The sequence below is a fragment of the Mucilaginibacter sp. P4_D1 genome (assembly GCF_056401935.1).
Genome location: NZ_JBFUIJ010000004.1, coordinates 115343 through 293728, shown reverse-complemented (window position 1 = coordinate 293728; position 178386 = coordinate 115343). Strand labels below are relative to the sequence as shown.

Here is a 178386-nt window from a genome sequence, read left to right as displayed (position 1 = left end):
CTTTAGATGATTTGACCCGCAGTGATGCCGCCCGCGATTTTGGCGGCAAAGCCAATGTGCCTACCAAAGCCATTACCATGGGTATTGGTACCATTTTTAAAGCAAGAGAGATCATCCTGATGGCCTGGAGCGCCAAAAAAGCACCTATTGTTAAAAAAGCTGTTGAAGGTGAAATATCAGGCGAAGTACCGGCCACCTACCTGCAATTATCAGATCATGTTGAATTTGTGCTGGATGAAGCAGCCGCATCAGAATTAACCCGCTTTGATACCCCATGGCTGGTAAAAGATTGTTCATGGGATGATAACACACTGAAAAAGAAAGCCGTGATCTGGCTGGCTGACACCATTGGCAAACCGGTATTAAAACTTACCGAAGAAGATTACAACAACCACGGTATGGCGCAACTTGCGGTAGAGCAGGGCCCGGTATACAACATCAATATTGATATTTTTAACCAGATACAGCATACCATTACCGGCTGGCCGGGTGGCAAACCTAATGCTGATGACTCACAACGGCCAGAAAGAGCTTTGCCTGCAAAAAAACGCTCGGTTATCTTCTCCCCGCACCCGGATGATGATGTGATCTCGATGGGTGGTACCTTCATCCGCCTGGTTGACCAGGGACATGATGTGCATGTGGCCTACCAAACATCGGGCAATACCGCCGTCTGGGACGATGATGTGCTGCGCTACATGGAATTTGCTATCGATTTTACCAACAGCATTGGCGAGGACGGCGGCCATCTGACGAAATTATACGAAGAAATGCGCGCTTTCTTCCCGCAAAAACAACCCAACCAGATTGATACCCGCGAAATCAGAAATGTAAAAGGTTTCATCCGTAAAACAGAGGCGATCTCGGGAGCCCGTTATGCAGGTTTGCCCGATGACCATATCCACTTTATGGCCTTGCCCTTTTACGAAACAGGCAAAACCAAAAAGAACACCGTTGGCGAAGAAGATATTCAGCTGACCATCGACCTGTTACAAAAAATAAAGCCACACCAGATTTTCGCTGCCGGCGATTTTGCCGACCCTAACGGAACCCACCTGGTTTGCTTCAACATTATCCTTGCAGCACTCGACCGGTTGAAAGCCACAGAAGAATGGGTTAAAGATTGCTGGCTGTGGATGTACCGCGGCGCATGGCACGAGTTTGAAACTTATGAAATTGAAATGGCTGTGCCACTTTCACCACAGGAAGTTATCCGCAAGCGCAACGCTATCTTTAAACACCAATCACAAAAAGACAGGCCGGTTTTCCCTGGTGATGATGCAAGGGAATTCTGGGTTAGGGCTGAGGATCGGACGAGAGATACTGCTAAAAAATACGATAGACTTGGCTTGGCAGAATATGAAGCCATGGAAGGATTTAAGCGTTATAAGTTTTAAGAGGTTGTACGTTTTACGTGGTACGTTATACGTCAGATCACAACAAGGTAATTCTATCGCCTACTTATTCTGGTTCTATTTATGCAGAAATTTAAGGACTTAATTCTATGGAAAGAAGCTCATCAACTTACCGTTAAAGTTTATGAGGTATCCAAAAAATTCCCAAAGGAAGAGCTATTTGGTGTTACGTCCCAATTAAGGCGGGCGGCAACATCAATCTCTTGCAATATAGCAGAAGGTTGCGGTAGATATACCTCGAAAGACTTTGCAAGTCTCCTTCAATTTCGCTCGGCTCAACTAATGAAACTGATTATCTAACAATATTGGCGAAAGATCTAAACTATCTTTCCGAAGGAGATTTCGTCATATTACAGGAGAAAATCAATAAGGTAAGAGCAATGAATATTAACTTACTCGAAAAAGTAAGGAACAAAAACGTATAACTTAAAACGTCCAACGTATAACCTAATGACCCAACAGGAAAAAAACCCAAGACTCCTCTCCCTTGATGTAATGCGTGGGGCCACAATTGCCGCCATGATATTGGTTAACGACCCCGGCGATTGGGGGCATATTTATCCGCCGCTGGAACATTCCAAATGGAATGGATGTACGCCTACAGACCTGGTATTTCCATTTTTTTTGTTTATGGTTGGCGTATCGGTTACCTATGCTATGGAAAGCAGGAAAGCAACTGTTTCTCATGCTAAATTAATTCTTAAAGCACTACAACGCACCGCTATCTTAATTGCCATCCCCTGGATAACGCAATTGATATTTCATTGGGATCGAGGCTTTTCGCATTTAAGGTTTCCCGGCGTATTGCCACGTATAGCTTTGGTCTATTTTATTTGTACCATCATCTATCTAAAAACATCACAAAAAACACGCGACTGGATTTTTGCCAGCGCGTTGATTGGTTATTTTATCATCATGACATTTATCCCCGTGCCGGGTGTAGGCTATGCCAACCTGGAACCGGCCACTAACATGGGGGCCTGGATAGACAGGTTGGTTTTTACCACCAATCACCTCTGGAGTGAATCGCACACCTGGGACCCCGAAGGCTTATTGGGTACCTTACCTGCTGTGGCAACCGGGTTGTTCGGTATCAGGATTGGCAGTTGGTTGAAGCGAAAAGATGTAGACGATAATGTTAAGGTAAGCTGGATGTTTACCTATGGCGTTATAGCCTTTGTTGCGGGGCTGGTTTGGGATTTGTTTTTCCCCATTAATAAAGCCCTGTGGACAAGCTCTTTTGTGCTTTATACCGGCGGACTGGCCACCATTGCGCTTGCACTAAGCTACTGGCTTATTGATGTGCAGGGGCGCAAACGGTTTACTTATCCTTTCGTGGTTTTTGGAGCCAATGCCATTACGGCGTATGTGCTTTCGGGTTTTATTCCGCATTATATGAACATGATAAAAATTGGCGGATTATCTATTTATCAAACCTTTTTTGCGCCCCATTTCTCGCCCCTGAATGCCTCATTGGCAAGTGCCATATTTACAGTTATTATATTATGGCTGGTGATGTGGATATTGTATCTTCGAAAAATAATTATCAAAATATAGTAAATGAAATTTAAACCAACCCTTATCGCCTTAATGGGCATTTTGCTCTTCTGCATCACCAACTCAAAGGCACAAACCACCACTCCATCCTTCAGTGCATCGCAATTAAAAGCGGCCGAAAATTTTTTGATAGCCACCGGGATAAACAGCCAATTTGGAGGAATTGTTGATAACATGATAAATACATCAAGCGCCCAGGTTCCCGAAGCGCAACGAGGCGAATTTGTAAACGTAATGAAACGTTTTATGGTCAAATACTATTCGTGGGATGTATTAAAAACTGAATTTGCAAAAATATACGCCACAGAGTATACCGAAGATGAACTCAATCAGTTAACGGCCTTTTACAATTCGCCGCTTGGTAAAAAGTTAAGCGCGAAAACGCCAATTTTAATGCAAAAGGGCATGGCTTTAGGGCAAAAAACCGTAGCCGACCACAGGCCCGAGCTGGAGCAAATGATGCAAGACGCATTTGCGAAAAAAGAAGCACCAGCGACAAAGCAATAATTAAGGACCACAATTTTGTAACTAATAGTTTCGTTTAGCATCTTAGCATAAAATATTCCCTATAATAATATGAATTTAAATAAACAGCTTTCTGTAGCCGCTTTAGCTTTCCTTATAGCTTCAGGAAGTGCTTTTGCACAAGTTAAAAAAAAGCCGGCGCCATCGCCTAAAAGCAAACCGGTAGCATCGCAATTGCTTGCAAAAGCAGATGTATTGCCCATAGATAATAAGGTAATTATTGGCAAACTGCCTAATGGCCTAACTTATTACATCAGGCAAAATGTTGAACCTAAAAACAAAGCCGAACTTTACCTGGTAAACAAGGTAGGGTCTGTTTTAGAAACCGACGATCAGCAAGGCCTTGCCCACTTTACCGAGCACATGGCCTTTAACGGCACCCGCGATTTCCCTAAAAACCAAATGGTTGATTACCTGCAAAAATCAGGTGTGAAATTTGGCGCCGATTTAAATGCTTACACCTCATTTAACGAAACCGTTTACCAGCTGCCCATTCCCACCGATACGGCAGCTATTTTTAATAATGGCTTTAAAATATTGGCCAACTGGGCAGGCTACGTAAGCTTCGATCCTGCTGAAATTGATAAAGAACGCGGTGTTGTTTTAGAAGAGCAGCGGCTGCGCGGCAAAAACGCGCAGGAGCGTTTGCAACAGCAGATATTGCCTGTGTTGCTTAATAGCTCCCGCTACGCATTGCGTTTGCCTATAGGTAAGGAAGATATCCTTAAAAACTTTAAACCCGAGACAATAAAAAGCTTTTACCATGACTGGTACCGCCCCGATTTGCAGGCGGTAATTGCGGTGGGCGATTTTGACCCTAAACATGTTGAAGAGCTGATAAAGCAAAACTTCTCGGGCCTGCAAAACCCAACTGCCGAAAAACCACGCACAAAGTACACCGTACCTGCTACACCGGGTACTGCTGTTAAAATAGCTACAGATAAGGAATTCCCTTACACGCTGGCCGAAATCATTGTAAAACATCCTGGTACAACGGTTAAAAACACCGTTGACTATATGCAGAGTGTCAGGATCAGGTTGTTTAACCAGATGCTGAATGCCCGTTTAGGCGAATTGCTGCAAAAACCAAATCCACCGTTTTTATTTGGCCGCTCAAGCTATGGCGGCTTTTTGGGTGAACAGGATGCCTTTACTTCCATTGCCGTTGCCAAAACGCCTGCCGAGTTAGAAGGCGCCATTAAAGCCGTTGTTGCCGAAACAGAACGGGCCCGCAAGTTTGGCTTTACCCTTACCGAACTGGAGCGCGCCAAACAGGATGCGTTGGTGCAAATGGGTAATGCCTATAAAGAGCGTGATAAAACACGATCGGCAAATTTTGTACGTGAGTATCAGCAACACTTTTTAGAAGGCGAAGCAATCCCCGGTATTGAGTACGAATACAATTATTATGTAAACAATATTAACAAGATCACGGTAGATCAGATGAATGCTTTGGCCGGTAAATTTATTGGCGACCAAAACAGGGCCGTGATTGTTGAAGCCCCCGAAAAAGACAAGGCTACCTTACCAACCGAAGCCACATTACTGCAATGGATAAGTGCGGCAGGACAAGGTGTTACCGCCTATGTTGACAATGTATCATCAGAGCCTTTGTTGAATAAATTACCCGAGGGTACCAAAGTTGTGAATACCGTTGTCGATTCGTTAATTGGTACTACTACTATAACCCTTGGTAATGGGCTTAAAGTGGTATTAAAACCAACCGATTATAAAAACGACCAGATCCTGATTAATGGCTATGCCTTTGGTGGCTCGTCGTTAGCAAGCGATGATGATTTTACATCGGCTAATTTGGCTTCGTCTATCATTAGCAGCAGCGGTATCGCCCAGTTTAACCAGGGTATGCTCGATAAAAAAATGGCCGGGAAAAATGTGAGCATTACCCCTTACATCAGCGAGTTTGCCCAGGGTATTTCGGGTAACTCTTCGCCTGCAGATTTTGAAACGGCGTTGCAGTTAATTTACCTGTACTTTACCCAGCCACGTAAGGATAATGATATCTGGCAATCAACAATTACCCAAACAAAATCTGTACTGGCCAACAGGGGCCTCGATCCGCCGAGCGTGTTCCAGGATACGGTATCGGCCACGTTAAGCAACCACAATTTCAGGGGAATGGTTACCACGCCCGAAAGGCTGAGCAAAGCATCGTTGGATAAGGCCTACAGCTTTTATAAAGCCAGGTTTGCCGATGCAAGCAATTTTACCTTCACCCTGGTGGGTAATTTTGATGTGGAAACGGTAAAACCATACCTGGAGCATTACTTAGGAGGTTTGCCATCAACCAATAGTAAAGAAACCTACAAGAATTTGAACATTCAACCTCCGGCAGGCGAGGTCACCAAAATAGTTAACAAGGGTGAAGCCGAAAAAAGCAGTGTGCAACTGGTATTCAGCGGAGATTATGAGTATAACGATGCCAATAACATCCAAATGGATGCATTGGAGGAAGTATTGAATATTAAATTGATTGAACGCCTGCGCGAGCAGGAAAGCGGTGTTTACGCTCCTGGCGTAAGGGCGGGTTACCACAAAACGCCAAGCGGCAGGTATAGCATCACCGTTTATTTTGGATGTGCGCCAGCGAATGTCGACAAAATGATTGCCTCTACCCTGGATGAGATAGCCAAGCTTAAACAAAATGGCGCCCTACCAACCGATATCCAAAAATTTGTAGCCGAAGAAGCCCGCAGCACACGCGAGCAAATGAAAGAAAATGTTTTTTGGGCCGGATACCTGGCGTCATCGTCACAAAACGGCGAAAACCCGGATCAAATTTTGCAACACGTAGGTAACCTGGAACAGGTAACTGTACAAAGTACCAAAGATGCAGCCAATAAATACTTAAGCGGCAAAAACTTTATCAAATTGATTTTACTGCCCGAGAAGAAATAATTATTTCTTGCTGATAGTAAAAGCGCCCTGTTGGTTTACCCGGCAGGGCGCTTTTTGTTGGTCCCATCAATATGGTCTTTCGCTTAATGCATATTGATATAGGCAGAAGCCGCCTCATGTGCTTTGTGCACCACAACAGCCACACATTTTTTAGTAGCGTCGTCTACCTCGAAGGATATGCCCTTATCGGCATCAGTATAAACCTGTACATTGTGGCCGTTGGCTTTATACCTGGTAACAGGTTTTAGCGAATAATTTTTTTTAACAGCATCTAAAGTAGCACCAACACCCAAATGACCGGCAGTTTTAAACCACGGCGATGTTACCAGTATTTTTTGGACACGGCTGATAGATTCATCTTTGCCGCCCATGTTACGGTGCGAATAAATACTGGTGCGGTAGCCTTTGGTATCGTGTTTGGCAAACCATACCATTAATGAGCTGCCCATGGCAGCATCCGAGCTATCGGGCTTGCCTAATTGCATTAAGGCCAGCTCCAGGTCCTGGTCAATCAGGATATGGCCTACTCCTTTCCCCGGCAAAATAAGTCGGTCGGTGGCAACGGTACCCATAGTTGAGGTATCTGACGTTATCAGCTTATCGGCTGCAGAATCGTCGACGATAGATTTATCGGTTAGTGTAGTATCAGCCGCCCCGGTTTTGGCAGTATCGGCAGTTGATTGTTTTTGGGCTGGCTGGTTACAGGATAACAGGCCTGTTGCCAGTAATATGATCAGGCTATTTTTTATCATACTATAGCTAACAGGATTTATCACTAATTTGTTGGCGCGTATTTGTTGCATTGGCTAACTAAACGCAAATTCAATTGTTAAGCAAAGGATGATTACAAAGGGCCGGCAGGTTATACAGCACTGGTACAAGCAAAAAAACTGGCAGCAATTCGCCTTTCAGCAGGAAATGGAGGCGGCCTACCTGGGCGGCTACTCCGGCTTGCTTAACGCCCCTACTGGGAGCGGCAAAACCTTTGCTTTGTTTTTGCCCTTCCTGGTCGATTTTATTAACAAATACCCCGATACTTACACCACGCAAAAAAACAATGGCTTGCTGATGCTATGGATAACCCCATTGCGTGCGCTCACCAACGATATCCGCAAAGCCATGCAGGAAGCCTGCGACGAAATGGGCCTGCCCTGGCATATAGCTACCCGCACAGGCGATACATCGGCAGCAGAAAAAGCCGCGCTGAAACGGAAATTACCCGAGGTGCTGCTTACCACCCCCGAAAGCCTGCACCTGATGCTGGCCCAAAAAGACTACCCCAAATTGTTCAATAACCTGCAGGTTGTAGTTATTGACGAGTGGCACGAACTCCTGGGCACCAAACGCGGCGTACAGGTGGAGCTGGGGCTGTCTAAGTTGAAAGCCTTAAGTCCGAAGTCTGAAGTCTTTAGTCAGGTCCCCGAAAAAGACTCAGGACTTATGACTCAGAACTTAAGACTCAAAATCTGGGGCATCAGCGCAACCATAGGTAACCTGGAGCAGGCGGCCGAGGTTTTGCTGGGCAATAACTTCCCGGCAGATCAGATCAGGATGGTACGGGCCAACCTGGAGAAGAAACTGGATATCCAGTCCATCATCCCCGATAATGTGGAGAATTACTCATGGGCAGGCCATATTGGTTTAAAGCTGCTGCCGCAAGTGATGGAGATTGTGGCCAAAAGTAAAACCACGCTGATATTCACCAATACTCGGTCGCAATCCGAGATCTGGTACCATGCTATTTTAGATAATTACCCGGAATATGCCGGCATTATGGCCATGCACCACGGTTCGTTGGATAACGAGTTGCGCAACTGGGTAGAGCAGGCCCTGCATGCCGAGGCCCTGAAACTGGTGGTATGCACATCCAGCCTCGATCTTGGCGTCGATTTTCGGCCGGTTGATTGCGTAATACAGGTGGGCAGCCCCAAAGGCGTGGCCCGTTTTATGCAGCGCGCCGGGCGAAGCGGTCACCACCCGGGCGCGGTATCACGGGCGTATTTTGTACCCACACACTCGTTGGAATTGCTGGAAGGGGCCGCGCTTAAAGCCGCCATTAAACGCGGCATATTTGAAAGCCGCGACCCTATGCTGCTTACCATGGATGTGCTGATCCAATACATGGTTACATTGGCCGTATCCGACGGTTTTAGGGCCGATGAGCTATTTAACGAGGTAAAGGGTACCTACGCCTTTGCCGACCTTAGCCGCAACGAATTTGGCCAGCTGCTGGAGTTTATAACCACCGGCGGCAAAACACTGGCGCAATACGATGAATTTTTAAAGGTAGAAATAGAGAACGGCCTGTACAAAGTAAACAGCCGCCGGGTGGCCATGCGGCACCGCCTGAGTATAGGCACCATCACCAGCGAGCTGAGCATCCGGGTAAAATGGTTAAGCGGCGGCAGCCTGGGCACCATCGAAGAATCCTTCGTATCCAAGCTTAAGCCAGGCAATACCTTCTGGTTTGCAGGCCGTAGCCTGGAGTTTATCCGGGTAAAGGAAATGACGGCCTTTGTCAAAAAATCAAACTCCACCAAGGGTTTAATACCCAGCTGGAATGGCGGGCGAATGCCCTTGTCGTCACAACTGGCTGCCGTGTTCAGGGATAAGCTGGACGAGGTGGCGCATGGCATCGAAAAAGATGTTGAAGTCATCGCCCTCAAGCCCTTGTTTAAATTGCAGCAGGAGTTATCGCACCTGCCCCAGAGCCACGAGTTTTTGATCGAGTCGTTTAAATCCCGCGAAGGGCACCACCTGTTATTTTATCCTTTTGAAGGGCGGCTGGTACACGAGGGGATGGCATCATTGCTGGCCTTCAGGATCAGTAAGATCAGGAATGCCAGCTTCAGCATCGCCATGAACGATTATGGCTTCGAACTGCTTACCGACGAGGACGTACCCATTGAGGACGTGCTGGAAGATGCCAGCTTTTTTTCGATAGATAACCTCATTGATGATATCCAGCATAGCCTGAATGCCAACGAAATGGCCCGCAGGCGGTTCAGGGACATAGCCCACATTGGCGGGCTGGTATTTACCGGCTATCCCGGTCAGCAGGTGAAGAATAAGCATTTGCAGGCATCAACCTCCTTATTGTTCGAGGTGTTTACCGAGTATGAGCCGGATAACCTGCTGGTGCGCCAGGCTTATAACGAGGCGCTGGCCTTCCAGCTGGAGGAGTTTAGGCTGCGGGCGGCATTGCAGCGGATAGCCACCCAAACCATCATCCTGAAAACCATTGAACGGCCTACGCCATTTGCCTTCCCGATAATGGTTGACAGCCTGGGCCGGGAAAAACTGACTACCGAAACCATGGAAGAACGTATTGCCAAAATGGCCCGCCGCTACGGTGCCGAAGGCGTTGGCGAAGTTGATGAAACCCGCAAAAACCGCAAGCCCGGCATCACCCGGAAGAAGGGATTTTAAGTGCCCTTAAAAACTGCACTTTACGAGTATCCACCTGTAGTTAATTAACATGCCATGTAAATAAAAACTGTTCAGCAGCGCTGGATATCATCGCATATTTTTTATATTTATAAGCAGTAAATCACCTCAAAAACCTATCGCCATGGCCTCAAAAATCAGCTTCAATACCGATAAAATACCACGTTTAAATACGTTTATTCCACAGGCCGTAATAGCAGGAGGTTTAATATACGTTTCGGGCATGGCGGGGCTTAATCCCGAGACCGGTAAACTTATCGACGATACTTTTGAAGGGCAGGCCCGGCAGGCTTTTACTAACATCCAAACCATACTGCAGGAAGCCGGCAGCAATATGGATAACATTGTAAAAACCACCATCTGGATGGTTAGCGGCCAGGACCCAACCTTTGCAGCTATCAATAAAGTTTATGCCGAATTCTTCCCCGAAAACCCGCCGGCACGCAGCGCCCCGCAGGTAATGCCTTTTCCGGGTGGTATCCTGGTTTCGGTGGAGTGCGTGGCGCTGGCGTAAGGTGAATTGCGGCACATCACGCTATAGTTTTCAGTGCAAATGTTTGGGTTATTTAATGAAAATAAAAAAAATAACCCAAAGGAGCACATGATATTTATACTTAAATTTTTTATAAGGAGGTTGAAAAATGCTTAATGTATTATTCGTAATAACAAACGAATATCTGCAATTATTTTTTATGATATTGACAATAATAGTTGTCGCCGTTTTGGCTTATACTTTATTGTTAATTATCCGGGCATTAAAAAAATATTTGAGGGAAGAACGGTAGGTGGCGTTTTCCTGTACCCTTGGGTTTCTGCAATGCTATTAAGTTAAAGATTTTATCCCCCGGAGGGGGAAAAGCTTTGTAGCAAAAAAGAAAAATGTAGCACCGTGCCAGAGGTACGGAACTTTAGGCATCGTTCTAAAAAAGCTTACAGATTTTAGAGTTATCCTGTGATCAATTTACGGGTGGCGTACCTCTGGCACGCAAAAACGTTAATTCGTGTGTGCTACAAAGCTTGTACTCCTCTGGAGCACCTTTGCGCGAGACCCAAAATTTAATAGTATTGGAGAGAAGGTAAATTGAGCGGCTAAACAACGACTGGCTGCCCTGCTGTGGACAAGCAAAGCTAAGGATTAAACGGGGCAATGCCTGCGGCCCGGGCTCTCCGCTCATACGCGCACATAGCCTTAGGCGCAGGCCGGTACCCGCTTCTATCCCTATTGCAGAATTTTGTTTAAAAAGAGCCCTGCCGGAAACGGTGAACAACTGAAATAATATTAACAACTACCTATATATAACGTTGGAAAATAAAGCTATTCTATTCGTCATCGTGCTATCCCTGCTTTTGCCGGGCTTTCATGTTTTGGCTGCAAAAAGCTTGGAGCGCATTTTAGGCATTACACAAACCCATACCTCCCGTAAGCCCAAACAAAAACCACAACCGCGACTTGAAGATGACCCCACGCCAACGCTAAAAAGCATTTTGCACGATGAGCTCAAAAGCTACCATGAAGTTACTAAGGTGGATACCCTGTTTTTATTGAAACGGGGCGATACCCTAAAGGTTAAATTAAGGCACTATTGTACTTACGATGGTAAAATAAACCTGCCGCCCAGGTACTTACGCATGTATGGCCTCAAAAAGTTTAAAGTGCATAACTTTATAACCGCATTGCAGGTAAAGCGGAACGGCAGGCTGATATTTAAAGGGTTTATCAAAAAGGATGATTTTTTAAGCTTACTGGATGATAGCTTAAAAAAGTATGGCGTATTGTTATCCCCAAACATCGAATTTGACCAGGACGGCCTTAATATACAGTACAGCATATCGATACCGTTAACTGATGTTGGCAGGGGTTTTACCTTGACAATTAACAAACTGGGTAATAAGACGGAGAAGGCAGATTGAGCTGATAATTCAGCCTTGGGCCGCCCTGTTGTGGGCTGAGTGGCGAACATTAGCTGAGGATCAAAAAATAATAAGATGGAAGATATCGCGGATATATATGTAGCTATTGAGTTCCCCAAAAGAAACGAAAGTATAGACACATTCACCCAAAACTATTTAAAAGGCTTTAAGGAGACTAACGGTTACTACGAATACCCGCCTTTTAGGGGTGAAACCGAATTTGAAACGGATGATTATAAATTAATGTTGTCATTTGTTTTACAAAAGGAAAAGAGCAGATTTTGTTTTTATTTTGAAAATGAGGCAAATAACGAAGCGCCCTTCGCCATGATGTTTTTTAACCAAGACGGATCGTTGTTTTTAGGCCTTGGGGTTCATGAACAGTTTGAGTCGAAATATGAACAGATGCTGAAAAACGACTTTCAATCATCCTTAATTATGTTTTGTTATAACGTTATGCCGCCAGATAATTTGGCCGAATTTAAATCGATCATAAAAGGAAAATGACAACCGTTGCTATCAGAGATTTGTGTGTCTCTAAACAATAAATTCCTGGCTTAACTAATCAGAACTGTGTAAAAATCCTTTTACGGATACGGCTGAGTGATTGTGGTTTCACCCCAACAAATGAGGCGATATGGTACTGGGAGATCCTTTGCTGCAGATCGGCATGATTTTTCAAAAAACGCTCGTAACGGAGTTCGGGTGTTTCTGCATATAATGAACTGATATCCTGCAGCATTTTTACAAAAACTGCTTCGATGGCTATCCTGCCAAAACGTTCCCCGCCACGAACATTCGCATAAAATAGTTGAAGGTCAACATGCGAGATCACAAATACAATACTGTCCTCTAAAGCCTGAATGTTTTTTGAAGAAGGGGCCTGGGGAAGAAAACTTTCATAATTACATACAAATTCATTTTCCTGGGAAAAATCATATGTTTTTTCCTCTCCGTCATGGTTAATATAAAACCGCATTAATCCCTTTGCCACAAATCCTACTTGTTTGCAAATCCGTCCTTCTTCTAAAAAATAGTCGCCCTTTTTATAAGTTTTCTCCTTAAACAAAGAGGTCACGGTATCTATCTCTTCCGGGCTCAGCGTAATCACCTTTTGTATGCTGTTCAGTAAGCTGTTTATCATCATTTGAACTGTATCAAAACCAAAAATACACAACTTGCGAACAAGTTGTGTAGCAATCCTGGTGCGGCAAAACCTATTAGCTTGCAGCCCTTAAATTTTGGTTTCTACATTAGTAATTTTGTTTCTGTCAAAATCTGCCGTATCGGCGGCAAACTCCGGGCTTTTCAAATAACGTTCGGTCATTTCATCCACATCGGCATCGTCTGGAAAAGACACGAGGGCGATAACCTGGTTGGCGATGCCAGGGGTATTGCCGATCCAAACACCTTTGACAGCGAAGCCAAACTTCGGAAGGTTTATCCTGTGCCTGGCCCAATTTGCTGTAAAGTACTGTGCGGCTGTTTCTTTATCAGCAAGCGTATAAATTCTTAATTGTTCCATGGTGTTTATTTTATTGGTTATATTGATTTAGTTTGAGGTTTTGCTGTTAATAACAGGATGCCAACAACCGAACAAATGATGGTTGCTACAATATGTGGCATCGCTTGCTGCAAACCGGTATAGCTTTTACTAAGCACAGTCAGCATATCCGAAACCGGGATGATTGTAGCCACAAATAGCATTACGCCAAGGGCACGGCGCTCCTTCATCAGGACCAGTGCGCACAACAGTATCCCGGAAAATATATCCCTTATACCTTTGATGTGATGAAAGGCGTAATCCCCATTGGCGTTAAAGCGGATGCCGAAAGCGGCTGTAGCTACTTCGGGAGAGAAAAAAAAGCGGGCTCCCAGGAATACCATTCCCAGGCCCAGTAAAAATGCAATTGCATAAGAGATTTTTGTTGTCATGATCGTTTGTTTTTAAATAATGACACAAAATTATGCCCGCCAAAGCCGGCATTCATGCACCTGGGTTAACAAATCCGATCCTGGTGCCGTCTTTTGAAATAGCCGAATCAGTAGTATATAAGCTATCTGCTTATGGCTGCACTTACGATAAGGAAAAATTGCCGTGATTAGAATTCAGCCTGTGGTGGTAGTTTGTAACTACTGCATTTTCGCTGAACATATTGCCCCCCGACATTTAATTTCATCCGGATGTTTTTGTATACGGGCGGTTCGCAATAGGGATAGCAGCGAATACCGGCCTCGCGCTTAATGCCTGAGGCCGTATAAGCGAATGAGCCCGGGCCGAAGGCATTGCCATAATTTCAAGTCAAAAAAAACACTGGCCCGGAAGAAAGTGCCGGGCAGCGGCTGCGATATTAAAGTATTACCTTCGCTATTTTAACATCATGGCCGCAGCTAAAGAATAACCATGAACTAATATTGTCCTATTCCTTTGATAATATATAAGCTTTAAGTAACTTGGCTATACCCAACACTTAAATCTGCACCCAATCACCAATTCAATTAAATATGAAAAAGCTGCTTCTATTGTTGCTTACCGCGCTGCCGCTGCCGGGCTACGCCCAAACAAAATCTATACTTGTATTATCTGATGTGCATGTTAATTTAAGCTTAGGCAATAACAACTCCTATCATTTAGATGCCGACAGTACGCTTTTTCTTTCGGCAATTAACAGTGTTGGCTCCCAAAAATTTCCCTTCATTATTTTGCCCGGCGATATGCTGTGGCACGAGAAAGGACCAGCAAAAAAACATGATACTACCATCATGAAACAAACATTTAAGTATGTGCTTGACCATTTGAAGAAATTAGATAAAAATGCGGTTATTTTACCTGCCCTGGGCAATAATGATTGCATCAACCATGATAGTTGTGACAGGGCAACCAATGCCTTGTTTTATAACGCAATGCTACGCCCGATAGACCATAACCATGCCATATACCGGGATTTTATGGCCGGTGGCTATTACAAATACAGCAAAGGTGATTGGACGTTCATTATGCTTAACACCGTGATTTTTTTAAGTTCGGCATCCGACCCGGATGGAAAGGCAAAAAAAGAATTATCATGGTTGGGCGCGGCGTTACAGGATGCTAAACGGAAGAATAAAAAAGTTTGGATGGTTTATCATGTTCCGCCCGGAATGGACAGGTACGGCAATACACCGTCATGGCACAATAACGTCGAAAACATGTATCTGGACACCATAAAGAAATATGCCCCGGTTATCAGGTTTCAATTGGCCGGACATACCCATATGGACGACTACCGGCTAATAACCAATAAAGGAAAGTTAATTTCTTACATCGATATTGCTCCGGGACTATGTTCAAGAAATGGGAACAATCCCGCTTACCAGGTTATACAATATAATAGCACGACCAAGGTTGTAAGCAAAGTGAATACTCACTACACAGATTCTTTACATCGTGACTGGCATGCCTTCGGTTTTAAAGATTTCAGTTTTAAATTCCTGATGTCGGCCTATGACGCTGGAAGCGCAGAAGGCAAGCGTTTTGTAGAGAACTATTTCACCAACAGGAAGCAAAAAACGCCAAAAGCCGGCGAGGCTGTAATAGCCTGGGACCTGCGCTTTTACCAGCAATCAACCATTAAAATAAAATAGTTTTTACAAAGCGGGGGTTGTTGGTGCATCATTTTTCCTGGACTTCGTTGGAGTTGTCTCCATAGGTGTTCGGAAGAAATAAAAAAAAGCGCAGGGAATGCGCGATTCCTTCTTTGGGGAAGGGGCAATGCTATCAAGTTAAGCGTTTTTTCGCGCAAAGATGCAGAGCCGCAAAGTGATTTACTTATTTTTTCTTGGCGTCTTTGCGCGAAACTGAAATTTTGATATTTACCTTGACTTAATAGCATTGGGGGGAAGGAAAAGGTAGGGGTTAAATCAGGCAGTAAGGATTTGGAAGCGTTTAATAAGCAAAAGAAGGCATGGCTTAATTGATATAAAAATGAAAAAGAGCTTCCTGGTAATATTACTGCTGAATATCGCGCTATCTAAAATCACTATTGCACAGTACTTTAAAGTTAAAGAATTTGAATATTCTTACGGCGAATCGCTTGTACAGGTTAAACATCACTCATTTAAAATCCAGCGTAATGGCCGGGCATATATTAACATGCATTACCCATTGGTAGTGGATAGCGGACAGTTAACCGAAAGGGATACAATTGCAATGATTGGTGAGTTATTAAGGTTTAAAGGCGATAGCAGGGTTTGCGTGTTCCCGGTAATGTGTTACGAGCCATCGTGGTCGCAGATTTTCATGGGCGAAACAAAACAGTATTCATTGCAGGTTGAGGCGTTATTTATAATTAACCAATTATATTTTAAACACCCTTTTAAATATTCCCCTTTCCCTGCGCTGGTAAATGCCGGTAATGAAACTGTATCCACAATAAAAGGCAAAGATGTTAAAGAGGCCTACAGGCAATACACAACATGGTTTAAACAAATTGAAAAAATTGGCTTGGCCAAAGCCAGGGAACAAGATTTAGTGCCGTTGCATGGTGCTGTGAAGTGGTATTAGGAGGATCCCGTTGTGCATGACAAGGGAAGTATAAAAGCAGCTAACAGCATTCAAATAATATTCCAACAGCGGATGACTGTGGACACTCCAACTCCTGGCACAATACCTGCGCTAAAAATCGGCTTTTGCAAACGTTACCCTAAAACGCTATCATTTTTTTTACGCCAACATAATAAAGGTCGAAGCCGCCTTTGCCACCCGGCCTGTTGGATGAGAAGATCATGAAATCGTTGGTAAAGCCGGGCATCGATTTTATAATTGGCCGGTATTCATCGCTGGTAGTGTTGATGGCCGGGCCAAAGTTTACCGGCGCCGACCATTTGCCGTTTACCAGTAACGAATAATACAAATCGAAGCCACCATATCCGCCGGGACGGTTCGAGGTAAAAACCATCACATTGTTAGCTATGTAAGGGCACTTGTCGTCGGCCGCCGATGATAGTATGGCATCCCTGGTGATTGTTTTTGTGGAGGCATCGTCAAGGTTGGTTATAATATCCTTGCTTTTGTCAAGGTCTGTTTGATAAATATCAAAATTGCCATCCCTGTTTGAGCAAAAATAAACCGACGAAAAATCCTGCGTAAACGAGGGGTAGGCATCATCCTTTAGCGAGTTGAGGAATTTAACGGGTTTGGGTGTGGTGTAGCTTTCCTGGTTAAGGTTTTCGGTGTATCTGATATCTAAATTGCCGCTTTGGTTGGTGGCATATAACAATATATAGCTGTTATAGCGCTTATTCATATTGGTGCTGCCCGTAAATTTCATGCCCTGGCTTATTAAATACGGCCCCAACTCATCAGCTGATGTATTGATGGTACCCATGGCATTATTCAAATTGGCGTTTTCGATAACAATATCCATCAAGCTGCTTGATGTGTTTTCGGCAACCGTTAATTTACCATCTATGCGCGATGAGTATACATCCAGCATTTTATAAATGATATCAAAATTGCCGCCGCTACTATTCCTTTTTGAGGAGAAACATAAAGGCGAGGTTGAACCAATTACAGACAGGGCGGAGTTATAATCATCAAATTCAGAATTAATATCGCCCATGTTTACAGGCGATTCGGGAAAAGTGCCGGATGTGAAGTTGAATTTATGGTCTTGTTGGCATGCCGTGAGCAGGAAGGCAAATAAAACTGGAACAAGGAATTTGTTTTTCATGGTTAGGTTTAGTTGTCGATATCAGAATAACAGCCGTAATATATCACTATATACGATAACGATGTTATGTTTATAACACCACTCTACAAATATTGCTATCGGAAAGAAAAGTGCCAAATAAGCGATATGGCATCCTAAACCAAATCCCCAAAAATCAGATGCCGGTATACCATGACCATCCTGAAGTAATATCGGGCCCCGGATCGGTGAATTTATCAGTCACCACAATGCGCTGCAAAAATTTAACGTTTTTGTAGCCCAGCTGCGTTTCTACCCTCAGGCGTAAGGGAGCGCCGTTACGTGTGGGTATGTCTTCGCCGTTCATGGTATGGGCCAGTATGGTTTGCGGATGAAATGCATCAAGCATATCAATACTTTCCGCATAATTATCGAAACCGTATAGGGCTACATAACGGGCGGTTTTTAAAATACCGGCATCTTTTAGTACAGCGCTTAGCGGTACGCCTGTCCATTCGGCAATGGCGCTCCAGCCTTCCTCGCAGGTGTGCCGGGTTATTTGCGTTCGCGCACCCAGTTTTTTGAGGTCATCCATTGAATACTTACGCGGTGTGGTCACGCAACCTTCTACAACAAGTGCAAAATCTTTAAAGTTATCAAGTTGCAGTTGCTGGTAGGCTTTGCTGTAGGCTTTTTTGCTCGACGGATCGGCGGGGTCGCCAATATCGGTTACCGGGAAACTGGTTATCTCGCTTTTTTGATACTCCATAGCCAGGGCCCGCTGCGAAAGCAGGCCGCGCTGGGCAATGTAGGTTAAATCGTCGCCCATCCGCAAAATATTGCCATAAGTGGGCGGCGCTTTTTTAAGGCAGCCCGAAAGCAAAAGCGCGCCAGCGGAGGTAAGTCCAGTTAAAATGGCCTGGCGGCGGTTCATCAGTAGTTTTCTTTTCATAGCTACCTGCCAAAAGTTATTGCCCAAATATTTCGTTTAAAGCCCGACCTGGCAACCATAACCACATGTACCAGCAAAAACAGCAACAGTAAAACCGCCGCAAAAAAGTGGATAGTGCGCGCCGATTGATGGCCGAAGAATATTTTCAGTAAAAAGGGATAAGATGCGGTAATAGCAGGCGACATGGCAAAGCCGGTTAAAATAACCAACGGAAACAGCAAAAAGATAACCGAAAGATAGGTGATCTTTTGCAATAGCCCATATTTGCCCGTGTAGTGCATGCGCCTGTGCAAATGTGCAGCAACATCGCGCCAAAGTAGCTTTAAACTAAATTCGCGGCGGTGCGGCACCAGGTTGCGCCAAAAATGCCCGCTGTAAAACCCTGCTATAAAATAGATGATGCCGGTTAACACCATGAACCAGGCGGCCAAAAAGTGCGTACTACGCCCCCAGCCGTTCTCATTAAAAATATCGTAAGTGCGGGCCGCGGTTACCTGCTGCCCGGTTACGTGTTTAAACGGTATGCTTTTATCCCAGCCGCCATGGTGGTAATTGCGGCTTATCGGGAGCTCAAACAATGCCGGGGTAAGGTCGTTACCTGCCTTGCCCCAGTAAAGCCTGGGGTGCGACATCAGGATAACAAAACCGCTAACCGTAAGCGCCAAAAAACTTAGGGTGATGATAAAGTGCGCACCTTTAACCAATGGTTTGTGTGATACAACTTCGGTTTTAGTGCTTTGCGATAAGTTCATTCCTGCGGCGGTAATAACTACGTTTATATAAACAGAATAAATATAAAGGTATTGGTTGAAAATATCAAAAAAAAGAGGGATTTGCCACAGGGTAAATGCATCTGATTGGGTTAACATAACTTAACACATTTCAAATAAAATATTTACAAGTAATTGATAATGAATATTTTATATTTTATCATGGTTAACACTAAATTGATTGCCTTCGCTGCCTCCTCCTGGCTTGTGCGTGCGCTGATAGGTAATGCTATGCTAAGTAATAAATATGCAACTCCCGGATATTTTAATTTCATCCGGGAGTTTTTGTATTTTTAAACGGGGCATAAGAGTAATACGAAAGCATTAAGGTTAACAACAAGCATTGTTGATTGTCCTAAATGCGTGGTGTGTACTTAGCACATGGGGCGCACAAGCCAGGAGGTTTGCGGCGGGGAGAAACCCTTTTTAACTTTTGGTAATTATGAGCAAAATAACAGGCATAGAAAAAGTTACAAATACCTACATCAATTGGAAACCCTCTGACGTGGCTTTTATTAAATATGTTGAATGGTCAGGTGAAAAATTGTCGCTGTTTGTTTATAGCCAATTGAGAAATCGTGGATTTGGATGGCCCGATTTGGCAAAAGACTTTTTTGAAATTTCAATGCATTTCTATAACGTCTCAAATTTCAAACTTGAATTTCTGGATAGTAACCTTGCACAAGTTTCGGGTTTTGATATTGTGGATATTTCGACAAATGGTCGGGAAAAGAAGAATTTTCAAATTGAAGATTATGAAAATGGAATAATTAGTTTTACCTGTGAATATATTGAAATAGAGATAGTGTCTCCGCCGGTTAAATTATATTTAAATAGCTGAGCTGTGATATTAATATTAGCTTCCTCAACTGGCGCACGCCCAGTTGTCCGTATTAAATGTCTCTTCGAATCACTATGCTTGTAGGTTTCAACTATTGCCTTTTTACTAAATAAATATACGGACTTCCGGATGTTTAATTTCATCCGGGAGTTTTGTATTTTAAACGGGTCATAAGAGTAATACTAAAGCATTAAGTTTACAACAAACATTGTTGATTGTCCTAAATACATGGCGTGTACTTAGCATGTGGGCGTACAAGCCAGTAGGCAGCGGGGCTTGTTAACTTCCTTTGCGAAGATTAAAAGATACTTGGCTTGAGGTAAATGGCTATTCTGTACAGTTAGTTATAAAACCTGCAAATTGGTAGAATAAAATGGACATATTTGAAGAACTTATCAAAGCATTAACGCCCATATTGAAGCCAATGGGGTTTAGTAAAAAAGGGAATAGCTTTTACTTAGAGGCGGGTAAGAATTATGGGGTTGTAAACTTTCAAAAAAGCAGGGAAAGCACGAAAGATGTAGTGAAATTTACAATCAATTTTGGCATCTATTCCGATGTTTTGGGCCAATTACAATATGGCTTTAATAGTACAGCAAAACCAGAAGTTGAACGGTGTCATTGGCAAGCAAGGGTTGGTATTTTTATGCCAGGTATCCCTGATTAYTGGTGGAATGTCAGTACATCAGGCAACCTGAGCGGCATTACTTCTAATGTAATGGGAACTGTTCAAAGTATTATGGTGCCTGAAATAAATAAACGCTTATCCGATGACGGCTTAATAAACAGTTGGATGAATGAGAGCTATGCCGGCACTACAGAAATAGGCAGGTTTAAATATCTAACCACACTCTTAAAGTCAAAAGGAGATTTTGATACTTTAAACCAAGTCGTTGAGACATTTATGCAGCAATCAAAGGGAAAGCCAAATACCAGCAGGGCGATAGAACATCTAAAAGAAATAGAATATAGTAAGTAACGATAAAGTCCCCAGCTGTCCTTAGTCACCCCCTGATAGGTAAACGCTATGCTAAGTAATGAATATGCAACACCCGGATGTTTAATTTTCGTCCGCGAGTTTTTGTATTTTTAGATTAAAGTAATGGGATGTAGATAACTTAAAACGACGATCTGTCCTAAAGGCACGGCGTATACTTTGCATATAGGCTGCTGGAGCGAGCTATTGATGTTGTTACGAGATAAGTAATTCAGTAGGAAAAGCTGGCTTTGATAATTAATATGGAACAAATAATTTATATTCAGCTACTTGAAGAGGGTACTAAGGTATATAGGCCAATAAAAGCGATTGAGATTACACAGAATCTTTATACAATATTAGAAAGCAATGAGTGCGATACAGAGGATGAGGTTTGGGAGTTCCTTTCCGGATCAAACGTCATCGTTGAAGAAAAAATACTAAGTGGAAAATCAGTGTTGGTCGCGATTAAAGCTGTAGACCCCGGCTGTCTGTAATCTACCGCTGTTCTATTTTTCGACTTCGAACGGCTATGCTCGTAGTTTGTAACTACCATATTTCACCCAACCGCAGCACGGATTCTGCTAAGTAATGAATATGCAGCTCCCGGATATTTAAATTTCATCCGGGAGTTTTGTATTTTTAAACGGGGCATAAGAGTAACACGAAAGCATTAAGGTTAACAACAAGCATTGTTGATTGTCCTAAATGCGTGGTGTGTACTTAGCATGTGGGTCACCCCGATTAACCATCGGCGCGGAGGTTACAAACCCCGACCGGATAAATATTAATCGACGATTTTTCAACTCAAGTACAATTTCTTATATTTGTTATATGACCATCGTAGTTAACCCCCATAATCCACAGGAAGAACAGGCCTTACTGGCATTTCTGGATAATATGAAGTACGACTATAGCCGGGAAGATGAAACTTTTATTTTGTCTGAAGCTCAGCAAAAGGACATATTGGCACGCGACAGGGAGTACGAATCCGGAGACACCGAAACTTATTCAATCGATGAGATCATAGCTCACTTCAACATCAAAGAAAAATAGTGTACCATCTGCAGGTTCTTCGCAAAGCGAGGGAAGACATGCAAAAATCTGCCGAATGGTATGAAGAACAACAAGCCGGGCTTGGCGACAGGTTTCTGCTCAAAGTGATTAGTACATTCAGATCGATTGAAAATAACCCTTTACATTACCAGGAAAGATTTTCAAAAAAATTCAGACTCGCCAAAGTACACGATTTTCCATTTGTAATTGTTTTCAAAATTAAAAGCAATTGGTTGTTGTGAATTCGGTATTTCATACCAGCCGAAATCCTAAACGGTTTGTTTAGAAAACATTAAATCTGCGTTGTTGTTGCTTTGTTTCTTAATAAGCTGTTATTTCCATTGGCCCTGATTTTCAATTCAGGATCAAGTAACAAAGGATTTGAAGCCCAGTTGTCCGTAGTCTACCCTGCTGTCCATAGTCTTCCGTTGTTCAAATGTCTCCGACTTTCGAACGGCTATGCCTGTAGTTTATAACTACAGTGTTTTCGCTGTATGCCAAGTAATAAATACGCAACACCCGGATGTACAATTGCATCCGGGTGTTTTTATATACCCACAGCTCGCGTTAAGGATTGCAGTGAAAAGCCCACAGCGTGTGTAGGCCGGGGCGGCCAAGGAAAAGCGAGGACTTGTAACGAAACCCTGACCGCCGCTTCTACCAGCGGGGGAACGCTCTGTTAAGTCAAAAGTAAAAATTCAAAAGTCAAAAAATTGTTGCGAGTGGTTTGTCGGTGTGTTTTGGCAGTGCTAAACATCAATAGTTTTGAGCCGGCTCCCCCACCCTGCGCCCATTACGGCGCGGTTAGTGTTTTCCTTGAAATTGGGTGTACGCTGAAATAGCCCAACGCGCCGCCGGTAACGTTGCTAAGTGGGTTGGCCGGTGCGGCGTTATTGCCATCGCCGGTGGCGCCGGCTGTAAGGCTAAAAAAGTATTTGTACACGGCCGGGTCTATGCTTTGCATCTCGATGGTTACCTGGTTGCCCGGGCGGATGTCGCGGGCCGGGTCGTCGTTATTGTTGTCGAAATTAAGGCGGGTGTTTACTTCCTGGCCGTTGGTAAATTCATCGTTATCCAGCAGTACCGATTCTTCTTTGCGGTTGTTTACATATTGCACAAAACGGTAGTAGTTTTTGGTAGCCACGGGGTCGTGGTATTTCACGGTTACAAATTTACGGATGCTACCATCCTTGTTGTTGCCAAAGTCGCTTTTTACCAGGTAAATGCTATCCAGTGGTACCAGTGCGGGCATGGCACAGGTTGATGCGAATGTTTTGCCCGCAACCAGCACATTCAGTTTATAAATATGGCCGTAGGCCCCTGTCAGGGTGCTGTTTTTATAAATACCGCCGCCCGATGCGGTAAGCGGGTACACGGTATTATCGTCGGTAATGGTTACCTGTGCGCCATCAATACCTACTATATCGTTATTATCGGTAAAGTTTTTGGTTTGGCTCAGGGTTACTTTGCACCCGCCGGTTTCGTTGGTGAGCATGCCTTCAACAACGTATTGGGGCGTGGTATCTTTCAGTGTCAGGTTAATAGCCTTTTCGCACGAGCATAGCGCTATGGCAAACAGGGCGGGTATCATATATTTTATAGTGGTGTGCATACAATTAAAATTTAAAGTTATAGGTAATGGAAGGCACAAAAGTGAACAGGGTTGTCCTCACGGCTTCGGTGCGGCTGGCATCGTCTTTATTATTGCGGAAATAAATGCGGTAGGCATTGTGGTTGCCCAGGGCATTGTACAGGCTAAAAGTTAAATCCGACTCAAATTTACTGCTCTTTTTTAGCTGGCGGGTTGCGCCAAGGTCAAGCCTGTTATAGGCCGGCATCCTGTCGGCATTCCGGCTGGTATAGTAGTAATAATTAGCCCCATCTACCTGGTACTTGCCATTGGGGAAGGTTACGGCATCGCCGGTGTAGTATATAAAATTGGCCGATAGGGTCCACTTTTCGGTGGCTTTGTACATGGCTACAATGGCCACGTCATGCGTGCGGTCTTGCCGGGCATTGTACCACTGGTTGTTGTTAATGCCATCAATCTGTCGTTCGGTTTTGGCCAGGGTATAGCTTATCCAGCCGGTTAAGCGGCCGGTTTTCTTTTTAAGCAGCAGCTCGGCGCCATAAGCGCGGCCTTTGCCATAAAGCAGTTGGGTTTCAATAGGCTGGTTGGTAAAAATATTGGCCCCGTTACGGTAATCAACCTGGTTTTGCAGCCTTTTATAGTAGGTTTCAAACGTGAACTCATATTTATGGTCGCTAAAATCGCGGTAATAGCCTACCGAAAACTGGTCGGCCAGTTCGGGTTTAATAATGTTGGTGCTGGCCACCCATTTATCCGTTGGCGAACCCGAGTTGGAGTTGGAAATAAGGTGCAAATTTTGCGCATTACGTGCATACGATGCCTTTACCGAACTATAGTCATTCAATGAATAGGCTGCCGCGATGCGTGGCTCGGGGTTAACATAGGTTTTAACCGCCTGCCCTGTGGAGTAGTGTTTTGTGCCTGTGATATTGCCATCGGCATCAAGGGTATAATAATCGCCCTGCCCCAGGATGGTAAAGGCCGACAGGCGTACACCATAAGTAAAGTTAAAACGATCAGATGCTTTCCAGGTATTGGTAGCATACAGCGAATTTTCGAACGCGTACCTGTTTTGCAGGCTTTGCGATATAATGCCTGAGTTGCCTGTCGATGATATTTCGCCGGGCTTAATGGTATGGTAAATGGCGTTAAAGCCAAAGCTGATGGTGTTTTTATCGCCGGCATAGTATTGCAGGTCTTCCTTCAGGTTAAGGTCTTTTATCTGCGAGAAAATCTGGAACTGGTTTACATCTTCTTTAATATTGATCTTATAATCATAGTCGCTGTAAATAACCGAAGTGTTTGAAAATAACTGGCTGTTAAAAATGTGGTTCCAGCGGAGGGTGCCAGTTGTATTGCCCCAGTTAATGCCTGCTATATCGCTGGCCTTTAGCACATCTTTGCCAAAATATCCGGATAGAAAAATCCTGTCCTTATCGCCCAGGATATAATTGGCCTTGGCGTTGATATCATAAAAATACAGCTGGCTTTTTTTGGCGATAGAATCTTTGGAGAAAGCCAGGAAAGCATCCGCATAAGTACGGCGGGCCGAGATAAGGAACGACGATTTGTTTTTTTGAATAGGGCCTTCCACATTAATCCGGGCGGCTATCAGCCCAACGCCGCCGCTTACGCCAAGCTTTTGGTTATTGCCCTCGTTCATTTTAATATCCAGCACGGATGATAGCCTGCCGCCGTATTGGGCCGGCATATCGCCTTTATAAATGCTGATGTTTTTAATGGCATCGGAGTTAAAGGTTGAAAAGAACCCCAGCAAATGCGAGGCATTGTAAACTGGCGCTTCATCCAGTAGTATCAGGTTTTGATCAGATGCGCCGCCGCGCACATAAAAGCCGCCACTGCCTTCGCCGGCCGATTTGATGCCCGGCAGCAGCTGTATGGTTTTAATGATATCGCGTTCGCCCAGCAAAACCGGGATGTTTTTAGTTTCCTGAACGCTTAAATGTTCAACCCCCATTTGCGGGCTGGCCAAATCGCGGGTGCCGGGTGCTTTGGCGCTGATGGTAACCTCCYGCAGGGCCTGTTCGTTATTATCCATGCTGATGTTGAGCTGCTGGTTGGCTGCCAGGTCTACCTGCACAAAAGCGCTTTTTTGACCAACAGCACTGATGGCCAGCTGATGGCTGCCGGCGGGCAGGGTAATAGAATAAAAGCCGTATTCGTTACTCGAGGTGCCCTGGCTGGCATCGGGCACCCTGATGGTAGCGCCAATAATGGTTTCGCCGCTTTGTTTTGATTTAACGGTACCGCTTAGGGTGAATTTGCCGCCTGCCACGGCGGCCGGCAACTTTTTTATTTTGGCCGCATCATATTTAATCATAACGTCCTTGTCCAACACCGAAAAGCTGAAGGGGGCCGATGCAAAAGCCTGCTTTAATACATCGCCCAAAGGCTGTTGTTTGGCATCGATGCTGATTTTTGCCGGGCTTTGGGCAACGGTTTGGTTATAGGTAAACCTAACACCACAGGCGGCGGTTATTTTATCTAAGGCCTGTTTAACAGGTTCATTATTTATGCTGATAGTCAAAGCTTTATCCAATGGGCCTTGCGCGTAAACCTGTTGGCTTGCTATCAATAAAACGATGGCGCAAAGTAACGTTCGGAACAGGATAGGTATTTGCAGTACAGCGCAAATCAACATGGATAACCATGTGGGTTTGGTTTTATTCATTTGTGTAGTTTTTTTAAATGTGGGTAAGCCGGTAAAAAGCTTACGTGGTTTGAGTTGATTTTCATGCCCGGTAATTAGCCGGGCCAAAAGGTTAATGTTTAGCTATAGTTTCCCGGATGTAATACTGGTTGCCCGCTTTTTGCCAGCGGGTGTTGTCCATTACGGTACAAAGCACATCAAGCTCGGTGCCGATAAGGCGTGTGGTGTTTAAGTGTCCGTAGTATAAACTATTGGCTATGCGCGGGTCGACGTTTATATGTACGCCATACTGCCTGCCAAGCTCATCGGCAACGGTTTGCATTGATGCACCTTCAAAATCATAATTACCATTGCGCTGGCCAAGGAATTTTGCGGCATCGGGATAGCTTTCTTTTAGCAGCAAGCCGTCAGTTTTGTTGAATACCGCCCGTTGCCTGGCCGTCATGATTTGCCGCTGGTTTTTGCCACTTGCCGATGTGAGCACGCCCACCTTCCCGCTTACTACGGTAACTTCGGCCGTTTTTGCATCGGCGTAAGCCCTTACGTTAAAGCTGGTACCCAACACCACGGTTTTGATGGCACCGGATTGAATAACAAAGGGATGCGCGGCATCGTGCTTTACATCAAAAAAGGCTTCACCATCTAACTTTACCAAACGCTGTGCGCCCCTGAAATTATCCGGGTAGCTAATGTGGGTCGACGGGCTTAGCCACACCAGGGTTCCATCGGGCAAACTGATTTGCCTGTGCTGGCCTGCTTGGCTCAATAAATCCACCTGTTTTACCGGGTCGACAATATCCAGGATAGCGTTTCTGTAAAAGGCGGCAAAGGCAACCAATAGCACTATAGCCGCTGCAGCAGCTATGTTGCGCCATAAAGTAACAACCTTACGTTTTGGTTGCGCAGGCGCTTCCATTTGCGATGCGATACGATTAAAAATGCTATCCTTAAGGTCATTGATGCCGGAGTGCCTGCTGCCCGCAAGCAACACTTCTTCATCATTAAACCCCTGGTACCATTGCTCAAACCAGGCCATTTCTTCGGGGGTAATGGTGCCGTTTTCAAGCTTATGGGCAAGCTCTTTAATATCGTAGGTGTTGTTTTCCATCGTAAAATATATCTACCTTTTGTACATATAGTCAACGGCGGGGCCGGATACCCTTAGTGGGAAATGAAATTTATTTTGAAGGGGAGGGGGTAAGTTAAGGGAATATGAGGGGTTTGATTTCGCGCAAAGATTGCTAAGGCGCTGCCTAAAAATAAAGAAACAGGCTGTCATGGTTTCGTATTTACCTATCGCGTATTGGAATTTACCYAAACGTCCGCTTGAACGCTGGCTAAGACTCACCCGGTCGAGGCTACGCCCGACCACCCCCTCTTCACCTACGGTGGAAAGAGGGCTTTTGTTTTAATTGCTTGACAATTAGTTATTTATGTAGTTATAATTTCCAAAACCCTCTTTCCGGCGAAGCCGAGCAAGGTCGCCCCGATGCATCGGGGGCGGGGTGAGTGGTAGCCGCTATGCGATATACGTCAGTGCCCCTTCAGCGTTTTGCGAAGTTTTATCCCTTGCACGGGACATTTAAGAAACAAGCTTTTTGGATGCTGTCTCCCAATCCAACAGTAGATCAGGGTTTGCGTCAGATTTGCTTTTCCTGTCCTTAACTAATTTTTGATGTTCAAATGGAATAGCCATATCGTCCTTCCAAATCATCTCATTGAGTTCGAGTTTTTCGGACGGTGACAATTGCTTTACAGCATCCATCAATTGTTTGAGTGATAATTCTATAGCTATCATAAATCAAAAATAATCATTAAAATATTAAAATCATTGCCAAGCTCTACAAAAAACGATCTGCATTCAGTAATATGAAAGCCAGTACGGGTGCCGATACGCCCAGCGTTTCCCTTAATTCGCGCAGGGCTTTGCTCATGTGTGCTTCTACCGTTTTTTGCGATATGTTCAGTTCGGCGGCAATTTCGGCGTAGGTTTTATTTTCGTCGCGGCTGAGCAGGAAAACAATGCGGCATTTTTCGGGGAGCTGGCTGATGGTTTTCTCTAACAGTTGCCGCAATTCTTTTTCATACAGCCAGTCGGCAGTGCTATCGGCAACAATTGGCGATGTCATGGTAAGTTCATCGTGCTGCAATTGCCTGCGGTATTGTTTGGCCAGGTGGTTAATCACTTTATATTTTACGGCAACAGCAAGGTAAGTAGCCACCGTATGTGTAAGCTGTAGTGTAGCCCGCCGCTGCCAGATACTTAAAAACACTTCCTGTACCACTTCTTCGGCCTCGTGCTCGTCGTCAAGGCGGTGCAGGGCAACGGCATAGGTTTTATCCCAGTAACGATTGTACAGTTCGGTAAATGCACCGCGGTCGTCCGTCCTGATCAAATCCAGGAGCTGCTGATCAGTATAGGGCTTAGTGAGGGTCAAAATGGGCATGTTTTACGCATAGGATGCCCCAATTTGTTATTGGGTGATGTATTGATAGGACGAAGTTAAACGGCTAAAGTTACACTAAACGCAAATAATGGTAATTTTATATGCGTTAGTAAAAAGAAATGTAGCGCCCGGCCTTTGCTTTTGGGGCAACCCTTTATTTTAAACTTTTTGAATATAAACAATGATAGACCAACAATTTGCAGCCCGTTTTGCCGCCGAATGGATAACCTGCTGGAACAAGCAGGATTTAGATACGCTGATGGCACACTACACCGATGATTTTAGCATTCAAACACCCTACGCCCTGAAAATATACCCCCATTGCGGCGGCATCATAGCGGGCAAAAGCAACGTGAGGCTGTACTGGGAAACCGCCCTGAGCAAACTGCCTAACCTGCATTTCGAGCTGTTGGAAGTACTTACCGGCGTAAACAGCATCAGCATTTATTACCACAATACAGATAGCGGCAAAAATGCCGTGGAAAATTTATTTTTTAATGGTGATGGTATGGTGGATAAGGTTATTGTGATGTATAATTGAATGCGTATTAACTGATAAAAAAAACTGTCACTGTGTGTCGTTCGGGCTCAACCAAACCCCACAGTTATGCCTAAATGCGCTCGGCTACCCTATTGTAATACCCGTTGACATCAATAAAAGCAAATTCCCTTAAGCACCAATTGTTAAAACCTGTTTTCGACCTGCCACTGTCATCTAAACATTCTTGTTATAGTGTGTAAAAAAGATGCACCCTTTTTTACTGATGTACTGAAAGCCAAACAGTCGTTACTCATCTATCCATATTTCAAATTAAAAAATATAACTAATTGATTAATAATGTGTTTTTCATGAAGATGGTTTGATTTTTGTTGCATTTAACGTAACAAAACATTCACTTTTTACGTCTACTAACTATTAAAACGCTTGATCATGAAAAACAATAAAATTAAACTTAATAATGCGCTAACCAGCAGGGTGATAGACCTGCATAACCAAGGTTACACTGACGATTTTTTACCCGTAAAAAATGAATTTTTTTGCCTCCAGAACAGTGAAAATTTTTCGCTTGCCGATTTAAACATCCAGGTAATTGACCAGTGTTTTGACCAGTTTAGCAACACGTATAAATACATCCATACCATTGAAACCGCTAACGGCAACAAAGGCCTGTTAATGGCCGATTTGATGTTTGCCGATATGGAAACGATTAGCTAATGGTTTAAACGTGCTATGCGATATTTGCTCCAGTTACACCTGTACATTTATTTTAACGAATACCAACCGGCTTAAGCTCCATTAATAAATGAGAGTGTAAGTTTTCCTGTGCTCATAACAGTGGCATAAATTACCACTCCCGCTTCAATATTATTCCGATCTCAAACTTTTTACCGGGTTGGCCAACGCAGCTTTGATAGCCTGGAAGCCTACGGTAAGCAGGGTGATAATAATAACCGACATAGCTGCAATAACAAAAACAACCGGGCCAATATCAATACGATAAACAAAACCCTGCAGCCACCGGCTCATGGCGTACCAGGATATGGGGAAGGCGATGATTACCGCGATGGCCACCAACTTCAAAAAATCCTGCGTAAGCATAATCATGATGCTGTTTACCGACGCCCCTATTACCTTGCGGATGCCTATTTCTTTTTGCCTTTTTTGCGCGGTAAAGGCCACAAGGCCAAACAACCCCAGGCAGGATATCAAAATAGCCAGGAACGAAAAATATTGCGCCAGTGCAGATACCCTTACTTCGGTTTCATATTGTTTCTGGTAAGCTTCATCCAGAAAGCTGTACACGAATGGGAAGCCCGGGTTAAAGGATTCATATAGTTGTTGAATTTTGGCAATGGTTTCTTTTTGATGATCGCCTTTGAGCCTGATCATCATCTTAAAATACGGGCTGCTGCCTTGGGCCAGCAGGATAAACGATGGCCTTACCACCTCATGCAACGATTCGAAATGATAATCTTTTACCACACCAATAACCTGGCAGGTATTACCCAAAACTTTAATGGTGCGGCCTACCGGGTTTTGGAGCTGCATGGACTTAACGGCGGTTTGGTTAAGTATTACTTTGCTGCCTTCGGTGCCGTAGTTTTTGTTAAATGAACGGCCGGCAGCCAATTGCATATCCATAGTTTCGATAAAGTTGAAACCACCAAAAAAGCCCTCAAAATACACGTCGCCGTTTGATTGTTTGCCATCCCAACTCAGGCCACCGGTGCCAAAATTGCGCCCAACCATGTTGTGCTGTGTAAAGCTGGCATTTAAAACACCGGGGATATTTTTCAGTTCGGCGGCAAAGCTCTCTTCGTTTCCTGCAAGCTTGCCTTCCGAGTCAATGCGGATCAGGTTATCTTTATTATAACCAGGTTTGGTATGCTGGATGTATTGAATTTGCCTGTAAACCACCAGTACAGCCACAATAAGTGCTACGGATAGGGTGAACTGAAATACTACCAGTCCCTTACGGGCCAGCAGCTCGGTAAATGATGAGCTAAGCTTGCCCTTTAAAATAGCCAGCGGATTAAATTTAGATAAATACAACGCCGGGTAACTGCCCGATACCAAACCGGTAAACAGGGTAATGCCCGCAAGCATCATGATAAGCTGCGAGTCAAATTCAAGCCGTATTTGTTTGCCGGTAAGCTGGTTAAACTGGGGCAGTAATGCCCAGGCTATACCTATAGCCAATATCATGGTAAATAGGGCCATCAGCAACGATTCGGACAAGAACTGGGCAATCAGCTGGCCGCGTTTTGCACCTACTACTTTTTTAATGCCCACCTCTTTCATCCGGCCCGACGCTTTGGCCGTACTCAGGTTCATGAAATTGATACAGGCAATAAGTAAAATAAACACAGCTATAATCGAAAATAGTTTCACGTACTCCTCGCGCCCCCCCACCCGCGCGCCATGGTTAAACGTGTTCATTAGGTAGTTATCAGAAAAGCGCATGGCTACGGCGCTGCGCGTGGTATCGCCGCTATTCTTTTTTACCAGGGCAAATATCTTTTTGTTGAATGCAGCCACGTTAACCCCTTTTTTCAGCATCACAAAATTATGCGGGCCGCCATTGTTCCAGGTTTTTACCCAACCCTGCACGTCGGCCAGGTAATCAAATGATAGCACAAAATCAAACTGCTGGGACGAGTGTACGGGCAATTTTTCAAATACACCTGTGACAGCAAACTCCCTGTCGTGCTGAAAACGGACGGACTTGCCTATGGCATTATCAACAGTGGTAAATAGCTTTTTGGCCAGCTCGTCGGATATTACAATATCGTTTTTGGCTGCAAGCACTTTGCCGCGCTCGCCCTGCAACATTTTAAAAGAAAAGATGTTGAAATAATCTTTACCCACGTACTGTCCGCTGGCCTTAATGTTTTTATCACCAACCGTTAAAGTGAATTTTTGCCACCAATCAGCAGGGGCCACGGCGGCGGCGTATTGCACATCCTCGGGTACCTGGGCTTTCAGTACATCGCTCACCAGGCCCGATGATTCGTCGGTAATTTGCTGGCTGCCGCCGCCGGTGCGGTGTTCCATAATTTGATAAACCTGGTTATCGTTATCAAAAAATTTATCGTAACTCAATTCATCATGTACCCACAAATAAATTAACAGCGTACAAGCCAGCCCGGCCGAAAGACCAAGCACATTTAAAAAAGTAAACTGTTTATCCTTTTTTAGATTGCGGAAAGCAATTTTGATGTAGTTTTTAAACATGATGCCAGGGCTTTAGGAGTTTACAAACAGACGTTATTGCCCTAATCAGTGTAAATATTATGCCTTAGTTTTAACTATATGATTATCAGTATTTTTTGATTTTATTTAAAGCTTTTCACTGTATCAAAAACGGACGATCTGCGTACGTTTTTGGCATTGCCGTGAAAGTTGCCACCAGGCACTTCAATTGCTGCATAATGGGATCATCATAAGCTTGATAGCCGCACTGTTTTTTCCGGCTTAAAATTTATTTTAAATTCTTTTAGGAAAATCGCTATTGACAAGTGTCCTTACATCAGATCGACTAAATTATGGGAAAATCAAGGTTTATTGAGCTGATGGCTAAAAGCATGGACGGATCGGCCAATAAGGAAGAGTTGGATGAACTCGAACAGTTTGTAAAACAACACCCAGGATATAAAAAAATTCAGCAGGTAACAGACGCCTTAACGGGTACACTTAATAACAACCACGAGGTTTTGCCCACTACCATAAACAGTAAGCTGGATGAGTTATGGGTTAAAATAAAAGACGCTGAAGAAACCGAAACCGAAATTGTTGCAGACCATGTACGGCCATTTAACTGGAAGTGGATTGGCGCGGCTGCGGCTGTTGCCGTACTTGCTTTGTTTGGCTTTTTGTTTTATAGACAGCAGGCCAAACAGCAACTTAACGCCGCGGTAACAAAAAAGGTAGATGTGCCTTTTGGCAAAATGATGCAGGTTACTTTATCAGATGGTACCAAGGTGAAGCTGAATGCAGGCAGTCATTTTTCGTACCCTTCGGTTTTCCAGGCCGGGCAAAGGGAGGTTAGTTTAGAAGGCGAGGGCTTTTTTGAAGTAACCAAAAATCCGAAGAAACCATTTTTGGTACATACCGCCGGCTTCACAGTAAAAGTTTTAGGTACTGTATTTAACGTAAAGGCTTACCGCGACGACAAAACCACCGAAACTACTTTATTAAAAGGTAAGGTGCAGGTTGAGCTGGCCGATGACCCCGAGAAAAAGATCATTTTATCGCCCCACGAAAAACTGACCGTTAATAACCCGGCACAAATTGTAACTAACCAGGCCGTTAAAGCAGCTGTAGCCAAGATAAAATATGAAGTAGCCACATTGCCGGTTGTAAGCAATGATGCGTATGCAGAAAATGCCTGGATAGACCACAAAATTATGTTTGCCAATAATGATTTTGAAGACGTGGCCCGGCAAATGGAACGCAAATACAATGTGAGGATAGTATTTGCAGATGAAGCCCTCAAAAAAGAGCAGATAAGCGGCGTGCTTGAGAATGAAAGCCTGGATACCGCCCTGAATTTCCTGAGGCAAATTGTGCCGTTGCAATCAAAAATTGATGGCGGCACGGTTTACTTATCCTACAAGAGTAAAAAATAAAACAACCAACTAATATTAACTTAACAGCAGCACATGAACAAAAACAATTACTTAACAGACTCCTAAAACCCATAAATAAACAAGGGAAGAGGTGCAACTCTTCCCCGCAAAAATCTGGGATTTATCATTGTGAGTAAGCGAGTTGGAACCGAGCTTACTCTATCCATTAATTTTCAAAACAAATGTAATGAAAAAAACAAGAAGGGCATTTGCCATTCCGGGTGCCCCCGTATGCCTTAAAGTTATTTTGCTAATGAAAGCAGTTTTCTTGCTAATCCTGGTTACCTGCATGCAGGTTTCGGCCAGTGTTTATTCACAACAGAAATTTACACTCAGCATTAAGCAAACTGAGGTAAGTACCATACTTGCCAAAATTCAAAAACAAAGCGATTACCGTTTCTTTTACAACTACGCCGCCATAAAAAAACTGGGTAAGGTTGATCTGGACGTTAAAAACGCTTCTATCGAACAAGTGTTGAGCTCGCTTATGGACAATAAGCTGCCCTACAAAATGGCCGATGACCATGTAGTGATCATATCAACAGCCGAAACAACCAATGCCCTTTTGCTTGTAAAAGGAAAAGTGGTTGATGCCAAAGGCGAACCGCTCATTGGCGTAAACATTAGGTTGCAGGGTACCAACCTTGGGGTAACAACTGATATTAACGGTAACTTCGTAATAAACGCCCCGGTTAACGGAGTATTGGAGTTTAGTTATATAKGCTTCGAGAAAAAGATAGTGACCGTAACCGGCGATCAGCCCCTATCTATCACGCTTGCTGCCTTGCCATCTGCTTTAACAGAAGTTGTTGTGGTAGGTTATGGTACCAGTAAAAAAATAGATGTAACGGGTTCTGTAGCCAGCGTTAAGGGCGCTGATATTCAAAACCTGCCGGTAGCATCTGCTGCACAGGCCCTGGATGGCCGTGCCAGCGGTGTAAGCATTGTACGCAACGATGGATCGCCTGGCGCCGCGCCGAGTATCAGGATTCGTGGTACTGGTACGTTAAACGATGCCAACCCGTTGGTAGTTGTTGATGGTGTGCCTACCAGCAACCCCGATGCATTAAGTGATATCAACCCTAATGACATTGCCTCGGTTGAGATATTGAAAGATGCATCCTCTGCGGCTATTTATGGTACGCGTGCTGCCAATGGTGTGGTAATGGTAACTACCAGGAAAGGCAATTACAATCAAAAATTGGCCACCAATGTTAACTTTTACAACGGCTTTTCAAATACAACCAAGTATCTGAGCTTGTTAACCGCCCCCGATCTTTACAAATTGAAAAGGGAACGCTACACCAATGATGGTGTTGCCATTGATGCACCCTGGAACGATAACTATTATGCCACCCAAAGAACGGATTGGCAGCGGGCCATCATGAAAACCGGCCATGTAACCAATGGCGATGTCAGCATCACCGGGGGTAACGAGGTATCTAACTATTATTTTTCAACTGCTGTTTATAATGAGGATGGTATCATCGATAAAACCAACTTCAAGCGCTTCAGCACCAGGATAAATTCAGAACATAAAGTAAGCTGCTGGTTAAAACTGGGCGAAAATATCCAGTTGAGCTATGCCAATAACAATGGTTTTGACAATAACAATTCGCAAACAGGACTTCTGTTTTCGGCACTGCGCTTTAACCCTGCCATACCATTGGTTAATACCGATGGATCATACGGTACATCAAAGGCTTTTGCCAACCAGTTGGGCGATATCAACAGCCCTTATGCAACCATCCAGGAAGCAGACAGGTTTAACAAAAAATACCGTGCCCTGGCCAACGCCTTTGCCGAGGTTACGTTTTTGAAAGAATTAAAACTACGGGTAAACTACGCGTATGATGGCACCCTGAACAGGGCATACAACTTTAGTATAGCTGACGTTAACCAGGCACGGCAAAACACCACATCATCGCTAACCCAAACCGAGGGCGAGTTATCATCCCAGTTATTGGAGTCGTTCCTTACTTATGATAAGGTATTTGGTAAAAGCCACGTAACGTTTACCGGTGGTTACTCCTACCAAAACTTTAAAACCTATGGTTTTAATGCATCTCGGTTAGGATATGATGATACGTCGGAAGATCAAAGGGTGCTTAGCCTTGGTAACAGCCAGTTCAATTCAAGCGTAGTTCCTGATCAATCGTCATTGCAATCGGGCTTTGGCAGGTTGTTTTATGACTACGATAGCAGGTTCCTGGCTACATTAACTTTCCGTGCGGATGGATCATCAAAGTTTGCACCAACCAAAAGATGGGGTTATTTCCCGGCATTTTCTTTGGGCTGGAGGTTATCAAACGAAGCTTTCATCAAAAATATATCATGGATAAGCAACCTGAAGCTAACCGGTGGTTATGGCGAGTTGGGTAACCAAAACATAGGCACATTTCAATACGCCAGCTTAATTAAGTTGGGCAGTACCTATGAAAACAATGGTTACACATTTGGCGGCACAGGTTATACAGGTGCGGCAGTTTACAGCCTGGCCAATCCGGATATTGCATGGGAGCGTACAGCCATGACCAATGTGAGCGTTGAAGCCGGTTTTTTAAATAACCAGTTATCAACAACCTTAACCTGGTTTAACAAAAACACCAAGGATATGCTTTTATCGCCACCTGTTGTAGGAGCGGCTGGTTCGGTATCTATCCCTAACCAAAACATCGGTACCATGAACAATCATGGTGTTGAGTTTGAAGTTAATTACCAGGGCGGTAATAAAGTAAAATACTCTTTTGGTGCCAATGCCTCGTTCATCAAAAACAAGGTAACCAAGCTAAACGGCGAAGGTACATTTGTGGGCGCCACAGTTTACGGCCGCTCAAGCCAGGAAATTTCAAGAACCTACCAGGGCCAGCCAATAGCCTCATTTTATGGTTGGAAAACCAATGGCTTGTATCAAACCCAGGCTGATATAGATAACGACCCTGCCTTGAAAAATGATCCCCGCAAGGCCAATATTAAACCCGGCGATGTGCGTTTTCTTGATTTAAACGGCGATGGGCTGATTGACGGTAACGACCGTACTAATCTTGGTAACCCAAATCCGAATGTTACGGCAGGTTTACAGGGCAGTATCTCCTATAAAGGTTTCGACCTTTCGGTAAACTTTACCGGGGTATTTGGTGTGAGCCTTTATAATGCCGACAGGATGCAGGGTATCGATCCTACTTATCCGTTTAACCTTTATGCCGAAGACTTAGGACGCTGGACCGGCGCCGGTACAAGCAATACCATCCCAAGAATGTCTCTGGATCGTGCAAACGATAACTACCGCACATCTGACCTGTTTGTGGAAAGCGGAAATTACGTGAGCCTTAAAAACGCCACTTTAGGTTATACCCTTCCTGTCACCTGGACAAAAAGGGCCACCTTAAAAGGCGTAAGGCTTTATGCATCAGGCCAAAACCTGTTCTTTATAACCAAATACAAAGGCTATACGCCAGAGTTGGGTTATACTAACGGTAACCTGCAAAGAGGGGTCGACGTAGCCCAGTATCCGTCGGTAAGAACAATCACATTCGGTTTAACAGTTAAATTATAAGATCATGAAATCGAAAAAAATATTATATATGCTTACGGCACTTGCCCTGTTTGGCAGTAGCTGTAAAAAAGCGCTCGATTTAAAGCAACAAGGTGTTTACAGCTCAACAAACTATTTCCGTAACGAAACTGATGCTGTTAACGCGATAACTGGTATCTATAGCATTTTACCTGAAGAAGATTACATTGGCCATGCCGAATGTACTTTTGACGTACCATCTGACGATTACTGGCGCTCTGGTGACCACGGCGAGGATGAAGGTATTGAAAATTTAACTTACGATGCTTCAAACGCCGCTATCAGGTACCCCTGGAAGTGGAGATATGAAGAAATTAACCGCGCTACAAATTGCATCATCAATATCCCAAAAATCACCGCCATTTCTGCCGATATTAAAAGCCGCAGCATGGGCGAGGCCTACTTTTTAAGGGCCTTTGGTTACTGGCGTTTAATGATTATTCACGGCGATGTGCCTATCATCACCGAGGATGATTATACTAAACTAAACTTTAACGTTCCTAAATCGCCGATTGAAGAAGTGCGCAAGCAAATAGAATCAGATTTGTTGAAAGCGGTTGATATGCTGCCCGAAAGCTATGGCGCTGCCGATCGTGGCCGCGTGAGCAAAGGAACGGCTCTGGGCCTTTTAACAAAGCTTTATATGTATTGGGAAAAACTTCCGGAGGCAATTGCAACCGGTCAAAAAGTAATCTCCAATTCGCATTATGCATTGGCTGCCAACTATACTGATAACTTTACCCGTGCAAATGAAAACAGCACCGAGTTGCTTTTCTCTATCCAGGCAGTACAAAACGTAGTACAAAACGACTTTACCGTTTACTACATTCCAAGACCATGGGGTGGTTATGGCTTTAGCCAGCCTTTACAGGGATTGGTAAATGAGTTTGAAGCTAATGATCCACGTAAAGCTGCAACTGTTTTAAGTGTTGGAGACAAAGTTAACCTGGGCGATGGTAATGGTTTAACTACTTTTACTGCCGATCTGTCGGCAACCGGTTTTGCTTTCAAAAAGTTTGCCGTATTTAACACTGCGGCTGATGGTGGTGGTGTTGATCATAGCTTTGCTGTACCTTTAATGCGGTCGGCCGATATTTACCTGTTGGTAGCCGAAGCGCTTATCCGTACACAAGGTGCCGGTGCAGGCGATGCGCTGATAAACCAGGTAAGACGCCGCGCTTCAACATTGTTGCCGCCTGTTGTAGGCGCCGGTATGACGCAGTTAATTCATGAGCGCCGCGTGGAGCTTGCCGGTGAAGGCGAGCGCCATCAGGACTTGATGCGTTGGGACAAGAAAAATATCGTTGATATTGCAGCAATATATAACCGTTCGGTTTCAAAAGCACCGCTTGATCAATCGAAAACGGTAACATTTGTTCGTCCTAAAAATTATTATTTCCCGCTGCCACAGGTAGAGATTGATAAGAGTAAAGGCGTTTTAGTACAAAATCCAAACTTTTAAGTAAAATAATCTATTAAATGCCGGTAGCCATCAATAATTTGTTAAGTCAATTTGTGTTGGTCACCGGCATTTTTATTCTATAAAACCCCAAAACAAACAGAGCCAGCTTAAATAATGAAAAAAGGTTTATTGATACTTATTGCTTCCGTTTTTTGCTTAAATACCTATGCCCAGGTTGATCAGAAAGCATCGTATGAGTTTATTGAACGTATCATCCCCGGCAAATCGGGCGCATTCCTGGTTGAGCCAATAACGGCAGATAACAATAAAGACACGTTTGAGCTGGATAGCCGCGATGGTAAAATAGTTTTACGTGGTAACAACGGGCTATCTGTAGCTGCAGCTTTAAATTATTACCTTAAAACCTACTGCTTTTGCGATATAGGCTGGAATAGTACCAATTTAAACCTGCCTGCAAACCTGCCCGCGGTAACCGCCAAAATTCATAAAACCACGCCGTATCAATACCGCTATTACCTTAACTACTGCACATTTAATTATACCATGGCCTGGTGGGACTGGGCCCGCTGGCAAAAAGAAATTGACTGGATGGCGCTCAATGGCATTAACATGCCGTTGGCCATTACCGGCGAAGAAGCCATTTGGCAGGATGTATACAAAAGCATGGGCTTTACCGATAAAGAATTGGATGCCTTTTTCTGCGGACCGGCTTATTTTTCCTGGTTTTGGATGGGCAACATTGATGCCTGGGGCGGTCCGCTGCCACAGCATTGGATGGATAGCCATAGGGCACTGCAAAAAAAGATCCTCGAGCGCGAACGTTCATTCGGCATGAAACCGGTATTGTCGTCATTTACGGGCCACGTGCCGCCATCGTTTAAGGACAGGTTCCCGAAAGCTAAGGTAAAAAGGACCAACTGGGATGCAGGCTTTCCTGATGTATTCATTCTTGACCCCGACGATGAACTTTTTGAAACCATCGGCAAAAAATATATCGAGGCTCAAAACAAGGAGTTTGGTACCGATCATTTGTACTCGGCAGATACTTTTAACGAGAATGTGCCGCCCACCAATGATTCAACCTACCTTGATGGCATGAGCAAAAAAGTATTCCGTTCCATGACCGCTGCCGACCCAAAAGCTGTTTGGGTGATGCAGGGCTGGATGTTCCATTACAACAATAAATTCTGGCAGCCGCAACAAATAAAAGCCCTGCTGAATGCGGTACCTAACGACCAGATGATTGTACTTGATTTGTACAGCGATGCGCACCCGGTATGGAACCGTACCGAAGCCTATTATGGTAAGCCCTGGATTTGGAGTATGCTGCAAAACTTTGGCGGCAACATCAGCCTGTTTGGCCGCATGCGCCATGTGGCTGCCGATCCGGCCATTGCCCTGCATGACCCCGAATCAAAAAACATGGTAGGCATAGGCATAACCCCTGAGGGTATTGAGCAAAACCCGGCCCTGTTTGCCCTGATGTTGGAGAATGTTTGGCGCGATACCCCTATTGATGCCGATGCCTGGGTAAATAATTATGCCCACAGGCGCTATGGCCAAACCAATGCTAATGCATCCGAAGCGTGGCAGATATTATTGAACACGGTTTACAGCAGCGGCCTGAGCGAGGGCGGCCCCGAATCAATCATTGTGGCCAGGCCAACCATGCAGAAAACTATCGACAGGGTTTTAACTAAACTGAGCTATGATCCCCTAAAGCTGGCCAAAGCCTGGCAGCTGTTAGTAAACGCCGCCGATAGCCTGAAACAAAGCGACGGCTATCAGTACGATGTAATTGACGTGACCCGGCAGGTACTGGCTAATTATGCATCGCCATTGCAGCAAAAATTGGCATCGGCCTATAAAAGCGGCGATAAGGAAGCCTTTAAACAATACAGCACCGCCTTTTTACAGCTGATGGATGATATGGACGATTTGCTAAGCACCCGCAAAGATTTTTTATTAGGCAAATGGATTAACGAAGCCAGGGCCAATGGCATTACCGATAAAGAAAAGAATTTGTATGAGCTAAATGCCCGCGACCTGGTAGCCCTTTGGGGCGATAAAGAAAGCGGATTGAGCGAATACTCTAACAGGCAATGGGCAGGCTTAATAAAAGGCTATTACAAACAACGCTGGGAGCTATACTTTAGCCAGCTAAACAAAACCATGGCCACAGGCACCGCCTTTGATGCCAAAGCATTTGACGCCCAGGTAAAAAACGGGGAATGGCAATGGGTAAACAAACACGATAACGCCTATACTGATGTTGCCAAAGGCGACGGGGTAGAAAAGGCGAAGGCGCTGTTTGCAAAGTATAATAATTTGGTGTTGCAGGCGACGTATTAGCAGATATTCGGTTTTTTGTAGAGACGCATAATTGCGTCTCCCTGAGGACATTCCGAATTTGTAAGTCGTCAATTTGCATGTGTGATTTGCAGCCGGGAGACGCAATTATGCGTCTCTACATCGAAAAGGCAATACTTCCCAGCGGTCTGTGTCTTCACAGACCGCTGTTCTAATGTTTTCGATTAGGGGTGGGAGGTCCCACGAATGCATCTGGAAAAGAATGACGTATGTTATTTGGCGGCGACGACTCACCCCGAACATCGCTACGCTCGTTCTGCCCCTCTCTCCGACTGCGTCGCATAGAAGGGCTAAAAAAGAAAAATGGGGTTTACCCTCTATGCGGCGTAAGCCGGAGAGAGAGGGTCGGCCAGCGCAGCGTAGCCGGGGTGAGTCGTCGCCAGCGTTCAAATGACACGAAAGTTGGTCAAAAGATGAAAGAAGAAGCCCGCATTATCCACAACAACAAAATACATTGAATCATAAACACATGATCAAAAGCACATACCTCTTTCTAACAATTCTGATTTGCCTGGCATTCAATACAACCATAAAAGCCCAGGATAGTAACGACCACATCTTTCCGCCATCTGCAGCGGCTAAACCCTATATCAATTTTGATAACAAGGGCTTTTTGATAAATGGCAGTCGAACGTTCATCGTATCTGCAGGGTTGGAGTATGCCCGTATCCCCCACCAGCTTTGGTACGATAGGTTGCTGCGCATCAAGCGTGCGGGATTTAATTGTATCGAGATTTACACCATCTGGAATTTTCACGAAGCCCAGGAAGGCAAATTTGATTTTACCGGCGACCGCGATCTGAACCTGTTTTTAAAACAGGTTAATGAATTAGGCATGTACGCCATTGTACGCGTTGGTCCGTATTACTGTGCCGAATGGGATAACGGCGGTTACCCCATCTGGCTTAAGTTTAAAAAAGGTCTGAGTGTTCGGGAAGATAATCCATTGTTTGAAAAATATGTCGACAGGTTTTTTGATCACCTTTTACCTATCGTGATGAATAACCAGGTAAACAAAGGCGGGCCGGTGATAATGGTGCAGCTGGAGAACGAGCATCCCAAAGGATGGGGTACTGTTATGCCCGATGGCTATTTTAAACATTTGCAAACCAAGGCGCTGAGTATGGGCCTGCAGGTGCCTTACTTTTTTAGCGGCCTGCACCACGCCAGCGACCCGGCAGGAGATGGCAAACTGGACGACGCTGCGCGGCCAAACCCATGGTTTTCTACTGAGTTTTGGAGTGTATGGTACTCGCAATACGGCGCCAAACCGGGCGACGACCAGCTTTACGACAGGCGTACCTGGAAAATCATCGCCAACGGCGGCAATGGTTATAATTATTACATGGTGCACGGCGGATCGAACTTTGGGTACACCAATAACGATGAAGACGCGGCATCATACGATTACGGCGCGGCCATTGGCCAGGCAGGCGACTTAAGGCCGATATATTATGCCTTTAAACGGGCGGCTTTGTTTGCCCGCAGATTTCAGGACGTACTGGCAAATAGCGCAAACAATACTGACCAGTATAGCAAAATTGTTTCGGAACTAACGGTAAAAGTAAGTGCCCGCAAAAGCCCCGCCGGCGAAATTGTTTTCCTGGATAATACAGGTAAAGAGGCGATAACAACCCAACTGCATATTGATGATAACGTGCCTGGCAATAAAGTTACCATTTTACCCGGCGAGATTTATCCGCTGGTCCATAACTATAAGCTTAATGATGAGGTGATGCTGAACTGGGCTTTAACCCGGGTATTTATTACGATTAACCAGGGAGATGTTACTACCATTGTTACAGATGCCGAAGCCGGTACACCCCTTGCCCTATATTTTAAAACTCAGGGCAAGGCATCAACAGGAAACCCCAACGTAAAAATTGATGGCGAAAATGTAAGCATCAACCTAACTATGCCCTCTATTACCCAGCCATTAGAATATAGCTTTAAAGCCGGTACGCAAACCATCCGTGTACTGGCCATGAACAGGCAGCTAACAAATAAAACCTATATCGATAAGCCGCACAATACCCCCTACATTATATGTGGTGCGGATTATGTAGGAAAAATAGATATTAATGATCAGCCTTTTACCGCTGATATAGAGCAGCCATTATTAAAAGATAAAAAAGACCCGGTTTGGATTTACACGGCTCAAAAAACGGTGCTTTTAAAACAGATTCCATCACCAACGGTCAATCAGCCCAAAGCCATTGCACTCAACAACTGGGAATTTAAAAATGCTGCGGGCGCGGCGGCTGTAAATTATAATGCGGGCAAATGGCTATCCTCAAAAAATCCGGTTCCGATGGGTGCCGACGGCGATGTAACTGCCGATGCCTGGTATCGTACCACAATTACCACCTCTACCGCCGGTAAATACACCTTACAGGTAAAAGGCGGCGGCAGAGGGCAGGCTTTTGTTGATGGTAAGCCTGCCGCTAAATGGAAACTGAACGATGGAGAGCTAACGCTCGACCTGAAAAAAGGGAAACATACCCTCGCCATTTTTGCGGCGCATGATGGAAGGGACAAACTGGCCGCTTACCTTGGGCCGATTGATGAGGTAGACAGTAAAGGGGTGTTTGGTCCGGCGCTCATCAAAAAAGGAGGTCCGTTTATCAGCGAGTTAAGTAACTGGTATTTTGCCAGGGCCAATAAAATAAGCGATGTTAAACAAGGGCCACCAGCTTTTGATACCACCACATTTAAACCCTATAAAATAAACACCGATGTTTTTAATTTAAAGGAAGGATACGGCTGGTTTACCACAACTATACCGCAACAGCCCGCAGGCACATCAAAAATAACCCTGCAGTTTAAAAGTGTGGATGAAAATGCTACCATATTCATCAATGGCAAACAGGTACTTAAACACGATGGCTGGAACCAGCCTTTTGAAGTGAATATAACCGACGGCACTACTTTAACAGCACCTATACGGCTTGCTGTGTTTATAGAAAACTACTCTAACGAGGGCGGTATCGATCAGCCTGTAAAAATTAATGCCATTGGCGATGCGCCGGCCGTAACCGGCTGGAAAATGAAAGGCGGCCCCGGCGATGCGCTGGCTTTAAAAGGCTGGCAAAAATTTACCGGCGAGGTTAGAACCAATGCGCCTTGTTTTTACCGGTCATCATTTACCGTACCACAGGCAAAAGGAAAAACCTTTATCTGGCGGTTTGAGCCTAAGGGGCTGGGGCATGGCTCGGTATGGGTTAACGGGCACAACATTGGGCGGTACCCGGAGAAGATATCCATTACCAGTTTATACATTCCCGAATGCTGGCTAAAAACAGGCCCCAATCAATTGGTGATTTATGATGAAGATGGCAAACAGCCCGGTGATACACTAATAGTGGCCGAACCGGAAGCAGGCCGCGCTACAACACAAACAACTACAGATATTAAATAATCAATGAGTATTCGTTATTTGGTTTTAAATTCCCCCCTTGAGAGGGGGCGGGCAGGAATGGTGTAATGGCAGGGGTGTGTTTGAACGCGCGATAACACACCCCTGCCCCCTCTTGAGAGAGGAATCTAATACACCGGGCCGTTTGAACCAAATAGCATATAGTAAAGAAATAATCAATAAAACATGGCACTAACTACCGAACGGTTTACAGCACTAGATATTTTTAGGGGGATGACCATCTGTTTCATGATCATCGTAAACGCCCCCGGCTCGGGCGCGGATGTATGGACACCGCTTGACCACGCCCCATGGATAGGTTTTACACCAACCGACCTGGTTTTTCCGTCGTTCCTGTTTGCGGTGGGTAACGCCTTAAGCTTCTCTAAAAAGAAGTTTGAATCGGATGCCGCCTTTATCAGCAAAATATTTAAACGTACGGTTATCATCTTTTTATTAGGTTACCTCATGTACTGGTTCCCGTTCTTTCACCGCGTTGCCGATGGCTGGGCTTTTAACCCGCTAAACCATACCCGTATAATGGGTGTATTGCAGCGTATAGCCTTGTGTTACTTTTTTGGAGCTTTGATTGTTCACTACTGCTCTCAAAAAACGGCGGTTATTATATCGGGGTTACTGCTGGTTGGTTACTGGTTGTTTTTAATCCTATTTGGCGAGGCAGGCAAGGAGTATACCATGCTGGGCAATGCGGGCACCAAACTGGATATTGTATTGCTTGGCAACGATCATTTATACCACGACAAAGGTGGCCCCATAGCTTTTGACCCCGAAGGTTTACTAAGTACACTAACCGGGATAGTAAATGTGATAGGCGGTTTTTTAGCCGGCGCGTTCATCCAGCGTAAAGGTAAAACTTACGAAACAGTGGCCAAACTCATGATATTTGGCGGATTGCTTATCGTATCTGCCTTGTTCCTGGGCCAGTTTTTCCCGATAGCCAAAAAACTATGGACAAGCACTTTCTCGGTGCTCACCATCGGTATCGACCTTGCCATATTGGGCCTGCTGATATTTGTTATCGAAATAGAAAAAGTAAAACGTGGCACCAACTTTTTCCTCATCCTGGGGCGTAATTCATTAGCCATCTACTTGTTATCTGAATTGCTGCTTACCGTTTTTCAAACCATATGGGTAGCTCCCAAACTGAGTTTTTACGATTGGATAAACCGGGTATTTTACCAGCGGGTGTTCCCCGGCGCACTGGGCACACTGGTATTTGCCATTTGCTACATGTTGCTGTGCTGGCTGGTGGCTTATGTGTTGGATAAAAGGAAGATATACATTAAAATATGATAATGTTAAAGGTGTTAGGATATTATTGGAGAATGGTATTATACGTAGATAAAATGTCTATTCTACCGTCATTGCGAGGTACGAAGCAATCCCGAACTTTGCAGGATTGGGATGCCTTTGCCCACGATGCTTCGACGGGACTACCCGTCATGTGTTCTATTTTCGACGTAAGGAGGGCTGTCACCCTGAGCCTGTCGAAGGGTCGCGCGGAGAGGCCTTTGTCCGCTATCCTTCGACAGGCGCAGGATGACAGCCCTTTGAGTATTCCGCGGATTTTACGGCTCATAACTTTCATTTTAACCCTCTTCCTATCCCACACCGCCTCAGCCCAACAAACAAACCACCTGCCCTATGTAAACCCTTTCATCGGCACAGCCCAAAGTAATGTACTTACTAAATGGGGCAGCGAAGGTGGCACCTATCCCGGTGCTGTGGCGCCATCGGGTTTCATGCAGTTAAGCCCCGAAACCAGGTTTGGAAAGGGCTATAACTACGGCGATAGTGCTATTTGTTATTTTAGCTGCTTCAGGCATATGAGTGGCTTTCCCGAGGGCTCAGCCGGCAGGTTTTATGTGATGCCGGTTAAAGCAGTTGATGGATTTGAACCCCGTAAATACGGCCGAAAATTCTCGCACAGCAAAGAAACGGCAAGCCCCGGCTACTATAAGGTGAGTTTTGATGACGACCACAGTACCGTAGAGGCCGCAGCAACAACCCGTACGGGCATGTTCCGGTTTACATTTGCTGCCGGTTCATCACCGCAGTTGTTTATCAGCGAAGCCGGCAAGATCAGCGTAATATCCCCGAGTATAATCCAGGCCTCCGGTGGCAACATGGTTGTCAATTTTACCGAACCTTTTATCTCAAAAGAACAGGTTGACGGTGGCTGGATCTTCAGTTTTGCAGCATCTGTAAAGGGCGATAAAGTTATCGGGCTTAAATTGAGTGCTTCCACAGTTGGTTATGCAAGTGCCCAGCGCAATATAGACCAGGAAATAGGAGCATTATCCTTTGACCAGCTGCATAAACGCACCGCCAATGAGTGGCAAAAAAAACTGGCTGTTGTTGATGTAACCGACAGCAACGATGCCAATAAAACTGTTTTTTATACCGCCCTGTATCATTCGCTTTTAATCCCCTGGGTTATCGACGATGTTGATGGCCGTTATATGGGGACCGATGGCAACATCCACCAGAAAACAGGCGCTCACCAATATGGGGCTTTCTCTCCCTGGGATACTTTCCGCTCGCTGCACCCCCTGCTTACCCTGCTTTACCCGGATAAGCAACGGGATGTGATTTTATCCATGCTGGATATTTACAAACAAACCGGCCACCTGCCAACCGAATCTATGACAGGCAACCACGCTATACCCATTATTGTAGATAGCTACCTGAAAGGCATCACCGGTTTTGATAAGCAGCTGGCTTATATCGCCATGAAGAAAAGCGTACTGGAGCCTCCGTTTGTCCAGCCGGATATGGAGATCTTTAATCAAAAAGGTTACATCCCCTTTACCCGGTCCGAGTCGGTTACCCGCACGGTTGAATATGCCTATGACGACTGGGCCTTATCGCAATTTGCCAAAAATGTTGTCCATAATGATAAAGACTATCACCTGTTGCAAAGGCGTGGCTACAGCTACCGCAACCTTTTAAATAACGATCAACTATTGCTGTTGCCCCGCAACGATAATGAGTTTAAATTACAGCCCGGCATGTCGGGTTATAAAGAAGGGGATAAGTGGGTGTATTCCTACTTTGTGCCCCAAAACACAAAAGACCTTATTAACCTCACAGGCGGCACCGATCAATTTGCCCGCCGGCTCGATTCGGCGCTTAGCAATAATGTGATCTTGTTTGATAACGAGACTGTATTTCATTTGCCCTACCTTTTTAACCAGGCAGGCAAACCGGCATTAACCCAAAAATGGTTACAACAAATTATGCTGCATCGTTTTAGCAACAGCCCCGGCGGCCTGCCCGGTAATGACGACCTCGGCTCAACATCCAGCTGGTATGTTTTTAGCGCCATGGGTATTTACCCGGTTTGCCCCGGCAAGCCTTACTATGCTATCGGCACGCCGTTGTTTAAATATGTTACACTGCACCTGCCAAACGGAAAGCAGTTTACTGTAAGTAGTAATGTTTCAGATGCAAAAGGTTATGTAAAGGCTTTAACTGTTAATGGCAAACCCTGGCAGCAGTTAAGCCTGCCGCATTCGGTATTAACAGCCGGAGGTTCGATGATTTTTGATTTAGCAGATAAGGCAGGCAATTGGCCAAATGATAATAACCCTGTTGAGTTATCGGAAACAAAGCAAGGCCCTGGCTTTAAAATATTGAGTTGCTCGGTGTCAAAAAACAATGTTGCGCCCGATGAACCTTTCACTGTTCATTTTTCAGTCAGTAACTCGGGTGCTACCGGCGTTAAAATTGTTACGCTATTGGTAAATGGCAAACCGTATGCTTACAAAAATTGCATGATAGTTTCGGGTGGCACTCAAACAGGCTCGTTGGTATGCCGGCTTTACCCCATCGGAAAAACGGAACTTAAGTTGGAGGGGTTGCCCCCGGTTATGGTTGATGTAAAACTGCCGCCAAATCCGCCGGCTTATCCTTTCAAAATTACAAGCCTTACCGCTACCGCAATGCTTAAAGTCAATGAGCCGCAGCATCTCGCTTATATCGTCCAAAATATTGGCGGCATAAAGCATACTTTTAACATCCCAATAACCCAAAACGGCTCCTTGATTTTTACCGATACCGTTGTTTTGGAACCCGGCGAAAAAAGGGTGATAGAACACGTACTGGCAGGCGCTTCAAAAGGATTCCAAAGGATATCCGCAGGTGATCAAAAGGTGGTTTATAAGGTGTATAAAGACAATGTTGAATCGCTTTTGCTTGATCTTTCTCCTATAGATTATTTAGCCAATAATTCAGTAAAAGACAACTCCGGATTTCAGCATAACGGGCAAATTACCATTACTCAGAAACCTAAAACCAGCGGCAGGCTGGGGTTTAATGAGCATACTTTTGTAGAGGTTCCCAGCACTCCCGCCCTGGATAACATGGCCGAAACCATTACCATGATGGGCTGGGTATACCCCACCGGGAACGAAAAAGGATTGGTTGATATGATAACCAAAGGCGATAGCCACGTTTTGCAGGTAACAGATCATCAAACGCTTACTTTTTTTGCCGGCGGCTGGGGCCGTGGCGATTGCACCGTTAACCTGCCCGCTAATTGGAATAATCATTGGCACCACATTGCCGGAGTATGCACGGGTAAAACACTCTACCTGTATATCGACGGTGCATTGGCGGGCACCACCGTGATGGAAACCACGGCAAACCTATCTGTAACCAACAAATGGACTTTAGGCAGAAATGAAGAGTTTCCGTCTGAAAGGATTTTTCATGGATATATGGATAAGGTAAAAGTTTACCAGGCGGCCCTAAGCGCTGATGAAGTATTGCAGATAGTAAAAACTGAAAAACCAACAGACAGCCCCAATTAATTACATTGCCAACTTTAAAAGTTATCGGATAATATGTGGGAGAAAAGCATTTTTATTGTTCTATAGTTTATCGGGGTGGCGGTTAAGTTAGTCCTCTCCCCCTTACAAACAGTTTTACCTCACCTGCGCTTCAGCCACCAATTCCTCATCGTTGGTTTTAGCTGCAACAGGCGCTGTGCGCTTTTTTACTACTTCGTCAAAACTTTTTTCGTAGTCGGGGTGGTTGGTGCCCATCAGCCTGTCCCAGATGTTAAAATACAGGCCGTAGTTGCATTTAACCAGGCGGTGGTGCATGTTATGATGGGTTGATGTATTATGCCATTTAAACAGCTTATTGCTGGCAAAGCCTTTCGGAAAAAGCTCGAAACCCAGGTGCCCTGTTACATTAAGCAATAGTGAATATAACGAGAACAGGGTTAATGCTGTGCCATGATACGGAATGGTGAATGCTATCAGGGGCACAATGCCTACTTCTATAACAGCCTCAAGCGGGTGAAAAGCGTATGCCGCAAATGGGGTTGGATTGGTAGATAGGTGATGGGTTTTATGTACCGCTTTAAATAAAGGCTTCCAGTGCATGGCACGGTGTGTCCAATAAAAATAGGTATCATGCATCAATATCATCAGCACAATACTGAAAACGTAGTAACCCCATCCTTTATCGCTGATATTGGGATAAATACGGGTTAACCCGGCTTTACTTGCGTAAATAACACCCATGATAACCAGGCCGAAAATAATGATGGTGATAAATGAGTTCACCACCTCGCGGATCACGTGTTTATTTTCGGGATATCGCTGCTGTATTTTGGCGCGCCAGATGGTTTTATTCTTCCACACATAAAACACCAGGTAAAATGATCCTGCAAATAACAGGTAACGCACAGCCAGCCGAAGTAAAACGTTGGATATGGTGATCAGATCATCTATGCGAAGGCCTTTAAACATCTTTTTATTAAACGTTTAACAATGATAAGTTTATATAGTTCAAACTAAAAATCCTTATTCAATAGTTTTTCCAGCTCGGCAAAGCTGATGTTCATTTTTACCCGGCCTTGTTTGGCGTAGGATAATTCGCCGGTTTCTTCGGATATAATGATGGCTGTTGCTTCGTTGGCTTCGGTTACGCCGATGCCTGCACGGTGGCGCAGGCCAAATTGCGCGGGCAGATCGGTCTTCTCGGTCAGCGGCAAAATGCAGCTGGCCGATTTAATCTTGTTTTCGGCAATCACCACGGCCCCATCATGCAGGGGGCTTGTTTTTTGAAAAATACTTTCCAGCAATCGTTTAGATATCCGGGCTTCAACAACCTCGCAACTATTTTGGTAAAACTGCTCGTCGTAATATTTGGCAAACACAATGAGGGCGCCGGTTTTAGTTTGCTTCAGGCTTTTACAGGCATCAATAATGGGTTTAATGCGGGCGTAGTTGTTTTTCTCCACCTCCTTTTTACCAAAAAAATACTGCCACCAGGCCTTATTGCGCTGCAAGGATGCGTTTTTACCTACCAGCAGCAAAAACTTCCGGATTTCCTGTTGAAAAACGATGATCACCACGATAATACCTACATCAACCACCTTTTTCAGGATGCCGGCCAATAGCGGCATTTTGGTTTCGGGCACAATAAAGTACAGCAGGTATATAAATGCAAGCCCGATAAAAATATTAGCGGCTATAGTACCACGCAGCAGGTTGTAAAGCTGGTATATGATGGTTGCCAGCAACAGGATATCCAGTATGGCAAAAGGGGTAATTTTAAGGCTGCTTAAAAAGGATTGCATTTACGAAGTTAACAAGTTTCGGCAAGTTAAAAAGTACAGTTGTTATAACGGAAAGCCGTAAATTAATTTAGTTAACAGCACTAAGTCGTAAGTTATAAGCCATAAGTCGAATTTGCTCTTTTTTTGACTTAGACCTTAAGACTTTCGACTAAGGACTATCCGCATTAGTTACCCGGCATATATGGGCCACCAGGCACACCCCAACCCCAGGCGGGCATTGGTGCATCAATAGCCTCGGTTGCTTCGCTCTCTTTTGAGTTGATAACCGCAATGCGTGTACCCCACTCCAGGTAAGCCAAAAATGCCGACCGGAATTCGGGGTCGTTGGGTAGTTGTAATTCGTCGGCAGTTTGCAGCAACAGTTCCATCCAGCGTTTGCGGTGGGTCTCGGTCAGGTATTTTTGCAGGTGTTTGCTTATCATAATAAAATGGCTGCCCTCCTCCTCGCTATAAGTTTTAGGCCCGCCCAAAACCTCGGCAACAAAATGGGCAACATGCAGGCGGTGCTGTGCCGACATGTGCTTAAATACCGGCTCCAGCAGTTCGTCGGCCAAAACCTTATCGTAAAACTTATCAAACAACCTTTCAAACGCCGACATACCACCGGCCCACTCAAAAAGCGAAGGGATTTTATTAGCTGCCATATCTTGATACCATTAACTCAGAATAAAGATAGCAGAGAACAACCTAAAATGTGGAATTAAATCAGGAATCTTTACTTATTCCGTTCGGTAGTAAAACGTACCAGCTGCTCCAGCGCACTATGCGAGTCGCTCGGTGGGAAGGTGTTCAGAATTTCAAAAGCCTCGTCCTGGTATTTTTTCATCTGGGTTTCGGCATATTGCAAACCGCCCGTTTCGTTCACAAATCTTATGATCTGGGCAATTTTGGCAGGGTCGTCGTTATGGTTCTTAACCAGGTTGATGATCCTTTTCTTTTCCGCCGGTGTTGTATTGGCCAGCGAATAAATAAGGGGAAGGGTAACTTTTTTTTCTTTGATATCAATACCCAGGGGCTTGCCCACATCGTCGGTACCAAAATCAAACATATCATCCTTGATCTGAAAAGCGATGCCTATTTTTTCGCCAAAAAGGCGCATCTTTTCAACTACCTCGTCGTTTGCACCAGCCGATGAGGCTCCGCAGGCGCAGCAGGAAGCAATAAGCGAAGCAGTTTTCTGGCGGATGACCTCGTAATAAACAGGTTCGCCAATATCCATCCGGCGCACTTTTTCTATCTGCATCAGTTCGCCTTCGCTCATTTGCCTAACAGCCTCCGAAACAATGCGCAGTAATTGAAAATCGTTATTTTCGATAGAAAGCAGTAAACCTTTGGATAGCAGGTAATCGCCAACCAAAACGGCAATTTTGTTTTTCCATAAAGCGTTGATGGAGAAGAAACCGCGGCGTTGGTAAGAGTTATCAACCACATCATCATGCACCAGCGAAGCGGTGTGCAACAACTCGACCAAAGCCGCCCCCCTGTGGGTAGATTCATTGATGCCGCCGCAAATTTTGGCAGCAAAAAAAACAAACATTGGCCTTATTTGCTTGCCCTTACGTTTAACAATATAATGGGTAATACGATCCAGTAACGGTACCGAGCTATGCATAGAAGACTTGAACTTCTCCTCGAACGCATCAATATCGGCAGCGATAGGTTTCTTAATGTCGTTGATGCTCAGCATTTAAACTAAACAAGCTTTTATGGGTGTAAAACTGCCATGTGGCAATATGAGGCAAACATAAGCTAAAATTATTTATCTGCATTGATGCAGAATATTTTTTACCCAAATTAAACTATCTGATCAGCAAACAGTCAATACCAATGATTGCCATATTTATAAGTTGAGTTAAAGTTTTGTGTGTGCGGGTTACCTTAAAAAAGGTGCCCGCTTTTTTATTAGCGGCAAATGCAATAATATTTTACCTTTGCAATCCATTTAGCAAATACGGAGAGGTGTCTGAGTGGTCGAAAGAGCACGCCTGGAAAGTGTGTATACTTCAAAAGGGTATCGAGGGTTCGAATCCCTCCCTCTCCGCAAACTACGTTTTAAAAAACAACAAAAACGCTGTAAATAAATAATTTACGGCGTTTTCTGTTTATATCAAAAGTCAAAATAAACCAAATAATCGCATACTTCTGGTGACCTCTGGGTGACCCGTCGAAGCCAAAAACCAACAGGTCATCAGAAATCTTATAAAATCCTGAAAATAAAGATATTAAATAACAAAACATCTTAATTTCAGAATGATTAAAAACTACTTTTATTCACTTAAAAAGCAACCTGCGATGAACAAAATTTTTGTGCTACTCTTTTACGTAAAGAGGTCTAAAATTACCGGTGAAGGAACAGCACCGGTTTATCATTGACAGTTTCCAATACTTAGTTAGAATAACATTAAATAGCAACGACCTGCTTTTTCCAAATTTCTACAACCTGTATTCCATTTGCTGCGGTAAAGTTAAGCGTAAGCTCAGTATGCTCCTGATTAAATTCAAACCTTATCTTAAAGTCTGTACCTAAAGGAGAATTACTTATCATTGTTGGGCTTCGATATAATGTTTTTTCCAAGTAATACTGACCGTCAATTTTATAAGTGCCGTTGTGTGTGGTAATAGGTTTATTATTCTGCATGAGCATATTAGCAAAAGTCTTGTCGGCATTAAAAATTTTGAGATAACCGTCAAGGGCTTTCATTGGAATATTATTGTACGATTGCCGCGCCAGTTCCCAGGTGCCGACAAATTGTTTCTCATCAGATTGAGCGTAGGAGATAATCACTACCAGGTGCAAAATGATGAAAATGATTGCGAGTCTCTTAATTGTTTTCATATAAGGTGTCATAGTTGATTTTATAGTGCTGACTTATCTGACATAGAGCTTCCTGTCGGAAGATTTGATCGTGATAAAGGTTCGATGGGTTAGATATTTAAAACGGCGTTAAGTAACTTATTCTCGGCATAGGTCCTGATTACGTCTATTTCTGAAGAATCTCCTTTTCCGGGGTGTCATAACATATATATTTCTTGACATGGCGTATAGTTTTGATGATATATGGAATCGGCAAGTTTTAATTATTAGTCTGAAATTTTTTCTGTCCCTCCTCTACTTTTTTCAGCTGTTCATATAATTTTGAATTGTTCGGTATCTTTGATCCTGAGCCTTTTCCATCAGCAGTGCTTTCTTCATACCTCTCAAGATTATTGACATCGTTAAGATTATATATAGCTGGGAAACGTGCCGGGGAACTCTCATATAATGTTTCCTAACTGGTGGCATATTGTCCGACACAGTCTGCAGCATCCGGGTTGGAGTAATGTTTCGCCTGAACCAGCTGCGGCACTTCACCCCATGCGCGTTCAACCCGGCCGTCTGCGTTTTGGGCATTCCAATTATCTACATTATCTCCTACCTTAAATATCATAACTGAAAGTTATCTTGTGTTTACCTATAAAGTAGGCCCGTTCAATCCCGGCCAGAACAATAGGGCAAGCCTTTTCTTATAAGCTTAATTGGTTTATAACATTTAGCGCTAATAATGTTATTTGCAGGCAAGATCAAATTTTAATGGTTCAGCGTTCGCCTCTTGTAGGTGAGACAAACGCTGAATCATTAAAAAGTGTACTATCAAAATTTAGCGGAAAAAGTTAGTATGTAGCGCATAAAAGTTTAGATATTTTAGCCATCAATGTTCTGATTGACCAGGAATTTCAGGAATGCCCGGATCATCAAGAACCTGCACCGTTGTGACCGGGCCTACGGTCTTCCAGTCTTGCATTACCCAGACAACCTTCTTGTCCCTGGTCACTTCTACCATCTGCGGGCCCTTGCCATTATTGTCACCCCGCGATGTAAAAATGGTATTACCATTGGCTAAACGGGTACAGGTTTGGGGCGCGGTAGCAAACTGATACGCCTCCGGCAGGTCGGTTTTGGTATTGAATTCCCATACTGTCTCCCCTTTTTTATTAACCTCCTGTGCTTTTGAGTCGGCCTCATTGGTAATCAATGTATTTCCATTTTTTAAACGAAGAGCCGACCATGGCTGCCTGCAAGCGTACCTCCAGATTTCTTTAAAGTCCTTGTCGTATTCTACAACATATCCTAGTCCAAAAACGGAAACGAGATAAGTTCCATCGGCGGTAATACGGGCCCTCCGATATTGGCCATGGATGTTATCTGGGTTCGGTGGTTGCGAATATGGAAGCTCATGTTCAACCTCTACAGCACCTGTCTTAATATTTACAACCATCAGTTTGGCCGGCAAACCGTTCACCACAAACATCACCTTGTCCAGGCCAATAGGTTGACAAGTATGAATTTCGGTATGTTTAGGTCCGGGTCCGGGATCGCAATCATAACGCCACACCACTTTTTTATCCGGTGTGATTTCTTCTACATATTCCATTCGGGAAAACAGGATATTACCATTTGAAAGCATCCATACATCATCATATTCATAGCTTGTACCTGTAGAATAGGTCCAGATCACTTTGCCTTTATTAACCAGGAACATTTTATCGTAGTTTTCGCCCACCAGCAGCATAGAATGCTGCGCCAACCCCATACCCGGCAGGTTTGCAGGTGTTTCTCCTTTAACCCAGCTACCCGCAACAGCAGGGGTTTCACCTGGGCCTACTTCAGGAACATTAGGAGCTGTAAAAAGATTAAGCACGTCCATACATGGTGTGGCCCTTGAAAATACATTTTTCGCTCCCACAGTTTTATCTTTCTTTTGTGCAGCGACAAGATTTGTAAAACCTAACAAAAACAAAATTACAAGGATACTTTTGATGTGTGTCATGATAATTATCGATTAATATTCGTTATTGAATTTTCGGCTATTTAAATAGTTGGTAACCGGGCATTATTGGATAATATGTTTGCAGAAAGTTAAGTTTCCTGAAAAAACAGCCGCTTGTTCAGGATGTGATCATCTATTGCGTAGTAATTGTCAGGGTTTTACCTTTCTTCAAGTCTGCATCGTCAATAAAATAGCCGTTTACTTTTTGATCGTTCCAGGCTATACCCGTTATTTTGCGGCCTTTACCTTTTTTAATAATGGTGGTAGGTTTTGCACCCAGGTTCAACGTTACCTTATCGAACAGTGGCACAGTAACAATATATTTCGGATCAGCAGGCGAAAATGTATAAAATCCCATCGCATTATACACAAACCAAGCCGACATTTCGCCTGCATCGTCCATACCTGGATAGGCCAGTTTGTACTTACCCATGCCGTAAAAATGATTCATAATACTATCCAGGTACATTTGCGCTTTTGGTTGTTGACCTACAAAATAATAGTAATAGGTAGTACTATGGTCAGGTTGATTACCCTGACAGTAATTGCCAATAAAGGCCGACATATTAGCTGCTTCGCGTCCATTATATGGCGTAGTGTACAAGGCATCCAGTTTTTTCTCTGCAGCGGCTTTGCTGCCAAAAAGTGAGATTAACCCGTTTGGATCATGCGGGGCAAAGAAAGTTGACTCCCAGGCATTCGCTTCGCGGTACATGTATTCGTAATATACAAAGCCCGGATCGAAATTCTTTACCCAACTGCCATCGGCCAAACGGCCTTGCATAAACCCTGTTTCGGGGTTAAAAACATTTTTATAGTTACCGGCGCGCTTCATCAACATATCATAGCTTTGGGTGTCGCCCAACGCTTTCGCTAACCTGGCGGTAGCATAATCGTCATAAGCATATTCCAGGGTTTTGGTAACTGCAGCTTTTCGGACAATGCCAAGCGTAGGTTTTTCTACCGCGTCTTCGGCTATGTAGCCTTTTGTATTGTATTCATCTATGTATTTACGGGTACCCTCAACGGTAGCGTTTTTCAACATCAGTTCGTAGGCGCCTTTTACATCGTAATCTCTTAGTCCTCTTAAATACGATCCCGCGATAATTACCGAGGCGTGGTCGCCGTGAAAAAATGTCGGCATGAAGCCACTTATTTTACCTTTGTCAACCAGCGATTGTATAACGTCGTTAAGTACTTTTGGCGATAACATGCCCAACAATACATCTTTGTTCCGATAGTCGTCCCAAATGGATGGTTCGGTATAATAATTAAAGCCCTTGTTAACCACCTTACCGCTTATATCGGTAAAATCGCCATTGGCATCACTTCGTAATGCAGGCCAAAGGAATGATCGATAAAGGCAGGAATAAAATAATCCTTTCTGGCGATCCGTACCGCCCGTAACTTGTATTTTGCCGAGCAAGTTGTTCCATGCGGCGGTGGCCTCCGTTCTAACTTGTATAAAGGTCTTTCCCAACATTTCCTTCTGCAAGTTCGCTTTAGCATTTTCAACAGAAACATAGGAAAAGCCGATTTGCAATTCCAAAGGCTTTGCGGCATCTCCAAAACTGATCACCGGCGTCTTTTTCGGTCCTGCTGGCCTTTCCCGGCGGCCGTGGGCCTGGGTTGCAGAAGCCGCCGCGGTTAGGGTGTCTATTCCGGTGATCTTGTGATTAGACACCGCGTAGAAATACATTTTTTCGCCGGTCTGTTGAAACCCGATTAGCACATTGTCGCCCACGCGGTCAATTTTCCAGCTACGTACTCCTTCATTGGCCATTGACAGGTCGGCGATGAGTTTTTTATTGGTGTTTGATTTGTAGGTATACCGATGGAATGCACAACGTAAGGTTGAAGTTAGTTCGGCATTTACACCATAACGCTGCAAATAAACCTGATAATAGCCAGGATGAGCCGACTCGTTTTTATGACTGTAAGGCGACTCATAATCATCAGCGGAAAAATTGCTGCCTGATGCGGGCATCAGCGGAATGTTACATAAATTCCAGTGGCCTTTGCTGGTGTGAGCAAAGCCATAAATAACAGTATCCTCATACTGGTAACCAGAACCGCTATGGAATTGTGTTACCGGGGTTAATTGCACCATCGCGTTGGGTAAGGATGCGCCGGGAAATACTTCAGCGCCCCAGCTACGATAGGTAGGCACAAAGCCAAGATCTTTAGGGTCCCATAAAGTAGCGGTGCCCAATAAAGGGTTTACGTAAGATGTTACGGGCGTTGGCGGGGTCTTTTTCTGGGCTTGGGCATAGGTTGTTGCCAGAAAAAATAATACAGTTAGTAAAACGTTTCTTTTCATGTTATTTATAATTATCGGGTACTTAATAGCTGGCAAATAAATGCCCCTTGTAGTACCCGGTTATTTGCATAGCGGTGCTAAGCTTTGGAAAGCCGATTTGGGCCGCCACCTTCGGTGTAATAAAACCGGTTATATTCACGCTGTATATGATTTTACCGATGTGTATTTTTACAAGCTTATTGCCATTGGTTTATTATTGTTCAAAGGTAAATATCGCTGCGGGTAAACCTTCTTTATTATACAGGGTAACGCTGCTTTCATCGCTCCCGGCGTATCTTACATAAACCGGGTTAGCCACGTCCGGGTTGCTTACCACCACTTTATTATTTTACTATTTTGGCGTCTGCAGCTTTCCATCGGTATCATATGTCCAGATATTGTTATTATGTTGCTCAGTAAAAAAACAACTCCCTTTTTTTCGACCGAAGAGCCCTCCGTAAAGTGGAATTGACGCGCAACCAGTTTTGGCTTGGTCAAAGTATCGCATAGAAGCGCCTCCCGCAAAAACGCGATCGGCGATATGAGCGTTCGCAGCAACACGCCCGCTGCCAGGCTATTCTTTTTTATCATTATTTCATTTTTTGTGAGGGTCTATGGGCAATAGGCCGGTTTATATGAGCAATAATAATCATAAGTTTTTAGGCTGGTGCGATGTAGGTGGTGCGATGTACGCTTCGTCAATAAATATGTACAATAAGGCAATCGAGCGATTGATTTAAGCAAGTTATTTATGCCGAATTAAGGGTACCAGACCGTCTGTTCAATAGGGCCAAAGTCCGCATTGATCGCAATTAATGCTTAACCAATCATTTCGCTGGTTCATTGCCACAGGATATAACTTATCAAGGTTTCCCATTGCTCCATTTTCAGGGCGAATCAGGATCTGTTTTGACCAGCTCTCTGGCTAAATAGCCCCTATGGGCATTTCAATAGGAGGATTTTGATGCAAGGCGTGGGGTTAGCCACGTAGTTTGAAAAATTTTTCTCGTTTATTTCAGCTTGACCATTTGCATTTACCTAAATGGCGGTAAGTAGAAATAAAACGATTGCAAACCTGTTGTGCCTTCCTGATGAATATCCTTTTAACATTTCAATATTATTTATTGGTTCATTTTTTGGATCGTTAGGCTTAACTATCCAATCCAGCGTAACGGCGAGCAAGCTGATCCATACCAATTTAATAAGATAGATTCCATGGTACAGGCTATTATTTTCATTAAATATTTTTCGATAACCTTACAATTTGAAGTTACGAAATGGCGCCATCAAACAGATCAATAAAATACAGTTGGTAAAAGTTCAATTAGGATATTAACCATCCGGCAGGACATAAGCAAGTGGAAAATGCCAAATGAAACATCTGTCCATGATTTTAATCAGGAAGTAGGTTGTATCTACAAAGCGGAACGATATAAGGTTCGCGATAACGGCGCAATACTACGATGCCGGGATGGTGGTAAGCGGAAGCGTGCAATTGATAATCAATGGCCTTTTGATAAGTCTAATTTCAAAACTGGATATATGAAAATTGCTTGTGTACCTATTCATAGGATAGTAGCGGTCGCTTTCCTCGAAACCAAACCGACTACTAATCATGTTGTTGACCCATAGATACTAACAAACGAATAATCGGCCTGAAAATTCACGATGGGTTACAAGGCTGGATGCTGAAGAACCAGCGGCTATTCTGACTGATCACATCCAGCCATCTCCAGGGGTAATTTGCTACTGAAAACCCGGCATCAAAGTCCTGGTTGTAAAATGAAGGAACAACCGGTATAATGGTTATTGCCGCATAAACAGTAAATGTTCGTAAAAGAAGTCTGTTATACCACTACCATTGAGGAGCGGCGAAATCGTTTGTATTTGCCATTATCCCAGCCTTTTATTAACCTCGCTCCAGTTAATTACATTCCACCAACCGGCAACATATTCATTACGCCTGTTTTGGTATTTAAGATAGTAGGCGTGCTCCCAAACATCAAGTGCCAGCAAAGGAACACCTTTTACTGTAGCATTATCAAACAATGGATTATCCTGGTTAGCTGTAGAAGCGATGGTTAGCTTACCGTTAACAATCACCAGCCACACCCAGCCCGATCCAAAACGTGTTAACGCAGCCTGCGTAAATTGTTCCTTAAACTTGTCAAAAGATCCAAATGCCCCGTTCAAAGCGTCTTTGATCTTTCCATCAGGCGCGGTTGAGTTTGGCGTAAGGCTTTGCCAGAAAAAATTATGGTTCCAGGCCCCGCCCCCGTTATTACGCGCTTTGGGCGAAAGCTGTGAAGCGTGATCAAAAAACTCCTTTTCGGTAGTAAAACTTAATTTTTCGGCAACTATAGCTTCATTTACATTTTTGATGTAAGCAGCATGATGCTTGCTATAATGTATCTCGTTTGTGAGCGCATCTATATGCGGCTCCAGCGCTTTATAATCAAAGCCCAGCGGTACTTGTGCAAACTTCAGCACATCGCCCGGTATAGTTGCTGGGCTTTTCGAGGTCGCGTACGTGTCTTCACTGCTTAAGATCAGCGGCCCGGTTACGGCGATGGCAGCGGTTACTTTTATTGCATTTTCAATAAATTTTCTGCGATTATTGCTTTTCATGATGGATGTTGATTAGTTATGAAATTGATTGATTAAGAAATAAAGCTGCCCGGAAAAAAACCGGGACAGCTCCATTGGCACATCTATTAAATCACTGCTATTTGTGCTATGTTTTTTATTAATTATGGGTAATGATAGTTGCGCCAACATCAGTGGTGCCCGGTGTGCCATTGATGTAAATGGTATATATTTTACCAGGCGCCAGCACTACATTGGTTAACTTGTTGTTCAGTATACTTACCGCAGAATGATCTGAAGATTTGCTTACAGAGAAGTTAACCGTACCCGCATCAACGGTAACAAACGGGCCAAGTGACCAAACGTTGAATCCGGTACCAGAAAGTATTGATCCGCCCGCACGGCCGTACACCGTATTGGTAAACAGGGCAGCCTGTCCGGTAATTCCAAAATCAACAGCCGCATTGCCAGGTGCCAGGTGTACAAATCTCACTTTGGCCTTACCGGCAGCGGGCGCACTCAGGTCATCATAAAAAAGGATGAGTGAATCGGCTGTGGCTTTGGTGTTTTTTACCGCAAATACCGTATGATAGTAAGTAGCTATGGGCCCGTTGGGGCCACCCGTAGTTGTAAAAGCAGCACTGTTGCCAAACTGGCGTGACGCTTTGTAAGATGTATTGGAGCCTTCTGTAAAGTTGATCTGTACATCGCCAAACTGAGTGTCCAGGTAGTCGGTTTTCGCGTTTATGGTTACGGCCGTTTTGGTTACCTGGGTGGTATACGTCCAAAACTGGATGCCAACGTTTACCGGCCTTGCGTTTACAAAACTGATATGTGCTGCAAGTGCCGGCCTGTTTGCATCGTTAATATTCAGGTAGTCTGTTTTTTTGCAGGAGGTTGCCATAAACAATACACCCGCTAAAAGTAAGGTTAATTGATATAGCGCTGGTTTTAACACCAACCTGTATTTATTATAATTTTTCTTATTCATGATATGTAGCTTATAAATGAGCGGATAGTTTGATAAATGGCTGAATGCCTGCACTGCCGTTTTGAATACCCACAACAGTAGGGTTGCGCAAACCGGCTATAGATGGGTCGGTATAATCGCCCAATACATTAAATACGTTGTTTACACCGGCAGTAGCCTGTAGTTTGGAGGTAAATTTGTATCCTACCGAAAAGTCGGTAACCCAGATGGGTTTCAGGGTTTGGTAAAAATATACCGGGTTAAGCGGGTCGGCAGCACTGAGCAGGGAGGCTGTTGTAACTTTGCCAAAATACACTGTTCTTAACAGGAAAGTGAATTTGTCAAGGCTGTAAATCCCCTGCAGGTTAATTTTTTGTGCAGGGATATTTGTAGTAACCCTGGCCCGTTCGCCTGGGCTCAGTATCACATTCTTATAAGCTTCCAGTCCTTTCGGGGTATTTACTTTGGTGACCTCGTTTTTTGAAAAATTTCCGCCGAAGAGGAAATTGATATTTCCTTTAGCCAGCAATACTTTATAACTACCGGTAAATTCTACCCCTTTGGTACGGGTGCTGAATTCATTGTAAAAGAAATTTGCCTGTGCCGCGCCTGTTTGCTGAAAAAGCGTTTTAACATCTGCCGGAAGATTGGCATCTGTTGAGGTAAAGTTACCCGTATTACCTACCCTGTTATCGATGTTAATCAGGTAAGCGTCAACGGTTAATTCAACGTTACTGCCGGGTGCCGATGTAAGGCCCAGTGCATATCCTTTTGATTTTTCGGGCGTAAGTTTAGGAATACCTAATGCCCTTGCTGCCGCACTTTGATTTGATGCGGTTAAAATATCCACTCCTCTGCCCTGCTGAAATGTAGTAGAAACGGAGGTGTAATAAGACTGCGCCAGGTCTGGTGCCCGGAAGCCTGTATTGGCCGATCCGCGGATGTTGAGCCACCTGGCAAAACTGTAACGAGTGGCAGCTTTCCAGGTAAATACATTGCCAAAATCTGAAAAATACTCTGCACGCCCGGCACCCGATATCAGCCAGGCCTTGGTTACGTTGAGTTCTACATCGGCATACCCGGCAGTTACTGAACGGCTTACGTTGACCGCGTTTTCGGGCCGGAAACCTAAGTGGATCTGTGAACCTGCGGCCAGGCCGTTCAGCGACGTTACACCCGCATTTGACAAATAGGGAATACCGCCAACAGTTGTATCAACATCAACAATAGTACGCTGATCTGCCTTTGAATACGACCCTTCTTCACCGGCGATGATCTGGAAGCTTTCTATCCTATGCTGTGCTCCAAAAGCCACATTCAGGCCTTTTAAAGCTTTTTCAAAGTAACGATTGAAGTCGAGCCCGGTGGTATTTTGTCCGGCATTATATCTCCCTGCATCAAAACTGGTAGGGCTTTTTAGCCCCAGGCTGGCGTTTAAAGAATTATCAACCCTATTGGTAAAACTATTTTTTCCAAACACGTTAGATAGATCCACGTTCCAATCACCAACCTTTCCTTTTATACCTACGGCAATTGATCCATCTACTATATTATTTTCCATGGCAGGTAAAAACCCATCCGGATAAATAAAATTATTGTTCCTTGATGTCCAGCCCGGCAAACGGTAAACGGCGGTAAACTGAGAATTACGGCTGCTGATAGCACCAAAAGCGTATATATCGGTAGTCTTATTTAATGGGAAGCCTGCATTAAAAGACAGTAATGCATCCTGGCCAGCGTTTGCCCCGCCGCCACGTTGATCAAAAAAATGACGGTCGATACCACGGCTTTTCAAAATGGCGTCGTCAATTTCTTTGGTATAAATGGCATCATAAGCGCGGGTATTGGCACCGCCGCCATAAATAGGACCATTGTATAATCCGGCGTCTTTTCTTCCGGCGGGCAGCGCGATAGCCTGCGTGGCGTATTCGGCAGTAGCATTAATATAGCCGCCTGTGTTGCCTAAACCAACCCCATAGTTTACGCTGGTACGGGTTATTGCCCCGTCGCCACGCCTTCGGGTGCTGCCAGAAGTACTAACAGCAAGGTCATCTGTTTTTTTCTTAAGCACAATATTGATAACGCCGGCTATTGCATCTGATCCGTATTGGGCAGCCGCGCCGTCGCGTAATATCTCGATGCGGTCAATTGACCCCGACGGAATGGAGTTTAAATCGTATCCTGTAGACCCATTGCCCAGGCCACCATAATTTACGTTTGCGCTTTTGTGCCTGCGCTTGCCATTTACAAGTACCAGCACCTGATCCGGTCCCAGCCCCCGTAACTGGGCTAAGCTAAGCGCCGAACCTGCATCACCCGCATTGCTGCCGTTAACCGAGTGGAACGATGGCGAAATGTACTGTAGTATTTGTGTAACACTCACTTGCGGGGCCGATTCAAGTAAAGGCTTGATATCGATAACATCGACAGCTGATGCGGAATTGAGCTTGGTACGGTTGGCATTACGCGAGCCAACAATCTGCACCTCGTTAAGATTATTACCTGCTGGTTTTAAAACAATATTGAACTCTTTGAGTCCATCTATCTCTACTTCCTGGCTTTCATACCCTAAAAAGGAAAATACCAGGTACTTGCCATTACGCACTACGATAGTAAAAGTACCATCGGCCTTGGTAACCGCGCCTTCATTCAATCCTTTAATGCGTATTGATACGCCCGGTAAAGGAGCTTTATCATCGGCAGCGATGACTGTTCCGCTAACCGTTCGTTTTTGTGCAAATATGTTTTGCCCGTATGCCAGGCTGAAAAATATAAGCAGGAGTACAACTTTTTTCATTTTACAATAGTTTTAGACAAAGCAGTGGCTAAGACGGTGTTTTTTACACCGCATGCACAGCATATGTCCATGATTAATTAATTATTTAACAGGGGAGTTATTATCAGTTTAAGGCGATTTTTTGCTTAAAACGATCGTCGGTAAGCGCTTTTAAAAATTCAACTATATCATTTACCTCTCCATCATTCAGGTTTAGCGGTTTATCCAATGACAAATCCCGGTTAATACCATCCTTCACAATAAGCGATGGGTTGTTGTAATATTCAACCACACTTTTCAAAGTTTTAAACTTTCCGTTGTGCATGTAAGGGGCAGTAACCGCAACATTGCGCAGACTGGGTATCTTAAATTCCCCTTCTTCTGTTTTGTTGTTAGTAATCTTTGACCGGCCCGGATCATTCAAATCTTTACCATTGTACAAACCAATACTTTTAAACCTATCTGCGGTAAAATCTTCGCCCGAATGGCAGTTGTTGCAATTGGCCTTACCAATAAACAATAAGCGGCCACGCGCTGCCGAAGCTGATAAAGCATTATCGTCGCCGTTGATATAGCGATCATAGGGGCTGTTGGAAGTTTCAAGTGTGCGCTCAAAAGAGGCAATGGCCTTCAACAGATTATCTTTGGTGGGTGTTGATTTAAATATCTTTTGAAATGCATCTGCGTAGTATTTATTATCATTTAATTTTTTTACAGCATCTTCAATTGGTAGCCCCATTTCGGTAGCCGAGGTGATTGGGCCAAGGGCCTGTTCTTCCAGTGATGATGCACGCCCATCCCAAAACAGGTGCGGCCGACCCGACAGGTTAGTTAGTCCGGGTGAATTTCTTGAAGTAAGGTTTCCTTTTATACCTACACTAAAAGTAGCAGTATCGGCAAAGGCAAACTCCGGTTTATGGCATGAGGAGCAACTGATGGTATTATCGCCAGAAAGTATCGGGTCAAAAAACAGTTTTTCGCCCAATTGTTCTTTGGTTTGCACATCATCTTTAGTGCCCACAAAACTCATAAAGCCTATCAGCGTACCGATAGCTACAATAACCAAAAGTATTTTTCCTTTTTTCATATCTTATGCATTCATGTTTCTTTTATAAACTTGTACGGATAGTTGCCGGGGTACCCAATGCGCCCCGGCTCCAGATCCGTTTCCAAACTTTACGCGAGTTTTTAAATGCCGTTTTTAGTCAAAACAATGGCTATCCACCTAATTGGTGGTCCATTTTTATTAAATTTCAGTTCGTTGAGTTCAAGCGCTTATTGCGCCACAGCGTTGAGGTTTACATTCAAATCAAAATCATCATAGATCACTTTGTCGCCCAGATTTTCAAAAAAGTTTTTCGAACGGAACTTGATATCGTACTTGGTACGGTCGATGGTGATCTTCGCCGTAGCCGCCAGCTTTTTGCCGCTCACCGTTACTGTTGCAGGGAAGTTTACCTCATTGGTAATGCCTTTTATAGTCAATTTGCCTTTAACATCATATTGGTTTCCTGTAGTTTTTGCTGCCGATAAGATTACAAAATTAGCCTTCGGGAATTTTTCTGTATTAAAAAATGTTTCACTTTTTAAAGTACTCACCAGTTTATCATTTGATGCCTGGTCTGTAAGATCGGCATCGGTAATGGTGTTAAGGTCTATGTCGAAGTTGCCGCCTTTAAGGGTGTTATTTTCAATGGCAAAGTTGCCGTTACTTACCTTTACTTCGCCATTATGATCGCCTGTGGCTTTTTTTGCAGCCCAAGTGAGTTTGCTGCTTTCATTATCTACCTTAAAGGTTGATGTTTTAAATTTTTTACCTACTGGCAAGGTTTTAATAGTGGCAGACCGGCCTTTGGTCAGTTTAACACTTTTAATAGCCGATGGTGTAAACGCGGTTAACGATACTAATGCTGTAAATAATACAGCGCCTGATAATTTGGTCATGGTGGTTTTTATGGTTGTTTAAGTGTACCCGGCAAGGCTGTTACCCCTGCCGGGATTTAGTTTAGTTTATTTTCCTTTAAGTTCTTTATTGTTGTTACCTGTAAGGTTGGCCGCGCTGGCCGGTACCGGTTCTGCAATCAGTTCATCCAATAACTTGTTGAATTTTTTTTCGTAATCCTGGTAATATTTACCTGTAACGGTACCGGTATAGCCTGTGTAAATTTCACGCACATCGCCTTTCCTGTCGATAATGATAGTGGTAGGGAACGCTACAAACTTGTTTAGTGCGGGCAGTTTTTGCGAAACCAGTTTTTTATCGGCCAGTCCGCCAAAAACAATGTCGTACTGAATGTTGTACTTATCCCTTAGCTTACCTAATGTGTATTTAGCATACTCCAGGCTGTCTTTTTGTTCGAAACCGATAGCAATTGCTTCTACCCCACGATTATGATTTTTATTGAACCACGGTGATAGGAACACCGTTTGATCGGTACAGTTAGGGCACCAGGTACCAACAATTTCAATGATGGTTACCTTCCCTTTATACTTATCATCGCTAAGTGATACTGGTTTGCCGTTTAAATCCGGAAAAGTAAAATCCAGTTTTTTGTAGCCTTCTTTCAGGTAGGTTAATTTATACGGATCAGGCAATTCGGCCTTATCGTCTTTAACCGCGTCAAACTTGGTATTGTCATAAATGCCAGAGCCAATTTCGCCGCTTAAAGTTCCATCAGCGTTGATCTTGCCTTTGTATATCTTAGGGCTTGGGCCGGTAAAACCTGATAATTGAAACTCATCACCCTGAACCGTACCTTCCAGCTCGCGGCTATCGCCGGTTACCTGCATAATTACACCAGTAAGTTTATTGCCTGTTTGTTGTAAAATGGCAATTTTGTTGGGCACCTGGTCTTTTGAGTAAACTTTCAACTCCCATTTGCCGGTTAGGTTGGCCGTTGGCGCAACGTCCTTCCCTGGTTCAACAAAGCGGTAGGTTTTACCATATTCGGCGGTAAAAGGCAGAGAATTGCCCTTGAAACCTGGTACCAGGCTGCGGTATTCGCCGCTTAGCGTTCCATCTTCCTGAACTTTGGCCACCAGGGCGGCATCATAGGTATTCATTTTGATAAATACGGAGTCTTTACCAATTTGCTTTACGTGGAAATTGTCCCGGCGGCTTCCGTTAATCAGTGTAAATACAGCATGCCCGGCATCTTTTCCCTTTAGTTCAAAGTTGAAAGGCACCTTAGTTTCGGCCACAGTAAATACGCCGCGCCATAGCCCTTGTTTGATAAACTTTACAGGCGTTTTTTTATCCGCAGCCAACGCCGCTGCGCCACTAAACAATAAGCCCACAGACAGGCATTTGAATGAAGTGATTAAGTTGATGGTTTTCATTTGATTAGTTATATAAGATCAGTTAATGTTAATTTCCTGGGTGGGTTGATGGATTTGCAATAGCGGCTGTTTCCGGGGCCGGTTCGGCAATAAGCTCATCTAATAATTTATTAAATTTCTTCTCGTAATCCTCGTGATACTTACCTGTCACGGTGCCCGTATAACCGGTATATATCTCCCTTACATCGCCTTTTCTATCAATGATGATGGTAGTTGGGAAGGCAATGAATTTATTCAAAGCAGGCAACTTTTGCGATACCAGTTTTTTATCGGCCAGCCCTCCAAAAGCGATATCATAATTGATTTCGTATTTTTCTTTCAGCTTGCCCAAGGTATATTTGGCATATTCCAGGCTGTCCTTCTGTTCAAAACCTAATGCAATGGCTTCTACACCGCGCTGATGATTTTTATTGAACCATGGGGATAGAAACACGGTTTGATCGGTACAGTTAGGGCACCAGGTACCTATAATCTCTACAATTACTACTTTACCTTTGTATTTGTTATCACTCAAGGAAACCTGTTTGCCATCGATACCAGGGAATGAGAAATCAAGTTTTTTATAGCCTTCTTTTAAAAATGTGAGTTTGTAAGGATCAGGTAATTCAACCTCTGTTTTTTTGGCGGCATCAAATTTCAGGTTTTTATAGATGCCAAAACCTTCTTCGCCGCTGATGGAGCCATCGGCATTGATCTTACCTTTTATAATGAACGGACTTGGGCCGGTAAAGCCGCTTAGCGCAAACTCATCGCCTTGTACGGTACCTTCCAGTTCGCGGGTGTCACCAACAACGGTCATTACCACACCGGTAAGCTTGTTCCCTTTTTGTTTCAATAAGGCTATAGATGCAGGAACGGCCTCTTTACTGTATGTTTTGATTTCCCATTTACCGGTCAGGTCGGCTTTAGGGGCTACATCTTTGCCGGGTTCTACAAAGCGGTAGGTTTTACCATATTCTGCAGTAAATGGTAATGAGTTGCCCCTGAAACCCGGTACCAGGCTACGGTATTCGCCGGTTAAGGAGCCATCATCCTGAATTTTGGCTACCAGCGCGGCATCATAGGTATTCATTTTGATATATACAGAATCCGTACCAATTGATTTCACATGAAAATTATCTCTGCGGGAGCCGTTGATGAGTGTGAAAACAGCATGCTCGGCATCCTTTCCCTTCAGCTCGAAATTAAAAGGCACCTTTGATTCGCTTACGGTAAATTCGCCGCGCCATTTTCCTTCTTTTATAAATTTAGGCTTTGGGGTTGCATGGGCCGATAACACGCTTACCCCGCTGAGCAATAAAGCGGCAGATAGCAGCCTTGTTTTGGTTAAGTAGTTTGTAGTTTTCATTTTGTATAAGTTTTAATTGTTGTTAATTGATGCGATGCCGGAAATTTGGGCATAGGTTATCCATTGGGCTTTACAGCCTTTGAAAAAACACTATAAATTTTTAGGGTATCCGGCTGTTAAAACCAGAAAACGTACTGAACCAGGCAACAACATCGTTTGATGGCCGCGGGTTGTAGCTGTGGGTAATGGCTGTTAAGTGTGTTCATGACTGTTAGTTAATTTATATTCCGGCGGCATAATTGCTATCGGAAAAAGTTTAGCACTTATTTCAGACTGCTGAAAAGTTGCTATAAGATCATCGAGACTTCCTCTCCCTTATTCTTTATAAATCAACTAATTAATGGTGGGGTTAATTAGAATGGTGTAAAGATAACAACAAATATGATAAATACAATAAAATCTATAGATTTAGTAGAATATTTTTAAGTTTTGTATGTCTTTTTTAATTTTTTCTTGTAAAACGACAAACATCCTGAACTGTACAGCACACGCCTGAATTACCACCATAGCAAAGCAACGCACTTAGTACAGCCAGGATGTATATCTTGCTCAATATTTTTTAAACCTGGAATGTAAAGCGTTAGCAATTATGGTAACAACAGCCAGGGGTGCCACCATGCTGTTTTCGGGCTTTTGTAAATAAAGTAAACTTTGGTTTCATGGTATTAGTTTTATTAATAATGATAACGCGTTTAAAAGCGATTACCATTTTAACAGACCGATTGGTGGCTATCGTGCTGCTTTTTATATGATTTGGCTTATATTATATTTTTATTTTACAGGTACACTAAATTCTACATCGTCTGGCGGTAAACATTGCTTATCGCTGCATACCATAAAGTTCACGGTACCACTAACGGATGCCTGCCCGGATTTAAGCTTTACTTTTTGCTGAAATATAACAGACTTTTCAAAGTACTGAACATTCATACTAAATGACTTTTCGTACTTGTTTAGTGCCTTCGGTTCTTCTGTGCTCCCTAATAAGGTGTAACTTTCATTAGCGGCAAACTTAAGGGTAGTTTTTATCGGCCCCCCATCTGCCAAATGCTGCGAATAAATATGCCAGCCCTTATCGATGGTTGCTTTAATGAAAACGATAGCCTGGTCATTATCTACCTTTTTTGCAGCATATGACCATTTTACAGGGGTAAGTATCTGTCCGAAGACTGTGCTGCTTAATGTAATAGTTATGGCTGCCAGTATAATTTTTCTCATAAAGTAAATTGTTTTGTAGAGTGTATCCTATGTATAAAATTGCGACTGATGAATCAACAACTCGTTAAGATAGCGTTACAATTTAAGTTGCTCTTATGAAAAAACTGGTTATAAAGCGTATTCATTATGATTAAGTTTACCTGACTATAGCTTGCCTTAAGAATATTAAATGCACTCCCCTTTTTGGGTCGAATGAGCATTAAAAGCTAAGGCGTTGTAAATATATAATTAATTCTATTAAATCCATAGATATTATAGAATTAATTGTTTTCAATAGAGACTTATTACAACGACATTTGCATTGTAATTTGTTCAAAAAACTATAGGGTATTGGGGTGAGTATGAAATACCAAAACCGTAAGACATTGCATCCCACCGCAATTTAATGTATATACCGAAGCTTTCTCCCGTAAAGATTTTCAAAATATAATTCTTCTGATATGGAGAAGAAAACAATCGACGGTTGTTCGGTCCCTCTCCGCAAACCCAACAAACCTGGCATTAGTCGGGTTTTCGTATTTCATAACATGGACAGAAGCTATCGACATGTTCTAAATCTCTTTGTACGTTTTTGACGAGATGTTGCCGTGAACAAGGGTGAAAACTATATAATATACCATTATTAACGGTTCCAGGCGGTGAATCTTTTCGTGATCTGTAGCTGAAGACAGTTTCTTTTTCTATTTTAGGATCAACCCTCTTGTGGTGCATTTTATGGCGAAAATAAAAATCACGCTTCCTTATTACACAGAAATCAATGATTTTTTGGCCTCTATTCCATGGCCAGGACGAACAACTGATCCAGACTTCTACTGTTTGAGGTTAAAGCCACTCGATCAGGACCGACAAATATACCGGCCACCTTTTAAACGTTCATTTTATTTTTTCGCCCTGCTATTCAATTCCGGTAAGATCGAAGTTAACTATGGCGATCAGACCATTCATGATCCTGAGTCGTATCTCGTCTTTCATTCGCCCAATCTGGTGTATAGCTTTGCTCATAACAATGCCCTGGAGGGTTATGTGATTTATTTTAAGCCGGAATGCTTCTCATTCTTCAAACCAAACTTTCAACAGCAATTCCCCCTATTTGACGTGTTACATACTAACCTGTTTAAGTTTGACCACGCCACATTTAAACGATTGGCACCACATTTTGAATCTGTATTTACCGCTTACGAAAAATCGGCTAAAACACAACATATGGAAGCAAGGGTAAAGTTGCTCGGCTTACTCTACTACCTGGAAGACTTTGCGCTGGAAAAGAAAAAAGACATTCGTCTGGCTACAACGCAACAAATCCTGTTGCGTAAATTTATTCAGTTAATTGATAACCATTATATCAATAAACACACCGTGCAGGAATACGCAGCTATGCTTTCGGTTACTGCCAATCATCTTTCCCAATCTGTCAAACATGTTTCGGGCAAAAATGCACTTACTTTTATTGCCGAACGCCTGGCCACCGAAGCCAGATCGCTCATTCAATACACCGATTTTGAGATTGCCGAGATTGCCTATCAACTCAACTTTTCAGACCCTGCTAATTTTGGCAAATTTTTCAAAAAGCAGGTAGGCTTGTCTCCTTCGGAGTTCCGGAAACAACGCAAGTGATTAAATTGACCTGTTTGTCCAAGTTTTCGACCAAATCTTCTGCGTAAGTTTAAGTTTTTTTGCTACCATAAATTAAATAACGTTATGAACTATAACCTTGCGGTGGATGCTTATATAACTAACTCGGAAGATTTTGCAAAACCCATACTTGAGCATTGGCGCCGCCTTATTCATGAAAATTGCCCTAATGTAGTAGAGGCGATAAAATGGAGCCTGCCCCATTTTGAGTACAACAGCGATAACATGTGTGTAGTAGCATCCTATAAAAACCATTGCTCTTTTACGTTTTTGAAGGCCGAATTGATGACTGACCCGCGTTTGAAGGCAAACAAGGACTTGAAGCCGATCCAACGATTCTTGGGGAAGGTCAGTAAAATAGAGGACCTACCGCCGGACAACGAATTTATAGCCATGCTTAAAGAAGCCGTACAGTTAAACGAAAAAGGTATCAGGATAAAAAGAGAGAAACCAGAAGCCGACAAACCCAAAGTACTGCAAACGCCCGATTATTTGTTGGCCGCATTAGTGGCTAACCCAAAAGCAAAAGAAGTTTTTGAAAGCAAATCCAACTCTTTCCGCAAGGAATATATAGTTTGGATTACCGATGCCAAAACCGACGAAACACGACAAAAAAGAATAGATGAAGCTTTAGAATGGATAGCCGAAGGAAAAGGCAGGTTTTGGAAACACCAAAAATAGACATCCCAAAATACTGTACCACCTTGCCTTAAAACTATTGGGAAATAAAAACAACAACCAATCGGACCATTGCTTGTTTTTATTTTCCGTAACCTTTTTGATTATTGCCAGAATCGCCGCAAGATGTTCTAACAGGCTCCCATTCACCCCGCTGAAATCCACGTCAAAAGCCTGCATATCAATAATTTGCAGGCTTTTGTAATTTAATCAGGGAACCATTTCATACATAGTTTTCATCAAAAAGATGAGATAGAACTCTCTGATTTATCCGTTTACCGGAAATCATACGAGTAATCGCAATAATAACGAAGGTTAGTTTACCTAAATGGTCATCGCCAAATTAATAGGCATATTTGTCACCAATTACGGTTTTAAAGAAGGTTGAAAATATAATTTTCATATCAAGGTCTAAGCTCCAGTTTTCGATATACCAAACATCGGCTTCTACACGCGCCTCCATATCCTCTACCAGCTTTGTCTCTCCGCGAAACCCGCGCACCTGTGCCCAGCCCGTTATACCTGGCTTTATAAAATGCCTCACCATAAAATGATCAATTAATTTTGCGTATTGTTCGGTATGGTTTAACATATGAGGTCTTGGCCCAACTACCGACATATCCCCCATTAACACGTTAAAAAATTGCGGCATTTCATCAAGACTTGATTTGCGTAAAAAGGCACCAATTTTAGTAACTCTCGCATCGCCCTTTGTTGCCTGCAGCGAATTGGAATCTTTATTAACGCGCATGCTTCTAAATTTGTAACAGTTAAAAGTAACGTTGTTACGACCCGACCTTGGTTGTACAAATATTGCCGGCCCGGCTGACTCTAACTTAATAAGCAAATAAATAATAGGATACAGCCAGCTCAAAACAAAAACTATAACAAATAGTGAGAATGCAATATCGAATAGCCGCTTCACAATCCTGTTCATGGTGTTTTCAAGTGGTTCAACACGTATGGCGTACGCGTCGATTTTATTTAAGCTTTGCGATAGCAAGGCCCCCTGAAAATATTCGTAATGCTCGGGAATAAGTTTAAACCTGATCATATTTTTGTCGGACTCTTTGATCAGTTTCTGTATCGTGTTTTTTTGCGAAAAGGGTAGTGCACAAAAAATTTCACTTACGTTGTTTTGCTTGCAAAAATTGATACAATCAACGGTTTCGCCAATATATGCATGGTCGAAATTACTACGTAACGGGTTGTCGTTAAAGATCCCTAAAACCTGGTAGCCCAATGACGGGTCATTCCTAAACCGTTTTTGGAGCTCAAATGCTGCCCGTCCGTCACCAACAATAACAGCTGTTTTTGAAACATTGTTAAAAACGGATTGATGCACAAGGCCTTTGAAGAAAAACAATTTCCAACCGGCCAATAAAACGCCAAATAAACTCATAGACACTAAAATGTATCTGCTATTGGTATTATAGGACTCGATAGTATTGAGGTACATAATAATATATGATACCAGGACAAGGTATACAATATAAGCTTTTACCGTTTTTTTGTAAACGTGACCAGGATTTGGCAGCTGATATAAATTGGTGATATTGGCCGCCAGTAGCCAAACCAAATTGAATATCAGAATTACATGCACATAACTTTTATCGCTTACCCAATTAAAATAATTTTGGTGTTGTACGCTGTAAACGATAATTAATGAGAGGTTTAAAAGAAAATAATCGGCAATAAGGTTTAAAGATCTGCTCAAATTAGTATTGCTATGTTCCATAGGTCAGTATTTTGTTATGGCCTAACAAATACAATGCTACACTTCTTTAAATTAAAGGAATTGCGATAAAAAATATTTTTTTATTACCTGGTTAAAAAAAATAAAACCTTTGGTTGTGAAAATTACAATTTACAACTGCTTAAACATAAAAACATATTGGTCGGCAGCGATAAAATCCAGGTTTTCGTAAAAATCAAATGCGGGCAGGTATTTATTGGTCATTAATGCCAATAGTTCAATTTGGTTTTCCTTAGCATATTCCTCGCAATAGGACATTAGTTTTTTTCCGTATCCTTTTTTTTGAGCACTTTTGCTTACAAAAAGCTCATCAACCATCAACTGGTCGTTAGTCCACCATGTTTTTTTGTGTCCTAAAATTGCAGCAACGGCATTATCATTATCATATACTATAAATCCTATAAAATTAGTATTGTTTATAAGCTCTGAAAGGTATGCGCCTGCTTTTTCAGCAGTCCAATTGCAGTTCCAGGGCGGAGAATTATAGGCATCCACAAAAACTTTCACACAATCATCAACATGATTTTCTGTTATTGATATTATTTCCATAAAAGCAGGTTAAATTAATTCCTCCTGGAATTTTGGGCTGCCTGCATAAGCAGTGATGAGCTGTTGTTTTAAAGCTGCCGGGTCATAAATTTGCTGGTAAAAGGCAAACGCGTTAGCTTTTAACGGTTCGATTGAAGAAGCGTCAAGATTGTTTATCCTTTGCATAATTGAGCGAGGCTCATCGTTGTTGAAACTAAGGCTGGTTACATCATCTATTATCAATTCCTTAAAAAATGGGATATCAGAAACAAGCGACGGTACCCTGAAGTAATACGGGATTGATAATATACCCGATTGCGTGCCGGATATGTATGGAAAAGCTACACAAAAAGCATTGGTAAACAAGCTCTTTATTTCTTCGTCATCTATATAACGGTTAATGAAAACTACATTTGATTCCTTTTGCAAATTCCGTTCAAAATAAACATGTCCTTTGCCTGCTATTACCAAATGCCGGTTTGAAGTAGCTTTATTATCGTTTATAAAAGCATTATATAAAATATCAACCCCTTTATATTGCTCAACCTGCCCAAAAAACAAAATGTAATTATTGATGCCCTTCAATTCCGGAGGGGTTACATCGCCTGCTTTAATAGTTTCTGTAACCAGCGTAGGGAAACCGTGATAGTAAATATGCTTTTTTAAAAAGTTTGCCTGCATCCAGTTGTACTGGTATTTACTACAGGTTACCAGGTTGTCTGTTTGTTTTATGAGATAAGTCACCCTCATTTTTACCAGTAAAGTACGTAAAAGCCAGCTTATCACATTTTTGTAAACCTTCTCGTGAAAAAACAGGTCGTGAACAGTGTAGTAAACTTTAGCCCGCTTTTTTAATTGCTTTAGATGAAGCGCCAGCGACGAATCCTCGGTTAATAAGTGAATTACTTCAATTTTATTTTCCAGGCAAACCTTATCAATAGTTTTCAGCAGCTGCCCGGGAAATATGTTGTGGAGCAGCCCTCTGAACTTGTTTTCCGGGAAATCTAAAAAGGTATAATTCTCGCCGTTAGGTTTAAGTGCTTTCCGGTAATCGCATTTAGGTGTACATACAAATACACCAAAGGTATCTTCGTCGCGCATTGTATTTACAATGGTGGCGGCAAATGGTAATAATCCGGCGTAAAATTCTGAACAGACAAATAATTTTTTCATTTAAAACCGATGGTACACGAGATGATAGTTAAGCACATCTCCTGTTTTGCTAATATTCAGGTTACGTTATCCCGCTGCAGGGATTGCCTTGTAATAAGAGTTATCATACTCGTAGCCATAGCCAAATTTTTTCACGTCTACGCCGTTAAAAACAATTTGTATGTTAGGCAGCTTATTTTCTTTAACCAATGCCCGGATGAATTTCAGTTCACTTTTCCGGGTAATTCCTTGCCTAACTATATACAATGTAACATCACTTATGCGCGCTATAATGTGGGCATCAGCAACCAGGTGCACCGGGGGGCTATCGATAATAATGTCGCTGTAAATGTTTTTTAACTCTGCAATCAATTCACCCAATTTGCCGTTTTCCAGTAATTCGGTTGGGTTTGAAATAAATGAGCCACTACTGATAATATCAAGCGCCGGGTTAATACCCGATGGTTGAATAATTTTTTTTAGCGTAGTTTTTCCGTTGAGATAATCAGAAATCCCCTCATGCTTTTTCGATAATTTAAAAAGGTCTTTAATTGCTGATCTCCGTAAATCCAATTCTAATATTATCGTTTTTTTGCCGGTATTGGCCAACGAAAGCCCCAGGTTACCGGTGATAAAGCTTTTGCCTTCGTTTGAAACGCTTGATGTGATCAGGGTTACATGCGAATGGTTATCGGCACTATAAAGGTCATACAATTTGGTCCTCAGGCTGCGGAATTGCTCCGTTACCAAGCCACTTTTTGGCGTTATACCTGGTGTTTTTCTGTCTAAAGCCACCTCGGATAAAACAGGTACCTCGATTGCGTTTTCAACATCCTTAGGATCTAACACTACGCCCCTTAGTAAATGCATGATGTAAATAGCTATTGCCGGCAAAACAATGCCCAAAATCAAGGCAACAAGGTATATTATTTTTTTATTTGGCCATTTTGATGGTAAAGCATGAGCAGTATCAAGTACTTTATAATTTGATAAAGTAGTAGCATAGCTTAAAGAAACTTCTTCGCGTTTTTGCAGCAGGTATACGTACAGATTTTCTTTGATAGATTGCTGCCGCTTAATGCTGATAAACTGGCGTTCCTGTGTAGGGAGGTTTGATATCGAAGATTCGGAACTTGAGCTTTGCGACTGGAGTTTGCTTTGGGCATTAAGCAATGAAGCCTTAATGTTTTTTACATTTTCCTTAATTGCCGCTTTGGTGGTTCTAATTTGCGAATTGATCTCTTCAAAATCGGGATTAGTCTCTGGCGTGGTGGCCAGTAATTGGTCGTGCTGCAGCTGCAACTGCGAAAGCTTTTCAACTGAGCTTATGAGCGATGGATCGTTTATACCTATTACCGCCGGAGTTTTATCTGCCGTATGGGGCGAATTTACAAACCGCTCTATTCCGTCAATAACGCTTAACTGAACGTTAATCTCGCTAAGGCGGCTATCATTAGTTTGTAGTTTCTCCAATTCGAATTTTGCATCTGAAGTAATATCTGTGAGCCTGTTGGAGCTTTTAAAATTAGCAATATTTTTTTCAACGCCATTTAACTCGCCGGTTAATGAAGCCAGGCGCTGATCAATAAAACTAATTGTATTTTGAGTTTCCTTGTTTTTATCGGCTATTTCATCCTGGTTGTAAACCTGTATCAGGTGGTTAATGATATCCTTGCCTTTTTGCCTATCGGTGGTGCTGAAAGTAAGATCGACCGCAGTAGCCAGTTTATCTTCAAGGCTGGCATCAATGTTTTTTTGATAGTAGTCTGTTAGCTTATCAGCATCAAGTAATGATATCCTGATAGTTTTATCTTTAAATGAAGTAATATTAGTGGCTGGCACCAGTTTCCAGGTGCCAATTGCGGTGTGCATAACGTCATTAAAAGCGTATTGTTTGTAATCCCCATCCGTTTTCATCAGGAAGGTTTTATCGTCCTTTACCTGGATCAGCGTCTTGATTTTGTCGTCGGCATCTGCATTGGGCTTGATAAAAACCAGCTTAAAGGGCATCGAAGCATAAAGATCATTATATAACAGGCCGTTTTTTTGCTGGTAACTTACATTTAGCTGAAGATCATTAATGACCTGGTTAATCAACTTGGCCGATTTTAATTTGGCCAGTTCATTTTCTACAACATCAGCCGTCTTGGGAAGGTCGATCTTATCTAAAACAGATTGGTTGGCGTCGGGTTTATCTGCATCTTTCGGGATGTTTACCAGCAAGGTTGCCTTTACCTGGTAAACAGGATCGGCAATTTGTAGGTATGCAAACGCCATAACAAGCATCAATATAGTAGTTGCTAAAATAATGGGCCAGTTAAAAATGTATTTAGCAAAAAGCGACCTTAAACTAACTGATGAGTTTTTTTCTTTTTCGGTAGCAAAAGTTAAAAACTGTGCGGGGTTGTTACTCATAAAAATTTAATTACGCGTTAACACTATAGCTACAACAGATAAAGCCGATATAATTATCCCCAAAACAGGCAGGCCGTTGGCAACAAGCTTCGAGCGTCCGGGGGTTACATATATTTCATCGTTGTTTTTGAGGTAGAAATAGGGCGAATTGTAGATGTTTTTTGAAGTAAGATCAAGCTGTATGTATTTACGTTCTCCGTCTTCGTTTCGTATCAACAAAACTTTTTTACGCATACCTGTAATATTTAAATCTCCGGCCAGTGTAAGCGCCTGAATTACGGTAGGGTGTTCGTCAATAACATTGTAAGCATTGGGGCGGGCCACATCGCCATATACATATACTTTAAAATTCACTATCCGGATGTTTACCACAGGATCTTTTAAATAAGTAAGCAGGGCTTTACCCAGGCTTTCGGTTAGCTGCGTGGTGGTTAAGCCGGAAGCTTTTATTTCGCCGACCAAAGGCAGGTGAATATTTCCATTGCCATCAACCATATAACCTATAACCGGATTATCGGGCGATGTGTTATAAGCATTGCCATTTACACGGGCCAGGTTATAATTAAAAACAGCCGCCGATTCGGGGTTTCGGCTCGTTATGTTAATACCCAGAATATCGCCGGTATGGATAAGATAATCGGAGTTATTGGTAATCTTTTCTGTCACAATATCTTTTTTATCCAGGTCCTTGTAATAAGGTACATTTTTATAGGATTGGCATGATGACAGGGCGTATGTGATAAGCGAGAGGGCGATAAAGAATCTTTTTACTTTAAAAATGCTCATTGATATTTTCTTTTTCAATTGTTTTGATACGTAATAATGTTTGATTGTTAGTTTTTACTGATATTTAAATCAACATCCCCTTTGGAGTTGATAAGCATCACGCCACCTAAGTTCTTTCCCCGCAAAATGTTGTGCCTGGACGAAATACCCTGGTACTTGTAAAAAACAATACCGTTGCCTGGTATGGTTGATTTTATGTAATTACTGTCAACCTTAACATTTGCCAAGCCTACGGTTGTACGGGCATCCGAAACGTTAATGGCCGGTGTACTAACATGAAGTACCCCCTTAAGGTTTTCAAAAGTGTTAATTATTATATTCGCGGTAATGTTAACGTTTATATGGCCAAAGCAATCAATTTGCCCCTGGTAAATTTTGTTACCATAAACTTTATGATTACCACTTAGCGAATCTGCGGTGCCATTCTTATATCCATCATAAAAATAGCCTATGGTTACAGCGCGCCGGTATTTTATTACCTCCCCCCGTTCAACTGGGCCAAAGCCATCCCTGAAATTAAACAGGTTGTTGTATACCGATACATTAACTACACTTTCGTTGGCACTATGCCTTTCTATATCAACACCGCCAACCAGGTAACCGTTACCATGCACCAGGTTATCGTAAAACGAAGCTCCGTTTACGCAACAAAACATGGTGCCTTCGCGATAAATATTAAAAAAAATACAGTTATGAACTGCCACGTTTGTAACTATCCGGGCGTTAAGCGTTTGTTCAAACGTATCTCCAAAAAGTAAACCATCGCCCCTGAAACTTTGAAATTTGCAGTTTTTTACTTCGATGTTTTTTCCATTGTTTATACTTAACGCGTGGCAAAACTGGTATTCGGGGTCATATTTTTGTTTAGCGAGGTTGCCATCAAAATCAATCCCGTCTATAACAATATTATCTATCGACGGCTCTTCCCACCAGGCCTGGTAAAATATAGAATTGGGATTGGTGCGGCCACCTGATAAAATGATATGGCAATTTGCCACCCCTGCACCAATTAAACTTATGCCGTTTAATAATTTGATAATTCCCGGTTTATCGCCATGCTCCTTTATTAAGTATTTTCCGGCAGGAAAATAAACCGAGGATATTCCATTTGACCTGGCCTGCCGCATGGCATCGCAAATTGCTTTGGTATCATCATGAATCCCATCACCCGCCGCACCGGCGTCTTTTACATTTAAAATATCAGCTATTGTAGCGTGTTTAACAAGCAGCTTTTTTTCTGTAGCGTAACAGTTTCCCACCTTTAAAATAAAAAACGGGAATAGTAAAATGAGCTTAAATAAACTGTTATTAATCATAAAATAATGGGGGCCTGGCTTTATTTACACCCGGCCTTATCCATAAGGCACTTAACAATAGCAGGCAATTAGGGCTACAAATTAGTTAGGCACAGTATAACTAAAACTTCCGGTTGAGCCACCACCTGATGTTTTAATAGTAACAGGGTCAAGATAAATACCCTTGTACATAACGCTGGAAGTTATTAACCCATTTGCACTTTGAATGGCCACAGTTATTTTATGACCTACTACCGGGGTAAAACCATAATCAAACGCGGTGGTTTGATCTGCATTTTCGGTATTATAAGGTGTAACTCCATCATTGCCGTATTCGGTTATGGTAACTTTAAATTCAGCTGTTGAGCTTGCCTTTACCCTGAATATGCTGTTATGCGCATCATAGTTAGGGTCGTTATTGGCGGGCGCGTTTTCTGATAGGCCACCCTTTTTGCATGCTCCTAATGTTATTGTTAAAGCAAGGATAATAAGTGAAATTTTTTTCATAAATGTAAATGTCAGTAAGTTTGAATTAATAACGATAACTAATAAAATAACCTCGGGTGGATTATTAGCTATCGTTATTAAAACTGCATGTGCAATATTTATGCCATGGGGCCACCATGGGTAAACGGGTTAAGCCGCACAACTATAACGAATAAAAACGGAGTAGCAATAAACAAAATGCATGTTTATTGCTACAAATAGTTTTTTTTAGGCTAATTTATCGGTCACTTTGCGGTTGCTGTACCTGCTGTCACATCGTCGATATTATTTTGCAAAATATCGCCAAGCATTGCTACATGGGGCGGCTGAAGCATAGAGAAATGATCGCCGGGGATTTCAAAAAGTTCGACACCTTTTTCGGCGTACTTGTCCCAGCCCAAATACTTTCCATATTCAACATAGTGTACGCTAATCTTTGCGCGGTATAAATACAGTTTGCCATCAAACGGCTCCAGGTGGTAATTCCTGAAAGCTGTGATATGTTTGCTTTTGATTTTCTGAACCAGTTTATAAAATTCTTTGGTATCTTTTTTTTGTTCGACGAGTACGGGTTCTTGCAGGACTTTGCCCCTAAACATTTGATTTATAGAAAACTTTAAAGCCTGTACCAGTCTCGGAAAATGCCTCTTGGCTTTTTTAGGTAACAAGGAGTACCAATCTTTATACTCTGTTTTTTCGGCATCCGTATCAAAAATGATAAGCATTTTAACGTCCTTGCCCAAAGCAATTAACTGTTTCCTTATTTCCATGGCCACATATCCACCCGACGAATAGCCTGCAAGCAGGTAAGGGCCCTGTGGGTTATGTTGCAGAATTTCCTGCATATAATGGTAGGCAATTACCGGCAGGTTATCTATCGGCTCATCTACTCCATTAAGCCCCAGCGCCTGCAAACCATAAACAGGTTGTTCGCGATGCACATGTTTGGCAAGATGACTAAAATTAAGCACATTCAACCCGTCGCCATGAATAATGTACAAGGGCGATTTTGATCCCGACGGTTTAATTGCAACTAATGATTTAAAATTGTAGTCGCTGGTTTCCCGGTCAATAAATTGAGCCAGTGACCTTACTGTTGGATATTTGTAAAGGATAGATAGCTGAAAGTTTTTGCCTGTTGTTTTTTTAAGTTTTGACAAAATTTGAACGGCCATCAAAGAATGCCCCCCAATTTCAAAAAAGCTGCTCGTAACGCCAATATTCTCTTTTTTAAAATAATCTTTCCAGATGTTAAGCAACATCCTTTCGGTTTCTGTTTCGGGGCCTATAATATCTGTATTAATTTGTGCAAAACCGTCGTCAACAGAAAGCGCATTTCTATCAATTTTGCCGTTTGGAGTTAAAGGTAACCTGTCGAGTTTCACCCAAATAGCCGGCACCATATAATCTGGGAGTGTTTTTTTTAAATAAGCCTTTAACGTCTCGTCTGCGGTTTCATTGTTTTGATTATCAACTACATAAGCAACCAACTGCCTGGTTCCGTGCCTATCGGCTTTGGCCAGTACAACCGCATTGCTTATCAACCCGCTGTTATTAAGCGTACTTTCAATTTCGCCCAACTCAACCCTAAATCCCTGTATTTTTACCTGGTTGTCTTTTCTGCCAATGAACTCCATATTATAATCAGGCATCATGCGACCTAAATCGCCGGTCCGGTACATCATACCGCCGCTATCAGGATGAAAAGGATCTGCAATAAACGAGTATTRCGTTTTTTCAAGGTCGTTGGCATAACCGCGGGCCACCCCTACGCCACCAATAAATAAGTCGCCTACGGTGCCTACGGGCACCGGCTGTAAATGATCATTCAGGATGTAGAAAAAATTATTATCTATTGGTTTGCCGTACGGAATACTATTCCACAATGGGTTAACGCTATCAATGATGTAAAAGTTAGACCATACCGTAGCTTCTGTAGCGCCACCTAAACTTACCACTGTGGCTTCGGGAAAGAATGACTTAATCTTATCCGGAAGATTTACCGGTATCCAATCGCCACTCATAAAAACTGTTTTTAAACCAGCGTACTTATAAAACGGCGTTTCTTTTTCAAGGGTGCGTACCAGGTAATCCATGGTGGTTGGTACAGAGTCCCAAAACGTAATAGAATGCTTCTGCAACATATCTGACAGCGTTTGCACGTTTTGGATTTCGTCCTTTTGGGCTATTACTAATGTTCCGCCGGCTGCCAGCATGCCAAAAATATCATATACCGACAAGTCAAAACACATTGATGTAATAAACAGCAGACTATCGTTTGTATCGACGTTGAATTTTTTGTTTACCCATGATACCAGGTTTACTGCCGAATGGTGCTCAATCATCACCCCTTTAGGTTTACCTGTTGAACCGGATGTATAAATAGTGTAGGCCAGTTGCTTGCTGTCAATTTTTAAGTCGGGATTAGTATCATCTAAATTGTCAGATTGCGCACTGTTAATTAGTGTAAAACCCTCTGCCTTAATTAACGACTTTAATGGGTAGTTCTGATCAGCAACAACAACTTTGATAGACGACTGGTTAAAAATATACTCCTGTCTGTCCAATGGGTAATCAGGATCAATGGGTACATATGCCCCCCCGGCTTTAAGTATACCCAGCATACCTGTAATCATTTCAAAATCGCGGCCAACCAGCAAGCCAATATTATCGCCCGGAGTTATGCCTGCGTTTATAAGTAAATGTGCAAGTTTATTGGCTTGCCTGTTCAAATCATCGTAAGTTATTTTTTTTTCACCCCTAACTATCGCTATTTTTTGGGGTTGCTTAGCAACTTGTTCTTCAAAAGGGTTAAACAGGGTCTTTTCGCTTGAATAAGCTACAACGGTATTATTAAAATCGTTTAATAATGAATGTAATTCGCCCTGGCCAAGTATATTATAAGCACCCAGTTTTAAGCCCGGGGTTTTCATGGCTTCAGTTAACAGGTTAAGCAATCTGTCATTAAATAGTTCAAAAAAGCCAATATTAAACCTCTTTGTGTTAAAAAAAACAGATAAGTCCAGCTTAGCACTGTTCTCTTTAAAATGTAACCCGAAATATAGGTCATCAATGGTAGGCAGCAATTGTGTGATAATATTTTGATTATCTGTTAAGTAACCGGGAGCTTTATCGGCGTTTGTGTCTGTAATAAAAAATATCTGAAAAAGACCCGTATTGACAGATTTCGTTATGTTCTGTATTTGGCTTCGGTCCACTTTTTTTAATGCCGCTTCATTCAAAATACTATTACCCGTTTGCGTTACCACTTCAATAAAAGTCATATCGCTATCAAACTCGCTCCAAATGTGCCCTAATTCGATTTCATCATTTTGGTTATTTTTTTTCACGAAGGCCTGCCCCAATAACAAAGCGGCCTGCCCGGTATATCGTTGAAGAACTATATTAAACGCTGCTATAAAAACTGAAACAGGACTTAAACCGTGACTTTTACTAAACTGTTGAAGATTCTCGTTAATAATATTATCGGCAGGTAAATCAAACACACGATAATCTGCTGCGATATAGCCCCCAATATCCGGAGTTACAATGTTGTCTGATTCTGCGACGGAACTGGCATTTTCAAGTAAGTTTAATTTTAGTGGTTCAGTTTGAGCGGTAGATGTTAGGGACATATTATAGATAGATAGATGTTTTGCTGGGCCTGTTACCAAAAACTGATCAGGTTATTTGTCAGCTCTTTCAAATGGTAAATAGTAAAAAACCGTAAAAAGTTTTTTGAGATGTCCGGTTTATTCAATTTGATGTGCTTTTATGGTAAAATGTACTTTATTTATAACAATACTGTATTCATTTTAAGAAAAAGAGACAGTAAAATTTCTTTTTACAACAAGAATAAATAATTAACGAAAACAAATTTATGTAATAAGAAAACTTTAATACTCCGATACGTTGTACAAGTATTTCGTATGGCATTCTTTAATACCCTAAACCATTAAAATTCAGGGCTTTTATTAACTATAGGTAAAAAAATACACTGCCTAACGATTTATTACACCTAAACTTGGCTTCGCGTTTGAGTAAGGGGATTTAGATGTTAAATACATTCAGCATAATTTACAAACAAAGTGACACCCAACAACGCCCCTGAAAACATGGATATCTATAATATTTTTACCTCTAAAATACCTCAAACAATAGAAGACTTTGATCCAAGAAAAAAGAAATTGATAACTTTTTTGAATCCTCATTCATATACACTGGCATTTAAAAATGCAGTGCTATTTGAGGGCTTTGATTGGATAGCACCAGATGGAATTTTACTGGTATTTGTATTAAATTTATTAAAAGCTGCTACTTTTAAAATAAAACGTTTTTCGTGCGATATGACGTCAGTAGTGCCATATGTATTTGACATAGCAATAAAAAATAATTTGGGGATTTTTTTTCTTGGAACAGACGCCGACAGTATTAAAGATACAGTAAGTGTATTCAAAAGCAATTTCCCAGGCCTGGAAATTTCAGGTTTTCATGATGGTTATTTCACTTCAGATTTACAACGTCAGGAAACGGTTGCATCTGTGGTAGCTACAAACCCCGATATAGTATTTATAGGCATGGGAACTATTCTGCAAGAAAGTATGGCTTTGGAATTAAGGGTGGCAGGTTACACAGGGGCTATTTATACCTGCGGTGGCTTTTTGCATCAAACAAAACGCGAGATTAACTTTTATCCGCAATTTATCGATAAATTAAACCTCCGTTTTTTTTACCGAATGTATAAAGAGCAGGGCTTTTTGGGGCGGTCAGTAAAAACATACCCTCAATTTTGTTATCTAATTCTGCGCAAAATATTTAATCGTCCCGAAAAAAAAGAAGGGGATACAACGATAAATAAACATTTTAGATTTTACGCGGCGCGCAAAAAAATTAAAGTTGTTAGCAGAAATAACGACATTCAATTGGATGACAGAATATGCGCGAACTCGTAAAAAGTAGCTTGTTTAGCGGATACAACGCAAAAATAAAAGGCCTTGGAAACGAGGCCTTTATTCGTTTAATAGCATCATGGAGCTGTTATTGACGATACCATTTCCAGTTGAGGAATAACGGCCTCCTGTGCAACCATTTGTTCTGTAGCTATGCGACTATTCTTTTTTTTTTTGAAAACGAATTTGATTCCGTTCTTCCAATATTTCTCCAACGTGATAATGCTAAGGAAGTTGATTACGCGAAGTAATATCCCAAACTTTTTATTATTCATACTTTATATGGCATCTGATACCATTTTATACGGTGCAACAGCCAATAAGGTTTATGTTAAATTTGAGTTTATATTTTCCTTTAAAAATTGCTGTATCAATTCAGGATATGACCGAAAGGAATTACTTTAACCGAGAGATATTTTACTAAGACTTGGTTGCCGCTAAGCTGTATTTACCGAAGAAAAAGGTAAAAAGCAGGAAAATTGGAAATGTGGAATGCGATACCGGAGCCCAATCTGTAAAACCATAAATAATATAAGTCATCAGTAAGGCAATTTCCGTTAGCGAGAATATGGTATTTACATTGTTAGCCATATTGGCTTTTGCTTTTGCAAAGGTTGTAACAATGAAAATTAGCCATAAGGCAAATCCGATAATACCTGTTTCGCAAAGAATAATAAGATGTGTGTTATGAATGGGGTTTGATGTCAAAAATTCGTTATGAATTACCTTACTCATTTCGGGCGACCGGTTCACAAATTCAAGATGGCTGTTAATACCAACACCAATAAGTGGCGACCGGTGAAAGATATCCAACCCCATAGTCCAATGATCAAGCCGGGCCTGGTACATATCGTCGGCATCTGTTTTAAGAAATGTTGCGCTAAAAGGCGATAGAAATACTAACCAATATAGCGATACTGCAACAGGCAGTATACCTAAAAAAAAGCTTTTTAGCGATATTAACGGTTTATCGGCATTTTTAAAGATATAATAAAGCGTAAACAGGATAACAACCAGGGTTATGTAGGAAGTTCTGGAATAGGTAAGTATAATAGTTATGCTAACCATAACAAGCGCCAATAAACTCAGCTTCTTTTTAAACCCGTTTAAATATCCCGAAAAGAAAAAGCCAGAGGCAATAACCGAGAACAGCCCAAGGTTAGCAGGGGTTACAAAAATACCAATAGCACCCGCACGGGTACCGTTCCTGGTGGCCCACATATCGCCCCCGGCCTGAAAAATTGTAGTTACAAAACTTACCCCCAGTAGCGGGTATAAAATTGCCAGGCAAAAATTAAGAATACATAAAAACAACAAACTTGCAAAAATCCCGTTCATGATTTGTACCGGGTTTAGGCTGTTATAAATTAACCTAAAATAAAATATGTATGAAAACATGACAATACCAAAAGCAATGGTGCCCCACCTGGCCATGTTAAACGGGTTAACAAACGAAATAGCGATAAGCAGCGCAATCCATAGCACCCACCGTTCGTTTTTGTATATATAAAATACATTTTTGTTTTTTTGAATTACCAGCAACACAACCGATGCGATTAACGGCAACATCAAAAATATTTTCCCGGTGAACGATCCAATGCCATCTGTAGATAAATACGGGGGGGTATATAGCGGAAACGACATCTGGAAAGGTATGCAGGTAACTATAAAGCTAAAAAACAGGTGCGACGTGTCTTTTTTTTGGAGAAGTAATGTTATATACCAAGCCAGGTAGACCGCTATGATGGCAAAAAAAATCAGGATTTTTAAAAGCATAAATAAATAACTGCTATGGTTTTGTTGTGATAGCAATATTTACCTATCAGCATTGACGAATACGTCATTAATTTAAACCATTCGTCTCCACTATAATCTTTATTTGGCAAAAAGGTTTTTTGTTTTTCAAATTCTTTAGGGGCAATAAAGTACTATCTATAAAAAAAGGGGATACAATCTGGCTTGCATCCCCTTTTTTAAGCGTTACAGTTAGCAGTTAATTGGCAATGTTATTAAGCAATTGCGCAAGCGTTGCCTGGAGCCAGTATACGGATACGATACCGGTAAGCATATTATGCCCCTTGTTGTTAGTTACTTTAGGAACAACTTTGCCGTTGTTAGCACTTACAATTTTTACCACATAATCCATTGTGCGTAATTTGCCTGTCGTTGTGTTAGCCGCCTGGTTGGTGGTGATTTCTAACCCTGATGAATTGCCGCTAACCAGGATACCTGCCGCCGGTTTAAGTACCGAGCCTGCATCAGTAATGTTATTGCCGTAAAAATATCCGCTGGTATTCAAAATAGCTATAGCATCGGCAGGCGTGCCAGTAATTACATTGGTATTGGCCTGCGCCTGTGTATAATTATTAAACATTATACCATTTCCCATTGCCGATTTAATAACGTTATTATCAACAGAAACCTTTATAAGTCCTTTTGTATTTGATGGATCGGCGATGTTTATAGCAGGAGCTGTTAAAAATTGCGTTCCGGTAATGTTTTCATATGTGTTGGTAAAGCAATTGCCAGATATACTTATGTTAAGCATTCCCCAGCAATCAATTTGTCCCTGATAAATTTTGTTGTTGTAAATTTTATGATGGCCGCTTAATGAATCGGCAACACCTTTTGCATAGCCGGAATAAAAGAACCCCATAGTCACCGCGCGGCGATAACGCACCTTTAACCCTCCACGTTCAACCGGGCCATACCCGTCGGCAAAGTTAAAGATGTTGTTATAAACAGATACATTTAACACAGTTTCATTTACACTGTGCCTTTCAATATCAACACCACCAACCAGGTAGCCGTCGCCATGTACATTATTATTGTAAAAAGATGCTCCGTTTACAGCACAAAACATGGTGCCTTCACGGTAGATATTAAAAAATTCCGAATCGTGCACGTTTACATTTGATACTAAATGGAGGTTTAATTTGGTTTCGAAACAATCCCCAAAAAGGAGTCCGTCGCCTCTGAAACTTTGAAATTTACAGTTCTTTACTTCGATGTTTTTTCCATTGTTGATGCTTAGTGCATGACAAAATTGGTAAGCAGCGTCAAATTTTTGAAGCGCCAGGTTGCCGTTAAAATCTATACCCTGTATGGTAATATTAGTTATTGATGGTGTGCCGGCATAGTCCTGGTAAAAAATAGAATTGGGGTTGTAGCGGCCGCCCGTTAGTTTAATATGGCAGGTTGCCGGCCCATTACCTATCATACCAACACCATCAACCAATTTAATAATTCCGCCGCCGTTGCCTGTTTCGCTTATCATATAACTGCCATCCGGCAAATAAATGTTAGCCATACCATGGGCCTTGGCATATATCAAAGCATTTCTGATTGCCTTAGTATCATCGGTAACGCCATCGCCTTTTGCCCCTTGATCCTTAACATTGTAGGCGCCGGCCGGGGTGGTTACAGCAGCTAATGATGTAGTAACTGTTTGAATTGTAGAAGGAGTTTCCGGTTGTGGGGTTAAAATAACACTATCCTTTTTACATGCAGCGAAAAAAAATAGTGCCAGAATTAAAATAGTTTTTTTCATGAGGGGGTATTTTTCAAATAACACACCCGGTTTAACGGCTTTTGTGACAAAATAGTTACAAACAATTAATAAAATTATCTGTTAGGTAAATTTTTTATTTTTGTTGAAAAAACAGGAATGATTATTGGCAGCGGCCTGTTTACGGGCAATTGGGTAAAATGTTGCCCAGCCTGCTGATTACGACAAAAAAAAGGAGAGTTTTAAACTAACTCTCCCTTTTTTAACTTGCTTTTGTAATTATAAGGCGGTGTTGTTTGAAGCCTGAACGTAGTTTAACTGGTAGTAATATTCAGAAACGATGCCTTTTAAAGTATTCTTCCCTTTATTGCTAATTATTTTAGGAGCTACAACGCCATTATTCGCGCTTCCTATTTTTATCACATAATCGGTTGTACGGTTGGTACCGGTTGTAGTGTTGCCTGCAGTATTTGCTGCAACGTATAAACCTGATGCATTACCATTTATCAGGATGCCCGAAGCCGGCGCCGCCAATGTACCTACATCTGTTATGTTGTTGCCATAAAAAGTGCCACTGGTGCCAAATATGCTTATGCCGTCCAGTGGGGTATCTGTTATAGTATTGCCATTTGCGGTAACTTTAGTGTAGTTTTTAAAAGTAATTCCGTTACCAATTTCCGAGTGGATGATATTATTATCGGCGCTTATATTAATTAAACCTGTTGCTCCTGCGTTGTCAGACACGTTGATAGCAGGGGCTGTTAAATAACTAACGCCTGTAATGTTTTCGTAAGTATTGCTGAAGGTATTACCAGATAAACTCACATTGATAATGTTCCAGCAATCAATTTGGCCCTGGTAAATTTTGTTGTTGTAAATTTTATGATGCCCGCTTAATGAATCCGCTATTCCGTTTTTATAGCCATCGTAAAAAAATCCCATTGTTACAGCTCTTCGATATCTTACTTTGGGGCCGCCGCGTTCAACGGGGCCGTAGCCGTCGCCAAAGTTGAAGTTGTTGTTGTAAACAGACACGTTCAATACTGCTTCATTAACGCTATGCCGCTCAATATCTACCCCGCCAACCAGGTAACCATCGCCATGAACATTGTTATTGTAAAACGATGCTCCGTTTACGCAGCAAAACATGGTTGCTTCGCGGTATATGTTATAAAATTCGCAGTCATGCACTTTTACACCGGTCACTATCCTTGCGTTTAAACTGGGTTCAAAAACATCGCCAAAAAGTAGGCCATCGCCGCGAAAGCTTTGAAATTTGCAGTTTTTCACTTCAATATTTTTGCCGTTATTAATACTCAAGGCCGTACAAAACTGGTAACTGGCATCAAAAGTTTGGCTGGCCAGGTTGCCGTTAAAATCTATACCTTGTATCACCACGTTGCTGATAGACGGCGTGCCGACATAATATTGATAAAATAAAGGGTTTGGATTTTTTCGGCCTCCGGTTAATTTAATATGGCAGGTTGCAGGCCCCTCGCCAGTCATGCCAACGCCGTCAACCAGTTGGATTATTCCACCCCCGTTACCGGTCTGGCCTACCATGTAGGTGCCGTTGGGGAAATAAATATTTGAAATTCCATTGGCTTTTGCAAACAAAAGCGCGCTTTTAATTGCTTCTGTGTCATCAGTCGCACCATCGCCCTTGGCTCCGTGATCTTTAACGTTTACGGATACTGAAGATGCAGCGGAAATGGATGAATTAATTGTTAAGGAATTGCTAAATGATTCAGATTGAGACAAATTTAAAGGAGTATTTTCCTTTTTGCACGCGACTAAACATAAAGATGCTACTAAAACTAAAAGTTTCTTCATAATTAGGGGTATTAAATTATCTAAAAAGGTAAAAAGATTAAATAACCAGAACAAAAATAATAAAAATAGAAAACATTTTAATTTTTAGTTTGTATCAACGTAAAAAAAAATAAAACATTGCATGGAATTACCTAAAACGATGCCATTTTTTAACTATTAAACTAAATATGGCTCTTGAAATATTATCAACCACCTCCGATCTTAACGAATATGGCGGAGCGCAAAAAGTACTGTTGGATTTACACAACGGCATTAAGCATAAGTATAATTGCAAAATACTGGGATTTACTGAATTCGAAAAACTGCATCCAAAATACGGTATCAAGCAAGCCGAATATGTAAAATTTGCCAACCCTTTTTACCTCAATAATAAAATACTGCTGGTGCATGCCCGCAATATCATGGCTTTGATCATGGTTATTAAACGGATGTTTTTTTTAAATACAAGGATAGTTTATATAGCGCATAATGTATACAGTACGCACAAACACTTTTCATTTTTCCCTTGTGATATCGTGTCAATTTCAAAAAAAGTAACCCACAATTTGCTTACCTACTTTAACCTTAAAAACAGGAAAATCACTTTAATATATAACGGAATAAAGGACCAGGGAGAAGCTAATCCGGTTGTTACATTTAAAAAACAACAAACCATCAGCATTCTATATTCGGCCCGGGTTATTGATGTGAAGCGTCAATTATTAATCGTCAATCATTTAAAAGGCAAGCTTCACCCGGATATTGAAATTGTTTTTGCCGGTAAAGGGCCGGACTACGATGAACTGGTTGAAAAATGTAACAACACAACAAACTTTAAAGCCTTAGGCTTTGTTGAGCACGTGGACGAACTGGTAAAGCAGGTTGATTTTTTGATGCTTTTTTCAACGCAGGAGGGTCTGCCTATATCGCTTATAGAAGGAATTATGCATGGCAAGCCGCTATTGGTGAACGATGTAGGAGGTAATTTAGAAATTGGGGTCCCCGATTTTAATGGCATCGAACTAACAGATGATTGGAATGGGCTGGCAGATAAAATTAACAGTATAGTAAATTTATCAGTTGAAGACTACCAACTAATGAGCCAGAATAGCCGCAAGCATTATGAAGCCATGTTTACCTACAACGTAATGATTGACAACTATATAAAGCTTATTGATTCTTTATAACTGTAACTTCATGGCCAAACGTATTTTACACATTAAAAAAAMAGTTACGGGGATAAAATGAAGATTGCTTATAATACAATTACCAATAAAATTTCAGGATTATTTCAAAGTTCTCTTTTTAAAAACAGCAGCTGGGGTATTATATCCCAGATGTCGCAAACGTTGTTCCTTAGCCTGTTTTTTGTAATCCTTGCGCGAAAATATCCGACAGGCATTTTTGCAAAATATATTGTGGCCAACGCCATTTATCAATTAGTCACGGCATTTTCAACTATGGGCTTAAGCCAATGGTTTATCAGGGAATTCATACACACTGATGATAAAGAAACGCTGATAAGCAAGTTTATCAAAATGCAGATATATTTCGGCATCGGCTTTTATGTCATCAATGTAGGCCTTGCGTTTTTGATTTATGGCGATCAATTTACACGAGTGCTAATTATATTGATGGGCGTTAACGTTATTTTTGATAACCTTATAAATGGTATTAAATCCTTAAACGTTGCTAATTTTGAACAAAAGAAAACCTTTATCATCCTCACTATCGAATCGGTTTTAAAGTTTGTTGCCGGGTGCCTTTTATTTGTTTACCCGTTTTCTATCATCACATTATCTGTTATTTTAATAGGTATCCGTTTTTTAACCCTCAACCTTTTCCTCACTATTGGTTCATCAAACCTGGTTACGGTTAAAACACTTTGGCGCTGTAGGGTTACGTACCATGATATGAAGGCCCTGGTTATCATGAACTGGGCGTTTGTAATCATCGGCGGAGTATCTATCATCAACTGGCGAATGTCAAACATCATCATATCAAAAGTATTAACGGCGTTTGATGTTGCCAATTACGAAATATCGTTTAAAATATTTTCAATAGCGCAGATACTGCCTGTAGTCATTTCAACCTCGGTTTTTCCTTTGCTTGTAAAACATTATTCAAAACCCGACAAAGCCGATTTTTTTGCTTTTTATAAAAAGATGCATGTATACTATTTATTGTTCGGATGGCTGGCTTTTACGTTTATATATTCCTTTTCAGATAAATTAATTCCCATTGCTTTTGGCAACACTTACTTAAGCAATGCCGAATACACCAAACAAATGTTTTTAACCATCCTGGTTTTTCCAACGGCGTTGCTACAGGCCAACGTTTTAATTGCCATGAAAATGGAAAAGCAAGATATGCTGTTTAATATCATAGCATTGGTAGTAAACCTGTCTATGTGCCTTTTGGGCGTGTTATATATCAAATCATTAAGCGTAGTAAATTACTCCATATTTGCCTCGTTCCTGGTATTTCACATTTCGCAGGATATTCTGCTGCTCGGGCGCAAAATGGTATCTTTAAAATCAGTTTTTATGTTTTATATCATGACAACTGTATTTATAGGAGGCTACATGTTATTAAGCAAATTAGTAAACCCTTACCTGCTTTTTGCGTTTGCCTGGGTAATTACGCTGATTATAACTTTTGCGGGTAAAAAACTACAAGCTTTGGTGGTAAAACCCAACGCCATTGTCTAAGCAAACTATGTTTGGTTTAAATTATTAGTATTTAGCAAAGCTTTCAGGGCTGTTACTAAGTTAACGAAACAATAAAAGTCAATTTTATCGGCTTGTTTCTGCTATCTTTTTGCGTTTTACAAAACCAAAAATGTCAGCAGTTTTAACGTATGTTATTTCCCTTTCGGGTTTTCTGTAGCTAAACAACCACCAAAAACCGTATCGGAGACACAAATTATAAAAGAAAATGGGTAGTACAATTCCGGCCGTCCAGATAATAAATATCAGTGCGGGCACATAAGTAATATGTAAAATACCCATGCACACAGTGCGTGTTACCGTCATTACAATTATTTGTACACAATAAATATATAGCGAATGATAACCCACAATACGCAGGAATTTTAGTGCCTGTAGTTTTTGTAAAAAGAAAGAGCAATTGATTGACAGGGCGCAGCCAATTATTGCCTGTGCAAAAAACAGGTAAGGTTTATTAACTTCCACATACCTGATTCCAAAATCAGATGCCTGTAAATTAAAGGGGGTACTATAATATTGAATTGCAAAAAAAGCAATAACCAGGGGAATGAAAAATTTCCATGACGTGTAGGCTTGCATTTTTTTATCGTTAAGCATTAAGCCCGACAATAAATCGCCTAGGGCAAAAAAGATATAATATTCAAAAATGTCAGTAAACAAACCTGCTTTAATATGATACATCAGCGGGAACAGCGCATACAACACCGCACCTATACACAGCTGTACCAAACCGGCAACCTTTAGCTTAACGTGTAAGAACGCATAAATTACACCGATGCAATACAATGCATTCAGGTACCAGAAAATCCCTGTTCGCCGTGGATTGATGATCAGGTTTAAATAATCTATTGCAGTGTATCCATTGTGGGTAAAATGGTTCATGATAATTTGCAACGTAACCTGTATTATTCCCCACACAAACAAGGGGTGTAGTATATTATTGCTTCTGTTGCTAATGTAGGCGGGTAATCCTTTTTTGTTTAAGCTTTTTACGATGAGCAGCCCGGATATAATAAAGAACAAGGGCATACGGAAGCCGTACAAAAAAACGCCTATGTAATTAAAAAAAGGATATTGCGCTAATGCCAGTCCGTGATCTTTCAGGGTTTCATAGCAGTGGCCGTAAGCAACCAGTATAATACTGATTCCCTTATCATAATCTATCCACGGCCATCGTTTTTCATTTCGTATAAATTGGGTATTAAATGGATCCATGAATAATTATTTCTATTTTTTTAGGCGATGATGAAAAATTTTCAGCGTTTCCGGGAAAAGCGTTTTTGCGAGGAGTGATTTTGAAATATCCACTAATAAGTTGATTGGCTTTTATTTCCCAAATCCAGAGCGTTACAAAAAATTTGGGATTGTTCATGAGAAAAGAATAGTCAATACCATAAGATTTACATTAAAAACCCTAACATTCCCTAAAAGTTTTAAAGGGTTTGCAAATTTCCAATCAATGAGTTTTTAGCTAAAACAATGAATGCCATCTTTCGGGATTCCGGGCACCAGGATAAGCTATCGTCATAAAAACAAAGGGGAGCGGATAAAAAAATGGCTTTTTACTTTTTTTTACAGTCATACAATCGATAGAATAAAATAGCTATCGCGAATTTACCGCGCCTCCCGGTTTCAGGGATTAAACAGCTTCCAGTGCCCTTCGCTGATAACCTCAATGCCGTCGTCGGTCACTTTTATGGCGGTCTGGTCGTCAATCGCGTATGAAGGTACTGCTATCGTAGCGGCCAGTTTTTCAATATTGTCCATAGAATTCTTCGGGAACCATTCATGATCTAAATGCGGGTGTAAAGCAAAATCAACCAGTTTTAGCGACTTATCACTTTCGGCCGGCAAATTATGGTTACCGTAAGTGGTTCCAAAGCGGGTCATGATCATACTTCCGGCGCTTAAGCCCACATACACCATCTTTTGCAATAACGAAGGCAAACGTTTTGCCAGGCCCGATTGCTGCATCCAGTAACACAAATACTGGCAATCGCCCCCGCCAACCAGCAAAACGTCTGTCTCCTGCAACGTGGGCAACCAAACTTCTTCCTTGATGCTTGGCAGTGCAGTAAGCTCCAGTATTCCTAATGATTTCCAACCCAGATCACAGAAAGGGTCGCCTAACTGCCCGCAAATTACCTTGCGTAATATATCGACCCCACCGGCTATGCCGTATATGGCGGTAGGGATAAAAAGGGCGCGGGCTTCGGCAATGGGTTTCCCCAGTAACTCAATAAGCGCGTTATGGATGCTTGCATTGCTTATGCCGGCAGAAGTGAGAAGCAGCTTCATGATGTTTCAAATTGATAGATTAAAGTAATTATAATGATTGTATAAAAATAAAATGCATGACGTAAACAGAGGTGGGTCAATTGCGGCAATATGGAGGTATTTTGCGACGATGTGTATTGGTATGCCATATTGATGTGCTTCAAAAAAATCATGTAAAGAATGGCCGGTAACATCTGAGTTAAACCCTGCCAGTCAAACGAGAGAGCATGCTTTTTTTGCAGCCCTTGTCCAATTCCAAAAACCTCAATTGTTATCGGGTTATAATTCATAAATTCAGTAACAATTAAAGCTTAAAAAAATGAACGAGTATGCGCTAATTATGAGACATGAGGATGGTACAAAAATAGCCTCGCCAGAGCAAATGCAAATATGGATGAAACAAACCATGGATTGGATAGGCAGTATCGCCGCCCAAAACAAATTTGTGAGCGGCACGGGCCTGCCTTTTGACGATGCCCGTGTGGTGCACTCCAACAAAATGGTTACCGATGGTCCGTTTGGCGAGATTAAGGAAACTATAGGTGGGTTTATTGTGGTAAGAGCCGAATCTGCAGACGAGGCGGCGGAATTTGCAAAAGGCTGCCCGGTTTTGCAAGGCGAAGGCAATACGATGGAAGTACGCCGCATTGCCAAAAATGATGGGCCACACTAAAAGCTTTAAAAAGCCTCTGTACATTTACAGGGGCTTTCCCGCTTATGGAACAACAGGAGTTAATACCACATTTATTCAGGACGGAATACCGGAAGATAGTCTCGGTATTGTGCAGGCGCTTTGGGTTTGATGAAATGGAGACAGCCGAGGACATCGCCAGTGAAACCTTCCTCACCGCCGCGCAAACCTGGGGGTTTAACGGGCTACCCCAAAATCCTGTCGCCTGGTTGTATCGCGTTGCTCAAAACAAAGCAAAAAATTATTTACAGCGCGATTTAACTTTTCAAACTAAAGTTGTGCCGCAAGTAAAAAGCGATTTTTCAGAACGCTATGAAACTGAGATAGATTTATCGCCGCAAAACATCAGCGATAGTCAGTTACAAATGATGTTCGCTATTTGCCACCCTTGTATCCCTCCCGAGGCCCAGGTTGGCTTATCGCTCCGGATCCTCTGCGGGTTTGGCATTGATGAGATCTCTGAGGCTTTTCTGAGTAGCAAGGAAACCATAAACAAGCGCTTGTATCGAGCCCGGGAAAAGTTACGCGAGGCGCAAATCAAAATAGAGCTTCCCGCTCCGGCGCAGATAGATGAGCGACTTGAAGTTGTACTGACAACCATTTACCTGCTGTTTAACGAGGGATATTATTCCATTAGCCAAAATCAGGTACTGCGGCAGGATTTGTGCTTTGAGGCCATCAGGCTATGCCAAATGCTTGCCGACAATGAGCATACCAATAAACCTGCGGTTAATGCCCTGCTTGCGCTGATGTATTTTCACGCCTCGCGGTTAGATGCACGGTTAAATAAAAACGGCGAAATAATTTTGTATCATGATCAGGATACAAGCCTGTGGAATGCGGATATGATCCTCAAAGGCGGATATTATTTAAACAAGTCGGCTATAGGCAGTACTCTTTCAAAATATCACCTGGAGGCCTCAATTGCCTATTGGAGCACGCAGAAAGCGGACACTAAAGCGAAATGGGAAAACATATTACAGCTTTATAATCGTTATTTGCAGATTGCCTATTCGCCTGTAGCGGCGCTTAACCGTACCTATGCGCTGGCTAAAGCAAACAGTAAGGAGGAAGCCATTGTTGAAGCCGAAAAATTGAACCTGGCGGACAATCCGTTTTACTTTGCATTGCTGGGCCAGCTTTATACCGGTATTGATAACCAAAAAGCAAAAACGAATTTTCAAAACGCCCTGACTATTGCCAGAACATCAGCAGATAAAAAAATTATCCAGAAAAAAATAGACGAACTTGAAGAATGATCGGCATGCGTACGTCAAAAGATCGCGTATTAGGAATTTTCATTCCTACGGTCAGCAAGGAAACTTGGGGTGGGGCACTCAAAGATTTGCTATTTTACTCCAGTCAACAACACCCACTTTTGCTGCCCATTGAATATATTCGTCCTTCAGCTGATTGACTAATGCCGGAAATTTATCTGCTACATTGTTTATTTCAGACCGATCCGCATCAAGGTTATATAACTCCCAGGGTTGCCCCGGCTCGGCAACCAGTTTCCATTTGCCTTTCCTTATGGCCCTGCTGCCTTCGTGCTCCCAAAACAGTGTTTTATTACCGGTGAAAGGTTTGCGTTTAAATGCATCAGCCAAACTAACACCTGCCAGGGGTGTTAGCTGCCTGTTTTTAAATTGAGTTGGATATCTTACGCCTGCCAGATCAAGACAGGTGGGCATCAGATCAACCAGGTGCCCGGGACTGCTGTTGGTGCTGCCCGCTTTAATGTGCCCCGGATACCACGCTATGAGTGGTGTTGCTATGCCGCCCTCATGCGTATTGCGTTTAAACAGTTTAAACGGCGTATTACTTACATTGGCCCAGGGTATCTCATAACTATCTATTGAATTTACCGAGCCGGGTACGCCAGATTTTTGAATAACCGTTGATAAACTTTTTACTTCATCCGCACTGCCGCCGTTATCTGAGGCGAAAAGGATTATGGTATTCTTATCTTTTCCCAGTTGCTTCAATTTAGTCATAATTTCGCCTATGCAAGCGTCCATGCGGTAAACCATGGCTGCATAAATGGCCATACGGGTGTCCCATTTATCTTTTTCTTCGGCAGATAAGGAATCCCAGGCCGGTGCGCGCTTATCACGTGCAGATAATTGCCATTGCTTTTTGATGATACCTTCCGCAAGCTGTTTTTGATAGCGTTGTTTTCGCAAAACGTCCCAACCTTTAAGGTACTGGCCCTTATATTTTGCAATATCCCGGGGCAAGGCCTGGATAGGCCAGTGCGGTGCATTATAAGCTACATACATAAAGAAAGGTTTTTGCTGCGCTTCGATCTCGTCTAAAGATTTGAGAGCAAAATCTGTAATGGCCTGTGTTAGATATTTTGAAGTATCATTGCGGGTTACTTCTTTATCATTCAGCATAAAAGTAATCTTGCTGCCATCGTTATACAGCGGTGCCGAATTAAAGTAGCTGCTGCCGTTGTTCAACATCGTAAATGACCTATCGAACCCGCGATTATAGGCCAGTGCAGATTGCTGCAAACCTACATGCCATTTTCCCGAGACTATGGTATTATAACCCGCTTCATCTTTTAACAACTCGGCAATGGTGGCGCTGTTTTCGTTTAAAAATCCCTGGTATGCGGGCGAGCCTTTATATTTTATCATATCGCCCACACCAGCCTGGTGAGGGTATAAACCGGTTAACAACGCCGCCCGCGACGGACAACACCGGCCAGCATTATAAAACTGGGTCATTTTAAGGCCCTCGCGGGCCAGCCTGTCTATATTGGGCGTGCTGATTTCGGAACCAAAACAGCCGATATCAGAAAAGCCCATATCGTCGGCCAAAATGATGACGATATTGGGCTTTTGTTTAGGGGCCTGCCCAAATGCAGGCCCCATATACAATATAATAAGAAGTAGGCAGCAAATTCGTTTTAGCATAGTTTTGCTTTATTTACCATTGGCAGCCAGGCCTGTTTTTGCCTGTTCGGCAACAGCGACTATTTGGGTGGTTGATGAAAAGCCCTGCTTTTTCCAAACTTCCTTGCCGTTTTTATACAGTACCAGTGTTGGCAGCACATTTACTTTTAACTCTTTGGCAAGGGCGGTGTTGTCATAAACTTCAATGCTGATCACCTTGGGCGTAAAGGCAGAATTGGCCTTCAATGAATCAAGCACAGGCACCAGTTTTTTGCAGGCGCCGCAATACCTCGATCCAAAATCAACCAAAACCAATGGCGATGAAGCGGCCAATTCAGTAAACTGGGCATTGGAAAGCGACACGCCTTTTTTAGTAGTTGAAATAATGGGATGGCCCGAGCCAATCCAGTTAGCCAAACCGCCCGGAAGCTCTTCTACATCTTTAAAGCCTTTGGCCCTTAACTCGCGCGACAGCACAGCACTACGGCCATTGGCTATTGAATAAACAAACGTAGGTTTAGCCTTATCCAGCCCATCAAGTTTTTGCTGATAGTCGGCAGCTTTGGCATCAACATTTGTGGCGCCTTTAATATGGTTTTGTGCAAACTCTTCGGCAGCGCGGGCGTCAAGTACCTGCGGATCTTTGGCCTGTTTTAATTTAGCGGCAAAGGCTTCAAGCGATAACAAAGCAGGCGATTGCGCTTTTACCTCGCCGGTAAAAATTACCAGCAGGGCCAGTAAAATTGTTTTTAAGTTTTTCATAATCTTAATTGTTGTTTTCGAGGTGATGGATTCTTCTATTGTTAATATCATCCCTATCGATAAATGGATAGATGTGGTTCTTCTTAGCTTCGGCATCAAACAAATCTTTCAGCTCCTTTAGCTTTTCCGGGTATTTCTTAGCCAGGTCAACACGTTCGTTAAAATCTTCGTTCAGGTTATACAGTTTCCAAACGTCTTTATCATAATTACGCTCGGGGATGGTTTTCTCCTTCGGAAAGTTTATCAGGTCTACGTTATCCGGGCGGTGCGCAGCCTCGGCCTTCCAGCCATCTTTATAGATAGACCTTGAAGTAAAAATGTAATAGTACTGTTGGGTATGCAACGATTTTGCCTGGGCATTATTAAACGAGCTGAACAGCGATTTGCCTTGCAAGGTATCCTGTTTAATACCCTTAATAAACTCGGGCAGTTTTAAACCGGCAGCTTCGATGGTGGTAGGGAAGATATCCGAAACATGGCCGTATTGGGTGCGAATGGTGCCTTTTTCTTTGATCAGTTTTGGATAGTAAACAATCAGCGGGTTATGGGTCCCCCCTTCGGCATCGGCATCTGATTTCCAGTATTTAAATGGCGTGTTAGCTGCTTGTGCCCAACCCAACGGGTAATTGGTTGAAGCTTCGGGTGTGCCGATGGTTTCGTAATCGCTTTCGTTTTTTTTGATGTAATCAGCCTCAAGCGTAGTTAGAGCAGAGTTTTTAGGGTTGATGATACCGTGAACGGTTCCTTCCTTACTTGCGCCGTTATCCCCTATCATCACAAAAACCAATGTATTATCAAACTGGCCCGATGCTTTCAGGTAGCTGATAACCCGGCCAACCTGGTTGTCTATATAGGTAAGATACCCCGCATAAACTTCCATAAAACGGGCATACAGTTTCTTTTGATCGGCAGGCAGGCTGTTCCAGGCCTGGATACGTTCGTTACGTTCGGGCAGTTTGGCATAAGCAGGAATGTAGCCTGCTTTTTTCTGGTTGTCAAAAACCCGTTGGCGGTATACGTCCCAACCCTCATCAAATTTGCCTTTGTAAAGGTCGCTCCATTCATGGCTTACCTGGTGCGGTGCATGTGTGGCGCCCGGCGCGTAATACAAAAAGAAAGGCTGATCGGGCGCGGCTTTATGTGCTGCATCGATATAAGCGATAGCTTTATCGGTAATCTGCTCGTTCAGGTTACGGCCATCTGGTTTAATGTGGAAGTTATCCTCTACCAAGTGCGGCGGGTGATACTGGTCTGTTGCCGATTCCAGGAAACCGAAGTGATGGTCAAAACCTTTGCCGGTGGGCCAGCGGTCAAACGGGCCAACTGCCGTGGTATCCTCATCGGGCGTTACACCCCATTTGCCCACCGCGAAAGTGCTGTAACCGTTGGCGCGGAGTGCTTCGGCAATGGTGCCTTTATCAGCCGGGATACGGCCATCATAACCGGGGAACCCGGCCGCCGTAGAGGCGTGGGCAAAGTTACCCATATGCACATAATGGTGATTGCGCCCGGTAAGTAATGACGACCGTGTTGGCGCGCAAATACCAGCCGTGTGGAAATTGGTATACCGCAGACCATTATTAGCCAGTGTATCAAAATTTGGGGTACTGATAAGCCCGCCGAAAGTGCCGGATGCACCAAAGCCCACATCATCAAGCAGTATCCAAACAATATTGGGTGCTCCTTTAGGGGCTTTAAGCGGTTTGTTCCACCATTCTTTTGATTCGGCAAGCGTTTTTCCCTCCACGCCTTTATAAGTGGAAGGATCAATAGGTGCTATGTTTTGCGGCGTTACCGGTACCTGCGGCAACTGCGCAAAAGCAGGCACACTAAACACAACAGCTATGGCCGATAGGGCTATAATTCGATGATAGGCGTATTTCATGATCGTACTATTTAGTTTTACTTTTTATAATTTTTGTGGATGCGCTGGTGGTAAACATCGTACCAGTCGATAAACGGATACAGGTTGTTCTTTTTAGCCTGCTGGTCAAAAACCGCTTTAAGCTCTTTTAACTTTTCAGGGTATTTTTTTGCCAGGTCAACACGTTCGTTAAAATCCTGGTTCAAGTTGTACAGTTCCCATACATCTTCGTCAAAGCTTTTATCGGGCACATTCTGTCCAACCTTAAAATCACCCAGTTCCACGTTGTCCGGGTGGTGCGCAGCCTCTGCTTTCCAGCCATCGCTATAAACCGACCGTGAGCCAAAAATGTAATAGTGCTGCAAAACGTGGCGGGTGGGCGCTTCAGGATGATCAAAGGAATACACCAGCGATGTACCTTGTATAGTGTCTTGCTTAACACCCTTTATATATTCCGGTAGTTTGATACCGGTAAACTCCAGCGTGGTAGGCAGCACATCAATTACATGCCCATATTGGGTACGGATAGTCCCTTTATCTTTAATGCCCTTTGGATAATACACAATAAGCGGATTGCGTGTGCCGCCTTCTGAGTTGGCATCCTGTTTCCAGTATTTAAATGGTGTATTAGCGGCCTGTGCCCAGCCCAGGGGATAATTGGTAGTGGCCTGCGGTGTGCCTATATCGGTAATATCTTCAATGTTGGTTTTCAGGTAAGTATCTTCTGCAACCAGTTTTGCCGAGTTCTTTTTAGGGTTGATAACACCGTGAACTGTACCTTCTTTACTGGCCCCGTTATCGCCAATGATTACAAATACCAAGGTATTATCCAGTTGCCCGCTTTGTTTTAAATGATTAATAAGCCTGCCAACTTCATGATCGGTGTAGGTTAAATATCCGGCGTAAACTTCCATGAAACGGGCATACAGCTTTTTCTCGGCTGCCGGTAGTGAGTTCCAGGCCGGGATGCGAGGGTTGCGCTCAGGCAGTTTGGCATAAGCCGGAATAATGCCCAGTTGTTTTTGCCTGGCTATAACTTTTTCCCTGAAATCGTCCCAGCCGCTATCAAACTGGCCTTTGTAAAGATCGCTCCACTCGGTGGCCACCTGGTGGGGCGAATGGGTGGCACCCGGGGCATAGTATAAAAAGAATGGTTTATCGGGCGCTGCTTTATGCTGACGGGTTAAGTAAAATATGGCTTTATCGGTTATCTGGTCGTTAAGGTGGCGGCCATCCGGTGTTACATGGGCGTTATCCTCAACTAAATCGGGCTTGTACTGGTCGGTGGCCGATCCTAAAAATCCGAAGAAATGATCAAAACCTTTGCCTGAGGGCCAGCGGTCAAACGGGCCGGCATCGGTAGCGTCCTCATCAGGCGTAAGCCCGTATTTGCCCACAGCAAAAGTATTGTAGCCGTTCTCGCGTAATATTTCGGCAATGGTTCCCTTGTCTGAGGGGATACGACCATCATACCCCGGAAAACCGGCCGATAGGGTTACGTGCGAAAAACCGCCCTCATGAACATAGTGGTGGTTACGCCCGGTAAGTAGCGCCGACCGTGTTGGCGCACAAATACCAGCCGTATGAAAGTTGGTATAACGCAGCCCGTTACTGGCCAGCGTATCAAAATTGGGGGTTTTAATGATGCCGCCAAAAGTGCTTGATGCACCAAAGCCAACATCATCTAAAATAATCCACAATACGTTTGGGGCGCCGGCGGGCGCTTTATGCGGCTCGGGCCACCACTCCTTTGAATCATCAAGCGTTTTGCCCACCACGCCGCCATAAGGTTGATTATTTTGGGCCTTTGCACTTTGCAACCCAATTAAACCAATGGCCATTATAACAGGCCATATTTTTTTATGGTAACCGGTTTCGGAATGCCCCGGGAGTTTTTTTGTCAACTTGTTTAATATCTTCATGATATGTGTATGTTATGGTTTAAATTGAGCCTGTTGAGCAGGGAAGCCAACCTTTGTTAAGCTATCAATGGCGCCAATATTGTAGCCCAAACTATACCCCAGCGCTGCCAGGGAATCTGCAGCTTTGCCGCTGCGGTTACCAGAATGGCAATACAGGTATATGTGCTTTGTTTTGTCTAATTTTTTGATCTGATCGGCAAAATCAGCACCCTTGATATTGATATTGGCCGCATACTTTAAATGCTCCTTGTTATATTCATCCGGGGTGCGTACATCTACCAGGTAGGCTTTACCCTGCTCTACCTCGGCAAGCAGTTTTTTACTTACTTCGGGTGTTACTACAATTTTAGCCGATTTTTTTTGCACGTAAGTTTGAGCCTGTATACCTGTAACCACCAGGAGCAGCAGGATAATGATGTTTAGTTGTTTCATGACCTTACTTTAATCTTGATATTATTCGGCGTAGCTGGAGCGAAATTTTACGCCCCAGCGGCCGTTTTCTTTAGTTAATATGTACAATGATTCATATTGCCCTATGAGGCTGCCATCGGCCCGGAAGCGCGAAAACCGGGTATCCACGTGCACCTTATCGGCTGATGCCTGCACAATATTGCGGTGGTCCCACTGGCTGTGGTCCCACCCTGCCTTATGCAGCTCGCCAAAAACTTTGACCGAATCGCGCAGGCCGGCTTTCTCTAACACTGACATTTTTCCGCCGGCCAGCCGGTAATGCGGAAACTGGTAGGTGGCCTCCCAACCCTTCAAATCTTTGGCATTAAAGGTGGTCATATACTCATCAAGCACCTGCAGCACGGCAGCACTTACCCGTGGGTCGATACCGTGCGAGCCGCTTTCGGCAGGGGCCGCCTGGGCAAATACCCGGCCCGAAAAGCCTGTCAGCATCAAAAGGACAACAATTACTTTTTTCATCACTATGGTTTTATTGCCAGCCAGGGTTTTGGGTGAGCTTGCCGTTGCTATTATCTATTTCCTGCTGCGGTATCGGGAACAGGTAAAATTTACCAGCCGCGCCTTTGCTTACATTGGTTTTGCCCACCTTAAGCAAACTCACCTCAAGTATGCCCTTGCCCGATGCATCACGTTCGCGGATCAAATCAAACCAGCGCTGGTACTCAAAAACAAATTCCAGTCTTCGTTCTAAATAAACCGCATTGCGAAAAGATGCCTGGTCAAGCCCCGAAAGGTCATCAAGCCCGGCACGTTTCCTAACCCGGTTGATAGATGCATAAGCTTTAGTAGTAGGACCATTCAGCTCATTCTCCGCTTCAGCATGGATCAACAGCACGTCCGAAAAACGGATGATTGGCACATTAGCGCCCGATTCTGCTTCGTTGGCAGCTACACTCGGGTCAAAATATTTATTAAAGAAGGGGATCGAGTCGTTAGCTATTGTAGCATCATTCAGCTTACCATAGTACAGGTTGGTTGCAGGGCTTTGAAAACGTGTTACAAAGCTTACCCGCTTACGTTTATCATTGGCCGGATATAGTTTATAGATACTAAAAAACTTATCTACGCCATTCGGTTTGGTAGCATCGGGTACCGAATAAAACACTACCTGGTCGGCATAACTACCTACCATGCCGGGTATGCCGTTCAGCACAGACCGCGGCGCCTGGTTATTGCCTTGCCCCTGCGAGTTTGATTTAAACTGGGCCGAGAAAATGTGTTCTTTGCCATTTTCGGTAGCAGGCAAAAACACATCGGCATAGTTGGTAAACAAATCGTACCCGTACGGGCCGCTTATCACCGCTTCGGCCTGGGTTACGGCCTTGTCCCATTTACGCTCGGTAAGATAAACTTTGGCCAATAATGAATACGCCGCACCCGCGGTTGCCCTGCCAACATCTGCGCCGGTATAGCTATTCGGCAAATCGGTTGCGGCAGCGGTTAAATCAGTTTCTATCTGGGTGTAAACCGTAGCGGCAGCCGTTCTGGGAACCTGCAGATCAGACAGGTTGATAGACGTTTGATCGTGAAGTACCAAAGGCACATCGCCGTACAAACGCACCAGGTTAAAGTAATACAAAGCCCTCAAAAACTTCGCTTCGGCAACAAGCCTTTTGTTTAGCGTAGCATCAAATTTAATATCGGGTATGGTATCAATGGCAATGTTGGCCTTTTTGATAGCCGCATAATGTTGTTGCCATATCTGCAAAATACGCAGGCCCGATGCCGAATGCCCAAGCACAGCCTGTGAACGTACATCGGCGTTTGTAGCACCAGGACCAGGTCCTTCGTCATCACCCATAAAATCCATACCTGTATTAAAAAGGGTATTATATGGTGTTTGAACGCTGTTTGCGCCTGCGTTTAACAACGAGTAAGCAGCTGTAACCGAAGCTACGGCATCGGCCTGGGTTTTATAAAACTGGCTTGCCGGTATAAATGATCGCGGATCCTCATTGAGTTTGGCGCATGAAACAGCGCCGAGAGCGATCAGTAAGATCAGGTATTTAATATTTTTAGTTTTCATGTTTTAAAAATCAAAAGTTAACCGCTACAGGGTGATCCCTATACCTACAATAAACGACTTGTTGTTAGGATAAGCCCCATTATCAACACCCGAGGTAATGGCCGACTGCTCATTACTGCTCACTTCCGGATCGTACCCGGTATATTTAGTCCAGGTAGCCAGGTTCTGCGCGTTTGCATAGATCCTGATCTTCTTGATTGGCGACGTGGAAAGTACCGATTGCGGGAAAGTATAGCCTATACTGAGGCTTTTAAGACGCAGGTATGAACCATTCTCTACAAACCTGTCAGATATGGTTGGCGCCGGGTCCTGGAAAGCGCTGTGAACATCGGTATTGGTATTTGTTGGTGTCCAGCGGTTGAGTAACGTGGTGGTGGCATTGGTGTAACCTGTACCAAGTTCCAATACCGCCCTTTGCTGGTTATAAATTTTATTACCATAGGAGCCTTGCAGAAATACGCTTAAGTCGATGCCTTTATAGGAAAATGTGTTGGTAATACCACCTGTAAATTTAGGTTGGGCGTTACCAAGAATTACCCTATCGGCCACTTGTGTTATTTTGCCATCTCCATTGATATCCTTGTAGTTTTGGCCGCCAGCCGATGTATTGGCGGCCGGGGTAAGTATCGTACCGCCGGCCTGGATTAAGCCATTGGTTTTGTAGCCGATAAATGAACCAATAGGCTCACCAACTTTAAGGATAGAAGGCAGGGACGAATCCGGAATGAACTGGGTAACTCCATTGCCGCCCAGGCTTAATACCTTGTTCCGGTTAACAGCAAATACCAGGTTGGTGTTCCACACAAAACCACCGGTTAGGTTATGCGAGTTTATCCCAATCTCGAAACCTTTATTTTGCACCGAGCCCACGTTTTCATATTGCTGCGGGTTGGTGATGGCAGTATTGGTAATAATGGTTAAACCACTTGTAGCGGGCAATGGCAGATAAAGCAACAGGTTGGTTGTTTTTTTGTAATACACATCGGCCGTTATACTGATGCGGTCTTTAAATAAACCAAGGTCGAAACCAAGATCATATTGAGCTGTTTTTTCCCATGTTAAGTTGGGGTTGTACAGGCTGTTGGGTGCAAAACCGGCAACAGTGGTATTACCAAAGTTGTAACGATAATAACCTAATTGCGAGTATGACTGGTATGCCGGAATATCGCTGTTACCGGTTTGGCCGGCGCTCAGGCGTAGTTTTAACTGGCTGATAGCGGTTACATTTTTAAGAAAATCTTCGCTTGAAGTATTCCAGGCTACCGCTGCCGATGGGAAGGACGCCCACTGATGCCCTGGTGCAAATTTTGATGAACCATCGGCACGCAAGGTGAGCGTTAACAGGTATTTGCTGTTAAAGCCATAATTTACCCTGCCCAGGTATGATTTCAGCGCCCAGATATTTGAGGATGTAGAAGGGGCTATCGCGAAGCCGCTTCCTGATATGGAGGTAATACTTCCCGAGCCAAGGTTATTATAAGTATCATAATCGCTAACAAAACCCGATGCACCGTTGATAGAGCCCTCGGCCTTAAATTGTTGTTGCGTAAAACCAGCCAACACGTTTAATGAATGCTTACCAAATTTTTTATTGTAGGTAAGGGTATTTTCATTAAGCCAGTTATACGAATTAAGTGTACCGACTTCACCAAGGCCAGAGTAACCAGATCCTTCATATACCGAAGCTGGCAAATACCTGTTTTGCTTATTATCAATAATATCTATACCCGCCAGTACCCTTGCTGTAAGATTTTCGGTAATCCTATAATCGCCGGCTATATTGCCCAAAATACGGCTTGTGGTAGTGGTGTTAATTTGGTTATACAGCGTATTGATAGGGTTACCGTAGGTACCTTCAAATATATTTTTGATAAAGAACGATCCATCGGCATTGTAAATGGGCGTAGTAGGCGTCATCAGCAAAATCGCCGGTACTACCCCTGCCGGCGCTATCTGCGCTGTAGTGCGGCTGCCGGTTATGAACGACGATATTTTGAACTTATCATTATAATCGTGCTCAACATTTACACGGCCTGCATAACGCGCAAAGTTGGTATTTTGCAATATACCGTCCTGTTTAAAATAGTTGCCCGAAAAAGCAACCCGTGTTCTTTCGGTACCCGAAAATATTGACAGGCTGTGGTTTTGCGTGTTGCCTTTGCGGAAAGCCGCATCCTGCCAGTCGGTATTGGCATTGTACGGGTTCAATTGAGCTTCCGTTTGGGTTGCTTTGCCGCTGTTTGTCAAGGCATCGTTACGCAATGCTTCCCATTGTGTTGTATTCAACAGCGGTATCGTTTTAATCACTTCCTGCTTACCGTAACTACCATCGTAATTAATGGATGATACACCGGCTTTACCTTTTTTTGTTGTGATGATGATAACACCATTGGCACCCCTTGTACCATAAATAGCTGTTGCCGAAGCATCTTTTAAAACCTCGATGCTTTCAATATCCGAGGTATTGATAGATGCCAATGGATTAATTTTAGGACCATTGGTTACGCCGGCATCCGTTAACGAGTTACTGTTTGACGTTGGAAAACCATCTATTACATACAAAGGTTCGGCAACGGCATTTATGGAGTTTACACCACGCACCTGCACGGTTACGCCGGCACCAGGTTGCCCTGTGGCTTGTGTAACCTGGATACCAGAAACAGCGCCCTGCAAAGCCCTGTCAAGCGAGGGAACGGGTTGCTTTAAGGCCAGGGCCGGCACCGAAGCAACCGAACCGGTAATATCCTTACGTTTTTGCGAGCCATAACCCACAACCACTACCTGGTTTAGCTGAGTTTGGGCATCTTTCAGTTGGATTTCTACCGGGCTGCCATCGGCAATAAACTCTTGTTTTTCGTACCCGGTAAAGGTAATAATGAGTTTGTAAGGGAATTTTTGCCCGGTCACAAAGCTGAATTTACCCTCAATATCGGTTGCTACCGCGTGTGTGGTTCCTTCGATACGTACTACAGCACCTGGCAGAGGTTCTTTGGTAGCGCCATCAATAACACGACCAACCAGTCTGGAATTTATTATTGGCTCCGTTTGCTGTGCAAAGGTTACCAGCGGGGCGGCAATCAGTACTAAGAGCGCGATTATTAAAGTTTTTTTCATGTCGACAGGTTTTTAAGAGATGAAAAACCGGACGACTGGATAACCGCATAAAACGGGGTATATGAGTACTGTTGACGAAAAACGCCGTCAACTACCTGCAGCATAAAAGATGCCGCGGGCCGGGAAAAAGGCAACGCATAGCCTTTCCCTGCTTTCGCAATATTTTGCATAAATTTGAATAGTTAAAATGACACAATTGAAACAGGCTCAACGCCAATCGATCCCTGTTTCGTTGTTTTAATGACTGGGGAAAGGCTTTGCTTTTCCCCTTTTTGCAGTAAGTAATAGTTCTATTTTTTCATGTTCCTTTCTCATTATGCCCGTTAAACAGGCAGATTATTTATTTAAGGGGTATTATTTTTCTTAAGAACACCCGCTCCATCGCACTAATTAGCACTGTATTTTGAGGTCATGCTCCTAAGGCCGGCAACAGCAATTGATTTGCAGATACTTACATCCATACCAACTCCGCATAGTTGGCATAGATGTAGCCTTTGCTGGCACTAATATTATTTTAGTTTTAAGCTTTTACCGGCTGCAACCTGAATGAAGCTTCGGCCGGTTCTATTCCTGGCTCAACTACCGAGTCAGGCCTGTACAACTGGTGTGGCTGCAACGGAACATCTTGCTTAATCATGGGGCCATCCGCAGCAAGCTCGCTACCGGGTACTTTTGATTTAAATATAGGCCAGGCCAGCTGTGCGTACCATTGATCGCCTTCGTAATGTGAAATGCCGTAAGCTTTAGGATACTGGCGCGAGATATGTGCCGTACCAAAAATGATATCCCACAAAAAGAACATGTTACCAAAATTACCTTTGTAATAGCCTACCCCATCATCAGTAGTAGCCGCGTGGTGGGCGTGGTGCGTTGCAGGTGTTGATATGGTACGCTCCAAAATCCAGGCCAATGGGTGTAATATTTTGTATTGATAAAACGGCTTGTCCCAGGGAATACTTGAGTGGGCCAGCGTGGTAATGGTGCCTTTAATACCTTTAACAACAACAGCAGGGATACCTAAACCAAGATAAACCAAAGCCGTTGTTAAGTAGGTTTGCGAAAAGAAAATAGTATAAATGATATTTTGCCTGCTGGCCATAGCCATACCCATATATGACGCCGAATGATGGGTACGGTGAAAACGCCATAACCATGGCACTTCATGATGCAAACGGTGGTACCAGTATTGAGTAAGATCATCAGCCACCGCGATGATAGCGCAGCCCCAGAAAAATGGCACCCAGCTAAAAGAATCTTTAAAACCCGGTAGTATAGCGGGCAATACCTTTAGCCCATAATACGCAACCAGCGGTTTCACTACCAGTTTTGGGATGGTAAAACAGGCAATATCCACCCATTTTTCATTCTTGTTCCAGCGTTTTTTGTAAAGGCCGAATGAAAATTCGAGCACACCGAGCACTAATACCAAAACGGAAAAGCCATAGCCGTTAAGGTTTTCTATTACTTGTTTTATCTGTTCAATCATTGCTTTGTGGTTGAGTATTTACAGTTTTGTTCTTTATAGTGGTTTGTTCTTTATGCTGTTGCTTCTTTTCCCAGGGGCGTTGGCCGGTGATAAAAAAAGTTGCAAACATGAGCACGATGGGTAGTGCGTAAAGCAGCAGGCTGAGCAACGCGTTTTTGACTATCCGTACTTTAGTGGCTTGTTCCAGTTTCATAATCGGTTGCTTTTTGGGTGAATTGTGAATGCTATTTTAGTTTTTGAGCTTCGCTCCAGTAGTTTGCGGGTGAGCCACAGGCCACCGAAAATGATAATGAAAGGTATCAGGGTTACAATGATGCCAACCAATACCTTTTTCCCAAGCAGGGAAACGTCGTTAATGGTCATAATGAAAAATATTAAGTGGTAAGTAGCACCTGATACCGCACAACATTAGTCACGCCGGCACAGGCACCTGTTAGTTAAAAAATGAATTCTGTAGTCAGCGAACCGTGTGTAAAATAACGGGAGCTGGAGAAAGGACTAAATCCTTATGATGCTATATCAACAGCTACAACAAGAAATACAACAGCAGGTAAAAGCAATAGCAGTTGATGGGTAATTAGCAAGGCCGTATTTGGGTAAAAGATCGGGTTGCATGGTGGTTGCTTTTAATGATTTAATTGTTTGTGATTTAATTACAGGGGCAAATATAAAAAAGGATTTCATATATACTACTATTTCTATAGAAATTATATAACATAATTTATTTATTTGCGTTAAAGCCCCTAAAACCATGAATAAGCTTAGCAATTTACTGCTTTTGGCCTGTTGGTATTCGCTCATATTAATCAACTTTTGATGCTGCGATGGCGATGCGGCCCATCCTTCATGATTAACAACGATAAATATTATCGGATAATAGCCATGATGTTGACCGGGGATTCTTGGCATCCAAAATAGCCCTAAACAAAATTGCTTTTTTTTGGTTATTTTGGTTCACAATATAAAACAGCCGGCCCCCTCATGCAATTAACTGACGGAGAAGATTTACATAATGCTGTGCTCCATGCGCCTATTGGAATTTGCATATTAAATGCGGATTCCTTTGTTGCCGAAATTGTCAACAAGAAATTCGTGGAAGTAGCCGGAAAGCCTTACGAAACTATTTTCGGTCAGTTTTACTGGGATGCCTTTGCAGAGGCCCGGCCTTATTATGAGGAGGCCCTGGCGGGGGTAGTTAAAACCGGCGAGGCTTATTATGCAAATGAGGTGGAGTTGATGCTGATCAGGCATGACCGGGAAGAAAAAATCTTCGTTACTTTTGTTTATGCCCCCATAAAAGATGAAGCGGGTAAAGTAAAAAAAGTAGCAGTTTGGGTACTTGAAAATACCAGCCAGGTAAATGAACGGCAAAATATTGAAGCAGCGCGGGCGGCCTTTAAGCGGGAACGCGACCGGCTTAAGAACTTTTTTATGCAAGCCCCAGCTGGTATTTGCATCCTTGACGGCCCCGATTTAGTTTACGAATTGGTTAATCCCGCATACCAGGAATTATTACCCGGCCGAAGATTATTAAACAGGCCACTGTTTGAAGCGTTACCGGAGTTAGTAGGTACTCCATTGCAAGACGTGTTGTTAAACATTTATCGTACAGGAGAGCCTTACCAAATGAACGAGCTGTTGATACCAATAGCCGAGTATGAAGGCGGGCCTACAACCAACCGTTATTTCAGTTTTAATTACCAGGCACGCCGCGATGAAAATGACCAGATTGATGGAATCATGGCGTTTGTATTCGAGGTAACCGGAATGATAGAGGTACAGCAGGATTTGCAACGAGCCAGGGAACAGTCAGATCAGCAAAAAAGGGTATATGAAACAATCACGTCTGGTACACCCGACCTGATATACGTATTTGATTTAAACTATCGCTTTATTTATGTCAATCAGGCTTTGCTTGCCATGTGGGGCAAAACATGGGAAAATGCAGTTGGCAAAGGACTTCTCGAAAACGGTTACGAACCCTGGCATGCAGAAATGCATGAACGCGAGATAGACCAGGTTAAATCAACCAAACAACCTATTCGCGGAGAGGTATCTTTTCCGCATGCTATTTTAGGCCGCCGGGTGTATGATTATATTTTTACCCCGGTAATTAATGAACATGGGGAAGTAGAGGCCGTTGCCGGTACAACCCGCGATATTACCGAACGCAAACAATGGGAAGAATCACTTTCGAACGCTTCGGAAGAATTACAAGCGATCAATGAAGAGTTGGCGGCCGTTAATGAAGAGCAAGCCGCTTCTAACGAAGAATTAACCTCCACTAACAACGAATTGGCGTTGGTTAATCAGCGATTGCACGAGGCACAACAAAAAATAGAGGAAAGTGAAGTGGCACTGCGTTTAGCGATTGACGCTGCCAATTTCGGAACCTGGTTTATCCATTCTGTCACGCGGGAGTTCATTGTTGATGTACGTCTGAAAGAGTTATTTGGATACTATCCCCACGAAGACCTTTCTATTGAGCAGGCATTGGCACAAATTACTGATGAATACCGCCATTTTGTAGCTACTAAGCTGGAAAACGCAATTTATAACGGTGGAGATTATGATGTTATTTATCCTGTGGTGGGTTTGCATGACAACCAGTTGCGCTGGTTGCGGGCCATTGGCAATTTAAAAGCCGATCCTTCCGGCGCCTTTTCGGCATTTACTGGGGTGGTCATGGATATTTCCGACCAGCATATAGCCACAAAAAAAATAGCACGCGCCGAAGAAAGTTTGCGAATGGCCACTGAAGCGGCCGGCTTAGGAACCTATTATATCAACGTGATCGACCGGATCTTTTACCCTTCAACCAAACTTAAGGAATTCTTTGGTTTCGGTTCCGAAGAAGAGGTGCCGTATGAGGCTGCTATCAACCAGATTCACCCGGATTACCGGCAGGCGGCTGCCGACCTTGTGGAAGAGGCGATAACCAAAGGCGTAAAATTCGATATGGAATATCCCATTATTGGCCATAACGATGGCAAAATAAGATGGGTGCGAGGCATTGGAACGGTACAGCAGGATGAAAAAGGCATCAACCGCTATTTTACCGGTGTGCTGCATGAAATTACAGAACGCAAACTTGCAGAGCAGCAACAGGCTGAATATACAAATAAACTGCAAGCGGTTAACGAAGAAATAGCGGCATCAAACGAGGAACTCATTACTACCAACGAGGAGTTAATGGTTATGCAGCAGCGGCTGGAAGATACCAACCAGGAACTGGCCGCCAGTGCCTCGCGCCTGCGCATGGCTATTGAATCAACCAGCCTGGGCACCTGGGATTATAATCCGCAAACGGGGGAACTTTACTGGTCTAAAGAATGCCGCGACATCTATGGTGTGCATCCAGATACACCCGTTACTTTTGCTTTATTTGCTGAACACATATACCCAGACGACCGTGAGTGGGTAGAAAAGGAGGTAGAAAAAGCCATCCATCCTGAAAAGGGCGGCCGGTATGATATTAGTTTCCGGATCAACCGTTTTAATAATGGTGAAACACGCTGGGTTAAGGTACACGGCTCGGTTTATTTTGAATCGGGCCTGGCGACCCGCTTTATTGGCACCGTTCTGGATATTACAGATATGAAAGATGCCGAAAAGCAAAGTGCAAGGTTGGCAGCCATCATTCAATCTTCAGATGATGCCATTATAAGTAAAACACTTGACAGTGTAATCACCAGCTGGAATGCCGCGGCTGAGCGCATCTTTGGCTATCCAGGAGAAGAGATGATAGGGGAAACCATCTATAAACTCATCCCGGAAGACCGCCTTGATGAAGAACCGCAGATATTGGCGCGTTTAAAATCCGGTGAGCGCGTGCAGCATTTCGAAACAAAAAGACAAACCAAAGATGGCCGCCTGATTGATGTCTCACTCACCATATCGCCTGTTAAAGACCCGCAGGGCAATATTATCGGCTTATCAAAAATTGCCCGTGACATTACCGAAAAGAAACTGGATGAAACACGCAAAAGCGATTTTATAGGCATGGTTAGCCATGAGCTAAAAACGCCGTTGACTTCACTGGGCGCCATTATCCAGGTAACCAATGCCAAACTTGGGACCAGCGAGGATAGCTTCCTGGTGGGTGCCATGCAAAAAGCAAACCAGCAGGTAAAGCGTATGACAGCCATGATCAACGGCTTCCTGAACATCTCACGGCTGGAATCGGGAAAGATCCACATCGAGAAGCAGGATTTTGATATGGAAACGCTGATTTTGGATGTGATCGAAGAAGCTAACTTAACCACCAGCACGCATGTCATCAACTATGACCAGCGCCAGCCGGTGCTGCTGAATGCCGACCGCGACAAGATTGGCTCGGTGATATCGAATTTTATAAGTAACGCTATCAAATACTCGCCAAAAGGTAAATATATCGACGTATCCTGTATCGTAAAGGACGGCGAAGTTATCCTGAGTGTTAAAGACGACGGCATGGGTATTAAGCCGGAGGATCTCGACAAAATTTTCGACCGTTATTACCGTGTGGAAACTAACCATACCCGGCATATATCCGGTTTCGGGATTGGGTTATACCTAAGTTCGGAGATTATAGAGCGTCATGGCGGCAAGGTTTGGGCGGAGAGCGAAAGCGGAAAAGGATCCACCTTTTATTTCAGTTTACCGCTGGCAACTTTCTGATACCTTTAATGTGATAGAAACCATGCATCGTTAAAACATGGGATATCAGAATAATTTGACTAACGGTTGTAGTGATATAAAAAAGGAGAGGTTTTACCCCCTCCTTTCTGTTTTTAATTAATAACCTGGATTTTGGTACATCTTAACAGGGTTAAGTTTATACTCATCAAACGGAATAGGATAATAACGGTCTTTTGTGCTAAAGTTAGCTACCTGTGCCAAACCAAAATCGGTTTGTTTTTTGGCTTTAAAGTAGGCTACTAACTCATCGGTAGTAAATGTACGCAGCAAATCAAACCAGCGGTGGTGCTCAAAGGCCAGCTCAACACGGCGCTCATGTAAAATAGCCAGCTTAAGCGTAGGGTATCTCGAAGCGTAATCGCTATTTGTCATTGATACAGCATAGGTTGGCATGCCAGCACGGGTACGCACCTGGTCTAAGAAACTTGTAGCAGTTGCGGCATCGCCCAGGTAATTATTAACCTCGGCAAGCGACAGGATTACATCAGCATAGCGCATCAAAATCCAGTCGTTACCGCCATAGCCATTAACGCCGGCAGCGTTGCTAACATCCCTGAATTTGGTAACAAACCAATCTTTAACAATAGGATCATTAGCGTATTTAACAGAGAAGGTCATTCGCGGATCGCTGGTTTCGTACTCATTGATCAAATCATGGGTAACATTATAACCAGCGCCCGATGATGGTTTTTGCGAGTTGATGGTTTCACCTTTTGCCTGGTTGTTGGCGGCGATTGACGAACTGTAATTAAGATCGCCCTGGATGTTCACAATCTGGAAGATCAGCTCCGGGCAGGTTGTTTTCTTGCTTACATCAAAAACATCCGTATAAGGGATGCTGTTCAACAGGCCAAAATTACGCATGTTGTAAGCAGCCATTAAGGCTGTTTTGGCGTTGTTTAAATTAGTGGTCCGGTTAGCCTGATCTAAAGTAGTGGCCATGGTAAGGTATGCCTGGCCCATCAGGAAATTAGCAGCCGCTTTTGATACCCTGCCGGTTGATGCCTGCAGGTTTGGAAGCGGGCTGTTAACAACATCTGTTAAATCGGCTATTATTTGCTGGTAAACCGCATCTTGCTTTACCCTGAAAGTTGAGGCGGCAACATCGGCTGCAGATGATAGTTGTTTGGTTACCAACGGTACATCGCCCCAAAGCCGCACTAATTCAAAATAAGTAAATGCACGCAAAAACTTCGCTTCGGCAGCGTATTTCAACTTTAAGTTATTATCCGGAAAGCTAACCTGGTCAATGTGCGATAACACCACATTTGCGCGGCTAACCGTGGTATACAACGATACCCAGTGGGCTTTTAAATAAGTATTGCTTGGCAATATAGAAAAGTTGTTGAACTGGAAAGGTTCGCCGGCGTTTGACTGGTTATCGTTAGTACCGGTATCATCTGAACGCTGATCTGTCCACAAATCGCTTCCCTCGCCAACATTGTTACCGCTGCGCATTGATTGATAAATGCCATTTACGGCCAGCAATACGTCGTTGGGTGTTTTATAGCTTGCGTCAACGGTTACCGCGTTGGGGTCGCTTTCATTTAAAAAGTCTTTTTTACAAGACGGGCTTATGGCCACAACCGCAGCAAAGCAGGCAATGGCTAAAAATTTCTTATTCATTTTAATTTCTCTTAAAAAATTTATCAAAAAGTAACGTTTACACCTAAGTTGTATGACCTAACCAGCGGATAGGTACCATAATCGATACCCGGCGCAAGGTTGGCAGGCTGCGTGCTGTTTGATGCGGCACCAGAGTAGTTGTAATCTACATCGGGGTTATAGCCTTTATACTTGGTGATGGTAAACGCATTAACTACACTTGCAAAAACACGTGCCTTGGTAAGGCCCAAAGTGTTTTGCAAAAAGCCTGGCAGGGTGTAACCTAATGTTAAGTTGGTACAACGCAGGTACGAGCCGCTTTGCAGGTAAAATGTTGATAAACGGGTACTGTTACTTTGCGTACCGGCACGTGAAGCACGGTAAAAAGAGCCATCGCCCGGGTTTTCCGCATTCCTGTACCTGTCGGCTACGTTGGCGTATTGATTGCCCGATCCCTCTCCATTATACAGGTAATAGTCCTGTCCATCCAGAATCTGGTTACCGTATGATCCGTTGAAGGCAGCGCTTAAATCAAAGTGTTTATAAGTACTATTTAAGGCAAAGCCGTAAGTAAATTTGGCATATGGCGAACCGATAATGCCTTTATCGGCATCGTTTACAATACCATCGTGATTAGTGTCAACAAACCACAGATCGCCAATTTTGGCGGGATTAGTTTGTGAAGCAGACGGGGCGGTTTTACCTAAATTATCGGCAGTAATTATACCGCCAACTTTAAAGCCATAAAACATGCCTATTGGCTGGCCTTGTGTAGTGATGCTGGTAAGGTATGAGCGCTCGGCACCATTAATGATCAGGGTATTGTTTGACGGCAGTTTAACAACTTTATTGCGGTTTAATGAAATATTACCGCTTGCACCAAAGGTGAAATCCTTATTGTTAATGATCTTTCCGTCTACCTGGAAATCAAAACCGCCGTTGCGAATCTTGGAATCGCGCAGGTTGGTTAGGATGGTGGTACTGCCCGATATTGCCGAAATAGGCTGGTTATACAACAGGTTGTATGAATAACTCAGGTAATAGTTGGCAATAATTGAAAGTCGACCTTTAAACAAAGAGATATCGGTACCAAAGTTATACTGCGAGGTAGTTTCCCAGCTTAAGGTATTATCTTTTATCCCACCCGGATAGGTTGCTGTTACAGCGCTGTTACCATCAAGCACGGTACCTGTGGGTGTTGCCAATGTTTGTTGTATGGCGTAGTTAGGGATATTGAAGTTACCACTTTTGCCCCAGCTTGCGCGGATTTTAACAGTTGATTGATCGCCAAGGAAGTTATGGTAAAAATCTTCGTCGGACAAATTCCAGCCGGCAGCAACCGATGGGAAGTAACCATACTTATTTGCCGGCCCAAAACGTGATGAACCATCGGCACGGAACGATGCGGTTAAAAAGTATTTACCTGCGTAGTTATAGTTAGCACGGCCAAGGTATGATAATAGGGTATATTCACTCTTATAAGCAGAGTTTAAAGCAAAGTTAGCTGCCAGGGCGCCCCTGTTTGATATTTCGGGAATCGCATCATTTTGGAAGCCGTTTGCTTTTACGCTGATATAATCGGCAGAGGTAATTTGCGCGGTGTAACCTGCCAGGGCGTCAAAGTGGTGCTTGCCAATTTGCTTATTATAGTTTAAGGTAAACTCGGCAAGCCTATCAACAGTTACCAGGTTTGAAGCCTGCGCATTAGCGGCCAAAATTGATTGTTGTGAACCCGGAGGGAACGCACCACTGCTTAGCGTGGTTGGGTAATAATAATCATACTTCTCGGTATAGGTTTCGGTACCCAGGTTAGTTTTAAAGTCAAGATCTTTCGATATATGGTATATAGCGGCCGCGTTGTAATGACCACGGTACCCTTTCCTGTTAATTTTAATACGCTCGGCAAGTGCAACCGGGTTTTCAATACCCTGGTAACCATATTGGGTTGAGCCGGCAGCTTCCGCATTGGTGGCTAATGAACCATCAGCATTATAAGCGGGCAGGTAAGGCATATAAATAAGCGCGCCAAGAATTGGGCTGTGGTCAAAACGTCCTTCCTGTGTTTCCTGGTTGGTATTTTGGGTGTAAGCTACATTGGCCGCTATGTGGATGCGTTTGCTTACATCACCATCAATATTTGCGCGGAAGTTATAACGCTGCTGACCGGTACTTTGAATAATACCCGGCTGGTTTTGGTATGAACCACTCACGTAGTAGCGAATATCACTTGACGCCCCCGAAAACGACAGGGTGTGCTTTTGCATAAATGTGTTGCGGTACAACTCATCCTGCCAATCGGTATTTACGGTTTGCTTAATAGGGGTTTGCGTAGCAAAATTATATAAGCCATCGGGGATACTTACGCTGCCGGTGTTACCTACATTGGTTACACGGGTTGCATTCGGGTCAGAATACATGGCATCATTCCAGGTATGGCCGGTGTTTACCCAAAGATCATGATAGGCGTTGTTACGGCCATCTATTACCAACTGTGCAGCCTGATCGGCGTTCAGCAGTTTTACTTTGTGGGCCAACTGGTCAATCCCGGTTTGCACATCGTATTCAAAACGGCCTTTACCCAGTTTACCTTTTTTGGTAGTGATCAACACCACGCCGCCAGATGCACGCGAACCGTAAATAGCGGCCGATGCGGCATCTTTTAACACGTCGATACTTTCCACATCATCCGGGTTAATGTAGATATCATTTGACGGGTAACCGTCGATAACGTACAAAGGATCAGAACTGGCATTGAACGAACCTATACCCCTAACCCTGATTTTTGGGCTGGTATATGGCGCACCGCCGGTTTGCGATACCTGTACACCTGATACCTTACCAACAAGCGCCTGCCCCAGTGAAGGAGATGAAAGATTTAAATCGCTTGATTTCACACTGGCAACCGAGCCGGTTACATCGCTTTTACGGATGGTTTGGTAACCAATGGCTACAACCTCATTAAGCATATTGGCCTGTGGTACCAGTTTAACATTTATATTGGCCTGGTCGCCAACGGTTATTTCCTTTGGCAGGTAACCAATAAACTTAAAAACAAGTACGGCACCTGGCTCTGCTGATATGCTGTATTTTCCGCTCACATCTGTTGATGTGCCTTTATTAGTGTTTTTGATCATTACTGATACACCAGGCAGGGGTTGGTTGGTTTCGTCGGTTACGGTACCAGTTATTTGAATTGCCTGGTTTATTGCAATTTTAATGGGGGTTGCGGCGTTTGAGTTAAACGCGGTTGCCATGATCATGAGGCAGATAAAAGGTTTTAGCAAAAACCTTTCAAAAAGATCACGGGTAATCTTTTTATTCATATTTTTAAAAATTGATTGTTAGGAAATGACAGTAAAGCTTTCGACCGCTTTTTAGTTATTTGACAATTATTCCGGGAGCCGTGTGAATGTTAGTGCATTCACCGGTTTCTATGTTTTATCGCCGGCTATCGATGTTAAGTTTAAATTAATGTTACATAGGCATTTAAATTAAAACACATGGCAAATTTTAATATTATCATAATATTTATTGCCCCGTGATAATATAATATTAATTATAGATTATTAATATTGCAGTAATGGCAACAAAATTAAACCAGCTATCTTAACATCGGGCTACTTAAATGTTAAGTTTATATTAATAAAAAATGCCCGGGCAATATGACGCTATCCTATAATGTGGCTCGGTTTACTGGTGTTTTACCAGCTTGTTTTAGTAAAGTTCACGTTGTTTTTTCGCGATGATGTTACGGAAATTCCCTTTTCGTCATCGCCAATAAACGAAAAGTCTTCCAGCTCATCGGTCCTGTCAATACCATCAACCTGGTTGATGACAACCTGCTTGCCGGCTTCAATCGATTTTTCAAGATCAACATAGGTAAAGCGCCATTGCCGCCCTTCAATTTTATTTTGAATAAGCACCAACACGCCCTTATCGGCTATCCAATGCAGGTTTTGCACCCAGGGCGTGCATGTAAACTTTTTGTAAAGTACACCGGGTTCTTTGGTATTGGCCGCTTTTGCCAGCTTCGCCGGATCATATAATCTTACCTCGTTACCATGGTCGCCATAGTCGGCGGTAGCCACATACCACTTATTATTATATTTAACATACTCAGGGCGGGTTCCTTGTATACAGGCATCATCATCAATGGTATTGAGCAGGCTGGTATCAAGCGTGCCGGTTTTCAGCAGGGCTTTCCAATCAACACAATAAATAACGGCTCTCCATTTGGTACCTTCTGCGTTAAGCCGGATAGAGTTACCAATAAAAGTAGGACCAGTACCGTTATAAGCTATCCCGGTAGGGTGGTTAATTACATCCTGCCCGTTTTGGGTCAGCTTTACTTCTTTATGCTGATAAACCAGGCTATCGCCCTGCATTTTAAACTCACGGATCATGCCCACTTCCCGGTCTCCATATAAAAATATGCGTCCCTTTTGGTAGGAGATACCCTGGCAAGCGCCCAAAGAATCGACAGTGATCGAGCGTTTGAGTTGATGATCAATATTACCGGGTGTTATGCTCCCGATACCTAATATTAAAGCAGCTATGGTTAAAGTAATTTTCTGCATATGTTGAATGTTTATCGTGGGTCAAGTGGTTCGTCAGGATCAATTTGTTTGGCATCTTCAACGGGATAGTATTCAACCTCGGTTTCCGAGTTCCGTTTGGCCAGTTTGTAAGGCACATAGTCTAGTTCCTTTTGGCAGCGGGCGTCCATCGTCATAATAAAATCTGTTTGCGATTTATCTGTTACCACAATACCGGGCTTATCGGCCGGGATGCCGTATTTATAAATAAGCCTGGCGCTGTTACGCATATTGGTGGTGGTATGGCGGGCATGTGGCTCAATGATGATGACCTTTTCGGGGATGTGCAGGGTTTTCATCAGGTAAACCTTCATCTCCTCGGCTTCGTTGTATTTGGTTTTGTAGGGATGCACTTTGCCGCCAGATACGATGATGAACGGCGCTTTACCCAATTTATATTGCTGAACAGCCAACCTGCAGCGCAGCATGCCTTCGCCGCTTAAAGGAGATGTTAAATTGTCGGGCCCGGCGCCGGGTACCATAATGTTTGAGTAGGGATAAGCAGACCACTTAATGGTTTTTACCCTGGCCACGGCAGCTTGATTCGCCCCGAATTCCATCGGCTCGTAGTTGGCCGGATCCTGCCGCTCATTTATCTGCAAATAAAGCAACGCAGCCTGCATCGATGGTTCAAAAAACAACCGCGTGTTTTTAACGTCGCCAATCAAAGTAGCAGTAACATCATACATTAACGTACGATAGGCCTTTGCGTGAACATTGTAACTAATAGAATCTATTTGCGGATAGTTAGGTTTTTTCCCTTCGCCGTATACCGCTATCGTATAGTTAATACTGCCGGCATCCTGTTCCCAGGCCTTTTGCAGGAACTCAACGTTGGGCATTTTTTTATATAAACTATACGCACCAGATGGAATCAGCTTTGATTTTACCAGCCTATCCAAAGCGTTGCCGGGTTTATAAAGCGCAGCAAGGCGTTCAGTTACTAACCGAATCTCTTCATCGGTAAGTTTTACTGCAGCAGTTAAGCACGATGCATCGTTACAATCGGTAAGGGACATATTGAGCTTATTTAGTTTTTGTTGAGCGAGCTGCGCCAGTTGGGCATCACCTTTAAGTAATAAGCCAACTTCGTTATCCTGCTCAAAAAGGGAGAGCAAATAGTAGTTTTTAACTTCCACATAGTCGGTTGGTACTTTTTTTGCGCGGGCTGCAAGGGGCGCCTGGGCATAATGACTTAACCAACTAAGGCATAGCAGCGATAATACTATAATTTTTTTCATAGGTGTTTTTTAACAAAGCGTAAAGAAACCCCTCTTAATTAAACTTAAGATTAACTCCAGGTAACAATCTCATAGATGATTAAGTCACGGGGAGCGGCTAAAGTAATTTATATGTAAAAACTTACCAGAATTGTGATGCCGGCGATCTCCGGATAGAAAGTAATTCGTCCGATTTCAATAAATCTTGGAGTTTGCTTGTGTAAAGCAGCAACCAGGTTTGGTAATTGCTGATATGGAAAGAAGGGCGCGGGATTAAAGAGAAGCAACAGTCAGCTATCCAGTCGTAGTAAAGCACTTGTAAAATGGCTATTTTCATTTTACCAATGTAAAATCAGTATTGTAGTATGTTAATCGTTCAATCCCTTTCCGTCCAAAATTTGGGGTATATATTTATCAACCCTTGCCTCGCGGGTTTTGGATTGTTTGGGTGCGGCAAAATATAACAGGTATGCCCTTTGCCGCCCGGGTGTTAATGCATCAAATGCCGTTTTCAGGATCGGCATCTCATCTAATTTATTTTTAAATTCTTCAGCCGTTGCAAATTCGGTTGTCTTTTTCAAACTCACTTTTAAACCTGCTTTTTCAGCTTCAATGGCTTCATAAACGTAGGCTTTAAGGGTGGCTTTTAAGTCAATTATTTCCCGCTCGTTGGTAAACCGCACCTGGCGCGCTGCCTGTACATTTTCTGATTGCCGAATCAAAATACCGTTGGCATCATTAAGCAACGCTCCTTTGAAAAATAAAACCGCGCAGTATTCTTTAAACACATGTATGAGTACGATATTACTTTCCTGAAAAGTATAACAAGGACAACCCCACTTCAATTCTTCGGTAAGCCCGCAATCCAAAATGATCAATCTTAATTGTCCCAGTTCTTCGTGCCACTTTTCGGCCTTGTCAAAATAAAAGTCAACATTCGGGTTCATGGTATATGCTTAATATTGGTTATCAGTTGCTATACAAAATTCACACCTTCAACGAGCCGCGAAAGCCCCTGGCGGCATAGTATGATTCGGCTCCGTTATGATAAAGAAACACCGTATTGTACCGGCGATCGCAAAATACAGCCCCGCCAAATTTCCTGATATCTGCCGGTGTTTTTACCCAGCTCGATGTTTTCAAATCAAACTTTCCAAAGTTCTGTAATTCCCTGTATTGATCTTCTGTTAAAATCTCAATACCCATGGCATCTGCCACGTCAATAGCGGTGTTTTCCGGCTTAAATTCTTTCCGTGCCTCATGCGCCGCTCTATCATAACATAGGCTTCTGCGGCCTTTAGGGCTTTCGGCCGAACAATCATAAAAAATGTATTCGCCTGTATTTTTATCAACGCCAACAATATCCGGTTCGCCGCCGGTTATTTCCATTTCATTGAGCGACCATAATTTTCCGGCATTTCCCTGCAGTTTAGTTTGCACAGCGGCCCATTCGATACCTTCATGACGGTTCATGTTTTTTTCAAAGCGAGCTTTCAATAATGCGAGTAATTCCCCGCTCTTTTCTGCTGATAGTTTAGCGTTCATACAATTCTTTTTATGGGTTAACTAAAATCATCTTCCTATCTGCAGGCCTGAAATACCACGATACTATCGTCAGCACCAGCAATAACACCGACGGGAATATGTCTTTAACAGCATCGCCCGATGCGATATGCGAAAATATTGCCCCTGTCATTACAAAGAAAAAGCCTGCATAAGCCCATTCCTTTACCAAAGGCAATTTAGGAATAAGCACTGTTACAACGCCCAAAAACTTCCAAACACCTAATATTGTTAACAGGTATACAGGATAACCAAGGTGCGTTATGCTATCTGCTCCCCCCTGCCCTTCTTTCATCTTAAACAGCTGCACTATTCCGGTTGATATCATTCCTAATGCAAGCCAGATAGTTGCAACCCAGTAGATAATTTTATTGCGCTTTGTCATGGTGTATATTATTTAATTTTTTCAACGTGTTTTCTAAACGATTATGTGCCATGTTAAGGCCCTGGGCAAAAGGCAGCTTCAGCATTTGGTCTCTAGCTTCAACTGATTTATATACAATACGTATGCTGATCTTACTGGTGGCATCGGTGAGTTGTTCAAACTCCAAAAACTCAAGCTGAACGGGAAAAGGTGTATTTTCCATTTCAAAAGTCCGGGTAATTTTCTGGTTCGGCACAAACTCGTGAATTACCCCGTTGGCCCTGAAAACTACATTCCAATTGGCATCTAATGTTTCAAACTGCCAGCTGCCGTGTTTTTTACCTTCAAGTTTAAGCACTTTAGTCCCCATCCATTGCTCCACTATGTCGGGCTCAATGTGGGCCTTAAAAAGTAATTCCAACGGTAAATCAAACTCCCTTGTAATTACCAGGTACTGTTTGCCGTCTTCGGCATTGATCTTGGTTTTAAGTTCCATAATATGCTATTTTTTTTGTTGATAGTTTTTCATGATATCTTCCAGTTTGTTAAACCTGTCATCCCACATTTGGCGGAACGGTTCAATAAAATCGGCTATGGCTTTCATCTTTTTCGCATTAATATGATAGTAAATTTCCCTGCCGGTTTGCTCCTGGCCAAGCAATTCGCACTCGGTGAGTATTTGTAAATGTTTTGAAACCGTTGGCCTTGCCGTATTAAAGTTTGAAGCTATTGCACCGGCAGTCATCGATTGTGTGGCAACCAACAAAAGTATAGCCCTTCTTGTGGGATCGGCTATGGCCTGGAATACATCTCGTCTTAAATTCATCATGTAGCTATTTGACTACAAATATAAATGTAGCTATTTAACTACGCAAATTTTTATTGATTTTTTTCGGCGTTTTGTGTTGTCCGGCAGGAGAGTTATCCCTGAAGCTATATCGAAATTAGCACAGGGGAGACATTTCGTATGTCTGTGGTCTTTGCTACTTTAAATCTATTACCAGGCATGCTTACTTAATCTCTTCTAAATGCATGGCCTCGCCTCCTGATGGTTGCAGGTTAATGGTTAAAACAGTTTTGCTGTTAACCACACTGTTGCTAACCCGCACATGCGTAGTGGTAGCCACCCCGGCATCATCGCTATATATTTGGGCCCCGTATTTTTTGCCCGGCTTCAAAAAGGTGAGCGCCATTTTTAACGTCCTGGCTTCATTATTGGTAACGGTCCCAACAAACCATTCGGTTCCTTTGCGCCTTGCGGTTGTAATATATTGCCCCGGCGCTCCCTGTATTACCCTTGTTTCGTCCCAGGTAGTGGGAATATTATCCCAAAACTCCAGTTCGGGTTCGTTATGCGCTGCCGATGGCTTATCATACCAATACAGCGTTTGCAAAGGGCTGTAGTAAACTGCGCCCAATGCCAGTTGATGTGCATGGGTGGTTTTTATACGCTTATCAAAATAACAAATGGTATAATCGGCCGGGCCGGCTAAGTACCGGGTAAAAGGCAATATGGTATTGTGTGTAGCATCCGGCATTTCTTCGTTGCCGCGTACGCCTTCGGCGGTCATCAGGTTGGGCCAGGTGCGCTGCTCGCCGGTAAGGCGCCAATCGTCATGAATGTTAACCATTATGTGGCTGGCCGCCGCCTTCTGTATCGCTTTCTCCACCCAGGTAGTCCATCGGTGCGAACCTACCTGAACAAAGCCAAATTTTACACCTTTTACCCCCCACTTGTTATATATCGCAAACAGGCTGTCGCTTTGCGCCATTAATGCCTGCTGGTTAACGTATAGCCATACGCCAATACCTTTATCGTTACCATATTGAATAATGCCCGGCAAATCAAAGTCGGGAATAGCCACGTTTGTTGCATCCGAGTTAAAGCTGAAGGCTGGCCCGTACCATTTCCAATCAAATAGTATGTATTGGAGATTATGTTTTACAGCAAAATCGATATTGGCTTTGGCATCGGCAGTGGTTTGCGTCATCACACGCATAATTTTACCGGGTTTAATCCATTCCGTATTGGCTATTCGTGATGGTTCATTCAGGTTAAGCATCATATAATCATTTGCTATTAAATCACCGGGGGCTTCGGCCACCATGATAGCGCGCCATGGCGTACCTACCGGAGATACAAGCTGCGCCCCTCCAAACATCGCAGTTACTATGGTGTTCGGCTTATCATCGCTTAACTTAAATTTGGTGCGGACATAATCAACCAACTGCGCTTCGCCAAGCGCTACAAACAGCCTGTTGGGTAACTCTAAAGTAAGCGGCCGTTCGCTTTCGCCGGGCCAGCTGGCCAGTGGCAGCTTGTAATAAGGCGCCTGGGCCCAGTTGGCAAACCAGGCCTGGGTGCCCGCCGGGAAACTAAATTCGGTATTTTCGGCAGTGACATTGTAATACGTCCCTTTTTCGTTTTCGGGGAAATAGTAGCGGATAGCAGCGCCTTCGTCATAAACCCGCACTTGTACCTGCATCACATACATTGGGTTATCGTCCTTCACCAGCGTGATATCGCAAGCATTATAATGGTCCCTGATCTGGTTGCGTTCGCCATTCACTGGTATCCAGGTGGTATCATGAGTTGTGGTTTTTATATCCTTTATTACCAGGTTTTCGCACCAGTTTTTATGCTGATCTATCTTCAGCGCCATCGCCTTTTCAGATAACTGGTTATCCAGTTGAATATCCAGAACCGACTCGCTTATAACTTGTTTATCCTTATATGTCACCTGGTAATACATAACCCGCTTGTTATCGGCCAACTGCTTTTGATAAAACTTCAGACTCAGGTTTTTATCAGGCGATTGAATTACGAGCGGCATACCTGTTACGGTGCCTTGTCCTTTAGCCTCTAAAACGATAAACGAAACTATAGTTAATAGTAAATACCTCATTTAGTTTGATTTATGTTGATAGTGAACAGCTTTGCCATGTTGTAATTTATCCAACCGCAACAAGGCTTCTAAATAATAGTAATCGGCATAAATAATTGACGCATCAATTTCTGTTCCGGCGGGGTGGTGCCCGGTAGAATGCAGTAAAAAGGCATCGTTTACATGATGGCTTTGATAGGCCGGAGAAGAAAGCGTTTGCAACATAGCTTCGGCCTTCTGCCGGTAAATTTGTGCCTTGGATTTGTCCTTTACAAATGTTGACAGCTCCAGCAATGCCGAAGCCGTTACGCAGGCTGCCGAAGCGTCTTTAGGAGCATTGGGGATAGCAGGATCATCAAAGTCCCAAAAAGGGATCAAATCTGCCGGCAGGCGGCTCAGGTATACATCTGCTACTTTTTGTGCAAAGTTTAAAAATTCTGTTTTCCCGGTTTCGCGGTAGCACATGGTAAAACCATATATTGCCCATGATTGCCCCCTGGCCCACATGCTGTTATCTGCGTAGCCCTGGTGGGTTACCCCTTTTATCTTTTTTCCGGTAAGGGCATCGTATACCACCACATGGTAAGATGTATAATCGGGCCTGAAATGATTGTGCATGGTGGTTTCGGCATGTTTAACCGCGATATCGTATAAGTGCCGGTTGCCGCCATTTTTTGATGCCCAGAATAAAAGTTCGAGGTTAATCATGTTATCGATAATGGTATTGTGGGGCCAACCCATTTTTTTAACCATTGACGGCCATGATAATATGGTACCTACTTTGGGATTAAACAAAGTGGCCAATGAATCTGCCGAACGCAATACAACCCGTTTATATTCGGGATTCCCTGTTAACCGGTAACCGTTACCAAAACTGTTAAATATCATGAAACCCAAATCATGGTCAAAACCACCATGCTCAGAAAGCGGCTGCAATTCCTTTGTGAAACTATCAGCAGCTGTTTTCCATTTTTCATCATGGGTTCCTTCATATAAGTACCATAAAATACCAGGCCAGAAGCCACTGCACCAGTCCTCGTAGTTTACATATCGCCAGTCTGTTTTGCCATTATCTATATTACGGGGCAGGTTATTGCCACTTGCCGGAATATTACTTAGCGTTTTTTGCGCTTGCCCGGCGCAATAGTTTATATTGGGTAGTACCTGCAAGCCTTTTTGAGCATGGGCACGAAATCCGACACCCGAAAGCATCAGAACGAATAAAACTTTGTACAGCGCTTTGGTATTAAAACGATTTTTTAGATATTTTTTTTCCATAAGATTTTATTGGTTCTCAATTTTGTACTCCGCCTCCTCGCAGACACCTATGTTGTTAATTGTAAAAACGGCCGATCTGCTAATTGCTAAAACGATCTACCGCCGGGCGCAAACAAAATTGGAGCAATCGTTTATAATTGAGTTTCGAAAGTAGTTTAAAACAAAAACCCGCAAGGGGGAGCATTAGGCCAAATAAGGGGGAGAAGAAGTCAATTTGTACTAAAAAGCCATGGTTATCAAGAATGCGGCCCGGCTTAAACAAAAAACGGCCTGAGCTAAGTTTTTCTGTCAAATATCTTCCCCCTTTCTTTCAAGGCAAACGATCTAATATTTAGCGGCGATGATCTGTCATTTAATAATAGCTAACGGAATAAGCTTATGGTGTAAAGAAGATATAATCATCACGAGGCATAGCGTTTATTTCCTAATCCTGGTCAAACGATCCAAATCGCTTCGGCACCTATTTTGGCCAACAATAGGCACAAACATTTGGATGTGCTTAAATACAGAAGCATCAGTTTAGTGTTAACCATGAAATTTACAACATGTTAATTATCAGCTATTTACAATAAATAAAATTAAAATATGTTAAGTTATGTTAACCCACTTTAGACGCATTTTCCCCGCCCTTTCTTTATTTCAGATCAAGGGCATGGTCGGCTTTTACATCTTCTCCGCTCCAGATTTTGGCTTCGGTCCATTTCAGGGGCGGGGCGCTCCAGAACTCGTCAGTTTCAGGCAAACCAAGCGGTACAAAAACATTACTGCAAATGTATAAGCTGCCGGTTGTAATATAAAAATCGGCCAGGCCAGGTTGTTTGCCATAAAGGCCAATATTGAGCCATCCATCCGCAGTAAATGTAGCAGGCGACTCCAGTGTTTTTTTGATGACAGCCGTTAACGCGCAACGTACCTGTGCAGGCGGCAATGATGCCGGGAGTTGTTTAATATAAGCCATATTGGCCAAATGATGGAAAACCCCTGCCCTGTAAACTATTGAGCGGCCCGTTGCCGGGTAACTGCCATCGGCATTAATTAATCGCTCCAATATTTCGGCATAGCGTTGGCCAATGGCTTTTGCGCGCTCCTGTTCATGTTGATAGGTTTTCTTTTTTTCGCCTTGTACCTGTAACATGGCGTTTAAATTAGGCTGTATCACAATGCTGTTGTAGTAATCCAAATGAAAGGTCATCCCGTCAGAAAACATGCCGTCGCCAACATACCAGTGCTGCATAAATTCGCGGATGCCAAATTCGGTGCGTAAGGGGTCGTCCCCTAAATCGTATTTGCAAAAGAAGGCCTCTATCATCCCCGAAAACAGGATCCAGTTGGAGTAAACCGGCACCGTATTACGGGTTATCTTCATGGCGTCAACCACTTGCTTTCTTACATCAGTATCCAGGTGTTCCCATAACCAGGGGCTGCGGACAAGCGCGAAGGCTACATAAGATGCATCAACCAAAGGCTGCCCGCCATTCCATTGCAGGTAATCTTTAGCCTGCGGGTTAACCGCGTTGGCTATCGCTTTTAATGCCCATGCGCGGTACTGGTTACGCAGCTTTACTTCGCTGGCATCGCCCCCTTCCAGGTTAAGCCAGGGCGCTATCCCGCTTAAGGTACGGCCAAACGCTTCAAGGTAAGCAACTTTTGAACGCCCTTCTTTATTATCAATATGATCCGATAAACTCACCGGCATATTTTGCTTCAGCTTATCTTCGGCCAGGTTTGATAGTACAGGCCGGGCTATTTTATCCATATAGGCCAGCCACAGTTTGCGGTCGGCAAGGCCGTTTGATATGTTTTTTTGCGCCCACAGGTTGGATATAACCAACATTGTGCAAAGCAAAAACAGTAATTTTTTCATAGCAGTTATTTTTTCTTTAACGTCGCAGACAGAATTGAAGCACAATCCACCTCCATCACCTGTACCGGCTGGGCGGTAATATTGGCCTGGCCTTCCCCATCTACCTGTACTACATTTTGTATAAACAGGTTAAGTATCTTTTTATCTTTCCATAGTTCGGTATCATAGGTTGGCTCCCAGGCTCCAACAGCAAATGCCGACAAATCATTAACCGTCCATTTATTCCCGGCCAGGTTACCGGTAACTGCAACAGAAATTTTATCCTCCCGTTCTTTATCCCTGAATATTAAGGCCGCGGCGGTATTTTTACCCTGTTTCAAGGCTATAATTTGCGGTCGTGAAACCGGAATACTCTTGGTGCCCATTCCGCTTAAACTAAAAGGTGTTTTGCGAAAACCGAGGCTGTTGCTTGTCCACTGGCCATTGTTTTTATAAATGATATGGTATTGTGGGGCTGTCTTTCCTGCCTCCCGCCAATAGCTGGCTATAAACGGGGTACCGTCATCCTCAATAACCATAGATGTTTGGTTAATCAGCTCGCTTTTTTGTGGAATTTTGCAGGCGTATTCGGCAGTGGCGGCAGTTATCGGCAAATTATAGGTTTGGCCCGTTGATCTTTCCCAGTTTATTCCGCCATTTTTTGAAACAGCATAGCACATATCATGGTTACTGGCTACATCGGGGCTTTCGCGCCAAACCCATGACAGGTGTATAAAACCTTTTTTATCAATAGCCATTTGCCAGTAAGCATTGCGTTTGCCTTCGCCGTCAATTAGATTGTGTTGTATGTTTACCCATTTTTTTGCCGATACGTTGTACCTGTTAAGTACCAGGTTGCCATTGCCTGATGCGCCATCCCTGTAAAGGAATAGCAGATCGCCCTGGGGAAGCCTGTAAAATTCAGGGTAGCTTACACTGTTTTCAGCAATGCCTGTCATTGATTTTGGTGTTGATAAAACAAGACTGCCGGGTGCAACGCCCATTGCATAGTTTAATGGCTGATTGTGCATACCCCAGGCTACATGCAGGTAACCCGCCCCATCAACCATAATGCTTATGTCCTTATGAGCATCAGCGGCATCGCCTTTGTAGGTTGTCACCGCAATTTGCCATTCGTTTGATCCGCTTCTTCTTTTGGCCAGGGTTAAAACCTGGTCCTGGTTATAGTAAGCAGCATATTGTTGGCCTTTAAAAGTGACCAGCGAATTCTTGCGAAAAATGACGGTGTTCACCGAGTTATTAGCCCATCCGGGGCCAATCGCACTCACTTTTACAGGGTAGTTTTGTGCACCTGCGTGCAAAAAGCTACCTATCAATAAAGCTGTAAACAGGAATTGTTTGAGAGGGTTAAAATGCATAAGCAGTGTTAAGTTAATAGTACTAAGTATTAAGTCAAAGTTAAATTTATTCTTTTTTTGACTAAAGACTTCCGACTAACGACTATCCGTCATTATACAATTAACATGACAGCAGTAAAGTGTGCGGCAATATACACTGCCGCACACTATGAATTATATTAATACCCTGGGTTTTGTTCTAAAACGGCATCCTTATTCAACTGAATTTCTGATAAGGGGATGGGCAATAACAGGTTTTTTGCTGCCAGGCCGGTTGTAGGGTGCTGAACATCATTTGAATTGAGGCGTGTTGCACGATCAACCAGGGTTCCGGTACGCATCAGCGTCATTCTCCGGTTTTCCTCTCCAATCAATTCGCGGGCACGCTCGTCAAGTACAAAATCGATAGTCATTTGGCTGGAAGTAACCTGTGGAGCCTGCGCCCTTGTGCGCAAAATGTTAATGGTATTTGCAGCCTCGGCGGTTTTACCCTGTTTTACCTGGGCTTCGGCAAGTAACAAATAGGTTTCGCCTAACCGCATCATCATAAAATCTTTGATCATAGCATAACCAAAGGTATCGTTAGGGTCAAACGCACCCCATTTAGTTGTACTTGGGCAAATTTTGTATAAGGTATCAGGCCCGGTAAACGGCACTTGCTTGCCATAGTTTGCGGCAGTTGGGTTGTTGATATAATAACGCCTCCTGATACTATATTGCGAGTTACGTAAATCGCCTGTTGGATATAAACCGTACAATACCCAGTTACTTAACCTCAGCCTGGCAATACTGCGGCCCCCAAGCGAATCGCAAAGCACCATGCCGCTAATGTTGTAATAGGCAGCTCCCCACACACGGCGTTGCTGGGCATTATCTGTATTACCCCCAACAACCGAATTTGGATTTTCCTGTTCGATAACCCATATGGCTTCTGAGTTACCCTGGCTGCGGCGCTGGTTACCGTACACAAACATATCTGAGTAATAATCACCGGCACCACTTGCCCGCACCCCATAACGGTTGCTTATCAGGCTAAATTTACTGCTGCTGATAACCGCCTGGGCCTGCTGTTCGGCCAGGTCGTTTTTACCCATACGCAGGTAGGCCTCGGCCAAAAGCTGCATGGCCATGTACCTATTGGCCCTGTCAACAGGTTTGCCCTGTACGTTTAGCTTAGATGTACCTGCATTTAAATCAGACAGGTTTGCACCGGCAAACGTAAGGTCGCTTATAATAAGGTTATTGACCTGATCAAGTGGAGCACGCACAAAATCTGTTTTTGGCGCTGCAAGCGGAGCCGTTACCAACGGCACTTTACCAAACAATGTAACCAGGTTATTATAAGCATATGCCCTAAAAAACTTGGCTTCGGCATCTATCATGTTTTTACCTTTGGTGGTAAGCTTGGTATTTGAAGGGTCTTCAACGGCCTTGATGATAATATTGGCATTGTTAATTAACGCATAATACTTGCCCCAGATGTATGAAGCTGCCCCGTCTGTTGGGGTAAGCTGCGCGTAATTATAATACGGCACTTCAATACCTTGCTGGTTTGCTGTAGCATTGGCCACATCGGTGCCCACCTGCCAAACACTTGGCCAGCCCTGCGCGCTTGAATAGGTTAAAATGGTACTTTCATAATTGTAAAGGCCCACGGCGGCGGCTTCAAAGCCCAGTGAATCATTAAGTGTTAGGGGGGTGTATGAAGAGTAAGGCTTTTCGGCCAGGTATGACTTTTTACAGGATGCAAATGCGATTATTAGCACTGATACAGAAGCCACTATAATTGAATACTTTTTCATGTCGTTTATCTTTTATCAGTTTATTTTAATGAGATGTTGGCGCCAAAAACAAATGTGCGGGTAGTTGGATAATTATTTGTCCAATCGCCGGATCCCCTGGTCGAGTAATTATTTTCTGGATCCCAGCCTATCCACTTGGTAAAAGTGTGCAGGTTGCGGCCGCTTACATAAAACGTTAAACCGTTAATGTGCGCTTTATCTAACAGCACCTGCGGCACAACGTAGCTAAAAGTTACATCTTTAATGCGGGTATAGCTGGCATCGCGCGGATAGCCGTAGCCCCTGGTGTTGGTATATGCTAAAGACTGGAACGAGTTATTACCGTTTGATGGTGTCCAGTATTCAATGGCCGCCGGTGTATTCCTCCTGCCCGATTCATCAGCATAATTTAAATCGGCATTGTTTTTAAGCATGCCTTGTGCCGTTTGTATAAATACACTCAGGTTAAATTGCTTGTAGTGAAAAGTATTGGTAATACCGCCCGTCCATTTTGGCGTTGTTTGGCCCTGTATAACCCTGTCATCAGCAGTAATTTTGCCATCGCCATTGGTATCGGCAAATTTCAGGTCGCCTGGTTTTGCACCAGGGTCTTGCTTGGAGGCATCCTCGCCTGTTTGCCAAACGCCTGTCATTTTGTAATCGTAAATTACGCTGATAGGTTTACCTATAAACCACCTATTGCCAATATCATCTTTACCATCGCCATAAAGGCTCACAATTTTATTCCTGTTGATGGCATACACGATGTTTGATTCCCAACGAAAGTCCCTGCCATCAATGTTTTTTGTATTCAGGGTAACCTCGAGGCCTTTGTTGGCCACTTTACCAATATTATCCCATACTGATGAATAACCGGTAATTGCAGGCAAACTCCGTTTTAACAGCAAGCCAGATGTACGCGTTTTGTAAGCATCAACCGATCCGTTGATACGGCTGTTAAATAGTGAGAAATCTGCCCCGATATTGGTGCCTACGGTGGTTTCCCAAAGCAGGTTGGCGTTACCCAGGTTACTAGCCTGCACCCCAATAGTACTTACCCCATTAAATGGCGACCGAACAGTACCGTCTGTGGTAATGGTTTGATATACACTTATCGCCTCGTTACCTGTTTTTCCGTACGAGCCTCTCAGCTTTAAACTGTTAACTATTTTTGAATCTTTCAAAAAGTCTTCCTGGCTGATGTTCCAACCGAGGGCTGCCGATGGAAACACGCCGTATTTAGTAGTGTTAGCGCCAAAAACCGACGATCCATCGCGGCGGGCGGTAACGGTGAACAGGTAGCGGCTATTATAGGAGTAGTTGATACGGCCCATCTGCGAGGTAAGCGCGTACCTGTCTGAATATGACGATGAGGTTTGGGTTGCACCCGCGCCAATATTGTTAAAAGACAGCTCATCATTTACAAAACCTGTAGCGGCTGCCGTCGAAGTAAAATACCGCCTGCGTTGCGCGCTGTATAAACCCGTAAAATCGAAGTGGTGCTTACCAATATCCTTGTTATAGTACAACAGGTTTTCGATAGTATAGGCTGTAGTTTCGGAGCTTGCAGCACTGGCCGATCCTAAGGGCGTATTTGCCAAACGGCCGCTGTAGCTATCAACCCGGGTTGGCAAATAGGTGTAGCCGGCATTTACACGGTATTTTAATCCTTTAAGCAAACCGCCAAATTTAATCTCGGCATAGCCGTTGCCATTTAAATTTACGCTGCGGTTTACCTGGTCGGTAGTTAAACCCAATAAGGGATTGGTATACAACAATTCAGGCGCCATAGGGTAAATGGTATAAGTACCATCGGCGTTATATAAATTACCATAGGGACTCATCGCTGTTGCGAATAACAGGTTGGCCCTGCCGCCATCGTAATTATTGTTGGCGAAATAGGATGACATACCAACAGTTAAAAAATTGGTAACATTTACATCAAGGTTTGAGCGGATGCTTACCCGGTTGTATTGGTACCCTTTTACCACGCCTTTTTGTTTCAGGTAATCGCCTGATATAAAATATTTAACATCGGGGCTACCGCCAGAAACGCTCAGGTTATGATCCTGCATTACGCCTTGCTGGGTAGTTTCTTTAACCCAATCAATGGTTTTACCTGCCTGGTAATTAGGTAACTCGGAGCTGTTTGGCACCGGGCTGGTTTGTGTTTGGCCCGTTTGCGAAAGGTAATCGGCATATTTTTGAATATAAGATGCCGGGTCGCGCGGATCAAGAATATGTGCCAGGTTTTCAATACCGGCATAACCGCTATAACGGATAACAGGTTTGCCGCTGTTCCCTCTTTTGGTAGTAATCAGGATAACACCGTTTGAGCCGTTGGTTCCGTAGATAGCAACCGCCGATGCATCTTTTAATATTTCCATCGAAGCGATATCATTGGGGTTGATATCATTAAGCGAACCGCCGGTTTTACTCAGCGGGATACCATCCACAACAACATACGGGCCCGTGCCTGCGTTGATAGAGTTTTGCCCCCTTACAATTGAGCCGGGCACCGCGCCTGGTACAGATGATGTATTAGTTATGGTAACGCCTGCCACGGCTCCTTCCAGGGCTTGCAGCACGTTGGTAACCGGCAACTCTGATAAACGGGCTTTGGGCACCGATGCCACAGCACCTGTAATATCCGATCGTTTTTGGGTGCCGTAGCCAACTACAACTACCTCTGTTAAATCCCTGGATGCAGGCTCTAAAGAGATATTGATAAGTTGCTCGTTATCATTGACAAGCTTTTTTATTGTTTTATAACCAATGAATGAAAATACCAGGGTTTGCCCTGCATTAGCCTTAATGGTATACTTACCATTATAATCGGTTGATGTGGCATTGGCAATACCTTCAACCGCTACGGTAACACCAGGCAAAGGCTCGCCCTTTTCGTCTTTAACGGTACCTGTAATGGTTATCAATACATTATCGCTTTCCTGGCTATCTTTTTCTTTAATAACTATGGTATTGTTGCTGATGGTGTAAGAAAGTGGCTGGTCATGAAATACTTTATCAAGAATATCGCCGATGGATGCGTTGCTAACGTGAATGTTAACCGGACGCGTATCCTTCATCATACCTTCGGTATAAATAAAATTGTAGCCGCTTTGCTTCCTTATCTCTTTAAATAGTTTTTTTAAAGGTGCATTTGTTGCCGAAAGATTTATTTTTTGCGCATAAGATGATGCGCTGACGTGCATAATAGCGACAAAAAAGAAGAGTACAGTTATTTTCACAACTAATAATAACTTTTGGGGCATGCATAGTTTGGGCACACCTATGTTAAAAGTAGATATTTTCATACTTTTGAATAGTTTGGGTTAAAACATGGTTTATTGACAAATAATTTTTCTATGCGCCGGAACGGCGGACAGATTAACGGGTTAACTCAAATTTTTGGCGTGGAAGTGGTGGTACACTTTCACGTTTTTTTTAAGCTCCCGTTTCATGGTTACGTTCGTAGCTTTTTTCTCATTTTTCTCGCTTTTTAGGTTAGTATATTGGTTATTTTGGCTTGGTTATGGCTTATTCAGATACGGTTATTTTTTTACCCGCTATTTTAAAATGTACTTTACGGGTAAGCTGCAGCGTATTCAACACTTCAGAAACATTGCTGAACCGGGATACAGAACCGCTGAATTTGTCGGACGGCAAGTTACCGGTGTACGCCACATCTACATCGTACCACCTGGAAACCATCCGCATAATTTGCTGTATATCATTACTTTCAAAAACAAACAGGCCATCCTTCCAGGCAGTTGCTTCGTCTACATCCACTTCGCCAATATTAAATGCAAGCGCGTTTAAAAAAGCCTGCTGACCAGGTTGTAATATCCGGGTTTGATTTTTAGCAGTCGAGGTTACTTTTACCTTCCCTTCAAGCAGGGTGGTTTTAACAGCCGGCTCATCATCATAAGTATTGATATCGAAATGTGTGCCCAGCACCTCTACTATTTGCGATTTACTGTAAACCCTGAATGGTTTAGCTGCGTTATGCGCCACTTCAAAATAGGCCTCGCCGGTGAGCTCAACTTTACGTTCGTTGCCGCTAAATATGGTTGGATAGGTTAACGAAGAAGCCGCATTTAACAGCACCCGGCTACCATCGGGCAAAACAACCCAATACTGGCCTCCCCTGGGCGTAGTCATGGTGTTGTACCCGTTTAATTTTGCTTCCTCCGATCCTGATTTCTCGGCTGAATTGTAAACAATTCTTCCGTCGGCGGTTTTATTAATTGCTACTGCGCCCTGTACGGCAAGGGTTCCGTTTCGGGCACCGGTTAAGGTAATCTGTTTGCCATTGGCCAGGGTCAGGATAGCTTTGTTGCCACCCGGCAAAATATCATTTTTAGGATTATGCTGATGAACAAGCGGTTTAGGCTCCTGGTGTTTTTTAACAAACAGATAGGCACCAAACGACACAAAAACAAGGATGGCAGCAGCCGAAGCGATGGAGTACCATTTTTTAAAGTGCCGGATTTTAGCAGTTTCAGGAATTTCACTAATAATCCTGTTCCAGATCAACTCCTCTTCCATTGACGGATCTGCAGGGCCGTTGGTCGCAGGCTGCTTAGCGGCTTCATGCAAATACCAGTTATCCAGCATTTGCTGCTCTTCTGGTGTACAGGTGCCGAGTTGGTGTTTATTTAATAGTTCCTGTGCTTGTTCCCTGGTCATGGTTTATTCTGGCTGTTATTAATGAAACGGCCAGCCAGGGAGGAAGTAGTAGATGAAATGAAAAAAAAATGTGATTTTAGTAAGTTTATAGCTCGTGATGTTACACTTTTATAAGTTCAGTTTGTTAGATACCCTTGTATTCAAGCAATTTAGTCATGATTTGATGCAGTGGGATCGCAGTGATATTTTCGCCTATAGAGAATTGGTCCTGACCTGCATACACGACAAAGCGTTTATCCGGACCGATATCCTGGCAGGCCAGATAAAATCCTTTGGAAAGAGCAGGCGAAGAGCTTCGTTTAATTTCGATAGCCCATTTCTCCCGGCCGGAGAATTCTAACACCAGGTCAATCTCTGCCCCATGGGCGGTCCTGTAGTAATAAGGTATAACGCCATCGGGAACTGTCGATAAGATATTTTCGATTACGAAGCCCTCCCAGCTTCCACCAGCTACCGGATGCCCCAGCAGGTCATTATAGTTTTCAATGTTAAGCAGAGCGTGGGTCAATCCGCTATCCCGAACGTATATTTTAGGGCTTTTTACTAATCGTTTTCCAACGTTACTTGCCCAGGGCTGCAAGCGCCGGACCAATAAAAGATCAACCATCAGGTCCAGGTAGCGGGAGATAGTTGTAGCACTTACTTCAAGACTTTTCGCAAGCTGTGACGCGTTCGTTATGCCGCCCTGAACGTGTGCCAACATTGTCCAGAACCGCTCCAGTGTAACAGCCGGTATGCGAGGACCTAATTGCGGTATGTCTCTTTCCAGATAGGTTTTGATGAAATCTCGTCTCCAAGCCAGACTGTTTCGATCGCTATTGGCGAGCAAACTGTCAGGAAATCCGCCTCTAAGCCAAAGCTGATTTAACTTGTCGATTGTACCTGTTCCAAATTCCAGGGCATCAATGCCCTGAAGTTCCAAGTACGCAATCCTACCTGCCAAAGACTCGCTGGATTGCTGTAGCAAATCTATCGACGCAGAACCCAGGAACAAAAACAGTCCATACTTATGGCCCTTTCGCCGTTCTTTATCAATGATTCCCCGAAGTGCTGCGAAAATTTGAGGAATACGCTGCACTTCATCCATAATGATGAGCTGTTGGCTATTCTCTGCATGGAAAGCATTGATATCCTGTATTTTTTGAAGATCAAGGCTATTTTCTAAATCCAGATAAACGGCCGTACCAGAATCACTTATATTCAGCGCAATAGTCGTTTTGCCCACTTGACGTGGTCCCATCAAGGCGACAGAGGCACTTCGGCTGAGCGCTTCTTCAACTTTCCTTTCGATTCTCCTGGCAATCATACCGTGCAAATCTAATACTTAATGTTTAATTTACACGGTAATAAATGCAAAAAATATACCCGTTTATAATATCCTGAGTTAATATAATCAGCAATATCACAAACTATAAAATCATAATTTTCACAAAATTTATAATCCCGACAATATTAAAACGATTGCCGAAAGGTGATTAAGCTTAGGCCTGATTATCCTGATAGCGTTGCCGATTTGTTTTTTAACCGTTTTATCGGATATATCGAGTTGGTCGGCAATTTCTTTATAAGTAAAGTGCTGATGAATCCGCATTTCAAATATTTGCTTCATTTTAAGGGGAAGCTGCGCAATTTCTTTCTCGAGCGCTGCCATTATTTCCTTTTCTTCTATCCGCTCCAATGTTTGGTCGCAATTGGCTTCGGCAAAGGCGGCCAACGAATCAAGGTAATCCAACCGTACCCGCTTGCGTGCTACCAGGTCAAGCACTTTATTTTTTGTCGATATAAAAAGATATCCGGCTAAATTAGCGTCTGAACTTATGCATTCCCTTTTGAGCCATAATGAGGTGAAAGTTTCCTGGATAATATCCCGGGCGTCATCTTCGTCCCGGAGCATCTTCAGCGCATGCATATACATTACTGTCCAGTAACGCTTATAAATTTCGGCAAAGGCATCCCTGTCGCCGTTTTTTAACAGCGTTATAAGCTCCTGATCAATAAGCATCCGTTTAGAGGACATAACTGGTTTAATTAACGAATGTAATGCATTTTTTACAAAAATTGCAATACCTATAAAACCGTTATAACCTTCGCCCTCATTTTTAGGAATACTCTTTTTTGCCGCTTCAGCGGCATACAATCCATCTGTTTCCATAAATACCTGGCTTAAAGCAACAAGTAACACGGTGTAGCCAGGTGACAAATGAGGCCGGAAACATACATTTCCGTTAAAATAAAAGGGGGGGGGCTAATTAAGGCCGGTATATTTATTCAAAATCTGCTGCAATGGTTGTTGATTTCCATTGTTCAAGTTCTGTAGACATGGCGGCAAGTTTTTCTGAGGCCCTGTTATAAGCATCATTTCCCAGAAACAGGTGCATTGGTGGCTCGGGACTTTCGGCTAATTCAATAAATATCTCCGCTGCGCGATCCGGATCCCCGGCCTGCTGTCCATTGATGGACAGGTAACGATCTTGCGTATTTCTTACTGCTTCATAACCTTCTATTTTGCTGGCGGTTAGCGCAAGTGAGTTTTTGGTTAAAAAGCCTGTCCGGAAACCTGATGGTTCTGCTACAGTAACCTTTATTCCAAATTCTTTAACATCCAGTGCAATGACTTCAGAAAAAGCAGCCACTGCAGCTTTGGTAGCCGAATAAACAGACCAGCCGGGTGCCCCAACAAAACCAGCAACCGAACCGATGTTTATAATATACGCTGATTTTTGACTCCTCATTACCGGCAGTACCGCCCGTACCACATTTATGGTTGCCAGCACGTTAACATTAAAAATATTACGGATATCCTGTTCGTCTATTTCTTCAACTGTTCCGGCCATCCCGTAGCCGGCATTGTTAACTACTACATCAATCCGTCCAAACGCTGCCAGCGTTTGCTGTATAGATTCATCAATACAATCCGGGTTATTTAAATCAACAGCCAGCGCAAGAAAACGCTCCCTGTCTATCAACCCAACGGCCTGACTTAACGCCCTGGCGTCGCGGGAACTTGCGGCAACGCGGTAGCCCCGATCAAGCAGCTTTTTCACAAGGATTAACCCCAATCCCTGGGAAGCCCCGGTTACATACCATACTTTTGAAGTGTTCATGATATTATACTTTTAAATGATCAAAATATGCTGTGGTTTCTTCGATTACAGCCTTCATCAGTTCGGCGGCCTTTGTGTGTTTCAGCACCGGCGCTATCTGCCCGCCCCAGAACAGGATCATATCCCATTTTTCCTGTCCGATGGCGGCTTTTCGTATATGCGACATAAACTGTGTTTGAAGCGGGAAGGGGAGCAAACCATTTTCCTTATGCAGCAAGTCTTTTGCAATACGGCTGGTTATGCCCCTACCCAACCTCCCGGTAAATGCCCGCGATAAAGTGGTGTACTTAGCCGCATCCGAAAACAACATTTGCCGGTGAACATTTGTAGTATTCGATTCATCGGTTGCCAGGAAGGCGGTACCAATTTGTACAGCATCTGCACCAAGTGCCAACGCCGCGGCAACACCTTTTCCGTTGGCAATGCCACCTGCCGCTATAACCGGGGTTTTTACCTTTTCCTTAATCAATTGAAGCAATACAAAAGTCCCTATGGTAGATGATTCTGCCGATGTCAGGAATGACGGCCGGTGTCCGCCGGCCTCAAAGCCTGAAGCGATAATCAAATCTATACCTGCCGATTCCAGCACTATGGCTTCGTCCAGCGTAGTTGCCGCGCCTACGGTAACAATGCCTAAACGGCGGCATTGTTCAAGAATATCGGCAGACGGGATACCAAACATAAAGCTAAACACCGGCGGCCTCTGGTGCAGGATCACCTCCACCTGGTTTTCAAAACGCGAGGTAAACACCCCAGGTTTTTCTGGCAGGGTAATTCCCAACTCGTCAAAATAACGCCTGAATAATTCTTCGGCCTGTTTAAACTGTTCGTCTGAAACAGTACCGTTCACGGCATCATTATCCGAAACCCACAGGTTAATATTGTAGGGTTTATTGGTTGCCGCTTTAATCTGCTTATCTACTTCGATTATTTCCTGTGGGCTTAATGTGTAAGCTCCATAACCACCAAGCCCGCCGGCGTTAGATACTGTTGACACCAGTTCAACAGACGACAGGTTGCCGCCGAACGGCCCTTGCAGGATAGGATATTTAATACCCAGTATTTGGGCTGCTTTAGTTTGATACCACATCATCTTAAAATTTATTGGGCTACATCGCTAATCATTTTATTAACGATCAGCCAGCGGTTATCTATTTTATGAAACGACAGGAACTCATCATAATTAAAATCGTACATTTTAACGCGCACCCTGGCCACCGCTATTGAATTGACAACATCAATTGAGATGATTGTCCCCTTAAAGGGCTTGCCAGAATCTTTGGGGCTTTGACGATGAGCAACACCATCAAGGTACTGATCGAGCGTTTTGGCATATGGCTGACCTTTAACATCGCCGAACAATAAAGTACCGGGATTGTAAATCTGATTCAGCGTATTAATATCGCCTTCGTAGATCCCTTTGAAATAATATTTTTCCAGTGCCTCGGCAATGGCTATTGAATCTTTAGTTTCCATTTCTTTTAAATTTTGCGCTTTTAACGCCAGCAATGTGCATGACAAAAAAGCTGTGAATAAAAGCGTTTTCAAATTAATTAAGATGGTGCCCGGCTCCCAAGCCACCATCTACGTTAATGATGGCACCGTTAATAAAATTGCTCCTGGCAATCGTGTAAACCATTTCGGCAATGTCTTCCACTTCGCCAACGCGGTTTAGCAAATGTAAACCTGCGGTTTGGTCGGCATTTTCGCCGTGCATCGGGGTACGGATTGTTCCGGGCGCAACCGTGTTTACCCTAATGTTATCTTTACCAAACTCGGCCGCCAGTTGGATAGTAAGTGCATGTATTGCGCCTTTTGATGCCATTTGTGCTGTAATGGGCACTCCGCCAAGGCTATGGTTAACCAGGGGTGTACCAATATTGATAACTACGCCATCATGCTGTTTCTGCATTTGCGGAATAATGGCCTGGGTTGTAAAGTAAGTTCCTTTGAGGTTTGTATTCAAAAAGCGGTCAAGATAGGCTTCATCCACTTCCAGGAAGGGTTTGGTTTCAAATATGCCCGCATTATTGACCAGTACATCCACCGAGCCGAATTTCCCGATAGCAGCTGCTAAAAGCCGCTCGCCTGTACTTTTTTCGTAAACATCGCCGGCCACCATGGCCAGGTTTTCACCACCGCCCAATTCCTGGTAAACCTGCTCCAGCTTTGTGGCTGTTGATGAATTGATGATTACGTTGTCGCCCTTTGCTAAAAAGTGGCGGGCTATTTCTTTACCAATGCCAGATGATGCACCGGTAACTATTATGGTTTGCTTCTTCATTTTATTTTTTTCTTTCGGCAGTTATGCCTTTTTCTCTTAACACAGATACCTGTTCTCCATTATGGCCCCAGTCGTCCAAATCATATTCCTGGATCACAACAAAGGTTAATTGCGGGTCTTTATTCAGTACATCACTCAACAGGTTGGTAACCCCTTTTATTAGTTGCTGTTTTTGTTCCCTGGTAACACCTTCACGTGTTACTTCAATTTTTACGTATGGCATGGCTTTAATTTTTATGCAAAAGCTGCTTATCAGGCAGCTTTTGCAGTTACACTTACATTAAGTTCAAAATCATTATAAATCAGGGTGTCGCCCAGGTCTTTGAAGAAATTACCTGAACGGAATTTTATTCCATATTTGGTGCGGTCAAGTACCAGCTTTCCGGTTGTAGTCAGCACGTTGCCATTTACTTTGATATCCGCATCAAAGCCAACAGCGTGGGTGATACCTTTGATAGTCAGATCGCCTTTAACATGGCTGCAAGAAACTGAGGTGATATGCAAAGTTGCTTCAGGGTATTTTTCAATTGAGAAAAAATCATCGGAAGCAAGGTGGCCGGCAAACTGCGCATTTGTTGCCGGGTCGGTTACATCCAGTATTTTGATAGATGTGGTATCGATAGTGAATTTGCCCCCGGCAAGCTTACCGTTGTTTAAAATAAATTCGCCTTCTTTAACGGCTATGGTACCATTGTGTGCCCCGGTTACCTTACGGCCCACCCAATCGATATTGCTTTGGGTGCTTACGATTTCAAATTTTTGAGTTTCCATTTTATTTGTGTTTTTAATTACACAACAAAGTACGGCAGGAAATTTCAGGGGCACGTGTGACCTACATCACATTTAAAATGAATCGATATTTATGTGATGTACATCACTTTCAGGTGTTATAAAGCCGGCTTAGGGTTTCTCTCGAAACGCCTAAGTATGCTGCAATCAGGTTTTTAGGGACTATATTATAAAGCTCTGGATAAAGCTTCAACAGCTCTTCATACCGATATTTCACATTATTATTCATGAACGATAACAGCCTTTTTTGAGCAGCCACGTATCCTTTATTAGTCCTCCATCTAAAAAAATGTTCGGCATTGTGGAGTTCATTACATAGCTTCTCCCTATCGTCATTGCTAAGGCAGAGCACTACTGCATCAGTAATACAATCTACGTTGATGGTAGCCTTGGTATTGTTATATAACGCGTTATAATCTGATGCCCACCAGGTTGGCATGGCAAATTGCAGGATAAACATTTTGAGATCGTCGTTGATAAAGAAGGATTTCAAGCAGCCGGATAGCACGAAATATTCGCAATCTACCTTATCACCCCCGGTAATAAGGGCCTGCCCTTTTTGAAAATGCTGTTGTTTAAAATGCGAAAAGAAATAGTCAAACTGCTCGTCGGTCAACGTGGCTATTTTAGCTACATGAGCTTTTAAAATTTCTTTGGCTTCCATTGGTAGTTATAACTGATGCGCTAACAATTTAAAGTTAGGAATTAATTATAAATTCCAAATCAGCTGGCAATACGCTTCAGGGAAATAACTTTTTAAATCTTCTGTTATATAGTCCCCGTTTACGGTTTCTCACACAAGGTGCTAAGGAAAAATAAGCCAGTCATTTTGCTTTCTAGCGTCTTTGCGTGAAATAAATATCTTCGCTGCTTACTCATAACTATAAAGCTTAATACGCTGGATGCCATATTCGCCCGTCGGGATCCTGAGGTGCCGGCCCTGGTGGTCTTCATCGCCGTTTAAACGACGGCCTGCCTGCCATTTACCATTAACAAAATGGCCCTCATCAACACTTTGTATACCTGCCCGCTGCGCCTGATTTTTGGGTTTAAAACTTATTACCAACCCGGTGCCGCCTACGTAAAACTCATCATTTGATAAAGCGATGATGATGCCACCCGTTAGCGGCCATGTTGCTTCTTTGGCGTTTGGCGACCAGCCCAAGGTTAAATCGTGCGAAACAGTTAATATATAATCGCCCATTTCTAATTTCACGGTATCGGCAACCTTACTTAACAACACCCCTTCCATCAAACCTTGCTTTTTGGCTTTGCTAATCTCGCCCGATAATTGGTTAATAATATCATAGCATTTACCCAACGATTCTGTTTCGGGCTTTTTGCCGGATTCAATGGAAAAAGGAGAAAAACCCAGGGCCTTGTAGTGGCCAATTGCATAAAACGCTTTTGCATCCACCCCTTCTTCAAAACGGTGTTCGGGAATCAGCAAGGCATTATCCGGCCGGGTATAACGGTCATTCCAATATTTAAAATTAGGGTTATAAAAATCGGGCGACAGCAGGTCGATATCCGGAGCGGCAGCTTTCCAAACATCGATTAAATGCGGCAGCGGGCCACCGCTTGGGTATTGCCCGGGTTGCTTACCGGGCGCGTTAAGGGCAGCGTTTACATACATTGGCAGCGGGTAAACCGCTTTACCTGCCCTGGCCACCTCATTAGCATACGTAGCAAAATACCAGGCTATAAACATTTCATCGGTAGCCGCGCTTTTACCAAAAACAGCTTCCCAATTACCTGCTTTTTTATAGCCATTGCCCTCCCAGGCCTTTTGAATTTCGGGTACCAGTTTATCCCGATGCAAACTCAAATAAGCGATTAGCTTTTCCGGAACAGCCCGGCCAAAAGCCGCATCGGCCGGCTTTGAATGGTCGCGGGGGCTGGGCAACATCCCTATTTCATTTTCTACCTGTATCATTACTACCGTATGCTGCTGGCTATCTGTTTGTTTCAAGTGCTGCATGAGCGCGGCAAAAGCATCACAATCGGCCTTCAATGCGTTTTCAGAAAACGGCGTAATGATCTCCTCAGATCGACCTTCGCTGCTTTGCACCCGCGGAAAGCGTTTTTGGTTTGTTTTAACCCATGCAGGCGCGTAACAGCTCATGCTGTTTTTCCAGGTGCCAAACCAAAGTAATACCAATTTAATTTGATGTTCCCTGGCGCTTTTTATAAGGTAATCAACCAGCGTAAAGTTAAATACGCTTTCCTTTGGCTCCATCAACTCCCAATATACCGGGGCTATCAAGGTATTCAGGTTCATTTTTTTGAGTTTGGGCCAGATAGGGTCCATGTAAACCGTACTTGAAGCGCTTGAGTTTCCTAATTCCCCGGCAGTCATCAGTAAGGATTTGCCATTCACCAGCAATTCGGCATTACCACCCCAGTATTTAATTTGCGGCATTACCGGGCTGCTGTTTTGCGCTTTGGTTTCAAAAGCCCACAAGCAACACCAAACAAATGCTAAAACAACTGATTTCATAACGGTTGAATTTACTTTAATGCTCAATCCCAATGATAAAACAAATAGTACTTTAACGCCCAAACACCAAATGCTCTGTTACTTACCGGCGTATGCCCACTGCAATGCCTTAAGCATTGTAACCGGTTTACCCGATAAATGGGTAACATCGTCAATAATGAGGTGCTTAAAAACAAACTTTTGGTAATGACGCTCATCAAGTAAAGCAACCAGTTGTTTATTGGGCATTACTTGGCCCGGCGTTTCCAGCCCGCCTACTTCAATAAAAACATTTACGGGCAAGCTTTTATGTTTGGCAAAATAGTTTTTTTCGATACCGAAAACGCTGCCGTTATCATAACCTAAAGCCGGACTACCAATAAGAATATTTCTAAACAGGGTTGGCTGCGTAAACAAGGTATACGTGGCAAACAAGCCGCCCATAGAATAGCCATATAAGGTTCGATTAGCAGTATCTGTTTTTAACTCCGCGTCGATAGTGGGGATAAGCTCTTTTTCGATAAAGGCTAAAAAAGCAGGGGCACCACCACTTTCGGGTATTGCAGGATTTTTGGTCGGAGTAAAATCGCGATTGCGTTTATTACCCGGTGTACCAATTAAACCGCCATCGCCAATGGCTACCAATATAGGTTCGGGGATATGGTACTCCGCCATCAAAAGTCCAAGATATTCCAGCGAAGGCGAAAAATCATTATCCCCATCAACAACATACAATACCGGGAATTTTCGCTTAGCGGTATCATAACCTGCCGGGTAATGGATATAAATATCATATTGATTACCCGCCAGTTTGGATTGCATCTGCAGATGATTAGAGTTGGGTATGGTAACCAGCTTTGCCTGCTGGGCAAAGCCATACCCGCGCAGTATACAGCTCAACAACAAAGTTATTGATATCAATTTGAGCACCTTCATAGCAACGTTATTACAAAAATGGATCGATTAGTTTAATAGAGCCATCGGTATTATGCTGTAGCTCCGTCACCTTTACATTGCGCAGGTGGGTTTTGCCCGATATTTGGGTATCGTGGTAAAATATATACCATTCGCCTTTTATTTCGATGATAGAATGATGGGTAGTCCACCCCTGTACCGGTTTCATAAATACGCCTTTGTAGGTAAATGGCCCAAGCGGTTTATCGCCTATCGCGTAGCAAAGCAAGTGCGTATCGCCGGTTGAGTAAGTGAAGTAATATTTACCATTGTATTTGTGCATCCATGAACCTTCAAAAAACCGGCGGTCATGATCTTTAGTTAATAACGGTTTGCCCAGGCTATCTAAAATAACAACATCCTTTACCGCGCCATCAAAGCTTTTCATATCAGGTTTTAACAGGGCTACACGGCAGCTAATGGCCGGGGCATCTTCCTGTTTCGAATCGGTTTTTGAGCCATCGGCCTCATATTTTCCGGTCGACCAGCGCTGCAATTGTCCGCCCCAGATACCGCCAAAATACATATAGGTTTTACCGTCGGTATCGGTAAATACAGCCGGATCAATGCTGTAGCTTCCGGCAATAGGTTCAGGCTCTGCCTTAAACGGACCAACGGGGCTGGCCGATGTAGCCACACCGATATGGAACACGTCTTTTTTATCCTTCACCGGGAAATAAAGGTAATAAGTGCCGTTTTTATAAGCAGCGTCGGGCGCCCAAAGCTGGCGGCCAGCCCAGGGAATATCTTTAATATCAAATCCAACGCCATTATCAGTAACCTTGCCACCAATGCTATCCATCGAAAGAATATGATAATCTTTCATGGCAAAATGATCGCCATTGTCATTTTCGGGGATTCCTGCATTGATATCATGCGACGGATAAATATAAATTTTGCCGTTAAACACATGTGCCGATGGATCGGCAGTGTAAATGGAGCTGATAAGGGGTTGCGAAAGGAATTTTACCTTTTTGCCGGTATCTGTTTTGCTGCTGTCTGCATCGGCCGCTTTTTTGGTGGGCGGGTCGCATGCACTTAACATGCCTGCGGCTATAAAAAGCGTAGTAATTAATTTTGCGGTGGTAAATTGCTTGCTCATTGGCGTTTGGTTTATGGTGATGATTAATTGGTCATATAATTGTTGCCCCCGATGCCTGGTACATAATAAAACTTCATGTCTTTATAATACGATAGCGGATGTTCCGGCTTTGAATAGGCATTCCCGATGGGCATCTTTGAAAAAGTTTGAAAGTATAAAACACAGGCATCCCGCCAGGTTATGGCTTCTGTTAGCTGAACTTTCATCAACTGCTGTACCTGGACAAAACGTTCGGCGTCTACTTTTCCCCGCATTTTATCCCAGGTTAAACCCATTTGCTTAACAGAATCGGCACCCATGTAGTAATGGTGAACCATCTCGTCCCATAACGACTTGCCCGAACGCATTTTGTAGGTCCAGCTTAAATGATGAAACCATAAAAGGTATTCATCTGGGCAGGTTTGCAGGTTTTCCCAGTGCGATTGTACCGGCTGCGCATATTGTGATAGCGCATTGCTGCCCGTGCCAGTACGGTTAAACCCAATGCCGGCCGAATCGGCCTTGTGGTAATAAGTGGCATTCCAATCGGGCCGCCCTGCATTATCAACCCATGGGCCGGGGCCATAATGGGTAGAAACACCCATAATGTGGTGCAAACCAAGCGGAGTCATATAATTAACTGTATTCTCCCTTGATTGTAGCATGACTTTTTTTATGGGTGATACAAAGCCGGCATCATTTGTAAAAGTCATTTTTAGCCAATCGCCGGCAATAGCGGCCGGTGATTGATCGGGGTTCCAGGCCATGCGGCCAAAAGCGTACCAGTTGGCCTGGGCAAAGGGATGACCGCACCAGTTTAAATCTGTGCCAATATTGGCCACACCAGCTATCCCTGTTATTAGTTTTTTATTAAAATTACCCTGGAGGATACGCGATACGGTTGAACCCTTCCCCTGCGTGTACGTGTCCGATTGCAGCGCTTCGGTAAATAACAGCGCTTCATAAACCAAATGTGTCGAAAAGCCAAGGTACTCCTGTGTTAGCTGGAATTCCATCATTAGTGCGGTATTGGGCATGGCACCAAATAAGGGGTGGAAAGGTTCCCTCGGCTGAAAATCAATCGGCCCGTTTTTTACCTGGATGATTACATTATCTTTAAACTTCCCATCAAAGGGCTTAAATTCATTATATGCCTGTTTCGACCGGTCATCGGGCACATTATTATCATACACAAAAGCCCGCCACATTACAATGCCATGGTGCGGGCTCAAAGCATCGGCCAGCATATTGGCACCATCGGCATGGGTGCGTCCATAGGTTTGGGGCCCGGGCTGGCCTTCGGAGTTTGCTTTCACTAAAAAACCGCCAAAATCGGGAATGTAGCTATAAATCTCATCCGCTTTATCCGCCCACCATTTTTTTACATCGTCATTTAACGGATCGGCTGTTTTCAGGTGGCCTAACTCTACCGGGCTGCTGAATTTTACCGACAAATAAATTTTAATACCGTACGCCCTGAAAACATTGGCCAGCGCCTGTATTTTAATTAAATACTGAGGCGATAGTATTAACGCATCTGCATTCACATTGTTGATAACCGAGCCGTTGATGCCTATAGATGCATTGGCACGTGCGTAATCAATATACCGCTGGTCTATAATACCGGGCAGTTTATGCCAGTTCCAGATAGATGAACCTGCATAGCCACGCTCTACAGTGCGGTTCAGGTTATCCCAATGATCAAGTACCCGGTACATTATGCGCGGGCGATCTGCCATATTAAGATTATTGATGGGCTGCCGGGTTTGCAGCAGCTTTAAAAAATTAAAAACACCATACAACACGCCAACATCGGTTTTGGCTGTAATCAGGATACATTTTTTCTGATTAATAAGCGCCGTTTTTATAAGATACCCCTCGCTGCCTATGCTGTCCGGAACGATAACAGCCAGCACTTTTAACGATTGCGGTGTGCCAATGATAATTGTTTGCCCGCCTGTTACGGTTTTAGTATCTGAGGGAAGTACAGATAGTATACCATCCAGCCCCTTTTCCAGCTCGGCCTTAGCAGCCCTTAGCTGATCGGATTCCGCCGGAAAAATCATATACTTCAGTTGCTTTTTATAAACCGCTGCAGCCGGCTGGTCGGCTATTTTATTATACTCAAGCCAAAGTTTATAGCCATCATCGGCACATGCGTTGCTTACCACACCCAATAAAAGCAAGATCAGTAAACACCTATTTTTTTTTACAAAATATTTGGCCATGGCGTTAATATTTCAGCATTGGTAAAGTTTTTTGCCCGGTTATAAAAACAATAAAATGATGTATTAAAGTTTATGAAAGCACACGTGTGTTACATGCCCCGTCCACAATGGTTTATAATGATTAACCTTTATGCAATCGATTGCAAATATATAAACCTTTATTTATATTTAGCAATTCAAAACTAATTATTCAGTTATTATTAAAATCATTCGGGGCATTTTTACCTATCGGTAGTGGACTGATAATGTACTGACTACCATGCATCGCCATAAAATAAAAAGCGACACAACTAAATTGCCACATGGGTTATTGGCCTCATGGTTAACGAACAAAAGAACATCATCTTGTTTGTACCAGGCATTGCACGCTGGAGGTCTCCCGTACATCTTACCACCCGCCCGCGTTTTACGAATTAGACTTTGCTCAAGCACTCACTTAATCAGCCCAACCAACTACTCACTACACCTTTTTATCCCCATCTCTAAGCCGCGCAATTCGGCAAGGCCTTTAAGCCTGCCGATTGCTGAATAACCGGGATAAGTGTTGTAATTGAAATCATCTAATAGCTTATGACCATGATCTGGCCGCATGGGGATGGCGGCATCTAATCTGCCTGCATTTTTACGGGCTATTTGTTCGCTGATGATAGCCTTCATCACTGCGTACATATCCACACTGCCTGCCAAATGACCGGCCTCGTAAAAACCGCCATCGGGCAACCGCTGCACGTTGCGCAGGTGCAGGAAATGGATTTTACTGCCTAATTCCTTTATAATACGCGGTATATCATTTTTACCGGAAGCGCCCAACGAGCCGGTACAAAGCGTAATTCCATTTGCTATTGACGGACAGCAATTTACGATATCCGTCAAATCAGCCAACGTGGATGCAATACGGGATAGCCCTAATATCGGGAATGGTGGGTCGTCCGGATGGATGCACATTTTAATGCCTAACTTTTCTGCATGCGGAATGATGGCCCTTAAAAAGTAGAACAAATTTTCTTTTAAAGCCAGGGCATCTACCTCACTATACTTGCGCAGGTGCTGTTTAAATTCATTGATGGTAAAAACTTCTTCGGTGCCAGGCAGGCCAGCTAATATAGTATTGGTTAACAGTAGCTTATTGCTATCACTAAGACTATCCAGATAAAGTTTCGCTGCTTGTTGCTGTTCGGGGTTAAAATCATTAAACGCTCCCTCACGTTCTAAAATATACAGATCAAATGCCGCCAAAGCCGTAGCGTTGTACAATAATGCCGATGCACCATTGGCTAAGCGGTAATCAAGATGGGTACGCGTCCAGTCGAGTACGGGCATAAAGTTGTAGCATACGGTTAGCATTCCTTCGGCTGCCAAATTGGTAAGGGTTTGCTTGTACTTGTCAATATACCGGTCGCGGTCAGGGCTTCCGGTTTTGATACTTTCATGGATATTCACACTTTCAACCACAGCCCAGCTAAAACCTTCTTTGTTGACTATTTCCCGCCTTTTCCTAACCTCCTTAACACTCCAAACATCACCGCAGGGCACCTGGTGTAGCGCCGTTACTATACCTTTGGCACCCATTTGTTTTATCGCACTTAAAGTAACAGTATCTTCGGGCCCAAACCACCTGAAGGTTTGTAGTAAATCTGGTATCATAGTATTTGATATTGGCGTAATAGGGCCTAAATCTATGCAATCGATTGCCAAAAATTAGCTAAATAAGCATTTAATTTTTACATTTATCCATTAAATAATCAGTTGGCCATTTATGGCACGTTACGCAGTTAGTTTTAAGCGCTTTAATTAAACCCATGCCCGGCAGCGAAAAAGAGATTACTATTTACGATATAGCCAAAAAGCTCAATGTTTCAGCTGCTACAGTAAGCCGCGCACTCCAGGATCATCCACGGGTAAACAAAAACACCAAAAAGATGATTGTTAAGGCCGCCGAAGAAATGGGCTACCGTTCAAACTCCTTTGCCAGCAACTTACGCCGCAAAAACAGCAATATCATCGGTGTAATTGTACCAAGGCTCAATAGCAGTTTTACATCTGATGTGATAGCGGGGATAGAGAAAGTAGTGAACGATAATGATTATAATCTTATCATCAGCCAATCATTGGAAACAATGAAAAAAGAAATTAATAACGCGAAGGCAATGTTGAATAACCGGGTTGATGGTTTGCTGGTTTCGTTAGCCTATGATACCACCAATATTGAACACTTTGAACCGTTTATAAAACGCAGKATCCCGGTAATTTTCTTCGACCGGGTGTTTGAGCATGATCATTATCCGCAAATTTATATCGATAATTTTAAAGCAGCTTACGAAATTACCAGCCATCTTATTGAGCAGGGCTGTAAGCGGATAGTTCATATTACTGCCAATGTTTTACGAAATGTGTATTCGGAAAGGCTACGGGGGTATAAAGCAGCGCTGGAAAAACACGGCATTCAATTCGACGAAAGCTTACTGTTCATTAATGATCTTAGCGCCAAAGCATCGGCCATAACCGCCCAGGAAATACTAAAAATGAACCCGCTGCCCGATGGCATATTCTGCGCTAACGACGCGAGCGCGGTAAGCTGCATACAAATACTCAAAAAAGCAGGGATAAAAATACCCGGAGATATTGCCGTTGCGGGTTTTAACAACGACCCGGCATCGTGTGTAATTGAACCCAATTTAACCACCATCAACTATAAAGGATTTGAAATGGGCGAAGTTGCGGCCAATTTGCTCATCAACCATTTGGTGAACAAAAACGACCTGCAACAAACCCATAGCCTGATATTAAGATCGGAGTTGATTATAAGAGAATCATCGGTAAGGAAAAAGCAAACAGGCGATTAAAAATAGAGTCAAGAGGTTAGAGTCAAGAATCAAGACAACCTTATGGATAGTTTAGGTTTTTACATTAACCTTTTAGGTAAACACCAGACAATGGATAGCAAATTATTGCTTGTCTTTGATTATCGCTTCAAAATCTTAGCTCTTAGCTCTTTTTAACGGTAGTATTTTATCATGGAATCAAAAACAAAACTCGCCATAGTTACAGGAGGCGCATCGGGCCTGGGATTAGCCACGGCAAAAAAATTTATTGAACAAGGCATCAGGACGATTATCATTGGCCGTGATGAGCAGAAACTGGCTAATGTGGCTCATGAACTTGGCGAACTTTGCAGTTATAAACAGTACGATTTGAGCCAAACCGCTGTGATACCGGCTTTAGTAGCGTCAATTGTGCAGGAATTTGGCCCACCCGATATACTGGTGAATAACGCCGGCATCAACCATAAAAAGCCGTTTACAGAGGTTACCGACGATGATTTTCAGCAAATTATACAAACAAACCTGGTGGCCGTATTTACACTGAGTCGCGAAGTTGTAAAAGCTATGCTGAAGGTGGGCAGCGGCAGCATTGTTAACGTAAGTTCAATGGCGGCGCAGTACGGCATTCCTTATGTGATAGCTTATTCCGCATCAAAAACCGCTATTGAAGGCATGACCCGCGCCATGGCCACTGAGCTTTCGCCGCAGGGCATCCGGGTTAATTGCGTGGCGCCGGGTTTTATCGCTACAGATATGTCGGCAAAGGCATTGGATAATGATCCCGCCAGGAAACAAAAAGTTTTAGGCCGCACCCCCATGGGCAAACTGGGCGAACCTGCTGACATTGCCGAGGCCATTTATTATTTAGCCACAGATAGCGCCAAATATGTAACCGGCGTAATATTGCAGGTAGATGGCGGGAATTCGATTGGGTTTTAAATAGTTTTCACCTTCCTGCTTTCGCCCTTATTATTCAAATTATTATCTCAGCTACATCAGCACACATTTGCAAACCTGTCCGATTTGGGCAGCAGGCTTATCATTTTTGCTGCCCGGTTTTGATGTAGGTGGCAACATCAACCATTGGGGCAACCCAAATGTCCTTTTGATGCTGTTTAAGGTAGTGCAGCAACTTACTGTGCGCATCCAGGCTAACGTTAAGGTTATGCCCGCCCCCAACACCATGAAATAAAAACACCAACAACGTGCGCGATTGCATGGCCTGTTTAACCAGGTTAATTAAATAATCGGCAGATTGCCCGTTAATCATAAAACTATCAATGTTATCCAGGTTTACCTGTTTTAATGCCTGTAGTCCCGGGGCAACGCCGCGTGCGCCTGCAAAATCATTTTTAAGGTAATCGTAAAAATATTTATCCCCTATTTTAAGGTCGCCGCAGGGGAAGGCAAAGGTACGCGCCGCTTTGCCGTCAATAGCTTTAAGCAGGGTATTGGTTGCTTTTATTTCTTTAACGGCACGTTCAAGCGAGTATTTGCTAAGGTCTGTTTCGGCGGTTACAAAGCCGCGGCCCGGCAAACTGCCATCGCAGGGATGATAAAGAGAATGATTACCCAACTCGTGGCCATGCGCCGCAGCTTTTCGCCATTCTGCCATCCGGTTTACCACAACCGGCGATGAGCCGATAAGGTAAAATGTCCCTTTCAAGTTGAGCGAGTCGAGCGCAGGCAGCACGTTATCAAGGTCAACATCAATTGCGTCATCGTAGGTTAATACAACTGCGCACTGTTTATTATTCCACAAGGGCTTAACCTGCGACCTTGAAGTTAGCGCAAACAGTAGTAAAAAAAATAGGGTGGCGTATTTGACTGGTTTCATTTAATATTCCGTTTTTTTTGATTTGGTTATTTAGCTACGGGATTGCCTGCTTTTTCCTGCTCCATCATTTTTTTAGCCCAGGCAATAAAGTATTTTACGTTGGGGGCATCGGTATGGCCGCCATCGTGCTGCCGCCAGGCCAGTGCACCATCCAGCATCCCGGTGTTTACCGGCGGCATTTTTTCTGTTTTGTAATCGTTTGTTACGCCGATATCTTTTACGCCTAGTAATTTAAAAACCGACCCGGCGGCAACGGTAGCCATATAACTCCCCTGCTGATCCAGCCATTTGGCGTCGCCCTGTTCTGGAATGCCGTAGCTGATAAATGTAAGCCTTGGCGCGCAAAGGGCTATCAGTTCATGCGCATCTACGGGTAAGTCCTTTGCTGTTTTAGCGGCAAAGGTGGCCTCGCTGGCCCCGTATTTCATAAAGTTACCTGCCATCCAATAATACTCGCCGCCGGTTAAACTTTCAACCGCTTCGCCAAAATTGCGGCGGTGTAATTTGGCGCCACCCTCGCCAGACGAACCGATGAGGCCCATGGCAAAGCGCTGCTCAAAAGCCAGCGTAACCAATGCGGCTTTGCCATAGCGCGATACTCCTTCAATGCCCACGTGTTTGGCATCAACGGCGGGTTCGGTCTCCAGGTAATCCAAAGCCCTTGCTGCGCCCCATGACCAGGCGCGTAAGGCACCCCAATCATCTGGTTTACGGGGTTTCCCTTTATTTACCAGGCCAATAATACCTTTGGTTAGCCCCTCTGCATTATCTGCCTGTATCGATGAAGGATCAATCAGCACATAACCCCAGCCATTGGCTATCAGCTGCATGGCCGTAGGCGGATCGCCCTTTATTACCGGGAAACCACCCGGCCCAAACGGCGATTGCTCGGGCACCGGGTTATAAGCGGGATATTGCTCAAAAATGGCTTTCAGCTCCGGGTGTTCTTTTACAAGTAACTCCTTCAAAGCGCTGTTTATCTTTTCCAGGTCAGCAGGCGATGGTTGCGCCGGCGCCGGAAGCGCACTGCGGGCAAACATCATTAGTACAGGAACAGGGCCCTTGGCAAAGGCCGGCAGTACCAGTGTCATTTCAATGTTGACGTTGATTGAGGGGCAGGCGGTATTATCAACATGACCTATCAGTTGTTTGGCTATCACAGGATAAAAACCCACACGTTCTTTATCGGTTACCTTTACTGTCCAGGTTACTTTGGGTACATTAGCCGGTATCCTGCCGTAAACTTCACGCTCCATATCCTCTATAATTTCGGCGCGGCGTTGTTTCCACCACACATCGGCAGTGGTTACTTTTTTACCATTTTTAAGGGTAAGGGCATCCGGTAAACCGGGGAAAGGGTTGGCTAAGGCCTCATCGTAGTTAGCGTGGTTGGGGGCATTCTCATCACCACTTGGGCCATTACGCAGTGTTTTAATACCCAACTGTTTCATCATATCCTGATGGTCCTGTTCGGCCGTAAAATTTACCGGGGCCGGGCTTTGGGCGCTAACTACTACGGGCAATGCAAGTAAAAAAAAGAAAATGGCAGTTTTCATTTTTATGGGTTTTATATAGTGAATTATGGCTTATCAGTACGAAAAGGCGATGCGGGCAAACCGTCTTTGTTATACAGGTTGGCCCCATCGGGGTTATCGGCCCAGGCATACCTTACATATAATGGCGTTGGTACCCTATCGCTCCAAACCAGCACCTTATCGTCCTTAATAACGGCACTGGCCCAAACAAACTTTTTGTCGGCACCAGCTACAGCAAATTGTGATAGTTCATCCCCATTTTTAGCAACAAGCCCAGCGCCTGTATATCTAAATGTTAGTTCAATTTTATTCCCGTCTACCCGTGCCGATTGATAAACCGGACCACAAGGGATTATATTGCTATCACCATAAGCTACATTTTCGGCAGCCATGGCCAGGCGTTCACCTACCGTTTTTTTATTAAGCGGATGAATATCGTTCCATTCGCCGGCATCAATAGTTACAGCCATGCCTGTGCCGGGTAAGGCAAGCGCCTCCAGTTGCCCCTCCCGTAATTCGGCCCAGTCACTTTCGGCCGGAGCGTATTGCGCCTCATTGAAATTTGGCAGCTGGGCATATACAAACGAAAGGTTGCCCTGTTGCCATTTATCGCGCCAGTCGGCAATAAGGGCTTTTAATAAAACGCCGTATACTTTTGCGCTATTGGCGTTACTTTCGCCCTGGTACCAGGCAAGCCCTTTGATGGTGTAGTTAATAACCGGCGCTACCAAGGTGTTATAAAGGCCGGTCGGTTCATTTTGGGCAATAAACTCGGCAACGGGCTTAACCGGCTCAAACACCTGCCCTACTTTATACTGCCAATCGCCGCGCAGGTCGATTGTGTCTGCCGCCACGCTCAGGTAATATCTTTTATCGGGCACAAAACCGCCTTTGTCCGCGGTATTTACCACCCGCACAATTATTATATTTTTGCCCGGCTTCAGCAACCCCGCCGGTACATTATAACGCCGTGGCGGATACTGGTAGGTAATGCTACCTACAAGCTTGCCATTAATATAAGTTTGATCGGCGTCAATTATTCTCCCTAAAAACAATTTAGCTGCTTTGCCATCAAAAGATGCCGGCAGATTTACTTCTTTACGAAACCAAACCACACCATTCAGGCCTTTAACGCCCTGGTCGGCCCAGTAACCAGGTAGCCAGTAATGGTGCCAGTTATGCGGCACGTAGGCGGTATCGTACCATGGTTTAATTTCTGTTAAGCCCTTATCAATTCCTAAGGCGGATGTATTGAGCGGATTATTAGGCGGCAAATGCTTTTTTAAAACGCTATCCATAAAAACGGCATCGCCAAATTGCTTTACCCGTTCATGATAGGGTTTGATATTCCTGAGTCCCTGTTCACTAATCCAGGCTTCTATAGGTGTGCCCCCTACGCTTGAATTAATGATGCCTATTGGCACATGGTATTTTTGATAAAGCCGTTTGGCAAAAAACCACGACGTAGCGCCAAAACCCAGCACTGTTTCAGGGTCGGCCTTTACCCATTTTCCGGATAGCAGGTTGGTGTGCTGTTTAGTTACATCGGCCTCCGTCTTCACAAAAAAGTTCCTGATTTGCGGGTAATTGGCGGTAGCTATCTCATCGGGGTATTTTTCCTTTACCCGCTCCATTTGTAATGCCATATTTGATTGGCCCGAACAAAACCAAACATCGCCAACTAAAATATCGCTGATGGCGATATGATTGTTGCCTTGTATATCCATTGTGTAGGGTCCGCCCGCAGGCATTGCCGGTAAAACCACTTTCCACGAGCCATTTTTATCGGTAACCGCACGAAAAACCTTATGCTGAAATTCAATGCTGATCTTTTCGCCTACCTCTGCCCATCCCCAGATATTCACATGTGTATTGCGCTGCAGCACCATGCCGTTTGCAACCAGCTGCGGCAGCCGCACCAAAGCATAGGCAGGCAATATAAAACTGGTGCACAGCGCAATAAGCAATAGCTTCACTGAATTCATAACTTGCTGGAACTTTTAGTTTGGAGGTTTACCTTTACGAAGTAACAAATAAAAAAAGATTTACGCAATCGATTGCACAAATCTTTTTCAAAAACCAACATACATATTAATACCTGATGATTTGCATGTAGGCGGGCAACAGCGGCAGGCATTGGCCTTAACGGCAATTGATGCGGCTACGTGTTTGTAGAAAACGCTGATTAATATGACTTTACGAAAGGTTTATATCTCCCTTACATCAGCAGCGCCAACCCAGCCTTCATTGCCGTTGGCCAGTTTAATTTTTATCCAGTTGGCATTTTTATCAAGAATATTGACCTTAGTACCCTCATGAAGTACAAATCCATTTTTTGCGGTATTAGAGGGCGCGTTTTTAACGTTTACCGATGAATTGAAGATAATACCATCATGATGCGCATCAAAGTAGGCCGCCTGCCTCCCCGAAATAAAAATGGTACCGATACCCAGCAGTACCAGCAAGATAGCAGAATAAAACGATACCTTTTTTACACCCACAGAGCCCGAAAACCTGTAAAGGATAAGTAAGCATGACGCTCCTATAAAAAGCAGCACACTGAAAACTGCAAGTGTATTGGCTGGTAAAGCAAGTATAAAGCCAGTCCACCATTTGGTGATAAAAAACTCGGGAGCTGCCTCAATTTTATCGGTAGTTTTTGAATTGGCAAACTGAATGTTTATACGGATATCCTCGTCGCCCGGCGATAGCCTGTGTGCTTTTTCATAATATAACAATGCGGGTGCTATATCGCCATTTTTATAATAAGCATTACCAAGGTTAAAGTAAAGGCTGGCCGATTGATAGCCATCATCAACCATTTTTTGATAAGTTGCCGCGGCTTCTTTATAATTTGCCTTTTGGTACAGGTTATTACCTTTTTTAAACAGGGCCGGGCCTGCATCATCGCTAAAAGCCAGCAATGGCGCTACAATCAACAGCAACAGGTATATCAGGCGCTTTAGCATGTTATATTTTATCTTCAATGTTATTGATCATGTTTTTTGCCTTATCAAACACCTCCTGCTCCGATATCCCCGAAACCGGGGCAAAGCGGGCCATATCGCAAAGGTCTAATGTTTCCAGCAATTCGTTTATAGTTGGCTCGTCCAATTCCCGGGCCTTCAGTTCGGTAGCTATTTTTTCGCGGTTCAGCTCGGCAGCGGCAATATTCAACTTGTCGCCTAGGTAGCCGTACAGCCCTTTAAACACATTTTCATAAAATACCGGCTTGTTGTTTGCCGATAGCTGCGCTTTAGCGCTGGCCAGGTGTTTGGCGGCAATTTTACCGGCCTTGCGGCTTTTTACCTTCACCACGTCGCTGTTTTTCATTTCGTATACTTTGCCGTAAACTAAAGCACCAACAAACAGCAGCGGCCCCAGTAACAGCAGGAAATAATACAACCCAGATCCATAAAAACCTTCATCATCTTTGCTGATATCGCTCCCATCCGTTTTAATGTAGCGGATATCTTTATTCAACAATTTAACATCCTGTTTATCGGCACCAATGGAGGTAACGTTATTTTCGGTTGCACCTTTGGCCACATTAATGGTGAAGCCTTTGGTTTGCTGGCTTACATATTTGCCTGCCGATAAATCATAGTACGAAAACTTAATAGGATCGATATTGAATTTGCCGCCATGGCGTGGTATCAGCAGGTAATTGTATACCCTGGTGCCCGATTCACCATTTTCAGTATCAGTTATCGTATCGGTTACCTTAGGGTCGTACTTATCAAAATCAAGCGGAAACTCGGGCGCTATGGGCTTCAGCAGTTTTAGGTTGCCCTTGCCACTTAGTATAATTTTGTAGTTGAGGGGCTCGTTGGATTTAAGATCTGTTTTATCAACCGATGTGCTTATCGAAAAACGGCCAACCGCGCCGCTAAATCCGGAAGGCTTGCCACTTTCTGGCAATGGTTTTACGTGGATAACCACGGGGCTGCTTTTAATTTTGTATTTAACATCATTGTAGCTGCCACCACCAAAAAAGTTATCAAAAGGATCGGCCGATTGTACGGTTTCGCGCACAATAAAATCCATGATCATCGGGTCGATGGTGATATTGCCGGCACGCTCAGGGAAAAGGATGCTTTGCTTTATTTCGGTTACGTTGTACTTTATACCTTTTATGGTTTCAATACGCCATTGAACGGCGTTGGGGTTATTTGTACTTTTAATTTCCTGGCTATAAAAACCATTCTGGTCCGACATTTTTTCCAGCTCGCTGCCAACCAGCGCCACCCTGGTGTAAAGGCGGTAGCTTAAAGTGAGCTGCTCGCCTATGTAGGCATTGGTTTTATTTACGTCAGCCCTTATAAAAAGGTCTCTATTGATATCTTTTGAGTGGCCGGCCACAACGCCCTTGCCCTGGGCTTCGGCCTGTAGTTGCTGCTGCCTTTGCGCTGCATTAGTTTGTGCGGCCGACATCCCCCTTACTACCTTTATTTTAATGGGGCTGGTGCTTAGCTGTTTTCCATTTACAACAATTGTTGCCGGGCCTATGGTAAAAACACCCTCTTTAACCGGTACCAGGTCATAACTATAGGCCATGCTTGATGATGAAGCACCGTTAATTACGGTCATACTCTGGGAGACATTTGGTCCCGAAACCACTAAAAAGCCATTAAAGTTTGGCGGCACAAATCTTTCGCCGTTGCTGTTTATGGTAAATGTAACCTCGAATTGCTCGGTAGTACCCACTTCGGTTTTATTAACAGAGGCGGTGAATTTTACACCCTGCGCAAAAAGCACCGTTGTACAAAACAGCAGGAGCAACGATATGTAGTACTTTAACTTCATGTGCTATAAATATAAGGCTTACCAGTCTTTTGAAATATTGGTTCTGGCGCCTTTTAACTTTTTATTTTTCAGTTTGTCCTGCGTTGCTTTCTCGTCGTTTTTCAGGGCTTCCAGCATACGCTCGGCATCATCTTTTGATACATTGTTGGGCTGCGGCTGTTGTTGCTGCTGGTCCTGCGGATCTTTATTATCAGGCTTGTTCTTATCCTTATTGTCTTTGTCCTTTTTATCCTGATCTTTCTTGTCCTGGTCTTTTTTATCTTTATCCTTGTTGTCTTTATCCTTATTCTTGTCGTCCTTGTTTTTATCCTTGTTCTTGTCTTTATCTTTATTCTTATCGTTTTTGTTCTGGTTCTTTTTATCGTCCTGTTGCTTCTTTAGCATTTTTTGGGCATATGACAGGTTGTAGCGGGTTTGCTCATCGTTAGGATTATTAAGCAATGATTTTTTATAGGCGGCAATACTCTCGTCCAGTTTTTTGTTTTCCAATAAGGAGTTGCCTATATTATGGTAAGCATTTGCCAATACCTGCTTGTCTTTTGATGTTGCTGCTATTTTGGTAAACTGCTGTTGTGCATCCTCAAACTTTTTTTGTTTGTATAAGGCATCGCCCAGGTTAAAATTACCTTCAACCGTTTTGTTGTTGGATTTAGCCAGCGCTTTACGGTAGTTATCCTCGGCCTGTTTATAATTTTTAGCCTGGTAAAGCTGGTTACCTTTCCTGATGTCCCTTTTTTCCTGCTGGGCAAAAAGGAATGAAGCCTGCAGTACTAATAATACAACTATAATTAATTGCTTCATGGCTTTTTAACTTCAAATAATTTAATCCCGCTTAAACGCATGTTTTTACGGTTTGATATAAAGAACTCAACCAGCAGCAACACAAAGGCAATGGCCAAAAAGAACTGAAAACGATCTTCAAAATCCTTGAACGACCGGCTATCAACCGTTTTGCGCTGCAATTTATTAATCTGGTCCATTACAATGCCCAGGCCGCTGTTGGAGTTATTGGCGCGCACGTAAACGCCACCACCTGCGGCCGAAATCTCTTTACACATATCCTCGCTCAGTTTACTTACCACTTGCTGGCCGGTTTCATGGTCCATATGGAAACCTGTTTGGTGTCCCTGCTCGTCATACACCGGTATAGGCGCGCCGCTTTCCGATCCTACACCGACCACATTTACAGATACATCTTTTGATTTGGCTGCCGCCGCGGCTTCAACAGCGTTATCCTCGTGGTTTTCACCATCAGTAATAACAATCATGGCCTTGCCGGTACCATTTTTAAAATCGAACGATTGCATGCCCAGGTCAATAGCCGCGCCAATGGCTGTACCCTGCGTTGGCACCATTTCGGTATTAATGGTACTCAGGAAAAGCTTGGCTGCCGAGTAGTCGGTGGTTATAGGCAACTGTACATAGGCCTGGCCGGCAAATACAATGATACCAATACGGTCGTCATGCATACGGTCAATCAGCTGGGCAATGGCGCGTTTGGCATTTTCCAGGCGGCTTGGGGCCAAATCCTGGGCCAGCATACTGTTTGATACATCAAGCAGTATCATTAAATCGGCACCTTTGCGTTTTACTTCCTCGGTTCTTGAACCAATTTGCGGGTCGGCTATGCCGATGATGAGCATGGCGTAGGCCAGCAAAAAGAAAATGAACTTAAGCCACGGCCTTGATAATGATACCTGCGGCATCATCATCATCACCACTTTTTTATCTCCTAATGACGAGATGGCTTTCTTTTTCCAGATGCTTACCGCCAAAAACGCGATGATAAACACCGGGATGATTACCAGCCCCCATAAATATTCTATATGTGCAAAACGTAGCATCTGTTAGGTTAAAGCCCCTTTAAACAGGGTGTTTTTTAATATAAATTCCAACGACAGGAAAGCCAACGCTATAATTGCCCAGGGTAAAAACAGTTCTGTTTTTTTGTGATACTGGGTAACGTCAATTTTGGCTTTTTCCAGCTTGTCAATCTGCTCGTAAATATTTTTAAGTGTTTCGTTATTGGTAGCTCTGAAATATTTACCACCGGTTAGGCTGGCAATTTTTGATAACGTGCCCTCGTCAATTACCACAGGCATTTTTTGATATTGTATCCCCGCCGGTGTTTGTACCGGGTAGGGTGCAAAACCATTGGTACCCAGCCCCACTGTATACACCCGTACGCCAAACTGGCGGGCAATTTCGGCGGCGGTTATCGGCGGTATCGAACCCGCGTTGTTTGATCCGTCTGTGAGCAATATAATTACCTTACTTTTTGCCTGGCTGGTTCGCAGGCGGTTTACCGCGGTTGCCAACCCCATACCAATGGCGGTACCATCGGTTATCATGCCGTTACGTACATCGGCAAAAAGGTTTATCAATACGCTATGGTCAATTGTTAACGGGCATTGTGTAAAGCTCTCGCCGCTAAATATCACCAGGCCTATGCGGTCGTCCGGGCGGCCTTTTATAAAATCGATGGCAATTTGTTTACCGGCTTCCAGGCGGTTGGGCTTAAAATCTTCGGCAAGCATACTGCCAGAAATATCTGAAGCAATGATGATATCGATACCCTCGGTAGTACTGTTTTGCCAGCTTAACGACGATTGAGGCCTGGCCAGCGCAACAATCATAGCCGATAAGGCCAATGACCGTAACACAATACCACTATGCCTGAATTTTGGCAGCGTGCTTTTTTTTAGGGTAAAGCCCCGCAGGGTAGGCACATTCAGGTTGCCCTGCAATTGGCGTTGTTTCCATATATACCAGCCAACCATAAGGGGTATGCTGATGAACAGCCAAAAAAATCCCGGGTGGGCAAATTCTATTCCTTTAAACCAGCTCATTTACCCTCCTCTTGTTTATCGGCCAGTGGCTGGTATGCCTGCTGGGTTTTGTTTACAAAGCTGATGGCATTATCCATACTTTGTTCGTTTTCAAAATGCAGCGGTTTTTCCTTGGCAAATTTCACCAAATCGGCAAGTATCAATACCTGGCGCAGCAGGTTTTTATCAGCATCGGCAATATCAAGCAACCGTAAGCTATCAAATATCTCGTCGGTTGTTTGTTCATGGGTTTTTATGCCATAGCGCTTCTCTAAATATTCGCGCAGTATTTCGCTTAGCTCAATATGGTATAATTTTACATCCTGCTCGTAAGCTTTCTTACCGCGCAGCTCCTGTAGTTTTTGTAGGGCGATGATGTGCGGCGGCACTTTTGGTTTTGGCGGCTCAACTACCACTATCTTTTTAGGCCTGCTTACAAAATAGTAAATAATGCCCGCAGTAATCAGCAGTACCAAAAAGCCAACGGTAACCCATTGCCAGTTATCGCGCAGCCAATCAAAAAACGAATAATTGACTATAAGCGGCTGCTTAATATCATAAAATCCCTTGGTGGTATCAACAGCAACGGTTTGCACAGTGAGTGTTAATGGCTGCGTGTATACCGGGCCTTTTGTGGTTTTAAACGCGTAGGACGGAATTACATACGCCCCACTATCAAACGCCGTTATGTTATAAGCGCGGTGGATGGTTTCGATACTTTGATCCTGCTTGTCAAAAACAGTATCGGCCTTACTGCTTACAATCTGAATTTTGCCGGCAATGGAATCAACCAGCGCCGGGAACTCTATTTTATCCTTTATGCTATGCCTGATGCTTAGGTTAAGCTTGGTTTGCTGGCCAATTAAAATGGTGGCCTTATCCAGTTTTGCCTCGGCCTGCGGGGCCTGGGCAGAAGCGGTATAAAAAGTACCTGTAAGCAGCAATACCAGGAAATATTTTAAACACTTGATCATCTCCTGCCTTCCCGTTTTTTAAATAGTGTCATTAATGGTTTTACGTATGATTCGTGTGTGCCGATGCTGGTAAAATCAACACCGCATTTTTTAAAAGTATCGCCCATGGCAATGGTGCGGTTGCGGGCCTCGAGGCTGAATGCATAGCGCACCTCCTCGTCAGCCGTATTTATCCATACTACTTCGCCGGTTTCCTCGTCCTTCATCGGGATGAGGCCCAGGTTAGGGAATACTTCTTCATGTTTATCAAACAGCCTCACAGCAATGATATCGTGTTTTTTGTTGGCTATTTTCAGCTCGTTTTCAAATGCCGGGCTTATAAAATCCGACAGGATAAAGGCGGTGCATTTCTTTTTAATAACGCTGGTAAAGTACTTTAACGCCACGCCAACGTTGGTGCCTTTATTTTCGGGCTTAAAATCAATCAGCTCCCTGATGATCATCAATATGTGCGACCGCCCTTTTTTTGGCGGGATGAATTTTTCTATCTTATCGCTAAAAAATATCACCCCAACTTTATCGTTGTTCTGGATGGCCGAAAATGCAAGCACGGCGCAAAGCTCGGTAGCCAGGTCCTGCTTTTGCTGCCCCTGGGTGCCAAAGTTTTCAGATCCACTCACATCCATCAGCAGCATTACGGTAAGCTCGCGCTCCTCATCAAACACCTTTACGTAAGGGTGGTTAAAACGCGCGGTAACGTTCCAGTCGATAGTACGTATCTCGTCGCCAAGCTGGTACTCGCGCACCTCGCTAAAGGCCATACCCCGCCCCTTGAAAGCCGAATGATATTCGCCCGAGAATAAGTGGTTACTTAAACCCCTCGTTTTTATCTCAATCTTCCGTACTTTTTTTAAAAGATCCTTGGTTTCCATAAGAGGCCCCCTCTAAATCTCCCCCTGAAGGGGGAGACTTTTGAAAAGTATATTTTTTAATTTAAACTAATGTCATTTCGAACGATAGTGAGAAATCTTATACGCCCTGCTTGCGGACTTTGCCTTATACGCCCTGTTCGCAAACTTTGCTATACGAATTGCATGCGTGCATAGTCTTACAAGATTTCTCTTTCGCTCTCCCCCCTCATCCCCCTCCGCTCTATCGAAATGACAATGGCGAAGATGTGCGGTGGTACCTTTTCCTCCCTCTCCTTTGGAGAGGGGCGGGGTGAGGCTCCTTACGGTACCTCTATCGCGTTCAATATTCCGGTAATAATATTTTCGCTGGTGATGTTTTCTGCTTCGGCCTCGTAGCTTAAGCCAATACGGTGGCGCATTACATCGTGGCAAATAGCACGCACATCCTCGGGTATTACGTAGCCCCGGCGTTTAATAAAAGCATAAGCTTTTGCTGCCAGCGCTAAACTGATACTTGCCCTTGGCGATGCGCCAAAAGTGATGAGGTTTTTGTAGTGAGCCAGTTTGTACTGCTCGGGGAAACGGGTAGCGAAAACAATATCGATGATGTACTGCTCAATTTTTTCGTCCATGTAAACCTCACGAACTATTTTACGGGCACGTACAATTTCTTCGGGTTTAATAACAGGTGATGGTTTTGGCATACCGCCTGGTAATATGCTTGACCGGATAATCCTTTTTTCTTCTTCACGCTCGGGGTAAGTAATTACCACTTTCAGCATAAAACGGTCAACCTGTGCTTCGGGCAGCGGGTAAGTGCCCTCCTGCTCAATTGGGTTTTGGGTGGCCAGTACCAAAAACGGGTTTGGCAGCGGGAAGGTATTATCGCCAATAGTTACCTGGCGCTCTTGCATAGCCTCTAAAAGTGCACTTTGCACTTTGGCAGGTGCACGGTTAATTTCATCGGCCAAAATAAAGTTGGAGAACAATGGCCCTTTACGAACAATAAATTCTTCTTTCTTTTGGTTGTAGATCATGGTACCAACCAAATCGGCAGGTAATAAATCGGGCGTAAACTGGATGCGGCTGTAATCGGCCTGGATACATTTGGCCAGTGTGTTGATAGCCAAAGTTTTTGCCAGCCCCGGAACACCTTCCAGTAAAATATGCCCATCGGCTAATAAACCGATCAGCAAACGTTCAACCATATATTTTTGCCCCACGATCACTTTATCCATCTCCATCTTAAGCAGATCGATAAATGCGCTTTCGCGTTGTATCATTTCATTAAGCGCCCTGATATCTGTTGAATACGATGTGCTGCCGGTAACAGCGCCCGATGAAACATTTTCTGTACTACTTTTAAATTCTTCCATGAACCTTTTTTATTTCGAGAGCAAACTTAAACACACAAACTTTTTTCTGCTAAAAAAATTCCACGTTTAATTGTTAAAATTTGTTAAATCTTTAAGTGTTAGCTGTAAATATAGGTTTTTTATCGGGGTTGGGGGATCTGGGGGTCGGAGGTCTGATGCCTGGGGTCGGAGGTTGGGTTGCGGGGCTCGTGTTGCGGGTTGCCAGGTTTGGGGTTGCCAGGTTTGGGGTTGTAGAGCGGCGGACTTACTCTTCAAAAGACGCCGGTTATTTTGACCTGGCACACATTTGCCGTATTGTAACACTTAAAAGCCCGCAAAACAGGCTTCAATTTATAGCACAAAACGCCATTGCTTTACATCGCAATGGCGTTTTGTGCTATCAGGTAGCAAGAGGTTGTTAAGCCTTTTCTGTTTTTGATTTTTGGTTAATCCCGGCCTCAGCTATTTTGGTAAGCAGGCTGTCGCAGTTTTTTTCTTCCTGTAAGGTCGAGTCCAAAAGTTCTGCGGCTTCATTATAGCCTAATACTGCAGCTAATGTTTTGAGCGTTCCGTACGAAGCAATTTCATAATGCTCAATTTTTTGAGCTGCCGAAATGATACCTGCATCGCGGGTGATGCTGCCTTTTTCAGTTTCGGAGATAATTTCTTCACCTTCTTTAAGTAAACCGGCCATCGCTTCGCATTTTACAGCTACAGCTTTTTCGTCTATCGATGCAAAAGCATCTTCCAGGCGGGTAATTTGTCTTTCGGTTTCACTTAGGTGGTTTTCAATAGCGGCACGCAATTCATCAGATGTTGCGGCTTTTGCCATTTTTGGCAATGCTTTTGCCAAATGTTTTTCGGCCCAGTAAATGTCTTTCAGTTCATCAATAAATAATTCATTCAATGCCGAGTCCTGTACATCTAATGTTTGCTCAGGAGCCTTTGTTTTGGTAGTTGCCATGGTAAATGTTTTTTAAGTTATGTGCTGATCTAAATACAAAGGCGATGCCAAGTTTAGTTATTTGTAAATAATATTAATTACTATGAAATAAATCCTATAAAAACATTTACTTTAGGCGATATATGGGTTGTTTTGAAAACTACTGGTGTATTAAAATTAGTACCCTGTGTAATTAAAGAACTTTCAGCACCATACCCGCGACTATTAGCGGCACTCCTTAACAAGTAGTTTATGGTGTTGTAAAACCGGAATCACATATATTCCTGTATAATTGTTATTATTGCGGCAATGGGTTTTTTACAGCTGCCCGGCCTGGGTAAAGTACATTTTCATGAATATGGCACCGGGAAACAACCGTTACTTGCTTTCCATGGTTATGGCATGACCGGCAAGCAGTTCCACGTGCTCGAAAAATCGCTGTTAACCAGGTATCACGTTTACGGTTTTGATCATTTTTTTCATGGCGAGAGCCGTTTAGATGGCTGGACCGATAAACAGATCCGCGCCGGCATGACCAAACAAATGATGTACAATTATTTGCAGGAGTGGTTTAAAATTTATGGCGAGCAGCGAATTTCTGTATTGGGTTATTCACTGGGTGCAAGCCTTGCGCTTACCCTGGTTGAGGAGTACGCCCATTTAATTGACGATATAATACTGATGGCGCCCGACGGGCTTACCAAGCGTACCGGTTTTCATATTATAACCCACAACGTGTTTGGTAAATCTATTTTTCGCGTTGCCACTAAAAGCAGCTGGCTGGCCCCGTTTTTATTGAAGGTAGTAAAAGCAGTTGGGGTTATAGATGAAAGCCTTTACCAGATAGCTTACAACGAGATTGATACCCCCAAAAAGCGGCTTGATACCTATTATACCCTAAATTTAATAAAACTGCTAAACCCGGATATACTAAAAATAGCAGCGCTTGTTAACCAGTATAAAATTAAATGCACACTGATATTTGGAACAGACGACCATCTTTTCCCCAAATCGGTAGCTAAAGATTTTTTGGAGACAGCAGAAAACGTCGAAATCCATGACGTTAAGATGGGGCATTGGCTGGTTACCAAAGCATTGGACGAATATTTAACAGGTGAAAACAGATGATCGAAGCCAAAAAATCCGACTCGTTAAGCGCACTATACCTGCGGGGTATAAGCTGGTGGCTGGGCCGCAATTTTAAGGAAATTAACATCATGCCTTTTGAGGCAAAGCCCGGGCATTCGGTGTTGATGCTGTGTAACCACTTTAGCTGGTGGGAGTCGTTTTTATCAAATTATGTGGCTGTTAAAAGTATAAAACGGCGATGGCATTTAATGATGCATCATGATCATGCCCTTAAATATACTTACCTGCGTTATGTAGGTATGTTTTCAATAATCAGGGGAGCGCGCCAAAGCGACTCGTCATTAACCTACGCGGCCGGATTGTTGGACGACTCCCGTAACCTGGTGATGATGTGTCCGCAGGGCGAGATACGATCAAATCATGAAACTCATATCGAGATACAAAAAGGCACTTATAAACTGATACAGCAAATTAAAGGCCCATGCCAGGTGGTGTACAACTGCACACTGATTGATTATTTTGAAAGCTTAAAGCCGCGGGCGTATGTTCACCTTTTTGATTGTGGCGTAGCCGGCGAGTTTACTTTTGACGAGTTAAAACAACGCGTTAACGACTATCACCAGCAGGCACTTTTAAACCAAATAAATATGAAACATTAATTGAAGTCGGAAGTCTGTAGTATTAAGTCAACTTTTGCTTACTTAGAATTTTCGGTTGCGGACTTCCGGCTCGCAACTCATCACTCAAAACTCACAACTAAAGTGATTCGCAATAAAAAGAATATTTTCATTAACCGTATCATCCACTACTATGTAAAATGGATAGTGGCACGGCAGTTTCATGAAGTGTTATTTAATGATGTGGAGATTGATAAAAGCAAATCGGTATTGCTGGTAGCCAATCATTTTAGTTTTTGGGATGGCTTGATATTATATTGTGTAACCGAAAAATTGTTAAAAAAGCGATACCATGTAATGGTTGAGGAAAAAACGGTGCACATGCTGCACTACCTTAAATTTGCCGGGGCTTTTTCGGTCACCAAAAAATCGAGGGATATCATCGAGTCGCTTGATTATGCTGCCCGGCTGCTGGATGACCCGCAGAATCTTGTACTAATATTCCCGCAGGGAAAGTTGTTTTCAAACTATGTGGACGACGTGCGTTTTGACAAAGGCGTATTCCGGATTATGCAAAAAGCCCAGGGAAAATACCAATTACTCTTCGCTTCAACATTTATTCAGTACTTTAAACATAAAAAGAGCACGGCAACCGTTTATTTGAAAAGAGATAACAATAACTATCCAAACATCGCCGGTTTAAAAGAGGCTTATCAGCAACATTACAGCAGTTCAAAACTGCTTCAAACGCAATTTGATATATAAAGTGACCGTAATTATATTAATCACCCTTTTCTTCATCATCCTGCGTTTTACAGTAACCCTGTTCAACTTTATATCCGACCCTAAATTACGACGTGTAGCTAAACACTATACCGATAAGGTATCCATCCTTATCCCAGCCCGCAACGAGGGCGGCAATATATTAACCCTGCTGCAATCCATCCATCAGCAGGATTATCATCACTATGAAGTACTGGTGCTTGACGATGGTTCGACAGATGATACGTATGCGGTGTGTTCAAAATTTGCCCAGGCGCATGCCCAGTTTAAAGTAATCAAAGGAGCGGAGTTACCGGCCGGCTGGATAGGTAAAAACTTTGCCTGTCATCAGCTTGCCTTGCAGGCCGATGGCGATTATCTGCTTTTTTTGGATGCTGACGAGCAGGTGCAACCGGGTTTAATAAACAGCGCCGTACACCGCATGCACACCGGCAGCCTGGGTCTGCTAAGCTTGTTTGCCAACCAGCAAATGCAAACTTTAGGCGAAAACCTGGTGGTACCACTGATGCATTTTATTTTATTGAACCTGCTGCCTGTGCGGTTAATATCGCTGGTAAAAAACCCGTCTGTTGCAGCAGCCAGCGGGCAGTTTATGCTGTTTGATGCCCCTATTTATCACCAGCAGCAATGGCACAAAGCGGTAAAGGATAAAGTGGTAGAGGATGTAGAAATTATGCGGCTCATAAAGGCCAAAACCTATAATGGCGAGGCCCTGCTGGCCAACGGCATGATTAGTTGCCGCATGTACAAAAGCTATACCGAAGCCCTGGCCGGCTTTAGTAAAAATTTCCTGGCGGCGTTTAACTATAGCATCCTGGGCTTTTTAATGTACCTGCTGCTGGTTATTATTTTTCCATTACTGTTACTCATGACGCTGAACCTGCCGCTCATCCTGTTTATGGGGGGCCTCATCATCCTTACCCGGATAATGATCTCGTTTACATCGGGACAAAATGCTTTGTATAACGTATTATTGCATCCGCTGCAAATGACCAACATGATGATCGTCGCTTTTATATCTATCCAAAAATATCTCACCAAAACCACGGTATGGAAGGGGCGCAGGATTTGAACACGCAACTATCAACCGGCAGTGTAAAAACGGAGCGCATTGCTATCATTATTATCATACTTTTCCATGCAGTAGGTACTATAGGGTTTAACCTTTCGGGTTTCGATACTATGTTTCTTGGCCTGGTTCCCTGGCATTTATTGCTCATGGCCACCGTTATCATCTACAGTCACAATCGCCCCAATGGCAGGTTCGGCTTGTTTGCCTTGCTGCTATTTACATTGGGTTTTGTTGCCGAGCTTATTGGGGTGCATACTGGCTGGCTATTTGGCAGCTATACATATGGCGACACGCTGGGTATAAAATTATTTGGCGTTCCGCTGATGATTGGTATCAACTGGTTTTTGCTGATATATGCTACCGGGGTGCTCATGCAGCGCAGCCGCATCAAAAATATTTACGTCCGCATTTTTGCCGGAGCATTGGTGCTGGTTTTACTTGATATCTTCATTGAACCCGTAGCTATCCATTTTGATTACTGGCATTGGGCAGGCAATACCATCCCCATAAAAAATTACGCCTGTTGGTTTGCCGTAAGCGCACTGATGCTTTTTATATTCGAGAAATTTAAATCCCCCCCTCAAAGTAAAGCGGGCCCTGTTTTGCTGGCTATGGAGTTTGTATTTTTTATGATTTTGGGTTTACTAAATTGATACGGCACCACTTAGGCTGCGGTCTTTTTAGTTTTAAAGAAAAAATGTGTTTGACTAAAATAGCTGAAACCAGCGATAAATACTGTAGCTATAATTTTTGATGGTGTTGGATAAATACCCAGCCAATCAACCAGAATTTTCAGGAATATAACGTTCAAAACTATACAGATGGCGTTTACCAAAACAAAGCGCAAAAGCTGCCCCCTTTTACTCAGTCCCGATTCTTTAAAAACAATATACCTGTTCAGGTAAAACCCGGTGCAAAAAGATATGCTGAAAGATAAAGCCAGCGACGCGATGTGCGGACTTAAGGTATACGTACCAATGTGCAGGTTTCGCTTTTGAAAAATGAAGTTATAACAAAACGAAAACAGTGTTATATCAAATACTACATTGCCCCCGCCACATGCCGCATAACGGAAGGTATGTAAGGGCATCCATTTTTTAAAGGGCTTGTAAAACAGATCAATAATGTAAAAAATAGCCCGCCTTATAAAATCATGTACCTTTCTCATAGATAATAGGCAAAGGTAAATAATTAAAATAAAGTTGGGCAAGTGGGTTTGTTTACTAAAAACGGCCACTGATGAATAGCGGCTTCGGCCTTCTTTTTCTCCCGCGAGGTTAGCGCAGCGTAACTCGTGGGTAAAGCTGATTGAAGCCTTTGGCTTCAGTTCAACCGAAAGCTGAAAGCATGTTTAGCCACGAGCTGGAACCTCGCGGCAATCGGCCTCATATGTATAATTTCACTTTCAATTCACTTATATCTTCCCAAACAATCCAATGCGGGTTTAAAAAACTTCCACCATATTTCAGGTAAAACTGTTGATATGGGTTTTCCGGAGCGATGCCCACACACAAGCTTTTGGCATTATGGTCTATAGCCCAACTTATGGCCTCCTTTAAAAGTGCTGTACCAATCCCACGGCGCTGATATTCTTTCAACACATAAAACGATTGAATTTCGGCATCCTTATCATAGCGGCTTGTTAGGTGTACCGCCAAATAGCCTATTATTTTATCCTGGTCAATAGCCTTTAATATGATCCTTTGCGGCATGGCGCTGGCAGGTGATTGCTTTGCAAAATAAGTTTTCCACCGGTAAGCCCTTGTTTCAAAGTCGGTATCGTGCGGCTCCATCAATTCGGGAAACGATTGTAATTTACTTTCAATCTCCACATGGGTTATTGCCTCAATATCTGCCGTTGTAGCTACCTGGATTTCCATGAAAAATATTTACTGGCAAGCCTCCCAAATCCTCACCGCCTCAACAGCCTCTTTTACATCATGTACCCTCAAAATATTGGCGCCTTTACTCAAGGCGATGGTATTTAAAACGGTTGTGCCATTTAATGCATCCGCAGCGGTGCCTCCCAATAAACCGTAGATCATTTTTTTGCGGGATATACCTGTCAGCAGGGGCAGTTCCAAAATATCATAATCCTGCATCCGCTTCATCAGCGTATAATTATGCTGCTGGTTTTTGGCAAAGCCGAAGCCTGGATCGATGATCACGTCATGTACGCCCAGTTGTTTTAGCTGCTGATACTTACTTACAAAATAATCCAGTACCTCGTTAAAAACATCATCATACTGCGCCATTTGCACCATAGTTTGAGGCGTTCCCTTCATATGCATTAAAATATAGGGAACCTGCAGGCGGGCCACCGTGGCAAACATATCAGCATCCAACGTGCCGCCCGATATATCATTAATTATCTGCGCACCTGCTTTAACTGCCGCTTCGGCAACCTGTGCGCGGAAGGTATCTACCGATAAAACAGCATCGGGGAAAGTAGCTACAATTGCCTCAACAACTGGCAACAGCCTGTCGGTTTCTTCTTCAACAGTAATATCTTTGGCACCCGGGCGGGAAGAATAAGCCCCGGTATCTAAAAACGCAGCGCCATCGGCCAGCATCTTTCCGGCCTGCTGCAAAGCTTCATCAACAGAAGGCTTGCGACTGGTAGCATAAAAAGAATCGGGCGTAATATTGATTATCCCCATTACCTTCGGCGTAGCCAGGCTTATAAGTTTCCCTCCTGCATTCAGGGTTATCTTTTTACGAAAAAATGTATCTTTAGCCACTTTGTTTGTTGTAATATTGACAGGGGTTAATGTGGTAAAGTTAATAACTTTATAGCGGTAGTATATCCCCCGTAATTACAACGCCCCAACTTTAAAATATTCAGACCATTGGCTAACACATCAGCAGAATACGACGCGGTAATAAACAATTGTAAGGGCCTTTTCATGAAAAAGACCCGCGACTATGGTACCGCCTGGCGCATCCTTCGTTTGCAATCTATCACCGACCAGATTTTTATTAAAGCACAACGCATCCGTACACTCGAAGAAAAAAAAATTTCGAAAGTGGGCGACGATATTACCGGCGAATATATTGGCATTGTAAACTACTGCGTTATAGCCATGATGCAGCTGGATAGCTCGCCCGAAACCCCGCAGGAGTTGGCAGTTGACCATGTTGAACGCATGTTTGACGACAGGGTACTGGAAACCAAAGAGCTCATGTTTGCCAAAAACCACGATTACGGCGAAGCCTGGCGCGATATGCGCATCAGCTCATTAACCGATCTGATACTCATGAAACTACTGCGCGTTAAACAAATTGAAGACAACCAGGGCCTTACCGAAGCATCTGAAGGGGTAAAAGCCAATTACCAGGACATGCTGAATTACGCGGTATTTGCCCTTATAAAACTTGGAGTAAAATGAAGAACGCTTTAATTTGGTTTTGCAGGATAGCGGTAGGCTTACTGTTCATATTTTCCGGATTGATAAAAGCCAACGACCCGTTGGGCTTTTCTTATAAACTGGTTGAGTATTTCGAGGTTTTCCATATCACGTTCCTGAATGATCTGTCGTTAACCATCGCCATTTTGCTTTGCGCGCTGGAAATGATCCTGGGTTTTGCCCTGCTTATTGGCGTACGGCCGGTAAAAGTAGCCTGGGGCCTATTGCTGCTCATTATCTTTTTCGGCTTTTTAACTTTTTACTCGGCCTTTTTTAAAGTGGTACAAACCTGCGGCTGCTTTGGCGATGCGATACCGCTTACCCCATGGCAATCGTTTAGCAAGGATATGGTTTTACTGGTTTTGGTTGCGGTAATATTTGTAAACCGGGCTAAAATAAAACCTTTGTTTAGCGCAAAAGCCGGCGACAAATGGCTTATCGGCGCTGCACTTGTATCGGTAGGTTTTGGGCTGTATACCTATAATTTTTTGCCGGTGATTGACTTTTTGCCTTATAAAATTGGCGCCAATATTTCGGCCGAAATGGATACCCCGCCCAACGCGCCTAAAGATGTTTTCGTGCTTACTTATAAACTAAAAAACAAGAAAACTAAGGAAACCAAGGTAATGACCGATAAGGAATACCTGACTTCCGGCATCTGGAAAGATGCCAATTGGGAAACCGACGGCGACCCGGAAAACCGACTGGTAACAAAAGGCTACGAACCACCAATCCGCGATCTGTCTATCCAGGATGCCCAACGTAACGATTTCACCAAAGAGTTGCTGGCAAGCCCTTTTTACAGTATCATTATTGTAGCTTATGATCTGGA

142 protein-coding genes, 1 tRNA gene, 1 pseudogene and 1 riboswitch (1 of these 145 running past the window's edge) are annotated in these 178386 nt (G+C 43.5%); of the genes and pseudogenes, 44 read left to right on the top strand and 100 right to left on the bottom strand.

The window, feature by feature from the left end; genetic code table 11:
- The 5 genes and pseudogenes from AC1DV1_RS06690 to AC1DV1_RS06670 form a co-directional block, all read left to right on the top strand.
- A partial coding sequence (locus tag AC1DV1_RS06690) for a PIG-L family deacetylase (protein ID WP_477356828.1) occupies window positions 1–1397 on the top strand: 1397 nt, incomplete at its 5' end.
- A gap of 81 nt (window positions 1398–1478) precedes the next feature.
- Window positions 1479–1840 (top strand): annotated as a pseudogene (locus AC1DV1_RS06685) (four helix bundle protein).
- 25 nt (window positions 1841–1865) lie between these two features.
- Window positions 1866–2972, top strand: a complete 1107-nt coding sequence (locus AC1DV1_RS06680) for an acyltransferase family protein (RefSeq protein WP_477356826.1) — start codon at window positions 1866–1868, stop codon at window positions 2970–2972.
- Between the two features lie 3 nt (window positions 2973–2975).
- A complete protein-coding gene (locus tag AC1DV1_RS06675) occupies window positions 2976–3479 on the top strand; it encodes a DUF2059 domain-containing protein (RefSeq protein WP_477356824.1) in 504 nt (167 codons plus the stop codon).
- Window positions 3480–3548: 69 nt separating this feature from the next.
- A complete protein-coding gene (locus AC1DV1_RS06670) occupies window positions 3549–6413 on the top strand; it encodes a M16 family metallopeptidase (RefSeq protein WP_477356822.1) in 2865 nt (954 codons plus the stop codon).
- A gap of 83 nt (window positions 6414–6496) precedes the next feature.
- Here AC1DV1_RS06670 and AC1DV1_RS06665 read toward each other — a convergent pair whose 3' ends face one another.
- Window positions 6497–7216: a hypothetical protein gene (locus tag AC1DV1_RS06665; protein ID WP_477356820.1), complete on the bottom strand. Its 720-nt coding sequence runs from the start codon at window positions 7214–7216 to the stop codon at window positions 6497–6499.
- Between the two features lie 37 nt (window positions 7217–7253).
- Here AC1DV1_RS06665 and AC1DV1_RS06660 point away from each other — a divergent pair, with 37 nt between their 5' ends.
- From AC1DV1_RS06660 to AC1DV1_RS06645, 4 genes are all read left to right on the top strand, one after another.
- Entirely contained in the window at window positions 7254–9842 is a 2589-nt protein-coding gene (locus AC1DV1_RS06660) for a ligase-associated DNA damage response DEXH box helicase (protein WP_477356818.1), read from the top strand.
- Between the two features lie 142 nt (window positions 9843–9984).
- The gene (locus AC1DV1_RS06655) at window positions 9985–10374 is read left to right on the top strand and encodes a RidA family protein (protein WP_477356816.1); all 390 of its coding nucleotides are present in this window, start codon (window positions 9985–9987) and stop codon (window positions 10372–10374) included.
- Window positions 10375–11162: 788 nt separating this feature from the next.
- Complete coding sequence (locus AC1DV1_RS06650) at window positions 11163–11771, top strand: hypothetical protein (protein WP_477356814.1); 609 nt, start codon at window positions 11163–11165, stop codon at window positions 11769–11771.
- 75 nt (window positions 11772–11846) lie between these two features.
- Window positions 11847–12278: a hypothetical protein gene (locus AC1DV1_RS06645; RefSeq protein WP_477356812.1), complete on the top strand. Its 432-nt coding sequence runs from the start codon at window positions 11847–11849 to the stop codon at window positions 12276–12278.
- Between the two features lie 58 nt (window positions 12279–12336).
- Here the strand turns inward: AC1DV1_RS06645 and AC1DV1_RS06640 are convergent, their stop codons facing one another.
- From AC1DV1_RS06640 to AC1DV1_RS06630, 3 genes are all read right to left on the bottom strand, one after another.
- Window positions 12337–12918, bottom strand: a complete 582-nt coding sequence (locus AC1DV1_RS06640; protein WP_477356810.1) for a Crp/Fnr family transcriptional regulator — start codon at window positions 12916–12918, stop codon at window positions 12337–12339.
- 87 nt (window positions 12919–13005) lie between these two features.
- Window positions 13006–13296 (bottom strand): NIPSNAP family protein, encoded by a 291-nt coding sequence (locus AC1DV1_RS06635; protein WP_477356808.1) that lies wholly within the window; start codon window positions 13294–13296, stop codon window positions 13006–13008.
- Between the two features lie 17 nt (window positions 13297–13313).
- Window positions 13314–13706 (bottom strand): DUF4267 domain-containing protein, encoded by a 393-nt coding sequence (locus AC1DV1_RS06630; RefSeq protein WP_477356806.1) that lies wholly within the window; start codon window positions 13704–13706, stop codon window positions 13314–13316.
- A 32-nt stretch (window positions 13707–13738) separates the two neighbouring features.
- On the opposite strand from AC1DV1_RS06630, the gene AC1DV1_RS06625 reads away from it, so the two are divergent.
- The 3 genes from AC1DV1_RS06625 (at window position 13739) to AC1DV1_RS06615 (ending at window position 16314) form a co-directional block, all read left to right on the top strand.
- A complete protein-coding gene (locus AC1DV1_RS06625) occupies window positions 13739–13873 on the top strand; it encodes a hypothetical protein (protein ID WP_477356804.1) in 135 nt (44 codons plus the stop codon).
- Between the two features lie 403 nt (window positions 13874–14276).
- Window positions 14277–15395: a metallophosphoesterase family protein gene (locus AC1DV1_RS06620; RefSeq protein ID WP_477356802.1), complete on the top strand. Its 1119-nt coding sequence runs from the start codon at window positions 14277–14279 to the stop codon at window positions 15393–15395.
- A 340-nt stretch (window positions 15396–15735) separates the two neighbouring features.
- On the top strand, window positions 15736–16314 hold the full coding sequence (locus tag AC1DV1_RS06615) for a hypothetical protein (RefSeq protein WP_477356800.1): 579 nt from the start codon (window positions 15736–15738) through the stop codon (window positions 16312–16314).
- Between the two features lie 139 nt (window positions 16315–16453).
- Here AC1DV1_RS06615 and AC1DV1_RS06610 read toward each other — a convergent pair whose 3' ends face one another.
- The 3 genes from AC1DV1_RS06610 to AC1DV1_RS06600 form a co-directional block, all read right to left on the bottom strand.
- A complete protein-coding gene (locus AC1DV1_RS06610) occupies window positions 16454–17482 on the bottom strand; it encodes a TolB family protein (RefSeq protein ID WP_477356798.1) in 1029 nt (342 codons plus the stop codon).
- Between the two features lie 154 nt (window positions 17483–17636).
- On the bottom strand, window positions 17637–18392 hold the full coding sequence (locus tag AC1DV1_RS06605) for a molybdopterin-dependent oxidoreductase (RefSeq protein WP_477356796.1): 756 nt from the start codon (window positions 18390–18392) through the stop codon (window positions 17637–17639).
- Between the two features lie 2 nt (window positions 18393–18394).
- Window positions 18395–19261: a cytochrome b/b6 domain-containing protein gene (locus AC1DV1_RS06600; RefSeq protein WP_477356793.1), complete on the bottom strand. Its 867-nt coding sequence runs from the start codon at window positions 19259–19261 to the stop codon at window positions 18395–18397.
- A gap of 343 nt (window positions 19262–19604) precedes the next feature.
- Here AC1DV1_RS06600 and AC1DV1_RS06595 point away from each other — a divergent pair, with 343 nt between their 5' ends.
- From AC1DV1_RS06595 to AC1DV1_RS06575, 5 genes are all read left to right on the top strand, one after another.
- Complete coding sequence (locus AC1DV1_RS06595; RefSeq protein WP_477356791.1) at window positions 19605–20003, top strand: hypothetical protein; 399 nt, start codon at window positions 19605–19607, stop codon at window positions 20001–20003.
- Window positions 20004–20376: 373 nt separating this feature from the next.
- A complete protein-coding gene (locus AC1DV1_RS06590) occupies window positions 20377–20982 on the top strand; it encodes a DUF4304 domain-containing protein (RefSeq protein ID WP_477356789.1) in 606 nt (201 codons plus the stop codon).
- Between the two features lie 260 nt (window positions 20983–21242).
- Window positions 21243–21476: a hypothetical protein gene (locus tag AC1DV1_RS06585; protein ID WP_477356787.1), complete on the top strand. Its 234-nt coding sequence runs from the start codon at window positions 21243–21245 to the stop codon at window positions 21474–21476.
- A 337-nt stretch (window positions 21477–21813) separates the two neighbouring features.
- Window positions 21814–22035: a hypothetical protein gene (locus AC1DV1_RS06580; RefSeq protein ID WP_477356785.1), complete on the top strand. Its 222-nt coding sequence runs from the start codon at window positions 21814–21816 to the stop codon at window positions 22033–22035.
- Window positions 22035–22277 (top strand): type II toxin-antitoxin system RelE/ParE family toxin, encoded by a 243-nt coding sequence (locus tag AC1DV1_RS06575; RefSeq protein ID WP_477356783.1) that lies wholly within the window; start codon window positions 22035–22037, stop codon window positions 22275–22277. Before AC1DV1_RS06580 ends, AC1DV1_RS06575 begins: the two co-directional genes overlap by 1 nt.
- A gap of 551 nt (window positions 22278–22828) precedes the next feature.
- Here the strand turns inward: AC1DV1_RS06575 and AC1DV1_RS06570 are convergent.
- The 5 genes from AC1DV1_RS06570 to AC1DV1_RS06550 form a co-directional block, all read right to left on the bottom strand.
- Window positions 22829–23647 (bottom strand): DUF4249 domain-containing protein, encoded by an 819-nt coding sequence (locus AC1DV1_RS06570; RefSeq protein WP_477356781.1) that lies wholly within the window; start codon window positions 23645–23647, stop codon window positions 22829–22831.
- A gap of 4 nt (window positions 23648–23651) precedes the next feature.
- The gene (locus AC1DV1_RS06565) at window positions 23652–26318 is read right to left on the bottom strand and encodes a TonB-dependent receptor (protein ID WP_477356779.1); all 2667 of its coding nucleotides are present in this window, start codon (window positions 26316–26318) and stop codon (window positions 23652–23654) included.
- 91 nt (window positions 26319–26409) lie between these two features.
- Entirely contained in the window at window positions 26410–27405 is a 996-nt protein-coding gene (locus tag AC1DV1_RS06560; protein WP_477356777.1) for a FecR family protein, read from the bottom strand.
- Between the two features lie 474 nt (window positions 27406–27879).
- Entirely contained in the window at window positions 27880–28095 is a 216-nt protein-coding gene (locus AC1DV1_RS06555) for a hypothetical protein (RefSeq protein WP_477356775.1), read from the bottom strand.
- A gap of 43 nt (window positions 28096–28138) precedes the next feature.
- Window positions 28139–28744, bottom strand: coding sequence for an RNA polymerase sigma-70 factor (locus tag AC1DV1_RS06550; RefSeq protein ID WP_477356773.1), 606 nt, complete (start codon window positions 28742–28744; stop codon window positions 28139–28141).
- Window positions 28745–28925: 181 nt separating this feature from the next.
- On the opposite strand from AC1DV1_RS06550, the gene AC1DV1_RS06545 reads away from it, so the two are divergent.
- Together AC1DV1_RS06545 and AC1DV1_RS06540 are read left to right on the top strand one after the other, a co-directional pair.
- A complete protein-coding gene (locus tag AC1DV1_RS06545) occupies window positions 28926–29285 on the top strand; it encodes a nuclear transport factor 2 family protein (RefSeq protein WP_477356771.1) in 360 nt (119 codons plus the stop codon).
- Between the two features lie 390 nt (window positions 29286–29675).
- The gene (locus AC1DV1_RS06540; RefSeq protein ID WP_477356769.1) at window positions 29676–29960 is read left to right on the top strand and encodes a hypothetical protein; all 285 of its coding nucleotides are present in this window, start codon (window positions 29676–29678) and stop codon (window positions 29958–29960) included.
- A 150-nt stretch (window positions 29961–30110) separates the two neighbouring features.
- On the opposite strand, the gene AC1DV1_RS06535 is transcribed toward AC1DV1_RS06540, so the two are convergent.
- Entirely contained in the window at window positions 30111–32480 is a 2370-nt protein-coding gene (locus AC1DV1_RS06535; RefSeq protein WP_477356767.1) for an ABC transporter permease, read from the bottom strand.
- A gap of 311 nt (window positions 32481–32791) precedes the next feature.
- Here AC1DV1_RS06535 and AC1DV1_RS06530 point away from each other — a divergent pair, with 311 nt between their 5' ends.
- The 7 genes from AC1DV1_RS06530 (at window position 32792) to AC1DV1_RS06500 (ending at window position 49491) form a co-directional block, all read left to right on the top strand.
- Window positions 32792–33874, top strand: coding sequence for a FecR family protein (locus AC1DV1_RS06530; protein ID WP_477356765.1), 1083 nt, complete (start codon window positions 32792–32794; stop codon window positions 33872–33874).
- A gap of 187 nt (window positions 33875–34061) precedes the next feature.
- Entirely contained in the window at window positions 34062–37430 is a 3369-nt protein-coding gene (locus AC1DV1_RS06525; protein WP_477356763.1) for a TonB-dependent receptor, read from the top strand.
- 4 nt (window positions 37431–37434) lie between these two features.
- Window positions 37435–38910 carry a RagB/SusD family nutrient uptake outer membrane protein gene (locus AC1DV1_RS06520; protein ID WP_477356761.1) on the top strand — a complete coding sequence of 492 codons (1476 nt, stop codon included), beginning with the start codon at window positions 37435–37437 and terminating at the stop codon, window positions 38908–38910.
- Between the two features lie 114 nt (window positions 38911–39024).
- Entirely contained in the window at window positions 39025–41223 is a 2199-nt protein-coding gene (locus AC1DV1_RS06515; protein ID WP_477356759.1) for an alpha-N-acetylglucosaminidase, read from the top strand.
- Window positions 41224–41710: 487 nt separating this feature from the next.
- A complete protein-coding gene (locus AC1DV1_RS06510) occupies window positions 41711–44659 on the top strand; it encodes a beta-galactosidase (RefSeq protein ID WP_477356757.1) in 2949 nt (982 codons plus the stop codon).
- Between the two features lie 183 nt (window positions 44660–44842).
- A complete protein-coding gene (locus AC1DV1_RS06505; RefSeq protein ID WP_477356755.1) occupies window positions 44843–45970 on the top strand; it encodes an acyltransferase family protein in 1128 nt (375 codons plus the stop codon).
- Between the two features lie 218 nt (window positions 45971–46188).
- Window positions 46189–49491, top strand: coding sequence for a GH92 family glycosyl hydrolase (locus AC1DV1_RS06500; RefSeq protein ID WP_477356753.1), 3303 nt, complete (start codon window positions 46189–46191; stop codon window positions 49489–49491).
- Between the two features lie 114 nt (window positions 49492–49605).
- Here the strand turns inward: AC1DV1_RS06500 and AC1DV1_RS06495 are convergent, their stop codons facing one another.
- The 4 genes from AC1DV1_RS06495 to AC1DV1_RS06480 all read right to left on the bottom strand — a co-directional run bounded on the left by AC1DV1_RS06495 (window position 49606) and on the right by AC1DV1_RS06480 (window position 52959).
- A complete protein-coding gene (locus tag AC1DV1_RS06495; RefSeq protein ID WP_477356750.1) occupies window positions 49606–50439 on the bottom strand; it encodes a sterol desaturase family protein in 834 nt (277 codons plus the stop codon).
- A 44-nt stretch (window positions 50440–50483) separates the two neighbouring features.
- Complete coding sequence (locus AC1DV1_RS06490; protein ID WP_477356748.1) at window positions 50484–51272, bottom strand: diadenylate cyclase; 789 nt, start codon at window positions 51270–51272, stop codon at window positions 50484–50486.
- 164 nt (window positions 51273–51436) lie between these two features.
- On the bottom strand, window positions 51437–51916 hold the full coding sequence (locus AC1DV1_RS06485) for a group II truncated hemoglobin (RefSeq protein ID WP_477356746.1): 480 nt from the start codon (window positions 51914–51916) through the stop codon (window positions 51437–51439).
- 71 nt (window positions 51917–51987) lie between these two features.
- On the bottom strand, window positions 51988–52959 hold the full coding sequence (locus AC1DV1_RS06480) for a polyprenyl synthetase family protein (protein WP_477356744.1): 972 nt from the start codon (window positions 52957–52959) through the stop codon (window positions 51988–51990).
- Window positions 52960–53225: 266 nt separating this feature from the next.
- Here AC1DV1_RS06480 and AC1DV1_RS06475 point away from each other — a divergent pair.
- A tRNA-Ser gene (locus AC1DV1_RS06475) sits at window positions 53226–53313 on the top strand.
- Between the two features lie 360 nt (window positions 53314–53673).
- Here the strand turns inward: AC1DV1_RS06475 and AC1DV1_RS06470 are convergent.
- The 13 genes from AC1DV1_RS06470 to AC1DV1_RS06410 all read right to left on the bottom strand — a co-directional run bounded on the left by AC1DV1_RS06470 (window position 53674) and on the right by AC1DV1_RS06410 (window position 70616).
- Entirely contained in the window at window positions 53674–54108 is a 435-nt protein-coding gene (locus tag AC1DV1_RS06470; RefSeq protein ID WP_477356742.1) for a DUF4488 domain-containing protein, read from the bottom strand.
- Between the two features lie 433 nt (window positions 54109–54541).
- A complete protein-coding gene (locus tag AC1DV1_RS06465) occupies window positions 54542–54700 on the bottom strand; it encodes a hypothetical protein (RefSeq protein WP_477356740.1) in 159 nt (52 codons plus the stop codon).
- A 261-nt stretch (window positions 54701–54961) separates the two neighbouring features.
- A complete protein-coding gene (locus AC1DV1_RS06460) occupies window positions 54962–56080 on the bottom strand; it encodes a hypothetical protein (RefSeq protein ID WP_477356738.1) in 1119 nt (372 codons plus the stop codon).
- A 133-nt stretch (window positions 56081–56213) separates the two neighbouring features.
- Window positions 56214–58400, bottom strand: coding sequence for a GH92 family glycosyl hydrolase (locus AC1DV1_RS06455; RefSeq protein ID WP_477356736.1), 2187 nt, complete (start codon window positions 58398–58400; stop codon window positions 56214–56216).
- Between the two features lie 193 nt (window positions 58401–58593).
- On the bottom strand, window positions 58594–58719 hold the full coding sequence (locus AC1DV1_RS06450) for a hypothetical protein (protein ID WP_477356734.1): 126 nt from the start codon (window positions 58717–58719) through the stop codon (window positions 58594–58596).
- 1553 nt (window positions 58720–60272) lie between these two features.
- Window positions 60273–61007 carry a superoxide dismutase gene (locus AC1DV1_RS06445; RefSeq protein ID WP_477356732.1) on the bottom strand — a complete coding sequence of 245 codons (735 nt, stop codon included), beginning with the start codon at window positions 61005–61007 and terminating at the stop codon, window positions 60273–60275.
- A 118-nt stretch (window positions 61008–61125) separates the two neighbouring features.
- Window positions 61126–61956, bottom strand: coding sequence for a DUF4397 domain-containing protein (locus tag AC1DV1_RS06440; protein WP_477356730.1), 831 nt, complete (start codon window positions 61954–61956; stop codon window positions 61126–61128).
- Between the two features lie 10 nt (window positions 61957–61966).
- Complete coding sequence (locus AC1DV1_RS06435) at window positions 61967–64732, bottom strand: TonB-dependent receptor (RefSeq protein ID WP_477356728.1); 2766 nt, start codon at window positions 64730–64732, stop codon at window positions 61967–61969.
- Window positions 64733–64835: 103 nt separating this feature from the next.
- The gene (locus tag AC1DV1_RS06430; RefSeq protein ID WP_477356726.1) at window positions 64836–65798 is read right to left on the bottom strand and encodes a cytochrome-c peroxidase; all 963 of its coding nucleotides are present in this window, start codon (window positions 65796–65798) and stop codon (window positions 64836–64838) included.
- 188 nt (window positions 65799–65986) lie between these two features.
- Entirely contained in the window at window positions 65987–66655 is a 669-nt protein-coding gene (locus AC1DV1_RS06425; protein ID WP_477356724.1) for a YceI family protein, read from the bottom strand.
- Window positions 66656–66721: 66 nt separating this feature from the next.
- Window positions 66722–68050 carry a peroxiredoxin family protein gene (locus AC1DV1_RS06420; protein WP_477356721.1) on the bottom strand — a complete coding sequence of 443 codons (1329 nt, stop codon included), beginning with the start codon at window positions 68048–68050 and terminating at the stop codon, window positions 66722–66724.
- Window positions 68051–68078: 28 nt separating this feature from the next.
- Complete coding sequence (locus AC1DV1_RS06415; protein WP_477356719.1) at window positions 68079–69398, bottom strand: peroxiredoxin family protein; 1320 nt, start codon at window positions 69396–69398, stop codon at window positions 68079–68081.
- Window positions 69399–69615: 217 nt separating this feature from the next.
- Window positions 69616–69729: riboswitch (SAM riboswitch) on the bottom strand.
- A gap of 440 nt (window positions 69730–70169) precedes the next feature.
- Entirely contained in the window at window positions 70170–70616 is a 447-nt protein-coding gene (locus AC1DV1_RS06410) for a protein-disulfide reductase DsbD domain-containing protein (RefSeq protein ID WP_477356717.1), read from the bottom strand.
- 816 nt (window positions 70617–71432) lie between these two features.
- Here AC1DV1_RS06410 and AC1DV1_RS06405 point away from each other — a divergent pair.
- Window positions 71433–72230 (top strand): AraC family transcriptional regulator, encoded by a 798-nt coding sequence (locus tag AC1DV1_RS06405; protein WP_477356715.1) that lies wholly within the window; start codon window positions 71433–71435, stop codon window positions 72228–72230.
- An 84-nt stretch (window positions 72231–72314) separates the two neighbouring features.
- Window positions 72315–72929: a YdeI/OmpD-associated family protein gene (locus AC1DV1_RS06400; RefSeq protein WP_477356713.1), complete on the top strand. Its 615-nt coding sequence runs from the start codon at window positions 72315–72317 to the stop codon at window positions 72927–72929.
- Window positions 72930–73269: 340 nt separating this feature from the next.
- On the opposite strand, the gene AC1DV1_RS06395 is transcribed toward AC1DV1_RS06400, so the two are convergent.
- The 8 genes from AC1DV1_RS06395 to AC1DV1_RS06360 all read right to left on the bottom strand — a co-directional run bounded on the left by AC1DV1_RS06395 (window position 73270) and on the right by AC1DV1_RS06360 (window position 84979).
- Window positions 73270–74664 carry an undecaprenyl-phosphate glucose phosphotransferase gene (locus AC1DV1_RS06395; protein ID WP_477356711.1) on the bottom strand — a complete coding sequence of 465 codons (1395 nt, stop codon included), beginning with the start codon at window positions 74662–74664 and terminating at the stop codon, window positions 73270–73272.
- 129 nt (window positions 74665–74793) lie between these two features.
- Complete coding sequence (locus AC1DV1_RS06390; protein WP_477356708.1) at window positions 74794–75231, bottom strand: GNAT family N-acetyltransferase; 438 nt, start codon at window positions 75229–75231, stop codon at window positions 74794–74796.
- A gap of 9 nt (window positions 75232–75240) precedes the next feature.
- Window positions 75241–76383 carry a glycosyltransferase family 4 protein gene (locus AC1DV1_RS06385; RefSeq protein ID WP_477356706.1) on the bottom strand — a complete coding sequence of 381 codons (1143 nt, stop codon included), beginning with the start codon at window positions 76381–76383 and terminating at the stop codon, window positions 75241–75243.
- A gap of 66 nt (window positions 76384–76449) precedes the next feature.
- Window positions 76450–78777, bottom strand: a complete 2328-nt coding sequence (locus AC1DV1_RS06380; RefSeq protein WP_477356704.1) for a GumC family protein — start codon at window positions 78775–78777, stop codon at window positions 76450–76452.
- Between the two features lie 6 nt (window positions 78778–78783).
- Window positions 78784–79563, bottom strand: a complete 780-nt coding sequence (locus tag AC1DV1_RS06375; protein ID WP_477356702.1) for a polysaccharide biosynthesis/export family protein — start codon at window positions 79561–79563, stop codon at window positions 78784–78786.
- A gap of 47 nt (window positions 79564–79610) precedes the next feature.
- Entirely contained in the window at window positions 79611–80879 is a 1269-nt protein-coding gene (locus tag AC1DV1_RS06370) for a glycosyl hydrolase family 28-related protein (protein WP_477356700.1), read from the bottom strand.
- An 81-nt stretch (window positions 80880–80960) separates the two neighbouring features.
- Window positions 80961–81365 (bottom strand): hypothetical protein, encoded by a 405-nt coding sequence (locus AC1DV1_RS06365; protein ID WP_477356698.1) that lies wholly within the window; start codon window positions 81363–81365, stop codon window positions 80961–80963.
- A gap of 224 nt (window positions 81366–81589) precedes the next feature.
- The gene (locus AC1DV1_RS06360; RefSeq protein WP_477356696.1) at window positions 81590–84979 is read right to left on the bottom strand and encodes a non-ribosomal peptide synthetase; all 3390 of its coding nucleotides are present in this window, start codon (window positions 84977–84979) and stop codon (window positions 81590–81592) included.
- 480 nt (window positions 84980–85459) lie between these two features.
- Here AC1DV1_RS06360 and AC1DV1_RS06355 point away from each other — a divergent pair, with 480 nt between their 5' ends.
- The gene (locus AC1DV1_RS06355) at window positions 85460–86296 is read left to right on the top strand and encodes a WecB/TagA/CpsF family glycosyltransferase (RefSeq protein WP_477356694.1); all 837 of its coding nucleotides are present in this window, start codon (window positions 85460–85462) and stop codon (window positions 86294–86296) included.
- Between the two features lie 417 nt (window positions 86297–86713).
- Here AC1DV1_RS06355 and AC1DV1_RS06350 read toward each other — a convergent pair whose 3' ends face one another.
- The 3 genes from AC1DV1_RS06350 to AC1DV1_RS06340 all read right to left on the bottom strand — a co-directional run bounded on the left by AC1DV1_RS06350 (window position 86714) and on the right by AC1DV1_RS06340 (window position 91634).
- On the bottom strand, window positions 86714–88069 hold the full coding sequence (locus AC1DV1_RS06350; protein WP_477356692.1) for an O-antigen ligase family protein: 1356 nt from the start codon (window positions 88067–88069) through the stop codon (window positions 86714–86716).
- A gap of 217 nt (window positions 88070–88286) precedes the next feature.
- Window positions 88287–89843: a glycosyl hydrolase family 28-related protein gene (locus AC1DV1_RS06345; protein WP_477356689.1), complete on the bottom strand. Its 1557-nt coding sequence runs from the start codon at window positions 89841–89843 to the stop codon at window positions 88287–88289.
- Between the two features lie 237 nt (window positions 89844–90080).
- Complete coding sequence (locus AC1DV1_RS06340) at window positions 90081–91634, bottom strand: glycosyl hydrolase family 28-related protein (protein ID WP_477356687.1); 1554 nt, start codon at window positions 91632–91634, stop codon at window positions 90081–90083.
- 167 nt (window positions 91635–91801) lie between these two features.
- On the opposite strand from AC1DV1_RS06340, the gene AC1DV1_RS06335 reads away from it, so the two are divergent.
- On the top strand, window positions 91802–92800 hold the full coding sequence (locus tag AC1DV1_RS06335; RefSeq protein ID WP_477356685.1) for a glycosyltransferase family 4 protein: 999 nt from the start codon (window positions 91802–91804) through the stop codon (window positions 92798–92800).
- A gap of 57 nt (window positions 92801–92857) precedes the next feature.
- Complete coding sequence (locus AC1DV1_RS06330) at window positions 92858–94324, top strand: oligosaccharide flippase family protein (protein ID WP_477356683.1); 1467 nt, start codon at window positions 92858–92860, stop codon at window positions 94322–94324.
- Window positions 94325–94408: 84 nt separating this feature from the next.
- Here the strand turns inward: AC1DV1_RS06330 and AC1DV1_RS06325 are convergent, their stop codons facing one another.
- Window positions 94409–95557 (bottom strand): acyltransferase family protein, encoded by a 1149-nt coding sequence (locus AC1DV1_RS06325; protein WP_477356680.1) that lies wholly within the window; start codon window positions 95555–95557, stop codon window positions 94409–94411.
- A gap of 417 nt (window positions 95558–95974) precedes the next feature.
- A complete protein-coding gene (locus tag AC1DV1_RS06320; protein WP_477356678.1) occupies window positions 95975–96640 on the bottom strand; it encodes a Type 1 glutamine amidotransferase-like domain-containing protein in 666 nt (221 codons plus the stop codon).
- 298 nt (window positions 96641–96938) lie between these two features.
- Here AC1DV1_RS06320 and AC1DV1_RS06315 point away from each other — a divergent pair, with 298 nt between their 5' ends.
- Window positions 96939–97292, top strand: a complete 354-nt coding sequence (locus AC1DV1_RS06315; protein WP_477356675.1) for a YciI family protein — start codon at window positions 96939–96941, stop codon at window positions 97290–97292.
- Window positions 97293–97336: 44 nt separating this feature from the next.
- Window positions 97337–98569, top strand: coding sequence for an RNA polymerase sigma factor (locus AC1DV1_RS06310; protein ID WP_477356673.1), 1233 nt, complete (start codon window positions 97337–97339; stop codon window positions 98567–98569).
- 78 nt (window positions 98570–98647) lie between these two features.
- On the opposite strand, the gene AC1DV1_RS06305 is transcribed toward AC1DV1_RS06310, so the two are convergent.
- The 12 genes from AC1DV1_RS06305 to AC1DV1_RS06250 all read right to left on the bottom strand — a co-directional run bounded on the left by AC1DV1_RS06305 (window position 98648) and on the right by AC1DV1_RS06250 (window position 112218).
- The gene (locus tag AC1DV1_RS06305; protein WP_477356671.1) at window positions 98648–100189 is read right to left on the bottom strand and encodes an arylsulfatase; all 1542 of its coding nucleotides are present in this window, start codon (window positions 100187–100189) and stop codon (window positions 98648–98650) included.
- Between the two features lie 51 nt (window positions 100190–100240).
- On the bottom strand, window positions 100241–100972 hold the full coding sequence (locus AC1DV1_RS06300) for a thioredoxin domain-containing protein (protein ID WP_477356669.1): 732 nt from the start codon (window positions 100970–100972) through the stop codon (window positions 100241–100243).
- A gap of 4 nt (window positions 100973–100976) precedes the next feature.
- Window positions 100977–102857 (bottom strand): arylsulfatase, encoded by a 1881-nt coding sequence (locus AC1DV1_RS06295; protein WP_477356667.1) that lies wholly within the window; start codon window positions 102855–102857, stop codon window positions 100977–100979.
- Between the two features lie 17 nt (window positions 102858–102874).
- Window positions 102875–104677 (bottom strand): arylsulfatase, encoded by a 1803-nt coding sequence (locus AC1DV1_RS06290; RefSeq protein WP_477356832.1) that lies wholly within the window; start codon window positions 104675–104677, stop codon window positions 102875–102877.
- 93 nt (window positions 104678–104770) lie between these two features.
- On the bottom strand, window positions 104771–105190 hold the full coding sequence (locus AC1DV1_RS06285; protein ID WP_477356665.1) for a rhodanese-like domain-containing protein: 420 nt from the start codon (window positions 105188–105190) through the stop codon (window positions 104771–104773).
- Between the two features lie 21 nt (window positions 105191–105211).
- Complete coding sequence (locus AC1DV1_RS06280) at window positions 105212–105688, bottom strand: hypothetical protein (RefSeq protein ID WP_477356663.1); 477 nt, start codon at window positions 105686–105688, stop codon at window positions 105212–105214.
- A gap of 10 nt (window positions 105689–105698) precedes the next feature.
- Window positions 105699–107255: a RagB/SusD family nutrient uptake outer membrane protein gene (locus AC1DV1_RS06275; protein WP_477356661.1), complete on the bottom strand. Its 1557-nt coding sequence runs from the start codon at window positions 107253–107255 to the stop codon at window positions 105699–105701.
- Between the two features lie 24 nt (window positions 107256–107279).
- Window positions 107280–110369 carry a SusC/RagA family TonB-linked outer membrane protein gene (locus tag AC1DV1_RS06270; RefSeq protein ID WP_477356658.1) on the bottom strand — a complete coding sequence of 1030 codons (3090 nt, stop codon included), beginning with the start codon at window positions 110367–110369 and terminating at the stop codon, window positions 107280–107282.
- Window positions 110366–110539: a hypothetical protein gene (locus AC1DV1_RS06265; protein WP_477356656.1), complete on the bottom strand. Its 174-nt coding sequence runs from the start codon at window positions 110537–110539 to the stop codon at window positions 110366–110368. The genes AC1DV1_RS06270 and AC1DV1_RS06265 overlap by 4 nt, the downstream gene beginning before the upstream one ends.
- A gap of 350 nt (window positions 110540–110889) precedes the next feature.
- A complete protein-coding gene (locus AC1DV1_RS06260; RefSeq protein WP_477356654.1) occupies window positions 110890–111855 on the bottom strand; it encodes a sterol desaturase family protein in 966 nt (321 codons plus the stop codon).
- Entirely contained in the window at window positions 111848–112048 is a 201-nt protein-coding gene (locus AC1DV1_RS06255) for a hypothetical protein (protein ID WP_477356652.1), read from the bottom strand. Before AC1DV1_RS06255 ends, AC1DV1_RS06260 begins: the two co-directional genes overlap by 8 nt.
- Complete coding sequence (locus AC1DV1_RS06250; protein WP_477356649.1) at window positions 112045–112218, bottom strand: hypothetical protein; 174 nt, start codon at window positions 112216–112218, stop codon at window positions 112045–112047. Before AC1DV1_RS06250 ends, AC1DV1_RS06255 begins: the two co-directional genes overlap by 4 nt.
- A 618-nt stretch (window positions 112219–112836) precedes the next feature.
- Here AC1DV1_RS06250 and AC1DV1_RS06245 point away from each other — a divergent pair.
- Window positions 112837–116514: a PAS domain S-box protein gene (locus tag AC1DV1_RS06245; protein ID WP_477356647.1), complete on the top strand. Its 3678-nt coding sequence runs from the start codon at window positions 112837–112839 to the stop codon at window positions 116512–116514.
- Window positions 116515–116631: 117 nt separating this feature from the next.
- On the opposite strand, the gene AC1DV1_RS06240 is transcribed toward AC1DV1_RS06245, so the two are convergent.
- From AC1DV1_RS06240 to uxuA, 30 genes are all read right to left on the bottom strand, one after another.
- Window positions 116632–118161, bottom strand: coding sequence for a RagB/SusD family nutrient uptake outer membrane protein (locus AC1DV1_RS06240; RefSeq protein ID WP_477356645.1), 1530 nt, complete (start codon window positions 118159–118161; stop codon window positions 116632–116634).
- Between the two features lie 23 nt (window positions 118162–118184).
- Window positions 118185–121463 (bottom strand): SusC/RagA family TonB-linked outer membrane protein, encoded by a 3279-nt coding sequence (locus AC1DV1_RS06235; RefSeq protein WP_477356643.1) that lies wholly within the window; start codon window positions 121461–121463, stop codon window positions 118185–118187.
- 378 nt (window positions 121464–121841) lie between these two features.
- A complete protein-coding gene (locus AC1DV1_RS06230; protein ID WP_477356641.1) occupies window positions 121842–122717 on the bottom strand; it encodes a hypothetical protein in 876 nt (291 codons plus the stop codon).
- Between the two features lie 11 nt (window positions 122718–122728).
- Complete coding sequence (locus tag AC1DV1_RS06225; RefSeq protein ID WP_477356639.1) at window positions 122729–123976, bottom strand: YdcF family protein; 1248 nt, start codon at window positions 123974–123976, stop codon at window positions 122729–122731.
- A gap of 347 nt (window positions 123977–124323) precedes the next feature.
- On the bottom strand, window positions 124324–124902 hold the full coding sequence (locus AC1DV1_RS06220) for a YdeI/OmpD-associated family protein (protein ID WP_477356637.1): 579 nt from the start codon (window positions 124900–124902) through the stop codon (window positions 124324–124326).
- Between the two features lie 40 nt (window positions 124903–124942).
- Entirely contained in the window at window positions 124943–125500 is a 558-nt protein-coding gene (locus AC1DV1_RS06215) for a DUF4256 domain-containing protein (protein WP_477356635.1), read from the bottom strand.
- Window positions 125501–125510: 10 nt separating this feature from the next.
- Window positions 125511–125903: a DoxX family protein gene (locus tag AC1DV1_RS06210; RefSeq protein WP_477356633.1), complete on the bottom strand. Its 393-nt coding sequence runs from the start codon at window positions 125901–125903 to the stop codon at window positions 125511–125513.
- Complete coding sequence (locus tag AC1DV1_RS06205; RefSeq protein WP_477356631.1) at window positions 125887–126378, bottom strand: SRPBCC domain-containing protein; 492 nt, start codon at window positions 126376–126378, stop codon at window positions 125887–125889. The genes AC1DV1_RS06210 and AC1DV1_RS06205 overlap by 17 nt, the downstream gene beginning before the upstream one ends.
- 6 nt (window positions 126379–126384) lie before the next feature.
- Complete coding sequence (locus tag AC1DV1_RS06200) at window positions 126385–126708, bottom strand: ArsR/SmtB family transcription factor (RefSeq protein WP_147060947.1); 324 nt, start codon at window positions 126706–126708, stop codon at window positions 126385–126387.
- 184 nt (window positions 126709–126892) lie between these two features.
- The gene (locus AC1DV1_RS06195) at window positions 126893–128788 is read right to left on the bottom strand and encodes a glycoside hydrolase family 97 protein (RefSeq protein WP_477356629.1); all 1896 of its coding nucleotides are present in this window, start codon (window positions 128786–128788) and stop codon (window positions 126893–126895) included.
- A complete protein-coding gene (locus AC1DV1_RS06190) occupies window positions 128789–130045 on the bottom strand; it encodes a glycoside hydrolase family 88 protein (protein ID WP_477356627.1) in 1257 nt (418 codons plus the stop codon).
- Between the two features lie 634 nt (window positions 130046–130679).
- Window positions 130680–131909, bottom strand: a complete 1230-nt coding sequence (locus AC1DV1_RS06185; RefSeq protein WP_477356625.1) for a DUF2264 domain-containing protein — start codon at window positions 131907–131909, stop codon at window positions 130680–130682.
- A gap of 5 nt (window positions 131910–131914) precedes the next feature.
- Window positions 131915–133267 (bottom strand): BNR repeat-containing protein, encoded by a 1353-nt coding sequence (locus tag AC1DV1_RS06180; RefSeq protein ID WP_477356623.1) that lies wholly within the window; start codon window positions 133265–133267, stop codon window positions 131915–131917.
- A gap of 158 nt (window positions 133268–133425) precedes the next feature.
- Window positions 133426–135048: a RagB/SusD family nutrient uptake outer membrane protein gene (locus tag AC1DV1_RS06175; protein ID WP_477356621.1), complete on the bottom strand. Its 1623-nt coding sequence runs from the start codon at window positions 135046–135048 to the stop codon at window positions 133426–133428.
- Between the two features lie 20 nt (window positions 135049–135068).
- A complete protein-coding gene (locus AC1DV1_RS06170; RefSeq protein WP_477356619.1) occupies window positions 135069–138341 on the bottom strand; it encodes a TonB-dependent receptor in 3273 nt (1090 codons plus the stop codon).
- Window positions 138342–138564: 223 nt separating this feature from the next.
- Window positions 138565–139716 carry a FecR family protein gene (locus AC1DV1_RS06165; protein WP_477356617.1) on the bottom strand — a complete coding sequence of 384 codons (1152 nt, stop codon included), beginning with the start codon at window positions 139714–139716 and terminating at the stop codon, window positions 138565–138567.
- Window positions 139717–139840: 124 nt separating this feature from the next.
- Window positions 139841–141022 carry an ATP-binding protein gene (locus tag AC1DV1_RS06160; RefSeq protein WP_477356615.1) on the bottom strand — a complete coding sequence of 394 codons (1182 nt, stop codon included), beginning with the start codon at window positions 141020–141022 and terminating at the stop codon, window positions 139841–139843.
- Between the two features lie 129 nt (window positions 141023–141151).
- Window positions 141152–141868, bottom strand: a complete 717-nt coding sequence (locus tag AC1DV1_RS06155) for an RNA polymerase sigma factor (RefSeq protein ID WP_477356613.1) — start codon at window positions 141866–141868, stop codon at window positions 141152–141154.
- A 112-nt stretch (window positions 141869–141980) separates the two neighbouring features.
- On the bottom strand, window positions 141981–142820 hold the full coding sequence (locus AC1DV1_RS06150) for an SDR family oxidoreductase (protein WP_477356611.1): 840 nt from the start codon (window positions 142818–142820) through the stop codon (window positions 141981–141983).
- Between the two features lie 4 nt (window positions 142821–142824).
- On the bottom strand, window positions 142825–143913 hold the full coding sequence (locus AC1DV1_RS06145; RefSeq protein WP_477356609.1) for an NAD(P)H-dependent flavin oxidoreductase: 1089 nt from the start codon (window positions 143911–143913) through the stop codon (window positions 142825–142827).
- A gap of 8 nt (window positions 143914–143921) precedes the next feature.
- The gene (locus tag AC1DV1_RS06140) at window positions 143922–144296 is read right to left on the bottom strand and encodes a nuclear transport factor 2 family protein (protein ID WP_477356607.1); all 375 of its coding nucleotides are present in this window, start codon (window positions 144294–144296) and stop codon (window positions 143922–143924) included.
- Window positions 144297–144369: 73 nt separating this feature from the next.
- A complete protein-coding gene (locus tag AC1DV1_RS06135; protein ID WP_477356605.1) occupies window positions 144370–145104 on the bottom strand; it encodes an SDR family NAD(P)-dependent oxidoreductase in 735 nt (244 codons plus the stop codon).
- 1 nt (window position 145105) lies between these two features.
- Window positions 145106–145327, bottom strand: a complete 222-nt coding sequence (locus tag AC1DV1_RS06130; protein WP_477356602.1) for a tautomerase family protein — start codon at window positions 145325–145327, stop codon at window positions 145106–145108.
- A gap of 29 nt (window positions 145328–145356) precedes the next feature.
- Window positions 145357–145875 carry a YceI family protein gene (locus AC1DV1_RS06125; protein WP_477356600.1) on the bottom strand — a complete coding sequence of 173 codons (519 nt, stop codon included), beginning with the start codon at window positions 145873–145875 and terminating at the stop codon, window positions 145357–145359.
- 109 nt (window positions 145876–145984) lie between these two features.
- On the bottom strand, window positions 145985–146557 hold the full coding sequence (locus tag AC1DV1_RS06120) for a Crp/Fnr family transcriptional regulator (RefSeq protein WP_477356598.1): 573 nt from the start codon (window positions 146555–146557) through the stop codon (window positions 145985–145987).
- A 207-nt stretch (window positions 146558–146764) separates the two neighbouring features.
- Complete coding sequence (locus tag AC1DV1_RS06115; protein ID WP_477356596.1) at window positions 146765–148393, bottom strand: GH35 family beta-galactosidase; 1629 nt, start codon at window positions 148391–148393, stop codon at window positions 146765–146767.
- Window positions 148394–148471: 78 nt separating this feature from the next.
- The gene (locus AC1DV1_RS06110) at window positions 148472–149308 is read right to left on the bottom strand and encodes an alpha/beta hydrolase (protein ID WP_477356594.1); all 837 of its coding nucleotides are present in this window, start codon (window positions 149306–149308) and stop codon (window positions 148472–148474) included.
- A gap of 10 nt (window positions 149309–149318) precedes the next feature.
- Window positions 149319–150428: a glycoside hydrolase family 43 protein gene (locus AC1DV1_RS06105; RefSeq protein ID WP_477356592.1), complete on the bottom strand. Its 1110-nt coding sequence runs from the start codon at window positions 150426–150428 to the stop codon at window positions 149319–149321.
- 23 nt (window positions 150429–150451) lie between these two features.
- Window positions 150452–152635, bottom strand: a complete 2184-nt coding sequence (locus AC1DV1_RS06100; protein WP_477356590.1) for an alpha-glucuronidase family glycosyl hydrolase — start codon at window positions 152633–152635, stop codon at window positions 150452–150454.
- A 453-nt stretch (window positions 152636–153088) separates the two neighbouring features.
- Complete coding sequence (uxuA, locus tag AC1DV1_RS06095) at window positions 153089–154279, bottom strand: mannonate dehydratase (protein ID WP_477356588.1); 1191 nt, start codon at window positions 154277–154279, stop codon at window positions 153089–153091.
- 155 nt (window positions 154280–154434) lie between these two features.
- On the opposite strand from uxuA, the gene AC1DV1_RS06090 reads away from it, so the two are divergent.
- Together AC1DV1_RS06090 and AC1DV1_RS06085 are read left to right on the top strand one after the other, a co-directional pair.
- The gene (locus AC1DV1_RS06090) at window positions 154435–155478 is read left to right on the top strand and encodes a LacI family DNA-binding transcriptional regulator (RefSeq protein ID WP_477356586.1); all 1044 of its coding nucleotides are present in this window, start codon (window positions 154435–154437) and stop codon (window positions 155476–155478) included.
- Window positions 155479–155649: 171 nt separating this feature from the next.
- A complete protein-coding gene (locus AC1DV1_RS06085) occupies window positions 155650–156396 on the top strand; it encodes an SDR family NAD(P)-dependent oxidoreductase (protein WP_477356584.1) in 747 nt (248 codons plus the stop codon).
- A gap of 100 nt (window positions 156397–156496) precedes the next feature.
- Here the strand turns inward: AC1DV1_RS06085 and AC1DV1_RS06080 are convergent, their stop codons facing one another.
- From AC1DV1_RS06080 to AC1DV1_RS06025, 12 genes are all read right to left on the bottom strand, one after another.
- Window positions 156497–157294 carry a polysaccharide deacetylase family protein gene (locus AC1DV1_RS06080; protein WP_477356582.1) on the bottom strand — a complete coding sequence of 266 codons (798 nt, stop codon included), beginning with the start codon at window positions 157292–157294 and terminating at the stop codon, window positions 156497–156499.
- A 26-nt stretch (window positions 157295–157320) separates the two neighbouring features.
- Window positions 157321–158850, bottom strand: a complete 1530-nt coding sequence (locus tag AC1DV1_RS06075; RefSeq protein WP_477356580.1) for a glucuronyl esterase domain-containing protein — start codon at window positions 158848–158850, stop codon at window positions 157321–157323.
- Between the two features lie 23 nt (window positions 158851–158873).
- The gene (locus AC1DV1_RS06070; RefSeq protein WP_477356578.1) at window positions 158874–160814 is read right to left on the bottom strand and encodes a sialate O-acetylesterase; all 1941 of its coding nucleotides are present in this window, start codon (window positions 160812–160814) and stop codon (window positions 158874–158876) included.
- Window positions 160815–161036: 222 nt separating this feature from the next.
- Entirely contained in the window at window positions 161037–161798 is a 762-nt protein-coding gene (locus AC1DV1_RS06065) for a tetratricopeptide repeat protein (protein ID WP_477356576.1), read from the bottom strand.
- 1 nt (window position 161799) lies between these two features.
- Window positions 161800–163635 carry a BatD family protein gene (locus tag AC1DV1_RS06060; RefSeq protein WP_477356574.1) on the bottom strand — a complete coding sequence of 612 codons (1836 nt, stop codon included), beginning with the start codon at window positions 163633–163635 and terminating at the stop codon, window positions 161800–161802.
- An 18-nt stretch (window positions 163636–163653) separates the two neighbouring features.
- Window positions 163654–164436: a tetratricopeptide repeat protein gene (locus AC1DV1_RS06055; protein ID WP_477356572.1), complete on the bottom strand. Its 783-nt coding sequence runs from the start codon at window positions 164434–164436 to the stop codon at window positions 163654–163656.
- Window positions 164433–165479: a vWA domain-containing protein gene (locus AC1DV1_RS06050; RefSeq protein WP_147053651.1), complete on the bottom strand. Its 1047-nt coding sequence runs from the start codon at window positions 165477–165479 to the stop codon at window positions 164433–164435. The genes AC1DV1_RS06055 and AC1DV1_RS06050 overlap by 4 nt, the downstream gene beginning before the upstream one ends.
- Before the next feature lie 3 nt (window positions 165480–165482).
- Window positions 165483–166484: a vWA domain-containing protein gene (locus AC1DV1_RS06045; protein ID WP_477356570.1), complete on the bottom strand. Its 1002-nt coding sequence runs from the start codon at window positions 166482–166484 to the stop codon at window positions 165483–165485.
- The gene (locus tag AC1DV1_RS06040; RefSeq protein WP_477356568.1) at window positions 166481–167437 is read right to left on the bottom strand and encodes a hypothetical protein; all 957 of its coding nucleotides are present in this window, start codon (window positions 167435–167437) and stop codon (window positions 166481–166483) included. Before AC1DV1_RS06040 ends, AC1DV1_RS06045 begins: the two co-directional genes overlap by 4 nt.
- Complete coding sequence (locus AC1DV1_RS06035) at window positions 167434–168309, bottom strand: DUF58 domain-containing protein (protein WP_090641767.1); 876 nt, start codon at window positions 168307–168309, stop codon at window positions 167434–167436. Before AC1DV1_RS06035 ends, AC1DV1_RS06040 begins: the two co-directional genes overlap by 4 nt.
- Window positions 168310–168608: 299 nt before the next feature.
- Entirely contained in the window at window positions 168609–169664 is a 1056-nt protein-coding gene (locus AC1DV1_RS06030) for an AAA family ATPase (protein ID WP_147053654.1), read from the bottom strand.
- A 397-nt stretch (window positions 169665–170061) separates the two neighbouring features.
- Window positions 170062–170607, bottom strand: a complete 546-nt coding sequence (locus AC1DV1_RS06025; RefSeq protein WP_477356566.1) for a YciE/YciF ferroxidase family protein — start codon at window positions 170605–170607, stop codon at window positions 170062–170064.
- Window positions 170608–170895: 288 nt separating this feature from the next.
- Between AC1DV1_RS06025 and AC1DV1_RS06020 the strand changes: the two genes are divergently transcribed.
- From AC1DV1_RS06020 to AC1DV1_RS06000, 5 genes are all read left to right on the top strand, one after another.
- Window positions 170896–171714, top strand: coding sequence for an alpha/beta fold hydrolase (locus tag AC1DV1_RS06020; protein ID WP_477356564.1), 819 nt, complete (start codon window positions 170896–170898; stop codon window positions 171712–171714).
- Complete coding sequence (locus AC1DV1_RS06015) at window positions 171711–172334, top strand: 1-acyl-sn-glycerol-3-phosphate acyltransferase (protein ID WP_477356562.1); 624 nt, start codon at window positions 171711–171713, stop codon at window positions 172332–172334. The genes AC1DV1_RS06020 and AC1DV1_RS06015 overlap by 4 nt, the downstream gene beginning before the upstream one ends.
- 102 nt (window positions 172335–172436) lie before the next feature.
- The gene (locus AC1DV1_RS06010; RefSeq protein ID WP_477356560.1) at window positions 172437–173057 is read left to right on the top strand and encodes a 1-acyl-sn-glycerol-3-phosphate acyltransferase; all 621 of its coding nucleotides are present in this window, start codon (window positions 172437–172439) and stop codon (window positions 173055–173057) included.
- 1 nt (window position 173058) lies between these two features.
- On the top strand, window positions 173059–174147 hold the full coding sequence (locus tag AC1DV1_RS06005) for a glycosyltransferase family 2 protein (RefSeq protein ID WP_477356558.1): 1089 nt from the start codon (window positions 173059–173061) through the stop codon (window positions 174145–174147).
- Entirely contained in the window at window positions 174126–174800 is a 675-nt protein-coding gene (locus AC1DV1_RS06000) for a carotenoid biosynthesis protein (protein ID WP_477356556.1), read from the top strand. The genes AC1DV1_RS06005 and AC1DV1_RS06000 overlap by 22 nt, the downstream gene beginning before the upstream one ends.
- 11 nt (window positions 174801–174811) lie before the next feature.
- Here the strand turns inward: AC1DV1_RS06000 and AC1DV1_RS05995 are convergent, their stop codons facing one another.
- From AC1DV1_RS05995 to folP, 3 genes are all read right to left on the bottom strand, one after another.
- Window positions 174812–175315 carry a GtrA family protein gene (locus tag AC1DV1_RS05995; RefSeq protein WP_477356554.1) on the bottom strand — a complete coding sequence of 168 codons (504 nt, stop codon included), beginning with the start codon at window positions 175313–175315 and terminating at the stop codon, window positions 174812–174814.
- 217 nt (window positions 175316–175532) lie between these two features.
- Complete coding sequence (locus tag AC1DV1_RS05990) at window positions 175533–176027, bottom strand: N-acetyltransferase family protein (protein ID WP_477356552.1); 495 nt, start codon at window positions 176025–176027, stop codon at window positions 175533–175535.
- Between the two features lie 9 nt (window positions 176028–176036).
- Complete coding sequence (gene folP, locus AC1DV1_RS05985) at window positions 176037–176888, bottom strand: dihydropteroate synthase (RefSeq protein WP_477356550.1); 852 nt, start codon at window positions 176886–176888, stop codon at window positions 176037–176039.
- A gap of 165 nt (window positions 176889–177053) precedes the next feature.
- Between folP and AC1DV1_RS05980 the strand changes: the two genes are divergently transcribed.
- Together AC1DV1_RS05980 and AC1DV1_RS05975 are read left to right on the top strand one after the other, a co-directional pair.
- The gene (locus AC1DV1_RS05980) at window positions 177054–177536 is read left to right on the top strand and encodes a DUF1599 domain-containing protein (RefSeq protein ID WP_147053663.1); all 483 of its coding nucleotides are present in this window, start codon (window positions 177054–177056) and stop codon (window positions 177534–177536) included.
- A protein-coding gene (locus tag AC1DV1_RS05975; RefSeq protein ID WP_477356548.1) for a BT_3928 family protein crosses the window boundary here: on the top strand, window positions 177533–178386 show its 5' portion. It continues 298 nt past the right edge of the window; 854 of the gene's 1152 nt are visible here — the first part of the coding sequence; the start codon lies at window positions 177533–177535; its stop codon lies beyond the right edge, outside the window. The genes AC1DV1_RS05980 and AC1DV1_RS05975 overlap by 4 nt, the downstream gene beginning before the upstream one ends.

What these genes read in the sequence shown, in the direction of transcription:
- AC1DV1_RS06680 (WP_477356826.1), top strand. Translation starts at nt 1,866, where the DNA reads ATGACCCAACAGGAAAAAAACCCAAGACTCCTCTCCCTTGATGTAATG.
- AC1DV1_RS06675 (WP_477356824.1), top strand. Translation starts at nt 2,976, where the DNA reads ATGAAATTTAAACCAACCCTTATCGCCTTAATGGGCATTTTGCTCTTC.
- AC1DV1_RS06670 (WP_477356822.1), top strand. Translation starts at nt 3,549, where the DNA reads ATGAATTTAAATAAACAGCTTTCTGTAGCCGCTTTAGCTTTCCTTATA.
- AC1DV1_RS06665 (WP_477356820.1), bottom strand. Translation starts at nt 7,216, where the DNA reads ATGCAACAAATACGCGCCAACAAATTAGTGATAAATCCTGTTAGCTAT.
- AC1DV1_RS06660 (WP_477356818.1), top strand. Translation starts at nt 7,254, where the DNA reads ATGATTACAAAGGGCCGGCAGGTTATACAGCACTGGTACAAGCAAAAA.
- AC1DV1_RS06655 (WP_477356816.1), top strand. Translation starts at nt 9,985, where the DNA reads ATGGCCTCAAAAATCAGCTTCAATACCGATAAAATACCACGTTTAAAT.
- AC1DV1_RS06645 (WP_477356812.1), top strand. Translation starts at nt 11,847, where the DNA reads ATGGAAGATATCGCGGATATATATGTAGCTATTGAGTTCCCCAAAAGA.
- AC1DV1_RS06640 (WP_477356810.1), bottom strand. Translation starts at nt 12,918, where the DNA reads ATGATGATAAACAGCTTACTGAACAGCATACAAAAGGTGATTACGCTG.
- AC1DV1_RS06635 (WP_477356808.1), bottom strand. Translation starts at nt 13,296, where the DNA reads ATGGAACAATTAAGAATTTATACGCTTGCTGATAAAGAAACAGCCGCA.
- AC1DV1_RS06630 (WP_477356806.1), bottom strand. Translation starts at nt 13,706, where the DNA reads ATGACAACAAAAATCTCTTATGCAATTGCATTTTTACTGGGCCTGGGA.
- AC1DV1_RS06625 (WP_477356804.1), top strand. Translation starts at nt 13,739, where the DNA reads ATGCCCGCCAAAGCCGGCATTCATGCACCTGGGTTAACAAATCCGATC.
- AC1DV1_RS06620 (WP_477356802.1), top strand. Translation starts at nt 14,277, where the DNA reads ATGAAAAAGCTGCTTCTATTGTTGCTTACCGCGCTGCCGCTGCCGGGC.
- AC1DV1_RS06615 (WP_477356800.1), top strand. Translation starts at nt 15,736, where the DNA reads ATGAAAAAGAGCTTCCTGGTAATATTACTGCTGAATATCGCGCTATCT.
- AC1DV1_RS06610 (WP_477356798.1), bottom strand. Translation starts at nt 17,482, where the DNA reads ATGAAAAACAAATTCCTTGTTCCAGTTTTATTTGCCTTCCTGCTCACG.
- AC1DV1_RS06605 (WP_477356796.1), bottom strand. Translation starts at nt 18,392, where the DNA reads ATGAAAAGAAAACTACTGATGAACCGCCGCCAGGCCATTTTAACTGGA.
- AC1DV1_RS06600 (WP_477356793.1), bottom strand. Translation starts at nt 19,261, where the DNA reads ATGTTAACCCAATCAGATGCATTTACCCTGTGGCAAATCCCTCTTTTT.
- AC1DV1_RS06595 (WP_477356791.1), top strand. Translation starts at nt 19,605, where the DNA reads ATGAGCAAAATAACAGGCATAGAAAAAGTTACAAATACCTACATCAAT.
- AC1DV1_RS06585 (WP_477356787.1), top strand. Translation starts at nt 21,243, where the DNA reads ATGGAACAAATAATTTATATTCAGCTACTTGAAGAGGGTACTAAGGTA.
- AC1DV1_RS06580 (WP_477356785.1), top strand. Translation starts at nt 21,814, where the DNA reads ATGACCATCGTAGTTAACCCCCATAATCCACAGGAAGAACAGGCCTTA.
- AC1DV1_RS06570 (WP_477356781.1), bottom strand. Translation starts at nt 23,647, where the DNA reads ATGCACACCACTATAAAATATATGATACCCGCCCTGTTTGCCATAGCG.
- AC1DV1_RS06560 (WP_477356777.1), bottom strand. Translation starts at nt 27,405, where the DNA reads ATGGAAAACAACACCTACGATATTAAAGAGCTTGCCCATAAGCTTGAA.
- AC1DV1_RS06555 (WP_477356775.1), bottom strand. Translation starts at nt 28,095, where the DNA reads ATGATAGCTATAGAATTATCACTCAAACAATTGATGGATGCTGTAAAG.
- AC1DV1_RS06550 (WP_477356773.1), bottom strand. Translation starts at nt 28,744, where the DNA reads ATGCCCATTTTGACCCTCACTAAGCCCTATACTGATCAGCAGCTCCTG.
- AC1DV1_RS06545 (WP_477356771.1), top strand. Translation starts at nt 28,926, where the DNA reads ATGATAGACCAACAATTTGCAGCCCGTTTTGCCGCCGAATGGATAACC.
- AC1DV1_RS06540 (WP_477356769.1), top strand. Translation starts at nt 29,676, where the DNA reads ATGAAAAACAATAAAATTAAACTTAATAATGCGCTAACCAGCAGGGTG.
- AC1DV1_RS06535 (WP_477356767.1), bottom strand. Translation starts at nt 32,480, where the DNA reads ATGTTTAAAAACTACATCAAAATTGCTTTCCGCAATCTAAAAAAGGAT.
- AC1DV1_RS06530 (WP_477356765.1), top strand. Translation starts at nt 32,792, where the DNA reads ATGGGAAAATCAAGGTTTATTGAGCTGATGGCTAAAAGCATGGACGGA.
- AC1DV1_RS06520 (WP_477356761.1), top strand. Translation starts at nt 37,435, where the DNA reads ATGAAATCGAAAAAAATATTATATATGCTTACGGCACTTGCCCTGTTT.
- AC1DV1_RS06515 (WP_477356759.1), top strand. Translation starts at nt 39,025, where the DNA reads ATGAAAAAAGGTTTATTGATACTTATTGCTTCCGTTTTTTGCTTAAAT.
- AC1DV1_RS06510 (WP_477356757.1), top strand. Translation starts at nt 41,711, where the DNA reads ATGATCAAAAGCACATACCTCTTTCTAACAATTCTGATTTGCCTGGCA.
- AC1DV1_RS06505 (WP_477356755.1), top strand. Translation starts at nt 44,843, where the DNA reads ATGGCACTAACTACCGAACGGTTTACAGCACTAGATATTTTTAGGGGG.
- AC1DV1_RS06495 (WP_477356750.1), bottom strand. Translation starts at nt 50,439, where the DNA reads ATGTTTAAAGGCCTTCGCATAGATGATCTGATCACCATATCCAACGTT.
- AC1DV1_RS06490 (WP_477356748.1), bottom strand. Translation starts at nt 51,272, where the DNA reads ATGCAATCCTTTTTAAGCAGCCTTAAAATTACCCCTTTTGCCATACTG.
- AC1DV1_RS06485 (WP_477356746.1), bottom strand. Translation starts at nt 51,916, where the DNA reads ATGGCAGCTAATAAAATCCCTTCGCTTTTTGAGTGGGCCGGTGGTATG.
- AC1DV1_RS06480 (WP_477356744.1), bottom strand. Translation starts at nt 52,959, where the DNA reads ATGCTGAGCATCAACGACATTAAGAAACCTATCGCTGCCGATATTGAT.
- AC1DV1_RS06470 (WP_477356742.1), bottom strand. Translation starts at nt 54,108, where the DNA reads ATGAAAACAATTAAGAGACTCGCAATCATTTTCATCATTTTGCACCTG.
- AC1DV1_RS06465 (WP_477356740.1), bottom strand. Translation starts at nt 54,700, where the DNA reads ATGATATTTAAGGTAGGAGATAATGTAGATAATTGGAATGCCCAAAAC.
- AC1DV1_RS06460 (WP_477356738.1), bottom strand. Translation starts at nt 56,080, where the DNA reads ATGACACACATCAAAAGTATCCTTGTAATTTTGTTTTTGTTAGGTTTT.
- AC1DV1_RS06455 (WP_477356736.1), bottom strand. Translation starts at nt 58,400, where the DNA reads ATGAAAAGAAACGTTTTACTAACTGTATTATTTTTTCTGGCAACAACC.
- AC1DV1_RS06445 (WP_477356732.1), bottom strand. Translation starts at nt 61,007, where the DNA reads ATGAAAAGCAATAATCGCAGAAAATTTATTGAAAATGCAATAAAAGTA.
- AC1DV1_RS06440 (WP_477356730.1), bottom strand. Translation starts at nt 61,956, where the DNA reads ATGAATAAGAAAAATTATAATAAATACAGGTTGGTGTTAAAACCAGCG.
- AC1DV1_RS06435 (WP_477356728.1), bottom strand. Translation starts at nt 64,732, where the DNA reads ATGAAAAAAGTTGTACTCCTGCTTATATTTTTCAGCCTGGCATACGGG.
- AC1DV1_RS06430 (WP_477356726.1), bottom strand. Translation starts at nt 65,798, where the DNA reads ATGAAAAAAGGAAAAATACTTTTGGTTATTGTAGCTATCGGTACGCTG.
- AC1DV1_RS06425 (WP_477356724.1), bottom strand. Translation starts at nt 66,655, where the DNA reads ATGACCAAATTATCAGGCGCTGTATTATTTACAGCATTAGTATCGTTA.
- AC1DV1_RS06420 (WP_477356721.1), bottom strand. Translation starts at nt 68,050, where the DNA reads ATGAAAACCATCAACTTAATCACTTCATTCAAATGCCTGTCTGTGGGC.
- AC1DV1_RS06415 (WP_477356719.1), bottom strand. Translation starts at nt 69,398, where the DNA reads ATGAAAACTACAAACTACTTAACCAAAACAAGGCTGCTATCTGCCGCT.
- AC1DV1_RS06410 (WP_477356717.1), bottom strand. Translation starts at nt 70,616, where the DNA reads ATGAGAAAAATTATACTGGCAGCCATAACTATTACATTAAGCAGCACA.
- AC1DV1_RS06400 (WP_477356713.1), top strand. Translation starts at nt 72,315, where the DNA reads ATGAACTATAACCTTGCGGTGGATGCTTATATAACTAACTCGGAAGAT.
- AC1DV1_RS06395 (WP_477356711.1), bottom strand. Translation starts at nt 74,664, where the DNA reads ATGGAACATAGCAATACTAATTTGAGCAGATCTTTAAACCTTATTGCC.
- AC1DV1_RS06390 (WP_477356708.1), bottom strand. Translation starts at nt 75,231, where the DNA reads ATGGAAATAATATCAATAACAGAAAATCATGTTGATGATTGTGTGAAA.
- AC1DV1_RS06385 (WP_477356706.1), bottom strand. Translation starts at nt 76,383, where the DNA reads ATGAAAAAATTATTTGTCTGTTCAGAATTTTACGCCGGATTATTACCA.
- AC1DV1_RS06380 (WP_477356704.1), bottom strand. Translation starts at nt 78,777, where the DNA reads ATGAGTAACAACCCCGCACAGTTTTTAACTTTTGCTACCGAAAAAGAA.
- AC1DV1_RS06375 (WP_477356702.1), bottom strand. Translation starts at nt 79,563, where the DNA reads ATGAGCATTTTTAAAGTAAAAAGATTCTTTATCGCCCTCTCGCTTATC.
- AC1DV1_RS06370 (WP_477356700.1), bottom strand. Translation starts at nt 80,879, where the DNA reads ATGATTAATAACAGTTTATTTAAGCTCATTTTACTATTCCCGTTTTTT.
- AC1DV1_RS06365 (WP_477356698.1), bottom strand. Translation starts at nt 81,365, where the DNA reads ATGAAAAAAATTTCACTTATTATCCTTGCTTTAACAATAACATTAGGA.
- AC1DV1_RS06355 (WP_477356694.1), top strand. Translation starts at nt 85,460, where the DNA reads ATGGATATCTATAATATTTTTACCTCTAAAATACCTCAAACAATAGAA.
- AC1DV1_RS06350 (WP_477356692.1), bottom strand. Translation starts at nt 88,069, where the DNA reads ATGCTTTTAAAAATCCTGATTTTTTTTGCCATCATAGCGGTCTACCTG.
- AC1DV1_RS06345 (WP_477356689.1), bottom strand. Translation starts at nt 89,843, where the DNA reads ATGAAAAAAACTATTTTAATTCTGGCACTATTTTTTTTCGCTGCATGT.
- AC1DV1_RS06340 (WP_477356687.1), bottom strand. Translation starts at nt 91,634, where the DNA reads ATGAAGAAACTTTTAGTTTTAGTAGCATCTTTATGTTTAGTCGCGTGC.
- AC1DV1_RS06335 (WP_477356685.1), top strand. Translation starts at nt 91,802, where the DNA reads ATGGCTCTTGAAATATTATCAACCACCTCCGATCTTAACGAATATGGC.
- AC1DV1_RS06330 (WP_477356683.1), top strand. Translation starts at nt 92,858, where the DNA reads ATGAAGATTGCTTATAATACAATTACCAATAAAATTTCAGGATTATTT.
- AC1DV1_RS06325 (WP_477356680.1), bottom strand. Translation starts at nt 95,557, where the DNA reads ATGGATCCATTTAATACCCAATTTATACGAAATGAAAAACGATGGCCG.
- AC1DV1_RS06320 (WP_477356678.1), bottom strand. Translation starts at nt 96,640, where the DNA reads ATGAAGCTGCTTCTCACTTCTGCCGGCATAAGCAATGCAAGCATCCAT.
- AC1DV1_RS06315 (WP_477356675.1), top strand. Translation starts at nt 96,939, where the DNA reads ATGAACGAGTATGCGCTAATTATGAGACATGAGGATGGTACAAAAATA.
- AC1DV1_RS06310 (WP_477356673.1), top strand. Translation starts at nt 97,337, where the DNA reads ATGGAACAACAGGAGTTAATACCACATTTATTCAGGACGGAATACCGG.
- AC1DV1_RS06305 (WP_477356671.1), bottom strand. Translation starts at nt 100,189, where the DNA reads ATGGGGCCTGCATTTGGGCAGGCCCCTAAACAAAAGCCCAATATCGTC.
- AC1DV1_RS06300 (WP_477356669.1), bottom strand. Translation starts at nt 100,972, where the DNA reads ATGAAAAACTTAAAAACAATTTTACTGGCCCTGCTGGTAATTTTTACC.
- AC1DV1_RS06295 (WP_477356667.1), bottom strand. Translation starts at nt 102,857, where the DNA reads ATGAAATACGCCTATCATCGAATTATAGCCCTATCGGCCATAGCTGTT.
- AC1DV1_RS06290 (WP_477356832.1), bottom strand. Translation starts at nt 104,677, where the DNA reads ATGGCCATTGGTTTAATTGGGTTGCAAAGTGCAAAGGCCCAAAATAAT.
- AC1DV1_RS06285 (WP_477356665.1), bottom strand. Translation starts at nt 105,190, where the DNA reads ATGAAACAACTAAACATCATTATCCTGCTGCTCCTGGTGGTTACAGGT.
- AC1DV1_RS06280 (WP_477356663.1), bottom strand. Translation starts at nt 105,688, where the DNA reads ATGAAAAAAGTAATTGTTGTCCTTTTGATGCTGACAGGCTTTTCGGGC.
- AC1DV1_RS06275 (WP_477356661.1), bottom strand. Translation starts at nt 107,255, where the DNA reads ATGAAAACTAAAAATATTAAATACCTGATCTTACTGATCGCTCTCGGC.
- AC1DV1_RS06270 (WP_477356658.1), bottom strand. Translation starts at nt 110,369, where the DNA reads ATGAAAAAAACTTTAATAATCGCGCTCTTAGTACTGATTGCCGCCCCG.
- AC1DV1_RS06265 (WP_477356656.1), bottom strand. Translation starts at nt 110,539, where the DNA reads ATGCAAAATATTGCGAAAGCAGGGAAAGGCTATGCGTTGCCTTTTTCC.
- AC1DV1_RS06260 (WP_477356654.1), bottom strand. Translation starts at nt 111,855, where the DNA reads ATGATTGAACAGATAAAACAAGTAATAGAAAACCTTAACGGCTATGGC.
- AC1DV1_RS06255 (WP_477356652.1), bottom strand. Translation starts at nt 112,048, where the DNA reads ATGAAACTGGAACAAGCCACTAAAGTACGGATAGTCAAAAACGCGTTG.
- AC1DV1_RS06250 (WP_477356649.1), bottom strand. Translation starts at nt 112,218, where the DNA reads ATGACCATTAACGACGTTTCCCTGCTTGGGAAAAAGGTATTGGTTGGC.
- AC1DV1_RS06245 (WP_477356647.1), top strand. Translation starts at nt 112,837, where the DNA reads ATGCAATTAACTGACGGAGAAGATTTACATAATGCTGTGCTCCATGCG.
- AC1DV1_RS06240 (WP_477356645.1), bottom strand. Translation starts at nt 118,161, where the DNA reads ATGAATAAGAAATTTTTAGCCATTGCCTGCTTTGCTGCGGTTGTGGCC.
- AC1DV1_RS06235 (WP_477356643.1), bottom strand. Translation starts at nt 121,463, where the DNA reads ATGAATAAAAAGATTACCCGTGATCTTTTTGAAAGGTTTTTGCTAAAA.
- AC1DV1_RS06230 (WP_477356641.1), bottom strand. Translation starts at nt 122,717, where the DNA reads ATGCAGAAAATTACTTTAACCATAGCTGCTTTAATATTAGGTATCGGG.
- AC1DV1_RS06225 (WP_477356639.1), bottom strand. Translation starts at nt 123,976, where the DNA reads ATGAAAAAAATTATAGTATTATCGCTGCTATGCCTTAGTTGGTTAAGT.
- AC1DV1_RS06220 (WP_477356637.1), bottom strand. Translation starts at nt 124,902, where the DNA reads ATGAACCCGAATGTTGACTTTTATTTTGACAAGGCCGAAAAGTGGCAC.
- AC1DV1_RS06215 (WP_477356635.1), bottom strand. Translation starts at nt 125,500, where the DNA reads ATGAACGCTAAACTATCAGCAGAAAAGAGCGGGGAATTACTCGCATTA.
- AC1DV1_RS06210 (WP_477356633.1), bottom strand. Translation starts at nt 125,903, where the DNA reads ATGACAAAGCGCAATAAAATTATCTACTGGGTTGCAACTATCTGGCTT.
- AC1DV1_RS06205 (WP_477356631.1), bottom strand. Translation starts at nt 126,378, where the DNA reads ATGGAACTTAAAACCAAGATCAATGCCGAAGACGGCAAACAGTACCTG.
- AC1DV1_RS06200 (WP_147060947.1), bottom strand. Translation starts at nt 126,708, where the DNA reads ATGAATTTAAGACGAGATGTATTCCAGGCCATAGCCGATCCCACAAGA.
- AC1DV1_RS06195 (WP_477356629.1), bottom strand. Translation starts at nt 128,788, where the DNA reads ATGAGGTATTTACTATTAACTATAGTTTCGTTTATCGTTTTAGAGGCT.
- AC1DV1_RS06190 (WP_477356627.1), bottom strand. Translation starts at nt 130,045, where the DNA reads ATGGAAAAAAAATATCTAAAAAATCGTTTTAATACCAAAGCGCTGTAC.
- AC1DV1_RS06185 (WP_477356625.1), bottom strand. Translation starts at nt 131,909, where the DNA reads ATGAAAAAATTACTGTTTTTGCTTTGCACAATGTTGGTTATATCCAAC.
- AC1DV1_RS06180 (WP_477356623.1), bottom strand. Translation starts at nt 133,267, where the DNA reads ATGCATTTTAACCCTCTCAAACAATTCCTGTTTACAGCTTTATTGATA.
- AC1DV1_RS06175 (WP_477356621.1), bottom strand. Translation starts at nt 135,048, where the DNA reads ATGAAAAAGTATTCAATTATAGTGGCTTCTGTATCAGTGCTAATAATC.
- AC1DV1_RS06170 (WP_477356619.1), bottom strand. Translation starts at nt 138,341, where the DNA reads ATGAAAATATCTACTTTTAACATAGGTGTGCCCAAACTATGCATGCCC.
- AC1DV1_RS06165 (WP_477356617.1), bottom strand. Translation starts at nt 139,716, where the DNA reads ATGACCAGGGAACAAGCACAGGAACTATTAAATAAACACCAACTCGGC.
- AC1DV1_RS06160 (WP_477356615.1), bottom strand. Translation starts at nt 141,022, where the DNA reads ATGATTGCCAGGAGAATCGAAAGGAAAGTTGAAGAAGCGCTCAGCCGA.
- AC1DV1_RS06155 (WP_477356613.1), bottom strand. Translation starts at nt 141,868, where the DNA reads ATGGAAACAGATGGATTGTATGCCGCTGAAGCGGCAAAAAAGAGTATT.
- AC1DV1_RS06150 (WP_477356611.1), bottom strand. Translation starts at nt 142,820, where the DNA reads ATGAACACTTCAAAAGTATGGTATGTAACCGGGGCTTCCCAGGGATTG.
- AC1DV1_RS06145 (WP_477356609.1), bottom strand. Translation starts at nt 143,913, where the DNA reads ATGATGTGGTATCAAACTAAAGCAGCCCAAATACTGGGTATTAAATAT.
- AC1DV1_RS06140 (WP_477356607.1), bottom strand. Translation starts at nt 144,296, where the DNA reads ATGGAAACTAAAGATTCAATAGCCATTGCCGAGGCACTGGAAAAATAT.
- AC1DV1_RS06135 (WP_477356605.1), bottom strand. Translation starts at nt 145,104, where the DNA reads ATGAAGAAGCAAACCATAATAGTTACCGGTGCATCATCTGGCATTGGT.
- AC1DV1_RS06130 (WP_477356602.1), bottom strand. Translation starts at nt 145,327, where the DNA reads ATGCCATACGTAAAAATTGAAGTAACACGTGAAGGTGTTACCAGGGAA.
- AC1DV1_RS06125 (WP_477356600.1), bottom strand. Translation starts at nt 145,875, where the DNA reads ATGGAAACTCAAAAATTTGAAATCGTAAGCACCCAAAGCAATATCGAT.
- AC1DV1_RS06120 (WP_477356598.1), bottom strand. Translation starts at nt 146,557, where the DNA reads ATGGAAGCCAAAGAAATTTTAAAAGCTCATGTAGCTAAAATAGCCACG.
- AC1DV1_RS06115 (WP_477356596.1), bottom strand. Translation starts at nt 148,393, where the DNA reads ATGAAATCAGTTGTTTTAGCATTTGTTTGGTGTTGCTTGTGGGCTTTT.
- AC1DV1_RS06110 (WP_477356594.1), bottom strand. Translation starts at nt 149,308, where the DNA reads ATGAAGGTGCTCAAATTGATATCAATAACTTTGTTGTTGAGCTGTATA.
- AC1DV1_RS06105 (WP_477356592.1), bottom strand. Translation starts at nt 150,428, where the DNA reads ATGAGCAAGCAATTTACCACCGCAAAATTAATTACTACGCTTTTTATA.
- AC1DV1_RS06100 (WP_477356590.1), bottom strand. Translation starts at nt 152,635, where the DNA reads ATGGCCAAATATTTTGTAAAAAAAAATAGGTGTTTACTGATCTTGCTT.
- uxuA (WP_477356588.1), bottom strand. Translation starts at nt 154,279, where the DNA reads ATGATACCAGATTTACTACAAACCTTCAGGTGGTTTGGGCCCGAAGAT.
- AC1DV1_RS06085 (WP_477356584.1), top strand. Translation starts at nt 155,650, where the DNA reads ATGGAATCAAAAACAAAACTCGCCATAGTTACAGGAGGCGCATCGGGC.
- AC1DV1_RS06080 (WP_477356582.1), bottom strand. Translation starts at nt 157,294, where the DNA reads ATGAAACCAGTCAAATACGCCACCCTATTTTTTTTACTACTGTTTGCG.
- AC1DV1_RS06075 (WP_477356580.1), bottom strand. Translation starts at nt 158,850, where the DNA reads ATGAAAACTGCCATTTTCTTTTTTTTACTTGCATTGCCCGTAGTAGTT.
- AC1DV1_RS06070 (WP_477356578.1), bottom strand. Translation starts at nt 160,814, where the DNA reads ATGAATTCAGTGAAGCTATTGCTTATTGCGCTGTGCACCAGTTTTATA.
- AC1DV1_RS06065 (WP_477356576.1), bottom strand. Translation starts at nt 161,798, where the DNA reads ATGCTAAAGCGCCTGATATACCTGTTGCTGTTGATTGTAGCGCCATTG.
- AC1DV1_RS06060 (WP_477356574.1), bottom strand. Translation starts at nt 163,635, where the DNA reads ATGAAGTTAAAGTACTACATATCGTTGCTCCTGCTGTTTTGTACAACG.
- AC1DV1_RS06055 (WP_477356572.1), bottom strand. Translation starts at nt 164,436, where the DNA reads ATGAAGCAATTAATTATAGTTGTATTATTAGTACTGCAGGCTTCATTC.
- AC1DV1_RS06050 (WP_147053651.1), bottom strand. Translation starts at nt 165,479, where the DNA reads ATGCTACGTTTTGCACATATAGAATATTTATGGGGGCTGGTAATCATC.
- AC1DV1_RS06045 (WP_477356570.1), bottom strand. Translation starts at nt 166,484, where the DNA reads ATGAGCTGGTTTAAAGGAATAGAATTTGCCCACCCGGGATTTTTTTGG.
- AC1DV1_RS06040 (WP_477356568.1), bottom strand. Translation starts at nt 167,437, where the DNA reads ATGATCAAGTGTTTAAAATATTTCCTGGTATTGCTGCTTACAGGTACT.
- AC1DV1_RS06035 (WP_090641767.1), bottom strand. Translation starts at nt 168,309, where the DNA reads ATGGAAACCAAGGATCTTTTAAAAAAAGTACGGAAGATTGAGATAAAA.
- AC1DV1_RS06030 (WP_147053654.1), bottom strand. Translation starts at nt 169,664, where the DNA reads ATGGAAGAATTTAAAAGTAGTACAGAAAATGTTTCATCGGGCGCTGTT.
- AC1DV1_RS06025 (WP_477356566.1), bottom strand. Translation starts at nt 170,607, where the DNA reads ATGGCAACTACCAAAACAAAGGCTCCTGAGCAAACATTAGATGTACAG.
- AC1DV1_RS06020 (WP_477356564.1), top strand. Translation starts at nt 170,896, where the DNA reads ATGGGTTTTTTACAGCTGCCCGGCCTGGGTAAAGTACATTTTCATGAA.
- AC1DV1_RS06015 (WP_477356562.1), top strand. Translation starts at nt 171,711, where the DNA reads ATGATCGAAGCCAAAAAATCCGACTCGTTAAGCGCACTATACCTGCGG.
- AC1DV1_RS06000 (WP_477356556.1), top strand. Translation starts at nt 174,126, where the DNA reads ATGGAAGGGGCGCAGGATTTGAACACGCAACTATCAACCGGCAGTGTA.
- AC1DV1_RS05995 (WP_477356554.1), bottom strand. Translation starts at nt 175,315, where the DNA reads ATGAGAAAGGTACATGATTTTATAAGGCGGGCTATTTTTTACATTATT.
- AC1DV1_RS05990 (WP_477356552.1), bottom strand. Translation starts at nt 176,027, where the DNA reads ATGGAAATCCAGGTAGCTACAACGGCAGATATTGAGGCAATAACCCAT.
- AC1DV1_RS05980 (WP_147053663.1), top strand. Translation starts at nt 177,054, where the DNA reads ATGAAAAAGACCCGCGACTATGGTACCGCCTGGCGCATCCTTCGTTTG.